The organism is Xanthomonas sp. DAR 80977 (genome assembly GCF_041240605.1).
GTDB lineage: Bacteria > Pseudomonadota > Gammaproteobacteria > Xanthomonadales > Xanthomonadaceae > Xanthomonas_A > Xanthomonas_A bundabergensis.
Genome location: NZ_CP162487.1, coordinates 4,100,521 through 4,323,734, shown reverse-complemented (window position 1 = coordinate 4,323,734; position 223,214 = coordinate 4,100,521). Strand labels below are relative to the sequence as shown.

At 69.5% G+C, this 223,214-nt stretch carries 214 protein-coding genes, 5 tRNA genes and 2 pseudogenes (1 of these 221 running past the window's edge); 129 read left to right on the top strand and 92 right to left on the bottom strand.

What is annotated here, in order from left to right:
* A protein-coding gene (locus AB3X10_RS18420; protein WP_369976874.1) for a TonB-dependent receptor crosses the window boundary here: on the top strand, nt 1-1,677 show its 3' portion. The gene continues 1,134 nt to the left of window position 1, outside the view; 1,677 of the gene's 2,811 nt are visible here — the last part of the coding sequence; its start codon lies beyond the left edge, outside the window; it ends in the stop codon at nt 1,675-1,677.
* 314 nt (nt 1,678-1,991) lie between these two features.
* Nucleotides 1,992-3,233, top strand: coding sequence for a histidine-type phosphatase (locus tag AB3X10_RS18415; protein WP_369976873.1), 1,242 nt, complete (start codon nt 1,992-1,994; stop codon nt 3,231-3,233).
* 259 nt (nt 3,234-3,492) lie between these two features.
* Here AB3X10_RS18415 and metK read toward each other — a convergent pair whose 3' ends face one another.
* Nucleotides 3,493-4,704 (bottom strand): methionine adenosyltransferase, encoded by a 1,212-nt coding sequence (gene metK, locus AB3X10_RS18410; RefSeq protein ID WP_369976872.1) that lies wholly within the window; start codon nt 4,702-4,704, stop codon nt 3,493-3,495.
* A gap of 205 nt (nt 4,705-4,909) precedes the next feature.
* On the opposite strand from metK, the gene AB3X10_RS18405 reads away from it, so the two are divergent.
* The 3 genes from AB3X10_RS18405 (at nt 4,910) to AB3X10_RS18395 (ending at nt 10,068) form a co-directional block, all read left to right on the top strand.
* Nucleotides 4,910-6,628, top strand: coding sequence for a lysophospholipid acyltransferase family protein (locus AB3X10_RS18405; RefSeq protein ID WP_369976871.1), 1,719 nt, complete (start codon nt 4,910-4,912; stop codon nt 6,626-6,628).
* Entirely contained in the window at nt 6,625-7,443 is an 819-nt protein-coding gene (locus AB3X10_RS18400) for a UDP-2,3-diacylglucosamine diphosphatase (RefSeq protein WP_369976870.1), read from the top strand. Before AB3X10_RS18405 ends, AB3X10_RS18400 begins: the two co-directional genes overlap by 4 nt.
* Nucleotides 7,444-7,809: 366 nt before the next feature.
* Complete coding sequence (locus AB3X10_RS18395) at nt 7,810-10,068, top strand: tetratricopeptide repeat protein (RefSeq protein WP_369976869.1); 2,259 nt, start codon at nt 7,810-7,812, stop codon at nt 10,066-10,068.
* Nucleotides 10,069-10,092: 24 nt separating this feature from the next.
* Here the strand turns inward: AB3X10_RS18395 and AB3X10_RS18390 are convergent, their stop codons facing one another.
* Entirely contained in the window at nt 10,093-10,419 is a 327-nt protein-coding gene (locus AB3X10_RS18390; RefSeq protein WP_369976868.1) for a hypothetical protein, read from the bottom strand.
* 431 nt (nt 10,420-10,850) lie between these two features.
* Between AB3X10_RS18390 and AB3X10_RS18385 the strand changes: the two genes are divergently transcribed.
* The 3 genes from AB3X10_RS18385 to AB3X10_RS18375 all read left to right on the top strand — a co-directional run bounded on the left by AB3X10_RS18385 (nt 10,851) and on the right by AB3X10_RS18375 (nt 13,662).
* Entirely contained in the window at nt 10,851-11,516 is a 666-nt protein-coding gene (locus tag AB3X10_RS18385) for a hypothetical protein (RefSeq protein ID WP_369976867.1), read from the top strand.
* A gap of 129 nt (nt 11,517-11,645) precedes the next feature.
* Complete coding sequence (locus AB3X10_RS18380; RefSeq protein WP_369976866.1) at nt 11,646-12,320, top strand: hypothetical protein; 675 nt, start codon at nt 11,646-11,648, stop codon at nt 12,318-12,320.
* Between the two features lie 268 nt (nt 12,321-12,588).
* Nucleotides 12,589-13,662, top strand: a complete 1,074-nt coding sequence (locus tag AB3X10_RS18375) for a metal-dependent hydrolase (RefSeq protein WP_369976865.1) — start codon at nt 12,589-12,591, stop codon at nt 13,660-13,662.
* A gap of 217 nt (nt 13,663-13,879) precedes the next feature.
* Here AB3X10_RS18375 and dusB read toward each other — a convergent pair whose 3' ends face one another.
* The 4 genes from dusB to AB3X10_RS18355 form a co-directional block, all read right to left on the bottom strand.
* Nucleotides 13,880-14,878, bottom strand: coding sequence for a tRNA dihydrouridine synthase DusB (gene dusB, locus AB3X10_RS18370; protein ID WP_369976864.1), 999 nt, complete (start codon nt 14,876-14,878; stop codon nt 13,880-13,882).
* Between the two features lie 54 nt (nt 14,879-14,932).
* A complete protein-coding gene (locus AB3X10_RS18365) occupies nt 14,933-15,493 on the bottom strand; it encodes a DUF4893 domain-containing protein (RefSeq protein ID WP_369976863.1) in 561 nt (186 codons plus the stop codon).
* A 129-nt stretch (nt 15,494-15,622) separates the two neighbouring features.
* Nucleotides 15,623-16,576, bottom strand: coding sequence for a ribokinase (locus AB3X10_RS18360; RefSeq protein WP_369981886.1), 954 nt, complete (start codon nt 16,574-16,576; stop codon nt 15,623-15,625).
* 46 nt (nt 16,577-16,622) lie between these two features.
* Nucleotides 16,623-17,921 carry a NupC/NupG family nucleoside CNT transporter gene (locus AB3X10_RS18355; protein ID WP_369976862.1) on the bottom strand — a complete coding sequence of 433 codons (1,299 nt, stop codon included), beginning with the start codon at nt 17,919-17,921 and terminating at the stop codon, nt 16,623-16,625.
* A 199-nt stretch (nt 17,922-18,120) separates the two neighbouring features.
* On the opposite strand from AB3X10_RS18355, the gene AB3X10_RS18350 reads away from it, so the two are divergent.
* The 5 genes from AB3X10_RS18350 (at nt 18,121) to AB3X10_RS18330 (ending at nt 23,469) form a co-directional block, all read left to right on the top strand.
* Entirely contained in the window at nt 18,121-19,092 is a 972-nt protein-coding gene (locus tag AB3X10_RS18350) for an aldo/keto reductase (protein WP_369976861.1), read from the top strand.
* A gap of 192 nt (nt 19,093-19,284) precedes the next feature.
* The gene (gene hemP, locus AB3X10_RS18345; protein ID WP_145705519.1) at nt 19,285-19,485 is read left to right on the top strand and encodes a hemin uptake protein HemP; all 201 of its coding nucleotides are present in this window, start codon (nt 19,285-19,287) and stop codon (nt 19,483-19,485) included.
* A 177-nt stretch (nt 19,486-19,662) separates the two neighbouring features.
* The gene (locus AB3X10_RS18340) at nt 19,663-21,888 is read left to right on the top strand and encodes a TonB-dependent hemoglobin/transferrin/lactoferrin family receptor (protein WP_369976860.1); all 2,226 of its coding nucleotides are present in this window, start codon (nt 19,663-19,665) and stop codon (nt 21,886-21,888) included.
* Nucleotides 21,889-21,894: 6 nt separating this feature from the next.
* On the top strand, nt 21,895-22,491 hold the full coding sequence (locus AB3X10_RS18335) for a Hemin transport protein (RefSeq protein ID WP_369976859.1): 597 nt from the start codon (nt 21,895-21,897) through the stop codon (nt 22,489-22,491).
* Nucleotides 22,492-22,536: 45 nt separating this feature from the next.
* Nucleotides 22,537-23,469, top strand: coding sequence for a DUF6607 family protein (locus tag AB3X10_RS18330; protein WP_369976858.1), 933 nt, complete (start codon nt 22,537-22,539; stop codon nt 23,467-23,469).
* A gap of 91 nt (nt 23,470-23,560) precedes the next feature.
* Here the strand turns inward: AB3X10_RS18330 and AB3X10_RS18325 are convergent, their stop codons facing one another.
* From AB3X10_RS18325 to AB3X10_RS18295, 7 genes are all read right to left on the bottom strand, one after another.
* Nucleotides 23,561-23,950, bottom strand: coding sequence for an endonuclease (locus tag AB3X10_RS18325; RefSeq protein ID WP_369976857.1), 390 nt, complete (start codon nt 23,948-23,950; stop codon nt 23,561-23,563).
* Nucleotides 23,951-24,142: 192 nt separating this feature from the next.
* Nucleotides 24,143-25,012 (bottom strand): ABC transporter permease, encoded by an 870-nt coding sequence (locus tag AB3X10_RS18320; RefSeq protein ID WP_369976856.1) that lies wholly within the window; start codon nt 25,010-25,012, stop codon nt 24,143-24,145.
* Entirely contained in the window at nt 25,009-25,896 is an 888-nt protein-coding gene (locus tag AB3X10_RS18315; RefSeq protein WP_369976855.1) for an ABC transporter ATP-binding protein, read from the bottom strand. Before AB3X10_RS18315 ends, AB3X10_RS18320 begins: the two co-directional genes overlap by 4 nt.
* A 1-nt stretch (nt 25,897) precedes the next feature.
* Complete coding sequence (locus AB3X10_RS18310) at nt 25,898-26,956, bottom strand: ABC transporter substrate-binding protein (protein WP_369976854.1); 1,059 nt, start codon at nt 26,954-26,956, stop codon at nt 25,898-25,900.
* 75 nt (nt 26,957-27,031) lie between these two features.
* Nucleotides 27,032-27,928, bottom strand: coding sequence for a TauD/TfdA dioxygenase family protein (locus AB3X10_RS18305; protein WP_369976853.1), 897 nt, complete (start codon nt 27,926-27,928; stop codon nt 27,032-27,034).
* A 288-nt stretch (nt 27,929-28,216) separates the two neighbouring features.
* The gene (locus AB3X10_RS18300; protein ID WP_369976852.1) at nt 28,217-30,706 is read right to left on the bottom strand and encodes an ABC transporter permease; all 2,490 of its coding nucleotides are present in this window, start codon (nt 30,704-30,706) and stop codon (nt 28,217-28,219) included.
* The gene (locus tag AB3X10_RS18295; RefSeq protein ID WP_369976851.1) at nt 30,703-31,305 is read right to left on the bottom strand and encodes an ABC transporter ATP-binding protein; all 603 of its coding nucleotides are present in this window, start codon (nt 31,303-31,305) and stop codon (nt 30,703-30,705) included. The genes AB3X10_RS18300 and AB3X10_RS18295 overlap by 4 nt, the downstream gene beginning before the upstream one ends.
* 125 nt (nt 31,306-31,430) lie before the next feature.
* On the opposite strand from AB3X10_RS18295, the gene AB3X10_RS18290 reads away from it, so the two are divergent.
* From AB3X10_RS18290 to AB3X10_RS18280, 3 genes are all read left to right on the top strand, one after another.
* Entirely contained in the window at nt 31,431-32,096 is a 666-nt protein-coding gene (locus tag AB3X10_RS18290) for an arylesterase (RefSeq protein WP_369976850.1), read from the top strand.
* Between the two features lie 92 nt (nt 32,097-32,188).
* Nucleotides 32,189-32,902 (top strand): response regulator transcription factor, encoded by a 714-nt coding sequence (locus AB3X10_RS18285; RefSeq protein WP_003481607.1) that lies wholly within the window; start codon nt 32,189-32,191, stop codon nt 32,900-32,902.
* 113 nt (nt 32,903-33,015) lie between these two features.
* Nucleotides 33,016-34,296, top strand: a complete 1,281-nt coding sequence (locus tag AB3X10_RS18280) for a sensor histidine kinase (protein WP_369976849.1) — start codon at nt 33,016-33,018, stop codon at nt 34,294-34,296.
* Nucleotides 34,297-34,326: 30 nt separating this feature from the next.
* On the opposite strand, the gene AB3X10_RS18275 is transcribed toward AB3X10_RS18280, so the two are convergent.
* The 6 genes from AB3X10_RS18275 to AB3X10_RS18250 form a co-directional block, all read right to left on the bottom strand.
* Nucleotides 34,327-35,826, bottom strand: a complete 1,500-nt coding sequence (locus tag AB3X10_RS18275) for an efflux transporter outer membrane subunit (RefSeq protein ID WP_369976848.1) — start codon at nt 35,824-35,826, stop codon at nt 34,327-34,329.
* A gap of 4 nt (nt 35,827-35,830) precedes the next feature.
* Entirely contained in the window at nt 35,831-37,003 is a 1,173-nt protein-coding gene (locus tag AB3X10_RS18270; RefSeq protein WP_369976847.1) for an efflux RND transporter periplasmic adaptor subunit, read from the bottom strand.
* Nucleotides 36,993-40,205, bottom strand: a complete 3,213-nt coding sequence (locus tag AB3X10_RS18265; RefSeq protein ID WP_369976846.1) for an efflux RND transporter permease subunit — start codon at nt 40,203-40,205, stop codon at nt 36,993-36,995. The genes AB3X10_RS18270 and AB3X10_RS18265 overlap by 11 nt, the downstream gene beginning before the upstream one ends.
* Before the next feature lie 137 nt (nt 40,206-40,342).
* Entirely contained in the window at nt 40,343-41,806 is a 1,464-nt protein-coding gene (locus tag AB3X10_RS18260) for a sensor histidine kinase (RefSeq protein WP_369976845.1), read from the bottom strand.
* Nucleotides 41,790-42,476: a response regulator transcription factor gene (locus tag AB3X10_RS18255; RefSeq protein WP_369976844.1), complete on the bottom strand. Its 687-nt coding sequence runs from the start codon at nt 42,474-42,476 to the stop codon at nt 41,790-41,792. The genes AB3X10_RS18260 and AB3X10_RS18255 overlap by 17 nt, the downstream gene beginning before the upstream one ends.
* 80 nt (nt 42,477-42,556) lie before the next feature.
* Nucleotides 42,557-43,267 carry an SGNH/GDSL hydrolase family protein gene (locus AB3X10_RS18250; RefSeq protein ID WP_369976843.1) on the bottom strand — a complete coding sequence of 237 codons (711 nt, stop codon included), beginning with the start codon at nt 43,265-43,267 and terminating at the stop codon, nt 42,557-42,559.
* Nucleotides 43,268-43,470: 203 nt separating this feature from the next.
* On the opposite strand from AB3X10_RS18250, the gene AB3X10_RS18245 reads away from it, so the two are divergent.
* The 8 genes from AB3X10_RS18245 to AB3X10_RS18210 all read left to right on the top strand — a co-directional run bounded on the left by AB3X10_RS18245 (nt 43,471) and on the right by AB3X10_RS18210 (nt 49,666).
* The gene (locus AB3X10_RS18245) at nt 43,471-43,851 is read left to right on the top strand and encodes a diacylglycerol kinase (protein WP_369976842.1); all 381 of its coding nucleotides are present in this window, start codon (nt 43,471-43,473) and stop codon (nt 43,849-43,851) included.
* Nucleotides 43,852-43,891: 40 nt separating this feature from the next.
* Entirely contained in the window at nt 43,892-44,641 is a 750-nt protein-coding gene (locus AB3X10_RS18240) for a TerC family protein (RefSeq protein WP_369976841.1), read from the top strand.
* A 76-nt stretch (nt 44,642-44,717) separates the two neighbouring features.
* Nucleotides 44,718-45,365: a LemA family protein gene (locus AB3X10_RS18235; protein WP_369976840.1), complete on the top strand. Its 648-nt coding sequence runs from the start codon at nt 44,718-44,720 to the stop codon at nt 45,363-45,365.
* Nucleotides 45,366-45,549: 184 nt separating this feature from the next.
* Nucleotides 45,550-46,500, top strand: coding sequence for a YgcG family protein (locus tag AB3X10_RS18230; protein ID WP_369976839.1), 951 nt, complete (start codon nt 45,550-45,552; stop codon nt 46,498-46,500).
* Nucleotides 46,500-46,991, top strand: coding sequence for a TPM domain-containing protein (locus tag AB3X10_RS18225; protein WP_369976838.1), 492 nt, complete (start codon nt 46,500-46,502; stop codon nt 46,989-46,991). Before AB3X10_RS18230 ends, AB3X10_RS18225 begins: the two co-directional genes overlap by 1 nt.
* A gap of 373 nt (nt 46,992-47,364) precedes the next feature.
* Complete coding sequence (lgt, locus tag AB3X10_RS18220; RefSeq protein ID WP_369976837.1) at nt 47,365-48,273, top strand: prolipoprotein diacylglyceryl transferase; 909 nt, start codon at nt 47,365-47,367, stop codon at nt 48,271-48,273.
* The gene (locus tag AB3X10_RS18215; RefSeq protein ID WP_369976836.1) at nt 48,270-49,064 is read left to right on the top strand and encodes a thymidylate synthase; all 795 of its coding nucleotides are present in this window, start codon (nt 48,270-48,272) and stop codon (nt 49,062-49,064) included. The genes lgt and AB3X10_RS18215 overlap by 4 nt, the downstream gene beginning before the upstream one ends.
* Entirely contained in the window at nt 49,061-49,666 is a 606-nt protein-coding gene (locus tag AB3X10_RS18210; protein WP_369976835.1) for a dihydrofolate reductase, read from the top strand. Before AB3X10_RS18215 ends, AB3X10_RS18210 begins: the two co-directional genes overlap by 4 nt.
* A gap of 273 nt (nt 49,667-49,939) precedes the next feature.
* On the opposite strand, the gene AB3X10_RS18205 is transcribed toward AB3X10_RS18210, so the two are convergent.
* The 9 genes from AB3X10_RS18205 to AB3X10_RS18165 all read right to left on the bottom strand — a co-directional run bounded on the left by AB3X10_RS18205 (nt 49,940) and on the right by AB3X10_RS18165 (nt 59,324).
* Nucleotides 49,940-50,866 carry a symmetrical bis(5'-nucleosyl)-tetraphosphatase gene (locus tag AB3X10_RS18205; protein ID WP_369976834.1) on the bottom strand — a complete coding sequence of 309 codons (927 nt, stop codon included), beginning with the start codon at nt 50,864-50,866 and terminating at the stop codon, nt 49,940-49,942.
* Nucleotides 50,867-50,876: 10 nt separating this feature from the next.
* Nucleotides 50,877-51,260, bottom strand: a complete 384-nt coding sequence (gene apaG, locus AB3X10_RS18200; RefSeq protein ID WP_145705570.1) for a Co2+/Mg2+ efflux protein ApaG — start codon at nt 51,258-51,260, stop codon at nt 50,877-50,879.
* 214 nt (nt 51,261-51,474) lie between these two features.
* Complete coding sequence (gene rsmA / locus AB3X10_RS18195) at nt 51,475-52,269, bottom strand: 16S rRNA (adenine(1518)-N(6)/adenine(1519)-N(6))-dimethyltransferase RsmA (protein ID WP_369976833.1); 795 nt, start codon at nt 52,267-52,269, stop codon at nt 51,475-51,477.
* A gap of 147 nt (nt 52,270-52,416) precedes the next feature.
* Nucleotides 52,417-53,394: a 4-hydroxythreonine-4-phosphate dehydrogenase PdxA gene (pdxA, locus tag AB3X10_RS18190; RefSeq protein ID WP_369976832.1), complete on the bottom strand. Its 978-nt coding sequence runs from the start codon at nt 53,392-53,394 to the stop codon at nt 52,417-52,419.
* 3 nt (nt 53,395-53,397) lie between these two features.
* Nucleotides 53,398-54,774 carry a peptidylprolyl isomerase gene (locus AB3X10_RS18185; RefSeq protein WP_369976831.1) on the bottom strand — a complete coding sequence of 459 codons (1,377 nt, stop codon included), beginning with the start codon at nt 54,772-54,774 and terminating at the stop codon, nt 53,398-53,400.
* Nucleotides 54,771-57,116, bottom strand: a complete 2,346-nt coding sequence (lptD, locus tag AB3X10_RS18180) for an LPS-assembly protein LptD (RefSeq protein ID WP_369976830.1) — start codon at nt 57,114-57,116, stop codon at nt 54,771-54,773. Before lptD ends, AB3X10_RS18185 begins: the two co-directional genes overlap by 4 nt.
* A 107-nt stretch (nt 57,117-57,223) precedes the next feature.
* The gene (locus tag AB3X10_RS18175; RefSeq protein WP_369976829.1) at nt 57,224-58,129 is read right to left on the bottom strand and encodes a histone deacetylase family protein; all 906 of its coding nucleotides are present in this window, start codon (nt 58,127-58,129) and stop codon (nt 57,224-57,226) included.
* A gap of 34 nt (nt 58,130-58,163) precedes the next feature.
* Nucleotides 58,164-58,718, bottom strand: coding sequence for a cob(I)yrinic acid a,c-diamide adenosyltransferase (locus AB3X10_RS18170; RefSeq protein ID WP_369976828.1), 555 nt, complete (start codon nt 58,716-58,718; stop codon nt 58,164-58,166).
* 21 nt (nt 58,719-58,739) lie between these two features.
* Entirely contained in the window at nt 58,740-59,324 is a 585-nt protein-coding gene (locus AB3X10_RS18165) for a hypothetical protein (protein ID WP_369976827.1), read from the bottom strand.
* A gap of 185 nt (nt 59,325-59,509) precedes the next feature.
* On the opposite strand from AB3X10_RS18165, the gene ubiH reads away from it, so the two are divergent.
* Both ubiH and AB3X10_RS18155 read left to right on the top strand, forming a co-directional pair.
* On the top strand, nt 59,510-60,724 hold the full coding sequence (ubiH, locus tag AB3X10_RS18160; protein WP_369976826.1) for a 2-octaprenyl-6-methoxyphenyl hydroxylase: 1,215 nt from the start codon (nt 59,510-59,512) through the stop codon (nt 60,722-60,724).
* The gene (locus AB3X10_RS18155) at nt 60,721-61,899 is read left to right on the top strand and encodes a UbiH/UbiF family hydroxylase (protein ID WP_369976825.1); all 1,179 of its coding nucleotides are present in this window, start codon (nt 60,721-60,723) and stop codon (nt 61,897-61,899) included. Before ubiH ends, AB3X10_RS18155 begins: the two co-directional genes overlap by 4 nt.
* A gap of 560 nt (nt 61,900-62,459) precedes the next feature.
* Here the strand turns inward: AB3X10_RS18155 and AB3X10_RS18150 are convergent.
* From AB3X10_RS18150 to AB3X10_RS18140, 3 genes are all read right to left on the bottom strand, one after another.
* On the bottom strand, nt 62,460-62,864 hold the full coding sequence (locus tag AB3X10_RS18150; RefSeq protein WP_369976824.1) for an EF-hand domain-containing protein: 405 nt from the start codon (nt 62,862-62,864) through the stop codon (nt 62,460-62,462).
* Nucleotides 62,865-62,913: 49 nt separating this feature from the next.
* On the bottom strand, nt 62,914-63,636 hold the full coding sequence (locus AB3X10_RS18145) for a hypothetical protein (protein WP_179568235.1): 723 nt from the start codon (nt 63,634-63,636) through the stop codon (nt 62,914-62,916).
* A gap of 96 nt (nt 63,637-63,732) precedes the next feature.
* Nucleotides 63,733-64,653 (bottom strand): SMP-30/gluconolactonase/LRE family protein, encoded by a 921-nt coding sequence (locus tag AB3X10_RS18140; RefSeq protein ID WP_369976823.1) that lies wholly within the window; start codon nt 64,651-64,653, stop codon nt 63,733-63,735.
* A gap of 132 nt (nt 64,654-64,785) precedes the next feature.
* On the opposite strand from AB3X10_RS18140, the gene AB3X10_RS18135 reads away from it, so the two are divergent.
* Nucleotides 64,786-65,901 carry a Gfo/Idh/MocA family protein gene (locus AB3X10_RS18135; RefSeq protein ID WP_369976822.1) on the top strand — a complete coding sequence of 372 codons (1,116 nt, stop codon included), beginning with the start codon at nt 64,786-64,788 and terminating at the stop codon, nt 65,899-65,901.
* A 179-nt stretch (nt 65,902-66,080) separates the two neighbouring features.
* Nucleotides 66,081-66,197, top strand: a pseudogene (locus tag AB3X10_RS23250) (gfo/Idh/MocA family oxidoreductase); the annotation flags it as partial.
* A gap of 224 nt (nt 66,198-66,421) precedes the next feature.
* On the opposite strand, the gene rlmM reads toward AB3X10_RS23250, so the two are convergent.
* The 7 genes from rlmM to AB3X10_RS18095 form a co-directional block, all read right to left on the bottom strand.
* Nucleotides 66,422-67,462: a 23S rRNA (cytidine(2498)-2'-O)-methyltransferase RlmM gene (rlmM, locus tag AB3X10_RS18125; protein WP_369981885.1), complete on the bottom strand. Its 1,041-nt coding sequence runs from the start codon at nt 67,460-67,462 to the stop codon at nt 66,422-66,424.
* Nucleotides 67,463-67,496: 34 nt separating this feature from the next.
* The gene (locus AB3X10_RS18120; RefSeq protein WP_369976821.1) at nt 67,497-68,057 is read right to left on the bottom strand and encodes a nucleoside deaminase; all 561 of its coding nucleotides are present in this window, start codon (nt 68,055-68,057) and stop codon (nt 67,497-67,499) included.
* Entirely contained in the window at nt 68,057-68,437 is a 381-nt protein-coding gene (locus AB3X10_RS18115) for a hypothetical protein (RefSeq protein WP_369976820.1), read from the bottom strand. The genes AB3X10_RS18120 and AB3X10_RS18115 overlap by 1 nt, the downstream gene beginning before the upstream one ends.
* Before the next feature lie 200 nt (nt 68,438-68,637).
* Nucleotides 68,638-68,967 carry an STN domain-containing protein gene (locus AB3X10_RS18110; protein ID WP_369976819.1) on the bottom strand — a complete coding sequence of 110 codons (330 nt, stop codon included), beginning with the start codon at nt 68,965-68,967 and terminating at the stop codon, nt 68,638-68,640.
* A 117-nt stretch (nt 68,968-69,084) separates the two neighbouring features.
* Nucleotides 69,085-70,035 (bottom strand): DMT family transporter, encoded by a 951-nt coding sequence (locus AB3X10_RS18105; protein WP_369976818.1) that lies wholly within the window; start codon nt 70,033-70,035, stop codon nt 69,085-69,087.
* Nucleotides 70,036-70,105: 70 nt separating this feature from the next.
* Entirely contained in the window at nt 70,106-70,852 is a 747-nt protein-coding gene (locus AB3X10_RS18100; protein WP_369976817.1) for a helix-turn-helix transcriptional regulator, read from the bottom strand.
* A 301-nt stretch (nt 70,853-71,153) separates the two neighbouring features.
* On the bottom strand, nt 71,154-72,905 hold the full coding sequence (locus AB3X10_RS18095; protein WP_369976816.1) for a glutamine--tRNA ligase/YqeY domain fusion protein: 1,752 nt from the start codon (nt 72,903-72,905) through the stop codon (nt 71,154-71,156).
* Between the two features lie 102 nt (nt 72,906-73,007).
* On the opposite strand from AB3X10_RS18095, the gene AB3X10_RS18090 reads away from it, so the two are divergent.
* Complete coding sequence (locus AB3X10_RS18090; protein ID WP_369976815.1) at nt 73,008-73,664, top strand: glutathione S-transferase family protein; 657 nt, start codon at nt 73,008-73,010, stop codon at nt 73,662-73,664.
* A gap of 9 nt (nt 73,665-73,673) precedes the next feature.
* On the top strand, nt 73,674-73,901 hold the full coding sequence (locus AB3X10_RS18085) for a DUF2007 domain-containing protein (RefSeq protein ID WP_369976814.1): 228 nt from the start codon (nt 73,674-73,676) through the stop codon (nt 73,899-73,901).
* 94 nt (nt 73,902-73,995) lie between these two features.
* Here AB3X10_RS18085 and AB3X10_RS18080 read toward each other — a convergent pair whose 3' ends face one another.
* From AB3X10_RS18080 to AB3X10_RS18070, 3 genes are read right to left on the bottom strand one after another with little or no spacing between them, the layout of a single operon-like run.
* Nucleotides 73,996-74,457, bottom strand: a complete 462-nt coding sequence (locus AB3X10_RS18080) for a response regulator (RefSeq protein WP_369976813.1) — start codon at nt 74,455-74,457, stop codon at nt 73,996-73,998.
* Nucleotides 74,454-76,364 (bottom strand): ATP-binding protein, encoded by a 1,911-nt coding sequence (locus tag AB3X10_RS18075; protein ID WP_369976812.1) that lies wholly within the window; start codon nt 76,362-76,364, stop codon nt 74,454-74,456. The genes AB3X10_RS18080 and AB3X10_RS18075 overlap by 4 nt, the downstream gene beginning before the upstream one ends.
* Nucleotides 76,361-77,059 carry a helix-turn-helix transcriptional regulator gene (locus tag AB3X10_RS18070; RefSeq protein WP_369976811.1) on the bottom strand — a complete coding sequence of 233 codons (699 nt, stop codon included), beginning with the start codon at nt 77,057-77,059 and terminating at the stop codon, nt 76,361-76,363. Before AB3X10_RS18070 ends, AB3X10_RS18075 begins: the two co-directional genes overlap by 4 nt.
* Nucleotides 77,060-77,182: 123 nt before the next feature.
* Here AB3X10_RS18070 and AB3X10_RS18065 point away from each other — a divergent pair, with 123 nt between their 5' ends.
* Together AB3X10_RS18065 and msrA are read left to right on the top strand one after the other, a co-directional pair.
* Nucleotides 77,183-77,698, top strand: a complete 516-nt coding sequence (locus AB3X10_RS18065; protein ID WP_369976810.1) for an SgcJ/EcaC family oxidoreductase — start codon at nt 77,183-77,185, stop codon at nt 77,696-77,698.
* A gap of 151 nt (nt 77,699-77,849) precedes the next feature.
* Nucleotides 77,850-78,500, top strand: a complete 651-nt coding sequence (gene msrA, locus AB3X10_RS18060) for a peptide-methionine (S)-S-oxide reductase MsrA (RefSeq protein ID WP_369976809.1) — start codon at nt 77,850-77,852, stop codon at nt 78,498-78,500.
* A 58-nt stretch (nt 78,501-78,558) separates the two neighbouring features.
* Here the strand turns inward: msrA and AB3X10_RS18055 are convergent, their stop codons facing one another.
* From AB3X10_RS18055 to ahpC, 7 genes are all read right to left on the bottom strand, one after another.
* Nucleotides 78,559-79,128 (bottom strand): type 1 glutamine amidotransferase family protein, encoded by a 570-nt coding sequence (locus AB3X10_RS18055; protein ID WP_369976808.1) that lies wholly within the window; start codon nt 79,126-79,128, stop codon nt 78,559-78,561.
* 311 nt (nt 79,129-79,439) lie between these two features.
* Nucleotides 79,440-80,408: a transaldolase gene (gene tal / locus AB3X10_RS18050; RefSeq protein WP_369976807.1), complete on the bottom strand. Its 969-nt coding sequence runs from the start codon at nt 80,406-80,408 to the stop codon at nt 79,440-79,442.
* Between the two features lie 45 nt (nt 80,409-80,453).
* Nucleotides 80,454-80,882 (bottom strand): nucleoside diphosphate kinase regulator, encoded by a 429-nt coding sequence (rnk, locus tag AB3X10_RS18045; protein ID WP_369976805.1) that lies wholly within the window; start codon nt 80,880-80,882, stop codon nt 80,454-80,456.
* 98 nt (nt 80,883-80,980) lie between these two features.
* A complete protein-coding gene (locus AB3X10_RS18040) occupies nt 80,981-81,775 on the bottom strand; it encodes a hypothetical protein (RefSeq protein WP_369976803.1) in 795 nt (264 codons plus the stop codon).
* A gap of 103 nt (nt 81,776-81,878) precedes the next feature.
* Nucleotides 81,879-82,829, bottom strand: coding sequence for a LysR substrate-binding domain-containing protein (locus tag AB3X10_RS18035; RefSeq protein ID WP_369976801.1), 951 nt, complete (start codon nt 82,827-82,829; stop codon nt 81,879-81,881).
* Between the two features lie 78 nt (nt 82,830-82,907).
* The gene (gene ahpF / locus AB3X10_RS18030; RefSeq protein WP_369976799.1) at nt 82,908-84,497 is read right to left on the bottom strand and encodes an alkyl hydroperoxide reductase subunit F; all 1,590 of its coding nucleotides are present in this window, start codon (nt 84,495-84,497) and stop codon (nt 82,908-82,910) included.
* 203 nt (nt 84,498-84,700) lie between these two features.
* Nucleotides 84,701-85,264 carry an alkyl hydroperoxide reductase subunit C gene (gene ahpC, locus AB3X10_RS18025; RefSeq protein ID WP_053836221.1) on the bottom strand — a complete coding sequence of 188 codons (564 nt, stop codon included), beginning with the start codon at nt 85,262-85,264 and terminating at the stop codon, nt 84,701-84,703.
* A gap of 215 nt (nt 85,265-85,479) precedes the next feature.
* On the opposite strand from ahpC, the gene prmC reads away from it, so the two are divergent.
* Together prmC and pip are read left to right on the top strand one after the other, a co-directional pair.
* Nucleotides 85,480-86,313, top strand: a complete 834-nt coding sequence (prmC, locus tag AB3X10_RS18020; protein ID WP_369976796.1) for a peptide chain release factor N(5)-glutamine methyltransferase — start codon at nt 85,480-85,482, stop codon at nt 86,311-86,313.
* A gap of 108 nt (nt 86,314-86,421) precedes the next feature.
* Nucleotides 86,422-87,363, top strand: a complete 942-nt coding sequence (gene pip / locus AB3X10_RS18015) for a prolyl aminopeptidase (RefSeq protein WP_369976794.1) — start codon at nt 86,422-86,424, stop codon at nt 87,361-87,363.
* A gap of 121 nt (nt 87,364-87,484) precedes the next feature.
* Here pip and AB3X10_RS18010 read toward each other — a convergent pair whose 3' ends face one another.
* The 6 genes from AB3X10_RS18010 to AB3X10_RS17985 all read right to left on the bottom strand — a co-directional run bounded on the left by AB3X10_RS18010 (nt 87,485) and on the right by AB3X10_RS17985 (nt 92,575).
* Nucleotides 87,485-88,171, bottom strand: coding sequence for a hypothetical protein (locus tag AB3X10_RS18010; RefSeq protein WP_369976792.1), 687 nt, complete (start codon nt 88,169-88,171; stop codon nt 87,485-87,487).
* Between the two features lie 341 nt (nt 88,172-88,512).
* Entirely contained in the window at nt 88,513-89,403 is an 891-nt protein-coding gene (locus AB3X10_RS18005; protein WP_369976790.1) for a transglutaminase-like domain-containing protein, read from the bottom strand.
* Nucleotides 89,404-89,478: 75 nt separating this feature from the next.
* Nucleotides 89,479-90,279 (bottom strand): N-formylglutamate amidohydrolase, encoded by an 801-nt coding sequence (locus tag AB3X10_RS18000; RefSeq protein WP_369976788.1) that lies wholly within the window; start codon nt 90,277-90,279, stop codon nt 89,479-89,481.
* Nucleotides 90,272-90,823: an NUDIX hydrolase gene (locus tag AB3X10_RS17995; RefSeq protein ID WP_369976786.1), complete on the bottom strand. Its 552-nt coding sequence runs from the start codon at nt 90,821-90,823 to the stop codon at nt 90,272-90,274. The genes AB3X10_RS18000 and AB3X10_RS17995 overlap by 8 nt, the downstream gene beginning before the upstream one ends.
* A 256-nt stretch (nt 90,824-91,079) precedes the next feature.
* The gene (locus tag AB3X10_RS17990) at nt 91,080-92,003 is read right to left on the bottom strand and encodes a 5'-3' exonuclease (protein WP_369976784.1); all 924 of its coding nucleotides are present in this window, start codon (nt 92,001-92,003) and stop codon (nt 91,080-91,082) included.
* Nucleotides 92,000-92,575 carry a nitroreductase family protein gene (locus AB3X10_RS17985; RefSeq protein WP_369976782.1) on the bottom strand — a complete coding sequence of 192 codons (576 nt, stop codon included), beginning with the start codon at nt 92,573-92,575 and terminating at the stop codon, nt 92,000-92,002. The genes AB3X10_RS17990 and AB3X10_RS17985 overlap by 4 nt, the downstream gene beginning before the upstream one ends.
* Nucleotides 92,576-92,730: 155 nt before the next feature.
* Between AB3X10_RS17985 and AB3X10_RS17980 the strand changes: the two genes are divergently transcribed.
* From AB3X10_RS17980 to AB3X10_RS17970, 3 genes are all read left to right on the top strand, one after another.
* Nucleotides 92,731-94,971: a DUF1631 family protein gene (locus AB3X10_RS17980; protein WP_369976780.1), complete on the top strand. Its 2,241-nt coding sequence runs from the start codon at nt 92,731-92,733 to the stop codon at nt 94,969-94,971.
* A gap of 224 nt (nt 94,972-95,195) precedes the next feature.
* A complete protein-coding gene (locus AB3X10_RS17975; RefSeq protein WP_369976778.1) occupies nt 95,196-97,523 on the top strand; it encodes a DUF1631 domain-containing protein in 2,328 nt (775 codons plus the stop codon).
* A gap of 231 nt (nt 97,524-97,754) precedes the next feature.
* On the top strand, nt 97,755-98,834 hold the full coding sequence (locus AB3X10_RS17970) for an NAD(P) transhydrogenase subunit alpha (RefSeq protein ID WP_369976776.1): 1,080 nt from the start codon (nt 97,755-97,757) through the stop codon (nt 98,832-98,834).
* 402 nt (nt 98,835-99,236) lie between these two features.
* Here the strand turns inward: AB3X10_RS17970 and AB3X10_RS17965 are convergent, their stop codons facing one another.
* From AB3X10_RS17965 to AB3X10_RS17955, 3 genes are read right to left on the bottom strand one after another with little or no spacing between them, the layout of a single operon-like run.
* Entirely contained in the window at nt 99,237-99,713 is a 477-nt protein-coding gene (locus AB3X10_RS17965) for a DUF3106 domain-containing protein (RefSeq protein WP_369976774.1), read from the bottom strand.
* A gap of 5 nt (nt 99,714-99,718) precedes the next feature.
* Nucleotides 99,719-100,072: a hypothetical protein gene (locus tag AB3X10_RS17960; RefSeq protein ID WP_369981883.1), complete on the bottom strand. Its 354-nt coding sequence runs from the start codon at nt 100,070-100,072 to the stop codon at nt 99,719-99,721.
* A 38-nt stretch (nt 100,073-100,110) separates the two neighbouring features.
* Nucleotides 100,111-100,692, bottom strand: coding sequence for an RNA polymerase sigma factor (locus tag AB3X10_RS17955; protein ID WP_369976772.1), 582 nt, complete (start codon nt 100,690-100,692; stop codon nt 100,111-100,113).
* Between the two features lie 171 nt (nt 100,693-100,863).
* On the opposite strand from AB3X10_RS17955, the gene AB3X10_RS17950 reads away from it, so the two are divergent.
* From AB3X10_RS17950 to AB3X10_RS17940, 3 genes are read left to right on the top strand one after another with little or no spacing between them, the layout of a single operon-like run.
* On the top strand, nt 100,864-101,163 hold the full coding sequence (locus AB3X10_RS17950; protein ID WP_228319229.1) for an NAD(P) transhydrogenase subunit alpha: 300 nt from the start codon (nt 100,864-100,866) through the stop codon (nt 101,161-101,163).
* Nucleotides 101,160-101,657, top strand: coding sequence for a hypothetical protein (locus tag AB3X10_RS17945; protein WP_369976769.1), 498 nt, complete (start codon nt 101,160-101,162; stop codon nt 101,655-101,657). Before AB3X10_RS17950 ends, AB3X10_RS17945 begins: the two co-directional genes overlap by 4 nt.
* The gene (locus AB3X10_RS17940) at nt 101,654-103,102 is read left to right on the top strand and encodes an NAD(P)(+) transhydrogenase (Re/Si-specific) subunit beta (RefSeq protein ID WP_369976767.1); all 1,449 of its coding nucleotides are present in this window, start codon (nt 101,654-101,656) and stop codon (nt 103,100-103,102) included. Before AB3X10_RS17945 ends, AB3X10_RS17940 begins: the two co-directional genes overlap by 4 nt.
* A gap of 131 nt (nt 103,103-103,233) precedes the next feature.
* Here the strand turns inward: AB3X10_RS17940 and AB3X10_RS17935 are convergent, their stop codons facing one another.
* Nucleotides 103,234-103,653, bottom strand: a complete 420-nt coding sequence (locus AB3X10_RS17935; RefSeq protein WP_145705665.1) for a hypothetical protein — start codon at nt 103,651-103,653, stop codon at nt 103,234-103,236.
* A 106-nt stretch (nt 103,654-103,759) separates the two neighbouring features.
* Between AB3X10_RS17935 and sufT the strand changes: the two genes are divergently transcribed.
* From sufT to AB3X10_RS17915, 4 genes are all read left to right on the top strand, one after another.
* Nucleotides 103,760-104,311: a putative Fe-S cluster assembly protein SufT gene (gene sufT, locus AB3X10_RS17930; RefSeq protein ID WP_184411756.1), complete on the top strand. Its 552-nt coding sequence runs from the start codon at nt 103,760-103,762 to the stop codon at nt 104,309-104,311.
* A 134-nt stretch (nt 104,312-104,445) separates the two neighbouring features.
* Complete coding sequence (locus tag AB3X10_RS17925; protein ID WP_369981881.1) at nt 104,446-105,513, top strand: branched-chain amino acid aminotransferase; 1,068 nt, start codon at nt 104,446-104,448, stop codon at nt 105,511-105,513.
* Between the two features lie 757 nt (nt 105,514-106,270).
* Entirely contained in the window at nt 106,271-108,031 is a 1,761-nt protein-coding gene (locus AB3X10_RS17920; RefSeq protein ID WP_369976766.1) for a S8 family peptidase, read from the top strand.
* A 73-nt stretch (nt 108,032-108,104) separates the two neighbouring features.
* Nucleotides 108,105-108,470, top strand: a complete 366-nt coding sequence (locus AB3X10_RS17915; protein ID WP_369976764.1) for a PPC domain-containing protein — start codon at nt 108,105-108,107, stop codon at nt 108,468-108,470.
* Between the two features lie 6 nt (nt 108,471-108,476).
* Here the strand turns inward: AB3X10_RS17915 and ybaK are convergent, their stop codons facing one another.
* The 4 genes from ybaK to wrbA form a co-directional block, all read right to left on the bottom strand.
* Nucleotides 108,477-108,950 (bottom strand): Cys-tRNA(Pro) deacylase, encoded by a 474-nt coding sequence (gene ybaK, locus AB3X10_RS17910; RefSeq protein WP_369976762.1) that lies wholly within the window; start codon nt 108,948-108,950, stop codon nt 108,477-108,479.
* Between the two features lie 6 nt (nt 108,951-108,956).
* Nucleotides 108,957-109,442: an asparaginase domain-containing protein gene (locus AB3X10_RS17905; RefSeq protein WP_369976761.1), complete on the bottom strand. Its 486-nt coding sequence runs from the start codon at nt 109,440-109,442 to the stop codon at nt 108,957-108,959.
* An 80-nt stretch (nt 109,443-109,522) separates the two neighbouring features.
* Nucleotides 109,523-109,891, bottom strand: coding sequence for a DUF2069 domain-containing protein (locus tag AB3X10_RS17900; protein WP_369976759.1), 369 nt, complete (start codon nt 109,889-109,891; stop codon nt 109,523-109,525).
* Nucleotides 109,888-110,484, bottom strand: a complete 597-nt coding sequence (gene wrbA, locus AB3X10_RS17895) for an NAD(P)H:quinone oxidoreductase (RefSeq protein WP_003472251.1) — start codon at nt 110,482-110,484, stop codon at nt 109,888-109,890. Before wrbA ends, AB3X10_RS17900 begins: the two co-directional genes overlap by 4 nt.
* A gap of 80 nt (nt 110,485-110,564) precedes the next feature.
* On the opposite strand from wrbA, the gene AB3X10_RS17890 reads away from it, so the two are divergent.
* The 3 genes from AB3X10_RS17890 to AB3X10_RS17880 are packed head-to-tail and all read left to right on the top strand — an operon-like array spanning nt 110,565 to nt 112,737.
* Nucleotides 110,565-111,839, top strand: a complete 1,275-nt coding sequence (locus AB3X10_RS17890; protein ID WP_369976758.1) for a YihY family inner membrane protein — start codon at nt 110,565-110,567, stop codon at nt 111,837-111,839.
* A complete protein-coding gene (locus AB3X10_RS17885; protein WP_369976756.1) occupies nt 111,836-112,471 on the top strand; it encodes a TlpA family protein disulfide reductase in 636 nt (211 codons plus the stop codon). Before AB3X10_RS17890 ends, AB3X10_RS17885 begins: the two co-directional genes overlap by 4 nt.
* Nucleotides 112,471-112,737, top strand: a complete 267-nt coding sequence (locus AB3X10_RS17880; RefSeq protein ID WP_369976755.1) for an acylphosphatase — start codon at nt 112,471-112,473, stop codon at nt 112,735-112,737. Before AB3X10_RS17885 ends, AB3X10_RS17880 begins: the two co-directional genes overlap by 1 nt.
* 217 nt (nt 112,738-112,954) lie before the next feature.
* Here the strand turns inward: AB3X10_RS17880 and ppk2 are convergent, their stop codons facing one another.
* From ppk2 to hemA, 8 genes are all read right to left on the bottom strand, one after another.
* Nucleotides 112,955-113,731, bottom strand: coding sequence for a polyphosphate kinase 2 (gene ppk2 / locus AB3X10_RS17875; RefSeq protein WP_369976753.1), 777 nt, complete (start codon nt 113,729-113,731; stop codon nt 112,955-112,957).
* Complete coding sequence (locus tag AB3X10_RS17870) at nt 113,728-114,066, bottom strand: helix-turn-helix domain-containing protein (protein ID WP_309922055.1); 339 nt, start codon at nt 114,064-114,066, stop codon at nt 113,728-113,730. Before AB3X10_RS17870 ends, ppk2 begins: the two co-directional genes overlap by 4 nt.
* A 13-nt stretch (nt 114,067-114,079) precedes the next feature.
* On the bottom strand, nt 114,080-114,598 hold the full coding sequence (gene moaB, locus AB3X10_RS17865) for a molybdenum cofactor biosynthesis protein B (protein WP_053841088.1): 519 nt from the start codon (nt 114,596-114,598) through the stop codon (nt 114,080-114,082).
* A 148-nt stretch (nt 114,599-114,746) separates the two neighbouring features.
* Entirely contained in the window at nt 114,747-114,914 is a 168-nt protein-coding gene (locus tag AB3X10_RS17860) for a hypothetical protein (protein WP_369976750.1), read from the bottom strand.
* Between the two features lie 301 nt (nt 114,915-115,215).
* Nucleotides 115,216-115,833, bottom strand: a complete 618-nt coding sequence (locus tag AB3X10_RS17855; RefSeq protein WP_369976749.1) for a hypothetical protein — start codon at nt 115,831-115,833, stop codon at nt 115,216-115,218.
* Nucleotides 115,834-116,083: 250 nt separating this feature from the next.
* A complete protein-coding gene (locus AB3X10_RS17850; protein ID WP_369976747.1) occupies nt 116,084-117,793 on the bottom strand; it encodes a tetratricopeptide repeat protein in 1,710 nt (569 codons plus the stop codon).
* A 55-nt stretch (nt 117,794-117,848) separates the two neighbouring features.
* Nucleotides 117,849-118,934, bottom strand: a complete 1,086-nt coding sequence (prfA, locus tag AB3X10_RS17845; protein ID WP_369976746.1) for a peptide chain release factor 1 — start codon at nt 118,932-118,934, stop codon at nt 117,849-117,851.
* Nucleotides 118,912-120,195: a glutamyl-tRNA reductase gene (gene hemA / locus AB3X10_RS17840; RefSeq protein ID WP_369976744.1), complete on the bottom strand. Its 1,284-nt coding sequence runs from the start codon at nt 120,193-120,195 to the stop codon at nt 118,912-118,914. Before hemA ends, prfA begins: the two co-directional genes overlap by 23 nt.
* A 66-nt stretch (nt 120,196-120,261) precedes the next feature.
* On the opposite strand from hemA, the gene AB3X10_RS17835 reads away from it, so the two are divergent.
* The 53 genes from AB3X10_RS17835 (at nt 120,262) to AB3X10_RS17575 (ending at nt 162,082) form a co-directional block, all read left to right on the top strand.
* Nucleotides 120,262-121,959, top strand: a complete 1,698-nt coding sequence (locus AB3X10_RS17835) for a tetratricopeptide repeat protein (RefSeq protein ID WP_369976742.1) — start codon at nt 120,262-120,264, stop codon at nt 121,957-121,959.
* Nucleotides 121,956-122,606 (top strand): lipoprotein insertase outer membrane protein LolB, encoded by a 651-nt coding sequence (lolB, locus tag AB3X10_RS17830; protein ID WP_369976739.1) that lies wholly within the window; start codon nt 121,956-121,958, stop codon nt 122,604-122,606. The genes AB3X10_RS17835 and lolB overlap by 4 nt, the downstream gene beginning before the upstream one ends.
* A complete protein-coding gene (ispE, locus tag AB3X10_RS17825) occupies nt 122,603-123,466 on the top strand; it encodes a 4-(cytidine 5'-diphospho)-2-C-methyl-D-erythritol kinase (protein WP_369976737.1) in 864 nt (287 codons plus the stop codon). Before lolB ends, ispE begins: the two co-directional genes overlap by 4 nt.
* 14 nt (nt 123,467-123,480) lie before the next feature.
* Nucleotides 123,481-123,557 (top strand) — tRNA-Gln (locus AB3X10_RS17820).
* A 138-nt stretch (nt 123,558-123,695) separates the two neighbouring features.
* The gene (locus AB3X10_RS17815) at nt 123,696-124,655 is read left to right on the top strand and encodes a ribose-phosphate diphosphokinase (RefSeq protein ID WP_145705698.1); all 960 of its coding nucleotides are present in this window, start codon (nt 123,696-123,698) and stop codon (nt 124,653-124,655) included.
* A gap of 167 nt (nt 124,656-124,822) precedes the next feature.
* Nucleotides 124,823-125,470 (top strand): 50S ribosomal protein L25/general stress protein Ctc, encoded by a 648-nt coding sequence (locus tag AB3X10_RS17810; RefSeq protein ID WP_369976734.1) that lies wholly within the window; start codon nt 124,823-124,825, stop codon nt 125,468-125,470.
* Nucleotides 125,471-125,524: 54 nt separating this feature from the next.
* The gene (gene pth, locus AB3X10_RS17805; protein WP_369976732.1) at nt 125,525-126,109 is read left to right on the top strand and encodes an aminoacyl-tRNA hydrolase; all 585 of its coding nucleotides are present in this window, start codon (nt 125,525-125,527) and stop codon (nt 126,107-126,109) included.
* 73 nt (nt 126,110-126,182) lie between these two features.
* Nucleotides 126,183-127,274, top strand: a complete 1,092-nt coding sequence (gene ychF / locus AB3X10_RS17800) for a redox-regulated ATPase YchF (protein WP_369976730.1) — start codon at nt 126,183-126,185, stop codon at nt 127,272-127,274.
* 170 nt (nt 127,275-127,444) lie between these two features.
* Nucleotides 127,445-127,530, top strand: a tRNA-Tyr gene (locus tag AB3X10_RS17795).
* A 32-nt stretch (nt 127,531-127,562) separates the two neighbouring features.
* Nucleotides 127,563-127,636: transfer RNA gene (locus tag AB3X10_RS17790), tRNA-Gly, on the top strand.
* 30 nt (nt 127,637-127,666) lie between these two features.
* A tRNA-Thr gene (locus AB3X10_RS17785) sits at nt 127,667-127,742 on the top strand.
* A 44-nt stretch (nt 127,743-127,786) separates the two neighbouring features.
* Nucleotides 127,787-128,977 (top strand): elongation factor Tu, encoded by a 1,191-nt coding sequence (tuf, locus tag AB3X10_RS17780; RefSeq protein WP_369976728.1) that lies wholly within the window; start codon nt 127,787-127,789, stop codon nt 128,975-128,977.
* Nucleotides 128,978-129,111: 134 nt separating this feature from the next.
* Nucleotides 129,112-129,187, top strand: a tRNA-Trp gene (locus tag AB3X10_RS17775).
* A gap of 50 nt (nt 129,188-129,237) precedes the next feature.
* Entirely contained in the window at nt 129,238-129,651 is a 414-nt protein-coding gene (secE, locus tag AB3X10_RS17770; RefSeq protein WP_369976726.1) for a preprotein translocase subunit SecE, read from the top strand.
* Between the two features lie 13 nt (nt 129,652-129,664).
* Nucleotides 129,665-130,222, top strand: coding sequence for a transcription termination/antitermination protein NusG (gene nusG / locus AB3X10_RS17765; protein WP_145699991.1), 558 nt, complete (start codon nt 129,665-129,667; stop codon nt 130,220-130,222).
* Nucleotides 130,223-130,421: 199 nt separating this feature from the next.
* The gene (gene rplK / locus AB3X10_RS17760) at nt 130,422-130,850 is read left to right on the top strand and encodes a 50S ribosomal protein L11 (protein ID WP_145699993.1); all 429 of its coding nucleotides are present in this window, start codon (nt 130,422-130,424) and stop codon (nt 130,848-130,850) included.
* A gap of 3 nt (nt 130,851-130,853) precedes the next feature.
* Nucleotides 130,854-131,552: a 50S ribosomal protein L1 gene (gene rplA, locus AB3X10_RS17755; RefSeq protein WP_046979764.1), complete on the top strand. Its 699-nt coding sequence runs from the start codon at nt 130,854-130,856 to the stop codon at nt 131,550-131,552.
* A gap of 487 nt (nt 131,553-132,039) precedes the next feature.
* Complete coding sequence (gene rplJ / locus AB3X10_RS17750) at nt 132,040-132,579, top strand: 50S ribosomal protein L10 (RefSeq protein ID WP_206234835.1); 540 nt, start codon at nt 132,040-132,042, stop codon at nt 132,577-132,579.
* A 63-nt stretch (nt 132,580-132,642) separates the two neighbouring features.
* The gene (rplL, locus tag AB3X10_RS17745) at nt 132,643-133,014 is read left to right on the top strand and encodes a 50S ribosomal protein L7/L12 (RefSeq protein ID WP_128421188.1); all 372 of its coding nucleotides are present in this window, start codon (nt 132,643-132,645) and stop codon (nt 133,012-133,014) included.
* A gap of 294 nt (nt 133,015-133,308) precedes the next feature.
* Nucleotides 133,309-137,460 (top strand): DNA-directed RNA polymerase subunit beta, encoded by a 4,152-nt coding sequence (gene rpoB / locus AB3X10_RS17740; protein WP_369976724.1) that lies wholly within the window; start codon nt 133,309-133,311, stop codon nt 137,458-137,460.
* 89 nt (nt 137,461-137,549) lie between these two features.
* Nucleotides 137,550-141,767 (top strand): DNA-directed RNA polymerase subunit beta', encoded by a 4,218-nt coding sequence (gene rpoC, locus AB3X10_RS17735; RefSeq protein ID WP_369976722.1) that lies wholly within the window; start codon nt 137,550-137,552, stop codon nt 141,765-141,767.
* 221 nt (nt 141,768-141,988) lie between these two features.
* Nucleotides 141,989-142,363 carry a 30S ribosomal protein S12 gene (gene rpsL / locus AB3X10_RS17730; RefSeq protein WP_003469157.1) on the top strand — a complete coding sequence of 125 codons (375 nt, stop codon included), beginning with the start codon at nt 141,989-141,991 and terminating at the stop codon, nt 142,361-142,363.
* A gap of 11 nt (nt 142,364-142,374) precedes the next feature.
* Nucleotides 142,375-142,842, top strand: a complete 468-nt coding sequence (rpsG, locus tag AB3X10_RS17725; protein ID WP_003469159.1) for a 30S ribosomal protein S7 — start codon at nt 142,375-142,377, stop codon at nt 142,840-142,842.
* A 140-nt stretch (nt 142,843-142,982) separates the two neighbouring features.
* Nucleotides 142,983-145,073 (top strand): elongation factor G, encoded by a 2,091-nt coding sequence (fusA, locus tag AB3X10_RS17720; protein WP_369976720.1) that lies wholly within the window; start codon nt 142,983-142,985, stop codon nt 145,071-145,073.
* Between the two features lie 90 nt (nt 145,074-145,163).
* The gene (gene tuf, locus AB3X10_RS17715) at nt 145,164-146,354 is read left to right on the top strand and encodes an elongation factor Tu (RefSeq protein ID WP_369976718.1); all 1,191 of its coding nucleotides are present in this window, start codon (nt 145,164-145,166) and stop codon (nt 146,352-146,354) included.
* A 480-nt stretch (nt 146,355-146,834) separates the two neighbouring features.
* Nucleotides 146,835-147,170 (top strand): 30S ribosomal protein S10, encoded by a 336-nt coding sequence (gene rpsJ / locus AB3X10_RS17710; RefSeq protein ID WP_003470680.1) that lies wholly within the window; start codon nt 146,835-146,837, stop codon nt 147,168-147,170.
* An 11-nt stretch (nt 147,171-147,181) separates the two neighbouring features.
* On the top strand, nt 147,182-147,832 hold the full coding sequence (rplC, locus tag AB3X10_RS17705) for a 50S ribosomal protein L3 (protein WP_046979794.1): 651 nt from the start codon (nt 147,182-147,184) through the stop codon (nt 147,830-147,832).
* 12 nt (nt 147,833-147,844) lie between these two features.
* Entirely contained in the window at nt 147,845-148,450 is a 606-nt protein-coding gene (gene rplD, locus AB3X10_RS17700) for a 50S ribosomal protein L4 (protein WP_048490092.1), read from the top strand.
* Entirely contained in the window at nt 148,447-148,746 is a 300-nt protein-coding gene (gene rplW / locus AB3X10_RS17695) for a 50S ribosomal protein L23 (protein ID WP_003470672.1), read from the top strand. The genes rplD and rplW overlap by 4 nt, the downstream gene beginning before the upstream one ends.
* Nucleotides 148,747-148,756: 10 nt before the next feature.
* Nucleotides 148,757-149,584 carry a 50S ribosomal protein L2 gene (gene rplB, locus AB3X10_RS17690; protein ID WP_145701694.1) on the top strand — a complete coding sequence of 276 codons (828 nt, stop codon included), beginning with the start codon at nt 148,757-148,759 and terminating at the stop codon, nt 149,582-149,584.
* Between the two features lie 6 nt (nt 149,585-149,590).
* A complete protein-coding gene (gene rpsS, locus AB3X10_RS17685) occupies nt 149,591-149,860 on the top strand; it encodes a 30S ribosomal protein S19 (RefSeq protein WP_003470666.1) in 270 nt (89 codons plus the stop codon).
* Nucleotides 149,861-149,872: 12 nt separating this feature from the next.
* Entirely contained in the window at nt 149,873-150,208 is a 336-nt protein-coding gene (gene rplV, locus AB3X10_RS17680; protein WP_003470663.1) for a 50S ribosomal protein L22, read from the top strand.
* 17 nt (nt 150,209-150,225) lie between these two features.
* Nucleotides 150,226-150,960, top strand: coding sequence for a 30S ribosomal protein S3 (gene rpsC, locus AB3X10_RS17675; RefSeq protein WP_003470660.1), 735 nt, complete (start codon nt 150,226-150,228; stop codon nt 150,958-150,960).
* Nucleotides 150,961-150,965: 5 nt separating this feature from the next.
* Nucleotides 150,966-151,379, top strand: a complete 414-nt coding sequence (gene rplP / locus AB3X10_RS17670; RefSeq protein WP_003470657.1) for a 50S ribosomal protein L16 — start codon at nt 150,966-150,968, stop codon at nt 151,377-151,379.
* A complete protein-coding gene (gene rpmC, locus AB3X10_RS17665; protein WP_145701693.1) occupies nt 151,379-151,564 on the top strand; it encodes a 50S ribosomal protein L29 in 186 nt (61 codons plus the stop codon). Before rplP ends, rpmC begins: the two co-directional genes overlap by 1 nt.
* 11 nt (nt 151,565-151,575) lie before the next feature.
* Nucleotides 151,576-151,845 (top strand): 30S ribosomal protein S17, encoded by a 270-nt coding sequence (gene rpsQ / locus AB3X10_RS17660; RefSeq protein ID WP_046979797.1) that lies wholly within the window; start codon nt 151,576-151,578, stop codon nt 151,843-151,845.
* A 14-nt stretch (nt 151,846-151,859) separates the two neighbouring features.
* Entirely contained in the window at nt 151,860-152,228 is a 369-nt protein-coding gene (gene rplN, locus AB3X10_RS17655; RefSeq protein WP_003486699.1) for a 50S ribosomal protein L14, read from the top strand.
* Between the two features lie 15 nt (nt 152,229-152,243).
* A complete protein-coding gene (rplX, locus tag AB3X10_RS17650; protein WP_009607346.1) occupies nt 152,244-152,561 on the top strand; it encodes a 50S ribosomal protein L24 in 318 nt (105 codons plus the stop codon).
* 11 nt (nt 152,562-152,572) lie between these two features.
* Nucleotides 152,573-153,115, top strand: coding sequence for a 50S ribosomal protein L5 (rplE, locus tag AB3X10_RS17645; protein ID WP_145701692.1), 543 nt, complete (start codon nt 152,573-152,575; stop codon nt 153,113-153,115).
* 112 nt (nt 153,116-153,227) lie between these two features.
* Nucleotides 153,228-153,533: a 30S ribosomal protein S14 gene (rpsN, locus tag AB3X10_RS17640; protein ID WP_128420172.1), complete on the top strand. Its 306-nt coding sequence runs from the start codon at nt 153,228-153,230 to the stop codon at nt 153,531-153,533.
* Nucleotides 153,534-153,799: 266 nt separating this feature from the next.
* Nucleotides 153,800-154,198: a 30S ribosomal protein S8 gene (gene rpsH, locus AB3X10_RS17635; protein ID WP_145701691.1), complete on the top strand. Its 399-nt coding sequence runs from the start codon at nt 153,800-153,802 to the stop codon at nt 154,196-154,198.
* Between the two features lie 16 nt (nt 154,199-154,214).
* Nucleotides 154,215-154,742, top strand: coding sequence for a 50S ribosomal protein L6 (gene rplF, locus AB3X10_RS17630; RefSeq protein ID WP_369976713.1), 528 nt, complete (start codon nt 154,215-154,217; stop codon nt 154,740-154,742).
* Nucleotides 154,743-154,837: 95 nt separating this feature from the next.
* Complete coding sequence (gene rplR / locus AB3X10_RS17625; protein WP_369976711.1) at nt 154,838-155,197, top strand: 50S ribosomal protein L18; 360 nt, start codon at nt 154,838-154,840, stop codon at nt 155,195-155,197.
* Between the two features lie 157 nt (nt 155,198-155,354).
* Nucleotides 155,355-155,900, top strand: a complete 546-nt coding sequence (gene rpsE / locus AB3X10_RS17620) for a 30S ribosomal protein S5 (protein ID WP_104557639.1) — start codon at nt 155,355-155,357, stop codon at nt 155,898-155,900.
* Nucleotides 155,893-156,084: a 50S ribosomal protein L30 gene (rpmD, locus tag AB3X10_RS17615; protein ID WP_005408214.1), complete on the top strand. Its 192-nt coding sequence runs from the start codon at nt 155,893-155,895 to the stop codon at nt 156,082-156,084. The genes rpsE and rpmD overlap by 8 nt, the downstream gene beginning before the upstream one ends.
* Nucleotides 156,085-156,090: 6 nt before the next feature.
* On the top strand, nt 156,091-156,534 hold the full coding sequence (rplO, locus tag AB3X10_RS17610) for a 50S ribosomal protein L15 (protein WP_369976708.1): 444 nt from the start codon (nt 156,091-156,093) through the stop codon (nt 156,532-156,534).
* Between the two features lie 7 nt (nt 156,535-156,541).
* Nucleotides 156,542-157,912, top strand: a complete 1,371-nt coding sequence (gene secY, locus AB3X10_RS17605; RefSeq protein ID WP_369976706.1) for a preprotein translocase subunit SecY — start codon at nt 156,542-156,544, stop codon at nt 157,910-157,912.
* Between the two features lie 339 nt (nt 157,913-158,251).
* On the top strand, nt 158,252-158,608 hold the full coding sequence (gene rpsM / locus AB3X10_RS17600) for a 30S ribosomal protein S13 (protein WP_145701687.1): 357 nt from the start codon (nt 158,252-158,254) through the stop codon (nt 158,606-158,608).
* A gap of 9 nt (nt 158,609-158,617) precedes the next feature.
* Nucleotides 158,618-159,010, top strand: coding sequence for a 30S ribosomal protein S11 (gene rpsK / locus AB3X10_RS17595; protein WP_003470632.1), 393 nt, complete (start codon nt 158,618-158,620; stop codon nt 159,008-159,010).
* Nucleotides 159,011-159,024: 14 nt separating this feature from the next.
* Entirely contained in the window at nt 159,025-159,654 is a 630-nt protein-coding gene (gene rpsD / locus AB3X10_RS17590) for a 30S ribosomal protein S4 (RefSeq protein WP_010340454.1), read from the top strand.
* A 50-nt stretch (nt 159,655-159,704) separates the two neighbouring features.
* A complete protein-coding gene (locus AB3X10_RS17585) occupies nt 159,705-160,703 on the top strand; it encodes a DNA-directed RNA polymerase subunit alpha (RefSeq protein WP_010340455.1) in 999 nt (332 codons plus the stop codon).
* Between the two features lie 297 nt (nt 160,704-161,000).
* Nucleotides 161,001-161,387: a 50S ribosomal protein L17 gene (gene rplQ, locus AB3X10_RS17580; protein WP_003470628.1), complete on the top strand. Its 387-nt coding sequence runs from the start codon at nt 161,001-161,003 to the stop codon at nt 161,385-161,387.
* A 182-nt stretch (nt 161,388-161,569) separates the two neighbouring features.
* Nucleotides 161,570-162,082, top strand: coding sequence for a disulfide bond formation protein B (locus tag AB3X10_RS17575; RefSeq protein WP_369976704.1), 513 nt, complete (start codon nt 161,570-161,572; stop codon nt 162,080-162,082).
* Between the two features lie 114 nt (nt 162,083-162,196).
* Here the strand turns inward: AB3X10_RS17575 and AB3X10_RS17570 are convergent, their stop codons facing one another.
* Nucleotides 162,197-163,126, bottom strand: a complete 930-nt coding sequence (locus tag AB3X10_RS17570) for an IS110 family transposase (RefSeq protein WP_369976702.1) — start codon at nt 163,124-163,126, stop codon at nt 162,197-162,199.
* A gap of 284 nt (nt 163,127-163,410) precedes the next feature.
* Between AB3X10_RS17570 and AB3X10_RS17565 the strand changes: the two are divergent.
* Nucleotides 163,411-163,491 (top strand): annotated as a pseudogene (locus AB3X10_RS17565) (disulfide bond formation protein B); the annotation flags it as partial.
* Between the two features lie 398 nt (nt 163,492-163,889).
* On the opposite strand, the gene AB3X10_RS17560 reads toward AB3X10_RS17565, so the two are convergent.
* Complete coding sequence (locus tag AB3X10_RS17560) at nt 163,890-166,025, bottom strand: TonB-dependent receptor (protein ID WP_369976701.1); 2,136 nt, start codon at nt 166,023-166,025, stop codon at nt 163,890-163,892.
* A 225-nt stretch (nt 166,026-166,250) separates the two neighbouring features.
* Here AB3X10_RS17560 and AB3X10_RS17555 point away from each other — a divergent pair, with 225 nt between their 5' ends.
* On the top strand, nt 166,251-167,648 hold the full coding sequence (locus AB3X10_RS17555; RefSeq protein WP_369976699.1) for a class II 3-deoxy-7-phosphoheptulonate synthase: 1,398 nt from the start codon (nt 166,251-166,253) through the stop codon (nt 167,646-167,648).
* Here the strand turns inward: AB3X10_RS17555 and AB3X10_RS17550 are convergent.
* The gene (locus AB3X10_RS17550; RefSeq protein WP_369976698.1) at nt 167,570-168,133 is read right to left on the bottom strand and encodes a hypothetical protein; all 564 of its coding nucleotides are present in this window, start codon (nt 168,131-168,133) and stop codon (nt 167,570-167,572) included. The genes AB3X10_RS17555 and AB3X10_RS17550 overlap by 79 nt on opposite strands.
* Before the next feature lie 7 nt (nt 168,134-168,140).
* On the opposite strand from AB3X10_RS17550, the gene AB3X10_RS17545 reads away from it, so the two are divergent.
* Nucleotides 168,141-169,310: a mechanosensitive ion channel family protein gene (locus AB3X10_RS17545; protein ID WP_369981879.1), complete on the top strand. Its 1,170-nt coding sequence runs from the start codon at nt 168,141-168,143 to the stop codon at nt 169,308-169,310.
* A gap of 246 nt (nt 169,311-169,556) precedes the next feature.
* On the opposite strand, the gene AB3X10_RS17540 is transcribed toward AB3X10_RS17545, so the two are convergent.
* The 3 genes from AB3X10_RS17540 to typA form a co-directional block, all read right to left on the bottom strand.
* Entirely contained in the window at nt 169,557-171,164 is a 1,608-nt protein-coding gene (locus AB3X10_RS17540) for an amidase (RefSeq protein WP_369976697.1), read from the bottom strand.
* A gap of 89 nt (nt 171,165-171,253) precedes the next feature.
* Entirely contained in the window at nt 171,254-171,736 is a 483-nt protein-coding gene (locus tag AB3X10_RS17535; protein ID WP_145701681.1) for a DUF2127 domain-containing protein, read from the bottom strand.
* Between the two features lie 13 nt (nt 171,737-171,749).
* Nucleotides 171,750-173,579 carry a translational GTPase TypA gene (typA, locus tag AB3X10_RS17530; protein WP_064538334.1) on the bottom strand — a complete coding sequence of 610 codons (1,830 nt, stop codon included), beginning with the start codon at nt 173,577-173,579 and terminating at the stop codon, nt 171,750-171,752.
* Between the two features lie 201 nt (nt 173,580-173,780).
* Between typA and AB3X10_RS17525 the strand changes: the two genes are divergently transcribed.
* The 8 genes from AB3X10_RS17525 (at nt 173,781) to AB3X10_RS17490 (ending at nt 182,282) form a co-directional block, all read left to right on the top strand.
* A complete protein-coding gene (locus AB3X10_RS17525; protein ID WP_369976694.1) occupies nt 173,781-174,275 on the top strand; it encodes a peptidylprolyl isomerase in 495 nt (164 codons plus the stop codon).
* Between the two features lie 90 nt (nt 174,276-174,365).
* Entirely contained in the window at nt 174,366-174,740 is a 375-nt protein-coding gene (locus AB3X10_RS17520) for a glutaredoxin family protein (protein WP_369976692.1), read from the top strand.
* Nucleotides 174,741-174,774: 34 nt separating this feature from the next.
* The gene (locus AB3X10_RS17515; protein WP_039007480.1) at nt 174,775-175,761 is read left to right on the top strand and encodes a malate dehydrogenase; all 987 of its coding nucleotides are present in this window, start codon (nt 174,775-174,777) and stop codon (nt 175,759-175,761) included.
* Between the two features lie 103 nt (nt 175,762-175,864).
* Entirely contained in the window at nt 175,865-176,608 is a 744-nt protein-coding gene (locus tag AB3X10_RS17510; RefSeq protein WP_369976690.1) for a DUF4189 domain-containing protein, read from the top strand.
* 230 nt (nt 176,609-176,838) lie between these two features.
* Nucleotides 176,839-179,349: a prolyl oligopeptidase family serine peptidase gene (locus tag AB3X10_RS17505; protein WP_369976688.1), complete on the top strand. Its 2,511-nt coding sequence runs from the start codon at nt 176,839-176,841 to the stop codon at nt 179,347-179,349.
* Nucleotides 179,350-179,360: 11 nt separating this feature from the next.
* A complete protein-coding gene (locus tag AB3X10_RS17500; protein WP_369976686.1) occupies nt 179,361-179,627 on the top strand; it encodes a hypothetical protein in 267 nt (88 codons plus the stop codon).
* Nucleotides 179,628-179,769: 142 nt separating this feature from the next.
* The gene (prpE, locus tag AB3X10_RS17495; protein ID WP_369976684.1) at nt 179,770-181,647 is read left to right on the top strand and encodes a propionate--CoA ligase; all 1,878 of its coding nucleotides are present in this window, start codon (nt 179,770-179,772) and stop codon (nt 181,645-181,647) included.
* A gap of 74 nt (nt 181,648-181,721) precedes the next feature.
* Entirely contained in the window at nt 181,722-182,282 is a 561-nt protein-coding gene (locus AB3X10_RS17490) for a hypothetical protein (protein ID WP_369976682.1), read from the top strand.
* 190 nt (nt 182,283-182,472) lie between these two features.
* Here AB3X10_RS17490 and AB3X10_RS17485 read toward each other — a convergent pair whose 3' ends face one another.
* The 6 genes from AB3X10_RS17485 to AB3X10_RS17460 all read right to left on the bottom strand — a co-directional run bounded on the left by AB3X10_RS17485 (nt 182,473) and on the right by AB3X10_RS17460 (nt 190,544).
* Nucleotides 182,473-183,081, bottom strand: coding sequence for a glutathione binding-like protein (locus tag AB3X10_RS17485; protein ID WP_369976680.1), 609 nt, complete (start codon nt 183,079-183,081; stop codon nt 182,473-182,475).
* A 76-nt stretch (nt 183,082-183,157) separates the two neighbouring features.
* Nucleotides 183,158-183,619: a cell wall hydrolase gene (locus AB3X10_RS17480; RefSeq protein WP_145701667.1), complete on the bottom strand. Its 462-nt coding sequence runs from the start codon at nt 183,617-183,619 to the stop codon at nt 183,158-183,160.
* A 470-nt stretch (nt 183,620-184,089) separates the two neighbouring features.
* Complete coding sequence (locus AB3X10_RS17475; RefSeq protein ID WP_369976678.1) at nt 184,090-185,598, bottom strand: hypothetical protein; 1,509 nt, start codon at nt 185,596-185,598, stop codon at nt 184,090-184,092.
* 93 nt (nt 185,599-185,691) lie between these two features.
* Nucleotides 185,692-186,873, bottom strand: coding sequence for a glycerophosphodiester phosphodiesterase family protein (locus AB3X10_RS17470; protein WP_369976676.1), 1,182 nt, complete (start codon nt 186,871-186,873; stop codon nt 185,692-185,694).
* Nucleotides 186,874-187,116: 243 nt separating this feature from the next.
* Nucleotides 187,117-188,046 (bottom strand): glycerophosphodiester phosphodiesterase family protein, encoded by a 930-nt coding sequence (locus AB3X10_RS17465; RefSeq protein WP_369976674.1) that lies wholly within the window; start codon nt 188,044-188,046, stop codon nt 187,117-187,119.
* 2 nt (nt 188,047-188,048) lie between these two features.
* On the bottom strand, nt 188,049-190,544 hold the full coding sequence (locus AB3X10_RS17460) for a TonB-dependent receptor (protein WP_369976672.1): 2,496 nt from the start codon (nt 190,542-190,544) through the stop codon (nt 188,049-188,051).
* Between the two features lie 109 nt (nt 190,545-190,653).
* On the opposite strand from AB3X10_RS17460, the gene AB3X10_RS17455 reads away from it, so the two are divergent.
* Nucleotides 190,654-191,775: an ROK family protein gene (locus AB3X10_RS17455; RefSeq protein ID WP_369976670.1), complete on the top strand. Its 1,122-nt coding sequence runs from the start codon at nt 190,654-190,656 to the stop codon at nt 191,773-191,775.
* Here AB3X10_RS17455 and AB3X10_RS17450 read toward each other — a convergent pair.
* Both AB3X10_RS17450 and AB3X10_RS17445 read right to left on the bottom strand, forming a co-directional pair.
* Complete coding sequence (locus tag AB3X10_RS17450) at nt 191,744-193,084, bottom strand: MFS transporter (protein ID WP_369976668.1); 1,341 nt, start codon at nt 193,082-193,084, stop codon at nt 191,744-191,746. The two genes, AB3X10_RS17455 and AB3X10_RS17450, sit on opposite strands and share 32 nt — an antisense overlap.
* A 609-nt stretch (nt 193,085-193,693) precedes the next feature.
* Entirely contained in the window at nt 193,694-195,742 is a 2,049-nt protein-coding gene (locus AB3X10_RS17445) for an FAD-dependent oxidoreductase (protein ID WP_369976666.1), read from the bottom strand.
* 259 nt (nt 195,743-196,001) lie between these two features.
* On the opposite strand from AB3X10_RS17445, the gene AB3X10_RS17440 reads away from it, so the two are divergent.
* Nucleotides 196,002-197,054 carry a hypothetical protein gene (locus AB3X10_RS17440; RefSeq protein WP_369976664.1) on the top strand — a complete coding sequence of 351 codons (1,053 nt, stop codon included), beginning with the start codon at nt 196,002-196,004 and terminating at the stop codon, nt 197,052-197,054.
* Nucleotides 197,055-197,154: 100 nt separating this feature from the next.
* Here the strand turns inward: AB3X10_RS17440 and AB3X10_RS17435 are convergent, their stop codons facing one another.
* From AB3X10_RS17435 to AB3X10_RS17415, 5 genes are all read right to left on the bottom strand, one after another.
* The gene (locus tag AB3X10_RS17435) at nt 197,155-197,286 is read right to left on the bottom strand and encodes a hypothetical protein (RefSeq protein WP_369976662.1); all 132 of its coding nucleotides are present in this window, start codon (nt 197,284-197,286) and stop codon (nt 197,155-197,157) included.
* A gap of 14 nt (nt 197,287-197,300) precedes the next feature.
* Nucleotides 197,301-198,326: a zinc-binding alcohol dehydrogenase family protein gene (locus AB3X10_RS17430; protein WP_369976660.1), complete on the bottom strand. Its 1,026-nt coding sequence runs from the start codon at nt 198,324-198,326 to the stop codon at nt 197,301-197,303.
* 67 nt (nt 198,327-198,393) lie between these two features.
* A complete protein-coding gene (locus AB3X10_RS17425) occupies nt 198,394-199,428 on the bottom strand; it encodes an aldo/keto reductase (RefSeq protein WP_369976658.1) in 1,035 nt (344 codons plus the stop codon).
* A 40-nt stretch (nt 199,429-199,468) separates the two neighbouring features.
* Nucleotides 199,469-200,743: an SGNH/GDSL hydrolase family protein gene (locus tag AB3X10_RS17420; protein ID WP_369976656.1), complete on the bottom strand. Its 1,275-nt coding sequence runs from the start codon at nt 200,741-200,743 to the stop codon at nt 199,469-199,471.
* A complete protein-coding gene (locus AB3X10_RS17415) occupies nt 200,740-201,984 on the bottom strand; it encodes an MFS transporter (protein WP_369976654.1) in 1,245 nt (414 codons plus the stop codon). Before AB3X10_RS17415 ends, AB3X10_RS17420 begins: the two co-directional genes overlap by 4 nt.
* Nucleotides 201,985-202,082: 98 nt before the next feature.
* Here AB3X10_RS17415 and AB3X10_RS17410 point away from each other — a divergent pair, with 98 nt between their 5' ends.
* From AB3X10_RS17410 to AB3X10_RS17395, 4 genes are all read left to right on the top strand, one after another.
* Complete coding sequence (locus tag AB3X10_RS17410; protein ID WP_369976652.1) at nt 202,083-202,994, top strand: LysR family transcriptional regulator; 912 nt, start codon at nt 202,083-202,085, stop codon at nt 202,992-202,994.
* Nucleotides 202,995-203,268: 274 nt separating this feature from the next.
* A complete protein-coding gene (locus AB3X10_RS17405; RefSeq protein WP_145701647.1) occupies nt 203,269-204,363 on the top strand; it encodes an OmpA family protein in 1,095 nt (364 codons plus the stop codon).
* Nucleotides 204,364-204,653: 290 nt separating this feature from the next.
* Nucleotides 204,654-205,160 carry a hypothetical protein gene (locus AB3X10_RS17400; protein WP_369976649.1) on the top strand — a complete coding sequence of 169 codons (507 nt, stop codon included), beginning with the start codon at nt 204,654-204,656 and terminating at the stop codon, nt 205,158-205,160.
* 43 nt (nt 205,161-205,203) lie between these two features.
* Nucleotides 205,204-206,040 carry a pseudouridine synthase gene (locus tag AB3X10_RS17395; protein ID WP_369976647.1) on the top strand — a complete coding sequence of 279 codons (837 nt, stop codon included), beginning with the start codon at nt 205,204-205,206 and terminating at the stop codon, nt 206,038-206,040.
* On the opposite strand, the gene AB3X10_RS17390 is transcribed toward AB3X10_RS17395, so the two are convergent.
* Together AB3X10_RS17390 and kbl are read right to left on the bottom strand one after the other, a co-directional pair.
* Complete coding sequence (locus tag AB3X10_RS17390) at nt 205,991-206,383, bottom strand: HNH endonuclease (protein WP_369976646.1); 393 nt, start codon at nt 206,381-206,383, stop codon at nt 205,991-205,993. The two genes, AB3X10_RS17395 and AB3X10_RS17390, sit on opposite strands and share 50 nt — an antisense overlap.
* Nucleotides 206,384-206,385: 2 nt before the next feature.
* Entirely contained in the window at nt 206,386-207,588 is a 1,203-nt protein-coding gene (kbl, locus tag AB3X10_RS17385; protein ID WP_369976644.1) for a glycine C-acetyltransferase, read from the bottom strand.
* Between the two features lie 199 nt (nt 207,589-207,787).
* Here kbl and AB3X10_RS17380 point away from each other — a divergent pair, with 199 nt between their 5' ends.
* From AB3X10_RS17380 to AB3X10_RS17360, 5 genes are all read left to right on the top strand, one after another.
* Nucleotides 207,788-208,810: a sulfate ABC transporter substrate-binding protein gene (locus tag AB3X10_RS17380; protein WP_369976642.1), complete on the top strand. Its 1,023-nt coding sequence runs from the start codon at nt 207,788-207,790 to the stop codon at nt 208,808-208,810.
* A gap of 4 nt (nt 208,811-208,814) precedes the next feature.
* Nucleotides 208,815-209,675 carry a sulfate ABC transporter permease subunit CysT gene (cysT, locus tag AB3X10_RS17375; RefSeq protein WP_369976640.1) on the top strand — a complete coding sequence of 287 codons (861 nt, stop codon included), beginning with the start codon at nt 208,815-208,817 and terminating at the stop codon, nt 209,673-209,675.
* 1 nt (nt 209,676) lies between these two features.
* Nucleotides 209,677-210,639 carry a sulfate ABC transporter permease subunit CysW gene (gene cysW, locus AB3X10_RS17370; RefSeq protein WP_369976638.1) on the top strand — a complete coding sequence of 321 codons (963 nt, stop codon included), beginning with the start codon at nt 209,677-209,679 and terminating at the stop codon, nt 210,637-210,639.
* A 7-nt stretch (nt 210,640-210,646) separates the two neighbouring features.
* Nucleotides 210,647-211,693: a sulfate/molybdate ABC transporter ATP-binding protein gene (locus AB3X10_RS17365; RefSeq protein WP_369976637.1), complete on the top strand. Its 1,047-nt coding sequence runs from the start codon at nt 210,647-210,649 to the stop codon at nt 211,691-211,693.
* 387 nt (nt 211,694-212,080) lie between these two features.
* Nucleotides 212,081-212,788 carry a TorF family putative porin gene (locus tag AB3X10_RS17360; RefSeq protein WP_145701630.1) on the top strand — a complete coding sequence of 236 codons (708 nt, stop codon included), beginning with the start codon at nt 212,081-212,083 and terminating at the stop codon, nt 212,786-212,788.
* 127 nt (nt 212,789-212,915) lie between these two features.
* On the opposite strand, the gene tdh is transcribed toward AB3X10_RS17360, so the two are convergent.
* Nucleotides 212,916-213,947 carry an L-threonine 3-dehydrogenase gene (gene tdh / locus AB3X10_RS17355; protein WP_179570610.1) on the bottom strand — a complete coding sequence of 344 codons (1,032 nt, stop codon included), beginning with the start codon at nt 213,945-213,947 and terminating at the stop codon, nt 212,916-212,918.
* Nucleotides 213,948-214,108: 161 nt separating this feature from the next.
* Between tdh and AB3X10_RS17350 the strand changes: the two genes are divergently transcribed.
* The 7 genes from AB3X10_RS17350 to AB3X10_RS17320 all read left to right on the top strand — a co-directional run bounded on the left by AB3X10_RS17350 (nt 214,109) and on the right by AB3X10_RS17320 (nt 223,018).
* On the top strand, nt 214,109-216,262 hold the full coding sequence (locus tag AB3X10_RS17350) for a S46 family peptidase (RefSeq protein ID WP_369976635.1): 2,154 nt from the start codon (nt 214,109-214,111) through the stop codon (nt 216,260-216,262).
* A gap of 169 nt (nt 216,263-216,431) precedes the next feature.
* A complete protein-coding gene (locus AB3X10_RS17345) occupies nt 216,432-217,076 on the top strand; it encodes a histidine phosphatase family protein (RefSeq protein WP_263110657.1) in 645 nt (214 codons plus the stop codon).
* A 362-nt stretch (nt 217,077-217,438) separates the two neighbouring features.
* The gene (gene folC, locus AB3X10_RS17340) at nt 217,439-218,698 is read left to right on the top strand and encodes a bifunctional tetrahydrofolate synthase/dihydrofolate synthase (RefSeq protein ID WP_369976633.1); all 1,260 of its coding nucleotides are present in this window, start codon (nt 217,439-217,441) and stop codon (nt 218,696-218,698) included.
* 69 nt (nt 218,699-218,767) lie between these two features.
* Nucleotides 218,768-219,814 (top strand): SPOR domain-containing protein, encoded by a 1,047-nt coding sequence (locus tag AB3X10_RS17335; RefSeq protein WP_369976631.1) that lies wholly within the window; start codon nt 218,768-218,770, stop codon nt 219,812-219,814.
* 97 nt (nt 219,815-219,911) lie between these two features.
* Nucleotides 219,912-220,679, top strand: coding sequence for a CvpA family protein (locus tag AB3X10_RS17330; RefSeq protein ID WP_369976630.1), 768 nt, complete (start codon nt 219,912-219,914; stop codon nt 220,677-220,679).
* A gap of 28 nt (nt 220,680-220,707) precedes the next feature.
* The gene (gene purF / locus AB3X10_RS17325) at nt 220,708-222,174 is read left to right on the top strand and encodes an amidophosphoribosyltransferase (RefSeq protein ID WP_145701614.1); all 1,467 of its coding nucleotides are present in this window, start codon (nt 220,708-220,710) and stop codon (nt 222,172-222,174) included.
* 22 nt (nt 222,175-222,196) lie between these two features.
* The gene (locus AB3X10_RS17320; protein WP_369976627.1) at nt 222,197-223,018 is read left to right on the top strand and encodes a ferritin-like domain-containing protein; all 822 of its coding nucleotides are present in this window, start codon (nt 222,197-222,199) and stop codon (nt 223,016-223,018) included.
* Nucleotides 223,019-223,214 lie beyond the last annotated feature (196 nt).

The window sequence follows — 223,214 nt, the reverse complement described above, 5'->3', positions numbered from 1 at the left end:
TGGTACGAGACCAACCCGGAAGTGGCCGACCTGGCCACGTTCCAGTTCGGCGCCGACAAGCAGCTGGGCAACTGGACGCTGTCGCCGAACCTGTTCTACAGCTTCGGCGACAACGATCGCCCGGACCACATCGAAGTCTCCGCACGCGTGGACCAGTACAGCTCCACCCAGTTCCCGTACGGCGCCAACAGCTTCATCAGCTACGACAGCGAAGGCTTCCCGGTGCCGCAGCTGACCACGGCGATGCAGAACCAGGCCGACGACATCGGCAGCCTGTATGCGCGCCGCCACGGCCAGTTGACCAAGTCCTACAGCGGCCAGAAGAAGGGCGGCGCCAAGTTCGACGCGCGCTACGATTTCGATGACGGCGCGCTGAGCAGCATGCAGTTCGGCGTGAAGTACGTGGACAGCTCGCGCGAATTCACCTCGCGCGACTGGACCACCGCCAAGTTCACCGACGGCACCCTGCTCGAGAACACCGGCCTGGTCAGCGGCAGCTACGATGCGGTGTATCCGGGCAAGTACGACTATCCGACGGTCAAGCTGAGCAATTCGGCGCTGAAGGCCTCGATCGCCAAGTACCTGACCCCGGGCAGCTTCGACACCTGCGGCAGCCTGGCGGTCAACAACCAGAACTGCGCGACGATGCGCGGCACCGAGGCGGTGGCCGCGGCCTATGCGATGGCCACGTTCAAGACCGGCGACCTGGAGATCATCCCCGGCCTGCGCTTCGAGCAGACCCGCATCCGCAACACCTACTGGACGATGCCCAAGGACAGCAGCGGCAACGAGCTGGCCGGCTACTTCCAGAACAACCACACCACTTACGACGAGCCGCTGCCGAGCGTGTTCCTGAACTACCGGCCGGGCAACGCCAACGCCGTGTACCGCGCCTCGGTGTGGACCAGCTACACGCGCCCGGCGTTCGTGCAGCTCGGCGGCGGTTCCAACTACGACGTGTCCAGCGATGGCATCACCACCATCACCGAAGGCAACCCCGATCTGAAGCCGATCAAGGCGCTCAACGTCGATGTGTCCGGCGAGTGGGACAATGGCGTCGGCGGCCACGCGATGCTGGCCGGCTACTACAAGCGCCTGTCCGACTACATCTACGAGAACGGCTCGGACGCGGCCAATGCCGGCGCGAGCACCAGCGGCAACGTGCGCTACGTGCGTCCGCAGAACGGCGGCGACGGCAAGGTGCTGGGCGTGGAAGCGGCGGTGCGGCAGACCCTGCAGGGCATGCCGGCGCCGCTGGACGGCTTCGGCATCGGCGCCAACGTCACCCGCCAGTCCACCCGCGTCGACCTGGGCATGACCGGCTTCCACGACGAGCGCATCCAGAACGCGCCGGACCTGATGGCCAATGCCGAGCTGTTCTACGAGAAGGGTCCGCTGTCGGTGAACCTGAGCTACCACTATTCGGGCGAATACGTGTCGGTCTACGACTACCTGGACCAGGGCGCCAGCTGGGACGACCTGTGGGTGAAGCCGATCACCCGCGTCGACCTGCACGTGGGCTATGCGGTGAACGAGCATCTGCGCGCCGACCTGTCGGTGGCGAACCTGACCAACCGCCTGAGCTACTGGGCGCACGTGGGCCGCAACAGCACTGCGATCTCGGACATCGTCGATGCCGGGCGCACCAGCCTGCTGACCGTGAAGTACACGTTCTGAGCCAGCGGCCTGTGCATGGACCGGCTTCCCTCGCGCGTCGCGGCATGTTGCCGCGGCGCGTGCGGTGGCGTGCATGCAGTCGGTGGGCGCGAGGCGCCGGCGCATGATCGCCGGCGAGCCGGCGTGCGCAGGTGGTGTGGGTGTCCGCTGCGCAGTGGAGCGGCAGCGATGAGATCGCGGGTGTATCCGACCCACCGCGGCGCGGCGACCGACACGCTATCGCCACGGACGTGCGCTGCAATCGGATCGGCATGCAGTGCGATGGATGTCGGGCAGCCAGCGGTTTCCTTTTTCCCTTTTTTCCTGGAACGACGATGAGCAAGCGGATGCGGTGGATGCTTTGGACCGTGCTGGCGGCGACCGCCGGCGCGCATGCGCGGCCTGCCAGCGAAGCGCCGGCGCCGCAACTGCAGGTCGAGCAGGTGGTGATGCTGTTCCGCCACGGCGTGCGCGCGCCGCTGCAGGGCGAGGCCGCGGCGGCGGCGTTGGCCGACCGGCCGTGGCCGGTATGGGACACGCCGGCCAGCCTGCTCACCGCGCACGGTCGCACTGGCGTGCAGCTGAGCGGCGACTACACCCGGCAATGGCTGGTCCGCGACGGCGTGCTGCCGGCCACGGGCTGCCCCGGCGCCGGCGCGGTCAGCGTGTACGCCAACACCGACCAGCGCACCATCGCCAGCGCGCAGATCCTGGCCGAGACGCTGGCTCCCGGGTGCGGGCTGCAGGCCGGGCATCGGCCGCAAGGCAGCGACGATCCGCTGTTCCGCCCGGTCGAGGCCGGCGCGGTGGACTTCGACGCGGACGCCGCGGTGGCCTCGATCCAGCGCCAGACCGGCGGTCCCGGCGCGGTGCTCGCGCCCTACGCGAAGGAATTGCGCACGATGCAGCAGATCCTCGGTTGCAGCGCCAAGACCTGCGATTTCGCGAAGATGCCATCGTCACTGAGCGCAAGCGCCAATGGCCGCGGCATCGCCATGCACGGTCCGCTGGACCTGACCTCCGGCACCGCCGAGGTGTTCATCCTGCAATACGCCGAAGGCCTGCCGCTGGACCAGGTCGGCTGGGGCCGCGCCACCCGCGAGCGCATCGGCGTGGTGTCGCGGCTGCATGCGCTGCTGTTCGAGATATACGCGCGGCCGCAGTACATGGCCGCCCGCGCCGGCGCGCCGCTGGCGCGGCGGGTGCTGGACACGCTGGGCGTGGCGGACGCGCCGAAGCTGAGCGTGCTGGTCGCCAGCGATACCCATATCGCCGCGCTCAGCGGCCTGCTCGACCTGCATTTCCATCTGCCCGGCTACGGCCGCGACGACTCGCCGCCGGGCGGCGCGCTGGTGCTCGAGCAACTGCGCGACACCCGCAGCGGCCAGCGCTACGTGCGCCTGCGCTACCAGGCGCAATCGCTGGACCAGCTGCGCGAACTGACCCCGCTGAGCCTGCGCAAGCCGCCGCTGCTGCAGACCCTGCACGTGCCGGGCTGCAGCGACGCCAGGACGCAGCTGTGCACGCTGCAGCAGTTCCAGACGGTGCTGCAGGAGGCGTTGCAGCGGCGTGGTTGAGCCGGGTGCCCGAGCCGGTACCCTTGCCGTTACAGCAAGTACGTCTGCAGCGTTGCTGCTTGCTTGTGGGAGCGACTTCAGTCGCGACGGGCTCTGTCGGTAATGCCCGTCGCGACTGAAGTCGCTCCCACAGGAGAGGAATTGGCACGCCGTCCTGGCAATGCTTTCTGGCGGCGGCGCATGGAGCGCAACGCCGGGAAAAACCAAAAAAAACGGGCCGCAATGCGGCCCGTTTCCATGCAAGCGCGGGCGAGCCGGCTTACTTCAGCTTCGCGTCCGTGCGCAGGGCCTCGGCGCGGTCGGTCTTCTCCCACGAGAACGAGGTGGCGTTGTGCTGCGCGCCGGTGCCGTCGGTGTAGGTGAACGCCTTCGGGGTGCGGCCGAAGTGGCCGTACGAGGCGGTCTGCTGGTACATCGGGTGGATCAGGTCGAGCATCTGGATGATGCCGAACGGACGCAGGTCGAAGTGCTTGCGGATCAGCTTCTCGATCTTGTCGTCGGCGATCTTGCCGGTGCCGAAGGTGGTGACCGAGATCGAGGTCGGCTCGGCCACGCCGATGGCGTAGGAGACCTGCACTTCGCAGCGGTCGGCCAGGCCGGCGGCGACCACGTTCTTGGCCACGTAGCGCGCCGCGTAGGCCGCCGAACGGTCGACCTTGGACGGGTCCTTGCCGGAGAACGCGCCGCCGCCGTGGCGCGCCCAGCCGCCGTAGGTGTCGACGATGATCTTGCGCCCGGTCAGGCCGCAGTCGCCCACCGGCCCGCCGATCACGAACTTGCCGGTCGGGTTGATGTGGAACTTGGTGCCCTTGTGCAGCCACTTGGCCGGCAGCACCGGCTTGAGGATTTCCTCGCGCACGGCCTCGACCAGGTGCTTCTGCTTGATGTCCGGGTCGTGCTGGGTGGACAGCACCACCGCGTCGATCGCGGTCGCCACGCCGTCCTCGTAGCGCAGGGTGACCTGGCTCTTGGCATCCGGGCGCAGCCACGCCAGCGGCGAGTTCTTCTTCTTGCGGATCTTGGCCTGCTGCTCGACCAGGCGGTGCGACAGGTGGATCGCCGCCGGCATGAAGCTGTCGGTCTCGCGGGTGGCGTAGCCGAACATCAGGCCCTGGTCGCCGGCGCCCTGTTCCTCGGGCTTCTTGCGGTCCACGCCCTGGTTGATGTCCGGCGACTGCTTGCCGATCAGGTTGAGCACGCCGCAGGTCTCGCCGTCGAAGCCGACGTCGGAGCTGTTGTAGCCGATGTCCAGGATCACCTTGCGGGTAAGCGCTTCCAGGTCGATCCAGGCGCTGGTGGTGATCTCGCCGGCGACGATCGCCACGCCGGTCTTGACCAGGGTCTCGCAGGCCACGCGGGCACGCTTGTCCTGGGTCAGGATCGCGTCGAGCACCGCGTCGGAAATCTGGTCGGCAATCTTGTCCGGATGGCCTTCGGAGACCGACTCGGAGGTGAAGAGATAGCTGGACATCGCGGCTATATCCTTGTATTCGGATGAAAAGATGGACGCGCATGATACACGGGCGCGCGGTGCTGTGCATTGTGCCCCGGGCGGCGTTGGGCAAGGTTAACCGGTCAGCCGGCCGGGCCGCCGGCGTCACCTTGCCGTAGTCATATTGCAAGATCGGTGTCGCCGCGGGCGCCGAAGCTGTGCGCAGTCAGCAAGGGGGCTTGCCGTGCTCGCACTCGAACGTCGTCTGCAGGATCGCTACCCGCACTGGTTCGCCGGTCGCCGCTCGCGGCTGGTGCGGCCGCTGCTGCGCGGCCTGCAGAAGTGGTCGGGCCTGGACGCGCTGGACGCGTTCCTCGACGCCAGCCACGACCTGCGCGGCTTCGCCCTGGTCCAGGCCGGGCTGGATTTCCTGCAGGCGCGCTACGCGGTCGCGCCCAGCGCCGCCGAATGCATCCCGGCGCACGGGCGCCTGCTGATCGTCGCCAATCACCCTTCCGGCGCGCTGGACGCGCTGGCGCTGCTGGATTGCGTCGGCCAGGTGCGGCGCGACGTGAAGATCGTCGCCAACGACTTCCTGTGGGCGCTGGAAGGCCTGCGCGAACTGCTGCTGCCGGTGCGCATCCTCGGCGGCGCGCCGTCGCCGGCCAGCGTGCGCGCGATCGAGCAGGCGCTGGCGCAGGAGCAGTGCGTGATCGTGTTCCCGGCCGGCGAAGTGTCGCGGCTGGGCTGGGGCGGGGTGGCCGACGGGCGCTGGCGCCGCGGCTTCACCCGCTTCGCGCTGCGCACCGCCACCCCGGTGCTGCCGGTGCGCATCCATGCGCGCAACTCGGCGCTGTTCTACGGCGCCTCGGCGCTGTTCAAGCCGGCCGGCACCGCGCTGCTGGCGCGCGAGATGTTCGCCCGCCGCGAACGCCGCATCGGGCTGAGCCTGGGCCGCGCCCGCGCGTTGCCGCAGGACCAGTCCGAGGCCGAACTGATGCGCGGCCTGCGCCGCGAGCTGTATGCGCTGGGCCGGGCCGGGGCGAGCGCGCCGGCGCCGAGCGAGGAGCCGCTGGTCGCCGCCGAGGATCCGGCCGCGGTGGCGGCGGAGATCGGCGCGTTGCGCAGCCTGGGCCAGACCGTGGACGGCAAGCAGATCCGGGTCGGCCGGCTGCGCGCCGGCTCGGCGCTGCTGCGCGAGATCGGCCGCCTGCGCGAACTGACCTTCCGCGCGGTCGGCGAGGGCACCGGCCGGCGTCTGGACCTGGACGACTACGACACCTGGTACGAGCACATCGTGCTGTGGGACGGCGCCGCCGCGCGCGTGGTCGGCGCCTACCGCGTGGCCCGCGGCGCGCCGGTGCTGGCCGAGCGCGGCCTGGCCGGTTTCTACACCGCCGGGCTGTTCCGCTACGGCGAAGCGCTGCTGCCGCGCATCGCCGCCGGCATGGAACTGGGCCGCAGCTTCGTGGTCCCCGACTACTGGGGCAGCCGCAGCATCGACTACCTGTGGCAGGGCATCGGCGCCTACCTGCGCGACTACCCGCAGGTGCGCTACCTGTACGGCGCGGTCTCGATCAGCGCGGCGCTGCCGCGGCAGGCGCGCGAGCAGATCGTGGCCTACTACGCGCACTACTACGGCGATGCGCTGGGCGAAGCCGCCTCGGCGCGGCCGTTCGACTATTCGCAGGCGCCGCCGGCGTTCGACGCGCTGGACGCGGACACCGCGTTCAAGGTGCTCAAGGGCAACCTGGATGCGCTCGGCGCCGCGGTGCCGATGCTCTACAAGCAATACACCGAACTGTGCGAGCCCGGCGGCGCGCGCTTCCTCGCCTTCGGCGTCGACCCGGCGTTCAACGACGCGGTCGATGGCCTGATCGAACTGGATCTGCAGCGCATCCGCAGCAAGAAGCGCATGCGCTACCTGGAACGGCCCCGCAGCGAAGCAGAGGTGATGGCATGAACACGGTGAGCAGCTTGTCCCCGCGCCGGGCGGTGTTCGTGTCCGACGTGCATCTCGGCGCGCCGCACTGCCATGCGCGCGAACTGGCCGATTTCCTCGGCGGCCTGCACTGCAGGCAGCTGTACCTGGTCGGCGACATCGTCGACTTCTGGTGGATGGCGCAGCGCCGCGCGGTGTGGGGCGCGGCGCACCAGCGCGTGGTCGACGCGCTGCACGCGCTGGCGCGCGGCGGCACCGAACTGATCTACGTGCCCGGCAACCACGACCGCCCGATCCGCCGCTTCTGCGGCCTGGCGCTGCCGGCGATGCAGGTGCGCCGGCGCGCGGTGCACGTGACCGCCGACGGGCGCCGGCTGCTGGTAGTGCATGGCGACGACTACGACGCGGTCACCCAGTTCGGCGGCCTGCAGGAGAAGTTCGGCGACTGGCTGTACTACCGCATCCTCACCGGCAACCAGCTGACCAACCGCGTGCGCCGCCGCTTCGGCATGCGCTACTGGTCGCTGGCCGACTACCTGAAGCGGCAGAGCAGCGCCGCCGAGCGCTACATCGAGCGCTTCGTCGATGCCGGCCTGTCCGATGCGCGCCGCCGCGGCCTGGACGGCGTGGTCTGCGGCCATGTGCACCGCGCCGGCCTGTTCGAGCGCGACGGCCTGGTCTACGCCAACGACGGCGACTGGGTCGAAAGCCTGACCGCGCTCGGCGAGGAGGCCGACGGTACCCTGCGCCTGCTCTCGCATCGCGGCGAAGTGCTGACCGAACTGCCGCCGCGCCTGCGGTTGGCGCAGGACAGCGCCTGGCCGCGGGCGGCCTGACGCCGGCGGTGCGTGCAATACGACGCAGTGCCGGGGTGTGTGCCTCGGCAGCTCGTGCGGCCGAACCTGCGCGCTTCTTGCCGAGCGTTTGCATCGGCGGCGCGCGCCGCCGCGGCCGACCGCCAGATTGGCCAGTCGGCGCGTGCGCTGGAAGGACGTCGAACATTGCGGTGTGATGGACATTCCGCAATCGACGCGCCGCGGCCATGAGCGCGGCATGCGCTTGATCGGCATGCACTCCATCGGGTCTACTGCGTTCCTTCGGAGCGGCGAACCCGGACAGGACTCCACGATCGGGTCTGGTTACCCGCACTGACCAACGGCGGCGCCGCGCCAGCGCGTCGCATCTCGATCACGTCGGGGTTCATGGAGAAAGTGAAGCCAGGAAAGGCGTTGTCCAGCCGGCGGTTGCGATCCGCGTGGAACTGGATGAACCCGATCGCGCCGGCCTCTTCCGGCATCGTCGTTCACACGCCCGCCACGACCGCAAGCGCCCGCTTTCCGGCAAGACTCGGACTGTGCTGGGTGCTCATCCTGCTCGCGGCGAACGGTACCGCGATCGCGCGAAACACGGTGTCCGGCTGCCCGGATGACAGGGCGGCGCGCACGCTTCCGGACGCGGCGCTTTGCGTCCGGCATGCCGGGCTTTCGCCACCGGAAACGGCGCGCGGCGCGCGGGTGGCAGCGTTGTTCGCGCACGCCAGGGACCGCCTCGACGCTGGCCGCTTCGAGGCCGCCGAGCAGGCGCTGGATTGCGCCGACGCAAACATCGGCGACGGCGGCGACGGCGGCGACGAGCGCTTGCGCTACGAACTCACGCGCCGCCGCGGCATTCTCGATTTTCGCCGCGAACGCATTGCGCAGGCGCTCGAGCGGTTCGAGTGCGCGGCCACGCTGTCCAGGGCGCTCGGCGATCGCGGGGCGGAGGCGCGCGATCTGAACAACGTGGGCGCGGCGCTGCGCCGTCTCGGCGATTTTCGCGGCGCCCTGCGCAACATGACGATCAGCCTCGGGATCCAGCGCGCCCAGGGCGGGGCAGCGGCATCCGTGCTCAACAACATCGCCGACGTGTATCGCGAATTGCGCGAGCCCGACACCGCGATGCGCTACTACCGCGATGCGCTCGCCGCCAACCGCGCGAAGGGCGACTCCATCGAGGCGGCGCATGTGCAGGAGACCATGGCAGAGCTGGCGCTCGACAGCGGCGATACGCGCCAGGCGCTGGCCTGGCTGCAGGAGGCCCTGGCCGTCTACCGCGAGAAGGGCCGCCGGGCCTATGAGCTGCGGGTCCATGACGGCCTGATCCGCGCGGCGCTGGCGTTGGGCGACGTGCCGCAGGCGCGGCGCTGGAGTTCCAGCGCGCTGGCGCTGGCCGACGCGTGGAAGCTGCCGCTGCCTTCGGCGTTGCAGTTGCAGATGGCGCGGACGACACGGCTCGAAGGCAATGCCGCCGCCACCGCGGCGCGCCTGCGCGAGGCGCTGGCATCGGCCACCAGCGGCGATCCGGTGCGGGTACCGCTGCTGGAGGAACTGGCGCGGCTGCAGGAAAGCACGGGCGATGCCGTGGCGGCCAACGCCACGCTGCGGCGTGCGAACGCGGACGCGGCAGCGCTGGTGCGCGCACAGCACGACCGCCAGTTGGACTGGTTGCGGATCCGTTTCGAGAGCGCCGAGCAGCAGCGCACCATCGACCAGTTGGCGAGCGAGAACAGCCTGCGCAAGGCGCAACTGCGCCAACGCACGCTGCTGCTGTGGCTGATACTGGTGTCCGGTCTTGCGGCCGCGCTTGGCGGCTGGCTGCTGCTGCAGCGGCGCCGGCAACGCGCGCGCCTGCTGGAGGAAACGCGGCGGATCCGCCACGAGGAGGAACTCGCCCGCTATCGGCGCGAGGCGGACGCGCTGGCCGAGGATCGCAACCTGCTGCAGACCCTGCTCGATAGCCGCGAGGATGCGGTGTGCCTGCTCGATGCCGAAGGTCAGGTGCTGGTCGCCAATCGCGCCGGACGCCTTCGGCTCGGCGGCGCGGACGCTGCCGAGCCAGTGGGACAGGCGGTCTCCGCCTTCGTGGTCGAAGCCGAGCGTCCCGCGCTGCAGTCGGCGCTGGAGCGGATGGAGGACAGCGCGGCGCAGCGCGTCGCATTCGTCGCCCGGCACGGCGGCCCGCTGATCGCGACGCTCGAACCCTGGCCGGGAGGCGACGGCCTGGTCGTCCTCGTCTTGCAGGAACGCGGCAGCGATGCGGCTACCGACACCGGGCAGGCCGCGGAGCAGGAGGAGGGCGCCGCCGCGCCTGCGGCGCGCGATGCGTTCCGGCGCACGCTGGTCGAACTCATGCTGGCGGTCATCGACACCTGGGAACGGGCCACCGGGACCGGCCGGCTAGAACTGGCCGAGCGCAGCCGGATCTGGCGCGTGAACATCGACGACGGCCGCCTGCGCGCACGCGCGATGGAGCGCTATCTGGCGGTCTCCAAGTTGCCGCACAACCCGCGCTGGCGGGATGTGCTGCGTTCGGCCTATTTCGTGCTCGCGCACTGCGACGGGCTGTCGGCGGACACGCGCGCCGCGCTGCAGGCCAGGGTCGACGCGGTGCTGGCCTACACCCGCCGGGACGCGCTCGTCTGACGGCGGGCGTCCCTCGCCGGCCGCTCAGCGTCCGCGCTTGGCCGGGCACACCACGCAAGCGCCCTTCAGGCCCTGCTCCATGCGGTAGGCGGTGTGGTGGTCCCTGGCCAGGAAGGTATCGGGTCCGAGGATGACCGGCTTCGCCGATCGCGCCGGCGCCACGATGTCGCAATAGGCGGAAATGGTCTCCAGGGCGTTCATGTACGGCTGCTCATGGTCGACCACGCCGCACTTGGCCATCAGCTCCTGCAGTTGCCTGCCGTTGAAATCGAACTTCACGACGATCTCCGGCTCCTGGGTTTCCTCCAGGCACCAGTCGGGCGGCAGGGTCTCGTGGCCGTGGGCGGCCATGGGCAATGCCAGGAGGGCCACGACGATGGCGGCATGGACGGCGGGACGGAAGGCAAGCATCGGAGTCTCGCAACAGAAGAAACGGGACCTGCAGCGTAGGAGCGGTGGCGACCCGGATGCCAGCGCGCCCGCGGGTATAGACCGGGAACAAATCCGCGCAACGCATTGATTCTTCGATGGTGGCATCCGTTCCGCAGGCCGGGGAACGCGCGTCCGCGACGGTGCGGGGCCGATCCCGGATTCGCCAATTCGACCCGGCTCGCTCCCGTGGCGACCCGGTTTCGCCCTCGTGCCTCGCCGCAGGCCTGCCTAGCCTGACACCGCCGCATCGAGCCGCGTGCCGAGGCGGCGCTGGCCACATCGCCCGAACACCTCCGCACGGCGTCGGGAGGCCCAGCCACCTTCAACCCATCCATCACAGGAGAATGCTCATGAAGAAGAAGCTCCTTGTCGCAACGGTCGCCCTTCTGGCCGGCGGTGCCTTCGCTGCCCCCGCGCTGGCGGCCGAGAACCCCGTGGACCAGGCAGGCATCCAGCACAACATGTATCTCGGTTGCCTGATGGACGCCAATGCCTCGCCCGACGAAGCCCTCACCGTCGCGGTCAATAAGTGCGGCTACGACCCCGGCATGCCGCTGGAGCGGTTCATCGCCACGCAACAGCCCATCGTCGACTCGGTCGACCCGACCCGGCCGATGGCGGAAAACCTGGCCGGGCTGCGCCAGCAGCTCAGTGCCTACGAATTCTCGTTCATCGTGCGGATGGACCAGATCGTCGAGAACGCCGAGGACATGGACGCCGCGGCGGTGCAGTTCGAGGAACTCGAGAAGGAAGCCATGCTGCGGCTCGATCCCAGGTCCAGGAACGGCGCGCTGATCCTGGGCGGGCTGAGCGTGGCCAAGCACTCCAACCGCTACTGGTCCAAGTACGCGGCCGAGAGCGGTGAGGCCACGGCTGGCGACACCACCGCGAAGAAGAAAGGGCGGTTCTGGAGATGGCTGGCCGTCGTCGGGTCGGACGTGGTCGGTTTCCTGCTCACCGAAAACCCCGTCACCGCGGCCACCACCTCCAGCACGGTCTACGACATCGTGTTCTGACACGACCACCGTCCCCATGCGCCACCTCCATCCGCACCGCATCGCGCCGTGCCCATGCGTCGGTGAGCACATGCCCAGGTCTGCGCATGGACCCGAGTCACCTCACCCATTTATTGCAAGAGAATGCTCATGAAGAAGAAGCGCTTTGTCGCAACCGCCGCCCTGCTGGTCGGCAGTGCCGTCGGTCTCCCCGCGCTGGCGGCCGAGAACCCCCTGGACCAGGCAGGCATTCAGCACAACATGTATCTCGGCTGCCTGATGGACCTGAACGTGTCGCACGACGAGGCCCTGACCCTGCTGGTCAAGAAGTGCGGCTACGACCCCGGCATGCCGCTGGAGCAGTTCATCGCCACGCAGCAGCCGATCATCGATGCGATCGATCCGACGCGGCCGTTGACGGAAAATCTGGACGGGCTGCGCCAGCAGTTGAGTGCCGACGAATTCGCGTTCATCGTGAGGATCGACCAGATCGTCGAGAACGCCGAGGACCTGGATGCGGCGGCGGCACAGTTCGAGGAACTGGAGCGGGACGCCATGGCGCGGCTCGATCCCAGGTCCAAGAACGGCGCGCTGATCCTGGGCGGGCTGAGCGTGGCCAGGCACTCCACGCGTTACTGGTCCAAGCAGGCGGCCGCGAGTGGTCAATTCGCGGCCGAGAGCGCCACGTCGAAGAAGAAGGGGCGGTTCTGGAAGTGGCTGGGCGTCATCGCGGCCGATGTGATCAGCTACTTCCAATCGGAAAACCCCGCCACGGCGGCCACCTCCTCCGACGATGCCCATTCCCTCTTCTTCGAAGGATTCTGATCCGGGCGGCGTATGGGAAAGGGAAGGCGTCCCGGTGGGGCGCCTTTCTTTTGAGTTTCGCCGACCGCGAACTGGCGGGTCGCCGCCGTCGCGACGGCGCTTTCCCATGACTCCGCTTGGCCCAAGAGGCATCCAGGCCGAATGCCGCTGCCGCTTGCACTGCAACTGCTCGCCGCTGCGGCCATGCAAACAGAGCAAATCACGGCGACCGCCACCAGCACCGCCACTGCCCGCGCCCCCGTGGCGCCATCGCTGCTAGCATCGGCCGATGGATTCCCTCTCCCAGATCGTGCTCGGCGGCGCCGTCGCCGCCGCCATCGCGCCTGCCGCGCACCGCCGCGCCGCGTTGCTCGCCGGCGCCGCGCTCGGCACCGTGCCCGACCTCGATTCGCTGCTCCTGCTGCCGCTGACCCGCGACCCGGTCACGCTGATGACGGTGCACCGCAGCTTCAGCCACTCGCTGTTCGTGCTGCCGCTGCTCGGCTGGCTGATCTGGTGGCTGTACCGGCGCTTCGGCCATGGCCGCGTGGCCGAAGCGCCGCGCCGCTGGTTCTGGGCGATGCAGCTGGCCTTGATCACGCATCCGCTGCTGGATGCGTTCACCGTCTACGGCACCCAGCTGTGGTGGCCGTTGCGGCCGCCGCCGGCGATGTGGTCCAGCGTGTTCATCATCGATCCGGGCTACACGCTGTGGCTGATCGTGGCCTGCGCCATCGCCTGGTGGGCGCGCGCGCGGCGCGTGGCGCAGCAGGCGCTGCTGGCCGGACTGATCCTGAGCAGCGCCTACCTGGGCTGGTCGCTGCTGGCCAAGCACCTGGTCGATCGCCAGGCCGACCGCGCGCTGGCGGCGATGGGCCTGCAGCACGCGCCGCGCTTCTCGGTGCCGATGCCGTTCAACACCTTGCTGTGGCGGGTGGTGGCGATGACCCCGGGCGGCTACGTGATCGGCGAACGCTCGCTGGTCGCCGACAGCGGGCAGATGCGGTTCCAGGGCTATCCCTCCAACACCCAGGCGCTGGGCCAGGTGCGCGCGCTGCCGTCGGTGCAGCGGCTGAGCTGGTTCAACCGCGGCTTCATGCGCGCCCAGGTCAAGGACGGCGAACTGGTGCTCAGCGACCTGCGCATGGGCCTGGAGCCGGACTACAACTTCAATTTCGCGGTGGCGCGGCAGCGCGGCGACGGCTGGCAGGCGATCGCACCGCGCCAGCTGCAGGCCGCGTATCGCGCCCCGGTGGCGCGCGGGCAGATCGGCGCGGCGCTGGCGCGGATGTGGCGGCGGATCTGGACCGAACCTGCAGCGGCGACGCCGGTCGGCGCGCCGGCGCCGTCCGAGCTGCACTGAGCGGCCAGGGGATCGCCGCCGCAGCCCGGTCCGCGTGCGGGTGCCGCTGGGCACGTGCGTCCGGGGCCACCTGCCGCTGTCGTCGCTCTGGTCGAACGGCCCGCCGCCGAACCGGCGCGCTCGTTTCAGCCGCCGCGCCTGCGGGGGAGCGGAGAACGGCGTACGGCTGGGGACGGGACCCGCCGCGAATGCCTGGCGTGGCCCTGCGCCGCGCCGCTCAGGCCGCGGCGGGTAGGTCGGGCGACACGCCGGCGATCAGTGCGTCGAAGTAATCGGCCGTCAGCCGCAGCTGCGCATCGGCGGTCTCGGCGCGGTTGACCACGGCGCGGAACGCCGCGTTCTCGGGGCGGTCCCTGGCGTACCAGCCCAGGTGCTTGCGCGCGATGCGCACGCCCTGCGCCTCGCCGTAGAACTCGTGCAGCGCCTGCAGGTGGCCGAGCAGGGTGTCGCGCACGCACGGCAGCGACGGCGCCGGCAGCAGTTCGCCGGTGGCCAGGTAGTGCGCGATCTCGCCGAAGATCCACGGCCGGCCCTGCGCGGCGCGGCCGACCATCACCGCATCGGCGCCGGTGGCGGCCAGCACCTGCGCGGCCTTGTGCGGCGAATCGATGTCGCCGTTGGCGATCACCGGGATGCGCAGCGCGGCCTTGATCTGCGCGATCGTGGCGTATTCGGCCTGCCCGCTGTAGTGCTGGTCGCGGGTGCGGCCGTGCACGGCCAGCGCGGCGATGCCGCAGTCCTCGGCGATGCGCGCGATGGCCGGGCCGTTGCGGTGGTCGCAGTCCCAGCCGGTGCGGATCTTCAGCGTCACCGGCACCGGCGAGGCGGCCACCACCGCGTCGAGGATGCGCGCCACCAGCGCCTCGTCGCGCATCAGCGCCGAGCCGGCCCAGGCGTTGCACACCTTCTTCGCCGGGCAGCCCATGTTGATGTCGATCAGCTGCGCGCCGTGGTCGGCGTTGTAGCGCGCCGCCTCGGCCAGCTGCTGCGGCTCGGTGCCGGCGATCTGCACGCTGACCGGGTCCGGCTCGCCGGCGTGGTCCATGCGCTGCAGCGACTTGCGGGTCTGCCAGAAGCGCGGGTCGGAAATGGTCATCTCCGACACCGCCAGGCCGGCGCCCAGGCGCTTGCACAGCAGCCGGAACGGCTTGTCGGTGACCCCGGCCATCGGCGCCAGGATCACCTTCGGTTCGATCGTGTAGGGGCCGATACGCATGCGGCCATTGTCGCCGCCGCCGCGGCCGCTGCCAACTTGGCGCGGTGCGCGGGTTCAGCGGACCAGCTGGTACAGCTCGAAGCCCTTGTCGTTGCCGTCCAGGATCAGCAGCAGTTCGTCCGGGCCGAGCGCGACCAGGCGGCCGACGCTGTTGCCATGGGTGCCGTCGGACACGTTGCCGGGGGCATACGCGGCTTCCGGCTCGTCGTTGACCGTGCTGGCGCCGAGGAACGCCAGTTCGCGGCTGTCCGCGGCCAGCGCGGACAGCGTGCCGCTGCGGCGCTGCGAGCCGCTGGTCTTGCGCAGGCGGTAGCCGCAGGGACCGCGCGCGATCTCTGCCTTGAAATAGGGATAGGCATAGGCGAAGTCGCGATCGACCTGGATCGAGCGCAGCTTCCAGCGGCCCTCCAGCTTGCCCAGCGGCTGCGGCGTCTGTGCGCGCTGCAGCAACGTGCGCGCCAGCGCCGCGCCGGCTTCCTGCTCGGCATCGCCGTAGCGCGGCGCGATCGCCTGCTGCAGGCTGCGCGCGGAGACGGTGACCGCGGCGCGGTCGGCGGCGCTGGCATGGCCGTTCCAGTCGCAGTCAGGCGCGGCGAGCGCGGACAGCGGCGCCATGAGCGCGCACCACGCGGCGAACGGGAGGGCGCAAAGACGTGGCATCGGAACTCCTTGTCGTGATGCGCGCCGCGCGCGACGAGCGGCGCTGTTGCGGACGGCGTCGCGCGCCGTCCTGTGGGAAACGGCTCAGCCGGCGTCCGGCACCAGCCGCGGCATCGACGCGGCGGCGCCCTCGGCCTCGGTCGAACGCGCCGCGTAGTGGTTGGCGAACCGCACGTGGGTGGCGAAGGCCGCGTTCGGCGACTGCGCCAGCGAGGCCACCAGCGCGCCGTTGAAGGCGTCGCCGGCGCCGGTGGTGTCCACGGTGTGCGCCGCCTCGGCGCCGATGCGGTAGTACGGCTGCGCATCGCCGCGCTGGCGCTCTTCGGGATGCGAGATGAACGCGCCGACCGAACCCAGCGTCACCACCACGGTGCCGCCGGGCAGCAGCTTGCGGCACAGCGCGTGCAGGCTGCCGCCATCGGTGGCGGCGACGTCGTCGGCATCCACGCGTTCGCCGACGTGGCGCGCCAGCAGCGCGGCGAACTCGGTCTCGTTCGGGGTCAGCACGTCGGCCAGCTTGAGCAGGCCGATGCTGGTCTGCGCATTCGCCGGCGCCGCGTTGAGCACCGTGGTCAGGCCGGTCTCGCGCGCCAGCGCCAGGGTGCCCTCGATGGTCTCGATCGGCGATTCCAGCTGCGCCAGCAGCACCCGCGCCGACCCCAGCAGCGCGCGCTGCGCCTGCACGAAGCCCAGGCTCAGCGCGGCGTTGGCGCCGGCGCCGATGACGATGGTGTTGCGGCCGTGGCCGTCGACGTAGATGCCGCCGGTGCCGGTCGGCTCGGTGCTGGCCTCGGCGGCCAGGTCGATGCCGTCCTGCGCCGCCAGCGCGCGCGCCATCGCGCCGCCGGCGTCGTCGCCGAGCGCGCAGACGAAGGTGGTGCGGGCGCCGGCGCGCGCCGCCGCCACCGCCTGGTTGAAGCCCTTGCCGCCGGGGCCGGTGCTGTAGCGGCCGGCGATGGTCGCGCCCGGGGCGGGCAGGGTTTCGCAGCGCCAGACGTGGTCGACATTGAACGAACCGACGACGATGACCGAACTCATAGGCATGTGCTGCTTCTCAACGGGTACTGGGGAAAGGGGAACTGCATCAGCCGAAGTGCGACAGCACGCCGGCGATGGTGGCGGTCATGAAGGTGGCGATCGAGCCACCCAGCACCGCGCGCAGGCCGAACCGCGCCAGGTCGTGGCGGCGCTCGGGGGCCAGGCCACCGATGCCGCCGATCTGGATCGCGATCGAGCTGAAGTTGGCGAAGCCGCACAGCGCGTAGGTGGCGATCAGCCGGCCTTCGGTGCTCAGGCTCATGCCCGGGACCTGGCCTTTGACGATCTGCGCCAGCTCGCTGTAGGCGACGAATTCGTTGATGACGACCTTCTGCCCGATCAGCGAGCCGACCGTGGTCGCGTCCGCCCACGGCGTGCCGATCACCCAGGCGATCGGCGCCAGCACATAGCCGAAGATGGTCGACAGGTTGGTCGGGCGGCCGATCGCCGCGGCCAGGCCGGTGACGTCGCCGATCCAGGTCAGCGGCGCGTTGACCAGCGCGATCAGGGCGATGAAGGCCAGCAGCATCGCGCCGATGTTCAGCGCCAGGCGCAGGCCGTCGCCGGCACCGGCGGCGGCGGCGTCGATGATGTTGCTGGTGGTCTTCTCCACTTCCATCTTGACCGTGCCGCGGGTCAGCGGCGTGCCGGTTTCCGGGATCAGCAGCTTGGCCACCACCAGCGTGGCCGGCGCGGCCATGATGCTCGCCGCCAGCAGGTGCTTGGCGTAGAACGCCTGTTCCGCCGGGTCGGTGCCGCCGAGCATGCCCACGTAGGCGGCCAGCACGCCGCCGGCGATGTGCGCCATGCCGCCGATCATCATCGTCAGCAGCTCGGACTCGGTCATCTTCGGGATGTACGGGCGCACCGTCAGCGGCGCCTCGGTCTGGCCGATGAACACGCTGGCGCAGACGCTGGTGGTTTCCGCGCCGGACACGCGCATCACCTTGGTGATCGCCCAGGCCATCACCCGTACCACCGCCTGCATCACCCCCAGGTGGTAGAGCACGCCCATCAGCGCGGAGAAGAAGATGATCGTCGGCAGCACCTGGAAGGCGAAGATGAAGCCGTAGGTCTTGGTGTCCATCAGGCTGCCGAAGATGAAGCCGGAGCCTTCGTTGACGAAGCTCAGCACCTTCACGAACAGCTGTCCCAGCCAGTCGAAGACCTGGCGCCCGCCGGGCACCAGCAGCACCAGCGAGGCGAAGCCGATCTGCAGGATCAGGCCGGTTGCGACCAGCTTCCAATCGACCGCGCGCTTGTTGTTCGAGAACAGCCAGGTGATCCCGATCAACACCGCCAACCCGAACAGGCCGAAGCCGATCCTCCCCAAACCCTCGACCATCTGCTTCCCCTGGATCGCCGGACCAAAGAGAGGAAGCCTAGTGCAGGGGGTGACGGGCGGCAAGGTAAACCCCGTTCAGCGCCGCAAATCCTTGATGGATCAAGCATTGCGCGCAGTACGCGGGATCCCGGCGGGCTCGCTACACTGTGCGGCCGCCCGCCGGCCACGTTCGCGGGCCCGTCCAGCAGGAGGAGTTCGCATGCATTACCGTCGCCTCGGCGCCACCGGCTTGCAGCTGTCGGCGCTGTCGTTCGGCGCCTGGATCAACTTCGGCGGACAGATCGACCGCGACGAAGCGCGCAACCTGATCGCCGCCGCCTGGGACCACGGGGTCAACTTCTTCGACAACGCCGAGGTCTACGCGCAGGGCCGCGCCGAGCAGGTGATGGGCGACGTGATCGCCGACCTGCGGCTGCCGCGCGATGGCTATTGCGTGTCCAGCAAGGTCTACTTCGGCGCGGTCGCCACGCCGCGTCCGACCCAGCGCGGGCTGTCGCGCAAGCACGTCACCGATGCCTGCCATGCCGCGCTGAAGCGGCTGCGGGTGGACTACCTGGACCTGTACTACTGCCATCGCCCCGACGCCGACACGCCGGTGGAGGAAACCGTGCGCGCGATGGACGCGCTGGTCCGCCAGGGCAAGGTGCTGTACTGGGGCACCTCCGAGTGGCCGGCCGAGCGCATCCGCGAGGCGGCGCGGGTGGCGCAGGCGCTCGGCCTGCAGGGGCCGTCGATGGAGCAGCCGCAGTACAACCTGCTGCACCGCCAGCGCGTGGAGCAGGAATACGCGCCGCTGTACGCCGAACTCGGCCTGGGCACCACGATCTGGTCGCCGCTGGCCTCGGGCCTGCTGACCGGCAAGTACAACGACGGCATCGACCCGGCCTCGCGGCTGGGCCAGGCGAGCAACGCCTGGCTGCACGACGAGGTGATTGGGCCGCCGGCGCAGCGCCGCGTGGAGCGCGCGCGCCGCTTCACCGCGCTGGCGGCCGGCGCGGGCGTGGCGCCGGCGGCGCTGGCGATCGCCTGGTGCCTGCGCAATCCGCACGTGTCCACGGTGATCCTCGGCGCCAGCCGCGTCGCCCAACTGGTCCAGAACTTCGAGGCGCTGCCATTGGCCGCGCGCGAGGATCCGGCGTGGTGGGCGCAGGTCGAGGCGGCGGTGGCCTGAGCGGGCCCGCTTTCGGCGCGAAGGCCGGTCGGAGCATGGCTGGCCAAAGGCCGTGCGCAATAGGCGATTCGTTGCGGCTGTCGAAGATCGATTTTCCATCCGTAGCTTGAATCGTCGCAAACGAGAACGGCTCTTGCTTAATTGTTGAGAATCATTATCATCCGTATCGACCCCTGTGTACGGAGCTCGACCATGACCGCCCAACCCGTCCTGTTGCGTCACCCCGAAACCCTGAGCCTGCGCGAGCGCGCGCTGCCGCGCGCGGTGCCGGCCGAAGAGACCATCGGCAGCGAGGCGCTGCTGAAAGGGCGCCGCGAGGTGCTGATCCAGCACGGCGACCGCGTCTATCGCCTGCGCCATACCAGCAACGACAAGCTGATCCTGACCAAGTAAGCCGTCCGGCCGCGCAGCGCGCGGCCGGACCCCCCGCTCGACACTGCCGCCACCTGGCCGGACCCGATGGGTCCGCCGCGGCCGCCCGCAGTCGCGACCGTTTCTCTCCCCTCGGCCCCTGCGCCGGCCTGCGTGCCGGCGCGGCCGGGATTTTTTCGCGACCCACCGATGACTTCCATGATCCGTACCGCTCCGCTCACCGGCGCGCTGTGGCTGGCCCTGGCCGCCTGCGCGCACGCCGCTCCCGACACCGCCACCGACGCCGTCGATGCGGACAGTTCCGCCGGTTCCGCCACGCCGCGCGACTTCGACCGCCTGCAGGTCACCGCCACGCGTACCCAGCGCGCCATCGTCGAGGTGCCGAGCAGCGTCGATGTGATCGACCGCGAGCAGATGGACCAGGAACTGGTGTACGACCTGGAGGACCTGCTGCGCTATACGCCCGGCGTCTCGGTCACCGGCAACAGCGGCCGCTTCAGCGGCGTCGGCGGCATCCGCATCCGCGGCCTGGACGGCAACCGCGTGCTGATCCAGACCGACGGCATCCCGGTCTCGGACAGCTTCAGCTTCGGCAGCTATCTCAACGCCAACCGCAACTTCGTCGACATGGAAACGCTCAAGCGGGTCGAGATCGTGCGCGGCCCGGCCAGCTCGCTGTACGGCTCGGACGCGCTCGGCGGCGTGGTCGCCTACGTCACCAAGGATCCGGCCGACTACCTGGCGCCCGGCAAGGACAGCTACGTGGGCCTGAAGTTCGGCTACGAGAGCGAGTGGGACGGCCTGTTCGCCGGCGCGCTGGTCGCGTTCGGCGGCGAGCGCTGGAGCGGCATGGCCGCGGTCAGCCACCGCCAGGGCCAGGAAAGCGAGACCCAGGGCGACAACCGCAGCACCGGCGCGGCGCGCACCGCGCCCAATCCGCTCAGCAGCGACGGCCGCAGCCTGCTCAGCAAGCTGGTCTACGCGCCAAGCGCGAACCAGCGCTTCAAGCTGACCGTGGAAGGCAACGAGGACTATTCCAGCATCGATGCGCTGAGCAACGTCACCTCCAGCATCCTGTCGCAGCGCGGCCGCGACCACCAGACCCGCGCCCGCGTGTCGCTGACCCACGAAGTGGACCAGCTCGACACGCTGCTCGCCGACGACCTGCAGTGGCAGCTGTACCGGCAGGACAGCGAGAGCCTGCAGCGCACCGACGAGCGCCGCAGCAACAACACCCTGCGGCACATGGAACACGACTTCGACCAGCGCCTGTACGGTCTGCAGGCCAACCTGCACAAGCAGGTGGACCAGGGCAGCGTGGTCCACGATTTCAGCTACGGCATCGACCTGTCGTGGAGCGACACCCACGAGAAGCGCGATGGCTACGCGCAGAACCTGACGACCGGGGCGATCAGCAAGACCGTGGGCGTGGAGACGTTCCCGGTGCGCGATTTCCCGGTCACCGAGACCACCAAGGCCGGCGCCTACCTGCAGGACGAGATGCGCCTGGCCGATGGCCGCTTCAGCCTGATCCCGGGCCTGCGCGTGGACTACTACCGGCTATCGCCGCAGGTCGATGCGATCTTCGCCGTCGACAACCCCGGCGTGGCCGCGGAGAAGGTCACCGACAGCAACGTCTCGCCCAAGCTCGGCGCGATCTGGCGCATCGACGACGCGTGGTCGCTGTACGCCAACTACGCGCACGGCTTCCGCGCGCCGCCGTACAACGACGTCAACATCGGCTTCACCAACCTGCAGTTCGGCTACACCGCCATCGCCAACCCGGACCTGAAGCCGGAGACCAGCAAGGGCGCCGAGCTGGGCCTGCGCTACACCGCGGCGGCCGGGTACTTCGGCCTGAGCGGCTACTACAACGACTACCGCGACTTCATCGAGTCCTACAGCTTCGTCGGCTACAACGCCGACGGCCTGATGCTGTACCAGTCGCGCAACGTCGATCACGTGGTGATCAAGGGCGTGGAGGCCAAGGCCGGGGTCGATGTCGGCGCGCTGGACGCGCGCTGGGCCGGCTGGTCGCTGCATTCCAGCGCCGCCTATGCGCGCGGCGACAACAAGACCGACGACGCGCCGCTGAACTCGATCGATCCGCTGCGCGGCGTGCTCGGCCTGGCCTACGATCGCGACAGCTGGGGCGCGCAACTGGTCGGCACCTTCGTGGCGAAGAAGAAGCGCCCGGCGCTGGCGAGCTACTACACGCCGGCCGGCTACGCGACGCTGGACCTGCTCGCGCACTGGAACTTCACCCCCGGCGCCAGGCTCAACGTCGGCGTGTTCAACCTGGCCGATCGCCGCTACATCGACTGGAACAACCTGCCCAGCGCGACCCTGGCCAGCAGCGCGGTGCTCGACCGCTATACCGGCGCCGGGCGCAACGTCTCGGTCAGCCTGGCGCTGGACTGGTAGCGGCGCATGCGCAGGGCGTCGCCAGCGAGCACCGACGCGACCCGGATCGCCGCATCCGCGCCGCTGCCGCGTCCGGCGCAACTGGCGGCGCTGGGCACCGTGCTGTGCCTGTACCGCACCCAGCTGGGCGCGGAACTGATGGGCTGGAACCATGCGCTGCGTGTCGGCGCGCAACTGGGCGTGGACAGCGACGGCTTGCTCGAGAGCCTGTGCTTCTACGACCGCCAGGAGCGCTGCTGCTGGCGCCTGTACCTGCTGCCGGACAGCGATTTCGTGGCCTGGGACGCCTTGCTGTCGGCGCTGCCGGCGATCCACGGCGGCAGTACCGATGCCGGTGTCGCCGAACGCCTGTGGCGGCGCGTGGCCGGCCGCCTGAGCGGCGACAACTGGCGCGCGCGGGCGCTGCGCCTGCACGCCAGCGACGGCGAACTGGCGGCCAGCGTCGCCAGCGTGTCGCCGCTGGGCGCCAGCATCGCCCGGCGCATCGCGCGGCTGGAAGCGGCCGAAGGCGAAGTGCTGGTCGACGACTGCTGCTGCGCCCGCGCCGGCCGGCCCGCCGCGCGGCCCGATCCGGAGCGGCCATGGCCGCTGCTGCGCCTGTAATCCGCATCCCTCTTTTTTCCTCAGCCACCGCCAACGACCACGACGATGAAATCACCGCTCCTGTTCCTGCTCCTGCTCGCCGGTACCGGCCTCGCCCACGCCCAGGACGCCGATCCGCAGCGCGACCGCGCCAGCATCCTGGCGATGCAGGGCGAGTACCTGGTCGATTTCGCCTTCGACGAGACCGTGCTGCTCAAGCCCGGCTACGAGCGCGCGCCGGCGATGCGCAGCGGCGCCAACGAAGTGGTGATCGTGGTCGAGGACAGCCCGCGCAAGGTGGTGCTGCAGCATCTGCTGGTCGACAGCAAGAGCGGCCACGTGACCAAGCACTGGCGCCAGGACTGGAGCTACGAGGCGCCGCAGCGGTTCGAATTCAGCGCCGACCAGACCTGGCAGGTGCGCCCGCTCGCCGCCGCGGCGACCCGCGGCGCCTGGACCCAGTGCGTGTACGAAGTCAGCGATGCGCCGCGCTACTGCGGCACCGGCCGCTGGGACTACGCCGATGGCCATCCGAGCTGGACCAGCGACCTGAGCTGGCGTCCGCTGCCGCGGCGCGAATACACCAAGCGCAGCGACTACAACGCGCTGGCGGTGATCAACCGGCACACGCTGACCCCGGCCGGCTGGACCCACGAGCAGTTCAACACCAAGGTGCTGCGCAAGCCCGACGGCAGCCAGCAGCCGATCGCGCGCGAATTCGGCTTCAACGACTACGTCAAGACCGATGAGGTCGACTTCAAGCCGGCCTACGCCTACTGGAAGGCGACGCAGGGCTATTGGGCCAAGGTGCGCGCGCACTGGGACGCCTTCCTCGGCAAGCCGCCGGGCGTGCACCTGAAGACCAAGCTCGACGGCATGGCGATGATCATGCCGCTGTTCGAGCAGGCCGAGGCGGTGCAACAGGGCAAGCCGGTGGCCGATGCCAGGATCGCCGCGGTGTTCGCGCAATGGGTGGAGCCGGCGCCCGCCGAGCGTTGAACGCCGCTGCCGGCGCAGCGCCAGGGTGGGAAGGCGGCCGGGATTGGCGCCTTCCCTTTTTTGTCGCCCCAGCGCGCGCTGCGGCGAGGGCCTACAGGTCGGTCACCAGGTGGTAGCTCAGGCCCTTGTGCTCGGGCAGGGTGACGATCAGCGGGAAGCCGACCGACAGCCCGCTCAGGTCCAGCCACTGCGGGTTGCGCGACTCGATCAGGCCGCGCTGCCAGCAGTGGCTGAGCCGGGAGATTTCCGCGGCCCGCAGCAACGCGGCCACTTCGTTCTCGCACTCCTCGTACCACACCGCCAGGATCGCGACCGGGTCTTCGCTTTGCCCGCGCACGTGATGGCGCTCGCGCAGGCGTCTGCCCAGCCCATCCAGCGCCTGCGGGGTCGGTGCGGTGGCGATGTAGTACGGGCCGCTGCGGGTCTCGGCCAGGATGCAGGCCAGGTACGGCACGCCGTTGCGGGCGGGCGTCTCGCTCACCGGGGCGGCACGCTGTGCAATGGGCTGTCGCTTGCCGGCATGGTCCTTGCGCTCGCCGAGGCTGACCGGGCGGTGGCCGAACCGGGCACGACGGTGCGCCAGCGGCAGTCGCCGCGATGCTGGGCGAAGCCGGCGCCGCCAGTCAAGTCGCGCGCGCCGGCACGGATGGGCAGGCGCGCGTGGTCGCCCGCCTCAGCGCTGCATGCCCCAGCGACGCACGGTGAACCGTTCCAGCACGCGGAAGCCGGCGCCTTCCACCAGCAGGCCGAGCAGGATCACCATGGCCAGCCCGGCGAACACGCGGTCGGTGTACAGCTCGTTGCGGTTCTGGAAGATGTACCAGCCCAGGCCGCCCTGGCCGGAGGTGGCGCCGAACACCAGTTCGGCGGCGATCAGCGTGCGCCAGGCGAAGGCCCAGGCGATCTTCAGCCCGGACAGGATCGCCGGCAGCGCGGCCGGCACCAGGATCGCGACCACGTAGCGCAGGCCGCGCAGGCCGTAGTTGCGCCCGGCCATGCGCAGCGTCTCCGGCACGCCCTGGAAGCCGGCATAGGTGTTCAGCGCCAGCGGCCACAGCACCGCGTGCACCAGCACGAACACCAGGCTGCCGTTGCCCAGGCCGAACCACAGCAAGGCCAGCGGCAGCAGGGCGATCGCCGGCAGCGGATTGAACATCGCGGTCAACGTGCCCAGCAGGTCGCGGCCGATCCGGCTCGAGACCGCCAGCGCGGTCAGGGCGAAGGCCAGTACCACGCCCAGCGCGTAGCCTTGCGCGAGCATGCGCAGCGAGGCGCCGACGCGGCCCGGCAACTCGCCCGACCACAGGCCTTCGCCGAAGGCGCGCGCGGTCTGCACGAAGCCCGGCAGCAGCAGGTCGTCATCGAGCAGGTACGCCGCCAGTTCCCACAGCGCGGCCAGCGCCAGCAGGATCAGCGCCTGCCGCAGCCAGTCCGGCAGCCGCCGCCGCCGCGGTGCGACCGCTGGCGCGGTGGCGGCATAGGGCGCGACCGGGCGTTCGTACTCGGCGCGGATCGGCGGCCGCAGCGGCGCGGCGGCGCTCATGGCGCGGCCTCGCGCAACGGCGCGCGCCGGCGCAACGGCGCCACGTTGCTGGCGAGCGTCGCCGCCTCGGCATCGGCGTCGGCATCGGTCTCGCTGCCGGCGTCGCCGGGCGGATCGAACAGCAGCCGGTGGATGCGTTGCGCGGCATGCCGGAACGGCGTACTGCCGACGCTGGCCGGGCCGAAGCCATGGCTGTTGAGTTCGGCGCGGACCTGGCCCGGATGCGCCGACAGCAGCACGATGCGGTTGCCGACCAGCAAGGCCTCGTCGATCGAGTGGGTCACGAACAGCAGGGTGAAGCGCGCCTCGTCCCACAGCTCCAGCAATTGCTCCTGCATGCGCTGGCGGGTCAGCGCGTCGAGCGCGGCGAACGGTTCGTCCATCAGCAGCACGCGCGGCTGCATCGCCAGCGCCCGCGCGATCGCCACGCGCTGCTTCATGCCGCCGGACAAGGTGTGCGGATAGGCGTCGGCGAACGCGCTCAGGCCGACCTTGTGCAGGTAATGCTCCGCGCGCTCGGCCGCTTCGCGCCGTCCCAGCCTGCGCGCCGCGCGCAGGCCGAAGACGACGTTCTGGCGCACCGTCTTCCACGGCGCCAGCTGGTCGAATTCCTGGAACACCACCACCCGGTCCGGTCCCGGCGCGCGCAGCATCTGCCCGTCCAGGCGGATCTGCCCCTCGACGGGCGCGACGAAGCCGGCGATGGCCTTGAGCAGGGTCGACTTGCCGCAGCCCGACGGGCCGAGCAGCACCAGGCGGTCGGCGGCGTACACGTCGAAGCTGACCTGGTGGGTGGCGCGGACCACGCGCGGGCCGCTGGCGTATTCCAGGCTGACCCGCTCGACCTGCAGCAGCGGCGCCGGGGTCAAGGCGAATGCGCTCATCTCAGCTGCCTCCGGCGACTTGCGCGCTGTCGAAGAAATAGTCCTTGACCGCGCCGGGCGCCTGCTTGATCGCGCCGATCCGGTACAGGAACTGGCCGAGCTTGAGCGTGTTCTGCGGCGCGGTCTTGAACTGCACCTTCGGGTCCTTGAGGATGCGCAGCATCAGCGCGCGATCGATCTTGCCGCCGTTGCGGCGCACGAACAGGTCCGCCGCCTGTTCCGGCTGGCGCTGCACGAACAGCGCCGCCTCGGCCAGCGCGGCGACGAAGGCCTGGTAGGTCCTGGGGTTGTCGCGGCGGAACTTCTCGGTGGCGTACAGCACCGTGGCCGAGGTGGGGCCGCCTTCGATCGCGTACGAGTCGAGCACGATGTGCGCCTTCGGATTGCGCGCCAGTTCCTGTTCCTGGAACGGCGGGCTGGCGAAGTGCGCGGTGATCTCGGTGCCGCCGCGGATGATCGCCGCGGCCGCGTCGGGATGCGGCAACGCCACCTGCTGCGCATCCAGCCGGTTGTAGGCCTTCTCGCCCCAGCGCTGCGCGGAGGCGTGCTGCAGCAGCCGCGACTGCACCGACACGCCCACCGCCGGCACCGCGATGCGGTCGCGCGGGCCGAAGTCGTCCAGGGTCTTGATCCGCGGATCGTTGCTGATCAGGTAGTAGGGGAAGTTGCCCAGCGAGGCCACGCCGCGCACGTTCTGGCGGCCGCGGGTGCGGTCCCACAGCGTGAACAGCGGGCCGACGCCGGCGCCGGCCACGTCGATCGAACCGGACAGCAGCGCATCGTTGGCGGCCGCGCCGCCGGACAGCTGCACGGTCTCCACCGCGATGTCGATGCCGGCGGCCTTGCCGTGCTTCTCGATCAGCTTCTGCTCCTGGGCCACGTCCAGCAGCAGGTAGACGATGCCGTACTGCTTGGCGATGCGCAGCCGGCCTTCGGCGTGCGCGGGCTGGCCGTGCAGCAGCGCGATGGCGAGCAGCGCGGCGGCGAACCAGCGCCGCCGCCGCGAGGCGGCGGCGGGCGGCGCGGTGGCCGGGAAAGCGGGCGAATCGAAAACGGTCATGCGTCGCTCCGTTGCGGGGGGGGAGGGCGGCGTGGCGGGACAGCGGCGTATGCGCCGAGTCGGTGCGGTGTCGGCCTAGAACGGCACGTCGCCCTCGATGGTGGTGCGGTGCAGGCGCCGGCGCAGATGGTCCGGGGTGCCGCCGGCCAGGTGGGTGACCGAGCGGTTGTCCCAGAACACCATGTCGTGCGCCTGCCAGCGATGCCGGTAGACCAGCGGATCGGCGCTGCTGTGCGCGAACAGCGCCTGCAGCAGCGCATCGCTTTCGTCCTGCGGCAGGCCGACGATGCGGGTGGTGAAGTGCTCGCTGACGAACAGCGCGCGGCGTCCGGTTTCCGGATGGGTGCGCACGACCGGGTGGCGCACCGGCGCCACCTCGTCGATCTGCGCCTGGGTCAGCGCCGGCCGCCACGGATTGCGCGCGCGCAGTTCCTCGTACTTGGCCAGGTAGCTGTGCTCGGCCAGGCGGCCGTCGACCGCGCGCTGCAGGTCCGGCGGCAGCGTGTCCCAGGCCAGGTGCTGGTTGGCGAACAGGGTATCGCCGCCTTCGGCCGGCAACTCCTGCGCCAGCAGCATCGAGCCCAGGCTCGGGGTCGGCTTGTACGACAGGTCCGAGTGCCAGTAGTGCCCGGCGTCGCCCAGCCCGATCGGCTGGCCGTTTTCCTTGATGTTGGACACCACCAGCACTTCCGGCTGCTCGCGCAACTGGAACTGGCGCAGCACGTGGATCTGCAGCGGGCCGAAGCGGCGGCTGAAGGCCACCTGCTGCGCCGGGGTGATGCGCTGGTCGCGGAACACCAGCACGTGGTAGTGCAGGTGCGCGCGATGCAGCAGCGCGAACGTGGCCGCATCCAGCGGCTGCGCCAGGTCCAGGCCCAGCACCTGCGCGCCCAGCGGCGCGGCGAACGGCTCGATGCGGACCGCCGGCGCCGCGGCGGGGGCAGGCCATGTTGCGGTGGATGCGCGCGCCATGTTCTGGCCTCGTCTGCGAAGGATGCGATGCCGCGCTTAGGGCAGGCGGCATCCCTCCACTGTAGGCAGCGCCGGGCGCGCGCTGAAGCAACGATTCGGATGGTGCTTATACGCAACCGGCATATGGCGCTTGCGTGGGATTGGGGATTGGGGATTCGGGATTGGGGATTCGGAGTGCACCGCCGATTTCTATCGGCGGTGCACATCGTCGCCGCTGGCCTAGAACAAACGTTCGCCGAGGCATCCCTCATCGCCGCGACCCGCATGCCAGGCCGCGCCGCAGTGCGCTCAGTTCTCGCGCAGGGCCAGGGCCGGCGGCGTGCGCAGGATGCGGCGCGTGCCCGACCAGCCGGCCAGCAGGCTCAGCAGCACGCCGCCGACTCCGCCCAGCAGCAGCGCCGGCCACGGCGGCGACAGCGCCAGGTCGAACGCCTGCTTGGCCACGACCACGCCGATCCCCGCCGCCGCGCCGACCGCCAGGATCGCCGCGAGCAGGCCGAGCGCGCCGAATTCCACCAGCACCGCGCCGCGCAGCTGGCCGCGGCGCGCGCCCAGCGTGCGCAGCACCGCGCTGTCGTAGCGGCGCTCGCCGGCGGTGGCCTGCAGCGCCGCCAGCAGCACCAGCGCGCCGGCCAGCAGGCTGAAGCCCATCACCAGCTGCACCGCCTGCGCCACCTGGTCGATCACCTCGCGCACCCGCCCCAGGATCGCGTCGATGTCCAGCAGCGACACGTTCGGATAGGTGCGGCTGAGGCCGCTCAGCTGCGTGGCGGACCCGCGCGGCAGGTGGAACGCGGAGATCAGGTTGTAGGGCGCGTCCTGCACCGCGCCGGCGTTGAGCAGCAGGAAGAAGTTGACCCGGAACGAATCCCAGTCGGCCTTGCGCATGCTGGTGACGGTGAAGCTGCGCTGCTGCTCGCCGAGCAGCAGGGTGATGCGGTCGCCGAGCTTGAGTCCGTAGCGCTGCGCCCAGGCTTCCTCCACCGAGGCCTCCGCCGCGGTGCTGTCGGCGGCCCAGAAGCGCCCGGACAGCAGGCGGTTGGCGGCGGGAAATTCATGCCGCCAGGAGAAGTTGATCGGGCGGTCGACGCCGTCGCCATCGCCGCTGTCTTCCGGACCCTGGTCCTGGCGCTGCGGCGGCTTGCCGTTGATCGCCACCAGCTTGCCGGTGCTGAACGGCTCCACCGCCGCGTCGGTCACGCCCAGCCCGCGCAGCGTGCCGAGCACGTGCTCGGCCTGGTCGGGCTGGATGTTCATCAGGAAGTAGTTCGGCGTGTCCGCCGGCAGCCGGTCGCGCCACTGGCCGAGCAGGCCCGGGCCGATCACCGCCAGCAGCAGCAAGGCGCACAGCGACAGCGACAACCCGACCAGTTGCACCACGCTCAGCGCGCGGCGCCGGGTCAGCGCGGCCAGGCCCAGCCGCCATGGCCCGCGCAGGCGCGACTGCAGCCGCCGCAGCAGCACCAGCAGCAGGCTGCCGACCGCCGCGGCGAGCGCGGCCAGCAGGGTCAGCCCGCCCAGCACCCAGGCCGCGAGCACCCCATCGCCGGTGGCGTACACCGCCAGCACCACGGTGGCGACCAGCGCGGCGGCGTAGACCAGCAGCGAGGTCGGCGGCAGCGCGGCGAAGCTGCGGTTGAGCACGCGCATCGGCGGGACGTTGCGCAGCCGCAGCAGCGGCGGCAGGCCGAAGCCCAGCAGCAGCAACAGGCCGATGCCGGCGCCGGCCAGCGCCGGGGTCGCCTGCGGCAGCGGCAGCCGGTTCGGGATCAGGCTGCCCAGCGCTTCGACCAGGCCGATCTGCGCCAGCATGCCCAGGCCCACGCCGAGCGCGCAGGCCGGGATCGCCAGCAGCAGCAACTGCAGCGCCAGCGCGCCGAGGATGTCGCGCTGGCGCGCACCCAGGCAGCGCAGCACGGCGACCGTGTCGATGCGGCGCAGCGCGAAGCGGTTGGCGGCCAGCGCGGTGGCGACGCCGGCCAGCAGCACCGCCAGCAGCGCGGTCAGCGCCAGGAAGCGGCCGGCGCGATCGAAGGCGCCGCGCACGCCGCGCTGGGTATCCTCGATGCCGACCAGGCGAAACGCCTTGGCGCGTGGCGCCAGCCATTCGCGCAACGCGGCGATCTCGCCCGGCGCGCCGGCGAACATCAACCGGTACGAGGCGCGGCTGCCCGGGCCGAGCAGGCCGGCGGCATCGACGTCGGCGCGGTTGACCAGCAGCGGTGGCGACAGCTGCATCAGTTCGCCGGAGGCGTCCGGCTCGGCGCGCAGCACCCGGGTCACGCGCAGCGTGCCGGCGCCGAATTCCAGGTCGTCGCCGAGCTTCAGTCCCAGCGCCTCGAGCAGGCGCGGATCGGCGTAGGCCTGGCCGCGCGGCGGCGGGCCAGCGCGTTCGCTGCCGGCACCGGCGGTGTCGCGCGCGACCAGCAAGTCGCCGCGCAACGGATAGCCGTCGGCGACCGCCTTGATGTTGGCCATCTGGCTGGCATCGCCGTGGAACAGCACGCTGGGGAAGCTGACCAGGCGCGTATGCCGCAGGCCGCGGCGCTGCGCTTCCTCGGCGAACGCGGCGGGAATGTCCTGGCGCCCGGTGACGCCGAGGTCGCCGCCGATCACCTCGGCGGCGCTGCCGGTCAGCGCCAGGGTGACGCGATCGACCAGGGTGCCGACCGCGGTCATCACCGCCACGCCCAGCACCAGCGCGGCGAACACGGTCAGCAGGTCGCCGGCGAACAGCTCCCGGCGCAGCGCGCGCGCGGCATGGCGCAGCACGTTCATGCGTCGGCCACCGCTTCGGCCTGGCGCAGGCGCCCACGGTCGAGCCGGTAGCGGTGCTCGCAGCGCTGCGCCAGGCGCAGGTCGTGGGTGACCAGCATCAGGGTGGTGTCGCTGCCGGCGTTGAGCGCGAACAGCAGGTCGCTGATCTGCTGGCCGGTGGCCTGGTCGAGGCTGCCGGTGGGTTCGTCGGCGAACAGGATCCGCGGCCGCGCCACGAACGCGCGCGCCAGCGCCACGCGCTGCTGCTCGCCGCCGGACAGCTGCCGCGGGTAGTGCCGCGCACGGGCGGTCAGGCCGACCGCCTCCAGCACCTCGCGCACCCGCGCCGGGTCCTCGCGCCCGGCCAGTTCCAGCGGCAGCGCGATGTTCTCCGCGGCGGTCAGCGACGGCAGCAGGTGGAAGCTCTGGAACACGAAGCCCACTTCGCGCGCGCGCAGGGCGGCGCGCGCTTCCTCGTCCAGCGCGTTGAGCGGCTGCCCGGCGAGTACGATCTCGCCACGCGTCGGCAGGTCCAGGCCGGCGAGCAGGCCGAGCAGGGTGGTCTTGCCGGAACCGGAGGCGCCGACGATGGCGACGCTGTCGCCTTCACCGATGGTCAATCCGACGTTGTCGAGAATGTGGACCGTGCCCTCCGGTCCGCTGACGGATTTGCCGACATCGCGTACGTCGATCGCGATGCCGGTGCGGGGAGTGGGGGCCAGACTGTCGATGAGGAAATCTCCGGATGCGTGGCAACGATACGAAAGGAACGCCTGGCTGGACGCGCAGCGCCTGGCTCTTGGCCTGCTTGGCATGGTGTCTGCTGCTGCCCGCCCTCGCCTGTGCCAAAGGTGCGACGGGGCCGGTCCTGGTGGTCGGCGACAGCCTCAGCGCCGCGCACAACATCCCGGTCCAGTCCGGCTGGGTGGCGCTGCTGGAGCGCCGCCTGCAACAACAGATGCAGGCGCCACCGGCGGTAGTCAATGCCAGCATCAGCGGCGAGACCTCCTCCGGCGCGCTGACCCGGCTGCCGGGCTTGCTGCAGAAGCACCGGCCCGCGGTGGTGGTGATCGAACTCGGCGGCAACGATGCGCTGCGCGGGCTGACCCCGGCGGAGCTGCGCGGCAACCTGGAAAGGATGATCGTGCTCAGCCGTGACGCCGGCGCGAAGGTGCTGCTGCTCGGCATCGACGTGCCGCCGAACTACGGGCCGGCCTACCGGCAGCGGCTGCGCGCGGTGTACGCGGACCTGGCCAGGCAGTACCAGACCGGGCTGCTGCCGTTCCTGCTGGAGGGCGTGGCGCTGAACCCGGCGCTGATGCAGGACGATGGCCTGCATCCCACCGCCGCTGGCCAGCCGAAGGTCCTGGACAACGTGTGGCCCAAGCTCAAACCCTTGATCGGCGGGTGATTTTTGCTCCGGTCAGGCATATGAAGCGTTCTTCACGCCGTCACCACTCGGCTTCCGGCATGTTTCACAAAGCTGAAGACTGAGGAAGCTCTATGCGTCAGACCAAGGAAACCTCCGGACTCGTTCTGGTCGTCGAGGACAACCGCAACATCTCCGAAATGATCGGTGAATACCTGGAAGGCCGCGGATTCGAAGTGGATTACGCCTGCGATGGCCTGGACGGCTACCGCCTGGCGGCGGAGAACAGCTACGACGTGGTGGTGCTGGACCTGATGCTGCCACGCCTGGACGGCATCGAAGTGTGTCGCCGTTTGCGCAACGACGCGCGCAAGTCCACGCCGGTGCTGATGCTGACCGCGCGCGACACGCTCGACGACAAGCTCACCGGCCTGGGCTTCGGCGCCGACGACTACCTGACCAAGCCGTTCGCGATCCAGGAACTGGAAGCGCGCCTGCGTGCGCTGATCCGCCGCGAGCGCCGTCAGGTCGGTTCGGAAGTGCTGAAGGTGGCCGACCTGGTGCTGGACCCGGTGAGCATGCGCGCGACCCGTGCCGGCACCGAGCTGCAGCTGTCGCCGATCGGCCTGCGCCTGTTGACCATCCTGATGCGCGAATCGCCGCGCGTGGTGACCCGCCAGGAGATCGAGCGCGAGATCTGGGGCAACGGCCTGCCGGACTCGGACACCTTGCGCAGCCACCTGTACAACCTGCGCAAGATCATCGACAAGCCGTTCGACCGGCCGCTGCTGCACACCGTGCAGAGCGCCGGTTACCGCATCGCCGACATCGCCCAGCCGATGAGCTGAGCGGTCCCGGCGTTGCTCACGCAGGCAGGCCCCGCACACGGGGCCTGCCTGCTTGCACGGCGGATTCACGATTCGCCCTCCTATAATCGCGGCGACGTCACACGGAAGCTGTAATGCCGCACGGTTTGCCGCGCAAAATCCGCCTTGCCCTGATCGCCCGGATCCTGTTCGCTGGCTGCATCGTCGCGTTGGGCAGCTACCTGGTGGTGGCGGTGGTGCAGCACTCGCTGGTGGGCTCGGTGATGCGCCAGGAAGCGGCGCACTACTGGCGCCTGTACGCGCAATCGCCGGCGCAGCCGCCGCCCAACAGCCACACCTTGCGCGGTTACTTGGTACCGGCCGGGCGATCGGATGCGGCGGTGCCGGCGGAGCTGCGCGGCCTGCGACCCGGCCTGCACGAGAACCGCCCCGGCGGCGAGATGGTACTGGTCGACGAGACCAGGGCCGGGCGGCTGTACCTGGTGTTCCTGCGCGCGCAGGCGCAGCGCCTGGCGTTCTGGTTCGGCATCGTGCCGGCGCTGCTGACCCTGATCGCGGTGGTGGTGGTGGGATGGCTGACCCACCGCGCCTCGCGGCGCCTGCTGTCGCCGGTGAACTGGCTGGCGCGGCGCGTGTCGCAATGGGACCCGCGGCATCCGTCCACCGCCGACCTGGCGCCGGAGAACCTGCCGGCCGACGTGCAGGGCGAATCGCGGCAACTGGCCGCCGCCTTGCATGCGCTGGCCTTGCGCGTCACCGACCACGTCTCGCGCGAGCGCAACTTCACCCGCGATGCCAGCCACGAGCTGCGCACGCCGCTGACCGTGATCCGCGTGGCCAGCGACATCGCGATGACCGATCCGGACCTGCCGCCGCGGCTGAGCCGCAGCCTGCAGCGCATCCAGCGCGCCGGCCGCGACATGGAGGCGGTGATCGACGCATTCCTGATCCTGGCGCGCGAAGCGGACGTGGTCCCGCAGAGCGAGACCTTCGACGTCGCCGACGTGGTTGAGTACGAGGCCGAGAACGCGCGCGAGCTGTTGACCGGCAAGCCGGTGACGCTGAGCGTCAGCGTGCTGGCGGCCACGCGCCTGCATGCGCCGCCGCGGGTGCTGCACGTGGTGGTCAGCAATCTGCTGCGCAACGCCTGCAGCTATACCGACGCCGGCAGCATCGAGGTCGAGATCGGCGCGGACCGGATCAGCATCCGCGATACCGGCATCGGCATGTCCCACGAAGCGCTGCAGCGCGCATTCGAGCCGTTCTTCCGCGCCGAGCCGGACCGCCCGCAGGGCACCGGGCTGGGCCTGTCGATCGTGCGCCGGCTGTGCGAGCGCTTCGGCTGGCGGATCGGCCTGGAAAGCGCCGAAGGCGGCGGGACCACCGCCACGGTGCGCTTCGATCCGGTCAGGTGAGCGGCGGCGAAGCGGGCCGCTTTCGGCACCTCATTTGCCGGGGCGATCGTCATTGCGGGTTCGCACGGACGACAAGGCTGCAGTGCCCGCGGCCGCGCTTGGCGCCAGCGCGGCTCCTGCGCCTGCATCCCATCCGCCACCCAGCGCGCGGATCAGTGCCACGCTGGCCCGCAACTGGCGGGTCTCCAGGTCGATGACGCTGCGGCGCGCCTCGAGTTCGGCCGTCTGCGCCTGCACCACGTCGAGGTAGCCGACGGCGCCCTCGCGGTAATGATTGAGCGACAGGTCGACCGACCGCTGCGCCGCCGCGGCCGCCGCACGCTGATCGGTGAGCGCCGTGCCCAGCTCGTGCAGCAGGCTGAGGTTGTCCTCGACCTGGGCGAAGGCGTTGAGCACCACGTCGCGGTACTTCGCGCCGGCTTCTTCGGTCGCGGCCCGCGCCGCGTCCACGCCGGCCTTGCGGCGGCCGCCATCGAACACGTTCAGCAGCAGGGTCGGACCGATGGCCCAGAACCGGTTGGGTGCGGTGGCGATGCCGCCCCAGCGATCGCTCTGCCAGCCGCCCAGCCCGTCGAGGGTCAGCTGCGGGAAGAACGCGGCGCGCGCGACGCCCACCTGGGCGTTCGCGGCGGCGGTGCGCCGCTCCGCGGCGGCGATGTCCGGGCGGCGCTGCAGCAGGGTAGAAGGCAGCGCCAGCGGGATCGTGGGCACCGGCACCTGCGCGGTGTTGGCCGCGAGCTGGAAGCTGGACGCGGACTCGCCGACCAGCGCCGCGATGCCGTGCAGCACCAGCGCACGCTGTGCCTGCGCCTGGGTGCGCTGCGACTTCGCGTTGGACAGCTGCGTCTGCGCGCGCGCCACGTCCAGGCCCGAGGCCAGGCCCCCGTCGTGCCGCGACTGGGTGAGCTGCAAGGCCTTGCCGAACGCGTCGATGCTCTCGGTGAGCGCGCCGATCTGGCGATCGTCGCCGTTGAGCAGCAGGTAGCTGTCGGCGAGCTGCGCCTGCAGGCTCAGGCGCGCCTGCGCGAGATCGGCGGCGGACGCGGCTTGCTGCGCTTCGCCAGCGGCGACGCTGTCGCGCACGCGGCCCCACAGGTCCACTTCGTAGTCGAGCTGGGCGCCGACGGTGTACGCGTCGTAGTAGGCCGGCGAGGTCGCGCCGCGCAGCGGACGCGTATCCGATTGGCGGTTGCGCGCCGCGTTGCCATTGAGGCCCAGGGTCGGGAAATCGCTGGCGCGCGCCTGCCTGGTGAACGCTTCGGCCTGCTGGTAGTGGGCGAGCGCGGCGGCCAGCGTGGCGTTGTTCGCCAGCAACCGCGCCTGCAACTGGTCGAGCCGGTCGTCGCCGTACACTTTCCACCAGCCGTCGCGGTCGAGCCGATCGGCCGGCGTCGCGTCCACCCATGGCGAATGCGGGTCGCTGTACTGCGCCGCCACCGGCACCTCGGGCGCCCGGTAGGTCGGCGCCAGCGAGCACGCCGCCAGGCCCAGCGACAGCAGCAGCGACGTCGCGGCAGTCGGTGCGCGCATGCGGTCAGGCCTTGGCATGGTCGCCTGCCGGCTTCGGCGCGCTGACGCGCACGCGGTCGCCTTCGGCCAGGCCATCGGGCGGGCTCTCGATCAGGCGGTCGCCGGCGGCGACACCGGACCCGAGCTGCACGGTCTTGCCGAAGTCGCGGGCGATGGTCACCGCCTTGAACGCCACCTTGTCGTGCGCATCGACCACGGCCACGCGCAGGCCCTTGTCGTCGAACACCAGCGCGCTGGCCGGCACGCGCAGCAGCGCGGCATTGGCCGCAAGCGCGAAGGTGACGCTGGCGTAGCCGCCGGCGAGCAGCTTGCCGTCCTGGTTGTCCACCGCCACCTGGACCAGGGTGGTGCCGGAGGCGGCGTTGATCGCCTGCGACGAACGGTCGACGACGCCGGCGAAGGTCTGGCCCGGATATTCCGGCACCGTCAGGGTCGCGCGGGTGCCCGGACGCACCGACGGCGCGTAGTTCTGCGGCACGTTCACGTACATGCGCAGCTTGCGCGTGTCGGACACCACGAACAGCTCCTGGCCGCCGCCGCCGGCGTTGACCAGCGCGCCGACATCGGTCTCGCGCGCGGTGACGGTGCCGTCGAACGGCGCCACCAGCCTGGCGAAGCCCTTCAGCGCCTCGATGCGCTCGACGTTGGCCTGCGCGGCCTGCGCCAGCGCGCGCTTGGCGGCGTAGTCGCCGGTCTTCTCGTCCACTTCCTGCTTGGACACGGAGTCGGAATCGCCCATGGCCTGCCAGCGCCTGGCGCTGGTCTGCGCCAGCGCCGCGTTGGCGCGGGCGCTGGCCAGGTCGGCCCTGGCCTGGAGCAGTTGCTGGTCCAGGTCGGGGGTCTCGATCTCGGCGAGCACGTCGCCGGCCTTCACCTTGGTGCCGATGTCGGCCTTCCACCATTTCAGGTAACCGCTGGTGCGGGCGTAGATCGGCGCGCGGGCATAGGCCTGCAGGCGACCCGGGAGGTTGAGGTCGCTGGCGTCCCGGTCGACCTCCGGCGTCACCAGTCGCACCGTCGGCACGGCCTGGTCGTCGGTCCATGCGCGCAGCGTGCGCGCGTCGTTGGCGCGCGTGGCGACTCCGGCGACGACGATGGCCAGGACCACGATCGCCGCGATGATGGCGGCCAGGCGCAGGCGGGGCGGTGGCGGAGTGTACAGGGTGTCAGGCGACATGGATGGGCTCTCTGGAGGCGTTCGCCGGGGAGGGCGCCGGACCGGCGTCGCGGCGGTGAATGAGGCTGAAGACGACCGGCACGAAGAACAGCGTGGCGGTGGTGGCGAAGATCAGGCCGCCGATGACCGCGCGGCCCAGTGGCGCGTTCTGCTCGCCGCCTTCGCCCATGCCCAGCGCCATCGGCGCCATGCCGATGATCATCGCCAGGGCGGTCATGAGCACCGGACGGAAGCGGACGAAGCCGCCTTCCAGCGCGGCCTTGGCCGCGTCGCCGTGCTCGGCCAGGCGCTCGCGGCAGAAGCTCACCACCAGGATCGCGTTGGCGGTGGCCACGCCCATGCACATGATGGCGCCGGTCAGCGCGGGCACCGACAGGCTGGTATGCGTGGCGAACAGCATCCACACGATGCCGGCGATCGCCGCGGGCAGCGCGGTCACGATCACGAACGGGTCGCTCCACGACTGGAAGTTCACCACGATCAACAGGTAGATCAGCACGATCGCGCCCAGCAGGCCGAAGATGAGCCCGGAGAACGCGTTGTTCATCGTCTGCACCTGGCCGAGCAGCGCGGTGCTGGACGCCTTGGGCAGGAATTTCTGGTTGGCGTCGACGATCTTCTGGATGTCGGCGGCGACCGCGCCGAGGTCGCGGTCCTGGGTGGCGGCGTAGATCTCCACCATCGAATTGATGTTGTACTGGCTGACTACTGCGTTGGTGGCGGTCCGCGACACCGTCGCCAGGCCGCCGAGGATCTGCGCGCCGCCCGCGCCCGCGCTCGGGCTGATCGGCAGGTTCTCCAGGCTGGGCAGGCTGTCGAGGCTGTATTGCGGCGTCTGCATCACGATCGGATACGACACCCCGTTCTGCGGATTCAGCCAGAAGGTCGGCGCGATCTGGCTGGAACCGGCCAGGTTCACCCCCAGGCTGCTGGTGACGTCGCGCTCGGTGATGCCGACCTGTTGCGCGCGGCTGCGGTCCACGTTCACGTTGAAGCCGGGGCTGGCCTGCGACTGCTGGATGCGCGCGTCCGCCACGCCCGGCACGCGGCGGATCTCGCGCAGCAGGCGGTTGGCGTAGGCGAAGTTGGCCGCCAGGTCCGGGCCGCGGATCTGCAGGTCCACCGGCGCCGGCGAACCGAAGTTCAGGATCTGGCTGATGATGTCGGCCGGCGGGAACGAGAACACCACGCCGGGGAACTGCCGCGGCAGGGTCTGGCGCAAGCGGCGCACGTAGTCGGCGGTGGGCGCGTGGCCCTCGTTCAGCGCGATCTGGATGTCGCCATCCTGCGAGCCGATGGTGCCGGTGTTGTTGTAGGCGTTGTTGATGCCCGAGGACGACAGGCCGATGTTGTCGACCACGCTGCCGAGCTGCTCCTTGGGGATCAGCGTGCGCACCGCGCCGGTCACCGCGGCGAACAGGCGCGCGGTCTCCTCCACCCGCGTGCCGACCGGCGCGCGCACGTGCATCAGGATCTGGCCCGAATCCACCGACGGGAAGAAGTTGCGGCCGAGCATCGGCACCAGCAGGAACGACAGCGCCACGCAGGCCACGAAGCCGGGCACGAACGTCCTGCGCCGCAGCAGCGCGGTTTCGAGCAAGACGTGATAGCGGGCGCGGACGGCCTCGAAGCGTTTCTCGAAGCCGCGCTGGAAGCGCACCAGCGGATTGCGCGAAGGCGGCTGGCCATGGCCGTCGCCGTGCAGGTCGGTGTGCGGCGCGTGCGGATGCAGCAGGTATTTCGCCATCGTCGGCACCAGCGTGCGCGAGAGCACGAACGAGGCGATCATCGCGAACATCACCGCCTCGGCCATCGGCACGAACAGGAAGCGGGCGACGCCCTGCAGGAAGAACATCGGCACGAACACGATGCAGATACACAGCAGCGAGACGAAGGCGGGCGTCACGATCTGCGCCGCGCCGTCCAGGATCGCGGTCTCGACGTCCTTGCCCTGTTCCAGGTGCCAGTTGATGTTCTCGATGGTCACCGTGGCATCGTCCACGAGGATGCCCACCGCCAGGGCGAGGCCGCCCAGGGTCATGATGTTCAGCGTCTCGCCGATCGCCGACAGCGCGGCGATCGAGCTGAGGATCGCCAGCGGGATCGAGGTGGCGATGATCAGCGTCGAACGCCAGCTGCCGAGGAACAACAGGATCATCAGGCTGGTCAGCGCCGCGGCGATCACGCCCTCGCGCGCGACGCCCTCGATGGCGCCGCTGACGAACAGCGACTGGTCGCCGATCGGGACGATCTTGAGGTCGGCCGGCAGGGCGTCCTTCATCGCGGCGACGCGCTGCTTGACGCCGGCGATGATCGCCAGGGTCGAGGCCGAGCCGTTCTTCAGCACCGTCATCAGCACCGAGCGGTCGCCGTCGACGTGCACGATGTTGCTCTGCGGCGGCGCGCCGTCGCGCACGTGGGCCACGTCGCGGATGAACACCGTGGCGCCGTCGACCGTCTTCACCGGCAGGTTGCCCAGTTCCTCGATGTCCGACGGCGAGTTGTTCAGTTGCAGCGTGTACTCGTACCTGCCGATCTTCTGCGTGCCCACCGGGGTGATCAGGTTCTGCGCGGCCAGGGCGTTGGCCACGTCCTGCGCCGACAGCCCGCGCGCCTGCAGCGCCGGCGGATCGATGTCGATCTGCACCTGGCGGGTCTTGCCGCCGAACGGATACGGGATCGCCGCGCCGGCCACCGAGGTGAGCTGCGGGCGGATGATGTTGAGGCCGAGATCGGCCAGGTTCTGTTCGGTGAGGCCTTCGCCGGACAGGGCCAGCTGGATGATCGGCACCGTGGACGCGTTGTAGTTGAGGATCAGCGGCGGCGTGGTGCCCTGCGGCAACTGCCGCAGCATGGTCTGCGCGACGGCGGTGACCTGCGCGTTGGCGGTGCGGATGTCCGCGCCCGGCTGGAAGAAGATCTTGACGATGCCGAAGCCCTGGATCGAGCTGGCCTCGATGTGCTCGACGTCGTTCACCGTGGTGGTGAGCACGCGCTCGAACGGCGAGGACACGCGCCCGGCCATCTGCTCCGGCGGCAGGCCGTTGTACTGCCACACCACTGCGATCACCGGGATCCTGATGTCGGGGAAGATGTCGGTGGGCGTGCGCAACGCGGCCAGCGGCCCCACGATCAGGATCAGCAGGGCGAGGACGACGAAGGTATACGGTCGCGTCAGGGCGATCCGGACGATGCCAATCATGGAGGGGAGGGTTCCGTGCGCGAATGTTGCGTCGCGGCGGATTCTGCGCCTGGGCTCTCCCCGGGCGTAGTTAAGATTTATTTAGATGGCGCTGCGGCAGCCCAAAACGCGCGATGGCGGAAGGCTGCGTCTGCCCGTCACGGCGCCAGCGGGCGTGCATCCGGCAGGCGCTCGCCCGGCGCGCCGTGGTCGGCCTGTTGCAGGCGGCAGGCCACGGGCGTGTGGTGTTCGGGCGACGCGGCGGGCGGGCAGATCACCGAGAACACCGCCCCGCGCGTGTCGCCGCCCACGCGCAGCGCATAGCCGTGCAGGCGCACGATGGCGCTGACGATCGCCAGTCCCAGCCCGCAGCCGGGTTTGGCGCGGGTCTGGTCGCCGCGGTAGAAACGGCGGAACACCGCCTCGCGCTCGTCGGGCGCGATGCCGGGCCCGGTATCGGCGACGTCGATGCGGGCGTTGCCGGCCGGGTCGGTGAACGCCGCCAGGCGGATCGCCCCGCCGTCGGGGGTGAACTTGATCGCGTTGCCGACCAGGTTGGCCAGCGCCTCGAACAGCAGGTGCGGGTCGCCGCGCACCGCCGGCAGCCGCTCCAGCGCCAGCGCGAAGGCCTGTCCGCGGTCCTCGGCCAGCGGCGCGTAGAACTCGTGGACATCGTGCAGCAGGGCGCCGAGGTCCACCGTCGCGAAGCAGGCGCTGCGCTGGCGGTCTTCCAGCTCCGACACCCGCAGCAGGGCGCGGAACCGGGTCAGCACGGTGTCGATCTCGCCGACGCAATCGTCCAGTTGCTCGCCTTCGGGGCGGCCGGCGAACTGTTGCTGCAGGCGGTACAGGCGCGTGCGCATGCGCGTGAGCGGGGTGCGCAGGTCGTGGGCGATGTTGTCGGTGACGCCCTTCACTTCGCCGAGCAGGCGCTCGATCTCGCCGAGCGTCTGGTTCACGGTGGCCGCGAGCAGGTCCACCTCGTCGCCGCCGCGCGACACCGGCAGGCGCACGCTGAGGTCGCCCTGGCGGATGGGTTCCATGGCGCGCTGGATGGCGCGGATGCGCCGCGCGGGGCCGCGCGCGATGAGGATGCCGCCGAGCACGCCGGGCAGCAGGGTCAACGACAGTCCCCACAGCAGTCCGCGGCAGATGATCCCGCTGAGTCCGTCGATGACGTTGCTTTCCTTGGCCACCACCAGGCGCCGGCCGTCCGGCAACTGCCGGGCGATGCCGCGCGCGCGGGTCTGGCTGCCGTGCCCGGCGTCGATCAGGCTGGCCTCGATGGGGCTGACCGTCCCGTCCTCGGCCATGCCCTTGGGCACCGCGTTGATGTTGCCGGCGATGCGGCGCCCCTGCGCGTCGAACAGGCCCACCCACATGAAGCCCTGGATGTCGATGGCGCTGGCCGCGGCCACGGTGTCGGCCAGGCGCCTGGGATCGGTGTTCTCCAGGTAATGGATGCGCGCGGCCAGCATCTGGTCGACCACGTTCGACAGGTAGCGCGAGGACTCCCACTGCACCACGCCGAGCAGCACGATGCACCAGACCGCGAACAGCGTCCCGTAGATGAGGATCAGCCGCGAGGTGGCCGAACGCCAGGCGTCAGTCAGCGGGCGCAAGCACGTACCCCGAGCCGCGCATCGTGCGGATGAGCGGCGGCTGGCCGTTGCCGTCGATCTTGCGGCGCAGGCGGCCCAGATGGACGTCGATCACGTTGGTGCCCGGATCGAAATGGAAGCCCCACACGTGCTCGAAGATCATCTGCCGCGTCACCACCTGGCCGGCGTTGCGCATCAGGAATTCGAGCAGGCGGAACTCGGTGGGCAGCAGCGCGAGCGGCTGGCCGTTGCGCAATGCGTTGTGGCGGACCAGGTCGAGTTCGAGGTCGGCCACGCGCAGGCGGGTTTCCGGCGTGGCGCTCGCGTTGCGACGGCGGCGCAGCAGCACTTCGGCGCGCGCGGCGAGCTCGTCGGGCGAGAACGGCTTGGTCAGGTAGTCGTCGCCGCCGGCGCGCAGGCCGCGCACGCGCTCGTCCACCTCCGACAGCGCGCTGATCATCAGCACCGGCGTTTCCACCGCGCGCTTGCGCAGTTCGGAGACCACGTCGATGCCGTCCATGCCGGGCAGCATGCGGTCCAGGGTGATGATGTCGTAACCGTCGGCCAGCGCGTGCTGCAGGCCGTCGCGGCCGTTGGCGATCCACACGGCGGTGAAGCCGTGCGCGCCGAGTTCGGCGACGATGTCGCGGGCGGTCACTTCATCGTCTTCGATGACCAGGGCCCTGGGCATCCTGTGCTACTCCACGCTGGGGGACAACGGAAAACGCCCGCCAAGGGTAGCCGCTCGGGCGGCCGGGCGGGCGCTGTTTCCTACTTGCGCTGCAGATAGGGCCGCACGATGTCGCGCCACAGCGCATAGCCGGCCGCATTCATGTGCAGGTGGTCCGGCCCGAACAGCTCGGCGCGCGGCTGCCCGTCGGCGCCGAGCATCGGCGTGGACACGTCGATGAAGTCCACCCGCTTCAGCCCGGCGGCGGCCTTGCGGATCAGCGCGTTGGCCTCGGTGGCCTGCGGCAGCAGCGCCGCGCGCGCCGGGCTGGGCTTGATCGAGAGGTAGGCGATGCGGGTGCCGGGCAGGTCGCGGCGCACCCTGGCCACGAAGGCCAGGAAGTCGTCGCGCAGCTGCTGCGGGCTGCGGCCGCTGTTGAGGTCGTTGTCGCCGGCGTAGAACACGATCAGGCGCGGCCGGTACGGCACCACGACGCGGTCGGCGTACCAGGTGCTGTCGCGGATCTCCGAACCGCCGAAGCCGCGGTTGAGCGTGTCCACGCCGGGGAAGTCGCTGGCCAGCGAGGTCCAGAAGCGGATCGAGGAACTGCCGACGAACAGCACGCCGCCGGGCTTGGGCGGATGCGCGGCATCGGCCTGGGCGAAGCGCTGCATGTCCTCTTCCCAGGCCGGGTTGGAGACCTGTTCGGGGATCTTCGGCGCGGGCGTCGGGGTCAGCGCCAGGGCCGACTGCAGGCCCAGCAGGAACAGGCAGGTGGCGAGCAGCGCGGCGCGCAGCGGCGAACGGGGCATGGTGGCGCCTCCTGGATGCGAGGGAGCGGCGATGGTGCCGCAGGCGGTGCGCCGCAGGCAAATCCGCCGCCGGCGGCGGTTCAGTCCAGCGGCGAGTGGGGGCTTGTGGCAAAATTGGCGCCTAGCCCGCTTCGCCATCGCCCATGACCGTTCCCTTCCGGCCGTCGCCGTCGCGTCTTCGTTCCCCAGGCCGGGCCTGAGCCATGGCCGACCAATTCGGGCACCTGCCGCGCGGACCGCGCCGGATGCTGATGGCGCTGCGCTGGTCGTACCAGGGCCTGCGCGCGGCCTGGCTGCACGAATCCTCGTTCCGGCTGGAGGTGTGCCTGTTCGTGCTGCTGGCGCCGTTGGCGCTGTGGCTGGGCGACGGACCGGTGCAGCAGGCGCTGATGATCGGCTCGCTGCTGCTGGTGCTGGCGGTGGAACTGCTCAATTCGGCGATCGAGGCGGTGATCGAGCGCTACGGGCCGGAGCACCACGAACTGGCCGGCCGCGCCAAGGACATGGGTTCGGCCGCGGTGCTGCTGATGCTGGCCAATGTGCTGCTGTGCTGGGGACTGATCCTGCTGCCGCGCGTGCTGTGACGTCCCCCCGTCTTTTTTACCGTTAAAGGATTCGACCCCCATGGCTTTCGAGTTTCTCGCCGATCCCAACACCTGGCTGACGCTGCTGACGCTGAGCGCGTTGGAAATCGTGCTGGGCATCGACAACCTGGTGTTCATCTCCATCGCGGTGGGCAAGCTGCCGGAGGCGCAACGCCCGGCCGCGCGCAAGTTCGGCATCGCGGTGGCGTGCCTGACCCGCATCGCGCTGCTGGTGTCGCTGGCGTTCCTGGCGCGGATGCAGGGCGAGCTGTTCAGCGTCGCCGGCATGGGCATCTCGGTGCGCGACCTGGTGCTGATCGTCGGCGGCCTGTTCCTGCTGGTGAAGGGCACGATGGAGATCCGCGAGATGATCACCGGCGGCGAAGACGCCGATCCGACCACCAGCAAGGCCTCGGGCGTGTTCTGGATGGTGATCGCGCAGATCGCGGTGATCGACATCGTGTTCTCGCTGGACTCGGTGATCACCGCGGTCGGCATGGCCCAGCACATCCCGGTGATGGTCGCGGCGGTGCTGCTGGCGGTGGCGGTGATGCTGCTGGCGGCCAACCCGCTGGGCCGCTTCATCGACGCCAACCCGACGGTGAAGATGCTGGCGCTGGCGTTCATCCTGATGATCGGCGTGGTGCTGATCCTGGACGGCCTGGACGTGCACGTGCCCAAGCCCTACATCTACGCGGCGATGGGCTTCTCGGTGCTGGTGGAGTGGCTGAACCTGCTGATGCGCCGCCGCGCCGCCGCCCATCACGTGCCCGGCGCCGGCCAGTGGTGAACGGCTGACGCGGCCGCGGCTGCGTTTTCACGGGGCGCGTGGCAAGCTGCGCCCTGTCTTCATGCCGGAGAGCGCCATGCGCCTGTTGTCCCGTTCCTTGTTCCTCGCCGCCGTGGTGGCGCTGCTGTCCGGCTGCGGCTACAACGCGATCCAGCAGAAGGACGAGGCGGTCAAGGCCGGCTGGTCCGAGGTGCTGAACCAGTACAAGCGCCGCGCCGACCTGATCCCGAACCTGGTCAACACGGTCAAGGGCTATGCCGACCAGGAGCGGCAGGTGCTGACCGACGTGACCAACGCCCGCGCGCGGGTCGGCCAGGTCCAGGTCAATGCCGACGATGCGGCGTCGCTGCAGCAGTTCCAGCAGGCGCAGGGCCAGCTGTCCAGCGCCCTGTCGCGGCTGCTGGTGGTCACCGAGAACTATCCCAACCTCAAGTCCGACCAGTCGTTCCGCGACCTGCAGGCGCAGCTGGAAGGCACCGAGAACCGCATCACCGTGGCCCGCGGCCGCTACATCCAGGCGGTGCAGGACTACAACACCTACATCCGCTCGTTTCCGCAGGTGATCACCTCCAAGATCTTCGGCTACAAGGAAAAGCCGAACTTCTCCGTGGCCAACGAGGCGCAGATCTCCGAGGCGCCGGCGGTGAACTTCGGCGGCCAGCCGGCGCAGACCGCGCCGCAGCCGCAGCCGCAGCAGGCGCCGCAGCCGGCGCCGGCGCAGTAAGCGCACTGCAGCGCGTGGCGGTGCCGACGCTGGCGCCGCTGCGTGCCGGCCCGCGCTGCGGCGTGCGGCCGGTGTGTGCAGCCGGGCCGGCGGCGTGAGCCGGCCGGCCGCTTCCCGGGCCACGCCGCCGCTGCGGTGTCCACCCTTCGATGCCGCCGCGCGAGCGCGCCGGCAGGAGTCCGCAATGCGCGATACCACCACCCGCCACCGCCCCGCGCGCCGCGGCCGGCATGCCTGGCTCGGGATGCTGCTGGCGCTGTTGCCGCTGCTGGCCTGGGCGCAGGCGGCCGGCGAGGCGCCGATCCCGCCGCTGGACACGCCGGTGGTCGACACCACCGGCACCTTGCAGCCGACCCAGCGGCTGCAGCTGGAACAGCAGGCGGTGCAGCTGCAGCAGCGCAAGGGCAGCCAGCTGCAGGTGCTGGTGGTCGCCAGCACCGCGCCGGAGACGATCGAGCAGTACACCCAGCGCGTGTTCGACCAGTGGAAGATCGGCCGCAAGGGCGTGGACGACGGCGTGCTGCTGGTGGTGGCCAAGGACGACCGGCGCGTGCGCATCCAGCCCGGCTACGGCCTGGAAGGCGCGATTCCCGACGCCACCGCCAACCGCATCATCCAGGAGTACCTGGTGCCGCGGTTCCGCGCCGGCGACTACAGCGGCGGCATCGCAGAGGCCACCGCGATGCTGGTCAAGCTGATCGACGGCGAGCCGTTGCCGGCGCCGGTGAGCACGCATGCGGCCGAGGCGCGCTCCGGCGGCAAGCTGCCGCTCGGCTTCTTCGGCGGCCTGTTCGCCGCCTTCGTCGCGCAGCTGCTGTTCGCGCGCGCGCCGCGGCCGTTGCGCGCCGGGCTGGCGGCGCTGGCCGGCGGCGGCGTGGGCCTGCTGCTGAGCCTGTCGCTGTTCGTCGCTGCGCTGACCGGCGCGATCGGCCTGGTGCTGGGGCTGCTGTCGGGCGTCTCGTCGGGCCGCTCGGTCGGCGGCGGCGGGGGATGGGGTGGCGGCGGCTTCGGGGGCGGCTTCGGCGGTTTCGGTGGCGGTGGTTTCGGAGGCGGCGGCGGTTTCGGCGGCGGTGGTGGCGGCTGGGGCGGTGGCGGCGGCAGTTCGGGAGGCGGTGGAGCCTCGGGGAGTTGGTGATGCGTCTGCTCCGTCATCTGTTCGCGCCGGCGGCGCACCGGCTGTTCCCGAGCGCCAGCCTGGAGCGCATCGGCGCGGCGATCGCCGACGGCGAGCGCACGCACCGCGGGCAGGTGATGTTCGCGGTCGAATCGGCGCTGGCGCCGGCGGCGGTGTTGCGCGGCCTGGCGCCGCGCACGCGCGCCGAGCAGGCGTTCGCGCAGTTGCGCACCTGGGACACCGAGGCCAACAACGGCGTGCTGATCTATCTGCTGCTGGCCGACCACCGCATCGAGATCGTGGCCGATCGCGGCCTGCAGGGGCGTGTCGACGCGGCGCAGTGGCGCCAGGTCTGCGCGTTGATCGAAGCCGACATGCGCGCCGGCCAGCCCGAGCAGGCGGTGATCGCCGGGGTGGCGGCGGTGTCGGCGCTGCTGGCCGCGCATTTCCCGGCGCAGCCGGGGCAGCCCGAGCGCGACGAACTGCCGAACATGCCGCAGCTGCTGGACTGAGTGCCGGCACGGCATGGCGCCGCTCGCGCCTGCCGGCAGATGACTGGAGGGGCGTCCCCGCGGCGAACGCGACCACGGCAGGGCTGGCGCCAGTGTCAGACGCTTGCGCCTGCCGGCAGATGAAGGGGGGCGTCATGTTGTCGATCGCAACCGCGGCGGTGGCCGGCGCCGATGGCAGACGCTCCGCGCCTGCCGGCAGATGAAGGGGGCGTCATGTTGTCGATCGCAACCGCGGCGGTGGCCGGTGCCGATGGCAGACGCTCCGCGCCTGCCGGCAGATGAAGGGGGGCGTCATGTTGTCGATCGCAACCGCGGCGGTGGCCGGCGCCGATGGCAGAATAGGCGACCCTCGCCCTCCGGCCGACGTTCCCGCATGACCTATCTCCACCAGATCGACCCCATCGCCTTCTCGCTCGGCCCGGTGAAGGTGCACTGGTATGGGCTGATGTACCTGGCCGCCTTCGCCTCGGCGTGGTGGCTGGGCCGGCTGCGCATCCGCGCCGGCCGCCTGCCGGGCGTGGACATGGAGGGATTCTCCGACCTGCTGTTCTACGCGATGCTCGGCGTGGTGCTCGGCGGGCGCATCGGCTACATGGCGTTCTACGCGCTGGGCGATTTCCTCGCCAACCCGCTGCTGATCTTCAAGGTGTGGGACGGCGGCATGAGCTTCCACGGCGGCCTGATCGGCGTGCTGGTGGCCGCGGCCTGGTGGTCGCGCAAGTCGCGCCTGCACTTCTTCGACACCATGGATTTCGTCGCGCCGCTGGTGCCGCTGGGGCTGGGGTTCGGCCGCGTCGGCAATTTCGTCGGCGGCGAGTTGTGGGGCAAGTTCACCGGCGCCGGCTGGGGCGTGATCTTCCCGCGCGCGCCGCTGCAGGACGTGGCGGACGCGCCGGCCATGCAGAGCCTGATGGGCGCGGCGCAGATCCAGGCGCAGTACGCCAGCGGCGCGCTGGACAGGTTCGCGCGGCATCCGTCGCAGCTGTACGAAGCGGTGCTGGAGGGCCTGGTGATGTTCGTGGCGCTGTGGGCGTTCTCGCTGCGGCCGCGCGCGCGCTATGCGGTGTCCGGCCTGTTCGCGCTGCTGTACGGCGTGTTCCGCTTCGCGGTGGAGTTCGTGCGCGTGCCCGACGCGCCGATCGGCTACCTGGCGTTCCATTGGCTGACCATGGGCCAGATCCTGAGCACGCCGCTGATCCTGCTCGGCCTGTTCCTGCTGTGGCGCTCGCGCCGCGCGCCGGTGCTGCAACCGGCGCCGGTGGCGGCGGGGAACAAGGCATGAAGGCCTACCTGGACCTGTTGCGCCACGTGCTCGAGCACGGTGCGGAGAAATCCGACCGCACCGGCACCGGCACGCGCAGCGTGTTCGGCTGGCAGATGCGCTTCGATCTCAACGCCGGCTTCCCGCTGGTGACCACCAAGAAGCTGCATCTGCGCTCGATCGTGCACGAGCTGCTGTGGTTCCTGAAGGGCGAGACCAACATCGCCTACCTCAAGGACAACAAGGTCAGCATCTGGGACGAATGGGCCGATGCGCAGGGCGAACTCGGCCCGGTGTACGGCAAGCAATGGCGGCGCTGGACCGGCGCCGACGGCCGCGAGATCGACCAGATGCAATGGCTGGTGGACGAGATCAAGCGCAACCCGGATTCGCGGCGCCTGGTGATCAGCGCCTGGAACGTGGCCGAGCTGCCGCAGATGGCGCTGATGCCCTGCCACAGCCTGTTCCAGTTCTACGTGGTCGACGGCAAGCTCAGCTGCCAGCTGTACCAACGCAGCGGCGATATCTTCCTCGGCGTGCCGTTCAACATCGCCAGCTACGCGCTGCTGACCCACATGGTGGCGCAGGCCACCGGCCTGGGCGTGGGCGATTTCGTGCACACGCTGGGCGACGCGCACCTGTATTCGAACCATTTCGCGCAGGCGCGCGAGCAGCTGGCGCGCACGCCGCGGCCGCTGCCGACGCTGCGCCTGAATCCCGACGTCACCGATCTGTTCGCCTTCACCTACGACGACATCGCGATCGAGGGCTACGAGCCGCATCCGGCGATCAAGGCGCCGGTGGCGGTATGAGTCGCCGGGACGCGGGACTGGGGACTGGGGACTCGGAACAAGCCGCGGTCTCTGCAGAGGCGGATGTGGGCGAGTCCCGAGTCCCGAGTCCCGGGTCCCGCCTCATCCTGATCGCCGCGCTCGACCGCGCCAACGCCATCGGTCGCGACAACGACCTGCCGTGGCGCCTGCCGGACGACCTGAAGCGCTTCAAGGCGCTGACCCTGGGCAAGCCGGTGCTGATGGGGCGCAAGACCGCGCAATCGCTGGGGCGCGCGCTGCCGGGGCGGCTGAACCTGGTGATGACGCGCTCGGGACAGGTGCCCTTCGAGGGCATGCAGGCGGTCGCGTCGCTGCAGGCGGCGATCGCGGTGGCGCAGGCGAGCGGGGCGGAAGAACTGTCGGTGATCGGCGGCGGCGACATCTTCGCCCTGGCCTTGCCGCACGCCGACATGCTGTACCTGACCCACGTGGACACGCTGGTCGAGCGCGCCGATGCGCATTTCCCGGCGTTCGATCCGGCGCAGTGGGAGGTCGTGGCGCGGCAGGCGCACGCGGCCGATGCCAGGCACGCGCTGGCGTTCGAGTTCGTGGATTACCGGCGCCGGCGCGGCGCGCCGTAGCGCAGTCGGGGTGGTGGCTGGGGTCGAGAGGCCATCAGCCGCCATGCCAGTGGCGACGGCCCTGCCTGACAAGCATCGCCGCGACGCTGCCGTTGCCTGGGGCCTTTCGAACGTTGCAGTTGACGGAGTGTTGTGGGAGCGACTTCAGTCGCGACAGGCATTCCCGATAACGCCCTGTCGCGACTGAAGTCGCTCCCACAAGTGACATCCGTTGCGATCGAGAAATGCGCTGGGGCCTATTCCTATCGCGTTAGCAGGCCCTGTGCGCTTCCGTCAGTCCTGAGCGGGCGACGGCGGCGCCGCGGCCGCAGCACCCGCACCACGCCCGGGGCCGGGCCGGCGCCGCGGCGGCCGTGCGCGCGGCACCGGCGGCGGTCCCTCGACCGGGCGTCCCGGCACCTGCACCACCTGCAGGTCTTCGCCGTCCAGCCGCAGCGCGGTGAGCTTGCCGCCCCAGACCGCGCCGGTGTCGATCGCGTGCACGCCCTGGGTGATGGTCAGGCCCAGCGTCGACCAGTGGCCGCAGACGATCTTCAGGTCGCGCTCGGCGCGGCCCGGCACCTCGAACCACGGATACAGGCCCTGCGCCTGGGTGCCCGGCGTGCCTTTCTCCTCGATCGCGATGCGCCCGCGCGGGGTGCAATAGCGGGCGCGGGTGAACAGGTTGATGATCGCGCGCGAGCGGTCGTAGCCGGTCAGCCCCGGCGACCAGGCCGGGCGGTCGCCGTACATGTTGCGGAACAGCTTGCGGTAGCCGCTGCCGTGCAGCTGCTGCTCGACCTCGCGCGCATGCTTCTCGGCCAGGGTGGTGGTCCACTTCGGCGCCAGGCCGGCGTGGATCATCATCCAGCCCAGTTCGCGGTCGGCATGCAGCAGTTTCTGCATGCGCAGCCAGGTCAGCAGCTCGTCGCGGTCCTCGGCCAGCACGATGCGCTGCAGGTCCGGATTGACCTTGCGCTGCTCGTCCGGGCTGCGTTCGCCGATCGCCAGCAGCGACAGGTCGTGGTTGCCGAGCACCACCACGCTGTGTTCGCGCAGCGAATGCACCAGGCGCAGGGTTTCCAGCGATTGCCCGCCGCGGTTGACCAGGTCGCCGCAGAACCACAGCCGGTCCACCGCCGGGTCGAAGCGGATCTTCTCCAGCAGCCGCTGGGTGATGTCGTAGCAACCCTGCAGGTCGCCGATGGCCCACACGCTCATGCCGACGCCATCAGTGCAGGGTCCGCGGCACGGTCAGCACGAACGGGGCGACCGGCGCGACGAAATGGGTGCCGTCGTCGGCTTCCATGTCGTAGTGGCCGCGCATCGTGCCGTGCTCGGTTTCCAGCATCAGCCCGGAGGTGTAGCGGAAGTCCTCGCCGGGCCGCAGCCGCGGCTGTTCGCCGACCACGCCGTCGCCGTCCACGCGCTCCACGCGGCCGTTGCCGTCGGTGATTTCCCAGTGCCGGGCGATCAGCCGCGCGGCGACGCGGCCACGGTTGTGGATGCGGATGGTGTAGGCGAACGCATAGCGTCCGTCCTCCGGCGCCGATTGGTCGTCGAGGAATCGGGGCGACACTTCGACCTCGATCCGATAGGGGGCGTCATCATTCATGCCCCACAGTGTAAGCAAAGCCGGTGCCGGAATGGACGGCGACCTGTCTACGAACGCGCTGCGGGATGCGCGCGCTGGCGCCGGATGCGGCGTGTGCGCCGCCGTCGGCCGGCCGCGCCGTGCGCTGGCGATGCGGCGGCATGCGCATGCGCGGCCATGCGCGGTGCGGCCGGCCGGATGCGGAGCATGGCGCGGTGCGCGGGCGCGACGCGCGTCAGGCCGGCGCCACGTTGGCCAGGCGCACGAAATCGGCCACTTCCAATTGCTCGGCGCGCGCGTCCGGGCGCACCCCGGCGGCCTCGAACTGGGCGGCATCGCAGACCCCGCCCAGCGCATTGCGCAAGGTCTTGCGGCGCTGGCCGAAGGCCGCGCGCACCACGTCGGCGAAGCGCCGCGGATCGGCGATGCCGATGTCCTGCGGCGCATGCGGCACCAGCCGCACCACCGCCGAATCCACCTTCGGCGGCGGCCGGAACGCGCCCGGCGGCACCACGAACAGCGAGGTCACCTCGCAGTAGGCCTGCAGCATCACGCTGAGCCGGCCGTAGACCTTGCTGCCCGGAGCGGCGGCCATGCGGTCGACCACTTCCTTCTGCAGCATGAAGTGCATGTCGGCGATCGCCGCGGCATGGTCGAGCGCGTGGAACAGGATCGGCGAGGAGATGTTGTAGGGCAGGTTGCCGACCAGGCGGATGCGGCCGGCGCCGGCCAGCGCGGCGAAATCCACCGACAGCACGTCGCGGTTGAGGATGGTGAGTTCGCCGACCCCTTCCGCCGCGGCGGTCAGCGGCGCGATCAGGTCGCGATCGAATTCGATCACGGTCAGGCGGCCGTGGCGGCGCAGCAGCGGGAAGGTGATCGCGCCCTGGCCGGGGCCGATCTCGACCAGCAGGTCGTCCGGCTTGGGATTGACCGCGCGCACGATGCTGTCGATGTAGTGGCGGTCGCTGAGGAAGTGCTGGCCGAGCGATTTCTTGGCCGGGGCGCTGAAGCCGGAATAGGAAGTCATGCGGGCATCTTATCGGGATGGGGCTAGGAAGGCGCGCGCCGCGCCCTGTAGGAGCGGCTCCGGGTGGCCTAGGGCCATCAGCCGCGACCAAGCTCTACCGGTAACGCCCGGTCGCGGCTGATGGCCCTAGGCCACCGGGAGCCGCTCCTACACGAGCGCCTTGCTTGTAGCCAATTGCGCGCACAGCGCGACCGCGGCGAACAGGCTCGACGGGTCGGCGACGCCGCGCCCGGCCAGGTCCAGCGCGGTGCCGTGGTCGACCGCCACGCGTGGGTAGGGCAGGCCTAGGGTCAGGTTCACCGCCTGCTCGAAGCCGCTGTACTTGAGCACCGGCAGGCCCTGGTCGTGGTACATCGCCAGCACCGTGTCGAAGCCGGCCAGTTTCTGCGGCAGGAATGCGGTGTCGGCCGGCAGCGGGCCGACCAGGTGCATGCCTTCGCCGCGCAATGCGTCGAGCACCGGGAGCATGACGTCGAGTTCCTCGCGCCCCAGGTGGCCGTCCTCGCCGGCGTGCGGGTTCAGCCCGAGCACCGCGATGACCGGCGCGGCGATGCCGAACGCGCTGCGCAGCGCGGCGTGGGTGATGCGCAGGCTGCGTTCCAGCAGCGCCGGGGTCAGCGCATCGGCGACCGCGCGCAGCGGCAGGTGGGTGGTGGCCAGGGCCACGCGCACGATGTCGTTGGCCAGCATCATCACCACCTCGCACCCGGCGTGGCGGGCGAGCAGTTCGGTGGTGCCTGTATAAGCGATGCCGCCGTCGTTGATCGCGGCCTTGTGTACCGGGCCGGTGACCAGGCCGGCCAGTTCGCCGCGCAGGCAGGCGTCGGCGGCCTGGGTCAGCGCGCCGATCACGGCGGCGGCGTTGGCCGGTTCGGTCTGGCCGAAACGGCTGGGCCGCGCATTGCCGACCGCGCGCAGGCGCAGGTCGCCCGGGGCGGAGGCAGTGGCGGATTCGGGCAGCAGCCGCAACGGCAGCGACAGCGCCGCGGCGGCGGCGCGCAAGGTGTCGGGATCGGCGAAGGCCAGCAGCTGGCAGTCGCGGCGCGGCTGTTGTGCCAGCCGCACGCACAGTTCCGGGCCGATCCCGGCCGGCTCGCCCGGCACCAGCGCGAGCGAGGGCAGCACGGCTTACGGCTTGGTGGCGGCCGGTGCCGGGGTTGCCGGCGCAGTGGCGTCGGCAGCAGGCGCGGCGGAGGTTTCGGCGCCGCCGACGCGCAGGTTCACATAGGCTTCGCCGCGCATTTCCTGCAGGAAGCGGTTGTACTCTTCCTCCAGCTTGCGGCGGCCGATGGTCTCGCGGACCTGGGCGCGCTGGGTGTCGCTGGTCACGTCGGTCTGGCGCGTGGCCACGCGCTGCACGATGTGCCAGCCGGCCTCGGTGCGGAACGGCTGCGAGACCTGGTTGTCGCTCAGGCCTTCGATCTGGTGGCCGAAGTCCGGGCCGAACGCATCGGCCGGGAACCAGCCCAGATCGCCGCCCTGACCACGGCTGTTGGCGTCGTCGGAGGACTCCTTGGCCACGGCCTGGAAGTCGGCGCCGCCGGCGATGCGCGCACGCAGGGTCTCGATCTTGGCCTTGGCGGCCGCATCCGGCTGCGCCTCGTTGACGCGGATCAGGATGTGGCGGGCGTGGTATTCGGTGACCGTCTTCTTTTCCGGGTTGGCCGAGGCGTCGCGCACTTCGACCAGCTTCAGCAACTGGAAGCCGCTGGGGCCGCGCAGCGGGCCGGCGACCTGGCCCGGCTTCATGTCGCGGATCAGCTGGGCGAAGGCGTTCGGGATCTCGTCCAGGCTGCGCCAGCCGAGGTCGCCGCCTTCCAGCGCGTTGGGGCTGTCGGAATAGCGCACCGCGGCCGCGCTGAAATCGATCTCGCCCTTGTCGATCAGGTTCTTGACCCCGTCGATCTTGCTCTGGCCGGTCTTGATCTGGTCGGCGGTGGCGCCTTCCGGCAGGCCGACCAGGATGTGCGCCAGGTGGTACTGGGCGCCGGTGGTGGCCTGCTGCGCCAGCGCCGCGTCCACTTCGCTCTCGCTGACGTTGATGCGGCTCTGCGCGAAGCTCTGGCGCAGGCGCTGCACGGTGATCTCGTCGCGCACCGAGCTGCGGAAGTCGTCGAACGACATGCCGTCGGCGGCGAGCTTCTTGCGCAGGCCGTCCACGTCGGTGCCGTTCTGCTGGGCGATGCTGCCGATGGCCCGGTTCAGTTCGTCGTCGCCGACGCGGATGCCGGTGCTGTTGGCGCGCGCCACCTGCAGCTTGACCAGCACCAGGCGCTCGAGCACCTGGCGTTGCAGCACGTTGTCCGGCGGCAGCTGCGCTTCGCGGCCGGCATACTGCGCCTTCACGTTGCGAACGGCACGATCCAGTTCGCTCTGCAGCACGACATCCTCGTCGACGACCGCGGCGATGCGGTCCAGCGGTTGGGTTTGTTGCGCGGCAGCCGGAGCGGACACGCCGGCGATCGCCAGCAAGGTGGCGAGGAAAACGGAAAGGGTATTGGTCATGGAATCAGGTTCGGATCGTAAGCGTCCGGATCGGTCGTGGTGTTGCTGGGCGGGACCAAGTACAGGTCGTCGCGGTTATAGCCGAGAATAGCACGGCGCAGAACGCGGTCCGTGTCCTGGCCAAGCGAGGACAGCCCCTTCAGCACGAACTCGACCTGCAGCGCGGTGTCCAGGTCGCCTTCGCGGTTGCGCACGTAGCGCCGCGCCAGCGCGCGCACGGCCAGGCAGCAGCTGTCCCACTGCACGCCGGCGATGATTTCCAGCGGCTTCTTGTCTTCCAGCGAATAGTAGTGGCGGCCGACCAGGCTCCAGGTGGGGTTGATCGGATACAGCACCGACACGTCGGTCTGCTCCAGCAGGTCGCGGCGGAAGCGGTAGCTGACGTTGATGATGCCGTCGCCCGGCAGCAGGTAGCGGGTGCGGAAGCTGGCCAGGTCCTTGCGCCGGTACTTGGGATCCCACTGGTAGGTGGCGCCCATCGTCCAGCGGTCGTTGATCATGTAGTTGGCGTCGGCGACCCACGCCGACTTGCCCTGCTCGATGGTGGTGTCGCTGTCGGGCAGGCTGACCCTGGAGTCGCTGAAGTACAGGATCTGGCCGAGGCTGACCGACAGCTTCTCTTTGCCGTCGTCCTGGCGCAGCAGGCGCGAACTCAGCGCCATGGTCAGCTGGTTGGCGTCGTTCTGGCGATCGGCGCCGGTGTAGCGCGAATCGCGGAACAGCTGGCCCCAGCTGAAGGTGAATTCGCGCGTATCGAAGATCGGCAGGTCGTCCTGGTTGCGGTACGGCGTGTACAGGTAGAACAGCCGCGGTTCCAGGGTCTGCAGGTAGTTGGTGCCGCCGAACTTGGCGTCGCGGTCGAAGTACACGCCGGCATCGACCGTGGCGATCGGCAGGCTGCGCGAGGGCGAGGTGTCGCCGCCCAGCGTCGCCGCCAGGTCCTTGTCCAGCTGGTAGGCGGTGTAGCGCCAGGCCAGGGTCGGTTTCAGGAACCAGGCGGCGCCGGCCAGCGGCATCGAGATGTAGGGCTTGAGATCCAGGCGGCTGCCGCCGGGCATTTCGGTGGTCACCCCGGTCCGCTCGTACAGCGCGTCCTTGGCATGCACGTCGTCGTGCACGAAGCGCACCGCTTCGCTGTAGATGCCGGCCTCGAAATAGTTGCCGAAGGACTGGTCCCAGTTGAAGAAGGCGCGCGGCTGGCGGTTGTACGGCAGCGAGGACTCGGTCAGGGTGTAGTCGGTCAGCTGCCAGCGGTCGGCCATCAACCCGGCGGTCCAGGTCTCGCCGGTGCCGTAGACGCCGACCGTGCTCTGCAGGTTGGATACCGAGTTGCCGAGCAGGCGGTTGGAGAAGTCTTCCGTGTAGCGCTCGTCGCTGACCCAGGCGACCGAGGCGCGCGCCTGCCAGTGCGCATCGATGTTGTGGTAACCCTGGTATTCGAACTTGCCGCGGTCCTTGTCGCGCAACTGGTCGTCGGGCATGTAGGTCGCCTGGATCTCGCCCTTGCCGCCCTCGTACAGGTAGCGGAACTCGCTGCCGAACATGAAGCCGCGCGAGCTCATGTAGCGCGGATACAGGGTGGCGTCGTAGTTCGGTGCCAGGTTCAGGTAGTACGGCTGCATGTAGTCGAAGCCGTTGCGCCCGGAGAAGCCGATCGCCGGGAACAGGAAGCCGCTGGTCCGGCGATCGTCGATCGGGAACTTGAACCACGGCGCGTACAGGATCGGCACGTTGTAGATCTTCAGGATCGCGTTGCGCGCGGTGCCGAAGCCCTCGTCGTTGTCGACGTCGATCTCAGGCGCGTGCAGTTCCCACACCCGCTGCGAGGGATCGCAGGTGGTGTAGGTGGAGCGGTGCATCTGCCCCAGCGCGCCCTGCAGGTCGACCGAGTCGGCCTTGCCGTTGCCGCGGCGCTCGATCAGCTGGTAGCGGATGTTGGTGATCTTGTGGGTGTCGGTGTCCTGGTTGCCCTCGGCGCGGTCGGCGACCATGCGGATCGACGAGTCCTGGTAGCGCACGTGACCCTCGGCGATGTAATTGCCGGTCTCCGTGTCCACGCGCAGGCTGTCGGTGCCCATGAACTGGTCGCCGCGCTTGAGCGCGACGTTGCCGGTGTAGTTCGGGACAGTGGTGGTGCCGGACAGCTTGTCGCCTTCGATGTTGGTCGGCTGCTGGTCGCGGATCGCCGCCATCTTCGGGTCGACCTTGGGCGCGTCGTCGAACTTGGGCAGCACGTCCGGGGTCGGGCACAGGCCCCAGTTGGGCGGCTTCTCGGCCGCCATCGCCGGCAGGCAGAGGGCGATACTGAACGGAAGGGGTAGCAGGCGGAGGGCTCGGCGCACGCGCGTCAGGTATCGGGCTAAAACGACCGCTAGCTTGCCCCATCCCATGCATAGGGGCAATGAAGGCGTCCCCCGGGCAGGGGACGGGGTTCATCCCCCGGCGGCGCTCAGCGCAGCGCGTCGACGTGGGCGACGCTGCATTCGCGCAGCGCCTGCAGGTCGTAGCCGCCTTCCAGCAGCGACACCACGCGGCCGCGCGCATGCCGTTGCGCCAGCGCGCGCAGCTCCGCGGTGAGCCAGGCGAAATCCTCGGTTTCCAGCATCAGGTCGGCCAGCGGGTCGCGCATGTGCGCATCGAAACCGGCCGAGATCAGCAGCAGTTGCGGCTTGAACGCGTCCAGCAGCGGCAGCATCTGGTCGGCCCAGGTGTTGCGGAAGCGGAAGCCGCCGCTGCCCGGCGGCAGCAGCGCGTTGTGCAGGTTGCCGACGCCGCGGTCGTGGACCCCGCCCGAGTTGGGGAACAGCCCGGACTGGTGGGTGCTGAGGTACTGCACGCGCGGGTCGCGCTCGAAGATCGCCTGGGTGCCGTTGCCGTGATGCACATCGAAATCGACGATGGAGATGCGCTCCAGGCCATGCGTGTCGCGGGCGTGGGCGGCCGCGACGGCGACGTTGTTGAACAGGCAGAAGCCCATCGCGGTGGCGGCGGTGGCGTGGTGGCCGGGCGGGCGCACCGCGCAGAAGGCGGTGTCGGTCGCGCCGTGCAGCACCGCGTCCACGGCGGCCAGCCCGGCGCCGGCGGCGCGCAGCGCGGCGGCGCGCGAGCCGGGCGAGATCACCGTGTCCACGTCGAGCATGCGCTTGCCGTCGATGTCGGCCAGGACGCTGTCGATCAGCTCGCGCTCGTGGACCCGGGCCAGGTCGCCGAGCTTGGCCAGCGGCGCCTCGCGCCATTCCAGCTCGGGAAAGGCCTCGCGCAGCGCGCCGGTGACGGCCTGCAGGCGCTCCGGCCGCTCCGGGTGCTCCGGCCCGGGCTCGTGGCCCAGGCAGGCGGGATGGGTATAGATCAGCATGCTTGCCGCCCGGTCCGCACGCCGCCGACGCCGCTCAGGCCTGGCGGCGGTCGTGGCGCCACAGCACCTCGCCCTGGCCGTCGGCCCGGGCCAGCACCCGCGCCAGCACGAACAGCAGGTCGGACAGGCGGTTGAGGTAGCGCACCGCCTGCGGCCGCACCGCGTCCTGGCGCGACAGTGCCACCGTCTCGCGCTCGGCGCGGCGCACGATGGTGCGCGCCAGGTGGCAGCGTGCCGCGGCTTCGCCGCCGGCCGGCAGGATGAAGTCCTTCAGCGCCGGCAAGGTGTCGTTGTAGCGGTCCAGGTGCTGCTCGAGCGCGTCGATGTCGGCGTCGTGGATCGCCGCATGGCCGGGGATGCACAGCTCGCCGCCGAGGTCGAACATCTGGTGCTGGATCGCGGTCAGCAGGGTGCGCACGTCGTCGGCCAGCGCACAGGCCAGGACCACGCCGATCGCCGAGTTGGCCTCGTCCACGGTGCCGTAGGCGGCCACCCGCGCCGAATCCTTGCCGACCCGGTTGCCGTCGCCCAGGCCGGTGCTGCCGTCGTCGCCGGTGCGGGTGTAGATCTTGGAAAGACGATTGCCCATCGCCGGCTGCCAGGCCCTGGCTCAGTGGCCGGCCGGCTGGCCGCGCTGGCCCAGCCGCGCCAGCTGCTCGACGCCGACCTGGATCGCCGCGGCCAGCGCGGTGTACAGCGCCGCGCTGCCCAGGTAGGGCAGCAGCCAGTCGCTGTAGTTCTGCCACCAGCCGGCGACGGTCGGGTTCGGCACGCTGCGGCTGACCCAGTAGAAGCTGCCCTGCGCGATCAGGTGGCACACCGCCACCGCGACCACCAGGCTGGCCGCGGTCAGGCCCAGCGCGCGCCAGTCGGCGCCACGGTAGCGCCGCGCCAGCCAGCTGCCGCCCGCCCACAGCGCGAAATAGGCCGGGATCAGGCACCAGTACGCCGGCGAGACGCAGTAGTGCTGCCAGAAGCTCAGGCCCTGGCCGCGGATCACCAGGTAGTCGACCAGCACCGCCAGCGCCATCAGCCCCGGGAACGCCCAGCGGGTCCAGCCGCGCAAGTAGAAGCCGCCGACGAAGAACACCGCCCAGGAGGCGTCCGGAATCGCGCCGAAGTGGTTGATGCGGGTCGCGGCCAGCAGCGCTGCCAGCAGGAGCAGGGCGGGGAGGCGGTGGCTGGAAGGGGTCATGGCGGGCGGGCACCGGTACGGAGGCCGCCGATTCTACTGGAAGCGGCGGGCCTGGGCGCGCGCCCGGCGGCGGGCCGCGCCGGTGGCGATGGCGACCGCGCCGCGGCGCTGCGCGCGACCGGCGGACGCAGCCGGCATGGCGCTGCGATCACCGACGATTCGGACGCCGGTCGTATCATGGGCGGATGAGCAAACGACATGACGTAGTGATCGTCGGCGGCGGCCTGGTCGGCGCCAGCCTGGCCATCGCGCTGGACCGCCTGGGCGTGGACGTGGGCCTGGTCGAGGCCGCGCCGCCGGGCGCACTGCCGCCGGTGTTCGACCAGCGCAACCTCAGCTTCGCCGCGGCCACGGTCAACGCCCTGGGCGCGCTGGGGGTGATGCAGCGGCTGCGCACGCCGACCGGGCCGATCCGGCGCATCCACGTCAGCCGCGAAGGCGATTTCGGCCGGGTGCGGCTGGACGCGGCCGACTACGGGCGCGAGGCGTTCGGGCAGGTGGTGGTGGCGCGCGATTTCGGCGAGGCGCTGGAGGCGCGGCTGGCCGAGGCCAGCCACGTCAGCCGCTACCGGCCGGCGCAGTTCCTGGCGCTGGAGCCGGGCGAAGATGCATCGCTGCGGCAGCTACGCATCGCCCAGGACGGCGCCACCCAGGTGCTGCAGGCGCGCCTGCTGGTCGGTGCCGACGGCAGCGCCAGCGCGGTGCGCGGCGCGCTGGGCATCGACGCCGCCCGCCACGATTTCCAGCAGACCCTGTTCGTGGCGCGGGTGCGCGGCAGCCGCCAGCCCGACGGCACCGCCTACGAACGCTTCCGCGACGACGGCCCGACCGCGCTGCTGCCGCGCGGCGACCGCCACTACGGCGCGGTGCATGCGGTCGCCGCCGAAGCCGCGGACGCGGTGGCCGCGCTCGACGAGGCCGCCTGGCTGCAGCGCCTGCAGGACGCGCTGGGCTGGCGCGTCGGCCGCCTGCTGGGCAGCGGCGAGCGCAGCGCCTACCCGATCGTGCAGGTGCTGGCCGGGCGCCTCACCGATGCGCGCGCGGTGCTGCTCGGCAACGCCGCGCAGACCTTGCACCCGCTGGGTGCGCAGGGCTTCAACCTGGGCCTGCGCGACGCGCTGACCCTGGCCGAACTGATCGAGCGCGACCGCGCCGACCCGGGCGCGCCGGTGCTGCTGCAGCAGTACGCGCAGCGCCGCGAGCAGGACCGGCAACGCACCGTGACCTTCTCCGGCGGGCTGGCGCGGCTGACCGCCAACCCGGCGGCGCTGCTGCGCCCGCTGCGCAGCCTGGGCCTGCTGGCGGCCGCGCAGGCCGCGCCGCTGCAGTCGTTCCTGGTCGGCGGCGCGATGGGCTTCCGCGGCGACGTGCCGCAGCTGTGCCGGGAGGCCATGCCATGAGCCGGCGCGGCGTGCTGGACGTGGTGGTGGTCGGCGGCGGCGTGGTCGGCGCGGCCTGCGCGTTGGCGCTGGCCGCCGAAGGCCTGGCGGTGGCCCTGGTCGAGGGCCGCGAGCCGCCGCGCTGGTCGCCGGCCGAGCCGGACCTGCGCGTGTACGCCTTCGCTCCGGACAATGCGGCGCTGCTGCAGGCGCTGGGCGTGTGGCCGCAGATACTGGCGCGGCGCGCCCAGGCCTACCGGCGCATGCGCGTGTGGGATGCCGGTGGCGGTGGCGAACTGGACTTCGATGCCGATGCCTTGGGCCGCGACCAGTTGGGCTGGATCGTCGAGCACGCCTTGCTGGTCGAGCAGCTGTGGGCGGCGCTGCCGGCGGCCGGGGTGCAACTGCACTGTCCGGCGCGGGTCGAGGCGGTGGAGATGGCGGAGGAGCGCGTGCGCCTGCGCCTGGACGACGGCAGCCGGCTCGACGCGCGCCTGGCCATCGCCGCCGACGGCGCCGATTCCACGCTGCGCGGCCTGGCCGGGCTGGAGGCGCCGGCGCACGACTACGGCCAGCGCGGCGTGGTCGCCTTCGTGCAGACGGAATTGCCGCATGCGGACACCGCCTGGCAGCGGTTCCTGCCCGGCGGGCCGCTGGCGTTCCTGCCGTTCGCCGACGGCCGCAGTTCGATCGTGTGGACCCTGCCCGAGGCCGAGGCGGCGCGGGTGCTGGCGCTGGACGATGCCGGGTTCGGGGCGGAACTGACCCAGGCCTTCGGCGCGCGGCTGGGCGCGGTGCGCGCGCTGTCGCCGCGGGTCGGTTTCCCGCTGCGCCGGCAACTGGTGGAGGACTACCACCGTGGCCGCCTGCTGGTATTGGGCGATGCCGCGCACGTGGTGCATCCGCTGGCCGGGCAGGGCGTCAACCTCGGCCTGCGCGACGTCGCCGCGCTGGCCGCGCAGGTGCGGCAGGCGCAGGCGCGGCGGGTCGACTGGTCGGCACCGCACCGGCTGGCGCGCTGGGCGCGCGGCCGCCGCAGCGACAACACCGTGGCCGCCTACGGGTTCGACACGATCAACCGGCTGTTCTCCAACGACGAGATGCACCTGACCCTGCTGCGCGGCCCGCTGCTGGGCCTGGCCGGCAAGCTGCCGATGCTGATGCACGGGTTCTGGAAGCGCGCGTCGGGGGTGTAGCGATCCGGGGTGGGGCGAGAGGCGTTGGTCGCTCCTGCGGGAGCGGCAGGCGCTGCGGCTGTTGTGGTTGGAGCGCAGGGGCTTGGATCATCGGCTCCGATAGCGCGAGGCGTCCGAATAGCCATCGCTTCGCCGGTCGCGGTTGAAACCGCTCCTACAGGGATGTGCGATTGGCTGGATGGGTGCACTGTTGGAGGGGCTTCAGCCCTGACAGATCGCCAAATCCGGTGCGGTGGCAGGCTCCGCTCGTCGCGACTGAAGTCGCTCCCACAGGGAATCCCACAGGGACTTGCGGCGAGCCGGCTGGGTGCATTGTGGGAGGGACTTCAGTCCCGACTGTTTCCGAAGCCGGGGAGCTGGATATCTTCGTTCGTCGCGGTTGAAACCGCTCCTACAGGGACGTGCGATTGGTTGGATGGGTGCACTGTAGGAGGGGCTTCGGCCCCGACAGATCGTCAAATTCGGTGCGGTGGCAGGCTCTGTTCGTCGCGACTGAAGTCGCTCCCACAGGGAATCCTGCAGGGGAATCCCGCAGGGACTTGCGGCCAGTCGCGATGGCGCTACTTCAGCCAGCCGGCCAGCTGTTCGCGGCTCAGGCGCCCGCGGCGTTGCGGGTCCAGCGAGTCGAATTCGTCGGCCAGCGCCGGGTTGGCCTGCGCTTCGCTGCGGCTGATGTAGCCGTCGTGGTCGCTGTCCAGCGCGTCGAAGTCGATGCGGTAGTTGCCGGCGACGTGGTCGGGCTGGACCGTGCGCACGGTGACCGGCGCCTCGCCGTGCGGGACGTCGAGCCGCACCTGGTGGGTCACCTCGCCACTGCTCAGCGGCTGCGCCAGCACCACGCTCGCCGGCACGTCGCGCAACGGTTCGGTGATGGCGCTGGAGGTGGCTTGCAGGTTCTGCGCGGCGGCCGCGCCGATGGCGGTGGCGAGCAGGCCGGCGACGAGGAGGGACAAACGGTGGTGCATGGACACAACGGACTCCGATGGTGCGAACGTGGACAGGGATGCGGCAGGCTCAGCCGGGGATGAACGGGAACGCCAGCTTCAGCAATCCCTTCAGCCCGCCCTCGGCGGTGCTGGCGATGGCCTTGGCGCCGAGACTGTTGAGCGCGCGGCGCACATCCTCCCAGCGTAGCTTGCCCACGTCCTTCTTCAACAGGTCCGCCACTTCCTCGGCGGTCGGGGTGAGCTTTTCCAGCTCGCGCACCACCTTCTCCGGCTCCGGCTGCAGGTAGCCCCAGCGCTCGGCGATCTTCAGCAAGGTGTCGAAGCGCACCGCGACCACGTCGCGGTTGCGCTCGTACACCGGCATCGCGCCGACGTCGACGATGGCCTGCTCGAAGCGCTGCTGGTCGTCCGGATGCTCGATGCGGATCGCCAGGAAGCCCTCCTTCTTGCTGCGCTCGCTGACGTGCTTCGCCCCGGCGCGCAGGTTGTCCTCGGTGAGCACGGTCGCCACGATGCGCTCCAGCGCCGCATCGCCGTCCTCGGGCACCAGCGCGCGCCAGCGCGCATAGCCGTCGCGGCGCAGGCCCTTCACCTTGGCCGGGGTCACCCGCAGGCGCAGCGCCACCGCGTTGTTGGAGTCGCTGCGCGAGATCGCGCCGTCGCGTTCCAGCAACACGAAGATCAGCAACTCCAGGTCGCGCTTGGTCAGCGACTGGAAGCCCTGCAACAGGGTCAGGCGCAGGAATTCGTCGGCGAAGCCGGCCGGGTCTTTCAGTTCGATCGGCTGCATGTGCGCGGCTCTCCAGTCAGTGCAGGCAGGATGCCCGACGCCGATTGCGCGGACTGAGACCGCGATGCGATGCGCATCCCAGGGCCATTGTATGGACTAACGCCCGTATTCGCGCCCGGGCCGATCGCTGCGGAAGGTCTCGATCGCGCCGCGGTCCTGCAGGGTCACGTAGACGTCGCGCCCGTCCTTGCCGCCGAAGGCCACGTTGGTGGGCTTGCGGCCCTTGGTCGCGATCGTGTGCAGGATCCTGCCGGCGGGATCGATCACCAGCACCTTGCCGGCGTCGTAGCGGGCCAGGTACAGATTGCCGTCGGCATCGCAGCGCATGCCGTCCAGGCCGAAATCCGGGAACGCCAGCAGCAGGCGCTTGTCGGACAGCGTGCCGTCGCCGGCGCGGTCGTAGACCCACAGCTTGCGCTGCACGCTCTCGTTGACGTACAGGCGCTTGCCGTCGGGGCTGACCTCGATGCCGTTGGTGGTGCCCATGCCGGTCTCGATCAGGTGCGCGCTGCGGTCGCGGTCGATGCGCCACAGCTGGCCGCCGTCGCCTTTCCAGTCCGGGTCGCTGGCGTACAGGGTGCCGTCCGGTGCCATCGCGATGTCGTTGGGCTGGAACGCGCCGGGCAACGTGGCATAGACCTCGATGCGCTTGCTGTCCGGCGCGATGCGCAGGATCCGGTGCCGGGCGTAGTCGGCCACGTACATGCGCCCTGCGCGATCGAAGCGGATGCCGTTGCCGATGCTGCCGGCGGGCAGGTCCACGAACAGCGCCGCCGTCGCGCGGCCATCGGCAGCGACGGCGACCCGGCCGATGCTGCCGTCGTGGCCGAAGTTGACCACGTACAGCGCGCCGTCCGGACCGCTGGCCGGGCCTTCGATGCCGTGGGTGAACACGCCGTCGCCGACCAGGTCGCGGGCGTGGAACGGCGCCGTGTCCGTTGCGGGCGCGGCGTACGCGGCGCAGGCCAGCAGCAACGAGGCGCCGGCGGCGGCGAGCGACGGCAGGCGAAGGAGCATGGCGCGATCCGGTGCGGGCAGGGCCGGGCAGTGTGCCAGACGTGCCGGTGGCGACGGGATAGCGCTCACAACGCCGGGCGCTGGATGCGTTAAGGTTCGGGCGGTCCGTGTCCGGCCGCCAGGGAGATCCGCATGTCGCTGTCCTCGCCGAATCGTCGCCGTGTGCTGCTCGCCGGCCTGTCCGCGGCGGGCGCCGGCCTGCTGGGATCGCCGCTGTTGGCCGCTCCGCGCGGCAAGCCGAAGAAACCGCTGGGGGTGGCGCTGGTCGGATTGGGCGATTACGCCAGCACGCGCCTGGCGCCGGGCCTGGCGCTGACCAGGCACTGCCGGCTGGCCGGCATCGTCACCGGCTCGCCGCACAAGATTCCGCAGTGGCAGGCGCGCTACCGCATTCCCGATCGCAACGTCTACAGCTACGACGAGCTGGAGCGCATCGCCGACAACCCGGACATCGACGTGGTCTACGTGGTCACGCCCACCCATCTGCATGCGCCGCTGACCTTGCGCGCGGCGGCCGCCGGCAAGCACGTGTGGTGCGAGAAGCCGATGGCGATGCATGCCGACGAGGCGCAATCGATGATCGCCGCCTGCGCGCGCAACAAGGTGCGGCTGAGCATCGGCTATCGCATGCAGCACGAGCCGAACACGCGGCGGATCATCGCGCTGGCCGGCGAGCGCCCGTTCGGCGCGATGCGCAGCGTGCGCGCCGAGGCCGGCTACAACGGCTATGGCGACACCGACCCGGCGCAGCGGCCGTGGCGGCTGCGCGCGCAGTTCGGCGGCGGCGCGATGTACGACATGGGCGTGTATCCGCTCAACGCGGCGCGCTACACGGTCGGCGCCGAGCCGCTGGCGGTCAGCGCCACCCGCAGCACCGACCGGCCGGCGCTGTTCGACGAGGTCGACGAGCACATGCAGTTCAAGCTGGAATTCCCGCACGAGGTGCTCGCCGACTGCGCCACCAGCTTCGGCCGCACCATGAACCGGCTGCGCGCCGAGTGCGAGCGCGGCTGGTACGAGCTGGCGCCGTTCCAGAGCTACGACGGCATCCGCGGCAGCGCCAGCGACGGACGCGTGTTCGATGCCAAGGTGCGCCATCAGCAGGCGCTGCAGATGGACGAGGACGCACTGGCGATCCTCGGCGGCACGCCGCTGCGCGCGCCGGGCGAGGAAGGCCTGCGCGACATGCGCGTGATCGATGCGATCCACCGTTCGGCGCGCGAGGGCGGCAAGCGCATCGTGCTGTAGCGGGTGCGGGTGGTTGCTGGCTCGCGGTCGAGCGATGCCCGGCTGCGCGTTTTCTCGCGGCTGTTTCGCTTTTTCGCTTTCTTGCAGGAGCGGCTTCAGCCGCGACCGGGCGTTCCCGGCGAGATCCTGTCGCGGCTGAAGCCGCTCCTACAGGGAGCGTCGTTTGAATCCCCTGCCTTCTGGCGGTCCTCGGCGGCATGCCGCTGCGTGCGCCGGGCGAGGAAGGCCTGCGCGACATGCGCGTGATCGATGCGATCCACCATTCGGCGCGCGAGGGCGGCAAGCGGATCGTGCTGTCGCGGGTTCGGGTGGTTGCGGGCCAAGGGATGGTCAAGGCCAGCGCAGGTTTCTCTTTCTGTGGGAGCGACTTCAGTCGCGACGGGCATTACCGGTAAAGCCCGTCGCGACTGAAGTCGCTCCCACAACACCGCGCCAGCTGGAAGCATCCGAGTTGGAATGCTCTTGGAAGTCTCGGTATGCGCTTGGCATCGAAGCCATATCGCGCCACCGGCGCAGCGCCTCAGCTCGACATCGCCAGCACGGTGATCTCTTCGCGGTCGTGGTACAGCTGCTTGGCGCGGATCTGCAGCGGGCGCTCGGCGCGCTCGGCGAACAGGTCCAGGCACAGCTGGGTCTCGTCCCAGCGCTTCTTCATCGGCAGCTTGAGGTTGAAGATCGCGTGCCGGCACCAGCCTTCGCGGAACCAGGTGCCCATGCGCTCGGCGACGCGGCGCGGCTGCTCGACCATGTCGCAGACCATCCAGTCCAATGCCTGCGGCGGCTTCCAGTGGAAGCCGTCGGCGCGCAGGTGATCGACCAGGCCGCTGTCGAGCACGTGCTGGCGCAGCGGGCCGTTGTCGACGCTGGTCACGTGCAGGTGCTGGCGGGTCAATACCCAGGTCCAGCCGCCGGGCGCGGCGCCCAGGTCGGCGGCGCGCATGCCGGGCTTGAGCAGCGCCTCGCGCTCGTCCGGCGCCAGCAGCGCCAGCAGCGCTTCTTCCAGTTTCAGCGCCGAGCGCGAGGGCGCCTCCGACAGCAGTTTCAGGCGCGGGATGCCCAGCGGCCACGGCGCGCTGTCGTCGCTGTCGGCGACGGCCAGCAAGGCGTGGGTGCCGGCGAGGAAGCACACGTGCAGGCGCGGCAGCTTCGGCTGCGGTTTGTCGCTGAGCAGGCCGGCCTTGCGCAGCGCCGGGCGCAGCGCGTTGCCGAAACTGCGCGCCAGGCCGGACAGCTGCTTGCCTTCGTCCGAGTCGGGGTGTTCGACCCACAGGTCGCCGAAGCGGCTGTGCCCGCTCAGCGCCTGCAGCATCGGGCCGATCCGGTCGGCGGGATCCAGCTCGCGCAGTTCGGCCAGCAGGCGCAGTTTCTGCCGCGCGAAGATCAGCCCGCGCCACGGCATCGCGCGCGGCGGCAGGGCGGTCTCGCAGAGCAGCAGCGCGTAGCCGCTGTTGCGCTCGGTGCGCGCATAGGCCGGCAGTTCGGCGCGCGCGGCGCGGTCGTTCAGCTCGGCCGCCAGTTCGGGCTCGAAGCCTTGCCGGCAGTAGCACAGCAGGCCGTTCAGGGAGGACATGGATGAAGCCTTCGCCGGGCGGCGGTCAGTAGCGGGGGCTGTCGAGCTCGCCGTAGCGGCGCAGCACCGCGCAGGCAGCGTCGCGATGCAGGCCGCGCACCACTTCGATGCCGCGGCGCTCGAGTTCGCCGATCCAGTCCGCCGGCAGCGGGCCTTCGTCGAACGGGGTCAGCGCCATCACGTCCTCGGCGCTGGCGCCGATCAGCAGGCGGTCGATGCCGGCCCAGATGGTGGCGCCATAGCACTGGCAGCACGGCTGCGCCGAGGTCGCCAGGGTCACCGGCGACAGCGCCGCGTTCAGCCGCGGCGTCTGCAGGCGCTGCTGCGCGAGCATGTAGGCCATGTTCTCGGCGTGCGCCAGCGAGGTGGTCTGCGGCACCACCCGGTTCACCCCGACCGAGATGATGCGGTGGTCCGGGCCGAACACCGCCGCGCCGAACGGACCGCCGCTGCCGGCGTCCACGTTCAGCCGCGACAGTTCCACCGCCAGCGCCACCTTGTCGGCGTCGCCGGGATAGACCGCCTGCGGATCGACCGCGTCGTGGATCCAGGCGGGAAGGGTGAGGTGGACTTGCGCGTAGAGCATCAGCGGACGGGTTCGGCAGGCTGGGGGTCGCGCAGTGTATCGGCTTGCACGCCCTTGGCGCTGCATTGCCCGGCCACGCACTGGCAGCCGGCGATCGCGCGCGAGCCGCACACGCTCATGCGGCCGCTGGCCTGGCATTGCGCCATCACCGCCTGCGGGTCGGTGGGGCTGTCGCGGTTGACGCAGGCCGGCATCGCGCCGCAACAGTTGCCGACGTCCTTGACCATGCAATCGGCATCGCTGCGGCAGGTGGTGTCCACCTTCACCGGCAGGCCGGGCGCGGCGGGCCTGGCGCCTTCGCTGCGTGCGCATCCGCTGAACACGAGGGTGCCGACGAACAGGCACAGGCAGCACAGCAACAGCGCGAAACGACTGGACATGGCGACCTTCCGTGCGAGAGACCGCCGCCATCGTAACGCGCATGGCAGCGGTTCCGGCAACCAGGGCATGTCATCAATCAATCCCCGAGCAGCACGCGCCGCTGCTGCGCGTGGATGGGAGTGTGTCCACGCCGGCGCGCTGACCCATCAGCATGCACGCGCAATGGCGGCGCGATCTGCTCGGGAATCGATGACACGCCCTAGCGGTGGCCGACGGCGATCGTATCGGCGGTTTCCTGCTTGACCTGGATCGCGGTGCCGTCGATGGCCTGGTGGATCGCCTGGCGGATGCTGATCCGGCCCTTCACCGCATGGACCTGCAGCGGCGACAGCGACGGGTCGTCGTAGACGATGCCGCAGCCGGTGGCGTGGGCCAGCTGCTGTGCGGTTTCGTCGAAGCGCGCGGCGGGCAGGTCGTAGGCGTGGTCGGGCACGGTGTCGCACTTGCCTTGGACCGTCGCCGCCGCCGGTGCAACTGCCGGCGCAGGCGCCGCCGCGGCGGGCTGGGACGGCGCGGAAGACGGCGCCATGTCGCAACCGGCCAGGAGCGCGACCAGCGCGAGGCTGCTACAGCAGGGACGGAACGCAACGGACATGACGAGGTTCCTGGGACGAGTGGATCGCGGTCCCAGTCTAGGTGCCGTGGCTTAACCCAGGTTGCGGCTGGCCTGCGCTTCCGGTGGCGCATGCAACCAGGCGCACCACAGCACGCCGGCGAGCAGGCAGGCGATCGCCAGCGCTTCCAGCGACGTGGGCCAGCGCGCTTCCCACAGGAAGCCGTAGAGCAGTGCGAACACGGTTTCGAACACGATCATCTGCCCGACCAGGGTCAGCGGCAGCAGCCGGCTGGCGCGGTTCCAGCAGGCGTTGCCGATCACCGAGGCGAACACCGCCAGCACGATCGCGATGCCCCAGAACCGCGCCCAATCCGTCGCCGCGTGCCCGTGCCCGAACGCGAAGGCCGGGATCGCCAGCGCCAGGGCCAAGGCGCCGGTGACCACGCCGGTGAGCAGCGACCAGTCGCGCCCGGAGATGTCGGGCCGCTGCGTGAGCCAGTGCGCGTTCCTGATCGAATACGCCGCCCAGCACGCCAGCGCGCCGACCGCGCAGGCCAGCCCCGCCGCTCGCGTGCCCACGCTGGTCTGCGCATGCGGCGCATCGACCAGGGTCTGCGCCGCCACCAGCAGCACCCCGACCACGCACAGCGCGCACGGCGCGGCCAGCCGGCGCAGCCGCATCGCCCCGGCCGCGCGCGAACCGAGCACCGTCACCACCACCGGTAGCAGGCCGATGATCAGCGCGGTGGCCGCGCCGCCGGCCCATTGCACCGCGCTGCCCAGCAGCACGTAGTAGACGATGTTGCCGAGCAGGCTCAGCCGCAGCAGCGCCCACCATTCCGCGGCGCCGAGCGCGCCGGTGGCGCGGCGCCAGCGTGGCGCGAGCACCAGCGCGGCGACCGTGCCGTAGGCCAGGTAGCGCGACACCGACAGCTGCAGCGGCGAGAACCCGGCGAGCAGTTGCGGCGCCAGGAACACCAGTCCCCACAACGCGCCCGCGGCCATGCCGCTGCCCACTCCTGCCCACAAACGCTTGCGCATGCCGTCTCGTTCCCATCCGGTTCGTACCGCGCCAGCATGGCCTGCGCGCGCCGCCGCGGCTTGTCCCAGGCTACTGTTCCGGCGGCACGGCCGGGCTGCGATGGCGCTGGCGATAGGCGGCGGGCGTGTGCCCGGTCGCGCGGCGCAGCGCGCGGGTCAGCGCGCTCTGGTCGGCATAGCCGCTGTCCAGCGCCAGTTGCGCGATCGGTTGCGCGCCGTGCGCCAGTTGCCGGCGCACCCAGTCCAGCCGCCGGGCCGACAGCCAGTCCTGCGGCGTGCGCCCCAGCGCCTCGCGGAACAGGGCATGCAGGCGGCTCACGCTCAGGTGCGCCGTCTCCGCCATGCGTTGCACCGGCCAGTGCTGGCCGGGTGCGGCTTCGATGCGCCGGCACAGCGTCTGCAGCCGGTTCCAGCCGCGTGGCGCCGTGTCCGCCTGCAGCCAGGCCAGCACGCTGGCGCCAGCCCGGGCGTGGGCCACGTCGAGCTCGGGGTGTGGCGCCTGGGCGGCGAGCAGGTCCTGCAAGGGCGGGGGCAGGTCCAGGAACGGCCGTCGCTGCAGGCGCGCCAGCGCGTCGTCGCCGAAGGCCTCCGCGGCGCAATCGACGATCAGGAAGCGATTGGCGTCCAGCGCGGACTGCGCATGCCGGGCATGCGGTGCGACCACGGCGGCGCGGAATCGGTCCAGATAGCCGCCGCGGCCGTCCACTTCGAGTTCCAGCGTGCCGTGCAGCGGCAGCACGAGCTGCACGTGGCCATGCTGATGGGAGGTGCTGTCGCGGCCGTAGCTGCGAAGGCTCAGGGTGGGGGCGGGCGACATGCCGCTACGCTAACGCGCTGGCGGCGGCGAGGGGAAGCGGTGTTGCGAATCGGGATTCGGGATTTTCGCCAAGATCCGATCGCGCGCTGTCGTCGTCGGAGCGGCTTCAGCCGCGACCGGGGCCTTGCCCGCAAGGCCCCGGTCGCGGCTGAAGCCGCTCCTGCAGAGGAATCGACCGTTTTTCATCGCATCGCGTGTCGGCGTTTCTGCTCCGGACGCCATGCCCAGGCGCCGGGCAGCGTCCGCCATGGAGATGCGTTGGTCGGCGATGCCGCCCGCGGCCGCGACGGACCGCAAGGCGTCAGGCTGCGCCCTGGCCGCTCCAGGTGTCGCGCAGGGTCACGCTGCGGTTGAACACCGGCGTGGCCGCGCTGTGGTCGTAGCGGTCGGCGACGAAATAGCCGCTGCGCTCGAACTGGAACGCCTGCTCCGGCGCGGCCTGCGCGGCGGCCGGCTCGACGTAGCCGCGCACGCTGCGCTTGGACGCCGGGTTCAGATGGTCGCGGTAGGTCTTGCCGTCGGATTCGTCGTCGGGCTTCTCCACCGAGAACAGGCGGTCGTACAGGCGGATCTCGGCCTCTACCGCATGCGCGGCGCTGACCCAGTGGATGGTGCCCTTGACCTTGCGGTTGGCGCCTTCCATGCCGGGGCGCGATTCCGGATCCAGCCAGCCGCGCAGCTCGACGATCTCGCCGGCGTCGTTCTTGACCACCTCGTCGACGCGGGCGATGCCGGCACCGCGCAGGCGCACTTCGCCGCCCGGCACCAGCCGCTTCCAGCCCTTGGGCGGGATTTCGGCGAAATCCTCGCGCTCGATCCACAGCTCGCGCGAGAACGGCACTTCGCGCGTGCCGAAGGACTCGTCCTTGGGATGGTTGGAGAAGTGCAGCGTCTCGCTGTGGCCTTCCGGCAGATTGGTCAGCACCAGCTTGAGCGGCTCGATCACCGCCATGCGCCGCGGCGCGGCCGCATCCAGGTCCTCGCGCAGGCAGCCTTCCAGCACCGAGAAGTCGATCACCGAGTTCTGCTTGCTGATGCCGACCCGGTCCACCAGCAGGCGCAGCGCCGCCGGCGTGTAGCCGCGCCGGCGCAGGCCCTGCAGCGTGTACATGCGCGGGTCGTCCCAGCCGTCGACCAGCTGCTCGGCCACCAGCTGGGTCAGCTTGCGCTTGCTCATCACCGTGTAGTTGATGTTCAGCCGCGAGAACTCGATCTGCCGCGGCTTGGCCGCCTCGCGCGGCAGGCCCTTGTCCAGCAGCGGCTGCAGCAGCTGCGGATGCGCGGCCAGGTCGACCTTGTCCACGCACCAGTCGTACAGCGGGCGGTGGTCCTCGAACTCCAGCGTGCACAGCGAGTGGGTGATGCCCTCGATCGCATCGCCCAGCGAGTGCGCGAAGTCGTACATCGGGTAGATCGGCCAGGCGTTGCCGGTGTTCTGGTGCTCGACGTGCTTGATCCGGTACAGCGCCGGGTCGCGCAGGTTGATGTTGCCGCTGGCCATGTCGATCTTCGCGCGCAGGGTGCGCGCGCCGTCCGGGAACTCGCCGGCGCGCATGCGCCGGAACAGGTCCAGGTTCTCTTCGACGCTGCGCTCGCGGTAGGGCGAGTTGCGGCCCGGCTCGGTGAGCGTGCCGCGGTATTCGCGCACCTGCTCGGCGGACAGGTCGCAGACGAAGGCGTGGCCGTCGGCGATCAGCTTCTCCGCGGCCAGGTAGTACACCTCGAAGTAGTCCGAGGCGTGGCGCAGCTCGGCCCAGTCGAAGCCCAGCCAGCGCACGTCGTCCTGGATCGCGGCGACGAACTCGGGGTCTTCCTTGGCCGGGTTGGTGTCGTCGAAGCGCAGGTTGCAGCGCCCGGCGAACTCGGCGGCGATGCCGAAATCCAGGCAGATCGCCTTGGCGTGGCCGATGTGCAGGTAGCCGTTGGGCTCGGGCGGGAAACGGGTGCGCACGGCCGCGTGCTTGCCGCTGGCCAGGTCCTCGCGGACGATCTGGCGGATGAAGTCTTTCTTCTCGGCCGGGGCGGTGGCGTCGGTGGCGGGGGTGTCGGACATGCGCGCTTCAGCAGAAAGTAAAGCGCAAGTTTAGCCGAGCTGGCCGCCAACCGCCCCGGCGCGTACGCTTCGGGGCGGTCCGTCCATGCGCGAGATTCCGTCATGCCGCTTCCCCGCCTGGTCATCGGCGACAAGAACCTGTCCTCGTGGTCGCTGCGGCCGTGGCTGCTGCTGCGCCACTTCGAGGTGCCGTTCGAGGAGGTGCCGCTGCCGCTGGACACGCCCGAGTTCGCCGCGCGCATCGGCGCCTATTCGCCGACCGGGCGGGTGCCGGTGCTGTGGGACGGCGCGCTGCAGGTCTGGGATTCGCTGGCGATCTGCGACTATGCCAACGAGCGCTGGCTGGACGGCCGCGGCTGGCCGGCCGCGCCGGCGGTGCGCGCGCAGGCGCGGGCGGCGGCCTGCGAGATGCACGCCGGGTTCGCCGCCTTGCGCCGGCAGCTGCCGATGCAGGCCTGTCGCCGGCCCGACGGCGCGCATTGGGATGCCGAGGCGTGGGCCGACATCGCGCGCATCGTGCAGCTGTGGGCGACGCTGCGCGAGACCCACGGCGCCGGCGGCGCGTTCCTGTGCGGCGGCTTCGGCATCGTCGATGCCACGTTCGCGCCGGTGGCGGTGCGCTTCGCCGGCTACGGGGTGCAGGTGCCGGCGCACGCGGCGGACTACATGGCCGCGCTGGAGGCCTTGCCGGCGATGCGCGAATGGCGCGCCGGCGCCGCCGCCGAAGTCGCGCTTGCCGAAGTCGCGGCGCGCGGCTGAGGGCGGGCCATGCAGATCGCCTACCGCGCCCAGCACCTGATCGACGCGCACCTGGCCAAGCACGCGCTGGAGGATGCCGGCATCACCGCGTTCGTATTCGGCGAGGCGCTGCTCGGCGGCGCCGGCGAACTGCCGTTCGGGGTGGTGCAGGTGTGCGTGGCCGACGAACTGCTGGAGAAGGCGCAGGAAGTGCTGATGGCGCTGGGCCTGGGCGGGCACGTGACGCGGGCGATGTAATTGGGGCCGGGATTGGGGATTGGGGATTTGGGATTCGTAAGGAGCCGCTGCCCGCTTTTGCGAATCCCCAATCCCGAATCCCCAATCCCGGCACTCAATCGGCCCGCCAGCCCGGCGGTGCGGCTTCCGGATCGGCCAGCGCGCGCAGGCGCTTGAACAGCACCGTGGTCTCGGCCACGTTCCAGACCCGCAGCGCGACTTCGAAGGTGTCCAGCGGCTTGGTCAGGAAATCCTTGGCGCCCAGGCCGAGCGCGCGGTGGCGCGCGCTGCGGCTGGGGTCGGCGGTGAGCACGATCACCGGCAGGAAGCTGGACGGGCCGGCCAGCCGCGACAGCTGCTCCAGGATCGCGTAGCCGTCCAGTTCCGGCATCAGCAGGTCGAGCAGGATCAGGTCCGGGGCGAACGCCGAGACCAGGCCCAGCACCCGTTGCGGATCGGTGGTCGCCACCACCTGCCGGAAGCCTTCGCGCTGCAGCAGGTCCTCGAGCAGGCGGACGTTGGCCGGTTCGTCGTCGACGATCAGGATGCGCGAGGCGAGGACATCGTTGCGGGTCATGCGAGGTGCCGGTCCAGAACGGTGAAGAATTCGGCCACGTCCAGCGGCTTGGTCAGGTAGGCGCGGACGTTGTCGGCCTGCACCCGCGCCAGCGTGGCGGGCGTCGCGTCGGCGCTGACCACCACCACCGGGATCGCCGCGGTGTGCGGCTGCTCGCGCAGTTGCCGCAGCAGGTCCTCGCCGTTGCCGTCGCTCAGGTGCAGGTCGAGCAGGATCAGGTCGGGCCGCGCCTGTTGCAACTGCGCGCGTGCCTGCGCCAGCGTCGCCGCCTCGTGCAGGCGCCAGTGCGGGCGGCGCTCGGCCAGGGTGCGGATCAGCGCCTGGTTGGACGGATTGTCCTCCACGCTGAGCACGCTGCGCTGGCCCTCGCCCGCGGCGGCGCTGGTGATGGCCGGGTCCGGCGCCGGTGCCGTGCAGGGGCGGTCCAACGGCAGCGCGATCCAGAACCGCGAGCCCTCCGGGCTGCTCTCCACCACGATGCGCCCGCCCATCGCCTCGGCCAGGCGCTTGCTCAACGCCAGGCCCAGGCCGGTACCCTCGATCGCCGAGCGCTCCGCGCCAAGCCGCTCGAACGGGGTGAACAGGCGCTGCACCTGCTCGGCCGACAGGCCATGGCCCTGGTCGTGCACGGCGATGCACAGGAACTCGCCCTGCTGCTCGGCGCTGACCCATACCGCGCCGCCGGGGCGGTTGAACTTGATCGCGTTCGACAGCAGGTTGATCAGCACCTGGCGCAGCCGCTGCGGGTCGGCGCGCACGGTCCAGGCCGGCGGCAGTTGCTGCAGCGGCTGCAGGACGATGCCGCGCGCGGTCGCCTCCGGCGCGACCAGGCCCAGCGCTTCCTCGATCGCCGCGCGCACCGGCACCGGCTGCGGGCTCAGGTCGAGCTGGTCGGCCTCGATGCGGGCGATGTCCAGCAGTTCGGTGATCAGCCCGAGCAGGTGCCGCCCGGCGCCGAGGATGTGCTGCAGCTGGCCGCGCTGCGCCGCGCCGGGCAGGTCCATCTCCAGCACCTGCGCATAGCCGAGGATGGCGTTGAGCGGGGTGCGCAGCTCGTGGCTGCTGCGCGACAGAAACTCGGTCTTGGCGCGGTTGGCGGCTTCGGCTTCGCGCCGCGCCGACTGCGCCTCGGCGGCGCGCGCGGCGAGCAGGGTGCTGGCCTGGTCCAGGCGCTGCGCCACCTGGCCCAGTTCGTCGCCGGCGCGCAGCTGCGGCGCCAGCGGCAGGCCTTCGCCGAGCCGGTCGGCATTGGCCGACAGCGCGCGCAGCCGCCGCGACAGCGACGAGGCGAACCAGGCCACCGCGAACACCGCGCCGAGCCCGCCCAGCATCGCCGCGCACAGGGTGATCAGCAGGTTGCGCTGGCGCAGCGCCTGCGCCTTGGCGGTGCGCACCTGCAGCTGCGCGGTCTCGTAGTTGCGCAGCTCGCGCAGCTCCGCGCGCAGGATGTCGAGCTTGACCTTGCCCTCGCTGAGCTGGCGGATCTCCTCCTCGCGGCTCAGGTCCGGCGCCAGCAGCCGGCGCCAGCCCTGCATCTTCTCCGCGAACAGCGGCTGGATGCGGGCGAAGCGCTGCGCCTGCTGCGGATCGGTGATGCGTTGCGCCAGCCGCTGCACCACGGTCTGCAGGCGCGGTTCGGCGTCGCGGTAGGGGGTCAGGAACGCGTCCTGCCGCACCAGCCGGTAGCCGCGCACGCCGGCCGCGGTCTCGGCCAGCAACGCGTGCGCTTCGTACAGGTCGCTGAGCACCTCCAGGGTCCGGCGCACGTCGTTCTCGGCCGCGATGTTCTGCCGCTCCACGCTGTAGATCGCCACCAGCGCCGCCAGCAGCAGCAACAGCGGCAGCGCGACCACCGCCAGGCTCTTGCGGGTCAGCGGCCAGTCGTTCCAGCGCAGCGCCGCGCTCACAGCGCCATCCCCGCCTGCACCGCATACACCGCGGCCTGGGTGCGGTCGGCGACCTGCAGCTTCTGCAGGATGCGCTCCACGTGGACCTTGGCGGTGCCGGCGGAAATGCCCAGTTCCGCGCCCAGCGCGGCGTTGGTCAGGCCGCGCGGCAGCAGCGCCAGCACCTGCCGTTCGCGCGTGCTGAGCGCGCCCAGGCGGTCCGGCTGCGCCGGCTTCCTGCGCCGCGGCGCGCGCGCCGGTTCGGCCACCGCCGGCGCGAGCAGCGCGGCGATGGTCGCGATCGCCTGCACGTCGCCCGGCGCCGGCGCCATGCGCGTATTCCAGCCCAGGCACAGCGTGCCCAGCGTGGCGCCCAGCGCGGCAATCGGCACGCACAGCTCGGCCGCCTCGCCCGCGCGCGCGGCCAGGCGCCAGGACAGCGCCGGGCCGTCGGCAACGACGCTGGCGCCAGGCGGCAACGCATCGCCATGGCTGGCCAGGACCAGGCTGCGGGTGCCGCGCAGGGCCAGCACCGCGGCGTGCGGCGCATCCACCAGTTCCCGCGCCACACGCAGCGCATCGGCTCCGGCCTGCTCGGCGCCGCTGGCGCGGGTCACCGCGTCGGCGGCGTCGGCCACGGCCTGCCAGCGCGCGCTGTCGGCCGCTTCGCGGCGCAGCGCCTGGCGCCATTCGCCTGCATTGAGAGGGGTTTGCACGGCGCTCTCCACTATGCCGATCGGCATATTCGAGGATATGCCGCCCAGCGGATTTTGCGCAAGCCGCCGCTGCCAATACTGGCTTCGCCGAGACGGCATTCCACCATCCAAGCGGAGATCACCATGCGTCGCATCCTGTTCACCCTGGCACTGAGCCTGAGCACCTCCACCGCGCTGGCGGCACCGGCGATGAGCTACAGCGGCCAACCGTCGCTGCCGGCCGCCGGCGAGGAGCGCGAGATCGCCGGCCTGTTCGACCGCTGGAACGCGGCGCTGGCCACCGGCAACGCCGAGCGCGTCGCCGACCTGTATGCGCGCGACGGCGTGCTGCTGCCCACCGTGTCCAACCAGGTCCGCGCCAGCCGCGCCGAGATCAAGGACTACTTCGACCACTTCCTGGCGGCCAAGCCGCGCGGCGTCATCAACTACCGCCAGGTGCGGCTGCTCGACGACGACAGCGCGGTCGATGCCGGCGTCTACACCTTCACCCTGACCAATCCGGACGGCAGCACCCGCAAGGTGCAGGCGCGCTACACCTTCGTCTACGAGAAGCGCGACGGCCGCTGGCTGATCATCAACCACCACAGCTCGGCGATGCCGGAAACCACGGGCGGCGGCAGCAAGGTCGCGGCGCATTGATCCTGCGGGTGCGCGGCGCGGGCCGCTGGCGGTCCAGCGCCCGCGCCCCGAGGTGGCGACGCGCCCGCTGCATGGTGCCGCGCGCACCTTGAAAGCCGCGTCCGGAAGCGCCATCCACGAGGCATCCCTTTCGATGCCAGGAGTCCGCGCCATGTTGGGAATCGGTGCCTTCAAGCAGCGCCTGCCGCGCCCGGGCGAAAGCCTGCCCGGCCGCGAGCAGCCGCTGCCGCTGCACAACCGCCACTTCGTCAACGGCCACCCGCTGCGCGACGCGTTCGCCGGCCTGCAGCAGGTGCAGTTCGGGCTGGGCTGCTTCTGGGGCGCCGAGCGCAAGTTCTGGTCGCTGCCGGGGGTGTTCAGCACCGCGGTCGGCTACGCCGGCGGGGAGACGCCCAACGCTACCTACCGCGAAGTGTGCTCCGGCCAGACCGGCCACACCGAGGCGGTGCTGGTGGTGTACGACCCGAACGCGCTGAGCTTCGAGCAGGTGCTGCAGACGTTCTGGGAAAGCCACGATCCGACCCAGGGCATGCGCCAGGGCAACGACACCGGCACCCAGTACCGCTCGGCGATCTACTGCAGCACGCAGGCCCAGTACGACGCGGCGATCGCCAGCCGCGACGCCTACCAGCAGCGCCTGCGCGCGGCCGGCTATGGCGAGATCACCACCGAGATCCGCTTCCCGGCGCCGCCGTTCTACTACGCCGAGGACGAGCACCAGCAGTACCTGGCCAAGAACCCGGGCGGCTACTGCGGACTGGGCGGCACCGGGGTCAGCTGCCCGCTGGGGCTGGAGGCCTGAGCCGGCACGTCGCCGGCCCCGCTGTCGCGCGCGCTGGTCGTGATCGGCGCGCGCGGCCTCACACGAACTCGGCGGCGAACATCTGCCGCATCTGCGCGATCTGTTCCTCGCGCTCGGGATGCAACGCGCGCACGCATTCCACCGCGAAGCTGACCGGGCTGGTGCCGGGCGCGGTGATCAGCCCGCCGGCGCTGACCGCTTTCTGCTCGCGGTATTGCGCGCTGCCGGCATAGACGCCCACATGCTCGCGCAGGAACGCTTCGGAATTGCTGGTGTGCGGCCGCGTGTCGAGCAGCCCGGCGTAGGCCAGCGCCAGGGTGGCGCCGCAGATCGCCGCGACCGCGCGGCCGGCGTCGATGCGTTGCCGCAGCAGCGCGCTGAGCCCGGGAATCTCGCCGGCCTGCCAGCGGTCGCTGCCCGGCAGCAGCCACAGCTCCGCCTGCAGCGGCGCCAGGTCCGACAACGCGTAGTGCGGGTGCAGGCTCAGTCCGCCGATCGAGGTCACCGGCTTGCCGTCGATGCTGGCGATGCGGATCTCGTCGCCGAACCAGGCCCGCGCCGCCGGCAGGATGGTGCCGATCTCCCAGTCCGCCACGCCGTCGACCATCACTACCGCGATCGTTGCCATCTGCCGCACCTGTGCTGTGGAGCGCGCAGCATAGCCGGCGAAAAGTTGCGGCGGCGCCAACGCCGGGCGGCGCACGCATCGGCGATGCGCGCGGCAAGCATGCGTGCCGGCGGTGTCCGCGTTCGTTGCCGGATGCAGGCGGCATCCGGCGAACCATGGGTTGCTACGTCGACGTCAGCGGATTGGAACGAACACCGCGACGGCAGCGGCGCAGCAGACCTGCCTTGCCCATTTCACACTCCCGGCTCCCCATTCCCCCAAAAAAGAGCGGCGTTGCCGCCGCTCGTAGGTCGTGCCGTTGCAGGCCGCGCTCAGGCAGCGAGCTTCTGCCGGATCGTGTCGCGCAGCGCCTGCAGGTCCTTGGCGAAGGTATCGATGCCGCTGGCCAGCTTCTCGGTCGCCATCGGATCGGCGGCCAGGTCGGCGGCGAACTGCCGGGCATCGATCGGGCTGATCTGCGCGCCGTCGGCCTGGCCGGGCGAGAGCTTGCGCGGCAGCTCGCCATGGTCGGCGTCGAGCTTTTCCAGCAGCTCCGGCGAGATGGTCAGGCGGTCGCAGCCGGCCAGCGCCTCGATCTGCGCGGTGGAGCGGAACGAGGCGCCCATCACCACCGTCTGCGAGCCGCGGCGCTTGAACTCGGCGTACACGCCGCGCACGAACTGCACGCCGGGATCGGCGTCGATGTCGGCCGGGGTCTGCCCGTTGGCCACGTACCAGTCCAGGATGCGGCCGACGAACGGCGAGATCAGGAACACGCCGGCCTCGGCGCAGGCCAGCGCCTGGGTGCGGTTGAAGATCAGCGTCAGGTTGCAGTCGATGCCGTCCTTCTGCAGCTGGCGCGCGGCCTCGATGCCTTCCCAGGTCGCGGCGACCTTGATCAGGATCTTGTCCTTGGACACGCCGCGCTCGGCGTACATGGCGATGAACTTGTGCGCCTTGGCGATGGTGGCGGCGGTGTCGTGGGCCAGGTCGGCGTCCACCTCGGTGGACACGCGCCCGGGCACCAGCGCGCTGAGCTTGCTGCCCACGCCGATGGTCAGGCGGTCGGCGATCTCGTCGACCAGGGCGGTGCGGTCGCCGTCCTGGCTGCGCGCCCAGGCCAGGGCCTCGTCGATCAGGTCGGCGTAGACCGGCAGGTCCAGGGCTTTCTTCACCAGGGTCGGATTGGTGGTGCAATCGACCGGCTTGAGCCGCTTGATCGCATCGTAGTCGCCGGTATCGGCCACCACCACGGACAACTCGCGCAGTTGGGCCAGCTTGGAAGGAGCGGAAGACGTCATCGATAGGTCTCGGAACGGATGGAATGGAGGATAAGCCCGCGCACGTTAACCCGCCGCAGGCGCGAAGTCGCTGGCCGCCTGCACCGCGATCACGCGCAGGCGCAGCGCGCGGCCGCCGGGGCCCTGCCAGTCGATCGACTGGCCCACGGCCAGGCCGAGCAGGGCGCTGCCGACCGGCGCCAGCACCGAGATGCGGCCTTGCGCGGCATCGGCCTCGTGCGGATAGACCAGGGTCAGCTGGTGGCGGTCGCCGTGCAGTTCGTCCTCGCACTCCACGCGCGTGTGCATGGTGACGATGTCGGCGGGAATCTGCTCGGGCGCCAGCACGGTGGCGCGGCCGAGTTCTGCGCCCAGCGCGAGCGCGGCCGGGTGCTGGTGCATGGCGGGGGACTCGAGCAAGGCCTCCAGGCGGGCCAGGTCGTGGCTGGAAACGATCAGCGAAGGGGGCAGGCCGCTTTGCGGTTGCGAGGACATGACAGACTCCTTGGGTCAAGAAAAAGGCGGCGCTGCGACGCGCCGCCCGGATGGCGCTGGCTGCTGCGTGGCACCGGCCGCAGGGCCGGTGGCCGCGCTCAGACAGCGGTAGCTTGCGGCTGCGCAGGCAGCAGTTGCTCCAGCACCGCCAGCAGCAGCGGGCCGTCGAACAAGGCGGTATAGCTGACGCTGACCTTGCTGCCGCCGCGCAGCTGGAACTGCAGGCGCGAGGTCCACGCCGACACGTCCATGGCCACGATGTCGTCGATGCGGACCTCGTTGCCGGCGAAGGCGATGCGTTCGCGGCTCAGCTGCACCGTCTCGAGCGGGCCGCGGGTGAAGCCCTTCATGTTGACCGCGAATTCGCGGCGGATCGCGCCGGCGGTGGTGACCATGCGGAAGCTCAGCGTCTGCCCGGCATCGAGCTTGGCCAGCAGCACCGGCACGCGCGCCTGCAGGTAGCCGTGCATGAAACGGTCGAGGAACTTGTAGTAGCCGCCGATGTTGCCGTTGGCCGCCTGCCACTGTTCCTGGCCTTCGCGCCGCCAGCCGAGGTTGACCGAGAGGCCGGCACGGTAGAACTGGCAGGTCTCGACGATGTCGCGGTAGAGATAGGTGCCGTCGCTGCGCTCGGGGAACTGGCGCACGCCCAGTTCGCCCTGTTCCCAGCCGCCGCGGCGGATCGCCCAGCCCAGCACGGTGGTCAGCACGCCGACCAGCGCCAGGCCGAGCATGATCCATTGCAGCGTCTGCGCCGCTTCCGGCGCGACCTTGTCGCGCACCACGAACAGCAGCACGCCACAGGCCAGCAAGGCCAGGCCGAACAGCATGACCAGGATCGACAGCGTCGCATTGTTGCGATGGCGGCCGAGCACGGTTCCAATAGACGTCATCCGCATTCCTTAACCCAGACAAGGGCGGGATTGTCGCACCGTCGGCTGTAAACCGGGCGTTAGCGTCGCCCGGGCGCGGTGCGTCGACCGTGCTGCGGCGCGCTCAGACCGCCGCCACGCGCGGGACCGCGGCGGCGATCGGCGCGGGTTTGGCCGACAGCAGCGCCTCGGGCAGCGCCTTGAACAGTTGCGCCAACTGTTCGAGGAAATCGCTCATCGCCGAACTGCGGCGCCACAGCATCGCGATGCGCCGGCTCGGGCCGGAGGCATCGTCGAACCGCAGCAGGTGGATATTGGAGGAACTGGCCACCGGCGGCTGCACCGCCAACAACGGCAACAGGGTCACGCCCACGTTGGCGGCCACCATCTGCCGCAACGTCTCCAGGCTGGTGGCCTGGAATTCGGCCTTCTCCAGCGCGCCGGACAGGTGGCAGACGTCCAGCGCCTGTTCGCGCAGACAGTGCCCGTCCTCGAGCAGCAGCAAGCGCTGCTGGTGCAGTTCGCTCATGTTCAACGAATCGCGCTGGGCCAGCGGATGGTTTTCCGGCACCGCCAGCACGAACGGTTCCTCGAACAGGAATTCGCTGTGCAGCTGGTCGTCGTGCAGCGGCAGCGCGAGCAGCGCCGCATCCAGCCGGCCTTCGCGCAGGCGGCTCAGCAACACGTCGCTCTTTTCCTCGATCAGCAGCAGTTCCAGTTGCGGGAAGCGGGCGCGGATGCCCGGGATCACGTGCGGCAGCAGATACGGGCCCAGCGTCGGGAAGATGCCCAGGCGCACCGTGCCCGCTTCCGGATCCTGGCTGCGCCGCGCCGCCTCCTTCATCTGCTCGATCTCGGCGACGATGCCGCGCGCGCGGCTTGCGGCCTCGCGCCCGGCCGGGGTCAGCATGACCTTGCGCGGCGCGCGCTCGACCAGCGGCACGCCCAGTTCGTCCTCCAGCTTCTTGATCTGCGTGGACAGCGTCGGCTGGCTGACGAAACAGGCCGCCGCGGCGCGCCCGAAATGCTTGTGATCGGCCAGCGCCACCAGGTATTTCAGATCACGCAGGTTCATCGGCAAGTTCCTTGGCGGTGCGGGCAGTGCTGGGAACAGCATAGACCCCGCGCCGGGTCGCGGCGCGGGGCAGGCAGGTCAGGCCGCTTCGGCGACCGCGCTGCCGACCGGCGCGCTGCTGCGGATCAGGTGGTCGAACGCGCTCAGCGCCGCCTTGGAGCCTTCGCCCATGGCAATGATGATCTGCTTGTACGGCACCGTGGTGGCATCGCCGGCGGCGAACACGCCGGGCAGCGAGGTCTGGCCGCGGTCGTCGACCACGATCTCGCCGCGCGGCGACAGCGCCACCGTGCCCTGCAGCCACTCGGTGTTGGGCAGCAGGCCGATCTGCACGAAGATGCCCTCCAGCGCCAGGCGGTGGACGTCGCCGCCGACGCGGTCCTTGTAGACCAGGCCGGTGACCTTCTGCCCGTCGCCGGTGACCTCGGTGCTCTGCGCGTTGACGATGATGTCCACGTTGCCCAGGCTGCGCAGCTTGCGCTGCAGGACTTCGTCGGCGCGCAGCTTGCCGTCGAACTCGACCAGGGTGACGTGGCTGACGATGCCGGCCAGGTCGATCGCCGCTTCCACGCCGGAGTTGCCGCCGCCGATCACCGCCACGCGCTTGCCCTTGAACAGCGGGCCGTCGCAGTGCGGGCAATAGGCCACGCCCTTGTTGCGGTACTGGTCTTCGCCGGGCACGTTCATCTGCCGCCAGCGCGCGCCGGTGGACAGGATCACGCTGCGGCTCTTCAGCGTTGCGCCGTTGGCCAGCTTGATCTCGACCAGGCCGTCGGCGCCGGCCGGGACCAGCTGCTCGGCGCGCTGCAGGTTCATGATGTCCACGTCGTACTGGCGCACGTGCTGCTCCAGCGCCGCGGCCATCTTCGGGCCCTCGGTCTCCTGCACCGACACGAAGTTCTCGATCGCCATGGTGTCCAGCACCTGGCCGCCGAAGCGCTCGGCCGCCACGCCGGTGCGGATGCCCTTGCGCGCCGCATAGATCGCCGCCGCCGCGCCGGCCGGGCCGCCGCCGATCACCAGCACGTCGAACGGCGCCTTGGCCGCGATGTTGGCCGCATCGCGCTTGGCCGCGCCGGTGTCGAGCTTGGCCACGATCTGCTCCAGGCTCATGCGGCCCTGGTCGAACACTTCGCCGTTGAGGTACACGGTCGGCACCGACATGATCTGCCGCGCCTCCACCTCGTCCTGGAACAGCGCGCCGTCGATCGCCACGTGCTTGATGTTCGGGTTCAGCACCGCGGCCAGGTTCAGCGCCTGCACCACGTCCGGGCAGTTCTGGCAGGACAGCGAGAAATAGGTTTCGAACACATATTCGCCGGGCAGGTTGCGCACCTGCTCGATGACCTCGGCGGTGGCCTTGGACGGATGCCCGCCGACCTGCAGCAGCGCCAGCACCAGCGAGGTGAACTCGTGGCCCAGCGGCAGCCCGGCGAAGCGCAGGTGGATGTCGTGGCCGGGGCTGGTCAGCGCGAACGACGGGGTGCGCTCGCCGCTGTCGCGGTGCACGTCCAGGCTGATCTGGTCGGACAGCAGCACCAGGTCTTCGAGCAGCTCGAGCATCTCGCGCGACTTGGCGCCGTCGTCCACCGAAGCGGTGATGTGGATGGGCCGAACGACCCGCTCCAGGTAGGCCTTCAACTGGGTTTTCAGATCGGCATCCAACATGGCGGACTCCTGACGATGGGCAAAGCGAGGGGGAGGCGTTGCTGCCGCAGGGGCAGACCGCCGGAGGGAATTGGGAGGAGGGGTGAACCGCAGCCGGCGCTGCCGGAGGCTGGCTGGCGTGAGGCGGGCTGAGCGACCGCGACGCGGGCTGCGGTTCACCCCCACCCCCGCCGGTGCGGCGGAGATGGGAGTGCGGGCGCGGCTTAGATCTTGCCGACCAGGTCCAGCGACGGCTTCAGGGTCTTTTCGCCTTCCTTCCACTTGGCCGGGCACACTTCGCCCGGATGCGAGGCGACGAACTGCGCGGCCTTGAGCTTGCGCAGGGTCTCGGTGACGTCGCGGGCGATCGCGTTGTCGTGGATCTCGAGGGTCTTGATCACGCCTTCCGGGTTGATCACGAAGGTGCCGCGCAGGGCCAGGCCTTCCTCGTCGATGTGCACGCCGAACGCGCGGGTCAGCTGGTGGGTCGGATCGCCGACCAGCGGGAACTGCGCCTTGCCGACGGCCGGCGAGGTCTCGTGCCACACCTTGTGCGAGAAATGGGTGTCGGTGGTGACGATGTAGACCTCGGCGCCGATCTTCTGGAACTCGGCGTAGTTGTCGGCGGCGTCTTCCACTTCGGTGGGGCAGTTGAAGGTGAAGGCGGCCGGCATGAAGATCAGCACCGACCACTTGCCCTTCAGGTCCGCGTCGGTGACCTCGATGAATTCGCCGCTCTTGTAAGCGTTGGCCTTGAACGGCGGGACCTGGGTGTTGATCAAAGACATGGAGTTTCCTCGTGGTTGCGAAGGGGATCGGGGGATGGAACGAGGCTCATCATAGGAGGGGTCGATAGATATCTCAAATCGATTGATGGAATTGAATAGATAGGTATCGCCTATCGCTATTCAAGCCTGGCTCTTTGGTGCACTGCGGTGTTCGCACGCAGTCGCACGGTTCTACCACGTTGGCTTTTCCGGACCGCTGCGGCATCGTGACGCCGATGAACGCCTCCACCCCCGAGTCCCTGCTGCGCGCGGCCTGCGCGCAGATCGAGCGCGCCGACGCCGAAGCCTTGCTGATCCATGCCCTGCAGCGCGACCGCGCCTGGCTGTTCGCGCACGCCCGCGATCCGCTGCCGGTGCCGGACACGCAGCGCTTCGGCGAACTGCTGGCGCGGCGCGCGCAGGGCGAGCCGGTGGCCTACCTGACCGGGCGCCGCGGTTTCTGGACCCTGGACCTGGCGGTCGGCCCGGCCACGCTGATCCCGCGCGCGGACACCGAGCGGCTGGTCGAGCTGGCGCTGGAACGGGTGGACGCGGCACCGGGCCGGCGCATCGCCGACCTGGGCACCGGCAGCGGCGCGATCGCGCTGGCGCTGGCCAGCGAGCGGCCGCAGGCTCAGGTGCTGGCCACCGACCTGAGCGAAGCGGCGCTGGCGGTGGCGCAGGCCAACGCGCGCACGCATCGCCTGGACAACGTCGCCTTCGCCCACGGCGCCTGGCTGGCGCCGCTGGCCGGGCAGCGCTTCGACCTGGTCGCCAGCAACCCGCCCTACATCGCCGCCGGCGACCCGCACCTGGCGCAGGGCGACCTGCGCTACGAACCGGCCAGCGCCTTGGCCTCCGGCGCCGACGGCCTGGACGACATCCGCCGGATCGTCGCCGCCGCGCCGGCGCACCTGCTGCCGGGCGGCTGGCTGCTGCTCGAGCACGGCTGGGACCAGGGCGAAGCGGTGCGCGCGCTGCTGGCGGCGGCGGGCTTCGCCGCGGTGGCGACCCACCAGGACCTGGAAGCGCGCGACCGGGTCACGCTGGGGCGCTGGCCGGCCGCCTGAAGCGAGCGCACGCGGCCGTGTCCGCGGCGGCGCTCGGCCGGCGGCAACGGCGAACGCGGCAGGGCTGGGGCTTCCCCGCTAAAATCGGGTTTTCCCGCAGGAGCCGTCATGCGCACGCTATACCCCGAGATCGAACCGTTCGACAGCGGCACGCTGCCGGTGGATGCGCGCCACACGCTGTATTACGAACAGTGCGGCAACCCGCAGGGCAAGCCGGTGGTGCTGCTGCACGGCGGGCCGGGCGGCGGCTGCAATGCCAAGATGCGCCGCTTCCACGATCCGGCCAAGTACCGCATCGTGCTGTTCGACCAGCGCGGCTCCGGCCGCTCCACGCCGCATGCGGACCTGGTCGACAACACCACCTGGGACCTGGTGGCCGACATCGAGAAGCTGCGCGAGACGCTCGGCATCGCGCGCTGGCAGGTGTTCGGCGGCAGCTGGGGCTCGACCCTGGCGCTGGCCTACGCGCAGACCCATCCGCAGCGCGTCACCGAACTGGTGCTGCGCGGCATCTTCATGCTGCGCCGCTGGGAACTGGAGTGGTTCTATCAGGAAGGCGCCAGCCGGCTGTTCCCCGATGCCTGGGAACACTACGTCGCCGCGATTCCGCCGGTGGAGCGCGCCGACCTGATCTCCGCGTTCCATCGCCGCCTGACCAGCGACGACCAGGCCACGCGCCTGGCCGCCGCGCGCGCCTGGAGCGTGTGGGAAGGCGCCACCAGCTTCCTGCACGTGGATGTGGATTTCGTCAGCGGCCACGAGGACGCGCAGTTCGCGCTGGCGTTCGCGCGCATCGAGAACCACTACTTCGTCAACGGCGGCTTCTTCGAAGTGGAGGACCAGCTGCTGCGCGACGCGGGCAGGATCGCCGACATCCCCGGCGTGATCGTGCAGGGCCGTTACGACGTGGTGTGCCCGCTGCAAAGCGCCTGGGAGCTGCACAAGGCCTGGCCGAAGGCGACGCTGCAGATCACCCCGAGCGCGGGCCATTCCGCATTCGAGACCGAGAACGTCGACGCGCTGGTGCGCGCGACCGACGCCTTCGCCTGACGCGGGCATGCCGTGTGCCGCCGGTCGCGGCACACGGCATCAGGTGGGCGGAACGGCAATGCATGCGCCGTCGGCGCGGGCGGGGTCGCAACCGGCCGCGCCGGCCGCGATGCGGTGCGGCTCAGCCCTTGCGTTTCGCGGCGTTGGCGCGGCGGTACACGCGATCGACCTCGAACACCCCGCCGCGCTGCGATTCGGCATGGCCCTCGGCGCGGATGTGCACCCGCAGGCTGTCCGGATCCTGCGCATCGGCGACATAGCGATAGGACACGCGGATGCCGTTGCTGGTGCTGATCTCCACCAGCATGCCGTCGGCGTTGTCGTGCAGCAGCGCCTGCACGCCGGGCGCGATCTGCACGCGCGCGCCGGACAGCGGCAGCATCACCACCTCGCTGCTGTCGCGGCGCCCGAACACCACCGATTCGCGGGTGCGGTACAGCAGCAGGGTGTCGGTCAACGGCGCGGCGAACTCCATCTCCGGACGCAGCATCTGCAGCGGACCGCTGGCGCGGCGCGCGCCGGAGCCGCCGCCGGGTCCGCCCGGCGGGCCGCCTGGACCTGCCTTGCCGCCCGGCCCGCCAGGGCCTGCGTCCGGCCCCTCGCCGCCGGGCGGTGGACCGCCCGCCGCCGCTTGCCGCGGCGCGGCGCGTTCGGCGGCCTTCTCGGCCTGCTTGGCGGCTTTCCTGTTGGCCTTGGCGTCGGCCTGCCATTGCGCTGGCGGATCGCTGGCGATGGATTGGGCGAATGCCGGGACCTGCAGCATCAGCACCAGCAGCAGGAGGGGTGGGCAGCGACGGCGGACGAACACGGCGAGACTCCGGCAAACGACGAGTCGGGCGATGCTACGTCGCGGCGTTTGCGCGCTCTTGCCGGGGTGTGTCGCGGCCAGCCACGCGGCGCGCGGCGCTTCCTGCTCCCTGCGGGACCATGGCCCCCTTTTCGAGGGAAGCTGTCCCGAACGGGCCGATGAGAGCAGGGCTGGGGTCCCGGGAGTTCCTGCAGCCGGGACTGAAGTCCCTCCCACAGGACGCCCGCCCCTGTATCACTGGGTCTCATGTCCCTGCAGGGGGGACTCGCCTGCAGGGCGCGGACCAGCGGTCGTGCCCGACTCGCGCCGCCGCAAGCGAGCGTGCCTGGGTCGGAACCGCGCTAGAGATACAGCCCTTCGGTATGCAGCGCCGCGGCACCGGTGCCGACGGCGCTGGCGGCGGCCGGGCGCGGATCCAGCCGTGCCTGGTCGGTCTCGTCGGTCCACACCACGAACGATTCCAGCGTGTTGTAGCCGAAGGTATTGCTGATCGCCACGTCGGCGGCGTCGCGGCCGCGCGCGATCAGTACGCGGCCGATGCGCGGCAGGTTGTGGCGCGCGTCGAAGGTGTACCACTGCCCGTCCAGGAACGCCTCGAACCAGCCGGAAAAATCCATCGGCGCGGCCGAGGCGGGTACGCCGATGTCGCCCAGGTAGCCGGTGCAATAGCGCGCCGGGATGTTCATGCAGCGGCACAGCGCGATCGCCGAGTGGGCGAAGTCGCGGCATACGCCGCGGCCTTCCTGCAGCGCCTGCGCGGCGCTCTTGGTCGGCCGCGCGTGCTCGTAGCCGAATTCGATCTGCGCATGCACGTAGTCGCAGATCGCCTGCACCCGCGCCCAGCCGGTCGGCGCGCTGCCGAACAGGTCCCAGGCCATGCCGCTGAGCAGGTCGGTCTCGCAGTAGCGACTGCCGAGCAGGTACATCAAGGTGTCGTCCGGCAGCTGTTCCACCGGCGTCTGCGGCGCGTCGTAGCGATACTGGTCGGGCAGGCCGCTGTCGCGCACCACCGCGTCGGCGCGCAGGGTCAGCAGGCCGGCCGGGGCCAGCATGCGCGTGCAGCTGTTGCCGAACTGGTCGCGGTAGCCGCGCAGCGGGATCGCCGGCTCGGTCTGCAGCGCGGTGGCGACGACGATGTCGGTGCGGCGGCTGTCGTGGATGTCGAGCATGGCCAGCACCGGGGTGGGCTGCAGGAAACGGTAGCGGATCTCGTAGCCGAGGCGGATGAGCATGGGGGCAAGGGTCCGGTGCATGCAGCGAAGGGCGTCCGAACGGACGGCGATGCACCGAGAGTGCGCAGCCTGCGCTCAGCCCGGTGTGAAGGCAGCTTGCAACCGATTCAGCATGCTGAGCAAGCGCTGCGCCCATTGCTGCTGTCCGGCGGGGTCGGCGATCAGGTCCTGGCGGAGTTCCAGTTCCACGTGCGCCAGGCCGCGCGCCTCGGCGTGCACCGGGATCGCGTAGTCGGTGGCGTCGCTGACCGAATACGGCTGGTTGTCGCCCACCACCAGCCCCGGCTCGGCGCGCAGCTCGGCCAGCAGCGCCTGCGCGAAGCGGGCATCGCGCTGGTACAGCACGCCGGCATGCCAGGGCCGGGCCACGCCCGCCATCGACGGGGTGAAGCTGTGCATCGCGATCAGGATGGTGGCGATGCCGGCGTCGCGGCGCCGGTCCAGTTCGGCGGCGATGCGCGCGTGGTAGGGCGCGAAGATCTCGCTGGCGCGCGCCGCGCGCGCGGCGGCGTCCAGGCCCTGGTTGCCCGGCACCACGGTGCCGTCGCTGACCTCGGCGATCGAACCCGGCGCCGCCAGCGGCCGGTTGCAGTCGATCACCAGCCGCGAATAGGTCTGCACGATCGCGAACGCGTCCAGCGCCTGCGCCAGCGCGCGGGTCACGCCTGCGATGCCGATGTCCCAGCCGATGTGCCGGTCCAGTTCGTGCTGCGGCAGGCCCAGGTCGGCCAGCGCCTGCGGCACCTGCTGTCCGGCGTGGTCGGCGATCAGCAGGTAGGGCGAGCGGCCCTGCGCCTGGTACACGCGATACGGCGGCGGATCGCCCGCGCCGAGCAGGGACGGCGCGGCATCGGCGTGGGTTGTCGGCTCAGCCACGCGGGGTGCCGTCCAACTGGTGCTCGATCATCCACAGCCCGGCCCACAGCTTGGCGTCCAGCTCGTAGCCTTCGCCCATCTTCTGCACCAGCCAGGCCGCGGCGCGGGCGCGCGGCACCGCGTGCACGGTGATGTCCTCGCTGGCGTCGCCGCCGCCGTCGCCGACCTTGCGCAGGCCGCTGGCGCGGACGAAGGCGATCTTCTCGTTGCTGGCGCCGGAGGAGGTCGGGCCGATCATCAGCACTTCTGCGTGGTCGGCGGTCCAGCCGGTCTCTTCCTCCAGCTCGCGGATCGCCGAGACCTCGATCGATTCGCCGGCGTCGATGTCGCCGACCAGCCCGGCCGGCATCTCGATGGTGCGCGCCTGCAGCGGCACGCGGAACTGCTCGACGAACAGCACGTCGTCGTCCGGGGTCACCGCGACGATGATCGCGGCCAGGCCGCCGGCGTGCACGCGTTCGGAATATTCCCAGGTGCCGCGCACCACCATGCGCTGGTACTTGCCTTCGTAGACGACGCGGGGCGGAGAGTCGTGGCGGGTCATGGGCGGCGTTCGCTCGGTTCGGAAAAAGGTGGCGCGGCCACGTCGACGCGCGGCCCGGCTGTACCGAAGTGTAGAGCCATCGGCATCGCGATGATGCGCGTGCGCTGATGCCGTTTGCGGGATTTGGGAGCGGTTGCGTGTGGCGGAGCGTCGGTTCGGGTGCTTTTTCGATGCCGCGATGTGCATGGCTGCGTTTGTCGCGGCTGAAGCCGCTCCTGCAGGGGCGCGGGTGGTTGGCTGACGACCCGCGCCGACGCTAGCCGACGGGACCGTCCAGGCCGGCGGCCTGCAGCAGCCGGCGCCGTGTCAGCGGGCCGAAACGCAGCGCCTCGCACAGGCCGTGCAGCATGTCGGCGTCGGCCTGGCCGCGGGCGAAGCCGGGCGCGGCCGAATGCAGCGGCGCATCCAGCGCGATGGTGGCCAGTTGCCGCCACAGCAGCGCATGCTCGCGCTGTTCGCGCAGGCGCAGCGCCATCTGCGCCGCGCCGCGCAGGCGCAGGAACGCCACTTCGTCGATCCGCGCCAGCAGCGTGTCCAGGTCGCCGAAATGCGCCAGCAGGATCGCCGCGGACTTGGCGCCGATGCCGGTCACTCCGGGAATGTTGTCGATCGCATCGCCGGTCAGCGCCAGGTAGTCGGCGATCTGGTGCGCATGCACGCCGTGTCGCGCCTTCACCCCGGCCGCGCCCCAGCGCTGGCCGCGGGCGTAGTCCCACTGCTCGTCGAATTCGAGCAGCAGCTGCGACAGGTCCTTGTCGGCGGACACGATCACGCCGTGGAAGCCGGTGCCGCGCACGCTGTGCAGGGCGCTGCCGATCAGGTCGTCGGCCTCGTAGTCGTGGTGCGCCAGCACGCCCAGGCCGAGCGCCGCGCACAGCGCCTTGCAGTGCGCGAACTGGCGCCGCAGCGCGTCCGGCGCCGGCGCGCGGTTGGCCTTGTAGGCCGGATACAGGCGATTGCGGAAGCAGCTGTCCAGCGCCTCGTCGAAGGCGATGACGATGTGCTGCGGGCGCTCGCGTTCGAGCAGGTCGAGCAGGAAGCGGGCGAAGCCGTGCACCGCGTTGGTCGGCCAGCCCTGCGCGTCCTGGAACTCGTCCGGGATCGAGTGCCAGGCGCGGAACACGTACAGGCTGGCGTCGACCAGGTACAGCGGCCGCAATGCCGGCGCCGCTGCGTTCACGGCGTCCAGTCGCTGAGCAGTTGCTGCGGGTCGGGGCGCTCGCGCTCCGGAACCTGCATGCGCGCGGTGCCGATATGGATGAAGCCGGCGATGCGCTCGTTCTCGGCCAGGCCCAGGCGTGCCGCCACCGCGTCGTCGTAGGCCATCCAGGCGGTCAGCCACTGCGCGCCGAAGCCGTAGGCCTGCGCCGCCTGCAGCAGCGCGAAGCAGACCGAACCGGCGCTCAGCCACTGCTCGATCTCCGGCACCTTCGCCTCGCGCTGCAGCCGCGCGATCACCGCGATCGCCAGCGGCGCATGCGCGAAGCGCTCGCGGTCCTTGTCCACCGCGGCGGGCGGCGCGTCCGGGTCGCGCTGCAGCGTGCGCTCGGCCAGGAAATCGCCCAGCGCCAGGCGCGCCTGGCCGGCGATGCGCAGGAACCGGAACGGCACCAGCTTGCCGTGGTCGGGCACGCGGACCGCCGAACGCAGCATCGCCAGCAGGGTCGCGTCGTCGGGTCCGGGCTCGCCCAATTGCTTGGACGGCACCGAGCGGCGCTCATCCAGCGCTTGCAGCGAATGAAGTGTGCGCATAGTCTCGATTCCGTGGGGCGGGTGCCGGATTATAGTCGGGCGCCCAAGAGCGGCAGCGGATGCCGCGGTTACACGGAGAGTCAAGTTCCATCCTGGATCTGCCGCTAACTTCCGAATTGACGTCGGTCTCACTTGAGCTTGCGTATCACACTGCCATGACAATCGCCGAATATGCCGAGGAGCTGCTGCCCAGCCGCAACTCGGACCTGCTCGACCAGGTCCGGGACGTGGTGTCGGTGCCGCTGGCCGGTGCGTTCGGCGAAGTGCTGGACGTGCTCGCCGATGCGCTGTTCCGCATGGCCGAGCGCGCGGGGCCGGCGCAGAATGACTATTTCGAGGCGATCCAGCTGCTGCGCCAGCAGCGCGAGCCGATCGCCGCGCGTTTCCGCGGCCACCTGGCGCAGGCCTGGCAGGCGCTGGAGGCCGGCCGCCCGCTGTCGGTGGAGCGCACCCTGGCGCGCGAGCGCGGCGACCTGAGCCTGGTCTCCGAGCAGGAACTGGACGTGCGCCTGGCGGTGCGCAACCTGGCCGGCGCGATCCAGCACCGCTGGCGTCCGGAACTGATGCGGCTCAACCGCTTCCTGGGCTTCATCGCCGGCGGCCAGCGCATCGATGCCGACAACAACCCGTTCGGTCCCGAGCACGTCGGCGCCGCGGTCTATGCGGCGCTGCACGGCCTGGTGCTGGCGCCGCAGGTGCAACTGGCGATCGTCAAGATCTGCGAGCAGGAACTGCAGGAGCGGGTCGGCGAGCTGTACGCGCGGCTGGAGCAGCGCCTGGACGAGGTCGCACGCGCGCGTTCGCTGCCGCTGGGGCGCACCCGGCGCCGCGCCATCCCGCGCAACGGCGCCAGCGGCGACGCGGCGGCGCCGGACTGGATCAGCCGCTTCTTCGAGACCTGGAATGTGGCCGCGCCGCTGTCGGCGGCGCAGCGGCGCGCCGCGCGCGCGCTGGATGCGCATGCCCGCGACGACCACGAAGTCCTGCCGCCGGCCTTGCGCGCCTTGCTGCACGAGGCGCAGCCAGCCGCGGCCGACGCCGCCGCCGACGCGCGCCGCAGCCTGTCGCCGCGCGAAGTGCTGTCGATCCTGTCGCTGCTGCAGACCACGCCGCTGGCCGGCTTCGCCGCGATCTGCGAGCACGGCGCGCCGCTGGCCCAGGGCCTGCGCCGGCAACTGGTGGCGATCGGCGCATCGCTGGGGCTGGATCCGGCCGCGACCCGCCTGGATCCGGCCGATGCGGACACGCTGGACCTGGTCGGGCTGCTGTTCGAGGTCATGCTCGACGAGTGCGTGCTGCAGCCGGCGCAACGCGAGCTGCTCGGGCAGATGCTGGTGCCGTTGGCCAAGGTGGCGCTGATCGACAGCCGCCTGTTCGTGCGCGACGGGCACCCGGCACGGCGCCTGCTCAACCTGCTGGCCGATGCCTGCGACGGCAACTCCGGCGACAGCGCCATCGAGCAGGTGTTGCTGGCGCAGGCGCAGGCGGTGGTGGAGCGGGTGGTGCTGGATTTCGACGAGCACCTGGCGGTGTTCCTGACCCTGGAAGCCGAATTCGGCAGCGCCTACGAGCAGTACCGGCGCCGGGTGGAGATCGCCGAGCGCCGCGCGGCCGAGTTGCAGCGCGCCGAGGAACGCCGCGACAAGGCGCGGCAGCTTGCCGCGCAGGCCGTGGACGAACGCCTGCAGCGCGGCGCCGACGGCACGCCGCTGCCGCCGCCGATCGAGACCTTCCTGCGCCAGCACTGGTGCCAGTACCTGCAGCAGTCGGCGCTGCGCGACGACGGCCATGGCGCGGCGGTGACCGCGGCGCTGGCGCTCGGCGACGCGGTGCTGGCGCAATGCCGCCAGGCGCAGACCGGCGGCGGCGTGCCGGCGGACGGCTGGCTGCAGCCGCAACGCGCCGAGCTGCTGCGGCTGTGGACCAGCGTCGGTCTGGATGCGGCCGCTGCCGAGGCCGCCTGGCTGGGCCTGCATGCGGCCCTTGACGATCTGGCGCATGCGCGCCCGCTGCAGACCGCGGCGCCCGCACCGGTCGCCGTCGCGCCCGAGGCGCCGGCGGCCGAGGCGGTGCCGGCACTGCCGGAACCGGCGCAGGCGTCCGATTTCGACCACCACACCGCCGAGTATTTCCGCACCCTGGCGATGGGCACCTGGCTGGACTTCGTCGATCGCGAGGGCCGCGTGCAGCCGGGCAAGCTGTCCTGGGTCAGCCCGATCTCTTCGCGGCTGATGTTCGTCACCCGCCGCGGCGGCCGCCTGTGCGTGGCCTCGCCGGAAGCGCTGGCGATGATGGTGCAACTGGATCGGCTGCGCCTGCACCGCGACGACGATGCGTTCTACAGCGCGATGCAGGGGGCGGTGGACCGGCTGGAGCGGGTCGCGGTCGCAGCCTGAACGTGAGAAGACAGATTCGGTTTCGCACGGCGCTGCAGCGGGCGTTGTGCAAAGACCGCCTAGGATGGGGTAAGAGGTCACGTTCCGGAGCGTAAAATGTGTAGCGCATCACGGTTGTTGTTCAGGTACCTTGCCTACCATGCAGAGGCGGAAACAGGGGCCGCGTCCGTTCGCCTTCCTTTTACTCTTTTCCTTGCGCCGTCCCCGGCGCGGAGCCTTCGCGCATGAGTTTCAGCCCCAGCTCGCCGCACGCACACCACGCGCGCGACCCGCATCTGCTGATGCAGGCGCGCGACGGCATGCTGCCGGTGCTGGGGCAGGCGTTCGCCGCCGCGCTGGCGCATTTCGACGACGTGCTGTTCGACCGCGCCGAGAGCGCCGGCGCCTCGCAGCTGCTGTTCCTGGACGGCATGCGCGAACTGCGCCGCCGCCGCGACGAGATCGCCGCGCGCTTCCGCGCGCAGCTGGACCAGTCCTGGCAGGCGCTGGAGGCCGGCACGCCGCTGTCGGCCGAAGTGGCGCTGGCCGGCTACGGCCAGGGCCTGAGCCTGGTGTCCGAACACGAACTGGAATCGCGGCTGGCGGTGCGCAACCTGGCCAGCGTGCTGCTGCGCGAATGGAAGCCGGTGCTCAGCCGCATCGACCGCCGCCTGGGCTGGATCGCCGGCGGCCTGGAGCTGGACGCCGACACCAATCCGGTCGGCCCCGAACACGTCGGCGTCGCGGTGCATGCCGCGTTCTCCACCAGCGACCTGGCCCCGGAAGTGCGGCTGGTGCTGATCAAGCTGTGCGAGCGCGACCTCACCGCCGGCATCGGCAAGCTCTACCAGGAACTGGACGACAGCCTGGCGCGGGCCGGGGTGATGCCGGAGATCTCGCGGCCGCGGCCGCCACCGGCGCCGCGGCGTGCGCCGGCGCCGGAAGAGCGCCAGGCCCGCGGCGACAGCCCCGGTTTCGGCGAGGACGGCGGCGCCGCCGGCGAGGCGGGCGAGTACGACGAGCACTACGCGCCGGCCTGGGCCAGCCGCTTCGTCAACCGCTGGGCCGAGAGCCGCGGCCGCCTGCAGGCCACCGACGGCTACGCCGAGGCCGGCGCCAACCTGCCCGGCGGCAGCCAGGGCGTGCTGCTGGAGGCGCTGCACGAACTGCTGCAGCAGACCCGCAGCGTGCGCGAGAGCGCCACCTCCGCGGCCACCGTCGCGGTCGGCCAGCAGCGCTCGCTGAGCCAGCGCGAGATGATCTCGGTGCTGTCGCTGCTGCAGGCCACGCCCAGCGCCACGCTGCGCGCGGCGATCGGCGACGACGGCGAATCGCTGGCGCAGCGGCTGAAGAGCGAGGTACTGTCCAACGCCACCCAGTTCGGCGTGGATCCGGCGCATGCGCGGCTGGATCCGGTCGACGAGGACGCGATCGACCTGGTCGGCATGCTGTTCGACGTGATGCTCGACGAACGCGACCTGGAAGGGCGCTCGCGCGAGCTGATCGGGCGCCTGGTGGTGCCGTTCGTCAAGGTCGCGCTGCTGGACCGGCGCATGTTCGTGCAGAAGACCCATCCGGCGCGGCGCCTGCTCAACTCGCTGGCCGAGGCCTGCGAAGGCAATACCGGCGAGAGCCCGGCCGAGCGCGTGCTGATGGGCAAGGTCGAGGAGATCATCGAGCGGCTGGTCGCCGAGTTCAACGAGAACCTGGCGATCTTCCTGACCCTGGAAGAGGAATTCCGCGATTTCCTGGCCCAGCACCGGCGCCGCATCGAGATCGCCGAGCGCCGCGCCGCCGAGACCCAGCGCGGCCAGGAGAAACTCGAGCTGGCCCGGCAGCGCGCCGAGGCCGAACTGCAGGCGCGGATGCAGGGCCGGCAGCTGCCGAAGGCGCTGGAGGATTTCCTGCGCCAGCCGTGGCAGCACCACCTGACCATGGCGGTGCTGCGCGAGGGCGAGGACGGCGCCGGCGTGCGCGATGCGCTGGCGCTGGCCGATGGCCTGCTCGAGGAAGCGGCCGAGGCGCAGCGGCACATCGTCGGCAAGCCCTGGCTGCAGGCCTGGCAGGGGCCGCTGAACAAGGTCTTCGCCAGCGTCGGCCTGCATGCCGAGGCGGCCGCCTCGGCGATCAACGTGCTGCACGACACGCTGCAGGCGGTGGCCGAACTGCGCCCGGAACTGGAGCGCCCGCTGCCGGAACTGCCGCAGGTGGCGCTGCCGCAGCCGCCGGTGCAGGAGGCGCAACCGGTGGAGCTGACCACGCCGGACACCGTGGACGACTTCGACAACGCCGACGCCGACCGCTTCCGCAAGATGGCGATCGGCACCTGGCTGGATTTCATCGACCGCGACGGCAAGGTGCAGACCGGCAAGCTGTCGTGGGTGAGCCCGATCTCGGCGCGGCTGCTGTTCGTCAACCGCCGCGGCGTGCGCTTCTGCGTGGCCTCGCCGGAGGAACTGGCGGTGATGGTGCGGCTGGGCCGGCTGCGCAGCCATATCAACGACGGCGCCTTCGACAGCGCGATGCAGGGCGTCATCGACCGGCTCGACCCGCAGAACGCGACCCTGCATTGAGGGCCTGCTGCGATCAACGCATTGTGGGAGCGACTTCAGTCGCGACGGGCCTTCCCGGTAAAGCCCGTCGCGACTGAAGTCGCTCCCACAAGTTGCTCGCTGGTCCTCGCGCATGCCTGCGCGCCCGCGGTGCGGCCCGCTAGGACGCGCACCGGCCGCCCGGCGCTGCCATCGCGGCGCGGACCCTGTAGCATCGGCGCCGACTAGGGCGGGCAACCCACGGGGAATCGCATGGCAGTGCAGGTGCTGGTGGTGAAGGAATCGGCGCAGGGCGAACGCCGCGTGGCGGCGACGCCGGAGACGGTGAAGAAGCTCGGTACGCTCGGCGCGCAGGTGCACGTCGAACCCGGCGCCGGGGTCTCGGCCGGTTTCGTCGATGCGGCCTATCTGGCGGCCGGCGCGCAGCTCGCCGATGCCGCGACCCCGGCGCAGGCCGACCTGGTGCTGTGCGTGCAACCGCTGCCGGTCGCCGCGCTGAGCCAGCTCAAGCCCGCCGCCGGCGTGGTCGGGATCCTGCAGCCGCAGGCCGACCCGGCGCGCGCCGAGGCGATGCAGGCGCGGCAGCTGGTCGCGTTCCCGCTGGAACGGCTGCCGCGCACGACGCGCGCCCAGGCCATGGACGTGCTCAGTTCGCAGGCCGGCATGGCCGGCTACAAGGCCACGCTGATCGCCGCGCAGCTGGCGCCGCGCTTCTTCCCGATGCTGACCACCGCCGCCGGCACCATCCGTCCGTCCAAGGTGCTGATCGTCGGCGCCGGCGTCGCCGGCCTGCAGGCCATCGCCACCGCCAAGCGCCTGGGCGCGCAGGTCGAGGGCTTCGACGTGCGCCCGGAGACGCGCGAGCAGATCGAGTCGCTGGGCGGCAAGTTCCTCGACCTGGGCGTCAGCGCCGCGGGCGAGGGCGGCTACGCGCGGCAACTGACCGACGAGGAGCGCGCCGAGCAGCAGCGGCGCCTGGCCGATCACCTGAAGGGCATCGACGTGGTGGTGTGCACCGCGGCGGTGCCGGGGCGGCCGGCACCGAAGATCCTCAGCGCGGCGATGGTCGAGGGCATGAAGCCGGGCAGCGTGGTGGTGGACCTGGCCGCCGAGACCGGCGGCAACTGCGAACTGACCCGCCCCGGCGAGACCATCGAGCACGGCGGCGTGGTCGTCGCCGGCCCGCTCGACCTGGCCAGCATGGGCGCGGTGCACGCCAGCGAGATGTATGCGCGCAACGTCTACAACTTCGTCGCGCTGTTCCTCAAGGACGGCGCGATCGCCTACGACTGGGACGACGAGCTGCTGGCCAAGACGCGCTGGACGGGCTGAGCGCGGCTCGCGCCTGGCACGGCTGCCAGCCTGCATATACCCAGTGGCCACTGCCGCCAGCCTTCGAGCAGCTTCGGTCCTTTGTAGGAGCGGCTTCAGTCGCGACCGGCCTTACCGGTAACGCCGGTCGCGACTGAAGCTGCTCCTACAACACGCCGCCGAAAGCCGCCGATGGCAAATCCTTGAGCAAGGCCGCTGAGTCGACATGCTCGCGCATTTTCGACTCGGACGATGGCGCGATGTCTCCCTGGTTCTTATAGCGACGGAGTCGGTCGGCAAGGGCCTCTGTTCGATCGGCCGCTCTTGTCGCGATCGATGCCCGGGATCATCCAGCGGTCGCGGCGACAGCCTGCAAACGCCTGGAAAAAGCGCTGCGGTCGCCCCGGCGCGCCTGCACGACGATCACCTGGAATCAGGCGAAGGCCGGGTGTCCGCGCCGGCGTTGGCCTTGATCCAGGCGTCGCGCTGCTGCGGGGTCATCGCTTCCCAGCGATCGCGCAGCGCCTTGCGCTGATCCGGCGGCAAGGCGCGCATGCGTTCGAACAGCACGCGCGCTTCTTCGCGCTGTTGCGGGCTCATGTTCTCGTAGCGGCGTGCGCCCTTGCGCGCGCGTTCGCGCTGATCGGGGGTCATGCTCTGCCAGCGCTGCGCGTGCTCGAACATCCTGCGCCGCTGCTGCGGCGCATCGTTCCAGCGCTGGCGCATCGGTGCGATCAGCAGCTCGCGCTGCTGCGCGCTCAGGTGCTCCCAGTCCGGCAGCGGCGGACCCGCATCGGCGTCGCTCTCCGGCGGTGGCGGTGGCGGCGCGGCGAAGGCCGCCAGCGGGGCGGTGCCGGCCAGCAAGGCCAGCGCCAGGGACATGCGGATCAGGCGGTTCATCGGGGTCATTCCATCGCCAGCGAGGTATCGGAGCCCAGCCACAGGTACAGGTCGGGGTTTTCTTCGAGCAGGCCGGCCACGGCGTCGTCGCCGTCGGCCTGCGCCGCCCCGCTGGCGGGCACCGCGGCGGCGGAAACGCCGGCCACGTTCGCCGCGGGGGCCGAGCCGGGCAGCGCCGGGCGCAGCAACAGGTGCATGCCGAACGCGGCGCCGAGCAGCGCCGGCGCCGCGGCCAGCAGCCAGCCCCAGCGTCGTGCCGGGACCGCGTGGCTGCGGCTGGCGGCGTGGCGGGCGGCGCGCAGCCGCGCCAGGGTCGGCGCCGGCAGCGCCTGCAGCGAGGCCTGGTGCGCGCGGCGCATCTGCGCGTCGAACGCGGCCGAATGGGTGCTGTCGGGTTTCACCGCACGTCCTCCAGATGTTTCTGCAACGCGTCGCGCGCGCGCGACAGGTGGGTCTTGACCGAGCCTTCGGAGCAGCCCATCGCGCGTGCGGTGGTGGCCACGTCCAGCTCCTCGAGCACGCGCAGGGTGAAGGCTTCGCGCTGCCGCGCCGGCAGCGCGCGCAATGCCGCCACCAGCCGCGCATGGGTCTGCCGCTGCTCGTGGCGCTGCGCCGGGCTGGGGCCGTCGTCGGCCCAGTCCGGCTGGCTGTCCTCGCTGCGTTCGCTGGCCGGCGCCCAGAAGCGCAGGCGGAAGCCGCGGCGGCGCTGCAGGTCGATGATGCGCCGGCGCAGGATGCTCCAGAACAGCGGCGTCCATTCCTGCGCCGGCCGCTCGCGGTAGGCGAGCAGCTTGATCATCGCGTCCTGCACCGCATCCAGCGCATCCTCGCGCTGGCGCAGGCCGGCTTCGGCGAAGCGGAACGCGCGCGGGCCGATCTCCGCCAGGAACGCGTCTAGCGATACCGGCAGCGGGCGCGGGGCGTCGTCGCGGTCGGCGTCGGTCGATGGGGGGTCGAGGGCGGGCGTGCTCACCAGCACAGCTTAGCTTCCTGGCGCGGGGATACCGTGGATAACGCATTGCCGCCGTCGCGGTTGACCGGTCCGGGGGGGGCGGTCGCCACTGGACGCCGCCGATCGGCAGCCATCGCCCACCGATTCAGCACCCGGTTATGATTGCGACGGTCGGGCGCGGCGCCCGGGAGAAGCGGAATGAGCGACGGTTTCGTGGCCTTGTACATCTTCATGCTGGCGGCCATCGCCGGGCATGTGATCATCTCGCGGGTGCCGGTGATCCTGCACACCCCGCTGATGTCCGGTTCCAACTTCATCCACGGCATCGTGCTGATCGGCGCGATGGTGGTGCTCGGCCACGCCGACACCACGCTGGAGAAGGCGGTCGGCTTCCTCGCGGTGCTGCTCGGCGCCGGCAACGCCGCCGGCGGTTACGTGGTCACCGAGCGCATGCTGGAAATGTTCAAGAGTTCCAAGAAGCCCGGGGACTCGCCATGACCGCCGCGCAGCCGGCGCTGGTCGCGGCGCGCCCGCAGGGTCCCAGGGCCTGGTTCCAGATGCTCAGCTACCTGCAGTATCCGGCGATGGTCGCGGCCGCGGTCTACGCCGCCAAGCCGCTGTTCGCCGGCATGGTCGGCATGTTCGACGACTGGAACTACGCCTTGCTGTACGCCGGCGTGGGCGTGGGCCTGTCCTCGCTGCAGGATCCCACCCGCACCCAGAACAAGATCTCGCACAGGGTCTGGCAGGACCCGCGCAAAGGCCGGCTGATGCTGTGGCTGCTCTCGGTCGAGGCGCTGCTGCCGATCGCGATCGGGCTGGTCGGCGCCTACCTGGCCAGTTCCACCGCGCTGAACCAGCTGTCGCTGGGCCTGGTCGCGTTCGGCCTGGGCATGGTGGGACTGTTGAAGACCGCGCTGGAGATGTTCGAACACCATCGCCTGGATCGCCGGCCCGATGCCGCGGCGCCGCTGGCGGGGGAGCACGCATGAGCACCGCCGACGCCCTGTCCTGGCTGGTGAAGGCCAGCTACCTGGTGGCCGCCACCTTGTTCCTGCTCGGCCTGCAGCGCATGGCCTCGCCCAAGACCGCGCGCAGCGGCATCCACTGGGCCGGGTTCGGCATGTTGCTGGCCACCGCGGCGACGTTCCTGCTGCCCGGCCTGCACAACCTGACCCTGATCCTGCTGGCGATCGTGATCGGTACCGGCGCGGCCTGGATCTCGGCCAAGAAGGTCGCCATCACCGACATGCCGCAGATGGTCGCGCTGTACAACGGCATGGGCGGCGGCTCGGCCGCGGCGATCGGCGCGGTGGAGCTGCTGCGCTTCTCGTTCCTGGCGCACCGCGACACCTCGCACTGGAGCGACAGCGCGATCGCCGCGCTGGCCGCGCGCCAGCCCGACGCGACCACGCTGGCGCTGGCCATCGTCGGCTCGGCGATCGGCGCGGTCTCGCTGTCCGGCTCGGTCATCGCCTGGGCCAAGCTCGACGGGCGGCTGGACAAGCGCGTCACCTTCCCCGGGCAGCAGGCGTTCAACCTGCTGGTGTTCGTGGCGATGCTGGGCCTGGGCGCCTGGGCCGCGATCGGCCTCAGCCCGGTGGCGATCGTGGCCTTCTTCGCGGTGGCGCTGGCGCTGGGCGTGCTGATGACGCTGCCGATCGGCGGTGCCGACATGCCGGTGGTGATCTCGCTGTACAACGCCTTCACCGGCCTGGCGGTGGCCTTCGAGGGCTACGTGCTGGGCAACGAGGCGCTGATCATCGCCGGCATGATGGTCGGCGCGGCCGGCATCCTGCTGACCCGGCTGATGGCCAAGGCGATGAACCGGCCGATCAGCGGCGTGCTGTTCTCCAACTTCGGCGGCGGCGGCCAGGCGCAGGAGATCAGCGGCGCACAGAAGCCGATCGAGGCCGGCGACGTGGCGGCGATGATGGCCTACGCCGAGCGCGTGGTGATCGTGCCCGGCTACGGCATGGCGGTGGCGCAGGCGCAGCACAAGATCTGGGAGCTGGCGCAGCGGCTGATCGAGCGCGGGGTCAAGGTCAAGTTCGCGATCCACCCGGTGGCCGGGCGCATGCCCGGGCACATGAACGTGCTGCTGGCCGAGGCCGGTGTGCCCTACGACCTGATCGCCGACATGGACGACATCAATCCCGAGTTCCCCAGCACCGACGTGTCGCTGGTGATCGGCGCCAACGACGTGGTCAACCCGGTCGCCAAGACCGATCCGGCCAGCCCGATCTACGGCATGCCGATCCTGGACGTGGTCAATTCCAGGAACGTCATCGTGATCAAGCGCGGCAAGGGCACCGGTTTCGCCGGCATCGAGAACGCGCTGTTCTACGCCGACAACACGCGCATGCTGTACGGCGACGGCGCCGAGGCGGCCGGCGCGCTGGTCAGCGAACTCAAGGCGCTCGACGGCGGGCATTGAGCCGGCGCGGGCAAGCGGCACGGCGGGGTGCGCGAGCGATGCATCGGTCGCGGCGGGTGGTCGCGGCTGAAGCCGCTCCTACAGGACTCGCTGGAGCACTGTAGGAGCGGCTTCAGCCGCGACCGCCGCCATCAGCGCGCGCTGAAGTAGGCCACGACCAGGCCGATGCCCAGCCACAGCACGTCGCCGGGGCGGTTGGCCAGCACGGTCAGCGTCCACGCGTAGCGCCCGCCCAGCTTCAGCGACGAATCCCACACGTTCAGGCCCAGCGCCCCGCCCATGTGCGCGGCGGCGATGCCCCAGTTGGCGGCGACGATGACCAGCGCGGTGGCGAGCACCGCCACGGCGATGCGCAGCCGGCCGCGCGGCAGCGTGCCCAGGCGCAGCATCCACGCGATCTCCAGCGCCACCAGCACCGCCATCCAGCCGGACTGGTGTCCCAGGCTCAGCGCGACCAGGATCCAGGCGATCAGCGCGGTGAAGCAGCCCAGGCACAGCAGCAAGGGCCATAGCCAGTGCGAGGTCCTGGCCGGCGTGGAAGAGGGCGGCATGCGATGTTCCCGGAGAATCCGTACAGGATACCCTCCGCCGCGTTCCCCGCGCACTCGGATAAACTGGGCGACTTGCACCCGCGGGGCCTGCCCCCATATCGCCCCCATGTACTCACGCAGCAGCGAACCTGTCCAATTCGAACGCGATTGCGCGGCGGTGATGGTGCCGCAGGGCGACGCGGTGACCCTGCCGGCCGGCAGCTACGGCTACATCACCCAGGCGCTGGGCGGCAGCTATACGGTGTTCGTGGAGGGCAACCTGTTCCGCATCGCCGGCAAGGACGGCGACGCGATCGGCAAGGAGCCGCCGCCGGGCCTGGACCTGCCCGAGGACGCCAGCGACGAGCAGGTCGAGGCGCTGATCTGGCAGCAGCTGCGCACCTGCTTCGATCCGGAGATCCCGTTCAACATCGTCGACCTGGGCCTGGTCTACGAAGTCGGCGTGCAGCATCGCGACGACGGCCAGCGCACGGTCGAGGTGAAGATGACGCTGACCGCGCCGGGCTGCGGCATGGGCGAGATCCTGGTCGACGACGTGCGCAGCAAGCTGGAGCTGATCCCGACCATCGCCGAGGCCGATGTCGAGCTGGTGTTCGATCCGCCGTGGGGCCGGCATATGATGTCCGAGGCCGCGCGCCTGGAAACCGGCATGCTCTGACCCGCGCGCAACGCGCCGAGCCGGGGCCGGGAGCAGGCGCCGCCGCCGCGTCCGGATGACGCGGCGGCACGGCCGTCCCTCGACTACCACAGGAAACCCCGGTGTCCGCTACCGAGCCGTCTTCGCAGTTCCGCCTGATCCCGTCCACCACCGCGCGCAGCGCCGAGCAGCGTGCGCAGATCCTCGCCGCGCCGGGCTTCGGCAACTATTTCACCGACCACATGGTCGCCATCGAGTGGGACCGCGAGCAGGGCTGGCACGACGCCCAGGTGCGCGCCTACGGCCCGCTGGCGCTGGATCCGGCCGCCTCGGTGCTGCACTACGGCCAGGAGATCTTCGAGGGCATCAAGGCCTACCGGCATGCCGACGGCTCGATCTGGACCTTCCGCCCGGAGGCCAACGGCAAGCGCCTGCAGCGCTCGGCGCAGCGCCTGGCGCTGCCGGAGCTGCCGGTGGAGCTGTTCGTCGAATCGCTGCGCCAGCTGATCGCGGTCGATGCCGCGTGGGTGCCGTCGGCGCCGGAGACCAGCCTGTACTTCCGTCCGTTCATGATCGCCAACGAGGCCTTCCTGGGCGTGCGCGCGGCGCAGAAGGCCGGCTACTACGTCATCGCCAGTCCGGCCGGCGCCTACTTCGCCAAGGGCGTGGCGCCGGTGGCGATCTGGCTGTCCACCGACTACGCGCGTGCGGCCAAGGGGGGCACCGGCGCGGCCAAGTGCGGCGGCAACTACGCCGCCTCCTTGCTGCCGCAGCAGCAGGCGCAGGCGCAGGGCTGCTCGCAGGTGCTGTTCCTGGACCCGGTCGAGGGCAAGTACCTGGAAGAGCTGGGCGGCATGAACGTGTTCCTGGTGATGCGCGACGGCAGCCTGGTCACCCCGGCGCTGTCCGGCAGCATCCTCGAGGGCATCACCCGCGACAGCATTCTGCAGCTGGCGCGCGATCGCGGCATGCAGGTGGTCGAGCGCCAGGTGACCATCGACGAATGGCGCGAAGGCGTGGCCTCCGGCGCGATCGCCGAGGTCTTCGCCTGCGGCACCGCCGCGGTGGTGACCCCGATCGGGCAGTTGAAGGGCAAGGATTTCGCCGTCGGCGACCTGGCCGCGCCGGCCGGCCCGGTGACCCTGTCGCTGCGTCAGGAACTGACCGACATCCAGTACGGCCGCGCGGCCGACCGCCACGGCTGGCTGGTGCGGTTGGGCTGAGTCCCCGGAGTGCTTCGCCCGCCGTAGTGCGGGTGTCGCGCTGGGCGTGGCGTGGGCCGCGCCCAGCGCGTCGCTTCTGAGCGGAGGCCGTCCACTCCGAAGCCGGGTTGGGGCGGGCAGGCCCAGCCGCCGGGCCATGCGGGGCTGCGGCCCGGGACGCGCAGGGCCGCGGCCCTTGTCCGTTTCTTGGGCTGCCTGCGCCTTGCGTACGCTGTACGCCCGTTCGCTTGCGTCAGAGACACGTGTTGGCCCGGAAGTCGCAGCGCGCGTCCGCTGTCTGGCGCCCTGCACGCAGGGTGACGCCGCCTTTGGCCTGCGCCTGTCTTCCGCCAGCATGTCGCCGCAGGCTTGCGCATGGCCGCCACGACCCGGCGCTGCCGCATCGCGCAGCAGTCGACCCATCCAGCCGAGGCTGGCTTCGCCGTGATCTGGCAGGGCAGATCGCCCTCCTTCTCGCGCATGGCCGCGCGGCGCCGCGCAAAAATGTCCCGGGACTGTCTCGACGAGCCAGGCAGGGCGCTGCCGTGTCGCGAAAAGCGCAAGGGATGCCGGCACATATGTTGACAACCGTCACGCTTATGAGTTTTGGACGATAAATACCTCGTCCATACGCGGCTGTATTGGGATAGCGTCGGATGAACGGCTGGCAACAGGGGGCCGGCCTGGGATCGCGCCGCATCTGGATTCAGCGCCTGTTTAGGCAATCCGCAGCGCGAAAATCGCCGTCAGGTGGCAATCAACGAAAAGGAAGTTCCGAATGTCCGAAATTTCGCAACGTGGTTCGCGCCAGCGTCCTTGGCTGGTCGTGCTTGGAGCGTCCGCATTGACTTCGCTGTTGCTGGCGACGCCGGCGTTCGCCGGCGACGTCAACCTCTCCGGCCTGTCCGCCGAGCCCACCGTGCAGCGCTTCATCGTCAAGACCCGCGATGCCGCTCCGGTGGGCGTCGCCAGTGCGTCTGCCGCCACATCGTCGTCGCTGCGCGCGACGCTGCAGTCGGTCGCCGCGGCGATGCCGGCCAAGAACGGCCGCGCGCTGGGGCTCACCAGCCTGCGCCGCCTGGCGGTCGGCCCGGAAGTGATCCAGTCCAACCGGCCGCTCGACCATGCCGAGGCCGAGACCCTGATGCGCCAGCTGGCCGCCGACCCGAACGTCGAGTACGTCGAAGTCGACCAGCGCATGACCATCGCGCTGACCCCGAACGATCCCAGCCTGTCCAACCAGTGGGCCTTCGGCACCACCACCGCGGGCATCAACGTGCGCCCGGCCTGGGACCAGGCCACCGGCACCGGCGTGGTCGTGGCGGTGATCGACACCGGCATCACCAGCCACCCCGACCTCAACGCCAACGTCCTGCCCGGCTACGATTTCATCAGCGTCGCGGCCGACGCGCGCGACGGCAACGGCCGCGACAGCAACCCGGCCGACGAAGGCGACTGGGCCGCGGCCAACGAGTGCTATTCCGGCTCGCCGGCGTCCAATTCCAGCTGGCACGGCACCCACGTGGCCGGCACCATCGCCGCGGTGACCAACAACAGCACCGGCGTGGCCGGTACCGCGTTCAACGCCAAGATCCTGCCGGTGCGCGTGCTCGGCAAGTGCGGCGGCTACACCTCCGACATCGCCGACGCGATCACCTGGGCGTCCGGCGGCACCGTCAGCGGCGTGCCGACCAACACCACCCCGGCCGAAGTGATCAACATGTCGCTGGGCGGCAGCGGCACCTGCTCGACCACCTACCAGAACGCGATCAACGGCGCGGTCAACCGCGGCACCACCGTGGTGGTGGCGGCCGGCAACAGCGCCGCCAACGTCTCCGGCTCGGTGCCGGCCAACTGCGCCAACGTGATCGCGGTGGCCGCGACCACCTCCTCGCGCGCCAAGGCCAGCTACTCGAACTACGGCACCGGCATCGACATCTCCGCGCCGGGTTCGAGCATCCTGTCCACGCTCAACGACGGCACCACCACCCCGGGCAACGCGAGCTACGCGTCCTACAACGGCACCTCGATGGCGACGCCGCACGTGGCCGGCGTGGTCGCGCTGATGCAGTCGGTCGCGCCGACCCCGCTGACCCCGGCGCAGGTGGAGAGCACCATCAAGAGCACCGCGGCCAGCTTCTCCTGCTCGCAGGGCTGCGGCGCCGGCCTGCTCGACGCCAACGCCGCGGTGACCGCCGCGCTCGGCGGCGGCACCACCAACCCGCCGACCGGCAACACGCTGCAGGACGGCGTGCCGGTCACCGGGCTGGGCGCCAGCACCGGCTCGGAGCTGAACTACACCGTGACCGTGCCGTCCGGGGTCAGTTCGCTGACCGTGACCATCTCCGGCGGCAGCGGCGATGCGGACCTGTACGTGCGCCAGGGCAGCGCGCCGACCGACAGCACCTACGGTTGCCGCCCCTACCTCAACGGCAACAACGAGACCTGCACCTTCAACTCGCCCAGCGCCGGCACCTACTACGTGCGGCTCAAGGCGTACAGCACGTTCTCGGGCGTCACCCTGACCGCGAACTGGTGATCCGCCCGCTGCGCGGCGTGCGCCTGGACGGCGCCGCCGCGCAGGCATCGGCCGCTGCACGAAGCGGCAGGGCATGGACGCCCTGGACGTTGCAAAGACGACAACCCCGCGCCCCGGCGCGGGGTTTTTGTTTGGGCGGCGCCTGGTCCGCCGCGTACCGCTCGGCAGCCTGGCGCTCAAGGCGGGGACATCGCTGATCTGCCAGATCACGGTGCCGGCCGGCACGCCCTGGCTGAAGCTGGCCCTGGCCGGCGCTATCGGCAATGCCGACCTGTACCTGCGCGGCGGCGCACTGCCGACCGACACCGTCTATGGCTGCAGGTCGATCGCGGCGGCCAATGCCGAGAGCTGCACCCTCACCCTGCCCGCGGGGACCTACTACGTGCGGGTGAAGGCGGTCACCGCGGTGACCGGGGGCGGCGTGACCGCCAGCTATTGAGTAGCGTCATTCGCACAGGTCGCAGGCGCGGGCCTGCAGCACGTCCAGCACGCGCTCGGCGTCGATTTCCAGCAGCAGCCCGCGCTGCCCGGCGTTGAACCAGACGCTGCCCGGGCCGAGCGCCGCCTGCTCGACCAGCACCGGCGCCTGCCGCTGCTGGCCCAGCGGGCTGATGCCGCCGACCTTGTAGCCGGTGCGGCGTTCGGCCTCGGCCACCTCCATCATCCGCGCCGATTTGCCGGCCGCGGCCGCGGCCAGCTTCTTCAGCTGCACGCGGCGATCGGAGGGCACCACCACGCACACCGCGCGATCGTCGACCCAGGCCATCAGGCTCTTCAGCACCCGCGCCGGCGGCAGGCCGAGCGCCTGCGCCGCCTGCAGGCCCTTGGCGCCGGCCTCGGCCGCGTAGTCGTAGGGATGCAGGCGATAGGCGACGCCGGCCGCATCCAGTGCCCGGGTCGCGCGGGTGGCCTTGGACATGGCGGCTCAGGCGGGTTCGAAGCGGTTCGCGGCCACGTTCTTGCGCACCTTCTGCGGGTCCCAGATCTGCCCGTTCATGGCGATGTAGACACCGGCCGGCAGCGATTGCACCGCGCCGACCGCGCAGCCGATGTTGAATTCCGCATCGGAGCCGCGGAAGCGCGCCGGGTTCAGCGCGCCGGTCATCACGATGGTCTTGTCGGCGATGCTCTGCAGGACCTTGCCGGTCTGCACCATCGAATCGGTGCCGTGGGTGATCAGCACGTGGCGCGCGGACTGCGCGGCGACGGTGGCGCGGATCAGCTCGCGGTCTTCGTCGGTGATGTGCAGCGAGTCCTTGCGGATGATCGGGATCACGGTAAAGCGGAAGGTCACGCCCAGTTCCTTGAGGATCTGGCCGATCTGCGGATCGCCGATCTGGTAGTCGGACTTGTCGTCGAAGTAGATCTTGTCGATCGTGCCGCCGGTGGTGACGATCAGGAGTTCTTCCATTGCCGGTTCCTAGAGCATGACGGGCGCCGCGCTGGCCGCGGCAAGGCGGCCATGATACCCGGCAGGCCGGCGCCGGCCGCTCAGGGCGCGTCGTTGCCGGGCGGCGCCGCGCCGCGCTTGCGTGCGAAGCGCGCGCGCAGTCCCGGCGCGCTGGACAGCCCGATCGCCAGCAGCGCCAGCAGCAGTTCGGCCCAGGCGTAGGCGCGCTGCGGCGGATGGCTCCAGGCGGCCATGACGCCGTGGCTGAACCAGAACAGCCCGAACACGCCGGCCCAGAAGCGCGCCACGGCCGAGCCGCGCAGCACCCCGATCGCCAGCAGCAGCGGCGGCAGCGCGAACACCAGCAGCGCGGCGAGGCGGTGGCGATCGTCGTGGAACCAGGCCGCGTACAGCAGCGCCAGCACCAGCAGCGTGGCGGCCAGCGCGTGACGCAGGCGGGCGGTGCTCATGGCGCCGCCAGGCGTTGCGCGATGCCCGCCAGGCGCCGCCCCAGCGCGCGCGCCAGCTGCGCCTCTTCCTCGCTGGGCTGCGGGTCGTCGTCGGCGCCGGCGACGTGGCTGGCGCCGTACGGGGTGCCGCCGCTGCGCGTGCTGCTGAGCAGCGGCTCGGTATAGGGAATGCCGACGATCACGCAGCCGTGGTGCAGCAGCGGCAGGTGCATCGACAGCAGCGTGGCTTCCTGGCCGCCGTGCAGCGAGGCGGTGGAGGTGAACACCGCCGCCGGCTTGCCGGCCAGGGTGGCGCTGGCCCATTCGGCGCCGAGCCCGTCGATGAAGTGCTTGACCGGCGCGGCCATGTTGCCGAAGCGGGTCGGGCTGCCCAGGGCCAGGCCGACGCAGTCGCGCAGGTCGCTGGCGTCCACGTACGGCGCACCGCTGTCGGGCACCGGCGGCGCGCTGGCCTGGGTGACCGCGGCCACCGGCGGCACCGTGCGCAGGCGCGCGGCCATGCCGGGCACCTCGCCGACGCCGCGCGCGATCTGCCGCGCCAGCCGTGCCACCGAACCGCCGCGGCTGTAGTACAGGACCAGGATCTCGGCCATGCGGCCCTCGCTTGCTTGCACCAGAACGGCGGCCAGTATCGGCGATGCCGGCGTCCGCGCGCATCGGGTACCCTTGCCCGATGCAGCCTTTGGACACGGTCAACCTTTGGACGGAGCGGGTGCGCGACCGCGCGCGGATGCGCAGCTTCGCCGGTTTCCTGTGGCGGCGCTTCCTCGACGACCGCCTGTTCCAGGCCGCCGCCTCGCTGGCCTACACCACGATCTTCGCGCTGGTGCCGCTGGCGATGGTGGTGTTCGGCGTGCTGTCGGCGTTCCCGGTGTTCGACAAGTGGAGCGACCAGCTCAGCGACTACATCTTCTCCAACTTCGTGCCGGCCGCGGCGCGTTCGGTGGAAGCCTATCTGCGCCAGTTCTCGGCCAGCGCCGGGCAGCTGACCAGCGCCGGCACGATCGCGCTGATGGTGTCGCTGCTGATCACCTTGAACAGCGTCGAGCAGACCTTCAACCGGATCTGGCGGGTGGTCTCGGCGCGGCCGCGGCTGACCCGCTTCCTGGTGTACTGGACGGTGCTGACCCTGGGCGCGTTGCTGGCCGCGGCGTCGCTGTCGGCGTCGGCGCGGTTCTTCGCGCTGCCGCTGTTCCGCACCAGCGAAGGCCGGCTGCTGGCGCAGACGGTGCTGGGCCTGGCGCCGGTGCTGATCGAGTTCGCCTGCATCGTGCTGGTGTACCGGGTGGTGCCGCACCACACGGTCAAGCTGCGCCACGCGGTGCCCGGCGCGCTGCTGGCGGTGGCCCTGCTGGAACTGGTGAAGTGGGGGCTGAGCCTGTACCTGGGCAGCTTCCAGTCCTACCAGCGCATCTACGGCACGGTCGCGTTCGTGCCGATCTTCCTGCTGTGGATCTATCTGAGCTGGATCGCGATCCTGCTCGGCGCCTCGCTGGCGTCCTCGATCGCCGCGTTCCGCTACCAGCCGGTGTCGATGCGGCTGCCGGCCGGCTACGAGATCTACGGCCTGCTGCGCCTGCTCGGGCGCTTCGCGCAGGCGCGCAAGGACGGCCACGGCCTGCACGAGGACCGGATCCTGGAACTGGAGCCGATGCTGACCGATTCGCTGGTGCAGGAACTGCTGTGCGAGCTGGAGCGCAGCCGCCTGCTCAGCCGCGCCGAGCACGGCGAATGGCTGCTGGCGCGCGACCTGGCCGACGTGCCGCTGACCGAACTCTACGAAAACTGCCAGCTGCGCATCCCCATCGCCGAAGCCTACCTGCCGTGCCGCGACGACGCGCTGGGCCAGGCGGCGTGGCGCGCGCTGGACGAATTGCGCATGCCGTTGCGCGACGTGCTGAAACGTCGCGTCGGCGACCTCTACACCGATATCGGAGACCTCGCATGACCCCGCGCATCCTGTTCCCCCTGTTCGCCGCCGCCACGTTGCTGGCCGGCTGCGACCGGCATCCCGCGCCCGCCGACGGCGCCGCGCCGGGTGCGCCGGCTCCGGCCGCACCTGCTGTCCCGACCGCGCCTGCCGCACCCGCGGCGCCGACCGCGTCCGCCGCTGGCGCAGGCGCGCAGGTCGTGCAGGAAACCAAGCCGCAGCCGACGCTGAAGGTGAAGGCGGTGGACGGCAGCGACTACGACCTGGCCGCGCATCGCGGGCAGTGGGTGGTGGTGAACTTCTGGGCCACCTGGTGCGCGCCGTGCCTGAAGGAAATGCCGGAACTGTCGGCCTTGCACGTGATGCGCGACAACATCGAAGTGGTGGGCCTGGCCTACGAGGACATCGAACCGGCGGAGATGCAGGCGTTCCTGAAGGAGCATCCGGTGGCCTACCCGGTGGCGATCCTGGACACCTACGCCCCGCCGGCCGATTTCGCCACCCCGCGCGGGCTGCCGATGACCTACCTGATCGCGCCCGACGGCAAGGTCGCCAAGCAGTTCCTGGGGCCGGTCAACGCGCACGACATCGAGGCGGCGATCGCCGCGGCGGGCGGCAAGTTGGCCGGCCAGGCGAAGGCCGCGGGCTGATGGCGGCGGCGCGCTTCCTGGTCTCCGGCCGGGTGCAGGGCGTGTATTTCCGCGCCTCCACCCGCGAACGCGCGCTGGCGCTGGGGCTGGACGGGCGCGCGCTGAACCTGGCCGACGGCCGCGTCGAGGTCGTCGCCTGCGGCGAGGCCGCGGCGCTGGAGGCGCTGGCCGAGTGGCTGCAGCATGGACCGCCGGCGGCGCGGGTCGAACAGCTGCTGCGCGAACCCTGGCCGGCGCCGGTGGCGGCGGGCTTCGCGATAGGCTGACGCCCCGGAATCCTTGGCGGCTCGCTGTGGGAGGGACTTCAGTCCCGACGCGGCCTTGCCGGTAGCGCGCACGACCGCATGCCGCTGCAGAAGGCGTTTTCAATCCGGCCGCGTCTTTGCGGAAACGTCCGGTCGCGGCTGAAGCCGCTCCTGCAGAAAGCCATTGCAGCGTCGGTTGCGGGCCGCATCATCGAGTCCCGAGTCCCCAATCCCCGCTTCACCCCGGATACGACGCGATCGGCTGCAACACGCCGAACTTTTCCTTGCGCGGCTTGTGCCGCAGCGGCGGCAGTTCCAACTCCGGTTCCTGCAGCGGCGCGTCCGGCAACTGGTCGAGCAGGTGCCGGATCAGGGTCAGGCGGCCGCGCTTCTGGTCGTTGAAATCGACCAGCGTCCACGGCGCGTGTTCGCTGTGGGTGGCTTCCAGCATCGCTTCGCGGGCGCGGGTGTAGTCGGCGTACTGGGCGCGCGACTGCAGGTCCACCGGCGACAGCTTCCAGCCCTTCAGCGGATCGTGCAGGCGCTCGGCGAAGCGCTTCTCCTGCTGGTCCTGGTCCACGCACAGCCAGTACTTGAACAGGCGGATGCCGTCGTCGACCAGCAAGCGCTCGAACAGCGGCGCCTGGTGCAGGAAGGCGTGGTACTGCGCATCGTCGCAATAGCCCATGACCCGTTCCACGCCGGCGCGGTTGTACCAGCTGCGGTCCATCAGCACGATCTCGCCGGCGGCCGGCAGGTGCGCGACGTGGCGCTGGAAATACCACTGCGTGCTTTCGCGGTCGGTCGGCTTGGGCAGCGCCACCACCCGGCACTGGCGTGGGTTGAGGTGTTCGGCGATGGCCTGGATCGCGCCGCCCTTGCCGGCGGTGTCGCGGCCTTCGAACAGCACCAGCACGCGTTCGCCGCTGTGCTGCAGCGCTTGCGCCAGCGCCACCAGCTCCAGTTGCAACGGCTGCATCAGCGCCTGGTACTGCTTGCGTTTGAGCTTGCTCATTTGCTGCGCCTCGCGCGGGTGCCGGCCATGCTCCGCGCCACTTCCAGCAGCGCGCCCTGTTGGCGGCTGTCCAGGGCGCGGTAGGCCTGCAGCAGATCGTGTTCGCCGCGGGTGCGGGCCGGGTCCAGCTGGCTGGCCAGTTCGCCGAGCAGCGCGCCGGCGGGGACGCCGAAGGCGCGCGCCAGTGCGTTGAGCTGGTCGCGGCCGGGCATCTTTTCGCCGGCCAGCCAGGCCTTGACCGTGGCCGCGCCGGCGCGCGGGATGGCGGCGGCGATGTCCGCCGCGGTCATGCCGCTGGCCTTGGCCAGCAGGCGCAGGGTAGTGTCCAGGGGCATGCGCGGTTCCAGGTCATTCCTTCAGGCGTGGGCGCAGCGTGGCCAGGTTGCACGGCCGCGTGCGCGCGTCGAGTTGCGCGGCGACGATCCTTTCCCAGGCGGTGCGGCAGGCCGAGGTCGAGCCGGGCAGGCAGAACACGAAGGTGGCGTTGGCCAGGCCGGCGAAGGCGCGCGACTGCAACGAGGAGGTGCCGATCTCCTCGAAGCTGATCGCACGGAACAGCTCGCCGAAGCCGGGCATCTGCTTGTCCAGCAGCGGCAGCAGCGCTTCGGGGGTGGAGTCGCGGCCGGTGAAGCCGGTGCCGCCGGTGACCAGGATGCCGTCCACCTGCGGGTCGGCGATCCACGCCGACACCACCGCGCGCATCCGGTAGCGGTCGTCGGGCAGCAGCTCGCGCGCGTACAGGCGATGGCCGGCCTCGCCGAGTACCGACACCAGGTAGTCGCCCGAACTGTCCTCGGCCAGGCTGCGCGTGTCCGACACGGTCAGCACGCACAGGTTCAATGCAATGAAATCGGCTTTGGCGCTCATGCCGGCAGCCTAGCGGCTCGCCCGGCCGGCGTACAGTGGGATTGGTGTGCCGTACGGCGGCGTTGGCGGCGACCACCGCACTCCTGAATGGAGCGGCTGGCGCCTCCGCTCCCGTCTTGCCGGTAGCGAAGACGTAGACGCCGCGGGCCTATTTGAGACGCGACAGGCTGAGGATGTTCACGGCGACCTGGCGCTGGCCGATCATGAACTGCAGCCTGTCTGCACCGTCCACGTGGATCCACGGATCGTTGCTGCGGACATGCAGGAAGGTGGTGTTCTTTTCCGCGAGACCGGTCGGGTCCACGCGCAGGAACACAGTCGGTGCTGGCCGACGTTCCGGTCATCCGCACCGCGGTGGTTTGCCTGATTGTGGCGGTTTCGGCATTGCGTGGAATGCCGACCAAGACTTCGATAGCCATTGCTTACCTCCCGGTACGCGAACGATGGATCCTGCATGGCAGGACGGCTGCCCCGGTCGTTGGATCGGGACGAGGCGATCATCGTTGCGGCAGGCGAAAATGGCGCTGGGCGCGATGCTGGTTTGTGGCGCGCAAAAAACCGATGGTGGGTTCTATCCGGCGCGAGACGGCCGCGCCTTGCGCACGGTCCCCGGCGCTTCAGCCGCGTCCGTGCGCCGGGTGGCCGGGCCGGGCCAGCGCGTGCGGCCGGTAGTGGGCCACGCTGGCGGCAGGATGGCAGGCCAGCGGCAGGCGCTCGGGTTCGCGCCGCAGGGCGCGGCGCTGCGCGTCGGCGCTGCTCCATTCGGCATAGTCGAGCAGGCCACGGCCGTCGTCGGACAGGTGCAGGTGCGAGGCGATCAGGCCGCGCAGCGCGTGCGCGCCATCCTGCAGCGCGGCGAAGGCGGCATCGGCATAGTGCCGCGCTTGCGCCGCGTCGCGGATCGGCAGCCGGGTCACCACGACGCAGCCGGGCAGGCGTTGCGGATCGGACACCCCGCTGCGGATGCGCCGGTAGCGTTGCAGGGTCAGTCGCGGCGCCGGTGCGCGCGGACGCAGGCTGCGGCCGAGCTGCATACCGGCGTCGCCGCCGCATTGCGCGTACAGCAGGTCCGGCGCTGCGCCCAGCGATTCCAGCCAGGCCAGGGCATGCAGGTCGCTGCCGGGGATGTCGCGCAAGCGTGCGAGCAGCGCTGCGCAGACCGGCGCCGCGGCGTGGGCGACCAGCACGCTGCGCGCATGCGGGGAGGTGAGATCGGGCGACAGGCGTGACGGCATCGGGGCGTGCGCGAACGGAAAGCGCGCAGTGTCGAACCTCGACCATGCTTGAGGTCAAGCGCGCGTCTGCAGGGCATGCGTTGCGACGAATACGAGCGACCTGCGTGTTGCCGGGTGCCGTCGTCTGCCGCTTGCGCGATGTCGAGAGATTGCGACCGCCGCTGCCGATGGCATGCCGTACTGCATGGTCCGGATGCCGAACGCGAACCGGCCGCTGCGCACCGCGCCGTTGCGGTCGAGCCATTCGCGCCTAGTGCGGCCCGCTCCAGCCATGCCGGCCTGCCGTATCGCGCAACAGCGCGGCGAAGTCCGCAGCGAAGCCGTGCATGTCGAACAGGCCGGCGCTGGCTCGGCGCTGCCGCAGGGTGTCGCGCAGGGCGCGCAGCGCGGCCGGGTCGCGGCCCAGCTGCACGGCCTTGGCGATGAACGCGGCGTCGTCGGCGACGTTCATCTCGCCCATGCCCAGATGGTGGTTGAGGCTGCCGGCCACGCGCGCGGCGAAGGTGGTGCCGGGGCAGGTGAGCAGCGGGCAGCCGGCCCACAGCGCATCGGAAGCGGTGGTGTGCGCGTTGTACGGATGCGTGTCCAGGAACAGGTCGGCATGCCGGTAGCGGGCCAGGTACTCGGCATGCGCGAGTTTGGGCATGAAGCGCAGCCGCGCCGGATCCACCTCGGCACGGCGGGCGGCGTCGCGCAGCCGCGCATCGGCCTGGCCGGGGCCGGACAGCAGCCACAGCACGCTGCCGGGGACCTGGCGCAGGATCTCCAGCATCCGCGCCACGCTGCGCGGGGTCAGCTTGTAGCTGTTGTTGAAGCAGCAGAACACGGTGCCGTGCTCGGGCAGGCCGCAGTCGCGGCGTGACGGCGGCGCGCCGACCTGGCGCGTATCGTCCGACGGCTGGAACGCGCGCGGCAGGCGCAGCACGCGCTCGCTGTAGTGCGCGGCCACCGCATCGGGCAGCGCGAACGCGTCGCCGACCACGTAGTCGATCCATGGCGCGCCGGACGTGCCCGGATAGGCCAGCCAGTTGACCTGCAGCGGCGCCGGGCGCAGCGCCAGCACTTCCGGCGCGCCGCCGCCGCCCCAGCCGCGCAGGTCGAACAGGAGGTCGATGCCGGCATCGCGGATGCGTTGCGCGATCGCCCGGTGCGGCTGTGCGGCGACGTCGTGCCAGGCGTGCGCCGCGGCGCGCAGGCGCGCGCCGATCGCGCTGCCGTCGTCGCGGTTCAAGGCGAACAGCTGCAGCTGCAGGTCGGCATGCGCGCGCAGGCGTTCGCACAAGGCCACGATCAGCAGCCCGGTGGGATGCGCGCCGAAGCCGTTGGACAGGAAGCCGACCTGCAGCGGCCCGTGGCGGCGCAGCGCCGTCGCCGGCAACGGCGCCACCGTGTGCGCCACGGCAAGGGCGCGGTTGCGCGCGCAGCGCAACTGTTCGGACGCGTCGGCGTCCTCGTTGAGGAAGGCGAACGGTTCGATCGCCGTGTGGCCCTGGCGCACGGCGGCGCGGACCTGCTGCGACAAGGCGTCCAGCGCGCGCCAGTCGCACAGCTTGCGTCGCCAGTTCAGCAGGTGCGCGGCGATCGACGGTTCCTGCGGCAGCAGCGCGTGCGCGTGCGCATAGGCCTGCGCGGCGGCTTCGGCCTCGCCGTTGTCCTCCAGCGCATGGCCCAGCCACAGGGCGATGCCCGGATGCTGCGGCGCCTGCTGCAGGGCCTGGCGCAACGCCGCGGCGGCCTCGGGGTGGCGGCGCTGGGTCCAGCGCACCCGGCCCAGCCGTGCCAGCGCTTCGGGATGCGCCGGGCGCAATTGCAGCGCGCGCAAGGCGGCCTGCTCGCCGGCGGCGACCGCGCCGGCGCCGAGTTCGGCGTCGGCCAGCATCACCCAGGCGATGAAGTCCTGCGGGTCGCGGCGCACCGCCTCCTGCAGTTGCCGCAGTTCGTCCACGCTGGTGCCGCTCACGCGCTGGCGGCGGCCGGTCCGGGGGCGCGCGCATCGGCGCGGCGCACAGGCCGGCTCACGGGCTGTCGCTCAGCCGCGCCAGTTCGTCGACCTGGTGCTCGTGGCTCAGCCGCTCGATCAGCGCGTCGAGGTCGCCCTCGATCACGTTGGGCAGGTCGTACAGGGTCAGGCCTTCGACCCGGTGGTCGGTGATGCGGCCCTGCGGGAAGCTGTAGGTGCGGATGCGCTGGCTGCGGTCGCCGCTGCCGACCTGCAGCTTGCGGTCCTGCGCCTCGGCCGCGGCCTGCTTGCTGCGCTCGGTATCGAGCAGCTGCGCCTTCAGCCGCTTCATCGCCTTGTCGCGGTTGGCGTGCTGGCTGCGCTCGGTCTGGCATTCGACCACCACCCCGCTCGGCACGTGGGTGATGCGGATCGCCGATTCGGTCTTGTTGACGTGCTGGCCGCCGGCGCCGGAGGAACGGAACGTGTCCACCTTCAGGTCGGCCGGGTTGATCGCGATCTCCTCCACGTCGTCGGCCTCGGGGATGATCGCCACCGTCGCCGCCGAGGTGTGGATGCGGCCCTGCGACTCGGTCGCCGGCACCCGCTGCACGCGGTGCGTGCCGGATTCGAACTTGAGCTTGGAGTACGCGCCGCGGCCGACGATGCGCGCCACGATCTCCTTGTAGCCGCCGTGCTCGCCGGGGCTGTCCGATTCCACTTCCACCTTCCAGCCCTGGCGCTCGGCATAGCGCGCGTACATGCGGAACAGGTCGCCGGCGAAGATCGCCGCCTCGTCGCCGCCGGTGCCGGCGCGCACTTCCAGGAACAGGTTGCCGTCGTCGCGCGGATCGCGCGGCACCAGCAGCAGCGCCAGCTGTTCGTCGAGCGCGGCCAGGCGCGCGTGGGCGGCGGCGATCTCCTCTTCGGCCAGCTCGCGCAGTTCCGGATCGGCGCGCATCGCCTCGGCGGCGGCCAGGTCGGCCTTGGCCGCGGCCTCGTCGGCCAGCGCGGCGGCGACCGGCTCCAGCTGCGCGAATTCGCGCGAGTAGTCGCGGAAGCGCGCGTTGTCGCCGACCACGTCGGGGTCGGACAGCAGGCGTTCGAGTTCTTCGCGACGCTCGGCCAGCGCCTCCAGCTTACGGCGCAGGGTCGGTGTCATCGGTCTTCAGGATAGGGTGGAAGTAGCCCGGTTTTTCCGGGAACAGGCGCTCGGCGGCGCGGGCCAGCTCGGCGTCGCCGCTCAGCGCGGCCTCGCGCAGCGCCGCGGTGGGCGGATGCAGCAGGCGGTTGGTCAGGGTGTTGGCGAGGAATTCCAGCACCTCGTCGGCCGGCTTGCCGTTGGCCAGCTGTTGCCGCGCCTTGGCCAGCACGTCGTCGCGGGTGTTGTCGCCGTGCGCGCGCAGGCGCTTGAGCGGCGCCTGGCGGGTGCTGGCCTGCAGCGTCTCGATGTAGCGCACCACCTGCAGGTCGATGATCGCCTCGGCGGCCTCGGCCGCTTCGCGGCGGCCGCGGCGGTTGTCCTCGACCGCGCGTTCCAGGTCGTCCACGGTGTACAGATAGGCGTCGGCCAGTTCGGCCACGCCGGCCTCGATGTCGCGCGGCACCGCCAGGTCGAACAGCAGCATCGGCTTGTGCTTGCGCGCGCGCAGCGCCTGCTCGACCTGCGCGCGGGTCACCACCGGCTCGCGCGCGGCGGTGGCCGAGAACACCACGTCGGCCTCCTGCAGGTGCCGCTCCAGCTCGCTCAGCGGCAGCGCCACGCCGCCATGGCGGCTGGCCAGTTCCTGGGCGTGGGCGAGGGTGCGGTTGGCGATCAGCAGGCGCCGCACGCGGCCTTCGCTGAGGTGCTTGGCGGCCAGCTCGATGGTCTCGCCGGCGCCGACCAGCAGCACCGTCGATTCGCTGAGCCGGGCGAAGGAATTCTGCGCCAGGCGCACCGCGGTCGAGGCCACCGACACCGGATTGGCGCCGACCCGGGTGTCGGTGCGCGCGCGCTTGGCCACCGAGAAGGTCTGCTGGAACAGCCGGTCCAGGCGGTTGCCCATCGCCCCGTGCTCGCGCGCCAGCGCCCAGGCGTCCTTGACCTGGCCCAGGATCTGCGGCTCGCCCAGCACCATCGAGTCCAGCCCGGTGGCGACGCGGAACAGATGCCGCACCGCGTCGGCGTCCTGGTGCTGGTACAGGTAGCCGTGCAGCCCGGACGCATGCGAATCCAGCCAGTCGGCCAGGCTCTGCGCGTCCTCGGCGATCGCGTACAGCTCGGTGCGGTTGCAGGTGGACAGCAGTGCGGCCTCGGCGACGTTGGGCAAGGCGCGCAGCGAATGCAGCGCGCGCGGCAGCGCATCGCCGGCGAACGCCACCCGTTCGCGCAGGTCGACCGGCGCGGTCTGGTGGTTCAATCCGAGCACCCACAACGTCATCTGTTCAGTTGCTTGCGATAAGCTGCTGGCCATTCAGGGCCCCATTTTACGGCCCGGTTGCCCCCGATGCCCGCATTGATTCGCATCCGTACCTGTCTATTGCTGTCTGCGCTGACCATGCTGCCGGCCATTGCCGCCGCCGCGGCGGCGCCTGCGGCCGCCGCCAAGCCGCCGGCGAGCGCCGCGCCGTCCTCGCTGACGCCGGTGCTGGCCGGCGAATTCGCGCTGCAGGCCGGGCAGCTGGCCGATGCCTCGCACTGGTACCTGGAGGCGGCCAACGACGCTCCCGGCGATGCCGGCCTGGCCGAACGCGCGACCCGCATCGCGATGCTGGCCAACGACACGGCCGCCGCCGCGCAGGCCCTGGCGCTGTGGCGCCAGCGCGCGCCCGAGTCGCTGGCGATGCGCAGCGCCGATGCGGCGCTGGCCCTGCGCAACGGCAACCTGCGCCAGGCGCGCGGCCTGCTGGTGGGGCTGCTGCGCGACAAGGATGCGCGCGGCTGGCGCTACGCGCTGGTGGCGCTGGTCAGCGGCAACCGCGATCCGGAGGTGGCGGCGAAGGTGCTGGATCAGCTGCTCGACGCCAATGCCATCCCCGACCAGCTCGAGGCCTGGCAGGAATTCGGGCGCCTGGCGCTGCGCCTGGAGCAGCCGAAACTGGCCGAGCGCATCGTCGACCAGTTGGTCAAGCGCTTCCCGGAGGAGCCGCGGGTGGCCCTGTTGCACGCCACCCAGCTGCAGCAGGCCGGCAAGACCGAGCAGGCGCGCGCGCTGCTGCAGGGCGTGGAGCCCAAGGCGCCGCGCGATCCCGAGCTGCGCGGCGCGCTGGCCTACGCCTACGACGCGATCGGCGACACCGCCGCGGCGGCGCGGGTGCTGGCGCTCGGCCCGCAGGACACCCAGAACTACGGCCTGCGCGCCTCGATGCTGGCCAAGCTGCAGGACAACGCGGCGCTGAGCGCGCTGTACGAGGAACTGCGCAAGGGCGCGGCCCAGCCCGATCCGGAGCGGCGCCTGCTGCTCGGCAAGATCGCCGAGTTCCTGAAGCGCTACCAGGAAGCGGTGACCTGGTACCGCGGCGTGCCGGGCGGCCCGCTGCGCAACGAGGCGCGGCTGCGCACCGCCGGGGCGCTGTACGAGCTCGGGCAGAAGGACGCCGCCTTCGCCGAGGCGCGCGCGCTGCAGGACGATGCCGAGGCCGACGACGCCGCGCGCCGCGACGCCTACGTGTTGGAGGCGGAACTGCGCCAGCGCAGCGGCGACGACGATGGCGAACTGCAGGTGTTCGAGCGCGGCCTGGCCGCCTATCCGGACGACAACGCCCTGCTGTACGCGCGCGGCCTGGCCTGGGAGCGGCGCGACCGCATCGACCGCGCCGAGGCCGACCTGCGCAAGATCCTGGTCACCGAGCCGGAGAACGTGGCCGCGCTCAACGCGCTCGGCTACACCCTGGCCGACCGCACCCACCGCTACCGCGAGGCCTTGCAACTGATCGATCGCGCGCGCACCGCCGATCCGGACAACGCGGCGATCATCGACAGCTACGGCTGGGTGCTTTACCGGCTGGGCAAGACCCAGGAAGCGCTGGTGCAGCTGCGCCGCGCCTGGACCCTGTTCAAGGATCCGGAGATCGCCGCGCACATCGGCCAGGTGCTGTGGGAGCAGGGCAAGCGCGAGGAGGCCAACAAGTACTTCGACGAGGCGCGCAAGCTCGATCCGAAGAATCGCGCGCTGCAGCGGGCCATGGACAAGGTCGCGCCGTGAGGCCGGGGTTGCGTGCGGTGTGCGCGCTGGCGGTGCTGCTGGCGCTGGCCGGCTGCAGCTCGCTGGCGCCGCGGCAGGCGCCGCCGGTCGCGAGCGCACCGCTGAGTGAGACCGCGCGCCAGGCCGACGCCGCGCGCACGGCATGGCTGGCCGCGCATCCGAACTGGTCGTTCCAGGGCCGGGTGGCGATCACCAAGGGCCGCAACGGCGGCAGCGGCCGTATCGACTGGGCCCAGCAGCAGCGGCAATACCAGATCGAACTCAGTGCGCCGGTGACGCGCCAGAGCTGGCGCCTGAGCGGCGACAGCCAGGGCGGCGGTCGCCTGGAGGGGCTGGAAGGCGGTCCGCGCGCAGGCGAGGACGCGCAGCAGGTGCTGCTCGAGGCCACCGGTTGGGAGATTCCGGTCAATCTGCTGCCGGACTGGGTGCGCGGGCAGGTCGCGGTGGACGCCGGGGCGCCCGAGCAGGTCGGCTACGACGCCGAGGGGCGCCTGCAGACGCTGCGGCAGATGGGCTGGGAGATCCAGTTCCAGGAGTGGTACCCGCCCAGCGACGGTCGTCCGGCCCTGCCGCGACGCATCGAGGCGCGCAACGGCGACGCCAAGGTGCGGCTGCTGCTGGACCAGTGGGACTTCGCCGCGCCATGAGCGCGGTGGGCGAGGACGGCTGGTCGGCCTGGCCGGCCCCGGCGAAGCTGAACCTGTTCCTGCAGATCACCGGCCGCCGCGCCGACGGCTACCACGAATTGCAGACCGTGTTCCGCCTGCTCGACTGGGGCGATACGGTGCATCTGCGGGTGCGCGGCGACGGTGTGGTGGCGCGGCGCGGCGACTCCGTGCCCGGCGTCGCCGAGGCCGACGACCTGTTGGTGCGCGCCGCGAAACTTCTGCAAAACGAAGCCAAAATTGCCCAGGGTGTGGATATCCGCGTCGAAAAACGCATTCCGGCGGGCGGCGGCTTCGGTGGCGGTTCGTCCGACGCGGCGACCGCGCTGGTCGCGCTCAATGCGCTGTGGAGCGCCGGGCTGGACGAGGACGCGCTTGCCGCCCTGGGCCTGGCGCTGGGCGCGGACGTGCCGGTGTTCGTGCGCGGCCGCGATGCCTGGGCCGAAGGGGTGGGCGAGCGGCTGACCCCGCTGCGCCTGCCGCCGGCCTGGTACGTGCTGGCCGATCCGGCGGTTCACGTGCCCACCGCCGCGCTGTTCCAGGCCCCGGATTTGACGCGGGATGCCGCGCCCGCGAAAATGGCGGACTTCGTTTCAGGTTTCCTGCTCGGCAATGCGTTCGAGCCGGTGCTGCTCCGCCGCGAACCGGCCATCCAGGCCGTGTTCCAGGCGCTCGCGCAGATCGGCACGCCACGCCTGACCGGGTCGGGGAGCGGTTGTTTCGTCGAGTTCGCCGATCGCGCTGCCGCCGTGCGCGCGCTGGCGGCCTTGCCGGACGGGTTGCGCGCCTGGGTGGCTGGCGGCGTGACCCGCTCGCCGCTGCTCGACGCGCTGGAGGCATAGCAACAGTTCCATGCAGGGGCGTCGCCAAGAGGCCCAAGGCACCAGGTTTTGATCCTGGCATTCGTAGGTTCGAATCCTACCGCCCCTGCCATATATGCGAGTCCCTCGCAGAAGCCCGCACATCCGTGTGCGGGGGTTCAACAGGTAGAAGCGTCGCTCCGCCTGGCTTTCCGATTCACGCTGTTTCTTCGTTCCACGTTCTTCGCCGCCGCCGCCCGAGACACTGCTCATGCAAGATCAACGTAACCTGCTGGTGTTCTCCGGCAACGCCAACAAGCCCCTGTCCAAGAGCATCTGCCGCGAACTGGGCGTGCGTCCGGGCAAGGCGATGGTGTCGCGCTTCTCCGATGGCGAAGTGCAGGTGGAGATCGAGGAGAACGTACGCCGGCAGGAAGTGTTCGTGATCCAGCCGACCTGCGCGCCCAGCGCGGAGAACCTGATGGAGCTGCTGGTGCTGATCGACGCGCTCAAGCGCGCCAGCGCCGCCAGCGTCACCGCGGTGGTGCCGTACTTCGGCTATTCGCGGCAGGACCGGCGCATGCGTTCCTCGCGCGTGCCGATCACCGCCAAGGTCGCGGCGAAGATGTTCACCGCGGTCAATGCCGACCGCGTGCTGACCGTGGACCTGCACGCCGACCAGATCCAGGGCTTCTTCGACATTCCGGTCGACAACGTCTACGCCTCGCCGCTGCTGCTGGCCGACATCTGGCGCGCCTACGGCACCGACAACCTGATCGTGGTGTCGCCGGACGTGGGCGGCGTGGTCCGCGCCCGCGCCGTGGCCAAGCGCCTGGACGACGCCGACCTGGCGATCATCGACAAGCGCCGCCCGCGCGCCAACGTGTCCACGGTGATGAACATCATCGGCGACGTCGAAGGCAAGACCTGCGTGCTGGTCGACGACATCGTCGATACCGCCGGCACCCTGTGCGCCGCCGCGGCCGCGCTGAAGGCGCAGGGCGCGCTGAAGGTGGCCGCGTACTGCACCCACCCGGTGCTGTCCGGCCCGGCGGTCAGCAACATCAGCAATTCGCAGCTCGACGAGCTGGTCGTCACCGACACCATCCCGCTGTCGGACGCCGCCCGCGGCTGCAACAAGATCCGCCAGCTCAGCGTCGCCGAGCTGCTGGCCGAAACCATTCGCCGCATCGCCTTCGGCGAGTCGGTGAGTTCGTTGTACGTCGATTGATTCAGGGCGGGGATTGGGGATTCGGGATTGGGGATTCGCAACGGCGCTAGCTTTGCGAATCCCCAATCCCGAATCCCCGATCCCGGCTTTCCAACGACTCTTCTGGTCGCGGAAGAGTCCTCAAAACCGCCGCGAGGCGGTTCATTCAACCAAGGTAGTAAACGCAAATGGCAACCACACATGAAATCAAGGTTCAGCGCCGCGAGGTCGAGGGTAAGGGTGCGAGCCGCCGCCTCCGTCGCGACGGCCTGATCCCCGCCATCGTCTACGGTGGCGAACTGAAGCCGGTCAACATCGAGCTCAACCACAACGAAGTCTGGCTCGCCAGCCAGAACGACTGGTTCTACTCGTCGATCCTCAGCCTGAGCCTGAACGGCGACATCCAAAAGGTGCTGCTGCGCGATATGCAGCGCCACCCGTTCAAGCAGCTGATCATGCACATCGACTTCCAGCGCGTGAACGACAACGAGGCGCTGCACGCCTCGGTGCCGCTGCACTTCCTCAACGAGGAAACCTCGCCTGCCGGCAAGTCGGCCGAAGTCGTCGTCACCCACGAGCTGAACGAGATCCAGGTCGTGTGCCTGCCGAAGGACCTGCCGGAGTTCGTCGAAGTCGACCTGTCCGCGCTGTCGGTCGGCGACGTGATCCACCTGTCCGACCTGAAGCTGCCGGCCGGCGTCGAGCTGCCGGAACTGAAGCTGGGCAAGGAGCACGACGTGGCGGTGGTCATCGCCAAGCACGGCCAGATCGAGGCCGAGCCGGAAGCGACCGACGCCCCGGCCGCGGCCGAGCCGGCGAAGAAGGACGGCAAGTAATCGCCCGAGCAGCGCCCGGGCCTGTCGGTCCGGGCGCTGCGGCGATGCTGCGGCATGACTGGTCTGCGTCTGATCGTCGGTCTGGGCAATCCCGGAGCCGAACACGCGAACACCCGGCACAACGCCGGGTTTCGTTTTGTCGAACACCTGGCCGAGCGGGCCGGCGCGCGCTGGAGCGTGGACGCCAAGCTGTTCGGCGAAACCGCCAAGGTCGACGTGGCCGGGCAGGCGGTGTGGCTGCTGAAGCCGGCCACCTTCATGAATCTCAGCGGCAAGGCGGTGACCGCCGCGTTGCGCTACTGGAAGATCGAACCGGCGCAGGCGCTGTTGGCGCACGACGAACTGGATCTGGCGCCGGGCACGGTGCGGCTCAAGTTCGACGGCGGCCATGGCGGGCAGAACGGCTTGCGCGACACCATCCGCCTGCTCGGGCATGCCGGCTTCCACCGGCTGCGCATCGGCATCGGCCATCCCGGGCACAAGGACAAGGTGGTGCCGTGGGTGCTGGGGCGCGCCGGCAAGGACGACCAGATCCTGATCGACCGCGCCATCGACGAAGCCATCGCGGTGCTGCCGCTGGCGGTGCAGGGCGATTTCAACGAGGCGATGAAGCGGCTGCATACGAGCAGGGATTCGTGATTGGGGATTGGGGATTCGCAGCCTTGCGGCAGGCGAATCTCCAATCCCGAATCCCAAATCCCGGAAGTGAACCATGGGTATCAAGTGCGGCATCGTCGGCCTGCCCAACGTCGGCAAGTCGACCCTGTTCAATGCGCTGACCAAGGCGGGCATCGCGGCGGCCAATTTCCCGTTCTGCACCATCGAGCCGAACGTCGGCGTGGTGCCGGTGCCGGATCCGCGGCTGGGCGAGCTGGCCAAGATCATCAATCCGCAGAAGGTCGTGCCGACCGCGGTCGAGTTCGTCGACATCGCCGGCCTGGTCGCCGGCGCGGCCAGCGGCGAGGGCCTGGGCAACAAGTTCCTGGCGCACATCCGCGAGGTCGACGCGATCACCCACGTGGTGCGCTGCTTCGAGCATGGCGACATCATCCACGTCAACAACAAGGTCGATCCGATCTCGGACATCGAGACCATCGACACCGAGCTGGCCCTGGCCGACCTGGACAGCGTCGAGAAGGCGCTGAACCGCGCCGAGCGCAGCGCCAAGGGCGGCGACAAGGATGCGGCCGCGCGCAAGCCGGTGCTGGCCAAGCTGCAGGCCGCGCTGGCCGACGGCAAGGCCGGGCGCAGCGCGGGCCTGGACGAGGAAGAGAAGGCGCTGGTGCGAGACCTGTTCCTGCTCACGCTCAAGCCGGTGATGTACATCGCCAACGTGCTCGAGGACGGGTTCGAGAACAACCCGCACCTAGACGCGGTGCGCGCGCGCGCCGCCACCGAGGGCGCCGAGGTGGTGCCGGTGTCGGCGGCGATCGAGGAAGAGCTGTCGCAGCTGGACGACGCCGACCGCGACACCTTCCTGGCCGACCTGGGCCTGGCCGAGCCGGGCTTGAACCGGGTGATCCGCGCGGCGTACTCGCTGCTCGGGCTGCAGACCTATTTCACCGCCGGGGTCAAGGAAGTGCGCGCGTGGACGGTGAAGGCCGGATCGACCGCGCCGCAGGCCGCCGCGGTGATCCACACCGACTTCGAGAAAGGCTTCATCCGCGCCGAAACCATCGCCTACGACGACTTCATCAAGTACAAGGGCGAAGCCGGCGCGCGCGAGGCCGGGCGGCTGCGCCTGGAAGGCAAGGAATACCGCGTGCAGGAAGGCGACGTGCTGCATTTCCGCTTCAACGTCTGACCCGCGTGCATGCGCGTCTGCGCCCGGTTGCGGGCGCTGGCGGGCGACAGGCGTTTTCCTGCGACATCGCGTCAAAATACTGTTGACAAGGCAGGGATGTCAGGGAAGAATAGCGGGCTGTTTCACCCCGGTCTGATTTCGGCCTTGCGGCCTGGTCGGGACGGGTAGTTGGAGGGATACCCAAGCGGCCAACGGGGGCAGACTGTAAATCTGCTGGCTTACGCCTTCGGTGGTTCGAATCCACCTCCCTCCACCAGTTTTTTTGTTGTGGCAGTGCGACATCCCGTAGCGGGAGTAGTTCAACGGTAGAACCTCAGCCTTCCAAGCTGATGGTGCGGGTTCGATTCCCGTCTCCCGCTCCATTGAACGCGCTTGTGTCACAATAGAACAACGCTCACGTAGCTCAGTCGGTAGAGCACCTCCTTGGTAAGGAGGAGGTCGAAGGTTCGATTCCTTTCGTGAGCACCATATTCAGTCTCAAATCTTTCTACGATCACCGAGAAGAAGCAGCCATGGCCAAGGGTAAGTTCGAGCGCACCAAGCCGCACGTCAACGTCGGCACCATCGGTCACGTCGACCACGGCAAGACCACGCTGACCGCGGCGCTGACCAAGATCGGCGCAGAGCGCTTCGGCGGCGAGTTCAAGGCGTACGACGCGATCGACGCGGCGCCGGAAGAGAAGGCGCGCGGCATCACGATCTCGACCGCGCACGTGGAGTACGAATCGCCGAACCGCCACTATGCGCACGTCGATTGCCCGGGCCACGCGGACTACGTGAAGAACATGATCACCGGTGCGGCGCAGATGGACGGCGCGATCCTGGTGTGCTCGGCCGCGGACGGCCCGATGCCGCAGACCCGCGAGCACATCCTGCTGTCGCGCCAGGTCGGCGTGCCGCACATCGTGGTGTTCCTGAACAAGGCCGACATGGTCGACGACGCCGAGCTGCTCGAGCTGGTCGAGATGGAAGTGCGCGAGCTGCTGAGCAAGTACGACTTCCCGGGCGACGACACCCCGATCATCCACGGTTCGGCGCGTCTGGCGCTGGAAGGCGACCAGAGCGAGATCGGCGTGCCGTCGATCCTGAAGCTGGTGGAAGCGCTGGATTCGTTCATCCCGGAGCCGCAGCGCGACGTGGACAAGCCGTTCCTGATGCCGGTGGAAGACGTGTTCTCGATCTCGGGCCGCGGCACCGTGGTGACCGGGCGTATCGAGCGCGGCGTGATCAAGGTGGGCGACGAAATCGAAATCGTCGGTATCCGCGCCACGCAGAAGACCACGGTCACGGGCGTGGAAATGTTCCGCAAGCTGCTGGACCAGGGCCAGGCGGGCGACAACGCGGGTCTGCTGCTGCGCGGCACCAAGCGTGACGACGTGGAGCGCGGCCAGGTGCTGTGCAAGCCGGGTTCGATCAAGCCGCACACCGAGTTCGAAGCCGAGGTGTACGTGCTGTCGAAGGACGAGGGCGGCCGTCACACGCCGTTCTTCAAGGGCTACCGTCCGCAGTTCTACTTCCGCACCACCGACATCACTGGCGCGTGCCAGCTGCCGGAAGGCGTGGAGATGGTGATGCCGGGCGACAACGTGAAGATGGTGGTCACGCTGATCAACCCGGTGGCGATGGACGAAGGCCTGCGTTTCGCGATCCGCGAAGGCGGCCGCACCGTCGGCGCCGGCGTGGTGGCCAAGATCATCAAGTAATGCCCGCTCCGGCGACCTCGGTCGCCGGAGTTTGACGATGTGCAGGCGGCTTCGGCCGTCGGGTTCAGCGAAGGGCGGGCCGGAACCTTCGGTCCGCCTTCGCCGTCTAAGGGAAGTGCAGTCGTTCTTACTACACGCCAGTAGCTCAATTGGCAGAGCAGCGGTCTCCAAAACCGCAGGTTGGGGGTTCGAGTCCCTCCTGGCGTGCCAATCTGCCGATCCCTATCCAGTGACCTTGGTCGCATAGCCGCAAGAGTCGGATGAACAGCAAGATCGAACATTCCAAAGGCACCCCCGCTTCCTCGGGCGGCGATATCGTCAAGTACGTCATCGCTGCATTGCTGGTGGTCGCCGGCCTGTTTGTCTGGTTCTGGTTCGGCGAGCCGAGTCGTGCGACGCAGTTGGGGAGCTGGTCCGGTCCGCTGCGTGGCCTGGCGGTCATCGTCGGCCTGGTTGCGGCCGCGGCGGTGTTCCTGCTGACCGCCAAGGGGCGCGAGTCCCGCGAGTTCGTGTCCGAGTCCCGGTTCGAGCTGCGCAAGGTGGTCTGGCCGACGCGTCAGGAAGCGATTCGCACCACCTGGGTCGTGATCGTGGTGGTGATCATTCTGAGTCTGCTGCTGGGTGGGTTCGATTTCCTGATCCAGAAGCTGATGCAGTGGTTCGTGAGTCGTTGAGGAGAATGCAGCAGTGAAGCGTTGGTATGTCGTTCACGCCTATTCAGGCTTCGAGAAGTCCGTGGCGCAAGCGCTGCGCGACCGCATTGTGCGTGACGAGATGCAGGAGCGCTTCGGCGACGTGCTGGTGCCGACCGAGGAAGTGATCGAGATGCGCTCCGGCCAGAAGCGCCGTTCCGAGCGCAAGTTCTTCCCGGGCTACGTGCTGGTGCAGATCGAGACCCACGAGGAAGGCGGCATCCCGCGCATCGACAACGAAAGCTGGCACCTGGTCAAGGAAACCCCGAAGGTGATGGGTTTCATCGGCGGCACCGCCGACCGCCCGCTGCCGATCCGCGACGAGGAGGCCGATGCGATCCTGCAGCGCGTTCAGGATGGCGTGGAGAAGCCGCGTCCGAAGGTGCTGTTCGAGCCGGGCCAGATGGTCCGCGTCACCGACGGTCCGTTCAACGACTTCAACGGCGTGGTCGAGGAAGTGAACTACGAGAAGAGCCGCCTGCGCGTGGCGGTGCTGATCTTCGGCCGTTCCACCCCGGTGGAGCTGGAATTCGGCCAGGTCGAGAAGGCCTGAGCCCGCGCCGGCGCGGCTGCGCCGGACGCCAGAATCTCTGCTATACTGCGCGGCTCGCTGTCCAGGCTTGTCGCCTGGCAGGACCGGAAGCCGCCGCGAGGCGGCTTTCTGCGCACTTCAAACGTGATGGCGGGACACGTGATTTTCCCGTCGCGATGGGGAGCCTGCGGTTTGGGCGCTAGCACCCGGAGACACTAAAATGGCAAAGAAAGTAGTCGGTTACATCAAGCTGCAGGTGAAGGCCGGTCAGGCCAACCCCTCGCCGCCGGTCGGTCCTGCGCTGGGTCAGCGCGGCCTGAACATCATGGAATTCTGCAAGGCGTTCAATGCCGCCACGCAGAAGCTGGAGCCGGGCCTGCCTACTCCGGTCATCATCACGGCCTATTCGGACCGTACCTTCACCTTCATCACCAAGAGCACCCCGGCCAGCGTGCTGCTGAAGAAGGCGGCCGGCGTCACCTCCGGCTCCAAGCGCCCGAACACCGAGAAGGTGGGCAAGGTCACCCGCAAGCAGCTCGAAGAGATCGCCAAGGCGAAGGAAGCCGACCTGACTGCAGCCGAGCTGGAAGCGGCGGTGCGTACGATTGCGGGTTCCGCCCGCAGCATGGGCCTGACGGTGGAGGGTTAAGCGATGGCACAGACCAAGCGACAGAAAGCGATCCGTGCTGCCGTGCAGCCGGGCAAGGCGTATTCGATCGACGAAGCGCTGAAGATCATCAAGTCCACCAGCAAGGCCAAGTTCGTCGAAGCCGTCGACGTGGCCGTGCGCCTGGGCGTGGATGCCAAGAAGTCCGACCAGCAGGTGCGCGGTTCCACCGTGCTGCCGGCCGGTACCGGCAAGAGCGTGCGCGTGGCCGTGTTCGCCCCGGCCGGCGCCAAGGCTGACGAAGCCCTGGCCGCTGGCGCCGAAGCCGTCGGCATGGACGACCTGGCCGAGAAGATGCAGGCCGGCGACCTGAACTACGACGTGGTCATCGCCACCCCGGACGCGATGCGCGTCGTCGGCAAGCTGGGCACGCTGCTGGGCCCGCGCGGCCTGATGCCGAACCCGAAGGTTGGTACCGTGTCGGCCAATCCGGCCGAAGCGGTGAAGAACGCCAAGTCGGGCCAGGTGCGCTACCGCACCGACAAGGCCGGCATCATCCACTGCACCATCGGCAAGGCCAGCTTCGAAGACGACGCGCTGAAGAACAATCTGCAGGCGCTGCTGCTGGACCTGGTCAAGGCCAAGCCGGCGACCTCGAAGGGCACCTACCTGCAGAAGATCTCGGTGAGCTCGACCATGGGTCCGGGCGTCACCGTCGATCAGGCGTCGCTGTCCCTGAAGTAATCGCAACACGGCGGCGCTCCGCGAGGGGCGCCGCCGGTTCCACCTTTTGAAGGCGTCGCCGAGGGGCAACCCGGAGCGAAGCCGTCAAAGACCGCAGGCGCGGTCGGCGCATACCGACGACGGGCACGGAAGCTCGATATGGCAAGGAGTCGCCGTCGGTACAGCGGGATCGCTTAATCCAGTCCCCTCGGGGACGCGCCGGCGTAGATGGTGCCGCCTTTCTGGAGTTTTTCTGGTTCAGGCCAGTCCGGGGTTTCCCGGACGCGCTCACTCCAGGTCTGGAACGGCCACCAACTGGGATGCCATTCGGCGTCCCCGGCATCCAGGATGGAGGCCGCCCAGGACCGCAAGCGGCAGGAGCCGCAAGCGGAGTTTGTTTGAAGCGGGGATTCGCGATTCGCGATCGGGGATTGGCAAGAGCGGCGGTATCGCTCCTGACGAATCCCGAATCACCAATCCCGACTCTCTGCTTTAACGGAGGAGTGCAATGGCTCTCAATCTGTCCCAGAAGCAAGAAGTCGTCGCCGAACTGGCAGACGTTGCCGCGAAGGCTCACTCCTTGGTTGCTGCCGAGTACGCCGGCATCACGGTCGCCCAGCTGACCGCGATGCGCAAGAAGGCGCGCGAAACCGGTGTGTACTTGCGTGTTGTCAAGAACACCCTGGCCTCGCGTGCCGTTGCCGGTACCGAATACGAGTGCGTCCAGGACGCGCTGGTCGGTCCGCTGCTGTATGCGTTCTCGACGGAAGAACCCGGCGCTGCCGGTCGTCTGATCAAGGAATTCGCCAAGGGTAACGACAAGCTGCAGGCCAAGGTCGTGTCCGTGGGAGGCCAGCTGTATCCGGCCGCTCACCTCGAGGTGCTGGCATCGCTGCCGACCCGCGAGCAGGCGCTGGCCATGCTGGCACGTGTCCTCGCCGAGCCGGCGAGCATGTTCGCCCGCGCGGTCAAGGCAGTGGGCGACAAGCTCGGTGGTGGCGAAGAAGCCCCCGCCGCAGCGGAAGAAGCCCCGGCCGAAACGGCTTAAGTTCGCGACACCTGAAACGGTTCACTAGAACCTCATCCAGAAAAAATTCCAAAGGTAATCACAATGTCCCTGTCTAACGAACAGATCGTCGACGCAATCGCCGAAAAGTCCCTCATGGAAGTGATGGAGCTGGTCAAGGCCATCGAAGAGAAGTTTGGCGTCTCCGCCGCCGCCCCGGTCGCCGCTGCCGGTCCGGCCGCCGCCGCCGCACCGGTCGAAGAGCAGACCGAGTTCAACGTCATCCTGAAGGCTGTCGGCGAGAAGAAGGTCGAAGTCATCAAGGCCGTCCGCGCCATCACCGGCCTCGGCCTGAAGGAAGCGAAGGACCTGGTCGAAGGTGCTCCGCAGACCGTCAAGGAAGCCGTGTCGAAGGAAGATTCCGAGAAGTTCAAGAAGGATCTCGAGGCCGCCGGCGCGACCGTCGAAATCAAGTAATCGGCATCTTGCATCGCCAGCGTGTCAGGTGATGCATCGAAGGCTGGGGACGCAAGTCCCCGGCCTTTGGCCGTTGTTGCAAAGCCGGGATTTGAGATTCGGCATTAGGGATTCGATGGCGCTGGTTTAGCCCATCCCGAATCCCGTCATCCCCAATCTCGGCCTTACCGAGTTGGTAGTTGGAAGTAGCGGGAGAAGGCGTGCTGGTGCCGGCAATACCAGCGACTTCCAACTGACAATTTATGTTCACTCAGGGCCGCGGACGCGCGGCCCGCACAGCCAAGGTGATACCTCATGACGTCTTATTCGTTCACCGAAAAGAAGCGTATCCGCAAGGATTTCGGCAAGCAGCGCTCGATCCTCGAAGTGCCGTTCCTGCTGGCGATCCAGGTGGATTCCTACCGCGAGTTCCTGCAGGAGAACACCGACCCGAACAAGCGTTCGGACCACGGCCTGCACGCGGCCCTGAAATCGGTGTTCCCGATCTCCAGCTACAGCGGCAACGCGGCCCTGGAGTACGTCGGCTACAAGCTGGGCGACCCGGTGTTCGACGAGCGCGAGTGCCGCCAGCGCGGCATGAGCTACGGCGCCCCGCTGCGGGTGACCGTGCGCCTGGTGATCTACGACCGCGAGTCGTCGACCAAGGCCATCAAGTACGTGAAGGAGCAGGAGGTCTACCTCGGCGAGATCCCGCTGATGACCGACAACGGCACCTTCATCGTCAACGGTACCGAGCGCGTCATCGTCTCGCAGCTGCACCGCTCGCCGGGCGTGTTCTTCGACCACGACCGCGGCAAGACCCACAGCTCGGGCAAGCTGCTGTACAGCGCCCGCATCATCCCGTACCGCGGTTCCTGGCTGGACTTCGAGTTCGACCCGAAGGACGCGCTGTTCACCCGTATCGACCGCCGCCGCAAGCTGCCGGTGTCGATCCTGCTGCGCGCGCTCGGCTATTCGAACGAAGAGATGCTGGCCGAGTTCTTCGAGATCAACACCTTCCACATCGACCCCAAGGAAGGCGTGCAGCTGGAGCTGGTGCCCGAGCGCCTGCGCGGCGAGACGCTGAACTTCGACCTGGCCGATGGTGACAAGGTCATCGTCGAGGCCGGCAAGCGCATCACCGCGCGCCACGTCAAGCAGCTGGAAGCCGCCGGCGTCGCCGCGCTGGCCGTGCCCGACGAATACCTGGTCGGCCGCATCCTGTCGCACGACGTGGTCGATGCCTCCACCGGCGAACTGCTGGCCAGCGCCAACGACGAGATCAGCGAAGACCAGCTGACCGCGTTCCGCAAGGCCGGCGTCGATGCCGTGGGCACGCTGTGGGTCAACGACCTGGACCGCGGCCCGTACCTGTCCAACACCCTGCGCATCGATCCGACCAAGACCCAGCTGGAAGCGCTGGTCGAGATCTACCGCATGATGCGTCCCGGCGAGCCGCCGACCAAGGATGCCGCGCAGAACCTGTTCCACAACCTGTTCTTCACCTTCGAGCGCTACGACCTGTCCACGGTCGGCCGCATGAAGTTCAACCGCCGTGTCGGCCGCAAGGAAGTCACCGGCGAGTCGGTGCTGTACGACAAGAAGTACTTCGGCGAGCGCAACGACGAAGAGTCCAAGCGCCTGGTCGCCGAGCATGCCGACAGCTCCGACATCCTGGAAGTGATCAAGGTCCTGACCGAGATCCGCAACGGCCGCGGCGTGGTCGACGACATCGACCACCTGGGCAACCGTCGCGTGCGCTCGGTCGGCGAAATGGCCGAGAACGTGTTCCGCGTGGGCCTGGTCCGCGTCGAGCGTGCGGTCAAGGAGCGCCTGTCGATGGCCGAGTCCGAAGGCCTGACCCCGCAGGAGCTGATCAACGCCAAGCCGGTGGCCGCCGCGATCAAGGAGTTCTTCGGCTCCTCGCAGCTGTCGCAGTTCATGGACCAGAACAACCCGCTGTCGGAAGTGACGCACAAGCGCCGCGTCTCCGCGCTGGGCCCGGGCGGCCTGACCCGCGAGCGCGCCGGCTTCGAAGTGCGCGACGTGCATCCCACCCACTACGGCCGCGTCTGCACCATCGAGACGCCGGAAGGCCCGAACATCGGCCTGATCAACTCGCTGGCGGTGTACGCCCGCACCAACCAGTACGGCTTCCTGGAGACGCCGTACCGGAAGGTCGTGGACGGCCAGATCACCGACGACGTCGAATACCTGTCGGCGATCGAAGAGAACGAGTACGTGATCGCGCAGGCCAACGCGCTGCACGATTCCAAGAGCCGCCTGACCGAGCAGTTCGTGCCGTGCCGCTACCAGGGCGAGTCGCTGCTGAAGCCGCCGGCCGAAGTGCACTTCATGGACGTGTCGCCGATGCAGACCGTGTCCATCGCGGCGGCGCTGGTGCCGTTCCTGGAGCACGACGACGCCAACCGCGCGCTGATGGGCGCGAACATGCAGCGCCAGGCCGTGCCGACGCTGCGCGCGCAGAAGCCGCTGGTCGGTACCGGCATCGAGCGCGCCGTGGCGCGCGACTCGGGCGTGACCGTGAACGCCAAGCGCGGCGGCGTGATCGAGCAGATCGACGCGGCGCGCATCGTGGTCAAGGTCAACGAGGAAGAGATCGGCGGCGGCACCGATGCCGGCGTGGACATCTACAACCTGATCAAGTACACGCGCTCCAACCAGAACACCTGCATCAACCAGCGTCCGCTGGTCAATGTGGGCGACGTGATCGCGCGCGGCGACGTGCTGGCCGACGGTCCCTCGACCGACATCGGCGAGCTGGCCCTGGGCCAGAACATGCTGATCGCGTTCATGCCGTGGAACGGCTACAACTTCGAAGACTCCATCCTGCTCTCCGAGCGCGTGGTGGAAGAGGATCGCTACACCACGATCCACATCGAAGAGCTGACCTGCGTGGCGCGCGACACCAAGCTGGGGCCGGAGGAAATCTCCGCCGACATCCCGAACGTGTCCGAGCAGGCGCTGAACCGCCTGGACGAGTCGGGCGTGGTGTACATCGGCGCCGAAGTGCGCGCCGGCGACATCATGGTCGGCAAGGTCACGCCGAAGGGCGAGAGCCAGCTGACCCCGGAAGAGAAGCTGCTGCGCGCGATCTTCGGCGAGAAGGCCTCGGACGTGAAGGACAGCTCGCTGCGCGTGCCGCCGGGCATGGACGGCACCGTCATCGACGTGCAGGTGTTCACCCGCGACGGCATCGAGAAGGACAAGCGCGCCCGCCAGATCGAGGAAAACGAGATTAAGCGGGTCAAGAAGGACTTCGACGACCAGTTCCGCATCCTGGAAAGCGCGATCTACGCGCGCCTGCGCGCCCAGTTGATCGGCAAGGTCGCCAACGGCGGTCCGAACCTGAAGAAGGGCGACACCATCACCGACGCGTACCTGGACGGGCTGAAGAAGTCCGACTGGTTCGCGCTGCGGATGAAGGACGAGGAGCCGTCGGACGCGATCGAGCGCGCGCAGAAGCAGATCCAGGCGCACGAGAAGGAATTCGAGCGTCGCTTCGCCGACAAGCGCGGCAAGATCACCGCCGGCGACGACCTCGCCCCGGGCGTGCTGAAGATGGTCAAGGTGTTCCTGGCGGTGAAGCGCCGCATCCAGCCCGGCGACAAGATGGCCGGTCGCCACGGCAACAAGGGTGTCGTGTCGATGATCCAGCCGATTGAGGACATGCCGTACATGGCCAACGGCGAGACCGTGGACATCGTGCTGAACCCGCTGGGCGTGCCGTCGCGCATGAACATCGGCCAGGTGCTGGAAGTGCATCTGGGCTGGGCCGCCAAGGGCCTGGGTCGCAAGATCCAGAACATGCTCGAGGCCCAGGCAAAGGTCGCCGACCTGCGCAAGTTCCTGACCCAGATCTACAACCACGACCAGAAGCTGGGCGAGGACCGCGTGGACCTGGATCAGTTCAGCGACGCCGAGCTGCTGGCGCTGTCGAAGAACCTGACCGACGGCGTGCCGATGGCCACCCCGGTGTTCGACGGTGCGACGGAAGCGGAGATCAAGCACATGCTCGAGCTCGCCGACCTGCCGATCAGCGGCCAGACCCAGCTGTACGACGGCCGCACCGGCGAGGCGTTCGACCGCCACACCACGGTCGGCTACATGCACATGCTGAAGCTGAACCACCTGGTCGACGACAAGATGCACGCGCGCTCCACCGGTCCGTACTCGCTCGTCACCCAGCAGCCGCTGGGCGGCAAGGCGCAGTTCGGCGGCCAGCGCTTCGGCGAAATGGAAGTCTGGGCGCTGGAAGCCTACGGCGCGGCCTACACCCTGCAGGAAATGCTGACGGTGAAGTCCGACGACGTGCAGGGCCGCAACCAGATGTACAAGAACATCGTCGACGGCGAGCACGAGATGGTCGCGGGCATGCCGGAATCCTTCAACGTCCTGGTGAAGGAAATCCGCTCGCTGGCCATCAACATGGAACTGGAAGACTGATCGTGCAGGCGCGGATGCCCAACGGCATCCGCGCCGCCGCAGCGCTCTGACAGCCCATCGACACGTATTCCTCCTTTCGGAGAAACACCATGAAAGACCTGCTCAACCTCTTCAACCAGCAGCGCCAGACGCTGGACTTCGACGCGATCAAGATCGCGCTGGCCTCGCCGGACCTGATCCGTTCGTGGTCCTTCGGCGAAGTGAAGAAGCCGGAAACCATCAACTACCGTACCTTCAAGCCCGAGCGCGACGGCCTGTTCTGCGCCGCCATCTTCGGCCCGATCAAGGACTACGAGTGCCTGTGCGGCAAGTACAAGCGCATGAAGCACCGCGGCGTGGTCTGCGAGAAGTGCGGCACCGAAGTGACCCTGGCCAAGGTGCGCCGCGAGCGCATGGGCCACATCGACCTGGCCTCGCCGGTCGCGCACATCTGGTTCCTGAAGTCGCTGCCGTCGCGCATCGGCCTGATGCTGGACATGACCCTGCGCGACATCGAGCGCGTGCTGTACTTCGAAGCCTACGTGGTGACCGAGCCGGGCCTGACCGCCCTGGAGCGCCGCCAGCTGCTGACCGAAGAGCAGTTCCTGACCGCGCGCCAGGAGCACGGCGACGACTTCGACGCCGCGATGGGCGCCGAGGCGGTGTACGAGCTGCTGCGCACGATCGACCTGCAGTCGGAAATGACCCGCCTGCGCGAGGAAATCGCCGGTACCGGGTCTGAAACCAAGCTCAAGCGCCTGACCAAGCGCATCAAGCTGGTCGAAGCCTTCCTCGAGTCGGGCAACCGTCCGGAGTGGATGGTGATGACCGTGCTGCCGGTGCTGCCGCCGGACCTGCGTCCGCTGGTGCCGCTGGACGGCGGCCGCTTCGCGACCTCCGACCTGAACGACCTGTACCGCCGCGTCATCAACCGCAACAACCGCCTGCGTCGCCTGCTCGAGCTCAATGCGCCGGACATCATCGTGCGCAACGAAAAGCGCATGCTGCAGGAGTCGGTGGATGCGCTGCTGGACAACGGCCGCCGCGGCCGTGCCATCACCGGCACCAACAAGCGCCCGCTGAAGTCGCTGGCCGACATGATCAAGGGCAAGCAGGGCCGGTTCCGCCAGAACCTGCTCGGCAAGCGCGTGGACTACTCCGGCCGTTCGGTCATCGTGGTCGGTCCGACCCTGCGCCTGCACGAGTGCGGCCTGCCGAAGAAGATGGCGCTGGAGCTGTTCAAGCCGTTCGTGTTCGCCAAGCTGCAGCGTCGCGGCCTGGCCACCACCATCAAGGCCGCCAAGAAGCTGGTCGAGCGCGAAGAAGCCGAAGTCTGGGACATCCTGGAAGAGGTCATCCGCGAGCACCCGGTGCTGCTGAACCGCGCGCCGACCCTGCACCGCCTGGGCATCCAGGCGTTCGAGCCGGTGCTGATCGAAGGCAAGGCGATCCAGCTGCATCCGCTGGTGTGTACCGCGTTCAACGCCGACTTCGACGGCGACCAGATGGCCGTGCACGTGCCGCTGTCGCTGGAAGCGCAGCTGGAAGCGCGCGCGCTGATGATGTCCACCAACAACATCCTGTCGCCGGCCAACGGCGAGCCGATCATCGTGCCGTCGCAGGACGTGGTGCTGGGCCTGTACTACATGAGCCGCGCCCTGGAGAACAAGAAGGGCGAGGGCATGGTGTTCGCCAACATCGCCGAAGTGAAGCGCGCCTACGACAACCGTGCGGTCGAACTGCACGCCAAGGTCAAGGTCCGCATCACCGAGACGGTGATCGACGAGGACGGCAACCGCAGCAAGAAGACCTCGATCGTGGACACCACGATCGGGCGCGCGCTGCTGGCCGAAATCCTGCCGGAAGGCCTGCCGTTCGCGCTGGCCAACACCGAGCTGACCAAGAAGAACATCAGCCGCCTGATCAACTCCAGCTACCGCCAGCTGGGCCTGAAGGACAGCGTCGTGTTCGCCGACAAGCTGATGTACACCGGCTTCGCCTACGCGACCCGCGCCGGCGTGTCGATCGGCATCGACGACATGCTGATCCCGTCGGAGAAGAAGGGCATCCTCGGCGAAGCCGAGCAGGAAGTGCTGGAAATCCAGGAGCAGTACCAGTCCGGCCTGGTCACCGCCGGCGAGCGCTACAACAAGGTCGTGGACATCTGGTCGCGCACCAACGAGCGCATCGCCAAGGCGATGATGGACACCATCGGCACCGAGAAGGTGGTCAACGCCAAGGGCGAGACCATCGACCAGAAGTCGATGAACTCGCTGTACATCATGGCCGACTCCGGTGCGCGTGGTAGCCAGGCGCAGATCCGTCAGCTGGCCGGCATGCGCGGCCTGATGGCGCGTCCGGACGGCTCGATCATCGAGACCCCGATCAAGGCCAACTTCCGCGAAGGCCTGAACGTGCAGGAGTACTTCAACTCCACCCACGGCGCGCGCAAGGGCCTGGCCGATACCGCGCTGAAGACCGCGAACTCGGGTTACCTGACCCGCCGCCTGGTCGACGTGGCGCAGGACGTGGTGATCACCGAGCCGGATTGCGGCACCACCGACGGCCTGACCATGACCCCGATCGTGGAAGGCGGCGACGTGGTCGAGCCCTTGCGCGACCGCGTGCTCGGCCGCGTGGTGGCCGAGGACGTGTTCCTGCCGGGCAACGACGAGGATCCGATCGTCACCCGCAACACGCTGCTCGACGAGCAGTGGGTGGCCAAGCTGGAAGAGGCCGGCGTGCAGACGCTGAAGGTGCGCTCCACGATCACCTGCGAATCCTCGTTCGGCGTGTGCGCCCGCTGCTACGGCCGCGACCTGGCGCGCGGCCACCTGGTCAACATCGGCGAGGCGGTCGGCGTCATCGCCGCGCAGTCGATCGGCGAGCCGGGTACCCAGCTGACCATGCGTACCTTCCACATCGGCGGCGCGGCCTCGCGTGCGGCGGCGGTGGACAACATCACGGTCAAGACCACCGGTTCGATCAAGTTCAACAACCTCAAGTCGGTCGAGCACGCCAACGGTTCGCTGGTGGCGGTGTCGCGTTCGGGCGAACTGTCGGTGCTCGACGGCCACGGCCGCGAGCGCGAGCGCTACAAGCTGGCCTACGGCGCAACGATCACCGCGAAGGACGGCGATGCGGTCAAGGCCGGCCAGTCGGTGGCCAACTGGGATCCGCATAACCACCCGATCGTGTCGGAAGTGGCCGGTTTCATCCGCTTCATCGACTTCATCGACGGCGTCACCGTCATCGAGAAGACCGACGACCTGACCGGCCTGGCCTCGCGCGAGATCACCGATCCGAAGCGTCGCGGCACCCAGGCCAAGGACCTGCGCCCGATCGTGCGCATCGTCGACGGCAAGGGCAACGACCTGACCATCCCGGGCACCGACCTGCCGGCGCAGTACCTGCTGCCGCCGCGCTCGATCGTCAACCTGCAGGACGGCGCCGCGGTCGGCGTGGGCGACGTGGTCGCCAAGATCCCGCAGGAAGCGTCCAAGACCCGCGACATCACCGGCGGTCTGCCGCGCGTGGCCGACCTGTTCGAGGCGCGCAAGCCGAAGGATCCGGCGATCCTGGCCGAGCGCTCGGGCATCATCAGCTTCGGCAAGGACACCAAGGGCAAGCAGCGCCTGATCATCAAGGACACCGATGGTTCGGAACACGAAGAGCTGATCCCGAAGTACCGCCAGATCATCGTGTTCGAAGGCGAGCACGTGGCCAAGGGCGAGACCGTGGTCGACGGCGAGCCGAGCCCGCAGGACATCCTGCGCCTGCTCGGCGTGGAGCCGCTGGCCGCGTACCTGGTCAAGGAAATCCAGGACGTGTACCGCCTGCAGGGCGTGAAGATCAACGACAAGCACATCGAGGTCATCACCCGGCAGATGCTGCGCAAGGTCGAGATCACCGACCAGGGCAACAGCAAGTTCCTCAACGGCGAGCAGGCCGAGCGCCAGCGCGTCATCGAGGAAAATGCCCGCCTGGCCACCCGCAACGAGCTGCCGGCCAAGTACGACCCGGTGCTGCTGGGCATCACCAAGGCCTCGCTGGCCACCGAGTCGTTCATCTCGGCGGCCTCGTTCCAGGAGACCACCCGCGTCCTCACCGAGGCGGCGGTGCGCGGCACCAGCGACACGCTGCGCGGCCTGAAGGAAAACGTGATCGTCGGCCGCCTGATCCCGGCCGGCACCGGCCTGGCCTACCACAGCCTGCGCCGTCGCAACTCCAGCGGCCTGACCGAGTCGGAGATGCAGACCCTGTCCGGCGGCAACGCCGAGCCGGCGGTCGAAACGCCCGCACCGGCGGCTGCCAGCAGCGAAGAGTGAGCCGGTCGGCCCCGTGCGCGGGGCCGGTCGTTCCAGGCGAAAGGGGGCGCAGCGGACGCGCCCCGTGTTCCGGTCCGGGATGGACCAGCAAGTTAAGTTTCCGTTGAGTTGACGGAGCTTTTACTTGCCCGCTATACTTTCCTGTCTCGGCAGGCCGTCCTTCGGCCTGCCTTCGTTTTCACGCATCCAGGCCCCACGGCCTCAATCAGAAGAATCCACTGATGGCGACGATCAACCAGCTGGTCCGCAAGCCGCGGCAGGCGACCACCTACAAGAGCGCCTCCCCGGCGCTTGACAAGTGCCCGCAGCGCCGTGGCGTCTGCACGCGCGTGTACACCACCACCCCGAAGAAGCCGAACTCGGCCCTGCGTAAGGTCGCCAAGGTGCGCCTGACGAACCAGGAAGAGGTCATCAGCTACATCGGTGGCGAAGGCCACAACCTGCAGGAGCACTCCGTGGTCCTGATCCGCGGCGGTCGCGTCAAGGATCTGCCGGGCGTGCGCTACCACACCGTTCGCGGTTCGCTCGATGCCGCCGGCGTCGCCAAGCGTCGCCAGGGTCGTTCCAAGTACGGCGCCAAGCGTCCGAAGAGCTAAGGGAAAGCACAATGTCTCGTAAAGGTTCTACTCCGCAGCGCACTGTCCTGCCGGATCCCAAGCACGGCAGCGAAACCATCGCCCGTTTCATCAACATGGTGATGCTGAGCGGCAAGAAGTCGGTCGCCGAAAAGATCGTCTATGGCGCAATGGACGTCATCGGCGAGAAAAACCCGAATGCGGTCGAGCTGGTGCAGAAGGCGCTGGACAACGTCGCTCCGGCGGTCGAAGTCAAGTCGCGTCGCGTCGGCGGTGCCACGTACCAGGTGCCGGTCGAGGTGCGTTCCTCCCGTCGCATGGCGCTGGCCATGCGCTGGCTGATCGACTCGGCGCGCAAGCGCGGCGAGAACTCGATGCCGCGCAAGCTCGCGGCCGAGCTGGTCGACGCCTCGGAAAACCGTGGTGGCGCCATCAAGAAGCGTGAAGAAACCCACCGCATGGCGGAAGCGAACAAGGCGTTCGCGCACTACCGCTGGTGACCTTCCGGGCCTTGGAAACAGGGCCCGTCAGCACTATCTATATGTGCTGCTAGCTGCGCCGACGAGCGCCGCACAAATCCGAAGGCCGCCGCAAGGCGGCGTTCGGCCATCCGCAATCCAAGAATTCTGAGAGGCTCCCTGTGGCCCGCAACACTCCCATCGAGCGTTACCGCAACTTCGGCATCATGGCCCACATCGATGCCGGCAAGACCACCACCTCCGAACGCATCCTGTTCTACACCGGCGTCAGCCACAAGATCGGCGAGGTGCATGACGGTGCCGCGACGATGGACTGGATGGAGCAGGAGCAGGAGCGTGGCATCACCATCACCTCCGCCGCGACCACCGCGTTCTGGAGCGGCATGGACAAGTCGCTGCCGCAGCACCGCTTCAACATCATCGACACCCCCGGGCACGTCGACTTCACCATCGAAGTCGAGCGTTCGCTGCGCGTGCTCGACGGCGCGGTGTTCGTGCTGTGCGCGGTCGGCGGCGTGCAGCCGCAGTCCGAGACCGTGTGGCGCCAGGCCAACAAGTATGCGGTGCCGCGTCTTGCCTTCGTCAACAAGATGGACCGCACCGGCGCCAACTTCGACAAGGTGGTCGAGCAGCTGAAGTCGCGCCTGGGCGCCTACCCGGTGCCGATGCAGGTGCCGATCGGCGCCGAAGACGGCTTCGAAGGCGTGGTCGACCTGATCAAGATGAAGGCGGTCCATTGGGACACCGCCTCGCAGGGCACCGTGTTCGAGTACCGCGAGATCCCCGCGCACCTGGCCGACAAGGCCGTCGAGGCGCGCGCGTTCATGGTCGAGGCCGCGGCCGAAGCCAACGAAGAGCTGATGGACAAGTACCTCAACGAGGGCGAGCTGTCCGAAGAGGAAATCGTCAGCGGCCTGCGCGAGCGCACCCTGAAGGTGGAAGTGGTGCCGGTGTACTGCGGTACCGCGTTCAAGAACAAGGGCGTGCAGGCGATGCTCGACGGCGTGATCCAGCTGCTGCCGTCGCCCAACGACCGTCCGCCGGTCAAGGGCATCGACGAGGACGACAAGGAAGACAGCCGTCCGGCCACCGACACCGCGCCGTTCTCGGCGCTGGCGTTCAAGATCATGACCGACCCGTTCGTGGGTTCGCTGACCTTCTTCCGCGTCTACTCCGGCACGCTGAACTCCGGCGACCAGGTGTACAACCCGGTCAAGTCGAAGAAGGAGCGCGTGGGCCGCATCCTGCAGATGCACTCCAACAACCGCGAGGAGATCAAGGAAGTGCGCGCGGGCGACATCGCCGCGGCGGTGGGCCTGAAGGACGTCACCACCGGCGACACGCTGTGCGCGCAGGACCACATCATCATCCTGGAGCGCATGGTGTTCCCGGAGCCGGTGATCTCGATGGCGGTGGAACCGAAGACCAAGTCGGACCAGGAAAAGATGGGTATCGCGCTGAGCCGCCTGGCCCAGGAAGATCCCTCGTTCCGCGTCAACACCGACGAAGAATCCGGCCAGACCATCATCCGCGGCATGGGCGAGTTGCACCTGGAAATCATGGTCGACCGCATGAAGCGCGAGTTCAACGTCGAAGCCAACGTCGGCAAGCCGCAGGTGGCCTACCGCGAGACCATCCGCAAGGCGGTCAAGCAGGAAGGCAAGTTCGTGCGCCAGTCCGGCGGTAAGGGCCAGTACGGTCATGTCGTGCTCGAGATCGAGCCGCAGGAGCGCGGCCTGGGCTACACCTTCGAGAACGCGATCGTCGGCGGCGTGGTGCCGAAGGAATACATCCCGGCGGTGGACAAGGGCATCCAGGAAGCGGTGGCCAACGGCGTGATGGCCGGCTACCCGATCGTGGACGTCAAGGTGCGCCTGATCGACGGTTCGTACCACGACGTCGACTCCTCGGAAATGGCGTTCAAGATCGCCGGCTCGATGGGCTTCAAGGAAGGCTTCAACAAGGCCAGCCCGGTGCTGCTGGAGCCGATCATGAAGGTCGAGGTGGTGACCCCGGAAGACTACCTGGGCGACGTGATGGGCGACGTCAGCCGTCGTCGCGGCATCCTGCAGGGCCAGGACGACAGTCCGTCCGGCAAGGTGATCAACGCGATGGTGCCGCTGGGCGAAATGTTCGGCTACGCCACCACGCTGCGCTCGATGTCGCAGGGTCGCGCCACGTTCTCGATGGAGTTCGACCACTACGCCGAAGCGCCGGCCAACATCGCCGAGTCGGTCATCAAGAAGAGCTGAGATTAGCGAGACGGGATGCGGGGCGCGGGCACAGCCAGTCCTGCATCCCGGTCCCTTGTCCCCCATTACGAATTAGAAGGTAAACACACCATGGCAAAGGGTAAGTTCGAGCGCACCAAGCCGCACGTCAACGTCGGCACCATCGGTCACGTCGACCACGGCAAGACCACGCTGACCGCGGCGCTGACCAAGATCGGCGCAGAGCGCTTCGGCGGCGAGTTCAAGGCGTACGACGCGATCGACGCGGCGCCGGAAGAGAAGGCGCGCGGCATCACGATCTCGACCGCGCACGTGGAGTACGAATCGCCGAGCCGCCACTACGCGCACGTCGATTGCCCGGGCCACGCGGACTACGTGAAGAACATGATCACCGGTGCGGCGCAGATGGACGGCGCGATCCTGGTGTGCTCGGCCGCGGACGGCCCGATGCCGCAGACCCGCGAGCACATCCTGCTGTCGCGCCAGGTCGGCGTGCCGCACATCGTGGTGTTCCTGAACAAGGCCGACATGGTCGACGACGCCGAGCTGCTCGAGCTGGTCGAGATGGAAGTGCGCGAGCTGCTGAGCAAGTACGACTTCCCGGGCGACGATACCCCGATCATCCACGGTTCGGCGCGTCTGGCGCTGGAAGGCGACCAGAGCGAGATCGGCGTGCCGTCGATCCTGAAGCTGGTGGAAGCGCTGGATTCGTTCATCCCGGAGCCGCAGCGCGACGTGGACAAGCCGTTCCTGATGCCGGTGGAAGACGTGTTCTCGATCTCGGGCCGCGGCACCGTGGTGACCGGGCGTATCGAGCGCGGCGTGATCAAGGTGGGCGACGAAATCGAAATCGTCGGCATCCGTGCCACGCAGAAGACCACGGTCACCGGCGTGGAAATGTTCCGCAAGCTGCTGGACCAGGGCCAGGCGGGCGACAACGCGGGCCTGCTGCTGCGCGGCACCAAGCGTGACGACGTGGAGCGCGGCCAGGTGCTGTGCAAGCCGGGTTCGATCAAGCCGCACACCGAGTTCGAAGCCGAGGTGTACGTGCTGTCGAAGGACGAGGGCGGCCGTCACACGCCGTTCTTCAAGGGCTACCGTCCGCAGTTCTACTTCCGCACCACCGACATCACTGGCGCGTGCCAGCTGCCGGAAGGCGTGGAGATGGTGATGCCGGGCGACAACGTGAAGATGGTGGTCACGCTGATCAACCCGGTGGCGATGGACGAAGGCCTGCGTTTCGCGATCCGCGAAGGCGGCCGTACCGTCGGCGCCGGCGTGGTGGCCAAGATCATCAAGTAATGCCCGCAACCGCCGGCGGCCCTTCCGGGCTGTCCGGCCAGCGGTGGCCGCGGCTTCGGCTTGCGGTTCGAAGAAGGGTCGGCGCAAGCCGGCCCTTCTTCGTTCAGGCGGCGGAGTGCGAAATTCGTTGCCGCGGGATGTTGCGAGCCGGTGAAACAGTCGCTATAATGCGCGGCTCGGCGTTCCTGGGTAGGGCGCCGGATACACCGCGAAAAGAGAGGCAGGACGCCCCTCGTGTTCGCCAGACCGGGAAGGTCGCGCTGCATGGAGCATTCAACGGCCTCGCGCTGTTGACGTTGCTTTATCTGCGCATTATACTTTTCCGTCTGGGCAGGCCGGGTGACTGGTCTGCCTCAGTTTTTGGGCGGAGGAATGGCCCTCGCCAGCTGGATGCTCGGCGGTATTCGACATCAGGAAATAATCGGGGCAGGTATCCCAGAGGCCTTGCCCGTCGCTCTTTTAACGAAGGAACCCACCGCCATGGCGGAGCAAAAGACCGGTCAGAAAGCGGATCAGAAGATCCGGATTCGGCTGAAGGCGTTCGATCATCGTCTGATCGACCGTTCGGCCAGCGAGATCGTTGAGACGGCGAAGCGGACCGGCGCGCAGGTGCGCGGCCCGATCCCGCTGCCGACCAAGATCGAACGCTACACCATCCTGGTTTCCCCGCACGTCGACAAGGACGCGCGCGACCAGTACGAGACCCGCACGCACAAGCGCGTGCTCGACATCATCGGCCCTAACGACAAGACCGTGGACGCGCTGATGAAGCTCGAGCTCGCGGCGGGCGTCGATGTCCAGATCAAGTTGACCTGAGGACTACGACCATGACGAAGAAATATTCGTTGGGCTTCGTGGGCCGCAAGGCCGGCATGAGCCGCGTCTTCACCGAAGACGGCCGCTCCATCCCGGTGACCCTGATCGAAGCGACCCCGAACCGCATCACCCAGCTCAAGACCGTCGAGAGCGACGGCTACAGCGCCGTGCAGATCACCGTGGGCGCCCGTCGCGCCGCGCTGGTCAACAAGCCTGCCTCCGGCCACTACGCCAAGGCCAAGGTCGAAGCCGGTCGTGGCCTGTGGGAGTTCCGCGTCGAGGACGCGCAGCTGGGCGATTACGCCATCGGCGGCGAGATCAAGGCGGACATCTTCGAGGTCGGCCAGAAGGTCGACGTCCAGGGCGTCACCAAGGGCAAGGGCTTCCAGGGCACGATCAAGCGGTACAACTTCCGCATGGGCGATGCCACCCACGGTAACTCGCTGTCGCATCGCGCGCCGGGTTCGCTGGGTCAGCGCCAGACCCCGGGTCGCGTTTTCCCGGGCAAGAAGATGTCCGGCCACATGGGCGCGGTGCAGCAGAGCACGCAGAATCTGGAAGTGGTCAAGGTCGACGTCGAGCGTGGCCTCATCGCCATTCGCGGCGCGGTGCCTGGCGCTGCCGGTGGCGACGTGATCGTGCGTCCGGCTAGCAAGGCATAAGGAGAGATGACGATGGAACTCGTTATCACGGGTAGCAACAACAAGGTCTCGGTCTCCGACGCCGTGTTCGGTCGCGATTTCAGCGAGGATCTGGTCCACCAGGTCGTCGTCGCCTATCGCAACGCCGGCCGCGCGGGCACCAAGGCGCAGAAGACGCGTTCGGAAGTCAACGGCACCACCAAGAAGTCGAAGAAGCAGAAGGGCGGTGGCGCTCGCCACGGCGCGCTGACCGCTCCGATCTTCGTCGGCGGCGGCGTGACCTTCGCGGCCAAGCCGCGCAGCTTCGAGCAGAAGGTGAACCGCAAGATGTATCGCGCCGCGATCTGCGCGATCCTTTCGGAGCTCAACCGCCAGGGTCGCCTGATGGTCGTCGACGCGTTCGACGTCGAGGCCAGTAAGACCAAGGGTCTGATCGAGAAGCTGAAGGGTCTGGAAGTGGGCAAGCGCCCGCTGATCGTGACCGAAGAGGCGTCCGAGCATCTGTACCTGTCGGCGCGCAACCTTCCCTACGTGGAAGTGCGTGACGTGCAGGGCCTGGATCCGGTGTCGCTGGTCGGGGCCGATACGGTCGTGATCACCGCCGATGCGGTCAAGAAGGTCGAGGAGTGGCTGGCATGAGCAGCAACGAAAAAATCTTCAGCGTGCTGCGTGCCCCGCGTGTCTCCGAAAAGACCGCGCGCCTGCAGGAACTCTCCAATCAGTACGTCTTCGAGATCTCGAGCGAAGCCACCAAGGCCGATGTCAAGGCCGCGGTCGAGCAGCTGTTCGACGTCAAGGTCGAGTCGGTCAACGTGTTGAACGTCAAGGGCAAGAACAAGTCCTTCCGTTCGCGCAGCGGCCGCCGCGGCGATTGGCGCAAGGCGTACGTGCGTCTGGCCGAAGGCCAGTCCATCGACGTAACGGCCAAGGCCTGAGGTCCATCCCATGCCATTGATGAAATTCAAACCCACTTCTCCCGGCCGTCGTTCGGCCGTGCGCGTGGTCACGCCCGATCTGCACAAGGGCGCCCCGCACGCTGCGCTGGTGGAAAAGCAGAGCAAGTCCGGTGGTCGTAACCACCACGGCCGCATCACCACCCGCCACGTCGGCGGTGGCCACAAGCAGCATTACCGCGTCATCGACTTCAAGCGCAACAAAGAAGGCATTCCGGCGCGCGTGGAGCGGATCGAATACGATCCGAACCGCACCGCCCATATCGCCCTGCTGTGCTACGCCGACGGCGAGCGCCGCTACATCATCGCGCCCAAGGGCCTGAAGGCCGGCGATCAGGTGATCGCGGGTTCGGATGCGCCGATCAAGACCGGCAACACGCTGCCGCTGCGCAACATCCCGGTCGGTACGACGGTGCACGGCATCGAGCTGAAGCCGGGCAAGGGCGCGCAGATCGCGCGTGCCGCCGGCGCCGCGGTGCAGCTGGTCGCGCGTGAAGGCATCTACGCCACCCTGCGTCTTCGCTCCGGCGAAATGCGCAAGGTGCCGGCCGAGTGCCGCGCCACCATCGGCGAAGTCGGCAACGACGAGCACAACCTCGAGAAGCTGGGCAAGGCGGGCGCCAAGCGCTGGCGCGGCGTGCGTCCGACCGTTCGCGGTGCGGCCATGAACCCCGTCGACCACCCGCACGGTGGTGGTGAGGCGAAGGCCGGTCAGGGTAATCCGCATCCGGTCACCCCGTGGGGTGTGCCGACCAAGGGTTACAAGACGCGCCATAACAAGCGCACCGAACAATTCATCGTCCGCGATCGTAGGGGCTAATCGACCATGGCACGTTCACTCAAGAAAGGCCCGTTCGTCGATCACCACCTCGTCAAGAAGGTGGAGGCCGCGGCCGGCAGCAAGCGTCCGATCAAGACCTGGTCGCGTCGTTCGATGATCCTGCCGGAGATGGTGGGCTTCACCATCGCCGTGCACAACGGCAAGAACCACGTTCCGGTGCTGGTCAACGAGAACATGGTCGGCCACAAGCTCGGCGAATTTGCCGTCACCCGGACCTTCAAGGGTCACGGTGGCGACAAGAAGTCGAGCCGGTAAGGAGAGATGACGATGGAAGCGAAAGCAATCCTGCGCACTGCGCGCATCTCCCCGCAGAAGGCCCGCCTGGTCGCCGACCAGGTGCGCGGTCTTTCCGCCGAGCGGGCGGTCAACCTGCTGAAGTTCTCGGATAAGAAGGCTGCCCACCTGATCAAGAAGGTGGTGGAGTCGGCGATCGCCAATGCCGAGAACAACCAGGGCGCGGATGTCGACGAGCTGAAGGTCAAGACCATCATGGTTGATGAAGGTCCGACCCTGAAGCGTTTCATGGCGCGGGCGAAAGGCCGCGGTACCCGCATCCTCAAGCGCACCAGCCACATCACTGTGGTTGTGGGCGCCGCCAAGTAAGCGGAAAGGAAAAGACGATGGGTCATAAAGTTCATCCGATTGGAATCCGCCTGGGTGTCTCCAAGGACTGGAATTCCAAGTGGTACGCCAACAAGGGCGAGTTCGCCGGTTACCTGGCGGCCGACCTCAAGGTCCGCGAAATGCTGCGCAAGAAGTTGGCGCAGGCGGGCATCAGCAAGATCCTGATCGAGCGTCCGGCCAAGACCGCGCGCGTGACGATCCACACCGCCCGCCCGGGCGTGGTGATCGGCAAGCGCGGTGAGGACATCGAGAAGCTGCGCAAGGAAGTGAGCGAGATGATGGGCGTCCCCGCCCACATCAACGTCACCGAAGTGCGCAAGCCGGAGCTGGATGCGCAGCTGGTCGCCGAGTCGATCGCGCAGCAGCTGGAGCGTCGCATCATGTTCCGTCGCGCGATGAAGCGCTCGGTCGGCAACGCGATGCGCCTGGGTGCCCTGGGCATCAAGGTCAACGTCGCCGGCCGCTTGAACGGTGCGGAAATCGCCCGTTCCGAGTGGTACCGCGAGGGCCGCGTGCCGCTGCATACGCTGCGTGCCGACATCGACTATGGCTTCGCCGAAGCCAAGACGACCTACGGCATCATCGGCATCAAGGTGTGGATCTACAAGGGCGAGATCTTCGATTTCTCCCAGGTTGGCCAGGAAAAGCAGGACGACTCCCCGCGCAACGATCGCAACGATCGCGGCGACCGTGGTGACCGTCCGTCGCGTCCGGCTCGTGAAGCGAGGTAACGGCAATGTTGCAACCCAAGCGAACCAAATACCGCAAGATGCACAAGGGCCGCAACGACGGCCTGGCGTGGAGCGGCAACGCCGTCAGCTTCGGCGAGTACGGGCTGAAGGCCACCGCGCACGGTCAGCTGACCGCGCGCCAGATCGAAGCGGCGCGCCGCTCGATCAGCCGCTACGTCAAGCGCGGCGGCAAGATGTGGATCCGCGTGTTCCCGGACAAGCCGATCACCAAGAAGCCGATCGAAGTGCGAATGGGCTCCGGTAAGGGCAACGTCGAGTACTGGGTCGCCCAGATCCAGCCCGGCCGCATGATCTATGAAATCGAAGGCGTCGGCGAAGATGTCGCGCGCGAGGCGTTCCGCCTGGCCGCTGCCAAGCTTTCGGTGACCACCACCTTCGTCACCCGGACGGTACGCTGATGGACATCAAACAACTCCGCGAGAAGTCGGCTGACGACCTGAAGTCCCATCTGACCGATCTGCGCAAGGAGCAGTTCGCCCTGCGCATGCAGCAGGTCACCGGGCAGCTGCCGAAGACCCACGAAACCCGCCGGGTACGCCGCGAGATCGCTCGCGTGAAGTACCTGATCGGCAGCACGAAGTAAGGATGGCCGCCATGAGCGACACTAACGAAAGCAAGACGCTGCGCACGGTCGAAGGCCGTGTGGTCAGCAACAAGATGGACAAGACCGTCACCGTGCTGGTGGAGCGTCAGGTCAAGCACGCGCTGTACGGCAAGTACATCAAGCGCTCGACCAAGCTCCACGCCCACGACGCCGACAACGCCTGCAACGAAGGCGATGTCGTGCGCGTGACCGAGATTGCGCCGCTGTCCAAGACCAAGAACTGGCGGGTGGTGGAAATCGTCACCCGTTCGGCCGAATAAGGGAGATCTGAATCATGATCCAGATGCAGAGCTACCTCGACGTCGCCGACAATTCCGGTGCCAAGGAAGTGATGTGCATCAAGGTGCTCGGCGGCTCCAAGCGCCGCTACGCGCACATTGGCGACATCATCAAGGTCACCGTCAAGGACGCGATCCCGCGCGGCAAGGTCAAGAAGGGCGAAGTCTACGACGCCGTCGTGGTGCGTACCCGCAAGGGTGTGCGTCGTCCCGACGGTTCGCTGATCCGCTTCGACGGCAACGCTGCGGTGTTGCTCAACAACAAGCAGGAGCCGATCGGCACGCGCATCTTCGGGCCTGTTACCCGCGAGCTGCGCTCCGAGAAGTTCATGAAGATCGTCTCGCTCGCTCCTGAAGTGCTGTGAGCGGAGGACATACACATGGCTAACCGTATCAAGAAGGGCGACCAGGTCGTCGTCACTACCGGCAAGGACAAGGGCAAGCAGGGCGAAATCGTCCGCGTCGACGGCGATCGGGTGATCGTCTCCAACGCGAACATCGTCAAGCGCCACACCAAGCCGAACCCGCAGGCAGGCGTTGCCGGCGGCGTGGTCGAGCGTGAAGCGTCGATCCATATCTCCAACGTGGCGATCGTCAACCCGGCAACGGGCAAGGGCGAGCGCGTTGGCTTCAAGGTGCTGGAGGATGGACGCAAACTGCGTGTGTTCCGCTCCAGCGGTGAGGCGCTCGACGCCTGAGGAATGACACAATGAATTCCCGTCTCGAAAAGATCTACAAGGAAGAAGTGGTACCGGCTCTGATGAAGAAGTTCGGTTACACCAATCCGATGCAAGTGCCGAAGCTGGTCAAGGTCACCCTGAACATGGGCGTGGGCGAGGCGGCGACGAACAAGAAGATCCTGGAAAACGCCGTGGCCGACATGGCCAAGGTCTCCGGCCAGAAGCCGGTGGTCACCAAGTCGCGCATCTCGGTGGCGTCGTTCAAGATCCGCGATGGCTGGCCGATCGGCTGCAAGACCACGCTGCGTCGCGCCAAGATGTACGAGTTCCTGGATCGCCTGATCAACATCTCGCTGCCGCGCGTGCGCGACTTCCGCGGTGTTTCGGGTCGCTCGTTCGACGGTCGCGGCAACTTCAACATGGGCGTGAAGGAACAGATCATCTTCCCGGAAATCGACTTCGACGCCGTCGATGCGATCCGCGGCATGGATATCGCCATCACCACCACCGCCAAGACCGACGCCGAAGCGAAGGCGCTGCTCGAAGCGTTCAAGTTCCCGTTCCGTAACTGATTGACAGCCGGGATTCGTGATTCGGGATCCGGGATGGGAAGGGCGCTGCGCCCGCCACATCCCGGGTTCCGCAAATCTCCAATCCCCAATCTCGAATCCCGAGGATTTACAGATGGCAAAGACCTCCATGGTCAACCGCGACATCAAGCGGAAGAAGCTGGCGAAGAAGTTCGCCGACAAGCGCGACGCGCTGAAGAAGATCATCGCCGCCGACAGCTCGTCCTACGACGAGAAGGCCGAGGCCGTGGTCAAGCTGCAGAAGCTGCCGCGCGATTCGTCGCCGAGCCGCCAGCGCACCCGTTGCGAGCTGTCCGGCCGCCCGCGCGGCGTCTACCGCAAGTTCGGCCTCGGCCGCAACATGCTGCGCAAGGCGACGATGAACGGCGACGTGCCGGGCCTGCGCAAGGCCAGCTGGTAATAGCCGGCGGTCCCGGCTCCGTTCGCGGAGCCCGGGGCAGGGCGGTCGCCCGCCAGCCTGCGGTTCAGCCAACGAGTCCGACGCAAGTCGGACTTTTTGTCGTATAATCCCGCTCCTTGCCTGCGCCTGGCCGGGCGGGTTCGTTGCAAATCAAGGCCCTGGCCTCCTCCAGGACGCTGCACGCTGCACATCACCGCGTCATTCCACAGCTTCACATCACAAGATTTTCGCGAAAGCGGATATCGGTGCACTCAAAGGTAGACACCATGAGCATGACTGATCCCATCGCCGACCTGCTGGTCCGCATCAAGAATGCGGCCGCGGTTGGCAAGCCGACGGTGAAAATGCCGTCCTCCAAGATCAAGGTTGCGATCGCAGAAGTGCTGAAGGCCGAAGGCTACATCAGCGACCTGCGCGTCAACGCGATCGAGAACAACAAGTCCGAGCTGGAAATCGTGCTGAAGTATTTCGAGGGCCGTCCGGTCATCGATACGCTCAAGCGCGTTTCGCGTTCGGGTCTGCGCCAGTATCGCGGTAAGGCCGAGCTGCCGAAGGTTCTCGGCGGCCTGGGCGTTGCCATCATTTCCACGTCCAAGGGCATCATGACCGATGCGCAGGCCCGTCAGGCCGGCGTCGGTGGCGAAGTCCTGTGCTTCGTGGCCTAAGGGAAGGAGTACTCAAATGTCCCGCGTAGCCAAGAAGCCGATCTCCCTCCCGAAGGGCGTCGAACTGAATGTCCAGCCCGAGCTGGTGAGCGTCAAGGGCCCGAAGGGCACCCTGTCGCTGCCGAAGCCGGCAGGCGTCGAAATCAAGCAGGAAAACGGTGTCGCCACGCTGTCGGCGAACGACCCGTCGCAGATCGCCATCACCGGCACCGTCCGCGCGATCCTGGCGAACATGGTGCACGGCGTGTCCGAAGGCTTCGAGCGCAAGCTCGAGCTGGTCGGCGTCGGCTACCGCGCCACGATGCAGGGCAAGGACCTGAGCCTGGCGCTCGGTTTCTCGCACCCGGTCGTGTTCAAGGCGCCGGAAGGCATCACCCTGGCCGCCCCGACTCAGACCGAGATCGTGGTGCAGGGCGCCGACAAGCAGCGCGTCGGCGAAGTCGCCGCCAAGATCCGCGGTTTCCGTCCGCCGGAGCCCTACAAGGGCAAGGGTGTGAAGTACGCCGGTGAAGTCATCATTCGCAAGGAAGCCAAGAAGGCCTAATCAGGCGCGGGTCCATCCGCAGAGCCCGGCCGTCCATGGCCGGACTTTTCAATGCAAAAGCCCGCTTCGCTTCAGCTTCCGCTAGGAATCCAATCATGAGCATCAACAAGAACATCGCCCGCCTGCGCCGCGCCAAGTCGACCCGTGCGCACATCCGCGAACTCGGCGTCGCCCGCCTGTCGGTGCTGCGCACCGGCCAGCACCTGTATGCGCAGGTCTTCACTGCCGACGGCTCCAAGGTGATCGCTGCGGCGAACACCCTGCAGGCCGACGTCAAGGACGGCCTGAAGAGCGGCAAGAACAGCGAGGCCGCCGTCAAGGTGGGCAAGCTGATCGCCGAGCGCGCCAAGGCCGCGGGCATCGAGAAGGTCGCCTTCGACCGCTCGGGCTACCGCTACCACGGCCGCATCAAGGCGCTGGCCGACGCCGCGCGCGAAGGCGGCCTGCAGTTCTGATCCTTGCGGGAGCGGCGTCCACGCCGCGCCCGACCTGCCGATGCGGGCCGCATCGGACCTTGGCGCGCCTTGTGCGCGCGTCCGGGGAACACGGTTCCAGTCAACAACTACAAGCGGCATGCAAGCCGTAAATCTTTCAACTACCAAGGAATACACAATGGCTGAAGAACAGCGTGCACCGCGGGGTCGTGATCGCGACCGCAACCGCGAAGAGAAAGTCGACGACGGCATGATCGAGAAGCTGGTCGCGGTCAACCGCGTCAGCAAGACGGTCAAGGGCGGTCGCCAGTTCACCTTCACCGCGCTGACCGTGGTCGGCGACGGCAACGGCAAGATCGGCTTCGGTTACGGCAAGGCGCGCGAAGTGCCGGTCGCGATCCAGAAGTCGATGGAGTATGCGCGCAAGGGCATGCTCAACATCGACCTGAACAACGGCACCCTGTGGCACCCGGTGAAGTCCGGCCATGGCGCGGCGCGCGTGTTCATGATGCCCGCCTCGGAAGGTACCGGCGTCATCGCTGGCGGCGCGATGCGCGCCGTGCTGGAAGCGGTCGGCGTCAAGAACGTGCTGGCCAAGGCGGTCGGTTCGCGCAACCCGATCAACCTGGTGCGCGCCACCCTGCGCGGCCTGGAAGACATGCAGTCGCCGTCGCGCATCGCGGCCAAGCGCGGCAAGAAGGTGGAGGAACTCAACCATGGCTAATGAGTCCAACAAGACGGTGAAGGTGCGCCTGGTGCGCGGCCTTCGTGGTACCCAGTCGCGTCACCGCCTGTCGGTGCGTGCGCTGGGCCTGAACAAGCTCAACGATGTGCGTGAACTGAAGGACAGCCCGCAGGTGCGCGGCCTGATCAACAAGGTTCAGTACCTCGTCCAGGTTGAGGAGTAAGCGACCATGACTTTGCATCTGAATGATCTGAAGCCCGCCGAAGGCGCGCGTACCGAGCGCACCCGCGTCGGCCGCGGCATCGGTTCGGGCCTGGGCAAGACCTGCGGCCGCGGCCACAAGGGTTCGTTCGCGCGCAAGGGCGGCGGCAAGATCAAGGCCGGCTTCGAAGGCGGCCAGACCCCCATGCAGCGCCGGCTGCCGAAGATCGGCTTCCGTTCCAAGCTCGCCAAGGACACCGCCGAAGTGCTGTCCTACCAGCTCGACAACCTGCCGGAAGGCGAGATCGATTTCGCCGCGCTGCGCGCTGCGAAGCTGGTCCCGAGCACCGCGAAGAAGGCCAAGGTCGTGCTCAAGGGCGAGCTGAGCAAGAAGTTCGTGCTCAAGGGCATCGCCGCGACCGCGGGTGCCAAGGCGGCAATCGAAGCTGCCGGCGGCAGCGTGCAGGAGTAACACGCAGATGGCGCAGGCTGGCATGGGTAACCTCGGCGGCGGGCTCGGCAAGTTCACTGAACTTCGCCAGCGCCTGTTGTTCGTTCTCGGCGCATTGATCGTCTATCGCATCGGCTGCTACGTGCCGGTGCCGGGCGTCAATCCCGAAGCCATGCTTGCGCTGATGCAGGCGCAGGGCGGCGGCATCGTGGACATGTTCAACATGTTCTCGGGCGGCGCCCTGCACCGTTTCAGCATTTTCGCGCTGAACGTGATGCCGTACATCTCGGCATCGATCGTGATCCAGCTGGCCACGCACATCTTTCCGTCGCTGAAGGCGATGCAGAAGGAAGGCGAGTCCGGCCGGCGCAAGATCACCCAATATTCGCGCATCGGCGCGGTGCTGCTGGCGGTGGTGCAGGGCGGCAGTATCGCGCTGGCGCTGCAGAACCAGACCGCACCGGGCGGTGCGCCGGTCGTGTACGCGCCGGGCATGGGCTTCGTGCTCACCGCGGTGATCGCGCTGACCGCCGGCACCATCTTCCTGATGTGGGTCGGCGAGCAGGTCACCGAGCGCGGCATCGGCAACGGCGTGTCGCTGATCATCTTCGCCGGCATCGTCGCCGGCCTGCCGGCGGCGACCATCCAGACCGTGGAAGCCTACCGCGACGGCAACATGAGCTTCATCTCGCTGTTGCTGATCGCGCTGACCATCCTCGCCTTCACCCTGTTCGTGGTGTTCGTCGAGCGCGGGCAGCGGCGGATCACGGTGAACTACGCGCGGCGCCAGGGTGGCCGCAACGCCTACATGAACCAGACCTCGTTCCTGCCGCTGAAGCTGAACATGGCCGGCGTGATTCCGCCGATCTTCGCCTCGAGCATCCTCGCCTTCCCGGCGACGCTGTCGATGTGGTCGGGCCAGGCCGCGTCCAACAGCACCTTCGGCAGCTGGCTGCAGCGCATCGCCAATGCGCTGGGCCCGGGCGAGCCGGTGCACATGATCGTGTTCGCCGCGCTGATCATCGGCTTTGCGTTCTTCTATACCGCGCTGGTGTTCAACTCGCAGGAAACCGCGGACAACCTGAAAAAGTCCGGCGCGCTGATCCCGGGCATCCGTCCAGGCAAGGCCACCGCCGACTACGTCGACGGCGTGCTGACCCGGCTGACCGCCGCCGGCTCGCTGTACCTGGTGATCGTGTGCCTGCTGCCGGAAATCATGCGTGCGCAGCTCGGCACCTCGTTCCACTTCGGCGGCACCTCGCTGCTGATCGCGGTCGTGGTGGTGATGGACTTCATCGCGCAGATCCAGGCGCACCTGATGTCGCACCAGTACGAAAGCCTGTTGAAGAAGGCCAACCTCAAGGGTGGCTCGCGCGGCGGCGGTTTCGCCCGCGGTTGATTGCTATAATTTGACTTCCTTCCGCGAAGACGCCCCGGCTCCCGGGCGCAGTCTTCCGACTTGAAGGGCGGCCCATGCAGCGGTCTCGTGCGTGGGTGCGACGTGGTGGTCCTGCGCTGGAGTAGCGCGGGCGGCCGAGGTGGATCCTCACCCTGGCCAACGACGTCCGGCGCCGGAGCATGGGCACACTCCCCATGCCGGGCCTGCGGAACCGAAAGGTTCCACGGGCTTCCATGTAACCCGAGACCTTGCTAGACTTACAAGTTCACTTTTTGATCCATCCTGCCGGGTGGCGCCGCAGTGCGCCGTCGGGCCATCACTCAGTTGGAGAACCGCGTCATGGCGCGTATTGCAGGCGTCAACCTGCCAGCCCAGAAGCACGTCTGGGTCGGGTTGCAAAGCATTTTCGGCATCGGCCGTACCCGTTCGAAGAAGGTCTGCGAAGCCGCAGGCGTGACCTCGACCACCAAGATCCGTGACCTGTCCGAGCCTGAAATCGAGCGCCTGCGCCTCGAAGTCGGCAAGTACATCGTCGAAGGCGACCTGCGTCGCGAAGTGGGCATCGCCATCAAGCGACTGATGGACCTGGGCTGCTACCGCGGCCTGCGTCACCGTCGTGGCCTGCCGCTGCGTGGTCAGCGCACCCGCACCAACGCCCGCACCCGCAAGGGCCCGCGCAAGGCGATCAGGAAGTAAGGGACAGACATGGCTAAGCCCGCAGCAGCAAAGACCAAGAAGAAGATCAAGCGCGTCGTCACCGACGGCGTCGCCCACGTCCACGCTTCGTTCAACAACACCATCGTGACCATCACCGACCGTCAGGGCAATGCGTTGTCCTGGGCGACCTCCGGTGGCGCCGGTTTCCGCGGTTCGCGCAAGTCCACGCCGTTCGCGGCGCAGGTTGCCGCCGAGAAGGCCGGGCGCGCTGCGCTCGACTACGGCGTGAAGTCGCTGGAAGTGCGCATCAAGGGCCCGGGTCCGGGTCGCGAGTCCGCCGTCCGTTCGTTGAACAACGTCGGATACAAGATCACCAACATCATCGACGTGACGCCTATCCCGCACAACGGGTGCCGTCCGCCGAAGAAGCGTCGCGTCTAAAGGAGCGATAAGAAATGGCTCGTTATATCGGTCCTACCTGTAAGCTCGCGCGCCGCGAAGGCGCCGATCTTTCCCTCAAGAGCCCGGCGCGTGCGCTGGACTCCAAGTGCAAGCTGGAGCAGAAGCCCGGCCAGCACGGCGCGACCGCCCGCAAGGGCAAGCTGTCCGACTACGCCACCCAGCTGCGCGAAAAGCAGAAGGTCAAGCGTATCTACGGCCTGCTGGAGCGTCAGTTCCGCAACTACTACAAGAAGGCCTCGACCAAGAAGGGCAACACCGGCGAGAACCTGCTGCAGCTGCTGGAAACCCGCCTGGACAACGTCGTCTACCGCATGGGCTTCGCCGTCACCCGCCCGGCCGCGCGCCAGCTGGTGTCGCACCGCGGCGTGCTGGTCAACGGCAAGTCGGTGAACCTGGCCTCGTACCAGGTCAAGGCCGGCGACGCGATCGCCCTGTCGGAAAAGGCCCAGAAGCAGCTTCGCGTGCAGGAAGCGCTGACCGTTGCCGAAACGCACGACCTGAACCCGTCCTGGGTCGAGGTCGATTCGAAGAAGTTCAGCGGCATCTTCAAGGCCGTGCCGGATCGTGCGGACCTGCCTGCTGACATCAACGAAGCGCTGATCGTCGAGTTGTATTCGAAGTAATCACATTGGAGAGCCTCCGGCAACGGAGGCTCGTCAGGAGAACCCGCAACATGACGGTTACCGCCAACCAGGTTCTGCGCCCCCGTGGGCCGCAGATCGAACGCCTTACCGACAACCGCGCCAAGGTCGTAATCGAGCCCTTGGAGCGCGGGTATGGGCATACGCTGGGCAATGCCCTGCGTCGCGTGCTGTTGTCCTCGATCCCCGGCTTCGCGATCACCGAAGTCGAGATCGACGGCGTGCTGCACGAGTACACCACGGTCGAAGGGCTGCAGGAGGACGTGCTGGAAGTCCTGCTCAACCTCAAGGACGTGGCCATCCGCATGCACACCGGCGACAGCGCCACGCTGTCGCTGTCCAAGCAGGGTCCGGGCACGGTCACTGCCGCCGACATCAAGACCGACCACAACGTCGAGATCCTCAACAACGACCACGTGATCTGCCACCTGACCAAGGATACGGCGATCAACATGCGTCTGAAGATCGAGCGTGGGTTCGGCTACCAGCCGGCCGCCGCGCGCCGCCGTCCGGACGAAGAGACCCGCACCATCGGCCGCCTGGTCCTGGATGCGTCGTTCTCGCCCGTGCGTCGCGTCGCCTACGCGGTGGAATCGGCGCGCGTCGAGCAGCGCACCGACCTGGACAAGCTGGTCCTGGACATCGAGACCAACGGCACCATCGACGCCGAGGAAGCCGTGCGCACCGCCGCCGACATCCTCAGCGACCAGCTGTCGGTGTTCGGCGACTTCACCCATCGCGACCGTGGCGCGGCCAAGCCGGCCAGCAATGGCGTGGATCCGGTGCTGCTGCGCCCGATCGACGACCTGGAACTGACCGTGCGTTCGGCCAACTGCCTGAAGGCCGAGAGCATCTACTACATCGGCGATCTGATCCAGAAGACCGAAGTGGAGCTGCTCAAGACCCCGAACCTCGGCAAGAAGTCGCTGACCGAGATCAAGGAAGTGCTGGCCCAGCGCGGCCTGTCGCTCGGCATGAAGCTGGAGAACTGGCCGCCGGCCGGCGTCGCCCAGCACGGCATGCTCGGCTAAGCATCCGCACCTGGCCGATGCCGCACCGGCATCGGCCACGGACGATGCATGCCCGGTCGATGGATGGCCGGGCCGGGCTCCACCGAGCCCACGCAAGACCAAGAACGCAAGAAGGCGCAGGCGTCCCGAGGGGGCGGCCCGCGCTGCAGCAAACGCACCACCACGTCGACGGGTCGCTAAGCCCGCGGCGTTGTCCGGTCAGGGACGGCCGGCTCGGACCATCCGCAGTCCATTGTTCAACGCCAGGACGGCGACAGCGATCTCCAGCAGTTTCAACCTTCCATAGGAACCAAGACCATGCGTCACCAGAAATCCGGCCGCAAGTTCAACCGCACCAGCGCCCATCGCCAGGCGATGTTCTCCAACATGGCGGCCTCGCTGTTCAAGCACGAGCTGATCAAGACCACCTTGCCGAAGGCCAAGGAACTGCGTCGCGTCGCCGAGCCGCTGATCACCATCGCCAAGGTCGATGGCGTCGCCAACCGCCGTCTGGCCTTCTCGCGCCTGCGCGACAAGGAAGCGGTGGGCAAGCTGTTCGTCGAGCTGGGCCCGCGTTACCAGTCGCGTCCGGGCGGCTACCTGCGCATCCTGAAGTGCGGCTTCCGCGCCGGCGACAACGCGCCGATGGCGTACGTCGAGCTGGTCGATCGCCCGACCGCGATCGCCGAGGAAGTGGCCGAGTAACTCCGGCCCGCACCGCGTCAGCAAGAAGCCCGGCATGTCCGGGCTTTTTTGCGTCTGCGGCAGCGGTTTTGGCCGTGCCCAGGCGCACACCGCCAGGCCGCTGGGCGCGCCGACGCACGGCACATGGTGGCGAGGCGGGCGATGGCGGATAATGCGCGGATCGTTCATGTGAGCCCGACCCGATGAACCCGTTACGCTGGAGTTTCCGCGCGCAGTTCCTGCTCGGCTTTCTGATCTGCGCCGGGCTGCTGGGTTATGCGATCTACGTGCAGGTCCAACTGGGCATCGAGCCCTGTCCGCTGTGCATCTTCCAGCGCATCGCGTTCGCCGCGCTGGGGTTGATGTTCCTGCTCGGCGCCTTGCACGGCCCGGCGCGCAGCGGCGGGCGCAAGGTCTATGGCGTGCTGGCGTTCCTGGCCGCGGGCATCGGCGCCGGCATCTCGGCCAAGCACGTGTCGGTGCAGCTGTTCCCCGATCCGATGGCCTCGTGCGGGCCGCCGCTGAGCTTCCTGCGCGAGACGCTGGGACCGTTCGAGGTGCTGCGCCGGGTGCTGACCGGGACCGGCGACTGCGGCAACATCGATTGGCGCTTCCTGGGCCTGTCGATGCCGATGTGGTGCCTGATCTGCTTCGTCGGGCTGGCGCTGTTCGCGCTGTATGCCGGCTTCAAGGCGCGGCGGCGGTCGCTGCACTGAGGCCGGAGCGGCGCGCTGGCGCTGCGGTTCTTGGGCTAAGCCAAGTGGGTTGCGGTGCATCCACGCCCGGCGGCGCCTGCTGGCCGGAGATCGCGTCCCTGTAGGAGTCAACTGTCATGCAGAAGCGATCGCAGGGGGGCTGTAAGGTGCCTGATCGCGTGCGATGGCGTTGAGCCATCGCAGGTACTTGTGCATGCACGCGACGATGGCGACCTTGGCGGGTTTGCCCGCGCTGGTCAGGCGTGCGTAGGTGTGTGACAGCGGCGAGCCTGCACGGATCGCGGCCCAGGTGGCCATGTACAGCACCCGCCGCACGTCGGCGCGTCCGCCCTGGATGCGGCGTTGGCCGTGCCAGCGGCCGCTGTCTCGATTGAACGGCGCCAGCCCGACCAAGGCGGCGATCTTGCGCGGTGGCACGCTGCCCAGCTCGGGAAGCCGGGCCGCCAGGGTGGCGCGCAGGATCGGGCCAAGCCCAGGCACGCTCGGCAAGCGTGAACAGGCCGCACCGACCTGGGCGATTTGCCGGGAGATCTCCTTGATGCGCTGTTGCAGCAGCGCGATCACCTCGAGCCACTGGCCACGCACCGCCTCGCAGGTCACGTGCTCCAGGCACCGGCGCTGCGCATCGCGCTGGGCGACCAGGGTGCTGCGCAGGTGAAGCAGTTTGCGCAGCGCCTGCACTGGCGCAGGCAGCACGGCAGTGGGCTGACTGGGGAGGCATTGGGCCGCCACGGCCAGCAACCGCGCATCCAGGGCGTCGGTCTTGGCCTTGAGCCCCAACGCGTGCGCCAGCGCCCGGGGGCGCTGGGCAGACAGTCGGAGCACGGGCAGGCCAGCCTGTGACAGCACTTGCAGGACCGCCCGTTCGTAGCCGCCGCTGGCTTCCAGCACGATCCGCTCGCATCCCAGCGAGGCCAGCCGCAGGGCCAGGCGGGCCTGCTCCTCGGGCGTATTGGCCTGGGTCCAGTCCAGCCCGTCCGGCAAGACATGAATGGCCAGTTCGGCCTTGGCGACATCAATCCCGACAAAGCGTTGTAGCGACATGGACGTTCTCCGCAGTAGACTCAGGGACGAGAGATCTCCTGCCGATGCCCATGCTTGTCGGTTCGAGCTCGCGGTCAGGCAACTGTTCGGGCTTGTGGGGCAGGAGAAACGGAGTGCGGCGGCCCTGACTCCTACCCGTGCTTGCGACGCACTGCGACTTAGCGGCCTGCCGCACTCCGCTCTCACCTCAACGATAGACCCGTAGAAGACACAAGCGACTTCAGTCGCGACAGGCGTTACCGGTAGAGCCCGTCGCGACTGAAGTCGCTCCTACATGGGGGAGCCTGTCGATGCCGATGTGGTGCCTGATCTGTTTCGTGGCGCTGGCGCTGTTCGCGCTGTATGCCGGCTTCAAGGCGCGCCGGCTTGCTGACCTGAGTGTGGCCAGGGGTCGTCTGGAGGGGCCGAGAAGCCGTAGGGTCGCGTGTTCGACCACGGCCTTGCTGGTCTTTGGCAGCGCTGCCTGCGGCAAGCGGAGCGGGGCCTGGACGGCGATACCTGTGGGAGCGACTTCAGTCGCGACGGGCTCTACCGGTAACGTCCGTCGCGACTGAAGTCGCTCCCACAACACCGTGTGGGCTGCGACTGCATGGGGCCTATCCAGCGGAGTTCGGCTGCGCGGGCTGGCGCGCCCGGTTTCGGGACTTGAGCGACTCGCGACTGCACGCGACCGCCGTGCAGCAGCTCTCTTCTCATCGTATCCAGCTTCCTATCGCATCCAGGCCGGCCCGTCCCACGGGCGCGGCCTGTCTGCGCACCTGCCTCAGAAATCCTGCTGCAGGCTCAGGTACACGCCGCGGCGCGGCGCCCATTGCGGCGCGAATACGCCGATGCCGCCTCCGTCGCGCAGCTGGTAGGCGCGATCGAGCACGTTGAGCACCGCCACCTGCGCGTGCAGCGGGTGCGCGCTGAGCGCGAAGTCGTGGCCGGCGCTGAGGTTCAACTGGAAGTACGAGGGCAACTCGCCGCCATTGGGCACGGTGTCGGTATCGGTGCGCAGGCCGCTGCCGAACAGGTAGTTGGCGCCGATCCGGCTGTCGTCGGCGATCGCGTAGCTGATGCCGCCGGAGGAGGTGAACTTCTGGTCGTGGTCCAGGTGGATCCAGTTGTCGTAGGCATAGGCCAGCGCGTCCGGGTCGAAGTTGTACAGGCTGGTCATGACCCGCTTGCCCATCGCCTTGCTGTAGGCGACGTTGAAGTAGGCGGTGACCGGCCCATTGCTGTAGTCGGCGCTGAACTCGGCGCCGCGGATGCGGCCGTAGCGGTAGTTGAAGGTGGAATACACGTAGGCGGCGCCGAACTGGCCTTCGTCCTGCAGGCGGTCGGCCTTGCGGTAGTAGGTGTCCAGGCCCAGGGTCAGGTGCTCGTTGACCACCTGCGAGATGCCCAGGTCGTAGTAGTCGCTGCGCTCGCTCAGCGGCGTGGTCGCGCCGCCGGCGGTGGACTGCTGGTTGGTGGTGCCGTCGTACAGGGCGATGTCGCTGGTGGAGATCAGCTCGCTCGCCGGCGGGGTGAAGTAGCGCGCGTAGCCGGCGTGCACGGTGGTGTCGGCGCTGGCCTGCCAGACCACGCCCAGGCGCGGGCTGAGCTGGCCTTCGGTGGTGCCGAAGGCCTTGTAGCGATCGCCGCGCACGCCGTAGTTCACGGTCCAGTCGTCGCCGATCTTCCACTCGTCCTGCAGGTACAGCGCGTAGGTGCTGGCGTGGAAGCGGCTGGCGTCGGCAATGAAGATCGGCACGTTGCTGGTCTGGTTGCCGTCGGCATCGGCCGGGAACACGTAGGAATTGTTGCTGGCGATGGCGTGCTCGAAATTGCCGTACAGGCCGTAGCGCAGGGTGTGCGATTCGCCGAGCGGGGTGGAGAAGTCGGCCTGCACGGTGTTGGCGCGGTTGCTGCGGTCCACCTGCGAGGCGACGCCGTTGAAGATCAGGTCGCCGGCGACGTCGGGCGAGAACGCCACGCTGCTGTAGCGCTGCCCGGCCGACAGCTGGTAGCTGGTGGCGCCGAGCGAGCCCTGCAGCACCAGCGTGCCGAAGCGGGTGTTCTCGCGCTGGTTCTCGTCGAGCTTGGAGGAATCGAAGTCGGTGGTGCCCAGGTAGTCGTACGCCGGCGTCTGCCCCGGATTGTTCGGGATCTGGAAGCGGTTGTTGGCATAGCCGACCAGCAGGCTGAGCCGGGTGTTCTCGTCGATCAGGTAGCTGAGGTCGGCGAAGCCCTTGCCCTGATGGGTCTTGTCGTGCTCGGGGTCGCGGCTGTTGACCGGGTTCTCCAGGCCGAGCTTGTTCTGCTCGTAGTCGCCGGTGACGAACCAGCTCCAGCGGCCGCTGCTGCCCCACCAGGAGGCGTTCGGATTGAGCGTGCCGTAGGAGCCGCCGGTGATGCCGACGCTGCCGCCGTTGCCCAGTTCCACGCCGCTCTTGGTGGTGATGTCGACCACCGCCGCGGTGCGGTCGCCGAACTGCGCCGGCAGCGCGCCGTCGAGCAGCTTGATGCTCTTGATCGTGCGCGGGTCCAGGCTCTGGCCGAAGCCGGAGATGGACTCCGGAATAAGCACGCCGTTGATGCGGTACTGCAGGTTGGCGTGGTCGCCGCGCACGTGGATGCCGCCGTAGGAATCCTGGACCACGCCCGGCGCCTGCAGCAGCACCTGGTTGAGCGGGGTGGAGGCGCCCAGCGGCAGCCGCTCGATGTCCTCGGCGGTGATCGCGTACTGGCTGCTGCCGATGTCCGGCGACAGCGCGTTGCGCGCCGCTTCCAGCTTGGCGGTGACGGTGACCGCATCCAGGTCGGTGGTGCGTTCGGGGCCGGCGTCGGCGCTGGCCGCATCGGCGGCGAACGCGAGGCCGGGCGCGGCCAGCAGGACGAGGGCGATGGCGGTGGAGAGGGGGCGGGGCGTCATGGCGTGGGCGAGACCTGGGGAGGGGAAGGAAAAGATTTGTTATGTAATAACATTCTGCTTTCGCGGTGGCGTTGGCGTAGGCCGGAAGTCATGTCTGGCATGCATGCTTTGCCTGCCGTTCATGTGCTTGCCGCTGCAGCGGCCACGGCGGCGCAACCGCGTCACTCAGTGCTTTGCGTCGCGGCCTGGCTCTGCGAACATCGCAGGCTGCCAAGGAGTCCTTTCATGAACCTGTCCGTCCCCGCCGCCGCGCCCGAATCCACCCAGCCGTCCTGGGCGCCTGCCAGCTGGCGCGGCAAACCCGCGCTGCAGATGCCGGTGTATCCGGACGCGCAGGCGCTGGAGGCGACGCTGGGCGAATTGCGCCACCTGCCGCCGCTGGTCACCTCGTGGGAGATCTTCGCGCTGAAGAAGCAGCTGGCCGAGGCGCAGGAAGGCAAGCGCTTCCTGCTGCAGGGCGGCGACTGCGCGGAGAACTTCAGCGATTGCGAGTCGGGCACGATCTCCAACCGGCTCAAGGTGCTGTTGCAGATGAGCCTGGTGCTGGTGCACGGGCTGCGCCTGCCGGTGGTGCGGGTCGGCCGCTACGCCGGCCAGTACGCCAAGCCGCGCTCGGCCGATACCGAGACCCGCGACGGCGTGACCCTGCCCAGCTACCGCGGCGACGTGGTCAACGGCCCGGAGTTCACCGCGCAGGCGCGCGTGCCGGATCCGCGGCGGATGATCACCGCGCACTCGCGCTCGGCGATGACGATGAATTTCGTGCGCGCGCTGATCGACGGCGGTTTCGCCGACCTGCACCATCCCGAGTACTGGAATTTGAGCTGGGTCGGCTATTCGCCGCTGGCCGAGGACTACCAGAAGATGGTGGCCTCGATCGGCGACGCGGTGCGCTTCATGGAAACCCTGTCCGGCGCGCAGCTGTACAACCTCAACCGGGTCGATTTCTACACCTCGCACGAAGCGCTGCTGCTGCCGTACGAGGAGGCGCTGACCCGCGAGGTGCCGCGGCAGTGGGGCTGGTTCAACCTCAGCACCCACTATCCGTGGATCGGCATGCGCACCGCGGCGCTGGACGGCGCGCACGTGGAGTATTTCCGCGGCATCCGCAATCCGATCGCGATCAAGGTCGGGCCGTCGGCGCAGTCGGACCAGCTGCTGCGCCTGATCGACGTGCTCAACCCCGAGGACGAACCGGGCCGGCTGACCTTCATCCACCGCATGGGCGCGGCGCAGATCGCGCAGAAGCTGCCGCCGCTGCTGGACGCGGTGAAGCGCGACGGCCGCCGCGTGCTGTGGGTGTGCGATGCGATGCACGGCAATACCGAGAGCACCAGCAACGGCTACAAGACCCGGCGCTACGACAACGTGCTGGGCGAGGTGGAGCAGTCGTTCGACATCCATGCCGCGGCCGGCACGCGGCTGGGCGGCGTGCACCTGGAGCTGACCGGCGAGGACGTCACCGAGTGCACCGGCGGCGCGCGCGAGCTGACCGAGCGCGACCTGGAGCGGGCCTACCGCTCCAGCGTGGATCCGCGGCTGAACTACGAGCAGTCGCTGGAGATCGCGCTGGCGATCGTGCGCAAGCAGAACGGGCGCAGCGTGCCGCTGAGCACGGACTGACGGCGCGCTCCCTCGGTCACCGCAGCGCGCTTGCTGGTGCGCTGCGTGCGCCAGGTGCCGATGTCGTGGCGATGGCGCTCGTCGGCGCGCTTGAAGTCGTCGATATCCGACGCCGCGAATGCAGCTGCAGCGCGCGTGTCGCGGCCTGCGATGGGGGGCTGGTTGGCGATGTCGGCGCCTCGGGTCTTGGCAGGCGCCGCGTCTGCCGCGTCCAGCTTCGGACGTAACTGAGGACGCATCATCCGCAGCGGCGGCTGCGGGCCGTTGGCGAGTTGCTTGTCGCCGCTCAGGAGCCGCGCACGCTGCGATCGCGCACACCGGTCATGGACTGCGCCAGGAACGGGGCGCCGCTCGCCCGCGATGCGCCTGTCGCGGATGTGCGCCGTGCGATGGCGCCGCGATCGTACAGCGGCACAGCGCTCGACATCGCGCTCATGCCTGCTTTGCGAGACTGTCGCGACTCCTCCCCCCTTCAAGGAGCGCATCTTGAACCTGGATCTCGACTGGATCCCCTGGCGCGCCTATACGCTGCCGATCGGCGCGGCGGTGGTGCTCGGCTTCCTCGCCTGGTGGCTGTTGCTGCGCATCGCGCAGCGCATGCGCGGGCGCGACTATCGGCGCGCGCGCATCGTCCGCGTGGTCAGCGTGCCGATGGCCTTCCTGCTGCCGATGCTGATGCTCAGCTTCGCGCTGGAATCCACCCCGCTGGACGAGCGCGCGCTGACCGACCTGCAGCATCTGCTGCACATCGGCATGATCGCCTGCGTGACCTGGCTGCTGGTGCGCGGCGCCGCCGCGCTGGAAGCGGCGATCCTGCGCAGCTATCCGATCGAGGTGGCCGACAACCTGACCGCGCGCCGCGTGCAGACCCAGACCCGGGTGCTGGCGCGGGTGGCGATGGGCACGATCATCCTGCTCGGTACGTCGGTGGTGCTGCTGACCTTCCCTGCGGTACGGCAGATCGGCACCACGCTGCTGGCCTCGGCCGGCATCATCGGCCTGGTTGCCGGTATCGCCGCCAAGCCGGTGTTCGGCAACCTGATCGCCGGCCTGCAGATCGCCCTGACCCAGCCGATCCGGCTCGACGACGTGGTCATCGTCGAAGGCGAGTGGGGCCGCATCGAGGAGATCGGCAGTTCCTACGTGGTGGTGCGCATCTGGGACGAGCGGCGCATGGTGGTGCCGTTGACCTGGTTCATCGAGAACCCGTTCCAGAACTGGACGCGCAGCAGCGCCGACCTGCTCGGCACCGCGTTCCTGTGGCTGGACTACCGCACGCCATTGCCGCAGTTGCGGGCCGAGCTGGAGCGGATCTGCAGGAGCGAACCGCTGTGGGACGGACGCGTCTGCGTGACCCAGGTGACCGAGACCAGCGAAAGCACGATCCAGGTGCGCCTGCTGGTCAGCGCGCGCAATTCCGGCGATGCGTTCGACCTGCGCTGCATCGTGCGCGAACGCATGATCGACTTCCTGACCCGCGAGCACCCGTACGCCTTGCCGCGGATGCGCGCGGAGATCGCCTCGGAAGCGGCGCCGCCGTCGCGGCCGGCCCCGGCGGCGTCCCTGGATTCGGCCGCGATGCGCTCGCCCGGCGCCGAGGATGGCGCGCCGGCGGCGACAGCGGTGCCCAATGCGGGCGAGCCGAAGCCGGGTACGGCATAGCGTTGGGTTGTGCAGTGTCTTCGTGCGGTCGCGCTGCAGCGCCCTTGCGTTGCAGGTGGCGTATCGCTCGCAGGCAATGAACAGGCAATGCAACCTGTAGGAGCGGCTCTGCGTGGCCTCGGGCCATCAGCCGCGACCAGGCGTTACCGGTAACGCCCGGTCGCGGCTGAAGCCGCTCATACAGAAGCTTTCTTCGCCAACCGTCTGTTGATGTGTTGCCGCCTTCTCGTTGCGGCGCTATTCGCTTTACGGATGCTCAGTGGCCTGCGGCAGCGTCGGCAGAAACGTCGGTGGCGTGCGTGCGCGGCTGCGCTGTTCGTAGGCGTAGCCCAGTTCGATCAGGCGCGGTTCGCTCCAGGCGCCGCCGATGAAGATCAAGCCCAGCGGCAAGCCGTCGCTGGCGCCCATCGGCACGGTCAGGCTGGGATAGCCGGCGACCGCCGCCGCGCCGTAGCTGGCGCCGGGAAAGTCGTCGCCATGCAGCGGGTCGGTCTTCCAGGCGCGGCCGGTGGTCGGCGCGATCAGCACGTCCAGCTGCTGCGCGCGCAGTGCCGCGTCGATGCCGTCCGGGCCGGCCAGGCGCCTGGCCTTGGCCCGTGCCGCCAGATAGGCCGGATCGTCGAGTCCGCCGGTGGCCTGTGCCCGTTCGAACAGGGCCTGGTCGAACGGTGCCAGCTCGCGCTCGGCATGCGCGCGGTTGAACGCGATCAGCTGCGCCAGGGTGCGCAGCGGCGCCTGGCGGCTGTCGAGGTAGCGCTCCAGCCCGGCCTTGAATTCGGTCAGCAGCACGGTCAGTTCGGCGTCGTCCCATTGCCCGGCGCTGGGGATCCGCGCATCGACCACCGTGGCGCCGGCCGCACGCAGTACGGCGACGGCGCGTGCCTGCGCCGCGGCGATGTCCGCGGTCTGGGTCAGCGGCGAGGGCAGCAGGCCGATGCGCGCGCCGCGCAGCGCGTCGCGGCGCAGGTGTACGCCGTAGTCGTAGCCGGGTGCGCGCGGCGCCGCGGCGGTGGCCGGATCGGCCGCGTCGGCCGCAGCCAGCACGGTCAGCAGCGTCGCCGCGTCGGCGACGCTGCGGGTCATCGGCCCGGCGGTGTCCTGGCTGGCGGAGATCGGGATGATGCCGTCGCGGCTGACCAGGCCCACGGTCGGCTTCAGCCCGACCAGGCCGTTCACCGCGGCCGGGCAGACGATGCTGCCGTCGGTCTCGGTGCCGATGCCGGCCGCGGCCAGGTTCGCCGACACGGCTACGCCGGTGCCGGCGCTGGAGCCGCAGGGATTGCGGTCGAGCACGTACGGGTTGCGGGTCTGCCCGCCGCGCGCGCTCCAGCCGGAACTGGAGGCGCTGGAGCGGAAGTTGGCCCATTCGCTGAGGTTGCTCTTGCCCAGGATCACCGCGCCGGCCTGGCGCAGGCGCTGCACCAGGAAGGCGTCGTGCTGCGGATGGAAGTCGGCCAGCGCCAGCGAGCCGGCCGAGTTGGCCATTGGCCGCGCATCGATGTTGTCCTTCAACACGATCGGGATGCCGTGCAGCGGGCCGCGCAGATGCCCGGCGCGGCGTTCGGCGTCCAGCCGGCGCGCTTCGTCCAGGGCCTGCGGGTTGCGCTCGATGATCGCGTGCAGCGCCGGTCCTTGCCGGTCCAGTGCGTCGATCCGTTGCAGGTAGGCCGCGGTCAGGCCGGCGCTGTCGAGCGTGCCGCGCGCCATCTGCGCCTGTAGCGTGGCGATGTCGACCTCGGCATGCACGAATGCGGCCGACGCGGGCGCTGGCGAAGTCGCGGCGGGATCGGGCAGGGCGCCATGCCGGCAGCCGGCGAGGGCGCCGCACAGCAGCAGGGCGGGCAGCAGACGCATCGGCACGGTCCCGGGGAGGCGTTCTCCAGGAGGCTACGCAGCGCCAGGGGGAATGGCAAACCGCTGCGGACGCCAGGCCCGCAGAACGCTCAGACGGCAGGACGGCGCCGGCGCCGGACCAGGTCGCGGGCCAGGATGCCGACCACGGCGAGATTGATCGCCAGCACCGCCCAGGACGCCCAGCCGGGATGGCGCACGATCGCGTAGATGTCGAACGGCAGATAGATGGCCGCGGAGATGCAGCCCAGCATCGACGCCCAGGCCTTGGCGCGCCACAGGCCCCAGGCTTCGACGATGTGCAGCACGCCGTAGGCGAGCATGCCGGCGGCGGCCAGGTGCACCGCGCCGGGATTGATCATGGTGAGCAGCGACGGCAGCGCGCCGTGCTCGGGGTCCAGGCTGAAACGCACGATCAGCCGGCCCACCGCCGCGCGCAGCGGCAGCGGGCCCATCAGTTCCAGGCCCGTGGCCGCGAGCACCGCGAGCAGGCCCTTGCCGGCCTCCAGCAGTGCGATCAGGTGCAGGCCCGGATGCGCATGCGGATCCGGGTTGTACGCCTTCTTGCTGGCCACGGACGTTAGGCGATCAGCCGCCGCGACCGGCGCGCTTGCGATCGCTTTCGGTCAGGAACTTCTTGCGCAGGCGGATTTCCTTCGGGGTGACTTCGACCAGCTCGTCGTCCTCGATGAAGTCCAGCGCCTGCTCCAGCGTGTACTTGATCGCCGGGGTCAGCTTGATCGCATCGTCCTTGCCCGAGGCGCGCATGTTGGTCAGCGGCTTGGTCTTGATCGCGTTGACGGTCAGATCGTTGTCCTTGGAGTGGATACCGATCAGCTGGCCTTCGTACACGTTGTCGCCTTCGGCGGCGAACAGGCGGCCGCGCTCTTCCAGCGGCCCAAGCGAATAGGCGGGGGTGGCGCCGGCGGCATTGGCGATCATCACGCCGTTCTGGCGCTTGGCGATGGCGCCCTGTTCCTTCGGGCCGTAGTGGTCGAACACGTGGAACAGCAGGCCCGAACCCTGGGTCAGGGTGCGGAACTCGTTCTGGAAGCCGATCAGGCCACGCGCCGGGATCATGTAGTCCAGGCGCACGCGGCCCTTGCCGTCCGGCTCCATGTTCTTCAGCTGGCCCTTGCGGATGCCCAGCTTCTCCATCACGCCGCCCTGGTGCTGCTCTTCGATGTCCACCACCAGCTGCTCGACCGGCTCCATCAGCTTGCCGTCGATCTCCTTGACGATGACTTCCGGGCGCGACACCGCCAGCTCGAAGCCTTCGCGGCGCATGTTCTCGATCAGCACCGACAGGTGCAGCTCGCCGCGGCCGGAGACCAGGAACTTGTCCGGGTCCGACCCTTCCTCGACCTTCAACGCGACGTTGTGCAGGGTCTCGCGCTCCAGGCGCTCGCGGATCTGGCGGCTGGTGATGAACTTGCCGCCGCTGTGTTCCTTGCTGCCGGCGAACGGCGAGTTGTTGACCTGGAAGGTCATCGAGATGGTCGGCTCGTCCACGGTCAGCGCCGGCAGCGCTTCGGGGGTGTCCAGCGCGCAGATGGTGTCGGAGATGCTCATGTCGGCCACGCCGGAGATGGCGACGATGTCGCCGGCCTCGGCCTCTTCCACTTCCACCCGCTCCAGGCCCATGAAGCCGAGCACCTGCAGGATCTTGCCCTGGCGCTTCTTGCCTTCGCGGTCGACGATGCTGACCGGCATGTTCTTCTTGACCTTGCCGCGCTGGATGCGGCCGATGCCGATCAGGCCGACGAAGTTGTTGTAGTCCAGCTGGCTGATGCGCATCTGGAACGGACCGTCCGGGTCCACCTGCGGCGGCGCCACGTGCTTCATGATCGCTTCGTACAGCGGGGTCATGTCGCCTTCGCGCGCGCTGTCGTCCAGGCTCGCGTAGCCGTGCAGCGCCGAGGCGTAGACGATCGGGAAGTCGAGCTGCTCGTTGGTCGCGCCGAGCTTGTCGAACAGGTCGAACACCTGGTCGATGACCCAGTCCGGACGCGCGCCCGGGCGGTCGATCTTGTTGACCACCACGATCGGCTTGAAGCCCATCGCGAACGCCTTCTGGGTCACGAAGCGGGTCTGCGGCATCGGCCCGTCCATCGCGTCGACCAGGATCAGCACCGAGTCCACCATCGACAGCACGCGCTCCACTTCGCCGCCGAAGTCGGCGTGTCCGGGGGTGTCGACGATGTTGATGCGGTTGCCCTGCCAGGTGATGGCCGTGTTCTTGGCCAGGATCGTGATGCCACGTTCCTTTTCCTGATCGTTGCTGTCCATCACGCGCTCGGCCAGCACCGTGCGCTCGGAGAGGGTGCCGGACTGCTTCAGCAGGCAGTCGACGAGGGTGGTCTTGCCATGGTCGACGTGGGCGACGATGGCGATATTGCGAAGATTTTCGATGGACATGCGAAAGGGGGCCAACCGGCGCCAGAAAGGAAGGAGAGTAAGCCCCCTATTATACCTGCATCCCGGCGCGCCTGCCGGTTCAGGATTCTGCGGCCGGGGGGCGGGGCCGTTCAGTCCCGGAATCGGGGGCCGGAAGCGGGCCAAACGGGCCGCCGTGTATCCTATGCGCCCCAAATGACGCCCCCGTTTCCAAGGAATCCCATGTCCCTGATCGCCCATTTCGACACCGCCCGCGGCCCGATCAAGATCGAGCTGTACCCCGACAAGGCGCCGCTGACCGTGGCCAACTTCGTGAACCTGGCCAAGCGCGGCTTCTACGACGGGCTGAACTTCCACCGCGTGATCGCCGACTTCATGATCCAGGGCGGCTGCCCGGAAGGTTCCGGCCGCGGCGGCCCGGGCTACCGCTTCGAGGACGAGACCAACAACGGCGTGCGCCACGAGCGCGGCGTGCTGTCGATGGCCAACGCCGGCCCCAGCACCAACGGCAGCCAGTTCTTCATCACCCACACCGCCACCCCGTGGCTGGACGGCAAGCACACCGTGTTCGGCAAGGTGATCGAAGGCCTGGACGTGGTCGACAGCGTCGCCCAGGGCGATGCGATCAACAAGATCACCATCGAAGGCGACGCCGATGCGGTGCTGGCGGCCAAGGCCGACCGCGTCGCCGAGTGGAACCGCCTGCTCAGCGCCTGAGTGCCGCCGCGACCGGCCGTGCCGGCCGGTCGCAAATGGCCTGCGTGCTAACATTTCCCGGTTGATTGCCGCGCCCGACCCTCGATGACGATGCGTCCCCTTTTGCTGTGCATGTTGCTGCTCGGAATCGGTGGCGGCGTGCACGCGTGGTGGCGCAGTTCGGAGGCGACCTCGGCGCCGGCGACGCTGGCGGCCGGCGATCCGCGGCTGCTCACCGGCGCCGACGGCATCGTCATGCTGGCCGCCGACTGGTGCGGCTATTGCCGCCGGCAACAGGCCGATTTCGAGCGTGCCCAGGTCCGCTACCGCGTGCTCGACGTGGAGCAGGAGGAAGGCCGCCTGGCCGCCGCCGCACTGGGCCGCGAAGGCGTGCCGATCACCGTGATCGGCCAGCACGTGATCGACGGCTACGACACCGCCGCCCTGGACGCGCACCTGCAGCCGCTGGGCTACCGCGTCTACTGACCCCCTTATCCCTTTTTTAGCAGAGGAACCCCCCATGAAGACACCCGTACGTGTTGCTGTGACCGGCGCTGCCGGCCAGATCGGCTATGCCCTGCTGTTCCGTATCGCCTCCGGCGAGATGCTGGGCAAGGACCAGCCGGTGATCCTGCAGCTGCTCGAGCTGCCGATGGAGAAGGCCCAGGCCGCGCTGAAGGGCGTGATGATGGAGCTGGAAGACTGCGCGTTCCCGCTGCTGGCCGGCATGGTCGGCACCGACGACGCCGAAGTGGCGTTCAAGGACGCCGACGTCGCCCTGCTGGTCGGCGCGCGTCCGCGCGGCCCGGGCATGGAGCGCAAGGACCTGCTGCTGGAGAACGCCAAGATCTTCACCGCGCAGGGCGCGGCGCTGAACAAGGTCGCCAGCCGCAACGTCAAGGTGCTGGTGGTCGGCAACCCGGCCAACACCAACGCCTACATCGCGATGAAGTCGGCGCCTGACCTGAACCCGAAGAACTTCACCGCCATGCTGCGCCTGGACCACAACCGCGCGCTGAGCCAGCTGGCCGGCAAGCTGGGCAAGCCGGTCGGCGGCATCGAGAAGCTGGTGGTGTGGGGCAACCACAGCCCGACCATGTATCCGGACTACCGCTTCGCCACCGTCGATGGCGCGTCCATCGCCGATGCGATCAACGACCAGGACTGGAACGCCGGCACCTTCATCCCGACCGTGGGCAAGCGCGGCGCGGCGATCATCGAAGCGCGCGGTTCGTCCTCGGCCGCCTCGGCCGCCAACGCCGCCATCGACCACGTGCGCGACTGGGTGCTGGGCAGCAACGGCAAGTGGGTGACCATGGGCGTGCCGTCCGACGGTTCCTACGGCATCCCGGAAGGGGTGATGTTCGGCTTCGCGGTGACCACCGAGAACGGCGAGTACACCCTGGTCAAGGACCTGCCGATCGACGACTTCAGCCAGAAGTACATCGACAAGACCTTGGCCGAGCTGGAAGAAGAGCGCAGCGGCGTGGCGCACCTGCTGGGCTGATCGCTGCGATCGAGGTGCGGAAGACGCCGGGCTCGCCCGGCGTTTTTCTTTTGCGGGTATGCGCGCGCGACAACAGCGCTAGACTGCGCGGCCTGGAACGAGCATGGAGCGCACGATGCATCAACGGATATGGGGCTTGCTGTTGTTGTTGGCGGCTGGAGTGGCGTGGTCCGGCTCGGCCAAGGCCTGGCAGTCCTGCCAGGACGTGGTTGTCGGCATGTACAACAACCAGCCGGTGATGCAGAGCCAGTGCACTTGGCTGGCCGGCGCGGTCGCGCTGGATCCGGCGACCCGCGCGATGGGCTCGGTATGGAATTACAGCGATGCCGACCAAGCCAAGGCCGCCGCCGCGCGCGACTGCGGTCCGTCATGCGTGGTGGTGAGCTTCTACGACGACTACTTCTATTTTGCTGCCTCGGACGAGGATGTCATCGGTTACGCCTCGACGGCGGAAGCGGCGCTGCGGCAATGCGAGCTCGCCAAGCCGGGCGTCCACTGCGACGTGGTCGTCTCGGCCGGCAGCGGCGGCCGCGCCGTTTATTGGCAATTCAATGCACTGGGCTACAACGGTACCCAGCAGAAAGCCTATGCGGTCAGCGGCGGCGTGCGTCGCGGCGATGCCCGCCAGGCCGTGTTGCAGGCCTGCGGTGGCGAGGCGGCATGCTTCGCCTACGTGCATCAGCAGCCGCATGCGGCGATGGCGCTGGGCGACGACGGCAAGCTGTACGCAGCCGAGGGCAGTAGCGCCTGGCAGGCGCGGCGTGCGGCGAAAAAGTACTGCTCTGGCGAGCAGAGCAAGAAGGCCAAGTGCGAGATCGTGGCCGAGACCAGCAAGGCCGCTTCCTAGCTTTCGGGCTGGCCCGCGCCGGACGGGCGGCTGGCGCGCCCCCAGGCAGGTCGGGGGGCGCCACGCTCGCGCGGCGGCGATGGTCGCCGCTGCATCACCATGCCACGACTGCGCGCGACAGCCAGCCTCTGCGGTATGTCTTCGCCGTTCGGCCGACCATGACGTTGCACCCGCGCGCGCCGGTTTGCGGGTGTGCTAGGTTTCCTCGGCCATTCATTTGGGGAAATAGCATGACGCGCGCTGCGTACCGCTGGATCGGAGGGCTGGCGCTCGCCAGCCTGTTGCCGCTCGCCGCCAACGCCGCGGACGGCGGCTATCGGCAACCGCCGGAGCCGCTGCTGGGGGTGATGCGCGCGCCGCTGAATCCGTCGCCGCGGCTGGATCCCACCGGCAAGACCCTGCTGCTGGTGCAGCGCACCCAGTATCCGCCGATCGCGCGCGTCGCCGAGCCGTACCTGAAGCTGGCCGGGGTGCGCGTGGAGCCGCGCAGCCACAGCCGCCACGACATGTCCAACGGTTACGGCATCCGCGCCTGCCTGGAAGGTTTCAGCCTGGTCGACGTGGCCAGCGGCAAGCAGACCGCGGTGACCCTGCCGGCCGGCGCCTGCCCGGCGCTGCCGGTGTGGTCGCCGGACGGGCGCCGCTTCGCCTTCAACAACACCGCCGCCGACCGCGTCGAACTGTGGCTGGGCGACGTCGCCACCGGCAGCGTGCGCCGCATCGACGGCGTGCAGCTCAACCCGGTGCTGGGCGGCGAGATCCAGTGGCTGGGCGGCAGCGACACGCTGCTGCTGAAGACCGTGCCGCAGGACCTGGGCGCGGCGCCGCGCAAGGCGGCGGTGCCGCCCGGCCCGGAGGTCAAGGAAACCATCCAGGGCAAGGGCGAGAGCAGCACCTACGAGGCGCGCGACACGCTGTCCAGCCCCGAGGACGAGGCGCTGTTCACCTACTACGCCACTTCGCAACTGCTCAAGGTCGATGCCGCCAGCGGCAAGCAGGCCAAGGTCGGCGCGCCGGCCGTCTACACCACGGTCGATGGCGCGCCCGACGGCCGCCACGTGCGCGTGGAACGGCTGCAGCGGCCGTATTCCTACGTCACCACCTATGCGCGGTTCGCCCACGACGTGGCGGTGCTGGACCTGGCCGATGGCAGCGAGCGCGTGCTGGCCAAGCTGCCGGTCGCCGACCGGGTGCCGGTGCAGGGCGTGCCGACCGGCCCGCGTGCGTACGCCTGGCGGGCCAACCAGCCGGCCACGCTGGTCTGGGCCGAAGCGCTGGACGGCGGCGACTGGAAGGCCAGCGTGCCGGCGCGCGACAAGCTGCTGACCCTGGCGGCGCCGTTCACCGGCAAGCCGCGCGAACTGGCCAAGGTAACCCAGCGCTACGCCGGCCTGAGCTGGTTCGCCCAGGGCGGGCAGGCGCTGCTGGACGAGTACGACGAGAACCGCCACTGGCGCCGCACCACGCTGCTCGACGCGGATCGCCCCGGCAGCGCCGGGCGGGTGCTGTTCGACCTGTCCACCGACGACCTGTACGCCGATCCCGGCATGCCCGAACTGCGTCGCCTGCCCAATGGCGAATACGTGCTGCGCGAGGACAACGGCGCGCTGTTCCTGAGCGGGCAGGGCGCCACCCCGACCGGCGACCGTCCGTTCCTGGACCGCTACGCACTGGCCGACGGCAAGACCCAGCGCCTGTTCCGCAGCGACGCCACGGTGGACGAAGCCTTCGCCGGGTTCGCCGGCGACGACACCACCCGCCTGCTGACCTGGCGGCAGTCGCCGAGCGACCCGCCCAACGTCTACCTACGTACGCTGGGCCAGCCGCAGCCGGCCGCCGCGGCGGGCGAGGCGGTGGTCGCCTCCGGCCTGACGCCGGTGACCCGCTTCCCCGACCCGACCCCGCTGGTGCGGCAGATCAAGAAGCGGCTGGTGACCTACAAGCGCAAGGACGGCGTGGAGCTGTCGTTCACCCTGTACACGCCGCCGGGCTACAAGGAAGGCACGCGGGTGCCGGCGATCCTGTACGCCTATCCGCTCGACTACGCCGACCCGTCCAAGGCCGGCCAGGTCAGCGGCGCCAACGAGCGCGACTTCACCCGCCTGAGTTCCTATCAACTGTTGTTGCTGGCCGGCTACGCGATCATCGACGACACCGCGTTCCCGATCGTCGGCGATCCCAAGACCGCCTACGACACCTATCTGCAGCAACTGGTGGACAACGCCAGCGCCGCGGTGGACAAGGCGGTGGAGCTGGGCGTGGTGGACCGCGATCGGATCGGCGTCACCGGCCACAGCCACGGCGCGCTGATGGCGGCCAACCTGCTGGCGCATACCGACCTGTTCCGCGCCGGCGTGGCCACCAGCGGCAGCTACAACAAGACCCTGACCCCATTCGGCTTCCAGAGCGAGCGGCGCTCGTTCTGGGCCGCGCCGGAGGTGTACGCGCAGGCCTCGGCGTTCTTCCACGCCGACAAGATCAACGAACCGCTGCTGATCGTGCACGGCATGGACGACGCCAACCCGGGCACCGAGACCACCCAGGCGCCGCGGCTGTTCCAGGCGATCCGCGGCAACGGCGGCACCGCGCGCTTGGTGCTGCTGCCGTTCGAACCGCACTGGTACACCGCGCGCGAGTCCAACGAGGACGTGGTGGCGGAGATGCTGGAATGGTTCGACCGCTACGTGAAGAATGCGCCGCCGCGCGCAGCGGCGGCGAAGGCGGAGGCGCAGAAGCGGTAGTCGGGCGGGCCATGGCCGCGCCTTGCTATCCCGGTACGGACATTCCCGTCCGCCGCGGCGACCTGGTCAGGTGGTTCGACGACGAGAGCCCGTCCACAGTGCTTTTTGTGGTCAGTACCGGGGACTTTCCGCCGGAAGAAGACGCGGCCTCGAGGGAATGGTTTCAGTCGGAGTTCGGCGCAGGGGTGATGATCGACACGGCACGCGCTGGTCGGGTGCTGGAGTCGGAGGACTGCGCGAACCTGACATTGCTGCGCTCGGTCGATGAAGGCGCCTGACAATTCCTCCAGGCCAATGCCGCTCCGCGGCGGGGCTTGATTCAGGCGTTCGGCCGCCCGCGCCGTTCGACCAAGGTCGGAAGGACGCCCGTGCCGCGCAGGGACTATGCTCGGGGCGGTGCATCGCCTTGGGAGGGGCGGCATGGACTACGCGACGCTGTACCGGCGCTCGATCGAGCAGCCCGAAGAGTTCTGGGCCGAACAGGCCAAGGCGATCCACTGGCAGCGGCCGCCGCAGACCATCCTGGAGTACGACGACCCGCCGTTCCGGCGCTGGTTCGGCGGCGGGCTGACCAACCTGTGCCACAACGCGGTGGATCGGCACCTGCCCGAGCGCGCCGCGCAGCTGGCGCTGGTGGCGGTGTCCAGCGAGACCGGGCAGACCCGCGAATTCACCTATGCGCAGCTGCACGCCGAGGTCAACGCCTTCGCCGCGGTGCTGCTGCGCCTGCACGTGCAGCGCGGCGACCGCGTGGTGATCTACATGCCGAACATGGCCGAGGCGGTGTTCGCGATGCTGGCCTGCGCGCGCATCGGCGCGGTGCACTCGGTGGTGTTCGGCGGCTTCGCCGCGCACAACCTGGCGCTGCGCATCGACGATGCGGCGCCGAAGCTGCTGATCGCCGCCGATGCCGGCAGCCGCGGCGGCAAGGTGATTGCGTACAAGCCGCTGATCGACGCCGCCTGCGCGGAAGCCAGCGCGCCGCCGCCGAAGGTGCTGATCGTCTCGCGCGGGCTGGATCCGGCACAGCCGCGCATCGACGGGCGCGACGTGGACTACGCCGATCTGCGCGCGCAGGTCGGCGACGCGCAGGTGCCGGTGACCTGGCTGGAATCCAACGAACCCAGCTACCTGCTGTATACCTCCGGTACCACCGGCAAGCCCAAGGGCGTGCAGCGCGACGTCGGCGGCTATGCGGTGGCCCTGGCGCTGTCGATGCGCACGGTGTTCGATTGCGCGCCTGGGCAGGTGATGTTCTCCACGTCCGATGTCGGCTGGGCGGTCGGCCATTCGTACAACGTGTACGGTCCGCTGATCGCCGGCTGCACCTCGCTGCTGTACGAGGGGTTGCCGGTCAATCCGGATCCCGGCGTGTGGTGGGCGCTGTGCGAGAAATACCGGGTGCGCACCATGTTCTCCTCGCCGACCGCGATCCGCGTATTGAAGAAACATCCGGCCAGCCACATCCGCGACCACGACCTGAGCGCGCTGCAGTACCTGTTCCTGGCCGGCGAACCGCTGGACGAGCCGACCGCGCTGTGGATCGGCGAGGCGCTGGGCAAGCCGGTCATCGACAACTACTGGCAGACCGAGACCGGCTGGCCGGCGCTGACCCTGCTTCCTGGACTGGAGATGCGGCCGGTCAAGCCGGGCTCGCCGGGGTTTCCCAACCTGGGCTACAAGATGAAGATCGTCGACACGCAAGGCGTCGAGGTGCCGGCCGGACGCAAGGGCGTGCTGGTGATCGAACCGCCGTTGCCGCCCGGCTGCATGACCACGGTGTGGAACGACGATGCGCGGTTCCTGCGCAGCTATTTCAGCCATTTCGAGGAACTGCTGTACAGCTCGCTGGACTGGGCGATCCGCGACGACGACGGCTATACCTTCATCCTCGGCCGCACCGACGACGTGATCAACGTCGCCGGCCATCGCCTGGGCACGCGCGAGATCGAAGAGGCCATCGCCAGCCATGCGCAGGTGGCGGAAGTGGCGGTGATCGGCATGCACGACGAACTGAAGGGGCAGGTGCCGGTGGTGTTCGCGACGCTGAAGACGCAGGCGGCGCCCGATGCCGTCGCCGGCGTCGCCGAGCAGTTGCGGCAATGCGTGGTCGAGCGGCTCGGCGCGGTGGCGCGGCCGGCGCAGGTGTACCTTGTGCAGGCGTTGCCGAAGACGCGTTCGGGCAAGTTGCTGCGGCGTTCGCTGCAGGCCTTGGCCGAGCAGCGCGATCCCGGCGACCTGTCGACGCTGGACGATCCGGGCGCGCTCGACGAGATCCGTCGGGTGTTGGGACGCTGAGGCCGCGCCGCGCGCCTGCATCGCGCAGCAACCGCGCCGGCTGCCGCTGACGCGCAACCAGGGGAGGGCGGGGAATGAGCGAGCGTTATGCCAAGACCGAAGCGGGACGGCAGGAGATCGCGGACCGCGCGCGCCGCTTGCCGGCGCAACTGCGCTCGATCCTGCTGGTGGTGGACGGGCAAAAGGACGACGCCGCGTTGCAGCAGATCGTCGCCGGCCTGCATGCGCCGGAAGATGCATTGGCGCAGCTGCAGCAGATGGGATTGATCCGCCGCGGCGGCGATCCGTCGGCGCCGCCTTCGCCTGCGACATCGGCATCGGCATCGAGCGCGCCGCCGCCCGCGTCGGCGGCGACGGTAGCCGGTGCCGTCCACGCCTTGGCGCATCCAGCCGATGCGCCGGTCTCGCGCGAAGCGGCGCAGCGCTATTCGCAGCTCTACGAAGCGATGAGCGAAGCGGTGCGCCAGCACCTGGGACTGAAGGGCTATTTCATGCAGTTGAAGATCGAGCGCTGCAGCGATGCCGCCGCGCTGGAAGCGCTGCTGCCGGAGTTCACCGCCACGCTCGGCAAGGCCAAGAGTCCGGCGCTGGCCGCGCGCTGGCTGCAGGACACGCTTGGCGCCGATCCGCAGTAGTCGCAATCAAGCACCGATTTCGCGCGATGGCGATGCGGAGTGCGATGGGGCAGATGCAGTGCTTTGCCGTTGTAGGAGCGGCTTCAGCCGCGACAGGATCCATCAGGAAGTCCTGTCGCGGCTGAAGCCGCTCCTGCAAATTCGTTTTCGCGCAGGCAAAGCGGAAACGCATCGCGCTAGCGGCGCGGACTCAATTCAGCCCTTCGGCCTGCAGCGCCGCCTGCACCTGCGGATCGGCCGCCATGCGTTCGAAGAAACGCTGCAGGTTCGCGCCGAGTTCGATCTTCAGCGCGCGCGCCCAGCGCAGGGTGACGAACAGATACGCGTCGGCGATCGAACGCTGCGCGCCGGCGAGCCATGCCTGCGTCGCCAGTTGCGCGTCCACGCGCGCGTACAGCGTGCGCAGGCGCTCGCGCGCATGGTCCTGGGTGCGCGCGATCACCGCCGCGTCTTCCAGGTAGCGCGTGCTGCCGAACAGCGGATGGAAGGCCGGGTGCACGTCGGCATTGACGAAGGCCAGCCAGCGCTGCACGTCGGCGCGGCTGCGCGCGCTGCCGTCGCCGGCCAGCTGTGCGGCTGGTGCGCGATCGGCGAGGTAGTTGAGGATCGCCGAGTTCTGGGTCAGCACCCAGTCGTCCTCCTGCAGCGCGGGCACCGCGCCGGCGGGATTGACGGCGAGATAGGCCGGCGCCTTCATCGATGCGGCGTCGAGCAGTTCCAGTTCGAACGGCAGTTGCGCCCAGCGCAGCACGATGTGATCGGCCAGCGAACAGGCGCCGGGCTTGGCATACAGTTTCATTGCGGACTCCGCACGAACAAAGGGCCGGGAAGCGTACCCGGCCCTGCGTGCAGTTGGCGATAGCGCCGCGACCCGGTCAGGACGCGTTGCGCGGCCGCAGTTTCTGCACGCGGTAGAACGTGTGGTCGCCGATCGTCGCCACCTGGTAGGCGTTGCGCCAGCTCGGGCTGGCGATCGCATGCGCGGCGAAGTGGCTGGCGCCGGGCACGATCTCCTTGCGCTGGCCTTGCGGCAGCGCCCAGTTGCGCTCGGCGGCGAAGGCGACGTTGACCGCATCGGCCCAGGCGTCGTCGTTCTTCAGCTCGGTGCCGGGTTTCACCAGCCCGGGCGCGAACTGCTTGCGCGCGGTGACCACCTGGCACATCGAGTTGCCCCACAGGCCGCTGTCCAGGCGCCGCAGCGCCACTTCGGCGACCGCCTGCTGGCCGCGCAGCGTCTGGTCGCGCGCTTCCAGGTACACGGTGGTGCTCAAACACAACGAATCGGCGGCGGGTTGCGGCAACAGCTGCGACAGCCAGAGTATCCAGGCCAGTTTCATATAACTCCTTGCTCCGTATGGGCCGTCATCGGGGCTGCGCCGGGTGGCGCGGCAAGGCGATGCGGCTTGGCGTCATGGGGAGGCGGCCTGTCACGGGCCGCCCGGGTGCCGGCGCAATCTGGAGGCCGGCGGATCCGCCAAGATGGGCGAATCGTGAAGTGGCGCGCACAATAGGCGGCATTCACCCAATCGGAACTGAACCGCTGTCATCGGTGCCGCTGGCACCCTTGCCTTGCGCGGAGCCGGGCCGGGCCTTGCCCGGCACGATCACCGACCGACGGCCGTTGGCGCGGGAATGCGCTGAAGCGTCGCGGATGCAGCGTGGATCGCGCCTGCCGGCCGTTGCCGCAGTGTCCGGCGCGCAGCCGGATTGCATGCGGCGGTCGGGACGGTGGTGTTGCAGCGCGGTTCGAGCAGTCGCGTCTAAGAGCTTTTGCGGATATGGCGGCCGCCGCCGCGCCGGATGCGCGCTACGGAAATTGCCCGCGCTGCATGAGCAGCGCATACACCTTGACGACCGGTTCGCGGTGAGCGGCGAGCTGGTCGAGCCTCAGCGCCCGGTCGGGCCATCGCTGGGCCTGCTCTGCGACCCGGCGCAGGTCGCCGAACCAGGTGTCGTGGTCGCGTTGGTAGTAGGGGCCCGACAGCAACCGGTAGACGATGTCGAAACCTCGATCGCGCGCCGCGCCTGCAGGCGCGTATTCGAGATAGCGCAGCATTTCCAGAAGTTGCGCGCGCTGGATGCGGCCGCTGCTGTCGGAGGCCGCGGCAGCGCCCAGCGGACCGGTACCGATCTGCTCGAGGAATTCGTTCGATGCCGCGGCCAGCGCCGCGTCGGTTGCCGGATTCCGGTCCGCATGCTCGAGCAATTGAGTGCGGATATTGAAGCCGGCCTGGCGGATCAGCGAGACCGCCGCGTCGTTGCCCGGCGAGGATGCGGCCGCGGACGGCGCGGGCTCCCGGATCTGATCGCCGGGGATCTCGGCGACGAAGCGCTGTTCGAGCAGCCAATGGTTGCCGAGCAGGCTCGCCGGACAACGCGGCTGGGCGAGATGGGCTTGGACGTAGCCCCTGTAGGCGTCGTGGAGCCGATCGCGTATCGGCGGCGTGCCGTCCAGGCGTTGCAGCAGCAGCTGGATGTCCGAGGCCACGCTCAATTCGGTGGCGGTGAAGCCTGCATCGTCGCCGCGGACGCGCGCGAACAGCCGGATCAGGCTCTCGCCGATCTGGGCCTCGGCGGCGTCGCCGAGCGTGGGCAGCGCCAGGATCATTTTCAGCGCCGGTTTGACGTCGGTCTCGCGCTGCGCCAGATCGATCCGTTGGCGCAGCGCATTCGCGCGCTGTTCGGGATCCTGCGGCAGCAAGGCCGCGGTCAATTCGTAGGTGGCGCTCGGGTCGTCCACGTAGTCGGCACCGCAGGCAGTCTTGGCGGGCGCAGGCAGGGACGCGAGCAAGCTGCCGACACGCTCCGGCGCGTGCGCGGCGACCAACCGGATCGACCGCGTCTGCAACGAGAGCTGGTCGAGACCGGCGGTGTGCGCATTGCGCAATTCGTCCTCGTTTTCTTCGTCGACATAGCCGACGTTGCCCAGGCCGGGCAGGCGGCGCATGCTCCGCCCGGCGAGCTCGTACGCATGCAACGCCAGGTCGACGGCTGTGGCGGACTGGCCCTTGCTCCCCGGAGCGGTGGGCAGGTCCTTGGCGTCGGCCATGCGCAGCAGGACCTCGGCCTGGAAGTCGGCCGGCAGCGACACTGCCAGGTCCAGCACCGCCTTGGCCGACGGTGGCTCGGGTGCGGCGGCGATGGCCGCTGCCGGACGTGCCGCGTCGGCGTGCGCCGGCGGCTGGGCCGCGGACGGCGTTGCAGACGAAATCCGGCTCGATGGCTGCAGCGCGGAGGCGCCTCCAAGCATCAGCCAACAGGCAATGCCGACGACCGGGGCGAGAACCAGATAGCGGGGAAGGGCGATAGAGCGCATTCGATAGATCCTTGGCGCGTAGGCGCATGCGTTGCCAGACGGCAGGCAGCCGGGCCGGGGAGTCGCCTCCCCGGCCGGCATTGCTGTCGGAGATCAGTTGTAGAAAGCCGTATGGCGAAGGCCGAAGCTCGACGTTTCAGTGTTCACCGCAGCGGCGTCGTCGCTGATGATGGTGGTGAAACCATTGGAAAGCTGCGGATCGATCCGCTCGCGCAGATCCACCGTTTCGTTGCCGAAGTGCTTGGTCTTGGTCAGGTAGTCGCTGAGCTTGGCGCAGCAGGTGCCGTTGCTGCGCACGTAATGCGCACCATCGCTGGCATTGAGCCGGTATTCCTTCACCGGCGTGAACGCTCCCATGGCCGCTTTCTGTCCTTTCAGGGTGCTGACCAGCTGATAGGTCGGATCGCCGGGCTGCGCCGCCTTGTTGCCGATCTCCACCCAGGCGTAGTTGCTGACCTTGGTCGCGTCGGTGATCCACGACTCGACCCGGCAAAGGTAGCTGCCGAGGAGTTTGGAGCACGAGCCGACGTAGCCGCTGTCGACGATCTTGTCCATGTCGCCGGCGTAGATGGTCGGAACGAAGGCGACGCCCTTGGTGTAGTTGACGATGCTGCCCGGATTGTTCGGAAGCAACGAAGCGCTGAACTTCAGCACGACCTGATTCTGCATGCCGCGGGCCTTGGCCATGTCGGCGGCGCGCGACACCGCGTCCAGGGTCTTGATGTCGAGGACGACCACCATATGGTTCGCGGAAGATTTGATGAGGTCGAGCGCGCGCGACAGCGAGACCGGATGGTAGCCGGTCCTGTTGAAATTCTTGTCGCGCAGGAAGTAGGTGCTGGTGAGTGCCTGGTCGTCCAGCGAGCGGACGTCCGGATTCCAGCCGGCGGGGTTCGTCGCATCCTGGAAGATGTTGAAAGCGGGGCTGTGATCGATCAAACGGCCGACGTTCTGGTCATGGAACAGCCATGGCTGCCCGGTGTCGGATTGTTTGACATCCAGTTCGATCGCTTCGACGTTCGCGTTATAGGTCGCCAGGATCGAGCACGACGAATTTTCCGGGCACCCGCTGCTCACCACGCCGCGGTGGGCGATGGTGCCGACGATCGTGGTGTTGCTGGGCGAGGTGATCGTGTGGTACGGATTCTTGAACGCGCTGAGGATGTGCTGCGGGTTCCAATTGTTGGCGGCCGACGCTGCGCCCGACAGCGTGGCCAGGACGGCGCAAGCGGCCGCCAGCGCATTGGTTTTCCATGACGATGCGAATGCTTTCATCGATTCTCTCCTGCAGGTGGGTTGGGGTGTACTTCGGGTTGTTGCGCTGAAAATCCGATGGTTCTTGTGTCGCCGATACCTGGACCAGGGTTGATGCATTTTTCGGGGGCAGTTCAAGCCTCGTGCAGGAACGTGACCGGAAACGCCGGCGGAGCGCCTGCGAAATTGCGGCGCATGGCCGAGCGCAGGCCCGGCCTGCAGCAGGCCGGGCAACTCCGGGGCGGATGCCGCAATGGAGGGGCGCTAGTCGGTACCGTCCGATCGCCGGTGCCGCTGCAGATAGCGCAGCAGCGACAACGGTTCGTCGGTCTGGATCAGGCTCACCCCGCGCCTACGCAGTTCGCCCCAGACCTGCCGGGGGGCTTGCAGCGCACGCGCGTCGGTGTAGTTCGCCGACAGCCGCATCGGCGTGCCGCTGGCGATGTCGTTGGTCATGGTGTTGACGAACAGGCGGGTGGTCCGGCCCAGCGTGCGTTGCGCCATGTCCAGCACCGCGGGGTCGTCGAACATCAATTGCACCGCCGTCGGCCGCAGCGCCGCGGCGCTGCGCAGCGCCTGCTCCGGCGGCAGCGCCGATTCGCGCTGCAGGTACAGCGCCTGCACCGCGATGTCGGCGTTGCGCGCGCGTTGCAGCGCCGCCTGCGGAACGTCCAGCGGGACGTTCAGCAGCACGTCGCGCTGCGCTCCGGCCGCCTCGACCACGTCCATGATCCGGTCGAGCGATGCGGCCTTGACGTCCAGGTTCACCAGAACCCGGCCGCGCGCCGTTGCCAGTGCCTGCGCCAGCGTCGGCGGGTGCCGGCCGGTGAGCGTGCTGGCGCGGCCGCCACCCTGGCTGCGCACGCGCAGCGCGGCGATCTGCGCAGCGTCGAGGTCGGCCACTGCGCCATGCCCGTCGGTGGTGCGGTCCACGCGCTCGTCGTGCATCAGCACCAGCGTCCCGTCGCGGCTGGTGCGCACATCGACCTCGACCATGTCCACGCCATGCGCGATGCATGCGGCGATGCCGTCGAGCGTGTTCTCCGAGGCGAGCTTCCAGCATGCGCGATGCGATACCACCAGCGCATCGCCGTGCGGGTCGCGCAGGCGTTCCGGCAGGGCCTGCGCCGCTGCCGCAGACGCCATCCACGGCAGGCAGATCGCCGCACCCATCAGCAGTTTCCGCCAGCACATGCTCACCACCTCCAGGTCAGCGACGCGTTGTAGTTGCGGCCGAAGATCGGCCGCGCGTAGATCGCTTCGGCTGTGCCTTGCCCGGACAGCGTGTCCACCCGCGCGTTGCCTTCGGTCAGGCCGATGCTGTTGTCGACGTTGGCCGCATGCAGTTGCAGCTCCAGGTTGTCGCTGAGGCGGGCGAACACGCCCAGGTCGTAGGTGGTGTAGGCCGGCAGCGCGGTGGCGTTGGTGTAGTCGACGTAGCGCTGGCCCATGCGGTAGGCGGTGGCCGAGAGTTCGAGCGGGCGCCCGGCGATGTCGAAGTACAGGGTCGGGCTCAGCGAGGCGATGAACTTGGGGATGCGCGAGATCTGCTTGCCGTCCAGGTCGCCGTAGCTGGCGCCGGTGGTGGCATTGCTCAGGCTGCGGGTCTGCGGATCCTGCAGCGTCACCGAGCCGGTCATGCCGAAGTACGCCGACGGGCGCCAGGTGAACTCCGATTCCAGGCCGAAGGTCCGGGTCTGCCCGACCAGCGCCAGGGTCTGCACCGCACCGGCGTCGTTGAGCACGATCGCGCTGATCGACAGCGCGTTGAAGCGGCTCCAGAAACCCACGGTGGAGAACGAGAAGGTATCGCCGAACGCGCCGCGCAGCCCGGCCTCGGCCTGGTCGATGTCGGTGACCGCCGCGTTCTGGGTCTGGTACACGTTCTGCAGCCGCGGCAAGCGCTGCGATTTGGTGTAGCGGGCGAAGGTCTGCAGCTGCGGGGTCAGCGCGAACTCGGCGCCGAGCGTCCACTGCGTGGCATGGCGGCGATCGTCGCGGGCGCTGAACGCGCCGCTGAGGCCGCCGACGCCGTCGTCGGCCAGGGTGGTGGGGTCGCCCAGGTTGCGCGTGGTGTTGGCGTACACGCCGCCGTCGGCGCTGTAGCGGGTGTAGCGCACGCCGGCATCCACGCCGAGGCGGCCGAAGCGGACCGAGTCCCACAGGTACGGCGACAGGTAGGTGCCGTTGGCGAAGCCGCGGGTGACGCCGTTGCCGTAGCGCACGAAGCCGTTCTGGGTGACCGCGCCGACCACGTTGCCGGCCGCGTCGTAGGCCAGCACGTCCAGGCGCTGCGCATTGTTCTGCAGCGTGGTCAGCACGGTGTTCTGCAGGCGGTCCTGGGCGTATTCGAAGTGCTGCACGTTCACGCCGGCGGTGAGCGTGTGCTGGCCGAGCGCCGATGCGCCGAACGCCTTGCTCAGGCGCAGATCGTCGGACAGCGTGCGCAGGTGGGTGCGCGCGTTCCACAGGCCGCTTTCCAGCACCAGGCCGTCGGCACTGGCCGGGTCGTAGGCGGCGCCGTCGCGGCTGGTGACGTAGCCGACGCGGGCCACGCGGTTGCCGAAGCCGGTGCGCGCGCGGCCGAGCTGGGTGGACAGATACGCGGCGGCATCGGACGGCGCGGCGCCGGAGAACAGCGCGGTGTAGTCCACCTCGGCATCGACGAAGCGCATGCGGTTGTTCAGGGTCAGGCCGTCGTCCAGGTTCCACTCCAGGTGGGTGCCGAGTTGCTTGACCTTGTTGTGGATGCCGTCGGCCAGATCCAGGTTGCGGGACAGGATGCGGTTGCCGTCGAAGGTCGGCACCGTGGTCCGGCGCAGGTCGTTGGACAGCAGGGTGCCGTCCAGCGGGTCGAGCAGCGCGGACAGCGACCGCGACGGATTGCGCGGATCGTCCAGCGGGATCGGGTTGTAGAACGCGGTGCGGTCGTCGAGGTACTTGGCGTCCACGTCGAGGATCGCGTCGCCCATCAGGAAGGTCAGGTTGCCGCGCACCTGGCCGCCCTTGTCGGCGGTGTAGCCGGTCTCGCGCAGGCCGTCGTCGCTGCGGTGGTAGCCGCCGATGCTGTACAGCACGTTCTCGCTCAGCGGGCCGGCGCTGTAGGCGTCCTCGCGGCGCAGGCCGTCGCTGCCGACGCTCATGCGCACCGCGCCCTCGGGAGTGGCGGTGCCGTGGCGGGTGATGGCGTTGACCGTGCCGCCCGGCGCATTGGTCGCGAACAGCGGCGAGGTGCCGCCGCGCACCACTTCCAGGCGCTCGGTCATCATGTCCAGCGCGAACAGCGTATCGACGTTGAAGAAGCTTTCCTGCGGCTCGTCGAACAGGGTCATGCCGTCTTCCTGGTACTGCACGTAGTACCAGCCGCCGGCAGGCAGGCCGCGCACGTACAGGTTCTGGCCGCCGCCCTGGCCGCCGGAGGGTTCGGCCGAGAAGCCGGGCACGGCGCGCAGCATGTCCACGCTGCTGCTCGGCGCCGCGCGGTCCAGGCGTTGCTTCGACACCACGCTGATCGCGAACGGTGCGTCCTTCTGCGACTGGCCCTGCGGGGTGCCGGTGACGACGATCTGATCCAGCGTGGTGGTGGCGTCGGCGGCGGGCGCCTGCGGCGGCTTCTGGGCATGGGCGCCGGCGGCGAGAACGGAGGACAGCGCCAGCGCGAGCAGGCTCAGGTGTGGATGGTTGGTACGCATGGAACTCCCCATTAAAAGTATGTGGGGTTAATACTATTTACCATGTATGAAACTTATGTGTCCACATGCTAGCGTTGCGCCACATCCATTGCGGGGTCCGCGTCGTCCCATGCTCCATGCCGATTTCCCGCCGCGCGTCAGCGCCGGCGGCCGCCAGTTGCTCGACCGTGTGTTCAAGGCCGGGGTGCAGACCCAGGCGGCGCTGAGTCGCGACCTGGGCCTGTCGCAGCCCACGGTTGCACGCCTGCTGCAGGGCTTCGTGCAGGACAAGATGGTGCAGCTCGGCGCCCGCACCGCCGAGGGCCGCGGCAACCCCAGCGTCGATGTGCGCCTGGCGCCGGACTACGCCTATGCGTTCGGCATCGGCCTGATGGGCGACGTGGTGGCGCTGGCCCTGATCGATTTCGCCGGCGCGGTGCGCGGCCAGCGCCGTGTCGGCCTGGCCGACATGCGGCGCGCGCCGGTGCTGGCGCAGCTGCTGCGGTTCCGCGAGGAACTGCTCGCCGAAACCGGCGTGGATCCGGCGCGGGTGGTCGGCGCGGGCATGGCGATCTCGGCCTTCTTCACCGGACAGGGCCAGCAGATGGCCGCGCCACCGGCGCTGGAGGACTGGACCCAGGTTGAGCTGGGTCCGATCCTGGAGGACGCGCTGGGCTGCGCGGTCACCGTGGAGAACGACGGCGCGGCGGCGGCGGTGGCCGAGAGCCTGTACGGGGTCGGCCGCGATTGCCGCGATTTCGCCTACCTGCACCTGACCAACGGCTTCGGCGGCGGCATCATTGCCGATGGCCGGCTGTTCCGCGGCCATCGCGGCAACGCCGGCGAGTTCGGCGGCATCTGGACCGTCGCCGGCATGGCCTATCCGAACCTGGACGCATTGCTGGCGCTGGTCCGCGCGGCGGGCCAGGACTATGCCGGCGTCGAGCAGATGCTGGGCGACATCGGCCCGCACAGCCCGGGCGTGGACGCCTGGCTGGAGTTGGCCGAAGCGCCGTTCTCGCAGCTGTGCGCCTACCTGGCCTACACCCTGGATCCGCAGGCGATCGTCATCGGCGGACGCCTGCCGGCGCCGATCGGCGCGCGCCTGATCGAACGCATCCGCATCCCGCGCGCACCCAACCGGCATGGACTGGCGCCGCCACTGCCGGAACTGCGCATCGCGGGTACCGTCGGCGACGCGGTGACCCTGGGCGCGGCGCTCATGCCATTGCAGCGAGCTTTCTTCGCCTGAGCGGGCGGCGCGCGGACAGCAGCGCCAGCAGCAGGCACAGCGCGCCGCAGGCCAGCGGACCGGCGGCCATCGCCCAGCGCAGCAACTGGCAATGGGCGTCGTGGTAGTCCACCACGCTCAACAGCAGACCGATCACGGCGATGCCGGCGGCCAGCGCCACCTGCGCGCTGGCGACCAGCGCGGCGAAACACAGCGCGTGCTGGGCGACCGCGCGCCTGGCGGTCAACTGCGCATGCCAGGCCCAGACCAACTGGCCGGCGCTGCCGCCGATCGCGCCGATCCACGCTGCCGCCAGCAGGCTCAGCTGCGGCTGTGCCGGCAACGCCAGCGCGAACAGCGGCGCGCTCAGCAACAGCGCCACGCCGAGCCGGGCCAGCCGTTGCTGCGGCGGATGCCGTCGGCCCAGCCGTGCCGCCAGCGGTTGCACCAGCACCGAACCCAGCGCATAGGCGATCAGCACGGCACTGCCCCAGCCCGGCGACAGCAGGCCGTAGGCGGCCACGTACGGCGCCAGCTTGGTGAAGGCGGGCAAGGTCAGCGAGACCGCGGCGATCAGCAGCAGCGGCTGCCATGGGATCGCGCGCCAGCACGGCGCCGGTTCGGTGCGCGCAGGCGCATCGGGAATGGCGGCCGGATGCGACGCGACGCCACGCTGCAACACGTGCCGCAGGCGCCACGCGCACAGCACTGCCACGGTGGCCAACAGCATGCTGGCCTGCAGCGCGAAGGCCGCGCCGCCGTCACCGCGCGCCAGCACCGCGCCGACCACCACGCTGATCAGCAGTGCGGCGATGCCGCTGCCGGCCAGACGCAACGCGCTGGCGCCGTCGTGGCCGCGCCACGGCCAACGCGCCAGGCTCAGCAAGGTGTTCTGGGCCACGTCGCAGACGGCGTAGGCGATGCGGAACTGCAGGCTGACCACCAGCACATACCCCAGCCGCAGCGAGGCCGGCAGCAACGGCGCGGCGAACACCAGCAGCAGCGCCAGTGCCGCTGCGCTCAGGCCCAGCGATTGCAGGCGCGCACTGTCGGCGACGTTGCGCAGGTGTCGGCGCAAGCTCCAACCGGCACCGAGGCCGATTGCCGCGCTGATCAGCAGGCCCAGCGCCAGCACCAGCCCGGCCGTCGCCGCACCCAGCCCGGCGTGCTCGGTCAGCGAATAGATCAGCAGCAGTTCGCCGGCGTACCACAGCAGGCTCTTGCCGAAATGCGCCAGCGCGTAGGCCTGCAGGCCGGCCATGGACAACGGCAGCGGCGCCGGCGGCGAAGCGCGGTCGAGCGGGGCGGGCCGGGACGGGGGCGGACTCATCGCGTCGATATACCTGAGCAACGCGACAAAGCGGAGAAATATGCCATCGCATTGCAGAGGCGCGCTTAGCCTTCTCCCACCGGGGGGGGGAGGGTACGGTCCGAAGCATCGCTGGACATGCACGTGGCTTCGCACGTCCTCTCATCCCCCTCTGCGGGCCCCCTTTCCCCCTGAAAAGGGGGGCCATGGTCCGGAATGGAGAAGAGGGGACATGGGCGGCCGGCATTGCGATACGGACACGGCACGCGGCAGCCAAAAGTCCCTCTCCCACCGGGAGAGGGGTTGGGGTGAGGGTACGGTCCGAAGCATCGCTGGACATGCACGTGGCTTCGCACGTCCTCTCATCCCGCTCCGCGGGCCACCTTCCCCCCTGAAAAGTGGGCCATGGTCCGGAATGGAGAAGAGGGGACATGGGCAGCCAGCATTGCGATACGGACACGGCACGCGGCAGCCAAAAGCCCCTCTCCCACCGGGAGAGGGGTTGGGGTGAGGGTACGGCGCAAGGCATCGCTAGGCATGCACGCGGCTTCGCCATCCCTTCTCGCGCCCTGCGTGGCTACTTCCTCGACGGGAGAAGCAGCCGCGCCCAGGCCCGGGCGCAGCGTTCGCTCAGAGCATGGCCGCCAGGCGGCTGCCCTGGGCGATGGCGCGCTTGGCGTCCAGCTCCGCGGCGACGTCGGCGCCGCCGATCAGGTGCGGCTTGCGGCCGGCGGCCTGCAGCGCGTCGTGCAGGTCGCGGCGCGGCTCCTGGCCGGCGCAGACCACCACGGTGCCCACCGGCAACAGCTGTTCGGCGCCGTCCACGCGGATGCGCAGGCCGGCATCGTCCATGCCCAGGTATTCGACCCCGCCGAGCATGGTCACGCCCTTGGCCTTCAACGTGGCGCGGTGTATCCAGCCGGTGGTCTTGCCCAGGCGCGCGCCGGGGCGGCCGGCACTGCGCTGCAACAGCCACACCTTGCGTGCCGGTGCTTCCGGCTGCGGCTTGCGCAACGCGCCGCGCGCTTCGAACTGCGGATCCACGCCCCATTCGGCCATCCAGCGCGCCGGATCCAGCGCGGTCGAGACGCCGGCATGCACCAGGAACTCGCCGACGTCGAAGCCGATGCCGCCGGCGCCGATGATCGCGACCTTGTCCGCGGCCTGCACCCGGCCCTGCAACACGTCCAGATAGCTGACCACGTTGGGATGGTCGGCGCCGGGGAACGCCACCGCGCGCGGCACGATGCCGGTGGCCAGCACCACGTCGTCGAAATCGGCCAGCAGCGCCGCATCGGCGGTGGTCTGCAGACGCAGGTCCACGCCGGTGGCCTCGAGCTGGTAGCGGAAATAGCGCAGCGTCTCGTGGAATTCCTCCTTGCCCGGAATGCGCTTGGCCACGTTGAACTGGCCGCCGATCTCCGCGGCGCTGTCGAACAGGGTCACGCGGTGGCCTCGTTCGGCGGCCACCGTGGCGCAGGCCAGTCCGGCCGGGCCGGCGCCGACCACGGCGATGCGCCTGGGCGCCGCGGTGGGCAGGTAGTTCAGTTCGGTCTCCGCGGCCGCGCGCGGATTGACCAGGCAACTGGCGGTCTTGTTCTCGAACACGTGGTCCAGGCACGCCTGGTTGCAGGCGATGCAGGTGTTGATCGCATGCGCCTGGCCACGCCGCGCCTTGTTCGGCCATTGCGGATCGGCCAGTAGCGGCCGCGCCAGCGACACCATGTCGGCGCCGCCGTCGGCGAGGATGCGCTCGGCCACGTCGGGCATGTTGATGCGGTTGGTGGCGATCAGCGGCACCCGCACGTGCGGCTTGAGCTTGGCGGTGACGCCGGCGAAGGCGGCGCGCGGTACCGAGGTGGCGATGGTCGGCACCCGCGCCTCGTGCCAGCCGATGCCGGAGTTGATCAGCGTCGCGCCGGCGGCCTCGATCGCTTGCGCCTGCGCCACGATCTCCTGCCAGTCGCTGCCGTCCTCGACCAGGTCCACCAGCGACAGCCGGTAGACGATGATGAAATCCGCCCCGCAGGCCTCGCGGATGCGGCGCACGATCTCCACCGCGAAGCGCATGCGCTTGCGCGCGTCGCCGCCCCAGGCGTCGTCGCGGCGATTGCTGCGCGGGGCCACGAACTCGTTGATCAGGTAGCCTTCCGAACCCATCACTTCCACGCCGTCGTAGCCGGCCTCGCGCGCCAGCCGCGCGGCGCGCGCATAGGCGTCGATCTGGCGCTCGACCCCGCGTGCGGACAGCGCACGCGGGGTGAACGGGTTGATCGGCGCCTTCAGCTTCGACGGCGCCACCGACAGCGGGTGGTAGGCGTAGCGCCCGGCATGCAGCAGCTGCAGGCAGATCTTGGCGCCGTGCGCGTGCACCGCGCGGGTCACCTGCCGGTGCGGGCGCACTTCCCACGGCCACGACAGCTTGCCGCCGAACGGCTTCAGCCAGCCGACCACGTTCGGCGCGAAGCCGCCGGTGACGATCAGCCCGGCGCCGCCGGCGGCGCGCTCGGCGAAATACGCGGCCAGCTTGGGGAAGTCGCGCGCGCGATCCTCCAGGCCGGTGTGCATCGAGCCCATCAGCACCCGGTTGCGCAGCTGGGTGAAGCCCAGGTCGAGCGGGGCGAACAGGTGCGGATAGGCGGCAGGGGACGGGTCGGGCTGGCCGGAGGCGGGCGACATGGCTTGGATACGCTGGCGTACGGAAGCGCGCAGGGTGCCCCGAATCCCGCGCCACGGCAAGAGGGCGCGCGCGGACCGGCCGCCGGCGGAGCGGCGCAACCGCGCGCGGGGCGGACGCCAGGCAGCAGGACGGCAATCCCAAAATCGGGTTTTGTCCAGCGGCGACGGGGGGGGAGTCCATCGCCATTCGTCATCGTCGGTGGTCCGGATGCGGCAGGCCCCGGACCGTCGCCAGCCTGTCCCCTAAAAGGAGTTTCCCATGCGCCATCCGATCCGGAACACAGGCTTCGCGCTGTGCATGGCCGCCGCCGCGGCCGCGCCTTCCCAGGTCTTCGCACAGTCGTGCAGCACGTCCACCGCCTATTACGGGGAACTGATCCAGGCCGTCGATCTGGACGGCAACGGCAGCCTGGAAGCCGTCTGCAACGGCTACAGCGAAATCAACGTCGTCAGCGGCAGCGCCGCCACCCGCTATCCGCTGAGCAACACCCCCTGGACGCTGGCCTCGATCATCGACGTGGACGGATCGCCCGGGGCGGAGGTGGTGCTCAAGCAGGGCAACCAGCTCACCATCGTCAAGCACTACGCGCGCACCACGGCCGCCATCTACATCGGCACCACCGCCTGGGACATCGGCGCATTCGCCGACGTGGACGCCATCGCCGGCAACGAGATCGCGATCACCACGCCGACCTTGCTGCGCATCGTCACTCCCAGGAACGGCAGCATCACCGACCACTACATCGGCACCGCCTCGCGCGTCGTCGCCGGCGCCGTCGCCGACATGGACGGCCTGGCCGGCGCCGAGATTCCGCTGGAAGCCGGCAGCAACCTGGTGGTCTACGGCCGCAATGCGGGGCTGCGCACGACCTGGGTCAGCAACGGCAGCAACTGGAAGATCTGCGCCGACATCGCCAACTGCGCCAGCGACATGAATGGCGTCGCCGGCGCCGAGCTGCTGCTCGCGCTGCCCAGCGAAGTGAAGATCTATTCGCTGAGGTCGGGCGCATTGAACAGCTACTGGATCGGCAGCCAGTACGCGACCCTGGAAAATGGCGTGCGCGACCTGGATGGCGTGGCCGGCAACGATGTGGCGATGGCGCAGGGCGGCAGCGGCAACCTGCTGATCCTGCGCCCGGCCAGCGGCACCCTGCAGACCATCAACGGCGCCGGCAGCTTCGGCAGTTCGTGGACGCTGCTCGGCTACGCCAATCTCGACGGCGTGGCCGGGGACGAGATCCGCATCCGCTCCAACAGCAACAACCGCATCTACCGCGTCTACCCGCGCTCGGGCACCGTGTCGGTCGAATGAGCGCCGGCGCGGTCGCGGTCCGCGGCCGTGCCCAGGTGCAGCGGCGGCGCGCGCACGAACGCCGCGCTGCGATCGCCCGGTTGTGACCTGCGCGGATTCATCATCGTTTTTTTTCCGAACGGCTGGCGCGGACGTCGCGCCGACGCCAGCCATCGCCGCCGCCGATCGCGGCGGCGTGCGCGCCTGCGTCCACGGTCGGCGCGCCGTGCGGACGCTGCATCAGCGTCTGCACGTCGGCCTCGCGCGTCAGCTCCAGCCGGCCAGCGCCAGCTTGCCGATGGTGCTGCCCGACTCCAGCCGCCGGTGCGCTTCGCGCAGATTGGCCGCGTCGATCGGCGCCAGCGTCTCGGTCAGCGTGGTGCGCAACGCGCCGGCGTCGACCAGGCTGGCGGTGCGCGCCAGGATCCGGTGCTGCTCGATCATGTCGGCGGTCTTGAAGCGCGCCCGCGCGAACATCATTTCCCAGTGGATGCCGATGCACTTGGCCTTGTACGGATCGCCGATGTGCAGCGCGCCGGCCGGTTCCACGATCAGGCCGACATGGCCCTGCGGCGCGACCAGTTCGCCGAGCGCGTCCCAGTAGCGATCGGTGTCGGCCAGGTTCAGCGCCGCATCCACCTGCGCGATGCCCAGCGCCTGCAATTGCGGCGCCAGCGGCTGGCGATGGTCGATCACGTGCTGCGCGCCCAGTCGCAGGCACCAGTCGCGGGTCTGCTGGCGCGAAGCGGTGGCGATGACCTCGAAGCCGGCATGCCGCGCCAGCTGGATCGCGATCGACCCGACCCCGCCGGCGCCGCCGATCACCAGCAGGCGGCGGCCGCGGTTGCGCTCGTCGTCGAAGTCGAACGGCATGCGCTGGAACAGCAGTTCCCATGCGGTCAGCGTGGTCAGCGGCAGCGCCGCGGCCTGCGCGAAATCCAGCGTCGTCGGCTTGCGCGCGACGATGCGCGCATCCACCAGCTGGTATTGCGCGTTGCTGCCGGCGCGGGTGATGTCGCCGGCGTAGTAGACCTCGTCGCCGGGTTCGAATCCCTCGACGTCGGCGCCGACCGCCTCGACCACGCCGGCAGCGTCGTAGCCCAGCACCCTGGGCTGCGCTTCCACCTGCGGCTTGGGCGCGCGCACCTTGGTGTCGACCGGATTGACCGACACCGCCTCCACCCGCACCAGCAGGTCGAAGCCGGTGGGGGCGGGGGGCGTGGGCAGGTCGGCATCGAACAGCGACTGCGGATCGTCGATCGGCAGGTAACGGGTCAGGGCGACGGCTTTCATGATGTCTCCAGGAGTGGGCAAGCGGTGATCGGAATGCGTGGCGGTCGGCGCGCGCTGCGCGCGCGGATCAGACCGGGCGCGGATTGCGCTCGGCGAAGTTGCGCTGGTGCCAGTACGGATACGGCGGCACCACCGCGCTGGCCGCATCCAGCCGCTGCACCTGCGCCGGGTCGAGGTTCCAGCCGACCGCGCCCAGGTTCTGCCGCAACTGTTCCTCGTTGCGCGCGCCGATGATGACGCTGCTCACCGTCGGCCGCTGCAGCAACCAGTTCAGCGCGATCTGCGGCACGCTCTTGCCGGTCTCGGCGGCGATCGCCTCGAGCGCGTCGATCACCCGGTACAGGCGTTCCTCCTCCACCGGCGGGCCGGCTTCGGTGACCTGCTTGTCGTGCAGGCGGCTGCTGTCCGGCAGCGGCTGGCCGCGGCGGATCTTGCCGGTCAGCCGGCCCCAGCCCAGCGGGCTCCACACCACCGCGCCGACGCCCTGGTCCAGGCCCAGCGGCATCAGCTCCTCCTCGTAGTCGCGCCCGATCAGCGAGTAGTAGGCCTGGTGCGCGACATAGCGCGACCAGCCGTAGCGGTCGGCCACCGCCAGCGACTTCATCAGGTGCCAGCCGGAGAAGTTGGACACGCCCAGGTAGCGGATCTTGCCGGCGCGGACCAGGTCGTCGAGTGTGGACAGGGTTTCCTCCACCGGCGTCTTCGCGTCGAAGCCGTGCAACTGGAACAGATCGATATAGTCGGTGTCCAGCCGCTTCAGCGCGGCCTCGACCGCACGCACCAGGTGGAAGCGCGAGGAGCCGACGCTGTTCGGGTCGTCGGGATCGAAGCGGAAGGTGGCCTTGGTCGAGATCAGCACCTGGTCGCGGCGGCCCTTGATCGCCGCGCCCAGCACCGATTCGGCGGCGCCGCCGGAATAGACGTCGGCGCTGTCGAACAGGTTGACCCCGGCCTCCAGGCAGATGTCGATCAGGCGCCGCGCCTGGTCCACGTCCGAATTGCCCCAGGCGGCGAAGAACGCGTTCGAACCGGCGAAGGTGCCGGTGCCGAAGCTGAGCACGGGGACCTTGAAGCCGGAGGCGCCGAGATGACGGTATTCCATGGTGGAGATTCCTTTGCGGGGGAGCGGAAGGGATGCGCGATCAGCGCGCTGAAGCGGAGGCGGCGTGCGTGTCGGCGTTGCTGCCGAGCACGCGCGCGGCGGCCTCGGCCATGGCGGCATAGCCGGCATCGCCGGGGTGCAGGTGATCGCCGGAATCGAACGCGGGCAGCATGCGGGTGGGGTGCGCGGGGTCGCGGAGCAGGGCGTCGAAATCGATCATCGCATCGAAACCGTTGCCGCCGCGTATCCACGCATTGACCTGCTGGCGCACGCGTTCCTTGTCCGCGCTGTAGTAGCCGCGGATCGGCGTGTCCGGCAATGCCCCCTCGAACGGGGGCAGCGTGGCGCCGATCACGCGCAGACCACGCGCCTGCGCACGCTGCAGCAGCTGGCGATAGCCGGCGATCAACTCCTGCGCGGATACCGGCGCATCGTCCGGCGCGAACGGCGTGGCATGCCAGCTGATGTCGTTGATGCCGATCAGCAGCACCAGCGTGCGCACGCCGGGTTGCGCCAGCACGTCGCGGTCCAGCCGCGCCAGCGCGTTGCTGCCCATGCGGTCGCGCAGCACACGGCCGCCGGAGATGCCGGCGTTGAGCACCGCCACGCGCTGCGGCGCCAGCCGCGTGGCCAACTGGTCCGGCCAGCGCCGGTCGCGGCCCGGGGTGGACGCGGCGCCATCGGTGATCGAATCGCCCAGCGCCACCACCGCACCGGCGGCGTCGGCGCGGCGCACCTGGATGCCGCTGACGAACAGCCGCACCGGCAGCGGTGCGGCGTCGCCCAGCGTCGCGTCCGCGGTGCGTTCGCCGGCGGCCAGCCAGGCGCTCTGCAGCCCCTCCCAATGGAAGGTGGACGGCGCGGTCGGCTGCGGCAGGTACAGGCTGACGCTGAGTCGGGCCAGGTCCGGCACGCGCAGCGCGACCGGGTCGCTGAGCACAGGCGCGCCGGGCGGAATGGTCACTTCCCGCTGCCCGCCGAAACGCAGCTCGCGGTCCGAGCCGGGCACGGTCGCCGCGCCGTCGCCGGCCAGCGCCAGGTGCGCGGCGCCGATCCGCAGCGGTTCGTGGCCGTAGGCATTGGACAGCTCCACCCGCACCGACTCGCCGCCCAGGCTGATCCGCGCCACCTGGCGCACGGTCTGCCGCCACAGGTTGAACGGGGTCTGGGTCGGGAACGGGAAGTCGGCCGCCCACAGCGGCTGCGGACTGGCCTGCCAGGTCGCGATCCAGTCGCGCTCGGTGGCCCCGGCCGGCGCTGCCAGCGCCCCCAGCAAGGTGCCGACCACTGCGGCCTGGCGCAGGCGCCGGCTCATGCCGCACCGCCCGCGGCGCATGCCGCCGCCGGCGCAGTCTTTGCGGCTGCGGGCGACAGCCGCAGCGCCAGCAGCGCCACCGCCAGGCCGGCCGCGGTGACCAGCGCCGCCGCCCACGGCAACTGCGCCAGGCTGCCGCCATGGCCGATCACCAGTCCGCCGAGCCAGGCGCCCAGCGCATTGCCCAGGTTGAACGCACCGATGTTCAGGCTCGACGCCAGGTGCCGGCCGGCGTCGCCGGCCTTGCCCAGCACCCACAGTTGCAGCGGCGCCACCGTGGCGAACGCGGCCACCCCGAGCAGGCCGGTGAACAGCACCATCGCCGGCGCCGAGCGCAGCGCGAAGGCCAGCGCCGCCAGCACCAGCGCCAACAGGCCGAGGGTCAGCGGCAGCGCCTGGCGCGGATGGCGGTCGGCCAGGCGCCCGCCGAACACGTTGCCGACGATCATGCCCACGCCGAATACCAGCAGCAGCGGCGAGACCGCGCTGTCAGCCAGGCCGGTGACCCGGGTCAGGATCGGCTGGATGTAGGTGTAGACGGTGAACACGCCGGCATAGCCGAGTACCGTCGTCGCCAGCCCGAGCAGCACCGGCGCGCGGCCGACCGCTCGCAGTTCCTCGCGCAGCGGTGGCGTCGGCGCCGCGTCTTCGCGGGCCGGCACCAGCGTGGCGATCACCACGGTGGCGAGCAGGCCGATCGCGGCCACCGCCCAGAACGTCGCGCGCCAGCCGTACTGCAGTCCCAGCCAGGCACCGGCCGGCACCCCGAGCAGGGTGGCCACGGTGAGCCCGGTGAACATGGTCGCGATCGCCGAGGCCTTGCGTTGCGGCGCCACCAGGCCGGTGGCGACCACCGCGCCGACGCCGAAGAAGGTGCCGTGCGCCAGCGAGGTGATGACCCGCGCCGCCATCAGCGTGGCGTAGTCCGGCGCCAGCGCGCAGGCCAGGTTGCCGGCGGTGAACACCAGCATCAGCGCCACCAGCACCCGCTTGCGCGGCCAGCGCCGGCTGGCCACGGTCAGCAGCGGCGCGCCGACGAACACGCCCAGCGCATAGCCGGAAATCAACAGCCCGGCGGCGGGCAGGCTGACCTGCAGGTCGGTCGCGACCTGCAGCAGCAGGCCCATGATCACGAACTCGGTGGTGCCGATGCCGAACGCGCCGGCGGTCAGCGCGAACAAGGCCAGCGGCCGCCGTGGCGGCGGGGCGGCGACGGGCGGATGCGCGGGGGACGAGGACATGGCGGTTCCGGAGGGCAGCGGGAAGAGCACAGCCTAGGAGCACGCTTTATCAGTAGAAACTGGCAAGATGTTGAGTGACTTTCAACGGAATCCATAAAATGGACCGGATCGGCGACATCGCGCTGTTCCTGCGCGTGCTCGACCTGGGCTCGATCAGCGCCGCGGCGCGCAGCCTGGACCTGTCGGTGGCGGTCGCCAGCCAGCGCCTGCAGCGGCTCGAGCGCGAGCTCGGCGTGCGCCTGCTGCACCGGACCACGCGGCGCCTGCATCCCACGCCCGAAGGCCTGCAGCTGGCCGAGCAGGGGCGCGCGCTGGTCGAGGACCTGGAATCACTGGCCGGCGGCCTGCGCGAGGCCGGCCGTGCCGCCGCCGGCACCTTGCGGGTGACGATGTCGGCCTCGTTCGGGCGCCAGTACGTGTCGCCGCTGCTGCCGCAGTTCATGGCCCTGCATCCGCAGGTGCGCCTGAGCGTGCACCTGAGCGACAACGTGGTCGATCTGGTCAGCGAGGGCTTCGATCTGGCGATCCGGATCGGCGCGCTGCGCGATTCCAGCCTGGTGGCGCGGCGCCTGGCCGGCAACCGCCGCGTGCTGTGCGCCTCTCCCGACTATCTTCATCGCCACGGCCAACCGGCGACGCCGGCGGATCTGGCCACACATGCCTGCCTGCTGCTGACCGGCGCCGATGGCCGCCAGGACACCTGGCGCCTGTATGGCGCCGAGGGCGAGGTCGCGGTCAGGGTGAGCGGTCCGCTGGAGTCCAACTTCGGCGAAGTGCTGCGCGACGCCGCGTTGAACGGGCAGGGCATCGCCCTGCATTCGGTCTGGCACGTGGCCGATGACCTGCGGCGCGGGCGCCTGCGCCAGGTCCTGCCGCAGTACGCGCTCGCCGAAACCGGCATCCACGCGGTCATGCCGCAACGCCGGCTGGTGCCGCCGCGGGTGCGTGCCTTCGTGGAGTTCATGCAGGTTCAGCTGGCCGATCCGCCGCCCTGGGAGCGCCTGGAGTGAGACCGCCGTGCCAGGCCGGCACGCTGTCTACAGGCGCGGACGGCCGCCAGGCACCGCATTGCATCATTTCATGAAGCTGTATACGGTGTATCCACGACCGCTGAAGGTCTGGTCATGGGTTTCACATGTTACGTGCCTGTTAACGCGGTCTTCACCATGCCGAGCATAATGTGCGCGGCGATGGCGTGCGGAACGGCCGTCTGGATGTGACGAGACATCTGTACTGAACCATGCCCTATCGGTTTCTATATCCCCGAAACAAGGAGCTGTATTAATGAACAAGAAAATTCTCACCGCCGCATTGCTGGGCGGTCTGGCCGTCGCCCAGGCAGCGTCCGCACAGGAATTCGACGACCGCTGGTACCTGACCGGTTCGGCTGGTTTCAACTTCCAGGACAACGACCGTCTGACCAACGACGCCCCGTTCGTCACCCTGGGCCTGGGCAAGTTCGTCAGCCCGAACTGGTCGATCGACGGTGAACTGAACTATCAGAACCCGAACTTCGACGCCAACCAGGACCTGAACTGGAGCCAGTACGGCATCTCGTTCGACCTGCGTCGCCACTTCATCCAGGAAGGCCGCGGCTGGAACCCGTACCTGCTGTTCGGCCTGGGCTACCAGCGCTCGGAAGAAGAGTTCGACACCGGCGGCGCCGTGTCCCCGGGCCAGCGCAAGGACGGCAACTTCGCCGCCAAGGCCGGCGTCGGCCTGCAGACCACCTTCGACAAGCGCGTTGCCGTGCGTGCCGAAGTGGCCTACCGCGCTGACTTCGACGACCAGAGCGTTGCCGCTCCGTCCGAGAACTGGTTCGGCGACGTGCTGGCCTCGGTCGGCGTCGTGATCCCGCTCGGCCCGCCGCCGTCGGCCCCGGTTGCCGCTCCGGCCCCGACCGCTGCCCCGAGCTGCGCGGACCTGGACGACGACGGTGACGGCGTCAACAACTGCGACGACAAGTGCCCGACCTCCCAGCCTGGCCAGACCATCGGTCCGGACGGTTGCCCGGTGCCGGTCTCGATCGACCTGAAGGGCGTCAACTTCGACTTCAACAAGTCGACCCTGCGTCCGGACGCGATCGCGATCCTGAGCGAGGCCACCGAGATCCTGAAGCGTTACCCCGACCTGAAGGTCGAGGTTGCCGGTCACACCGACTCGAAGGGTACCGACGCCTACAACCAGAAGCTGTCGGAGCGCCGTGCGACCACCGTGTATGACTACCTGACCAAGAACGGCGTGGACGCTTCGCGTCTGGTCGGTCCGATCGGTTACGGCGAGAGCCGCCCGATTGCGCCGAACACCAACCCGGATGGTTCGGACAACCCGGAAGGCCGTGCGAAGAACCGTCGTACCGAGCTGAACGTCCAGAACTGATCGGACGCTTCATGCTTCAAGCAAAGCCCGGCCTCGCGCCGGGCTTTGTTTTTGTGCGCCCGGAAGCATTGCGCGCTTCTGTAGGAGCGGCTTCAGCCGCGACAGGCCCTCGCCGGCAAGGCCAATGTCGCGGCTGAAGCCGCTCCTACAGGGGCGGCAAAAAGCTCTTTGCCAAGCTGAACTTTTTCAGCCTTCCCAATTATTTAGCGCATGCAGTGCCGGTATCGGTTGAAACTGCGCCTGGCCCTGCCTACACTCGCGGCGACGTCTCGCCTGAATGGAAAAAACCGATGCTGCGTATCGTTACGGCCGGCCTGCTTGGCCTTGCCCTGATTCCTGCCGCCCATGCCGCACCGGATTGCTCCGGCGACGTGCTGCCCAAGCCGCTGCCGTTGCCGGCCACGGTCGGCGCGCCGGTCGCCTCCGAGCTGTACACGCGCAACCTGCAGTTGGGCATGCCCAGCGGCGTGCTGGCGCAGGCCTACAGCAGCGACCAGTCGCTGGACCGGGTGCTGCTGCGCCTGCGCGCCGAGGGCTGCCAGAGCCTGGCCAATGCGATGCCGGCCGGCGCTGCGGTGAAGCCGAACGATCCGGCCGCCTACAAGCCGACGACGGCGTTCGACAACACTCCGTGGCGCTTCGACATGAGCCAGAACGGCAAGCGCATGACCGCCGAGGAGTTCGACGCCTGGATGAAGGCGCGCGGCGTGCGCGTGGTCAAGGCGCGTCCGGCCGCCGCCGCCGTGCCTGCCGCCGCGCCGGCGCCCGACGCGGCGCAGCCGGTCGACAAGCAGTAAGCGCCGCGCGCGGTCGCGACCGCGCCTGCGTACGAAGCGCGCGGTGAAACCTCCTTCGCGTTCCCGCCGCCCCGCATCGCGCACGCCGCCGCCGGCGGCCAGTGCCTCGCGGGCGCCGCGCGCCGCGGCGGCCGGCGAGGCCCGCCACGGCCTGGCGCGCACCTTGTCCAAGCTCGGCCTGTGCTCGCGCACCGAGGCCGCGCGCTGGATCGCCGCCGGCCGCGTCGCGGTCGACGGCCGCACCGTCACCGATCCCGAATTCCCGATCCTGCGCGGCCGTCATCGCCTGGCGCTCGATGGCGTGGCGCTGGCCGCCACGCAGCGCATCTACCTGATGCTCAACAAGCCGCGCGGCCTGGTCACCACCGCGCAGGACGAGCGCGGCCGCGACACCGTCTACCGCTGTTTCGACGGCGCCGGGCTGCCCTGGCTGGCCCCGGTCGGGCGCCTGGACAAGGCCAGCGAAGGGCTGCTGCTGTTCTGCAACGATCCGCAATGGGCGGCGCGGGTCACCGACCCGGCCAGCGGCCCGGACAAGACCTATCACGTGCAGGTCGATGCGCTGCCCGACGCGGCGTTGCTGGCGCGCATGTGCGCCGGCGTCGTCGCCGACGGCGAGCCGCTGCGCGCCAAGCAGGCGCGGCTGCTGCGCCAGGGCGACAGGCACGCCTGGCTGGAAGTGGTGCTGGACGAGGGCCGCAACCGGCAGATCCGGCGCCTGCTCGAGGCGCTGGGCCTGGGCGTGCTACGCCTGGTGCGGGTGGCGATCGGCGATCTGGCGCTGGGCGAACTGGGCAAGGGCGCCTGGCGCGAGCTCAGCGCGGACGAAGTCAGGGCGCTGGCGCCGGCGGCGGACGCCAGCGCGCCAGCCGCGCGCTGAGCAGGGCGGCGACCACCTCGCGGGCGCGCGCGTCCTGCGGGCCGCGCGCATCGTGATGGCGGCCCTTGGCATGGTTGCAGCCGGCACAGGCCAAGGCCAGATTGCGCGCAGCGTTCGCATCGCCGCCGGCCAGGCCGCACAGCGCGGCCGCCGCGCGGCGACCGAACCAGGCCTGCGGCACCACGTGTTCCAGCGTGCTGTGGCCCAGCGGCTCGCCGTCGGCGCGCAGGCGCAGGCGCCGGCGGCAATGCAGGCAGCGCGTCTCCCAGCCGCCGTCCACCGCCTGCGCCTGCGCGTCGGTCTGCGCCGCCAGCAACAGCCGTTGGCGCAGGACCGCCCGCATGCTCAGGCGGGGATGACGTTCAATTCGCGACCGATCCGCACGAACGCGTCGATCGCCCGGTCCAGTTGCTCGCGGGTGTGCGCGGCGCTGATCTGGGTGCGGATCCGCGCCTGGCCCTTGGGCACCACCGGGAAGAAGAAGCCGATCGCGTAGATGCCTTCCTCCAGCAGCCGCTCGGCGAAGCGCTGCGCCAGCGGCGCGTCGTACAGCATCACCGGGCAGATCGGGTGGGTGCCGGGCTTGATGTCGAAGCCGGCCGCGGCCATGCGCTCGCGGAAGTGGCGGGTGTTCTCGACCAGTTGCGCGCGCAGGTCGTCGGCCGCGTCCAGCATCGCGAACGCCTTGATCCCGGCGGCGACCACGTGCGGCGGCAGCGAATTGGAGAACAGGTAGGGGCGCGAGCGCTGGCGCAGCAGTTCGATCACCTCGCGCCTGCCGGTGGTGAAGCCGCCCAGCGCGCCGCCCATGGCCTTGCCCAGGGTGCCGGTGAAAATGTCGATCCGGTCCAACACCCCCTTGACCTCGGCCGAGCCGCGGCCGCTGGCGCCGAGGAAGCCGGTGGCATGGCATTCGTCGATGTGCACCAGCGCGCCGTACTTGCGCGCCAGCGCGGTGATCTGGTCCAGCGGGGCGATGAAGCCGTCCATCGAGAACACGCCGTCGCTGGTGATCAGCTTGGTCTTGCAGCCGGCCGCGTCGGCGGCCTGCAGCTGCGCTTCCAGGTCGGCCATGTCGCAATTGGCGTAGCGGAAGCGCTTGGCCTTGCACAGGCGCACGCCGTCGATGATCGAGGCATGGTTGAGCGCGTCGGAGATGATCGCGTCGGCCTCGCCGAGCAGCGGCTCGAACAGGCCGCCGTTGGCGTCGAAGCAGGCGGCGTAGAGGATGGTGTCCTCGGTGCCGAAGAACGCGGCGATCTGCGCTTCCAGCTGCTTGTGCAGGTCCTGGGTGCCGCAGATGAAGCGCACCGAGGCCATGCCGAAGCCGTGGCTGTCCAGCGCGTCCTTGGCCGCGGCGATCAGCGCCGGGTGGTCGGCCAGGCCCAGGTAGTTGTTGGCGCAGAAGTTCAGCACGCGGCGCCCGTCGGCCAGCACGATCTCGGCCGCCTGCGGGCCGACGATGATGCGCTCGGACTTGAACAGACCCTGCGCGCGGATCGCGTCCAGTTCGTCGGCGTAGTGCTGGGTGAGGCGGGAATCGGTCATGACGGGCACGCGCAGGCGGAAGAAGCGGAGATTTTAACGCGGCCTGTGCGAAGGTCGGCGGGCGTCATGCACAAATGGCATAAGCATCGGCGGCGAAGTCATTTCACCGGACCCATGCGGCTGCGCAGCATGGCGCACTGGCCGTGGCTCGCATGGCCGGACCGCCCGTGCCCCCGTCCCCACTTCCGGAGAACCGCCCATGCCCAGCCTCCTGCCGCGCCGATTCAGCCCGCTGCTCGCGCTCGCGCTGTGCGCGTTCGCCGGCACCGCCGCCGCGCGCGACGTGCAACTGCTCAATGTGTCCTACGATCCCACGCGCGAGCTGTACCGCGACTACAACACCGCCTTCGCCAAGCACTGGGAGCAGACCCACAGCGGCGACAAGGTCACCGTGGAGACCTCGCACGGCGGCTCCGGCAAGCAGGCGCGCTCGGTCATCGACGGGGTCGAGGCCGACGTGGTGACGCTGGCGCTGGCCTACGACGTGGATGCGATCGCCGAGAAGGGCAAGCTGATCGATCCGGGCTGGGCCAAGCGCCTGCCCGACAACAGCGCGCCGTACACCTCCACCATCGTGTTCCTGGTGCGCAAGGGCAACCCGAAGCAGATCAAGGACTGGCCGGACCTGCTGCGCACCGGCGTGTCGGTGATCACCCCGAACCCGAAGACCTCCGGCGGCGCGCGCTGGAACTACCTGGCCGCCTGGGCCTATGCCGACCACATCTTCAAGGGCGACCGCGAGCGCATCCTCGGCTACATGCGCGCGCTGTTCCGCAACGTGCCGGTGCTGGACACCGGCGCGCGCGGCGCCACCACCACCTTCGTCCAGCGCGGCATCGGCGACGTGCTGCTGGCCTGGGAGAACGAGGCGTTCCTGGCGCAGGAAGAGCTGGGCAAGGACAAGTTCGAGATCGTGGTGCCGAAGCTGTCGATCCTGGCCGAGCCGTCGGTGGCGGTGGTCGACAAGAACGTGGACAAGCACGGCACCCGCGACGTCGCCGAGGAATACCTGAAGTACCTGTATTCGCCGGAAGGGCAGAAGATCGCGGCCAAGCACTACTACCGTCCGCGCCATCCCGAGTACGCCGACCGCGCCGACGTGGCGCGCCTGCCGAAGGTGCAACTGGTCACCATCGACAAGGCCTTCGGCTCCTGGGCCAAGGCCCAGGCCGAGCATTTCGACGACGGCGGCCTGTTCGACCAGATCCAGGCGAGCAAGTGACGCGATGGGAGTGAATGCCGCCGCGGTCGCGCGATCCCCGTCGCGGCGCAGGGTGATCCCCGGGCTCGGCCTGAGCCTGGGGATCACGCTTGCGTGGCTGGGATTGGTGGTGCTGATCCCGCTGCTGGGCGTGGTGCTCAAGACCAGCGGCCTGGGCTGGCATGGCGTGTGGCAGGTGTGGAGCGAGCCGCGGGTGCTGTCGGCGCTGCGGGTCAGCTTCGGCACCGCGTTCGTCGCCGCCGCGTTCAACGCGGTGATGGGCACCTGGGTGGCCTGGGTGTTCGTGCGCTACCGCTTCCCCGGCAAGCGCCTGTTCGACGCGATGATCGACCTGCCGTTCGCGCTGCCGACCGCGGTGGCCGGCATCGCGCTGACCGCGCTGTACGGCGGCAACGGCTGGGTCGGGCAGTGGTTGGAGCCGCTGGGACTGAAGATCGCCTACACCCGGCTCGGCATCGTGGTGGCGCTGGTGTTCGTCGGGCTGCCGTTCGTGGTGCGGATCGTGCAGCCGGTGCTGGCCGAGGCCGAGCGCGAACTGGAAGAGGCCGCCGCCACGCTCGGCGCCGGCCGCTGGCAGACCATCCGCCGCGTGGTGCTGCCGGGGCTGTGGCCGGCGGTGCTGACCGGCTTCGCGCTGGCCTTCGCGCGCGGCGTCGGCGAATACGGTTCGGTGATCTTCATCGCCGGCAACCTGCCCAACGCGACCGAGATCGCGCCGCTGCTGATCACCATCCGCCTGGAGGAATTCGACTACGCCGGCGCCACCGCGATCGCCGCGGCGATGCTGCTGCTGTCGTTGCTGATGCTGCTGGTGGTCAATGGCGTGCAGGCGCGGTTCGCGCGGCGCGGCCTGGCGGCGCATTGAGATGAACGATACCGTGTCCAGCTTGAGCGTCCCGTTTTCGGAGAATGCGTTGAGCGCATCGCCGCCTGCCGTCCGCCGCCGCGCCGCGTCGGTCACCACCGAGCCGTGGTGGGTGCAGGCGCTGCTGATCCTCGGTGCGCTGGGCTTCCTGCTGTCGTTCCTGTTCCTGCCGTTGCTGCTGGTGTTCGTCGAGGCAGTGCGCGGCGGGCTGGGCGTGTTCTGGCGGGCCATCTCCGATCCGGATGCGCTGGCGGCGATCCGCCTGACCCTGCTGGTGACCGCGATCGTGGTGCCGCTGAACCTGGTGTTCGGCGTGGCCGCGGCCTGGGCGGTGAGCAAGCACCGCTTTCCCGGCAAGCGCCTGCTGGTGAGCCTGATCGACCTGCCGTTCTCGGTGTCGCCGGTGGTCGCCGGCCTGGTCTTCATCCTGATCTTCGGCCGCAACGGCTGGGCCTGGCCGCTGATCGACGAGGGCTGGCGGCTGCACCTGCCGGTGTTCGGCGAGGTGCTGCTGCAGTTGCCGCGGATCGTGTTCGCGCTGCCCGGCATCGTGCTGGCGACGACCTTCGTCACCTTCCCGTTCATCGCCCGCGAGCTGATGCCGCTGATGGAGCAGCAGGGCAGCGACGAGGAACTGGCCGCGCTGAGCCTGGGCGCCAACGGCTGGCAGATGTTCTGGCGGGTGACCCTGCCCAACATCCGCTGGGGCCTGCTGTACGGCGTGCTGCTGTGCAGCGCGCGGGCGATGGGCGAGTTCGGTGCGGTGTCGGTGGTGTCCGGGCATATCCGCGGGCGCACCAACACGCTGCCGCTGCACGTGGAGATCCTCTACAACGAATACGCCTACAGCGCCGCATTCGCCTGCGCCAGCCTGCTGGCGCTGACCGCGCTGCTGACCCTGGCGCTGAAGTCCTACCTGGAATGGCGCCACGGCGAATCGCTGGCCGCCAATCACCGACACTGAGGTTGCGATGACCATCCGCGTACAGCACCTGGGCAAGCGTTTCGACGATTTCGCCGCGCTCGACGACGTCAGCCTGGACATCCGCCAGGGCGAACTGCTGGCGCTGCTGGGGCCGTCCGGCTCGGGCAAGACCACGCTGCTGCGGGTGATCGCCGGGCTGGAACATGCCGACGCCGGGCGCGTGCTGATCGACGGCGAGGACGCGACCGGCCTGCCGGTGCAGTCGCGCCGGGTCGGCTTCGTGTTCCAGCACTACGCGCTGTTCCGGCACATGACGGTGCGCGACAACATCGCCTTCGGCCTGCGCGTGCGCCGCGGCGCCGAGCGCCTGCCCGAGCCGGCGATCCGTGCGCGGGTGACCGAACTGCTCGCGCTGGTGCAGCTCGACGGGCTGGAGTCGCGTTATCCGACCCAGCTGTCCGGCGGCCAGCGCCAGCGGGTGGCCTTGGCGCGCGCGCTGGCGATCGAGCCGCGCGTGCTGCTGCTGGACGAGCCGTTCGGCGCGCTCGACGCGCAGGTGCGGCGCGACCTGCGGCGCTGGCTGCGCGAGCTGCACGACCGCACCGGACTGACCACGGTGTTCGTCACCCACGACCAGGAAGAGGCGCTGGAGCTGGCCGACCGCGTGGCGATCCTCAATCGCGGGCGCATCGAGCAGCTCGGCAGCCCGGCCGACGTCTACGACCGCCCGGTGTCGCCGTTCGTGTACGGCTTCGTCGGCGCGGTCAACCGCTTGCCGGCGCAGTTGCACGACGGCCAGCTGCAGGTCGCCGGGCTGGCGCTGCCGGCGCCGGACACGCCGCTGTCCAGCGGCCCGGTCGATCTGTACGTGCGCCCGGAAGACCTGGCGCCCAGCGACAGCGGCTGGGCGGCGACGGTGCTGTCCTCGCAGCGCAGCGGCTCGCGCCTGCGCCTGCGCGCGCAGCTGGCGCATGGCCAGGACGAAGTGGACGTGGAGCTGCCGGCGGGCGAGGGCGCAACACGCTACGCGCCAGGCCAGGTGCTGCAGCTGAGTGCGCGCCGCTTCGGCGTGTTCGCGCAGCAGCGCGGGTAGGGGATTCGGGGATACGGCGCGCCACGGCGCTTGCGCGTCTCGACCGTCGTCTTCGCACTCGACGGCATGTGCGGAAGCGACTTCTGTGGGAGCGACTTCAGTCGCGACGCGCGTTACCGGGAAGGCCCGTCGCGACTGAAGTCGCTCCCACAGTGCTTCCGGCCGGCAATCAAAGATGAAAGGCATGCCGGCCCGCTGACGCGGCGCGGACCGCGGGCGCATGGCGTAGACAAGGTCTGACCCGAAGGAAGCAGGCGCAAGGCCTGCGATGACTTGGTTTGTCTTGAAAGTGTTGCACTGCAAGAAAAAACCGGTTAAAAAAGTGTGAAGCCAGCAAAGAGCAGCGTGCTGGAACCACCCCTCGTCAAACCGTAGGAGAAATGACCGGTGAACAAGATCAAGCTTGGTGTCGCCCTGGCCGTGGCGCTGGCCGCCTCCCCGCTGAGTGCGTTGGCCCAGGACGAGGCCGCTGCCTCGCCGATTACCGGCTCCTACGGCGTGGTCAGCGACTACGTGTTCCGCGGCGTCTCGCAGACCAACGAAGGTCCCGCCTTCCAGGCCGGCCTCACCTACACCTCGCCGTTCGGCCTGTATGTCGGTACCTGGGGCTCCAACGTCGATTTCGGCGCCGGCGACCCGGATTGGGAAGTGGACGGCTTCATCGGCTACAACGTCGACTTCTCCGAGAACTGGAACTTCGACGTGATGGTCAACCGCTACGGCTATCCCGGCGCCGGCGGTTCCAACTACAACGAACTGATCACCAAGACCAAGTTCCTGAAGACCTACGCGCTGACCGTCGCCTACACCGACGACGTCTACGGCCTGGACGAGGACAGCTTCTACTACGCGCTGGACGGGAACTGGACGCTGCCGAACGACTTCAGCATCGGCGCGCACGTCGGCCGCACCACCTATGCCAGCGCGCTGGCGCAGTACCAGGACTACACCGACTACAGCGTCAGCGTCGGCAAGCTGGTCGGTCCGCTGGCGCTGAGCGTGGGTTACTACGACACCGACGACAAGGGCAACCAGAACTTCACCAAGAAGCTGGCCGACCACCGCTTCGCGGTCTCGGCGACGATCGCGTTCTGATCCGCTGCACCGTCGTGAACGAAGAAGGGCGCCTTGCGGCGCCCTTCTTTTTTGCATGCTCGCCAGGCCGGCCGAGACGCATGCCCCGGCGGCGCAGCGGGCGGCATCGCCGCCGCCGCGCCAGGCGTCACCAGCTCAGCACCACCTTGCCGGCCTTGCCTTCCTCCATCAGGTCGAAGCCCTTCTGGAACTCGTCGATGGTCAGCTGGTGGGTCAGCACCTTGCCGAGCGGGAAGCCGGACAGCACCAGCTGGGTCATCTTGTACCAGGTCTCGTACATCTTGCGGCCGTAGATGCCCTGCACGGTCAGGCCCTTGAAGATGATCTTGTCCCAGTCGCACCCGGCGCCGCGCGGCATGATGCCGAGCATGGCGATCTTGCCGCCGTGGTACATGCAGTCGAGCATGTCGTTGAACGCGCGCGGGTTGCCGCTCATCTCCAGGCCCACGTCGAAGCCTTCCATGTGCAGGTCGGCCATCACCTCCTTCAGCGAGGTGTTGGCGACGTTGACCACGCGGGTGGCGCCCATGTCGGCGGCGAGCTTGAGGCGGAAGTCGTTGACGTCGGTGACCACCACGTTGCGCGCGCCGATGTGCTTGCAGATGCCGGCGGCGATGATGCCGATCGGGCCGGCGCCGGTGATCAGCACGTCCTCGCCGATCACGTCGAACTCCAGCGCGCAGTGCGCGGCGTTGCCGTAGGGGTCGAAGAACGCGGCCAGCTCGGACGGGATCTGGTCCGGGATCGGCCACAGGTTGGAGGCCGGCATCACCATGTATTCGGCGAAGGCGCCGTTGACGTTGACGCCGATGCCGACCGTGTTCGGGCACAGGTGCGGGCGGCCGCCGCGGCAGTTGCGGCAGTGGCCGCAGACGATGTGGCCTTCGGCCGAGACGCGTTGGCCGACCTGGTAGCCGCTGACCGCCGAGCCGAGTTCGGCGATGCGGCCGACGAACTCGTGGCCGATGGTCAGGCCGGGCTTGATGGTGCGCTGGCTCCACTCGTCCCACAGGTAGATGTGCAGGTCGGTGCCGCAGATCGCGGTCTTCTCCAGCTTGATCAGCACTTCGTTGGGGCCGGGCACCGGCACCGGCACCTGTTCCAGCCAGATGCCCTTGGCTGCGTCGCGCTTGACCAGCGCCTTCATTGTTTGCGCCATGGCGGTGCAAGACTCGGGTTGAGAGGGCGCGAAGTATAAGCCGGCCGCGGACGCGGCCATGTTGCGGCGCGTGCGGGGTGCCGTTGGTCACGGTCGCGGCATCGGTTGCATTCGTTACAATCTAACGACTGTCTAACGTTAGTCGCGAAGGAATCCATTCGATGCGTTCGAATCTATTGGCTGTCGCCGTTGTCGCCACCCTGGCCTGTGCCCCGGCCGCCCATGCCGGCGAAGGCATGTGGGTCCCGCAGCAATTGCCGGATATCGCCGGCCCGCTGCAGCAGGCCGGGTTGAAGCTGTCGCCGCAGCAACTGGCCGACCTGACCGGCGATCCGATGGGTGCGGTGGTGTCGCTGGGCGGCTGCACCGCCAGCTTCGTGTCCCCGCAGGGCCTGGTGGTGACCAACCATCATTGCGCCTACGGCGCGATCCAGCTCAATTCCACGCCGCAGAAGAACCTGATCCGCGACGGCTTCAGCGCGGCCAGCAATGGTGCCGAGCTCAGCGCCGGGCCGAACGCGCGCATCTACGTGCTCGACCGCATCAGCGACGTCACCGAGCAGGCCAAGGCGGCGATGGCCGCCGCCGGCAGCGACGCGCTCAAGCGCACGCAGGCGCTGGAGGCCTTCGACAAGGCCCAGGTCGCGGCCTGCGAAGCCGAGGCCGGCTACCGCTGCGAGCTGTACAGCTTTTCCGGCGGCAATACCTACCGGCTGTTCCGCACCCTGGAGATCCGCGACGTGCGCCTGGCCTACGCGCCGCCGTCGGGGATCGGCAAGTTCGGCGGCGACGTCGACAACTGGATGTGGCCGCGCCACACCGGCGATTTCTCGTTCTACCGCGCCTATGTCGGCAAGGACGGCAAGCCGGCCGCCTACGCCAAGGACAACGTGCCGTACCAGCCCAGGCACTTCCTGAAGTTCGCCGATCAGCCGCTGGGCGCCGGCGATTTCGTGATGGTGGCCGGCTATCCGGGCCGCACCAACCGCTACGCGCTGGCCTCCGAATTCGACGCCACCGCCAACTGGGCCTATCCCACCGCCGGCCGCCAGTACCGCGACCTGATCGCGCTGGTCGAGCAGGCCGGCAAGCAGGACCCGGACATCCAGGTGAAGTACGCAGCGACCATGGCCAGCTGGAACAACGTGGCCAAGAACTACGAAGGGCAGCTGGAAGGCTTCAAGCGCATCGACGCGGCCGCGCAGAAGCAGGCCGAGGAACGCGCGGTGCTGGCCTGGCTGAAGCGTCAGGGCCGCGACGGCCGTGCCGCGCTGCAGGCGCATGCGCAGCTGCTGGCGCTGGACGAGCAGGCCAAGGCCACCCGCGACCGCGATTTGATCCTGCGCCAGATGCGCCGTACCGGCGTGCTCGGCAGCGCGGTGTCGCTGTACCGCCTGGCGATCGAGCGCGCCAAGCCCGACGCCGAGCGCGAACCCGGCTACCAGGAGCGCGACCTGCCGGAGATCGAGGGCGCGCAGAAGCAGATGGAGCGCCGCTACGTCGCCGCGATGGACAGCCAGCTGCAGCGCTACTGGTTCGAGCAGTACCTGAAGCTGCCGAAGGCGCAGCGCCTGCCTGCGCTGGACCAGTGGCTGGCCGGCGCCGATGCGCAGGCCGCGGCCGCGCGCCTGGCCGGCACCCGGTTGGGCAGCACCGAGGAACGCCTGAAGTGGCTGCGCGCCGACCGCGCCGCGTTCGAATCCAGCGACGACCCGGCGCTGCGCTACGCGGTCGCGCTGATGCCGGCGCTGCTGCAGATCGAGCGCGAGGAAAAGCGCCGCGAGGGCGAGGAACTGCTGGCGCGTCCGCGTTACCTGCAGGCGCTGGCCGACTACAAGAAGAGCCAGGGCGAATCGGTCTACCCGGACGCCAACTCCTCGCTGCGCATCACCTTCGGCAACGTCAAGGGCTACGCGCCCAAGGACGGCGTGGCCTACACCCCGTTCACCACGCTGGAAGGCGTGCTGGCCAAGGACACCGGCGCCGATCCGTTCGATTCGCCCAAGGCCCTGCTCGATGCGGCCAAGGCCAAGCGCTACGGCGGGCTGGAGGACAAGCGGCTGGGCTCGGTGCCGGTCGATTTCCTGTCCGACCTGGACATCACCGGCGGCAATTCCGGATCGCCGGTGCTCGACGCGCAGGGCAGGCTGGTCGGCCTGGCGTTCGACGGCAACTGGGAATCGGTGAGTTCCAACTGGGTGTTCGACCCGGCGATGACCCGGATGATCGCGGTCGATTCGCGCTATCTGCACTGGATCATGCAGGAAGTGGCGCCGGCGCCGCGGCTGCTCAAGGAGCTGAACCTGGCCAAGTAACGCCAGGGCAGGCGGCGGCCAGGGCCGCCGCCGCGCGGCCTGCCCGCCGCTAAACGCGGCGGCACCGGAGCGGGATGCGGTTCGGGGGTTTCCGGCGACGGAGCAGGTATCATGCCGCTCCGTTTTCGCTCGCGAGACGGGAACCTCTCCCCCAACGGAATTCCACCGCATGCGCATCCTGCTCGCTCGTCACGGCGAAACCCCGTGGAACGCCGAAGGCCGCTACCAGGGCCAGATCGACATCGCGTTGTCGCCGGTCGGCGAAGCGCAGGCGCAGGCCCTCGGTGCCCGGCTGCGCGAGGTGCCGCTGACCCGCGCGGTGGCCTCGCCGCTGTCGCGCGCGCAGAGCACGGCGCGCTACGCGCTGGGCGCGCAGCGCGAGGCGATGCTGCTGACCGATCCGGACCTGCAGGAGATCGCCCACGGCGAATGGGAAGGCCTGCTCGCCAGCGAGATCAACGACAAGGATCCGGCGCGGCTGCGCGCCTGGCGCGAGGAGCCGGACACGGTGCTGATGCCGGGCGGCGAGTCGCTGCGCCAGGTGCTGGACCGCTCCTGGCGCGGCCTGACCCGCGCCGCCGAGGGTCTGGGCGAGGACGACACCTTGCTGGTGGTGGCGCACGATGCGGTCAACCGGGTGATCCTGTGCCGGGTGCTGGGCCTGCCGATCGCCAAGCTGTGGAGCTTCCGCCAGGCGCCGACCACGCTGAACCTGCTGGAAGGCCCGGATGTGGAGCACCTGGAAGTGGTGCGGCTGAACGACTGCGCGCACCATACGCCGTTCTTCGGCGAGGCCAAGCATCGGGCCCTGTAAGTCTTCCCGATTCGTTCCCGATGGTGTGCTGATGTGATGCAAAGGCACAATCAAGTGCTTTCGCGCTTGACGCGCGAGTCACTTTTCTTTGCTTGTGCAAAGAAAAGTAACCAAAAGAAAGCACACCCGGGCGGCACGCCCTCCGCGCTGCGCGCTCCGGGTGCGCAAGCCGACCGGACATTTTTCGGCGGCACATCCATGTGCCGTCGAAAAACGGCGCGCGTCGTGCGCGCCGCCCCTTCGGGGTTTTCGTCCGCTCGGCTTGCCGTGCCTCACGGGACTCTCGGAAGCCAAAGCAAATGCAAAGCAAAGCCCTGGCGCTCTGACCGCTACCGGTGCATCAGTCGAATCGAGTCGAGCAGATGAAAACCCTCCCCGAATGGCTCGCCTACATCGAGCAGCAGCACCCGCAGGACATCGCGATGGGCCTGGAGCGCGTGCGCGCGGTGTCCGTGCGCATGGGCCTGACCCGGCCGGCGAAGAAGGTCGTCACCGTCGGCGGCACCAATGGCAAGGGCTCGACCGTGGCCTTCGTCGAGGCGATCGCGCGCGCCGGCGGCTGGACGGTGGGCGGCTACACCTCGCCGCACCTGCTGCGCTACAACGAGCGCGTGCGCGTCGGCGGGCAGGAGGCCGGCGATGCGCAGCTGGTGGCCGGCTTCGAGGCGGTGGAGGCCGCGCGCGGCGACACCCCGCTGACCTATTTCGAATACGGCACGCTGGCGGCGCTGTGGCTGTTCCAGCAGGCCGAGCTGGACCTGGCGGTGCTGGAAGTGGGACTGGGCGGGCGCCTGGATGCGGTGAACCTGGTCGACGCCGACGTGGCGGTGATCACCACCGTCGACATCGACCACACCGACTGGCTGGGCGCGGACCGCGAGGCGATCGGCGCGGAGAAGGCCGGCATCGCGCGGCCGTGGAAGCCGCTGGTGCTGGGCGAGATCGATCCGCCGTCGAGCGTGCTGCGCCGCGCCTATGCGATCGGCGCCAACGCGATCCGCGCCGGCAGCGATTTCTTCCACGAGCCGATCGACGCCGAACACTGGCGCTGGCGCGACGTCGGCACCGAGCTGGAGCTGCCGTGGCCGCAGCTGCGCGCGCCGGTGCAGCGCGCCAACGCCGCCACCGCCATCGCCGCGTTGCGCGCGCTGCGCAGGACCTTGCCGCGCACCGCCTATGCCGAGGGCATCGCCGCCGCGCAGCTGCGCGGGCGGCTGCAGCCGTTCGTGCGCGACGGGGTGGAGGTGCTGGTCGACGTCGGCCACAACCCGCAGGCCGCGCGCGAACTGACGACGGCGCTGCAGGCGCAGCCCTGCGCCGGCGCCACCCGCGCGGTGTTCGCGGCGCTGGCCGACAAGGACGCGGCCGGCGTGGTGCGGGCGCTGGCCGGACAGGTCGATGCCTGGCACCTGGCCGGGCTGTCCGGTGCACGCGGCCAGAGCGGCGCGCAGTTGCAGGCGCGCCTGGCCGGCACCGACGCGGCCGCAGGCGTGGTCGCCGACAGCGTGGCGCAGGCGCTGCAGCAGGCCCTGGCGCAGGCGCGGCCGGGCGACCGGGTGCTGGTGTTCGGCTCGTTCCACACCGCCGCCGACGCCTTGCACTGGCTGCATTCAGCCGGCTGACCCCGCCCGCCGCCGGCCCGACCTTATAATCGCTGCGGCACTCCGCCATGCCGCCCCCCTAAGCTTTCCGTGGATACCGTCCTGAAACAGCGACTGATTGGCGCCCTTGTCCTGGTGGCGCTCGCCGTGATCTTCCTGCCGATGCTGGTCAAGGGCCCCGCGCCCGACAGCGGCGTCGCCAATGTCCCGCTGAAGGCCCCGGACGCGCCGGCCGACGGCCAGTTCCAGACCCGCGAGTTGCCGCTGGTGACCCCGGGCGACGCGCCCAGCGGCGGTGCCGTGGGCATGGCCAGCGCGCCGGCCGCGACGCCGGCGCCGGTGCAGGACAACCCCGATGCCGCCGACCTGGCCACCCCGGCCGCGGCCGGCAGCGCCGCGCAGCCGCTGCCGCCGACCGTGGCCGCCGGCAACTACGCGGTCAATTTCGGCGCCTATTCCACCCAGGCCGACGCCGATGCGGTGATCGCGCGGCTCAAGCAGGCGCAACTGCCCGGCTTCCGCGAGGCGGCCACGATCGGCGGGCGCCAGGCCTGGCGCGTGCGCATCGGCCCCTACGCCGACCGCGCCCAGGCCGAGTCGGTGCGCCTGCAGGCGGTGAAGGTGCGCAACGACGTCAACGCGCAGGTGGTGACCCTGGACGCGCCGAGCACGTCCGCGGTGGCCGCCGCCGCGACGCCGGCCGCGGCCGCGGCGCCGGCCAAGACCGAAACCCTGCCGCCGGAGCCGGCCAAGCCGGCCCCTGCCGCGGCCAAGCCGCCGGTCGCCGCGACGCCGAAGCCTGAACCGGCCAAGCCCGAGCCGGCCAAGCCGGCCGCGACACCGGCCCCGGTCGCGGCGGCCAAGCCGGCCCCGAGCGTGCCAAGCGTGCCGGCCGCGGCGGGCACCGGCTTCGCCGTGCAACTGGGTGCCTTCGCCAAGGCCGAGGATGCCAACGCCCTGCGCGACAAGGTCCGCGCCGCCGGCTTCAGCGCCTTCGTCGAACAGGTACGCACCGACAAGGGCGCCTTGAACCGGGTGCGGGTCGGCCCGGTCGCCAATCGCGCCGATGCCGAGCAGCTGCGCGCGCAGGTCGCCGCCAAGGTCGGCATCAGCGGTATGGTACGTCCACACCCTTGAACCGGGCCCCGGCCCGCGGAGTCGCAAGCATGTACCAGGGAAGGGAACCGCGGCGCGCTGGCGCCGCCATGGCGCAGTGCGGCCGCGGGAGGCGCGCATGATCGATATGGTGCTGCTGACGGTGATCCTGGTCTCGGCGCTGCTCGGCGCCCTGCGCGGCTTCGTCGGCATCGTGGTCGGCACGCTGTCGTGGCTGCTGTCGGGCTGGGCCACCTTCCAGTTCGGCGGCGACGCCGGGCGCTGGCTGGCCGACGGCGCGCGGCCGAGCCTGACCTACTACCTGGGCGGCTATGCGCTGACCTTCGTGGTGACGATGGCGGTGGTCGGCATCATCGGCATGGTGATCCGCAGCGCGGTGCGCGCCACCGCGCTGTCCGGCACCGACCGCGCGCTCGGCTTCGGCCTGGGCACCGTGCGCGGCGGGTTCTTCGCCGCGGTGCTGGTGCTGCTGATGAGCTTCACCCCGCTGACCCGCGAGCCGGCCTGGCGCCAGTCGGTGGTGCTGCCGGTGCTCAACCCCGGCGTGCACTGGATGCGCGCGCAGCTGCCGGACTGGCGCATGCCGCAGATGCCGGACCTGAACATGTCGCAGATGAACCTGCAGCAGATGAACATGTCGCAGATGGATTTGGGCAAGTTGCCCGCGGCAGGCGATAATGCGGCCCTGGGCAATGCCCTGTCGGGCAGCGGCCTGCAGGACATGATGTCCAAGGCGCTGGGGCGTCCAGCGGCCCAATCCGCGCAGCCCGGTGCCGATCCGACGCAGGTCCTGCCTGCGAACATCGACCCGGCGCAGGCGCGTCCGGCAGCAAGCGACCCGGCACGGGTCGAATCCAACGGCCAGGCACGGCCACCTTCCCAATAGCGGCGCAGTCGCCGCGGAGAGCGTTCAAATGTGTGGCATCGTCGGAATCGTCGGCAACCAGAATGTCGCGGCGCAACTGTATGACGGCCTGGCCGTGCTGCAGCATCGCGGGCAGGATGCCGCAGGCATCGCCACCGCGGACGGCACCCGCCTGCGCGTGCAGAAGGCCAACGGCCTGGTCCGCGACGTCTTCGACGAGAAGCGCATGGCGGTGCTGGAAGGCCGGGTCGGCATCGCCCACTGCCGCTATCCCACCGCCGGCTCGGAGGGCATGGACGAGGCGCAGCCGTTCTACGTCAATTCGCCCTACGGCATCGCGCTGGCGCACAACGGCAACCTGATCAACACCGAGGCGCTGCGCCAGCAGGTGTTCGAGGCCGACCGCCGCAACATCAACACCGATTCGGACAGCGAAGTGCTGCTGAACGTGTTCGCCTACGAGCTGGACGCGCAGCGCATGCTGACCCCGGAAGCGGCGATCCGCGCGGTGGCCGGCGTACACCGCCGCTGCAAGGGCGGCTACGCGGTGGTCAGCGTGGTGCTGGGCCTGGGCCTGGTGGCGTTCCGCGATCCGCACGGCATCCGTCCGCTGGTGCTGGGCAAGCGCGAGAGCGCGGAAGGCGACGAGTACATCGTCGCGTCCGAGTCGTCGGCGCTGGACATCCTCGGCTTCACCCGCCTGCGCGACGTGCGTCCCGGCGAAGCGCTGGTGATCACCGGCCGCGGCGAGCTGTTCTCCGAAGTCTGCGCCTCGCCCACCGACCACACCCCGTGCATCTTCGAGTACGTGTACTTCGCGCGCCCGGACTCGATGATCGACAACGTCTCGGTGCACAAGGCGCGCATGCGCATGGGCATGAAGCTGGGCGAGAAGATCCTGCGCCTGCGCCCGGACCACGACATCGACACCATCATCCCGATCCCGGACACCTCGCGCGACGCCGCGCTGGAGATGTCCAACGTGCTCGGGGTGAAGTACCGCGAGGGCTTCGTCAAGAACCGTTACGTGGGCCGCACCTTCATCATGCCGGGGCAGGGCGAGCGGGTGAAGTCGGTGCGCCGCAAGCTCAACCCGATCCACCTGGAATTCCGCAACCGCGTGGTGCTGCTGGTGGACGACTCGATCGTGCGCGGCACCACCAGCCGCCAGATCGTGCAGATGGCGCGCGAGGCCGGCGCTCGCAAGGTCTACCTGGCCAGCGCCGCGCCGCCGGTGCGCTACCCGAACATCTACGGCATCGACATGCCGGCCGCCGACGAGCTGATCGCGCACGGCCGCAGCGAGCAGGAGATCCAGGAATTCCTGGGCTGCGACTGGCTGATCTACCAGGACCTGGAAGACCTGGAGACCGCGGTGCGCGAGGGCAACCCGGAACTGAAGACCTTCGATTCCTCGTGCTTCAACGGCGAGTACACCACCGGCATCGAGCCGGGCTATTTCGAGCGCATCCTGCAACTGCGCTCGGACGAAGCGAAGAAGAAGCGCCGCGCCTGACGCGGCGTTGCGCGACGCACGGATGCACGACGCGCACGCCGGCGGGGACCTGCTGCAAGCGGCGCGACTGTGCCTGGCCGCCAGCGCGCCCGAGGACAAGGTCGCGCTGACCCAGCGCTACGCCGCCGCGTTCGCCGCCGGCGCCCTGCGCGTGCCGGCGGACGCCGGCGAACCCGATCCGATCCGCATGCCGGGCCGCCCGCCGCGGCCGCTGCTGGTGCATCCGCGCGAACTGCCGCGGCGCGGCCTGGGCAGCGCCGACGGCCGCGCCGCCTTCATTCATGCGATCGCGCACATCGAGCTCAACGCGATCGACCTGGCCTGGGACGCGGTGTACCGCTTTCGCGGGTTGCCCGAGGCGTTCTATGCCGACTGGGTGGCGGTGGCCGCCGACGAAGCGCGCCATTTCGTGTTGCTGCGCGACCGGCTGCGCGCGCTGGGCCACGATTACGGCGATTTCGCCGCGCACAACGGGCTGTGGGAGATGTGCGAGAAGACCGCGCACGACGGCCTGGCGCGCATGGCGCTGGTGCCGCGCGTGCTGGAGGCGCGCGGCCTGGACGTGACCCCGGGCATGATCGTGAAGCTGCGCGCGCTCGGTGACGACGCCACCGTCGCGATCCTGGAGCTGATCCTGCGCGAGGAAGTGGCGCACGTCGCCGCCGGTTCGCGCTGGTACCGCTGGTATTGCGCGCGCGCCGGCATCGAGCCGCGCGCCCGTTTCGCCGAGCTGCTGCGCGAATACGCCGGCGGCTATCTGCACGGCCCGTTCAACCTGCAGGCGCGGCTGCTGGCCGGCTTCGACGAGGACGAGCTGCTGGCGTTGCAGCGCCAGGCCGGCTGAGGCGCCGCGCCGCCGTTGCGAGCGCTACGCGATCCTGCCGCACGAGCGGGCGAGGCCGTCTTCCTGCTCCCGGATCCCACGCCGCTGCGCGATGCAGAGGCGCCCACGCCGCGGCCGCGGCCGCGCCTGCGCTGCGACCGCGCAAGTATCGACGGCGATCACAGCGCGGACTGGAATGGCCATCTCTGAGTGGCAA

Bases quoted from the DNA above. Each gene is read 5' to 3' on its own strand.
- AB3X10_RS18415 (WP_369976873.1), top strand. From the start codon at position 1,992: ATGAGCAAGCGGATGCGGTGGATGCTTTGGACCGTGCTGGCGGCGACC.
- metK (WP_369976872.1), bottom strand. From the start codon at position 4,704: ATGTCCAGCTATCTCTTCACCTCCGAGTCGGTCTCCGAAGGCCATCCG.
- AB3X10_RS18400 (WP_369976870.1), top strand. From the start codon at position 6,625: ATGAACACGGTGAGCAGCTTGTCCCCGCGCCGGGCGGTGTTCGTGTCC.
- AB3X10_RS18395 (WP_369976869.1), top strand. From the start codon at position 7,810: ATGGAGAAAGTGAAGCCAGGAAAGGCGTTGTCCAGCCGGCGGTTGCGA.
- AB3X10_RS18390 (WP_369976868.1), bottom strand. From the start codon at position 10,419: ATGGCCGCCCACGGCCACGAGACCCTGCCGCCCGACTGGTGCCTGGAG.
- AB3X10_RS18385 (WP_369976867.1), top strand. From the start codon at position 10,851: ATGAAGAAGAAGCTCCTTGTCGCAACGGTCGCCCTTCTGGCCGGCGGT.
- AB3X10_RS18380 (WP_369976866.1), top strand. From the start codon at position 11,646: ATGAAGAAGAAGCGCTTTGTCGCAACCGCCGCCCTGCTGGTCGGCAGT.
- AB3X10_RS18375 (WP_369976865.1), top strand. From the start codon at position 12,589: ATGGATTCCCTCTCCCAGATCGTGCTCGGCGGCGCCGTCGCCGCCGCC.
- dusB (WP_369976864.1), bottom strand. From the start codon at position 14,878: ATGCGTATCGGCCCCTACACGATCGAACCGAAGGTGATCCTGGCGCCG.
- AB3X10_RS18365 (WP_369976863.1), bottom strand. From the start codon at position 15,493: ATGGCGCCGCTGTCCGCGCTCGCCGCGCCTGACTGCGACTGGAACGGC.
- AB3X10_RS18360 (WP_369981886.1), bottom strand. From the start codon at position 16,576: ATGAGTTCGGTCATCGTCGTCGGTTCGTTCAATGTCGACCACGTCTGG.
- AB3X10_RS18355 (WP_369976862.1), bottom strand. From the start codon at position 17,921: ATGGTCGAGGGTTTGGGGAGGATCGGCTTCGGCCTGTTCGGGTTGGCG.
- AB3X10_RS18350 (WP_369976861.1), top strand. From the start codon at position 18,121: ATGCATTACCGTCGCCTCGGCGCCACCGGCTTGCAGCTGTCGGCGCTG.
- hemP (WP_145705519.1), top strand. From the start codon at position 19,285: ATGACCGCCCAACCCGTCCTGTTGCGTCACCCCGAAACCCTGAGCCTG.
- AB3X10_RS18340 (WP_369976860.1), top strand. From the start codon at position 19,663: ATGATCCGTACCGCTCCGCTCACCGGCGCGCTGTGGCTGGCCCTGGCC.
- AB3X10_RS18335 (WP_369976859.1), top strand. From the start codon at position 21,895: ATGCGCAGGGCGTCGCCAGCGAGCACCGACGCGACCCGGATCGCCGCA.
- AB3X10_RS18330 (WP_369976858.1), top strand. From the start codon at position 22,537: ATGAAATCACCGCTCCTGTTCCTGCTCCTGCTCGCCGGTACCGGCCTC.
- AB3X10_RS18320 (WP_369976856.1), bottom strand. From the start codon at position 25,012: ATGAGCGCCGCCGCGCCGCTGCGGCCGCCGATCCGCGCCGAGTACGAA.
- AB3X10_RS18315 (WP_369976855.1), bottom strand. From the start codon at position 25,896: ATGAGCGCATTCGCCTTGACCCCGGCGCCGCTGCTGCAGGTCGAGCGG.
- AB3X10_RS18310 (WP_369976854.1), bottom strand. From the start codon at position 26,956: ATGACCGTTTTCGATTCGCCCGCTTTCCCGGCCACCGCGCCGCCCGCC.
- AB3X10_RS18305 (WP_369976853.1), bottom strand. From the start codon at position 27,928: ATGGCGCGCGCATCCACCGCAACATGGCCTGCCCCCGCCGCGGCGCCG.
- AB3X10_RS18300 (WP_369976852.1), bottom strand. From the start codon at position 30,706: ATGAACGTGCTGCGCCATGCCGCGCGCGCGCTGCGCCGGGAGCTGTTC.
- AB3X10_RS18290 (WP_369976850.1), top strand. From the start codon at position 31,431: ATGCGTGGCAACGATACGAAAGGAACGCCTGGCTGGACGCGCAGCGCC.
- AB3X10_RS18285 (WP_003481607.1), top strand. From the start codon at position 32,189: ATGCGTCAGACCAAGGAAACCTCCGGACTCGTTCTGGTCGTCGAGGAC.
- AB3X10_RS18280 (WP_369976849.1), top strand. From the start codon at position 33,016: ATGCCGCACGGTTTGCCGCGCAAAATCCGCCTTGCCCTGATCGCCCGG.
- AB3X10_RS18275 (WP_369976848.1), bottom strand. From the start codon at position 35,826: ATGCGCGCACCGACTGCCGCGACGTCGCTGCTGCTGTCGCTGGGCCTG.
- AB3X10_RS18270 (WP_369976847.1), bottom strand. From the start codon at position 37,003: ATGTCGCCTGACACCCTGTACACTCCGCCACCGCCCCGCCTGCGCCTG.
- AB3X10_RS18265 (WP_369976846.1), bottom strand. From the start codon at position 40,205: ATGATTGGCATCGTCCGGATCGCCCTGACGCGACCGTATACCTTCGTC.
- AB3X10_RS18255 (WP_369976844.1), bottom strand. From the start codon at position 42,476: ATGCCCAGGGCCCTGGTCATCGAAGACGATGAAGTGACCGCCCGCGAC.
- AB3X10_RS18250 (WP_369976843.1), bottom strand. From the start codon at position 43,267: ATGCCCCGTTCGCCGCTGCGCGCCGCGCTGCTCGCCACCTGCCTGTTC.
- AB3X10_RS18245 (WP_369976842.1), top strand. From the start codon at position 43,471: ATGGCCGACCAATTCGGGCACCTGCCGCGCGGACCGCGCCGGATGCTG.
- AB3X10_RS18240 (WP_369976841.1), top strand. From the start codon at position 43,892: ATGGCTTTCGAGTTTCTCGCCGATCCCAACACCTGGCTGACGCTGCTG.
- AB3X10_RS18235 (WP_369976840.1), top strand. From the start codon at position 44,718: ATGCGCCTGTTGTCCCGTTCCTTGTTCCTCGCCGCCGTGGTGGCGCTG.
- AB3X10_RS18230 (WP_369976839.1), top strand. From the start codon at position 45,550: ATGCGCGATACCACCACCCGCCACCGCCCCGCGCGCCGCGGCCGGCAT.
- AB3X10_RS18225 (WP_369976838.1), top strand. From the start codon at position 46,500: ATGCGTCTGCTCCGTCATCTGTTCGCGCCGGCGGCGCACCGGCTGTTC.
- lgt (WP_369976837.1), top strand. From the start codon at position 47,365: ATGACCTATCTCCACCAGATCGACCCCATCGCCTTCTCGCTCGGCCCG.
- AB3X10_RS18215 (WP_369976836.1), top strand. From the start codon at position 48,270: ATGAAGGCCTACCTGGACCTGTTGCGCCACGTGCTCGAGCACGGTGCG.
- AB3X10_RS18210 (WP_369976835.1), top strand. From the start codon at position 49,061: ATGAGTCGCCGGGACGCGGGACTGGGGACTGGGGACTCGGAACAAGCC.
- AB3X10_RS18205 (WP_369976834.1), bottom strand. From the start codon at position 50,866: ATGAGCGTGTGGGCCATCGGCGACCTGCAGGGTTGCTACGACATCACC.
- apaG (WP_145705570.1), bottom strand. From the start codon at position 51,260: ATGAATGATGACGCCCCCTATCGGATCGAGGTCGAAGTGTCGCCCCGA.
- rsmA (WP_369976833.1), bottom strand. From the start codon at position 52,269: ATGACTTCCTATTCCGGCTTCAGCGCCCCGGCCAAGAAATCGCTCGGC.
- AB3X10_RS18185 (WP_369976831.1), bottom strand. From the start codon at position 54,774: ATGACCAATACCCTTTCCGTTTTCCTCGCCACCTTGCTGGCGATCGCC.
- AB3X10_RS18175 (WP_369976829.1), bottom strand. From the start codon at position 58,129: ATGCTGATCTATACCCATCCCGCCTGCCTGGGCCACGAGCCCGGGCCG.
- AB3X10_RS18170 (WP_369976828.1), bottom strand. From the start codon at position 58,718: ATGGGCAATCGTCTTTCCAAGATCTACACCCGCACCGGCGACGACGGC.
- AB3X10_RS18165 (WP_369976827.1), bottom strand. From the start codon at position 59,324: ATGACCCCTTCCAGCCACCGCCTCCCCGCCCTGCTCCTGCTGGCAGCG.
- ubiH (WP_369976826.1), top strand. From the start codon at position 59,510: ATGAGCAAACGACATGACGTAGTGATCGTCGGCGGCGGCCTGGTCGGC.
- AB3X10_RS18155 (WP_369976825.1), top strand. From the start codon at position 60,721: ATGAGCCGGCGCGGCGTGCTGGACGTGGTGGTGGTCGGCGGCGGCGTG.
- AB3X10_RS18150 (WP_369976824.1), bottom strand. From the start codon at position 62,864: ATGCACCACCGTTTGTCCCTCCTCGTCGCCGGCCTGCTCGCCACCGCC.
- AB3X10_RS18145 (WP_179568235.1), bottom strand. From the start codon at position 63,636: ATGCAGCCGATCGAACTGAAAGACCCGGCCGGCTTCGCCGACGAATTC.
- AB3X10_RS18140 (WP_369976823.1), bottom strand. From the start codon at position 64,653: ATGCTCCTTCGCCTGCCGTCGCTCGCCGCCGCCGGCGCCTCGTTGCTG.
- AB3X10_RS18135 (WP_369976822.1), top strand. From the start codon at position 64,786: ATGTCGCTGTCCTCGCCGAATCGTCGCCGTGTGCTGCTCGCCGGCCTG.
- AB3X10_RS18120 (WP_369976821.1), bottom strand. From the start codon at position 68,057: ATGCTCTACGCGCAAGTCCACCTCACCCTTCCCGCCTGGATCCACGAC.
- AB3X10_RS18115 (WP_369976820.1), bottom strand. From the start codon at position 68,437: ATGTCCAGTCGTTTCGCGCTGTTGCTGTGCTGCCTGTGCCTGTTCGTC.
- AB3X10_RS18110 (WP_369976819.1), bottom strand. From the start codon at position 68,967: ATGGCGCCGTCTTCCGCGCCGTCCCAGCCCGCCGCGGCGGCGCCTGCG.
- AB3X10_RS18105 (WP_369976818.1), bottom strand. From the start codon at position 70,035: ATGCGCAAGCGTTTGTGGGCAGGAGTGGGCAGCGGCATGGCCGCGGGC.
- AB3X10_RS18100 (WP_369976817.1), bottom strand. From the start codon at position 70,852: ATGTCGCCCGCCCCCACCCTGAGCCTTCGCAGCTACGGCCGCGACAGC.
- AB3X10_RS18095 (WP_369976816.1), bottom strand. From the start codon at position 72,905: ATGTCCGACACCCCCGCCACCGACGCCACCGCCCCGGCCGAGAAGAAA.
- AB3X10_RS18090 (WP_369976815.1), top strand. From the start codon at position 73,008: ATGCCGCTTCCCCGCCTGGTCATCGGCGACAAGAACCTGTCCTCGTGG.
- AB3X10_RS18085 (WP_369976814.1), top strand. From the start codon at position 73,674: ATGCAGATCGCCTACCGCGCCCAGCACCTGATCGACGCGCACCTGGCC.
- AB3X10_RS18080 (WP_369976813.1), bottom strand. From the start codon at position 74,457: ATGACCCGCAACGATGTCCTCGCCTCGCGCATCCTGATCGTCGACGAC.
- AB3X10_RS18065 (WP_369976810.1), top strand. From the start codon at position 77,183: ATGCGTCGCATCCTGTTCACCCTGGCACTGAGCCTGAGCACCTCCACC.
- msrA (WP_369976809.1), top strand. From the start codon at position 77,850: ATGTTGGGAATCGGTGCCTTCAAGCAGCGCCTGCCGCGCCCGGGCGAA.
- AB3X10_RS18055 (WP_369976808.1), bottom strand. From the start codon at position 79,128: ATGGCAACGATCGCGGTAGTGATGGTCGACGGCGTGGCGGACTGGGAG.
- tal (WP_369976807.1), bottom strand. From the start codon at position 80,408: ATGACGTCTTCCGCTCCTTCCAAGCTGGCCCAACTGCGCGAGTTGTCC.
- rnk (WP_369976805.1), bottom strand. From the start codon at position 80,882: ATGTCCTCGCAACCGCAAAGCGGCCTGCCCCCTTCGCTGATCGTTTCC.
- AB3X10_RS18040 (WP_369976803.1), bottom strand. From the start codon at position 81,775: ATGACGTCTATTGGAACCGTGCTCGGCCGCCATCGCAACAATGCGACG.
- AB3X10_RS18035 (WP_369976801.1), bottom strand. From the start codon at position 82,829: ATGAACCTGCGTGATCTGAAATACCTGGTGGCGCTGGCCGATCACAAG.
- ahpF (WP_369976799.1), bottom strand. From the start codon at position 84,497: ATGTTGGATGCCGATCTGAAAACCCAGTTGAAGGCCTACCTGGAGCGG.
- ahpC (WP_053836221.1), bottom strand. From the start codon at position 85,264: ATGTCTTTGATCAACACCCAGGTCCCGCCGTTCAAGGCCAACGCTTAC.
- prmC (WP_369976796.1), top strand. From the start codon at position 85,480: ATGAACGCCTCCACCCCCGAGTCCCTGCTGCGCGCGGCCTGCGCGCAG.
- pip (WP_369976794.1), top strand. From the start codon at position 86,422: ATGCGCACGCTATACCCCGAGATCGAACCGTTCGACAGCGGCACGCTG.
- AB3X10_RS18005 (WP_369976790.1), bottom strand. From the start codon at position 89,403: ATGCTCATCCGCCTCGGCTACGAGATCCGCTACCGTTTCCTGCAGCCC.
- AB3X10_RS17995 (WP_369976786.1), bottom strand. From the start codon at position 90,823: ATGACCCGCCACGACTCTCCGCCCCGCGTCGTCTACGAAGGCAAGTAC.
- AB3X10_RS17985 (WP_369976782.1), bottom strand. From the start codon at position 92,575: ATGCGCACACTTCATTCGCTGCAAGCGCTGGATGAGCGCCGCTCGGTG.
- AB3X10_RS17980 (WP_369976780.1), top strand. From the start codon at position 92,731: ATGACAATCGCCGAATATGCCGAGGAGCTGCTGCCCAGCCGCAACTCG.
- AB3X10_RS17975 (WP_369976778.1), top strand. From the start codon at position 95,196: ATGAGTTTCAGCCCCAGCTCGCCGCACGCACACCACGCGCGCGACCCG.
- AB3X10_RS17970 (WP_369976776.1), top strand. From the start codon at position 97,755: ATGGCAGTGCAGGTGCTGGTGGTGAAGGAATCGGCGCAGGGCGAACGC.
- AB3X10_RS17965 (WP_369976774.1), bottom strand. From the start codon at position 99,713: ATGAACCGCCTGATCCGCATGTCCCTGGCGCTGGCCTTGCTGGCCGGC.
- AB3X10_RS17960 (WP_369981883.1), bottom strand. From the start codon at position 100,072: ATGCGCCGCGCGCACCAGGCCTCGCTGCAGGCGCTGCCGGCGCCGACC.
- AB3X10_RS17950 (WP_228319229.1), top strand. From the start codon at position 100,864: ATGAGCGACGGTTTCGTGGCCTTGTACATCTTCATGCTGGCGGCCATC.
- AB3X10_RS17945 (WP_369976769.1), top strand. From the start codon at position 101,160: ATGACCGCCGCGCAGCCGGCGCTGGTCGCGGCGCGCCCGCAGGGTCCC.
- AB3X10_RS17940 (WP_369976767.1), top strand. From the start codon at position 101,654: ATGAGCACCGCCGACGCCCTGTCCTGGCTGGTGAAGGCCAGCTACCTG.
- AB3X10_RS17935 (WP_145705665.1), bottom strand. From the start codon at position 103,653: ATGCCGCCCTCTTCCACGCCGGCCAGGACCTCGCACTGGCTATGGCCC.
- sufT (WP_184411756.1), top strand. From the start codon at position 103,760: ATGTACTCACGCAGCAGCGAACCTGTCCAATTCGAACGCGATTGCGCG.
- AB3X10_RS17920 (WP_369976766.1), top strand. From the start codon at position 106,271: ATGTCCGAAATTTCGCAACGTGGTTCGCGCCAGCGTCCTTGGCTGGTC.
- AB3X10_RS17915 (WP_369976764.1), top strand. From the start codon at position 108,105: ATGGACGCCCTGGACGTTGCAAAGACGACAACCCCGCGCCCCGGCGCG.
- ybaK (WP_369976762.1), bottom strand. From the start codon at position 108,950: ATGTCCAAGGCCACCCGCGCGACCCGGGCACTGGATGCGGCCGGCGTC.
- AB3X10_RS17905 (WP_369976761.1), bottom strand. From the start codon at position 109,442: ATGGAAGAACTCCTGATCGTCACCACCGGCGGCACGATCGACAAGATC.
- AB3X10_RS17900 (WP_369976759.1), bottom strand. From the start codon at position 109,891: ATGAGCACCGCCCGCCTGCGTCACGCGCTGGCCGCCACGCTGCTGGTG.
- wrbA (WP_003472251.1), bottom strand. From the start codon at position 110,484: ATGGCCGAGATCCTGGTCCTGTACTACAGCCGCGGCGGTTCGGTGGCA.
- AB3X10_RS17890 (WP_369976758.1), top strand. From the start codon at position 110,565: ATGCAGCCTTTGGACACGGTCAACCTTTGGACGGAGCGGGTGCGCGAC.
- AB3X10_RS17885 (WP_369976756.1), top strand. From the start codon at position 111,836: ATGACCCCGCGCATCCTGTTCCCCCTGTTCGCCGCCGCCACGTTGCTG.
- AB3X10_RS17880 (WP_369976755.1), top strand. From the start codon at position 112,471: ATGGCGGCGGCGCGCTTCCTGGTCTCCGGCCGGGTGCAGGGCGTGTAT.
- ppk2 (WP_369976753.1), bottom strand. From the start codon at position 113,731: ATGAGCAAGCTCAAACGCAAGCAGTACCAGGCGCTGATGCAGCCGTTG.
- AB3X10_RS17870 (WP_309922055.1), bottom strand. From the start codon at position 114,066: ATGCCCCTGGACACTACCCTGCGCCTGCTGGCCAAGGCCAGCGGCATG.
- moaB (WP_053841088.1), bottom strand. From the start codon at position 114,598: ATGAGCGCCAAAGCCGATTTCATTGCATTGAACCTGTGCGTGCTGACC.
- AB3X10_RS17855 (WP_369976749.1), bottom strand. From the start codon at position 115,833: ATGCCGTCACGCCTGTCGCCCGATCTCACCTCCCCGCATGCGCGCAGC.
- prfA (WP_369976746.1), bottom strand. From the start codon at position 118,934: ATGACACCGACCCTGCGCCGTAAGCTGGAGGCGCTGGCCGAGCGTCGC.
- hemA (WP_369976744.1), bottom strand. From the start codon at position 120,195: ATGACGTTGTGGGTGCTCGGATTGAACCACCAGACCGCGCCGGTCGAC.
- AB3X10_RS17835 (WP_369976742.1), top strand. From the start codon at position 120,262: ATGCCCGCATTGATTCGCATCCGTACCTGTCTATTGCTGTCTGCGCTG.
- ispE (WP_369976737.1), top strand. From the start codon at position 122,603: ATGAGCGCGGTGGGCGAGGACGGCTGGTCGGCCTGGCCGGCCCCGGCG.
- AB3X10_RS17815 (WP_145705698.1), top strand. From the start codon at position 123,696: ATGCAAGATCAACGTAACCTGCTGGTGTTCTCCGGCAACGCCAACAAG.
- AB3X10_RS17810 (WP_369976734.1), top strand. From the start codon at position 124,823: ATGGCAACCACACATGAAATCAAGGTTCAGCGCCGCGAGGTCGAGGGT.
- pth (WP_369976732.1), top strand. From the start codon at position 125,525: ATGACTGGTCTGCGTCTGATCGTCGGTCTGGGCAATCCCGGAGCCGAA.
- ychF (WP_369976730.1), top strand. From the start codon at position 126,183: ATGGGTATCAAGTGCGGCATCGTCGGCCTGCCCAACGTCGGCAAGTCG.
- tuf (WP_369976728.1), top strand. From the start codon at position 127,787: ATGGCCAAGGGTAAGTTCGAGCGCACCAAGCCGCACGTCAACGTCGGC.
- secE (WP_369976726.1), top strand. From the start codon at position 129,238: ATGAACAGCAAGATCGAACATTCCAAAGGCACCCCCGCTTCCTCGGGC.
- rplK (WP_145699993.1), top strand. From the start codon at position 130,422: ATGGCAAAGAAAGTAGTCGGTTACATCAAGCTGCAGGTGAAGGCCGGT.
- rplA (WP_046979764.1), top strand. From the start codon at position 130,854: ATGGCACAGACCAAGCGACAGAAAGCGATCCGTGCTGCCGTGCAGCCG.
- rplJ (WP_206234835.1), top strand. From the start codon at position 132,040: ATGGCTCTCAATCTGTCCCAGAAGCAAGAAGTCGTCGCCGAACTGGCA.
- rplL (WP_128421188.1), top strand. From the start codon at position 132,643: ATGTCCCTGTCTAACGAACAGATCGTCGACGCAATCGCCGAAAAGTCC.
- rpoB (WP_369976724.1), top strand. From the start codon at position 133,309: ATGACGTCTTATTCGTTCACCGAAAAGAAGCGTATCCGCAAGGATTTC.
- rpoC (WP_369976722.1), top strand. From the start codon at position 137,550: ATGAAAGACCTGCTCAACCTCTTCAACCAGCAGCGCCAGACGCTGGAC.
- rpsL (WP_003469157.1), top strand. From the start codon at position 141,989: ATGGCGACGATCAACCAGCTGGTCCGCAAGCCGCGGCAGGCGACCACC.
- rpsG (WP_003469159.1), top strand. From the start codon at position 142,375: ATGTCTCGTAAAGGTTCTACTCCGCAGCGCACTGTCCTGCCGGATCCC.
- tuf (WP_369976718.1), top strand. From the start codon at position 145,164: ATGGCAAAGGGTAAGTTCGAGCGCACCAAGCCGCACGTCAACGTCGGC.
- rpsJ (WP_003470680.1), top strand. From the start codon at position 146,835: ATGGCGGAGCAAAAGACCGGTCAGAAAGCGGATCAGAAGATCCGGATT.
- rplC (WP_046979794.1), top strand. From the start codon at position 147,182: ATGACGAAGAAATATTCGTTGGGCTTCGTGGGCCGCAAGGCCGGCATG.
- rplD (WP_048490092.1), top strand. From the start codon at position 147,845: ATGGAACTCGTTATCACGGGTAGCAACAACAAGGTCTCGGTCTCCGAC.
- rplW (WP_003470672.1), top strand. From the start codon at position 148,447: ATGAGCAGCAACGAAAAAATCTTCAGCGTGCTGCGTGCCCCGCGTGTC.
- rplB (WP_145701694.1), top strand. From the start codon at position 148,757: ATGCCATTGATGAAATTCAAACCCACTTCTCCCGGCCGTCGTTCGGCC.
- rpsS (WP_003470666.1), top strand. From the start codon at position 149,591: ATGGCACGTTCACTCAAGAAAGGCCCGTTCGTCGATCACCACCTCGTC.
- rplV (WP_003470663.1), top strand. From the start codon at position 149,873: ATGGAAGCGAAAGCAATCCTGCGCACTGCGCGCATCTCCCCGCAGAAG.
- rpsC (WP_003470660.1), top strand. From the start codon at position 150,226: ATGGGTCATAAAGTTCATCCGATTGGAATCCGCCTGGGTGTCTCCAAG.
- rplP (WP_003470657.1), top strand. From the start codon at position 150,966: ATGTTGCAACCCAAGCGAACCAAATACCGCAAGATGCACAAGGGCCGC.
- rpmC (WP_145701693.1), top strand. From the start codon at position 151,379: ATGGACATCAAACAACTCCGCGAGAAGTCGGCTGACGACCTGAAGTCC.
- rpsQ (WP_046979797.1), top strand. From the start codon at position 151,576: ATGAGCGACACTAACGAAAGCAAGACGCTGCGCACGGTCGAAGGCCGT.
- rplN (WP_003486699.1), top strand. From the start codon at position 151,860: ATGATCCAGATGCAGAGCTACCTCGACGTCGCCGACAATTCCGGTGCC.
- rplX (WP_009607346.1), top strand. From the start codon at position 152,244: ATGGCTAACCGTATCAAGAAGGGCGACCAGGTCGTCGTCACTACCGGC.
- rplE (WP_145701692.1), top strand. From the start codon at position 152,573: ATGAATTCCCGTCTCGAAAAGATCTACAAGGAAGAAGTGGTACCGGCT.
- rpsN (WP_128420172.1), top strand. From the start codon at position 153,228: ATGGCAAAGACCTCCATGGTCAACCGCGACATCAAGCGGAAGAAGCTG.
- rpsH (WP_145701691.1), top strand. From the start codon at position 153,800: ATGAGCATGACTGATCCCATCGCCGACCTGCTGGTCCGCATCAAGAAT.
- rplF (WP_369976713.1), top strand. From the start codon at position 154,215: ATGTCCCGCGTAGCCAAGAAGCCGATCTCCCTCCCGAAGGGCGTCGAA.
- rplR (WP_369976711.1), top strand. From the start codon at position 154,838: ATGAGCATCAACAAGAACATCGCCCGCCTGCGCCGCGCCAAGTCGACC.
- rpsE (WP_104557639.1), top strand. From the start codon at position 155,355: ATGGCTGAAGAACAGCGTGCACCGCGGGGTCGTGATCGCGACCGCAAC.
- rpmD (WP_005408214.1), top strand. From the start codon at position 155,893: ATGGCTAATGAGTCCAACAAGACGGTGAAGGTGCGCCTGGTGCGCGGC.
- rplO (WP_369976708.1), top strand. From the start codon at position 156,091: ATGACTTTGCATCTGAATGATCTGAAGCCCGCCGAAGGCGCGCGTACC.
- secY (WP_369976706.1), top strand. From the start codon at position 156,542: ATGGCGCAGGCTGGCATGGGTAACCTCGGCGGCGGGCTCGGCAAGTTC.
- rpsM (WP_145701687.1), top strand. From the start codon at position 158,252: ATGGCGCGTATTGCAGGCGTCAACCTGCCAGCCCAGAAGCACGTCTGG.
- rpsK (WP_003470632.1), top strand. From the start codon at position 158,618: ATGGCTAAGCCCGCAGCAGCAAAGACCAAGAAGAAGATCAAGCGCGTC.
- rpsD (WP_010340454.1), top strand. From the start codon at position 159,025: ATGGCTCGTTATATCGGTCCTACCTGTAAGCTCGCGCGCCGCGAAGGC.
- AB3X10_RS17585 (WP_010340455.1), top strand. From the start codon at position 159,705: ATGACGGTTACCGCCAACCAGGTTCTGCGCCCCCGTGGGCCGCAGATC.
- rplQ (WP_003470628.1), top strand. From the start codon at position 161,001: ATGCGTCACCAGAAATCCGGCCGCAAGTTCAACCGCACCAGCGCCCAT.
- AB3X10_RS17575 (WP_369976704.1), top strand. From the start codon at position 161,570: ATGAACCCGTTACGCTGGAGTTTCCGCGCGCAGTTCCTGCTCGGCTTT.
- AB3X10_RS17570 (WP_369976702.1), bottom strand. From the start codon at position 163,126: ATGTCGCTACAACGCTTTGTCGGGATTGATGTCGCCAAGGCCGAACTG.
- AB3X10_RS17560 (WP_369976701.1), bottom strand. From the start codon at position 166,025: ATGACGCCCCGCCCCCTCTCCACCGCCATCGCCCTCGTCCTGCTGGCC.
- AB3X10_RS17555 (WP_369976699.1), top strand. From the start codon at position 166,251: ATGAACCTGTCCGTCCCCGCCGCCGCGCCCGAATCCACCCAGCCGTCC.
- AB3X10_RS17550 (WP_369976698.1), bottom strand. From the start codon at position 168,133: ATGCGCTCCTTGAAGGGGGGAGGAGTCGCGACAGTCTCGCAAAGCAGG.
- AB3X10_RS17540 (WP_369976697.1), bottom strand. From the start codon at position 171,164: ATGCGTCTGCTGCCCGCCCTGCTGCTGTGCGGCGCCCTCGCCGGCTGC.
- typA (WP_064538334.1), bottom strand. From the start codon at position 173,579: ATGTCCATCGAAAATCTTCGCAATATCGCCATCGTCGCCCACGTCGAC.
- AB3X10_RS17525 (WP_369976694.1), top strand. From the start codon at position 173,781: ATGTCCCTGATCGCCCATTTCGACACCGCCCGCGGCCCGATCAAGATC.
- AB3X10_RS17520 (WP_369976692.1), top strand. From the start codon at position 174,366: ATGCGTCCCCTTTTGCTGTGCATGTTGCTGCTCGGAATCGGTGGCGGC.
- AB3X10_RS17515 (WP_039007480.1), top strand. From the start codon at position 174,775: ATGAAGACACCCGTACGTGTTGCTGTGACCGGCGCTGCCGGCCAGATC.
- AB3X10_RS17510 (WP_369976690.1), top strand. From the start codon at position 175,865: ATGGAGCGCACGATGCATCAACGGATATGGGGCTTGCTGTTGTTGTTG.
- AB3X10_RS17505 (WP_369976688.1), top strand. From the start codon at position 176,839: ATGACGCGCGCTGCGTACCGCTGGATCGGAGGGCTGGCGCTCGCCAGC.
- AB3X10_RS17500 (WP_369976686.1), top strand. From the start codon at position 179,361: ATGGCCGCGCCTTGCTATCCCGGTACGGACATTCCCGTCCGCCGCGGC.
- prpE (WP_369976684.1), top strand. From the start codon at position 179,770: ATGGACTACGCGACGCTGTACCGGCGCTCGATCGAGCAGCCCGAAGAG.
- AB3X10_RS17490 (WP_369976682.1), top strand. From the start codon at position 181,722: ATGAGCGAGCGTTATGCCAAGACCGAAGCGGGACGGCAGGAGATCGCG.
- AB3X10_RS17485 (WP_369976680.1), bottom strand. From the start codon at position 183,081: ATGAAACTGTATGCCAAGCCCGGCGCCTGTTCGCTGGCCGATCACATC.
- AB3X10_RS17480 (WP_145701667.1), bottom strand. From the start codon at position 183,619: ATGAAACTGGCCTGGATACTCTGGCTGTCGCAGCTGTTGCCGCAACCC.
- AB3X10_RS17475 (WP_369976678.1), bottom strand. From the start codon at position 185,598: ATGCGCTCTATCGCCCTTCCCCGCTATCTGGTTCTCGCCCCGGTCGTC.
- AB3X10_RS17470 (WP_369976676.1), bottom strand. From the start codon at position 186,873: ATGAAAGCATTCGCATCGTCATGGAAAACCAATGCGCTGGCGGCCGCT.
- AB3X10_RS17465 (WP_369976674.1), bottom strand. From the start codon at position 188,046: ATGTGCTGGCGGAAACTGCTGATGGGTGCGGCGATCTGCCTGCCGTGG.
- AB3X10_RS17460 (WP_369976672.1), bottom strand. From the start codon at position 190,544: ATGCGTACCAACCATCCACACCTGAGCCTGCTCGCGCTGGCGCTGTCC.
- AB3X10_RS17455 (WP_369976670.1), top strand. From the start codon at position 190,654: ATGCTCCATGCCGATTTCCCGCCGCGCGTCAGCGCCGGCGGCCGCCAG.
- AB3X10_RS17450 (WP_369976668.1), bottom strand. From the start codon at position 193,084: ATGAGTCCGCCCCCGTCCCGGCCCGCCCCGCTCGACCGCGCTTCGCCG.
- AB3X10_RS17445 (WP_369976666.1), bottom strand. From the start codon at position 195,742: ATGTCGCCCGCCTCCGGCCAGCCCGACCCGTCCCCTGCCGCCTATCCG.
- AB3X10_RS17440 (WP_369976664.1), top strand. From the start codon at position 196,002: ATGCGCCATCCGATCCGGAACACAGGCTTCGCGCTGTGCATGGCCGCC.
- AB3X10_RS17430 (WP_369976660.1), bottom strand. From the start codon at position 198,326: ATGAAAGCCGTCGCCCTGACCCGTTACCTGCCGATCGACGATCCGCAG.
- AB3X10_RS17425 (WP_369976658.1), bottom strand. From the start codon at position 199,428: ATGGAATACCGTCATCTCGGCGCCTCCGGCTTCAAGGTCCCCGTGCTC.
- AB3X10_RS17420 (WP_369976656.1), bottom strand. From the start codon at position 200,743: ATGAGCCGGCGCCTGCGCCAGGCCGCAGTGGTCGGCACCTTGCTGGGG.
- AB3X10_RS17415 (WP_369976654.1), bottom strand. From the start codon at position 201,984: ATGTCCTCGTCCCCCGCGCATCCGCCCGTCGCCGCCCCGCCGCCACGG.
- AB3X10_RS17410 (WP_369976652.1), top strand. From the start codon at position 202,083: ATGGACCGGATCGGCGACATCGCGCTGTTCCTGCGCGTGCTCGACCTG.
- AB3X10_RS17405 (WP_145701647.1), top strand. From the start codon at position 203,269: ATGAACAAGAAAATTCTCACCGCCGCATTGCTGGGCGGTCTGGCCGTC.
- AB3X10_RS17400 (WP_369976649.1), top strand. From the start codon at position 204,654: ATGCTGCGTATCGTTACGGCCGGCCTGCTTGGCCTTGCCCTGATTCCT.
- AB3X10_RS17390 (WP_369976646.1), bottom strand. From the start codon at position 206,383: ATGCGGGCGGTCCTGCGCCAACGGCTGTTGCTGGCGGCGCAGACCGAC.
- kbl (WP_369976644.1), bottom strand. From the start codon at position 207,588: ATGACCGATTCCCGCCTCACCCAGCACTACGCCGACGAACTGGACGCG.
- AB3X10_RS17380 (WP_369976642.1), top strand. From the start codon at position 207,788: ATGCCCAGCCTCCTGCCGCGCCGATTCAGCCCGCTGCTCGCGCTCGCG.
- cysT (WP_369976640.1), top strand. From the start codon at position 208,815: ATGGGAGTGAATGCCGCCGCGGTCGCGCGATCCCCGTCGCGGCGCAGG.
- cysW (WP_369976638.1), top strand. From the start codon at position 209,677: ATGAACGATACCGTGTCCAGCTTGAGCGTCCCGTTTTCGGAGAATGCG.
- AB3X10_RS17365 (WP_369976637.1), top strand. From the start codon at position 210,647: ATGACCATCCGCGTACAGCACCTGGGCAAGCGTTTCGACGATTTCGCC.
- tdh (WP_179570610.1), bottom strand. From the start codon at position 213,947: ATGGCGCAAACAATGAAGGCGCTGGTCAAGCGCGACGCAGCCAAGGGC.
- AB3X10_RS17350 (WP_369976635.1), top strand. From the start codon at position 214,109: ATGCGTTCGAATCTATTGGCTGTCGCCGTTGTCGCCACCCTGGCCTGT.
- AB3X10_RS17345 (WP_263110657.1), top strand. From the start codon at position 216,432: ATGCGCATCCTGCTCGCTCGTCACGGCGAAACCCCGTGGAACGCCGAA.
- folC (WP_369976633.1), top strand. From the start codon at position 217,439: ATGAAAACCCTCCCCGAATGGCTCGCCTACATCGAGCAGCAGCACCCG.
- AB3X10_RS17330 (WP_369976630.1), top strand. From the start codon at position 219,912: ATGATCGATATGGTGCTGCTGACGGTGATCCTGGTCTCGGCGCTGCTC.
- purF (WP_145701614.1), top strand. From the start codon at position 220,708: ATGTGTGGCATCGTCGGAATCGTCGGCAACCAGAATGTCGCGGCGCAA.
- AB3X10_RS17320 (WP_369976627.1), top strand. From the start codon at position 222,197: ATGCACGACGCGCACGCCGGCGGGGACCTGCTGCAAGCGGCGCGACTG.